The sequence below is a fragment of the Pseudomonas shahriarae genome, from assembly GCF_014268455.2.
In the GTDB taxonomy this organism is placed as follows: Bacteria; Pseudomonadota; Gammaproteobacteria; order Pseudomonadales; family Pseudomonadaceae; genus Aquipseudomonas; species Aquipseudomonas shahriarae.
In genome coordinates this window covers 5,316,150-5,542,238 of record NZ_CP077085.1, presented here as the reverse complement: position 1 = coordinate 5,542,238, position 226,089 = coordinate 5,316,150, and the positions used below count along the sequence as shown (strand labels likewise).

General features: G+C 61.3%; 206 protein-coding genes, 5 tRNA genes and 3 pseudogenes (2 of these 214 running past the window's edge). 127 read left to right on the top strand and 87 right to left on the bottom strand.

The genetic code is table 11. The annotated features are described in order from the left end of the window. Positions 1 to 405 carry the 3' end of a hypothetical protein gene (locus HU773_RS24800; RefSeq protein ID WP_186625006.1) on the top strand. The gene continues 1,476 nt to the left of window position 1, outside the view, so only the last 405 of its 1,881 coding nucleotides appear in the window; the start codon falls outside the window, past its left edge; its stop codon occupies positions 403 to 405. On the opposite strand, the gene HU773_RS24795 is transcribed toward HU773_RS24800, so the two are convergent. The 3 genes and pseudogenes from HU773_RS24795 to gliR all read right to left on the bottom strand — a co-directional run bounded on the left by HU773_RS24795 (position 402) and on the right by gliR (position 2,585). Then, a complete protein-coding gene (locus tag HU773_RS24795) occupies positions 402 to 800 on the bottom strand; it encodes a MerR family transcriptional regulator (protein WP_186625007.1) in 399 nt (132 codons plus the stop codon). The genes HU773_RS24800 and HU773_RS24795 overlap by 4 nt on opposite strands. After that, positions 787 to 1,382: pseudogene (locus tag HU773_RS24790) on the bottom strand (NAD(P)H-dependent oxidoreductase). Before HU773_RS24790 ends, HU773_RS24795 begins: the two are co-directional and overlap by 14 nt. A gap of 183 nt (positions 1,383 to 1,565) precedes the next feature. Next, entirely contained in the window at positions 1,566 to 2,585 is a 1,020-nt protein-coding gene (gene gliR, locus HU773_RS24785) for an AraC family transcriptional regulator GliR (protein WP_115129096.1), read from the bottom strand. 228 nt (positions 2,586 to 2,813) lie between these two features. Between gliR and HU773_RS24780 the strand changes: the two genes are divergently transcribed. The 6 genes from HU773_RS24780 (at position 2,814) to HU773_RS24755 (ending at position 12,495) form a co-directional block, all read left to right on the top strand. Further along, a complete protein-coding gene (locus HU773_RS24780) occupies positions 2,814 to 4,409 on the top strand; it encodes an FAD-binding oxidoreductase (RefSeq protein ID WP_186625008.1) in 1,596 nt (531 codons plus the stop codon). 4 nt (positions 4,410 to 4,413) lie between these two features. Further along, positions 4,414 to 6,003 (top strand): glycerol-3-phosphate dehydrogenase/oxidase, encoded by a 1,590-nt coding sequence (locus tag HU773_RS24775; RefSeq protein ID WP_186625010.1) that lies wholly within the window; start codon positions 4,414 to 4,416, stop codon positions 6,001 to 6,003. 10 nt (positions 6,004 to 6,013) lie between these two features. Beyond that, positions 6,014 to 7,603: an FGGY-family carbohydrate kinase gene (locus tag HU773_RS24770; RefSeq protein ID WP_057438979.1), complete on the top strand. Its 1,590-nt coding sequence runs from the start codon at positions 6,014 to 6,016 to the stop codon at positions 7,601 to 7,603. 107 nt (positions 7,604 to 7,710) lie between these two features. Then, on the top strand, positions 7,711 to 9,021 hold the full coding sequence (locus HU773_RS24765) for a phospholipase (protein ID WP_128593456.1): 1,311 nt from the start codon (positions 7,711 to 7,713) through the stop codon (positions 9,019 to 9,021). Positions 9,022 to 9,075: 54 nt separating this feature from the next. Next, positions 9,076 to 11,061, top strand: coding sequence for a DUF1302 domain-containing protein (locus HU773_RS24760; RefSeq protein WP_081044311.1), 1,986 nt, complete (start codon positions 9,076 to 9,078; stop codon positions 11,059 to 11,061). 60 nt (positions 11,062 to 11,121) lie between these two features. Next, entirely contained in the window at positions 11,122 to 12,495 is a 1,374-nt protein-coding gene (locus HU773_RS24755) for a DUF1329 domain-containing protein (protein WP_115129093.1), read from the top strand. Positions 12,496 to 12,561: 66 nt separating this feature from the next. On the opposite strand, the gene HU773_RS24750 is transcribed toward HU773_RS24755, so the two are convergent. Further along, positions 12,562 to 13,449 (bottom strand): GntR family transcriptional regulator, encoded by an 888-nt coding sequence (locus tag HU773_RS24750; RefSeq protein WP_057960733.1) that lies wholly within the window; start codon positions 13,447 to 13,449, stop codon positions 12,562 to 12,564. Positions 13,450 to 13,656: 207 nt separating this feature from the next. Between HU773_RS24750 and HU773_RS24745 the strand changes: the two genes are divergently transcribed. From HU773_RS24745 to HU773_RS24735, 3 genes and pseudogenes are all read left to right on the top strand, one after another. Next, positions 13,657 to 16,263, top strand: coding sequence for an aconitate hydratase (locus HU773_RS24745; RefSeq protein ID WP_186625011.1), 2,607 nt, complete (start codon positions 13,657 to 13,659; stop codon positions 16,261 to 16,263). Between the two features lie 31 nt (positions 16,264 to 16,294). Then, positions 16,295 to 17,431: pseudogene (gene prpF, locus HU773_RS24740) on the top strand (2-methylaconitate cis-trans isomerase PrpF); the annotation flags it as partial. Between the two features lie 67 nt (positions 17,432 to 17,498). After that, positions 17,499 to 18,236, top strand: a complete 738-nt coding sequence (locus tag HU773_RS24735) for a transporter substrate-binding domain-containing protein (RefSeq protein ID WP_186625013.1) — start codon at positions 17,499 to 17,501, stop codon at positions 18,234 to 18,236. A gap of 435 nt (positions 18,237 to 18,671) precedes the next feature. On the opposite strand, the gene HU773_RS24730 is transcribed toward HU773_RS24735, so the two are convergent. Beyond that, positions 18,672 to 19,283 (bottom strand): TetR/AcrR family transcriptional regulator, encoded by a 612-nt coding sequence (locus HU773_RS24730; RefSeq protein WP_029292295.1) that lies wholly within the window; start codon positions 19,281 to 19,283, stop codon positions 18,672 to 18,674. A gap of 116 nt (positions 19,284 to 19,399) precedes the next feature. On the opposite strand from HU773_RS24730, the gene HU773_RS24725 reads away from it, so the two are divergent. The 7 genes from HU773_RS24725 to HU773_RS24695 all read left to right on the top strand — a co-directional run bounded on the left by HU773_RS24725 (position 19,400) and on the right by HU773_RS24695 (position 28,711). Further along, complete coding sequence (locus HU773_RS24725) at positions 19,400 to 21,178, top strand: ABC transporter ATP-binding protein (RefSeq protein WP_186625014.1); 1,779 nt, start codon at positions 19,400 to 19,402, stop codon at positions 21,176 to 21,178. Further along, complete coding sequence (locus tag HU773_RS24720; RefSeq protein WP_186625015.1) at positions 21,172 to 22,899, top strand: ABC transporter ATP-binding protein; 1,728 nt, start codon at positions 21,172 to 21,174, stop codon at positions 22,897 to 22,899. Before HU773_RS24725 ends, HU773_RS24720 begins: the two co-directional genes overlap by 7 nt. Beyond that, positions 22,899 to 23,831 (top strand): ABC transporter permease, encoded by a 933-nt coding sequence (locus tag HU773_RS24715; RefSeq protein ID WP_186625044.1) that lies wholly within the window; start codon positions 22,899 to 22,901, stop codon positions 23,829 to 23,831. The genes HU773_RS24720 and HU773_RS24715 overlap by 1 nt, the downstream gene beginning before the upstream one ends. Beyond that, complete coding sequence (locus HU773_RS24710; protein ID WP_186625016.1) at positions 23,828 to 24,760, top strand: iron chelate uptake ABC transporter family permease subunit; 933 nt, start codon at positions 23,828 to 23,830, stop codon at positions 24,758 to 24,760. Before HU773_RS24715 ends, HU773_RS24710 begins: the two co-directional genes overlap by 4 nt. Further along, positions 24,757 to 25,521, top strand: a complete 765-nt coding sequence (locus HU773_RS24705) for an iron ABC transporter ATP-binding protein (RefSeq protein WP_170044002.1) — start codon at positions 24,757 to 24,759, stop codon at positions 25,519 to 25,521. Before HU773_RS24710 ends, HU773_RS24705 begins: the two co-directional genes overlap by 4 nt. 8 nt (positions 25,522 to 25,529) lie before the next feature. Next, positions 25,530 to 26,462, top strand: a complete 933-nt coding sequence (locus HU773_RS24700; RefSeq protein ID WP_170044003.1) for a siderophore ABC transporter substrate-binding protein — start codon at positions 25,530 to 25,532, stop codon at positions 26,460 to 26,462. A 65-nt stretch (positions 26,463 to 26,527) separates the two neighbouring features. Then, positions 26,528 to 28,711 (top strand): TonB-dependent receptor, encoded by a 2,184-nt coding sequence (locus tag HU773_RS24695; protein WP_437181142.1) that lies wholly within the window; start codon positions 26,528 to 26,530, stop codon positions 28,709 to 28,711. A 433-nt stretch (positions 28,712 to 29,144) separates the two neighbouring features. On the opposite strand, the gene HU773_RS24690 is transcribed toward HU773_RS24695, so the two are convergent. The 9 genes from HU773_RS24690 to exaC form a co-directional block, all read right to left on the bottom strand. Beyond that, positions 29,145 to 29,903, bottom strand: coding sequence for a LexA family transcriptional regulator (locus HU773_RS24690; RefSeq protein WP_128593451.1), 759 nt, complete (start codon positions 29,901 to 29,903; stop codon positions 29,145 to 29,147). 224 nt (positions 29,904 to 30,127) lie between these two features. Next, the gene (ppa, locus tag HU773_RS24685; RefSeq protein ID WP_003176323.1) at positions 30,128 to 30,655 is read right to left on the bottom strand and encodes an inorganic diphosphatase; all 528 of its coding nucleotides are present in this window, start codon (positions 30,653 to 30,655) and stop codon (positions 30,128 to 30,130) included. A gap of 111 nt (positions 30,656 to 30,766) precedes the next feature. After that, entirely contained in the window at positions 30,767 to 31,579 is an 813-nt protein-coding gene (locus HU773_RS24680; protein ID WP_057438989.1) for a M90 family metallopeptidase, read from the bottom strand. Between the two features lie 6 nt (positions 31,580 to 31,585). Next, positions 31,586 to 32,242: a DedA family protein gene (locus HU773_RS24675; RefSeq protein WP_038443607.1), complete on the bottom strand. Its 657-nt coding sequence runs from the start codon at positions 32,240 to 32,242 to the stop codon at positions 31,586 to 31,588. 299 nt (positions 32,243 to 32,541) lie between these two features. Beyond that, complete coding sequence (locus tag HU773_RS24670) at positions 32,542 to 33,000, bottom strand: GNAT family N-acetyltransferase (protein WP_057438990.1); 459 nt, start codon at positions 32,998 to 33,000, stop codon at positions 32,542 to 32,544. 105 nt (positions 33,001 to 33,105) lie between these two features. Next, positions 33,106 to 33,945 (bottom strand): ethanolamine ammonia-lyase subunit EutC, encoded by an 840-nt coding sequence (eutC, locus tag HU773_RS24665; RefSeq protein WP_057438991.1) that lies wholly within the window; start codon positions 33,943 to 33,945, stop codon positions 33,106 to 33,108. Further along, on the bottom strand, positions 33,942 to 35,336 hold the full coding sequence (locus HU773_RS24660) for an ethanolamine ammonia-lyase subunit EutB (protein WP_057960716.1): 1,395 nt from the start codon (positions 35,334 to 35,336) through the stop codon (positions 33,942 to 33,944). Before HU773_RS24660 ends, eutC begins: the two co-directional genes overlap by 4 nt. Positions 35,337 to 35,388: 52 nt before the next feature. After that, complete coding sequence (gene eat, locus HU773_RS24655; protein WP_057438992.1) at positions 35,389 to 36,822, bottom strand: ethanolamine permease; 1,434 nt, start codon at positions 36,820 to 36,822, stop codon at positions 35,389 to 35,391. A 143-nt stretch (positions 36,823 to 36,965) separates the two neighbouring features. Next, on the bottom strand, positions 36,966 to 38,486 hold the full coding sequence (gene exaC / locus HU773_RS24650; RefSeq protein ID WP_057438993.1) for an acetaldehyde dehydrogenase ExaC: 1,521 nt from the start codon (positions 38,484 to 38,486) through the stop codon (positions 36,966 to 36,968). Positions 38,487 to 38,777: 291 nt separating this feature from the next. Between exaC and HU773_RS24645 the strand changes: the two genes are divergently transcribed. The 5 genes from HU773_RS24645 (at position 38,778) to HU773_RS24625 (ending at position 44,736) form a co-directional block, all read left to right on the top strand. Next, positions 38,778 to 40,691 (top strand): sigma-54-dependent Fis family transcriptional regulator, encoded by a 1,914-nt coding sequence (locus HU773_RS24645; RefSeq protein ID WP_186625018.1) that lies wholly within the window; start codon positions 38,778 to 38,780, stop codon positions 40,689 to 40,691. A gap of 402 nt (positions 40,692 to 41,093) precedes the next feature. Next, a complete protein-coding gene (locus HU773_RS24640) occupies positions 41,094 to 42,215 on the top strand; it encodes a hypothetical protein (protein WP_186625020.1) in 1,122 nt (373 codons plus the stop codon). Between the two features lie 268 nt (positions 42,216 to 42,483). Then, on the top strand, positions 42,484 to 43,833 hold the full coding sequence (mpl, locus tag HU773_RS24635; protein ID WP_057960713.1) for a UDP-N-acetylmuramate:L-alanyl-gamma-D-glutamyl-meso-diaminopimelate ligase: 1,350 nt from the start codon (positions 42,484 to 42,486) through the stop codon (positions 43,831 to 43,833). After that, positions 43,830 to 44,459 carry a flavin prenyltransferase UbiX gene (gene ubiX / locus HU773_RS24630; protein WP_038443595.1) on the top strand — a complete coding sequence of 210 codons (630 nt, stop codon included), beginning with the start codon at positions 43,830 to 43,832 and terminating at the stop codon, positions 44,457 to 44,459. Before mpl ends, ubiX begins: the two co-directional genes overlap by 4 nt. Continuing rightward, entirely contained in the window at positions 44,452 to 44,736 is a 285-nt protein-coding gene (locus tag HU773_RS24625; protein WP_128593935.1) for a YceK/YidQ family lipoprotein, read from the top strand. Before ubiX ends, HU773_RS24625 begins: the two co-directional genes overlap by 8 nt. A 127-nt stretch (positions 44,737 to 44,863) precedes the next feature. On the opposite strand, the gene HU773_RS24620 is transcribed toward HU773_RS24625, so the two are convergent. From HU773_RS24620 to HU773_RS24610, 3 genes are all read right to left on the bottom strand, one after another. After that, complete coding sequence (locus HU773_RS24620) at positions 44,864 to 45,505, bottom strand: oxidoreductase (protein ID WP_186625022.1); 642 nt, start codon at positions 45,503 to 45,505, stop codon at positions 44,864 to 44,866. Positions 45,506 to 45,534: 29 nt separating this feature from the next. Beyond that, on the bottom strand, positions 45,535 to 47,253 hold the full coding sequence (locus tag HU773_RS24615; RefSeq protein ID WP_057960710.1) for a C13 family peptidase: 1,719 nt from the start codon (positions 47,251 to 47,253) through the stop codon (positions 45,535 to 45,537). A gap of 138 nt (positions 47,254 to 47,391) precedes the next feature. Then, the gene (locus HU773_RS24610; protein WP_057438998.1) at positions 47,392 to 47,847 is read right to left on the bottom strand and encodes a MaoC family dehydratase; all 456 of its coding nucleotides are present in this window, start codon (positions 47,845 to 47,847) and stop codon (positions 47,392 to 47,394) included. Between the two features lie 207 nt (positions 47,848 to 48,054). On the opposite strand from HU773_RS24610, the gene HU773_RS24605 reads away from it, so the two are divergent. The 4 genes from HU773_RS24605 (at position 48,055) to HU773_RS24590 (ending at position 50,056) form a co-directional block, all read left to right on the top strand. Next, positions 48,055 to 48,417: a CidA/LrgA family protein gene (locus tag HU773_RS24605; protein ID WP_057438999.1), complete on the top strand. Its 363-nt coding sequence runs from the start codon at positions 48,055 to 48,057 to the stop codon at positions 48,415 to 48,417. After that, on the top strand, positions 48,414 to 49,130 hold the full coding sequence (locus HU773_RS24600) for an LrgB family protein (protein WP_057960709.1): 717 nt from the start codon (positions 48,414 to 48,416) through the stop codon (positions 49,128 to 49,130). The genes HU773_RS24605 and HU773_RS24600 overlap by 4 nt, the downstream gene beginning before the upstream one ends. Before the next feature lie 21 nt (positions 49,131 to 49,151). Continuing rightward, positions 49,152 to 49,742 carry an LON peptidase substrate-binding domain-containing protein gene (locus tag HU773_RS24595; protein ID WP_057439001.1) on the top strand — a complete coding sequence of 197 codons (591 nt, stop codon included), beginning with the start codon at positions 49,152 to 49,154 and terminating at the stop codon, positions 49,740 to 49,742. A gap of 107 nt (positions 49,743 to 49,849) precedes the next feature. Next, positions 49,850 to 50,056: a hypothetical protein gene (locus tag HU773_RS24590; protein WP_057439037.1), complete on the top strand. Its 207-nt coding sequence runs from the start codon at positions 49,850 to 49,852 to the stop codon at positions 50,054 to 50,056. Between the two features lies 1 nt (position 50,057). Here HU773_RS24590 and HU773_RS24585 read toward each other — a convergent pair whose 3' ends face one another. Further along, entirely contained in the window at positions 50,058 to 51,374 is a 1,317-nt protein-coding gene (locus tag HU773_RS24585) for a bifunctional DedA family/phosphatase PAP2 family protein (RefSeq protein WP_057960708.1), read from the bottom strand. 159 nt (positions 51,375 to 51,533) lie between these two features. Next, entirely contained in the window at positions 51,534 to 52,217 is a 684-nt protein-coding gene (locus HU773_RS24580) for a DNA-3-methyladenine glycosylase (protein ID WP_128592771.1), read from the bottom strand. Positions 52,218 to 52,394: 177 nt separating this feature from the next. Between HU773_RS24580 and HU773_RS24575 the strand changes: the two genes are divergently transcribed. From HU773_RS24575 to HU773_RS24515, 13 genes are all read left to right on the top strand, one after another. Next, positions 52,395 to 53,660 carry a glutamate-5-semialdehyde dehydrogenase gene (locus tag HU773_RS24575; protein ID WP_057960706.1) on the top strand — a complete coding sequence of 422 codons (1,266 nt, stop codon included), beginning with the start codon at positions 52,395 to 52,397 and terminating at the stop codon, positions 53,658 to 53,660. Further along, the gene (nadD, locus tag HU773_RS24570) at positions 53,660 to 54,304 is read left to right on the top strand and encodes a nicotinate-nucleotide adenylyltransferase (protein WP_057439003.1); all 645 of its coding nucleotides are present in this window, start codon (positions 53,660 to 53,662) and stop codon (positions 54,302 to 54,304) included. Before HU773_RS24575 ends, nadD begins: the two co-directional genes overlap by 1 nt. A 70-nt stretch (positions 54,305 to 54,374) precedes the next feature. After that, a complete protein-coding gene (gene rsfS, locus HU773_RS24565; protein ID WP_032861691.1) occupies positions 54,375 to 54,869 on the top strand; it encodes a ribosome silencing factor in 495 nt (164 codons plus the stop codon). Positions 54,870 to 54,878: 9 nt separating this feature from the next. Continuing rightward, on the top strand, positions 54,879 to 55,346 hold the full coding sequence (gene rlmH / locus HU773_RS24560; protein WP_029292262.1) for a 23S rRNA (pseudouridine(1915)-N(3))-methyltransferase RlmH: 468 nt from the start codon (positions 54,879 to 54,881) through the stop codon (positions 55,344 to 55,346). A 15-nt stretch (positions 55,347 to 55,361) separates the two neighbouring features. Next, positions 55,362 to 57,257, top strand: coding sequence for a penicillin-binding protein 2 (gene mrdA / locus HU773_RS24555; RefSeq protein WP_057960705.1), 1,896 nt, complete (start codon positions 55,362 to 55,364; stop codon positions 57,255 to 57,257). 31 nt (positions 57,258 to 57,288) lie between these two features. Continuing rightward, the gene (gene rodA / locus HU773_RS24550) at positions 57,289 to 58,392 is read left to right on the top strand and encodes a rod shape-determining protein RodA (protein ID WP_057960704.1); all 1,104 of its coding nucleotides are present in this window, start codon (positions 57,289 to 57,291) and stop codon (positions 58,390 to 58,392) included. A gap of 17 nt (positions 58,393 to 58,409) precedes the next feature. Further along, positions 58,410 to 59,420: a lytic murein transglycosylase B gene (gene mltB / locus HU773_RS24545; RefSeq protein WP_057960703.1), complete on the top strand. Its 1,011-nt coding sequence runs from the start codon at positions 58,410 to 58,412 to the stop codon at positions 59,418 to 59,420. Next, positions 59,420 to 60,415 carry a septal ring lytic transglycosylase RlpA family protein gene (locus HU773_RS24540; RefSeq protein ID WP_057960702.1) on the top strand — a complete coding sequence of 332 codons (996 nt, stop codon included), beginning with the start codon at positions 59,420 to 59,422 and terminating at the stop codon, positions 60,413 to 60,415. The genes mltB and HU773_RS24540 overlap by 1 nt, the downstream gene beginning before the upstream one ends. A 182-nt stretch (positions 60,416 to 60,597) precedes the next feature. Beyond that, the gene (locus tag HU773_RS24535) at positions 60,598 to 61,755 is read left to right on the top strand and encodes a D-alanyl-D-alanine carboxypeptidase family protein (protein ID WP_057960701.1); all 1,158 of its coding nucleotides are present in this window, start codon (positions 60,598 to 60,600) and stop codon (positions 61,753 to 61,755) included. Positions 61,756 to 61,840: 85 nt separating this feature from the next. Next, positions 61,841 to 62,116 (top strand): DUF493 domain-containing protein, encoded by a 276-nt coding sequence (locus HU773_RS24530; protein WP_029292256.1) that lies wholly within the window; start codon positions 61,841 to 61,843, stop codon positions 62,114 to 62,116. Then, the gene (lipB, locus tag HU773_RS24525) at positions 62,116 to 62,763 is read left to right on the top strand and encodes a lipoyl(octanoyl) transferase LipB (protein WP_057960700.1); all 648 of its coding nucleotides are present in this window, start codon (positions 62,116 to 62,118) and stop codon (positions 62,761 to 62,763) included. The genes HU773_RS24530 and lipB overlap by 1 nt, the downstream gene beginning before the upstream one ends. A 25-nt stretch (positions 62,764 to 62,788) precedes the next feature. Beyond that, entirely contained in the window at positions 62,789 to 63,790 is a 1,002-nt protein-coding gene (gene lipA / locus HU773_RS24520) for a lipoyl synthase (RefSeq protein ID WP_057444888.1), read from the top strand. 173 nt (positions 63,791 to 63,963) lie between these two features. Next, the gene (locus HU773_RS24515) at positions 63,964 to 64,896 is read left to right on the top strand and encodes a S66 peptidase family protein (protein WP_057439006.1); all 933 of its coding nucleotides are present in this window, start codon (positions 63,964 to 63,966) and stop codon (positions 64,894 to 64,896) included. A 95-nt stretch (positions 64,897 to 64,991) separates the two neighbouring features. Here the strand turns inward: HU773_RS24515 and HU773_RS24510 are convergent, their stop codons facing one another. The 5 genes from HU773_RS24510 to leuS form a co-directional block, all read right to left on the bottom strand. After that, positions 64,992 to 66,317, bottom strand: coding sequence for a lytic murein transglycosylase (locus tag HU773_RS24510; protein ID WP_057960697.1), 1,326 nt, complete (start codon positions 66,315 to 66,317; stop codon positions 64,992 to 64,994). 61 nt (positions 66,318 to 66,378) lie between these two features. Continuing rightward, positions 66,379 to 66,543, bottom strand: a complete 165-nt coding sequence (gene arfA / locus HU773_RS24505) for an alternative ribosome rescue factor ArfA (RefSeq protein WP_003176285.1) — start codon at positions 66,541 to 66,543, stop codon at positions 66,379 to 66,381. Between the two features lie 235 nt (positions 66,544 to 66,778). Next, complete coding sequence (holA, locus tag HU773_RS24500; RefSeq protein ID WP_057960696.1) at positions 66,779 to 67,816, bottom strand: DNA polymerase III subunit delta; 1,038 nt, start codon at positions 67,814 to 67,816, stop codon at positions 66,779 to 66,781. A gap of 39 nt (positions 67,817 to 67,855) precedes the next feature. After that, complete coding sequence (locus tag HU773_RS24495) at positions 67,856 to 68,461, bottom strand: LPS-assembly lipoprotein LptE (protein ID WP_169989729.1); 606 nt, start codon at positions 68,459 to 68,461, stop codon at positions 67,856 to 67,858. A 90-nt stretch (positions 68,462 to 68,551) separates the two neighbouring features. Continuing rightward, positions 68,552 to 71,158 (bottom strand): leucine--tRNA ligase, encoded by a 2,607-nt coding sequence (leuS, locus tag HU773_RS24490; RefSeq protein WP_169989728.1) that lies wholly within the window; start codon positions 71,156 to 71,158, stop codon positions 68,552 to 68,554. 262 nt (positions 71,159 to 71,420) lie between these two features. Between leuS and HU773_RS24485 the strand changes: the two genes are divergently transcribed. Both HU773_RS24485 and HU773_RS24480 read left to right on the top strand, forming a co-directional pair. Continuing rightward, entirely contained in the window at positions 71,421 to 71,738 is a 318-nt protein-coding gene (locus tag HU773_RS24485; protein ID WP_128592774.1) for a hypothetical protein, read from the top strand. A gap of 84 nt (positions 71,739 to 71,822) precedes the next feature. Then, a complete protein-coding gene (locus tag HU773_RS24480) occupies positions 71,823 to 72,584 on the top strand; it encodes a YdcF family protein (protein WP_057439012.1) in 762 nt (253 codons plus the stop codon). 151 nt (positions 72,585 to 72,735) lie between these two features. Here HU773_RS24480 and lnt read toward each other — a convergent pair whose 3' ends face one another. The 5 genes from lnt to miaB form a co-directional block, all read right to left on the bottom strand. Next, complete coding sequence (lnt, locus tag HU773_RS24475; protein WP_057960692.1) at positions 72,736 to 74,259, bottom strand: apolipoprotein N-acyltransferase; 1,524 nt, start codon at positions 74,257 to 74,259, stop codon at positions 72,736 to 72,738. 8 nt (positions 74,260 to 74,267) lie between these two features. After that, positions 74,268 to 75,107, bottom strand: a complete 840-nt coding sequence (locus HU773_RS24470) for a CorC family transporter (RefSeq protein WP_005791724.1) — start codon at positions 75,105 to 75,107, stop codon at positions 74,268 to 74,270. A gap of 42 nt (positions 75,108 to 75,149) precedes the next feature. Continuing rightward, on the bottom strand, positions 75,150 to 75,608 hold the full coding sequence (ybeY, locus tag HU773_RS24465) for an rRNA maturation RNase YbeY (RefSeq protein ID WP_057960691.1): 459 nt from the start codon (positions 75,606 to 75,608) through the stop codon (positions 75,150 to 75,152). Continuing rightward, complete coding sequence (locus HU773_RS24460) at positions 75,601 to 76,605, bottom strand: PhoH family protein (protein ID WP_029292238.1); 1,005 nt, start codon at positions 76,603 to 76,605, stop codon at positions 75,601 to 75,603. Before HU773_RS24460 ends, ybeY begins: the two co-directional genes overlap by 8 nt. A 225-nt stretch (positions 76,606 to 76,830) precedes the next feature. Continuing rightward, the gene (miaB, locus tag HU773_RS24455) at positions 76,831 to 78,159 is read right to left on the bottom strand and encodes a tRNA (N6-isopentenyl adenosine(37)-C2)-methylthiotransferase MiaB (protein WP_057439015.1); all 1,329 of its coding nucleotides are present in this window, start codon (positions 78,157 to 78,159) and stop codon (positions 76,831 to 76,833) included. 132 nt (positions 78,160 to 78,291) lie between these two features. On the opposite strand from miaB, the gene HU773_RS24450 reads away from it, so the two are divergent. From HU773_RS24450 to HU773_RS24420, 7 genes are all read left to right on the top strand, one after another. Then, complete coding sequence (locus HU773_RS24450) at positions 78,292 to 78,618, top strand: DUF1820 family protein (RefSeq protein WP_003236992.1); 327 nt, start codon at positions 78,292 to 78,294, stop codon at positions 78,616 to 78,618. Positions 78,619 to 78,726: 108 nt separating this feature from the next. Next, entirely contained in the window at positions 78,727 to 79,587 is an 861-nt protein-coding gene (locus HU773_RS24445; protein ID WP_120734194.1) for a MurR/RpiR family transcriptional regulator, read from the top strand. Positions 79,588 to 79,680: 93 nt separating this feature from the next. Further along, entirely contained in the window at positions 79,681 to 81,738 is a 2,058-nt protein-coding gene (locus HU773_RS24440; RefSeq protein WP_120734193.1) for an oxidoreductase, read from the top strand. 36 nt (positions 81,739 to 81,774) lie between these two features. After that, positions 81,775 to 82,545 carry a transporter substrate-binding domain-containing protein gene (locus tag HU773_RS24435; RefSeq protein ID WP_057960688.1) on the top strand — a complete coding sequence of 257 codons (771 nt, stop codon included), beginning with the start codon at positions 81,775 to 81,777 and terminating at the stop codon, positions 82,543 to 82,545. Between the two features lie 31 nt (positions 82,546 to 82,576). Continuing rightward, a complete protein-coding gene (locus HU773_RS24430; protein ID WP_115129067.1) occupies positions 82,577 to 83,296 on the top strand; it encodes an ABC transporter permease in 720 nt (239 codons plus the stop codon). Continuing rightward, a complete protein-coding gene (locus HU773_RS24425; RefSeq protein ID WP_186625024.1) occupies positions 83,293 to 84,003 on the top strand; it encodes an ABC transporter permease in 711 nt (236 codons plus the stop codon). The genes HU773_RS24430 and HU773_RS24425 overlap by 4 nt, the downstream gene beginning before the upstream one ends. Before the next feature lie 9 nt (positions 84,004 to 84,012). Continuing rightward, positions 84,013 to 85,125, top strand: coding sequence for a succinylglutamate desuccinylase/aspartoacylase family protein (locus tag HU773_RS24420; RefSeq protein ID WP_169989725.1), 1,113 nt, complete (start codon positions 84,013 to 84,015; stop codon positions 85,123 to 85,125). A gap of 4 nt (positions 85,126 to 85,129) precedes the next feature. Here HU773_RS24420 and HU773_RS24415 read toward each other — a convergent pair whose 3' ends face one another. The 4 genes from HU773_RS24415 to HU773_RS24400 form a co-directional block, all read right to left on the bottom strand. Further along, positions 85,130 to 85,684, bottom strand: coding sequence for a tetratricopeptide repeat protein (locus HU773_RS24415; RefSeq protein WP_057439017.1), 555 nt, complete (start codon positions 85,682 to 85,684; stop codon positions 85,130 to 85,132). A gap of 225 nt (positions 85,685 to 85,909) precedes the next feature. Further along, entirely contained in the window at positions 85,910 to 87,193 is a 1,284-nt protein-coding gene (gene hemL / locus HU773_RS24410; protein ID WP_120734191.1) for a glutamate-1-semialdehyde 2,1-aminomutase, read from the bottom strand. A 17-nt stretch (positions 87,194 to 87,210) separates the two neighbouring features. Continuing rightward, positions 87,211 to 87,834 carry a thiamine phosphate synthase gene (gene thiE, locus HU773_RS24405; RefSeq protein WP_128592775.1) on the bottom strand — a complete coding sequence of 208 codons (624 nt, stop codon included), beginning with the start codon at positions 87,832 to 87,834 and terminating at the stop codon, positions 87,211 to 87,213. Between the two features lie 18 nt (positions 87,835 to 87,852). Further along, the gene (locus HU773_RS24400) at positions 87,853 to 88,650 is read right to left on the bottom strand and encodes a hydroxymethylpyrimidine/phosphomethylpyrimidine kinase (protein ID WP_120734190.1); all 798 of its coding nucleotides are present in this window, start codon (positions 88,648 to 88,650) and stop codon (positions 87,853 to 87,855) included. A gap of 287 nt (positions 88,651 to 88,937) precedes the next feature. Between HU773_RS24400 and HU773_RS24395 the strand changes: the two genes are divergently transcribed. The 4 genes from HU773_RS24395 to HU773_RS24380 all read left to right on the top strand — a co-directional run bounded on the left by HU773_RS24395 (position 88,938) and on the right by HU773_RS24380 (position 95,423). Further along, on the top strand, positions 88,938 to 91,307 hold the full coding sequence (locus tag HU773_RS24395; protein ID WP_120734189.1) for a hybrid sensor histidine kinase/response regulator: 2,370 nt from the start codon (positions 88,938 to 88,940) through the stop codon (positions 91,305 to 91,307). Between the two features lie 88 nt (positions 91,308 to 91,395). Next, complete coding sequence (locus HU773_RS24390; RefSeq protein ID WP_169989723.1) at positions 91,396 to 93,045, top strand: acyl-CoA dehydrogenase family protein; 1,650 nt, start codon at positions 91,396 to 91,398, stop codon at positions 93,043 to 93,045. Between the two features lie 208 nt (positions 93,046 to 93,253). Beyond that, positions 93,254 to 94,717: an AMP nucleosidase gene (gene amn, locus HU773_RS24385; RefSeq protein ID WP_057960680.1), complete on the top strand. Its 1,464-nt coding sequence runs from the start codon at positions 93,254 to 93,256 to the stop codon at positions 94,715 to 94,717. A 70-nt stretch (positions 94,718 to 94,787) separates the two neighbouring features. Further along, a complete protein-coding gene (locus HU773_RS24380; protein ID WP_057960679.1) occupies positions 94,788 to 95,423 on the top strand; it encodes a pseudouridine synthase in 636 nt (211 codons plus the stop codon). Here the strand turns inward: HU773_RS24380 and HU773_RS24375 are convergent. Together HU773_RS24375 and HU773_RS24370 are read right to left on the bottom strand one after the other, a co-directional pair. Beyond that, a complete protein-coding gene (locus HU773_RS24375; protein WP_057439039.1) occupies positions 95,418 to 95,627 on the bottom strand; it encodes a DUF2788 domain-containing protein in 210 nt (69 codons plus the stop codon). The genes HU773_RS24380 and HU773_RS24375 overlap by 6 nt on opposite strands. A gap of 209 nt (positions 95,628 to 95,836) precedes the next feature. Then, positions 95,837 to 96,316, bottom strand: a complete 480-nt coding sequence (locus HU773_RS24370; RefSeq protein ID WP_003176264.1) for an Lrp/AsnC family transcriptional regulator — start codon at positions 96,314 to 96,316, stop codon at positions 95,837 to 95,839. A 417-nt stretch (positions 96,317 to 96,733) separates the two neighbouring features. Between HU773_RS24370 and HU773_RS24365 the strand changes: the two genes are divergently transcribed. Continuing rightward, entirely contained in the window at positions 96,734 to 97,717 is a 984-nt protein-coding gene (locus tag HU773_RS24365) for a DUF6515 family protein (protein WP_057960678.1), read from the top strand. On the opposite strand, the gene HU773_RS24360 is transcribed toward HU773_RS24365, so the two are convergent. Continuing rightward, the gene (locus HU773_RS24360) at positions 97,714 to 98,607 is read right to left on the bottom strand and encodes a cation diffusion facilitator family transporter (RefSeq protein ID WP_057439024.1); all 894 of its coding nucleotides are present in this window, start codon (positions 98,605 to 98,607) and stop codon (positions 97,714 to 97,716) included. The two genes, HU773_RS24365 and HU773_RS24360, sit on opposite strands and share 4 nt — an antisense overlap. Positions 98,608 to 98,622: 15 nt before the next feature. Then, positions 98,623 to 99,042 (bottom strand): periplasmic Zn2+ metallochaperone PmcY, encoded by a 420-nt coding sequence (gene pmcY, locus HU773_RS24355; protein ID WP_057439025.1) that lies wholly within the window; start codon positions 99,040 to 99,042, stop codon positions 98,623 to 98,625. Positions 99,043 to 99,202: 160 nt separating this feature from the next. Between pmcY and hrpB the strand changes: the two genes are divergently transcribed. Continuing rightward, on the top strand, positions 99,203 to 101,710 hold the full coding sequence (gene hrpB / locus HU773_RS24350; RefSeq protein ID WP_057960677.1) for an ATP-dependent helicase HrpB: 2,508 nt from the start codon (positions 99,203 to 99,205) through the stop codon (positions 101,708 to 101,710). A 142-nt stretch (positions 101,711 to 101,852) separates the two neighbouring features. Here hrpB and HU773_RS24345 read toward each other — a convergent pair whose 3' ends face one another. Then, positions 101,853 to 102,941 (bottom strand): endonuclease/exonuclease/phosphatase family protein, encoded by a 1,089-nt coding sequence (locus HU773_RS24345; RefSeq protein WP_057960676.1) that lies wholly within the window; start codon positions 102,939 to 102,941, stop codon positions 101,853 to 101,855. Positions 102,942 to 103,013: 72 nt separating this feature from the next. Further along, on the bottom strand, positions 103,014 to 103,676 hold the full coding sequence (locus tag HU773_RS24340; RefSeq protein ID WP_057441178.1) for a YciC family protein: 663 nt from the start codon (positions 103,674 to 103,676) through the stop codon (positions 103,014 to 103,016). 169 nt (positions 103,677 to 103,845) lie between these two features. Here HU773_RS24340 and HU773_RS24335 point away from each other — a divergent pair, with 169 nt between their 5' ends. The 3 genes from HU773_RS24335 to HU773_RS24325 all read left to right on the top strand — a co-directional run bounded on the left by HU773_RS24335 (position 103,846) and on the right by HU773_RS24325 (position 105,802). After that, positions 103,846 to 104,568: a DUF2076 domain-containing protein gene (locus HU773_RS24335; protein WP_057960675.1), complete on the top strand. Its 723-nt coding sequence runs from the start codon at positions 103,846 to 103,848 to the stop codon at positions 104,566 to 104,568. A 120-nt stretch (positions 104,569 to 104,688) separates the two neighbouring features. Next, positions 104,689 to 105,165 (top strand): NYN domain-containing protein, encoded by a 477-nt coding sequence (locus tag HU773_RS24330; RefSeq protein WP_032861784.1) that lies wholly within the window; start codon positions 104,689 to 104,691, stop codon positions 105,163 to 105,165. A gap of 25 nt (positions 105,166 to 105,190) precedes the next feature. Continuing rightward, complete coding sequence (locus tag HU773_RS24325) at positions 105,191 to 105,802, top strand: 3'-5' exonuclease (protein WP_057441176.1); 612 nt, start codon at positions 105,191 to 105,193, stop codon at positions 105,800 to 105,802. A 423-nt stretch (positions 105,803 to 106,225) separates the two neighbouring features. On the opposite strand, the gene HU773_RS24320 is transcribed toward HU773_RS24325, so the two are convergent. Next, on the bottom strand, positions 106,226 to 106,684 hold the full coding sequence (locus HU773_RS24320; RefSeq protein WP_057958359.1) for an Lrp/AsnC family transcriptional regulator: 459 nt from the start codon (positions 106,682 to 106,684) through the stop codon (positions 106,226 to 106,228). Between the two features lie 160 nt (positions 106,685 to 106,844). Between HU773_RS24320 and yedA the strand changes: the two genes are divergently transcribed. Both yedA and rhlE1 read left to right on the top strand, forming a co-directional pair. Next, positions 106,845 to 107,741, top strand: coding sequence for a drug/metabolite exporter YedA (gene yedA / locus HU773_RS24315; RefSeq protein WP_057958360.1), 897 nt, complete (start codon positions 106,845 to 106,847; stop codon positions 107,739 to 107,741). A gap of 48 nt (positions 107,742 to 107,789) precedes the next feature. Beyond that, positions 107,790 to 109,121, top strand: coding sequence for an RNA helicase RhlE1 (rhlE1, locus tag HU773_RS24310; RefSeq protein ID WP_057958361.1), 1,332 nt, complete (start codon positions 107,790 to 107,792; stop codon positions 109,119 to 109,121). A gap of 118 nt (positions 109,122 to 109,239) precedes the next feature. On the opposite strand, the gene HU773_RS24305 is transcribed toward rhlE1, so the two are convergent. Further along, on the bottom strand, positions 109,240 to 110,475 hold the full coding sequence (locus tag HU773_RS24305; RefSeq protein ID WP_186625026.1) for a TIGR03862 family flavoprotein: 1,236 nt from the start codon (positions 110,473 to 110,475) through the stop codon (positions 109,240 to 109,242). Between the two features lie 172 nt (positions 110,476 to 110,647). Further along, positions 110,648 to 111,568: a histone deacetylase family protein gene (locus HU773_RS24300; protein WP_186625028.1), complete on the bottom strand. Its 921-nt coding sequence runs from the start codon at positions 111,566 to 111,568 to the stop codon at positions 110,648 to 110,650. Between the two features lie 75 nt (positions 111,569 to 111,643). On the opposite strand from HU773_RS24300, the gene HU773_RS24295 reads away from it, so the two are divergent. From HU773_RS24295 to HU773_RS24285, 3 genes are all read left to right on the top strand, one after another. Further along, positions 111,644 to 112,213, top strand: a complete 570-nt coding sequence (locus tag HU773_RS24295) for a GNAT family N-acetyltransferase (protein WP_057958363.1) — start codon at positions 111,644 to 111,646, stop codon at positions 112,211 to 112,213. Between the two features lie 71 nt (positions 112,214 to 112,284). After that, positions 112,285 to 113,154 (top strand): acyl-CoA thioesterase II, encoded by an 870-nt coding sequence (gene tesB, locus HU773_RS24290; protein WP_057441166.1) that lies wholly within the window; start codon positions 112,285 to 112,287, stop codon positions 113,152 to 113,154. Then, positions 113,151 to 113,738, top strand: a complete 588-nt coding sequence (locus HU773_RS24285; RefSeq protein WP_057958364.1) for an HAD family hydrolase — start codon at positions 113,151 to 113,153, stop codon at positions 113,736 to 113,738. The genes tesB and HU773_RS24285 overlap by 4 nt, the downstream gene beginning before the upstream one ends. A 52-nt stretch (positions 113,739 to 113,790) precedes the next feature. Here HU773_RS24285 and HU773_RS24280 read toward each other — a convergent pair whose 3' ends face one another. From HU773_RS24280 to HU773_RS24270, 3 genes are read right to left on the bottom strand one after another with little or no spacing between them, the layout of a single operon-like run. Continuing rightward, the gene (locus HU773_RS24280; RefSeq protein ID WP_057958365.1) at positions 113,791 to 114,768 is read right to left on the bottom strand and encodes an alpha/beta fold hydrolase; all 978 of its coding nucleotides are present in this window, start codon (positions 114,766 to 114,768) and stop codon (positions 113,791 to 113,793) included. Then, positions 114,769 to 115,659 (bottom strand): KPN_02809 family neutral zinc metallopeptidase, encoded by an 891-nt coding sequence (gene ypfJ / locus HU773_RS24275; RefSeq protein ID WP_057441162.1) that lies wholly within the window; start codon positions 115,657 to 115,659, stop codon positions 114,769 to 114,771. It lies immediately after the preceding gene. Positions 115,660 to 115,711: 52 nt separating this feature from the next. Next, positions 115,712 to 116,125: a hypothetical protein gene (locus HU773_RS24270; protein ID WP_057958367.1), complete on the bottom strand. Its 414-nt coding sequence runs from the start codon at positions 116,123 to 116,125 to the stop codon at positions 115,712 to 115,714. Between the two features lie 195 nt (positions 116,126 to 116,320). Between HU773_RS24270 and HU773_RS24265 the strand changes: the two genes are divergently transcribed. Further along, the gene (locus HU773_RS24265; RefSeq protein ID WP_057441158.1) at positions 116,321 to 117,199 is read left to right on the top strand and encodes a DMT family transporter; all 879 of its coding nucleotides are present in this window, start codon (positions 116,321 to 116,323) and stop codon (positions 117,197 to 117,199) included. Position 117,200: 1 nt separating this feature from the next. Here HU773_RS24265 and HU773_RS24260 read toward each other — a convergent pair whose 3' ends face one another. Next, entirely contained in the window at positions 117,201 to 118,535 is a 1,335-nt protein-coding gene (locus HU773_RS24260; protein WP_057441156.1) for an MFS transporter, read from the bottom strand. Positions 118,536 to 118,790: 255 nt separating this feature from the next. On the opposite strand from HU773_RS24260, the gene quiC reads away from it, so the two are divergent. Together quiC and HU773_RS24250 are read left to right on the top strand one after the other, a co-directional pair. Further along, positions 118,791 to 120,686 (top strand): 3-dehydroshikimate dehydratase QuiC, encoded by a 1,896-nt coding sequence (quiC, locus tag HU773_RS24255; RefSeq protein ID WP_186625030.1) that lies wholly within the window; start codon positions 118,791 to 118,793, stop codon positions 120,684 to 120,686. A gap of 71 nt (positions 120,687 to 120,757) precedes the next feature. After that, positions 120,758 to 121,423 carry a TetR/AcrR family transcriptional regulator gene (locus HU773_RS24250; RefSeq protein ID WP_057958369.1) on the top strand — a complete coding sequence of 222 codons (666 nt, stop codon included), beginning with the start codon at positions 120,758 to 120,760 and terminating at the stop codon, positions 121,421 to 121,423. A 62-nt stretch (positions 121,424 to 121,485) separates the two neighbouring features. Here the strand turns inward: HU773_RS24250 and HU773_RS24245 are convergent, their stop codons facing one another. Then, positions 121,486 to 122,340, bottom strand: a complete 855-nt coding sequence (locus HU773_RS24245) for a shikimate dehydrogenase (protein ID WP_169959801.1) — start codon at positions 122,338 to 122,340, stop codon at positions 121,486 to 121,488. Continuing rightward, positions 122,337 to 122,774 (bottom strand): type II 3-dehydroquinate dehydratase, encoded by a 438-nt coding sequence (aroQ, locus tag HU773_RS24240; RefSeq protein WP_032861827.1) that lies wholly within the window; start codon positions 122,772 to 122,774, stop codon positions 122,337 to 122,339. Before aroQ ends, HU773_RS24245 begins: the two co-directional genes overlap by 4 nt. 279 nt (positions 122,775 to 123,053) lie before the next feature. Between aroQ and HU773_RS24235 the strand changes: the two genes are divergently transcribed. From HU773_RS24235 to HU773_RS24225, 3 genes are all read left to right on the top strand, one after another. Then, complete coding sequence (locus HU773_RS24235; protein ID WP_164844804.1) at positions 123,054 to 123,209, top strand: hypothetical protein; 156 nt, start codon at positions 123,054 to 123,056, stop codon at positions 123,207 to 123,209. Positions 123,210 to 123,298: 89 nt separating this feature from the next. Then, the gene (locus HU773_RS24230; protein ID WP_057958371.1) at positions 123,299 to 123,727 is read left to right on the top strand and encodes a hypothetical protein; all 429 of its coding nucleotides are present in this window, start codon (positions 123,299 to 123,301) and stop codon (positions 123,725 to 123,727) included. Beyond that, complete coding sequence (locus HU773_RS24225) at positions 123,724 to 124,161, top strand: DUF2442 domain-containing protein (protein WP_057958372.1); 438 nt, start codon at positions 123,724 to 123,726, stop codon at positions 124,159 to 124,161. The genes HU773_RS24230 and HU773_RS24225 overlap by 4 nt, the downstream gene beginning before the upstream one ends. 79 nt (positions 124,162 to 124,240) lie before the next feature. Here the strand turns inward: HU773_RS24225 and trmA are convergent, their stop codons facing one another. Then, complete coding sequence (trmA, locus tag HU773_RS24220) at positions 124,241 to 125,320, bottom strand: tRNA (uridine(54)-C5)-methyltransferase TrmA (protein WP_128592783.1); 1,080 nt, start codon at positions 125,318 to 125,320, stop codon at positions 124,241 to 124,243. Continuing rightward, a complete protein-coding gene (locus HU773_RS24215; protein WP_032861840.1) occupies positions 125,317 to 126,612 on the bottom strand; it encodes an NCS2 family permease in 1,296 nt (431 codons plus the stop codon). Before HU773_RS24215 ends, trmA begins: the two co-directional genes overlap by 4 nt. 211 nt (positions 126,613 to 126,823) lie before the next feature. On the opposite strand from HU773_RS24215, the gene HU773_RS24210 reads away from it, so the two are divergent. Further along, a complete protein-coding gene (locus tag HU773_RS24210; protein WP_169990511.1) occupies positions 126,824 to 127,270 on the top strand; it encodes a DUF4879 domain-containing protein in 447 nt (148 codons plus the stop codon). A 14-nt stretch (positions 127,271 to 127,284) separates the two neighbouring features. Here the strand turns inward: HU773_RS24210 and HU773_RS24205 are convergent, their stop codons facing one another. Further along, positions 127,285 to 128,517: an MFS transporter gene (locus HU773_RS24205; protein ID WP_057958374.1), complete on the bottom strand. Its 1,233-nt coding sequence runs from the start codon at positions 128,515 to 128,517 to the stop codon at positions 127,285 to 127,287. 343 nt (positions 128,518 to 128,860) lie between these two features. Between HU773_RS24205 and HU773_RS24200 the strand changes: the two genes are divergently transcribed. Genes HU773_RS24200 through HU773_RS24190 form a run of 3 tightly spaced genes read left to right on the top strand, consistent with a single transcriptional unit; the run spans position 128,861 to position 131,491 of the window. Next, positions 128,861 to 130,300: a cytochrome ubiquinol oxidase subunit I gene (locus tag HU773_RS24200; RefSeq protein ID WP_186625032.1), complete on the top strand. Its 1,440-nt coding sequence runs from the start codon at positions 128,861 to 128,863 to the stop codon at positions 130,298 to 130,300. A 3-nt stretch (positions 130,301 to 130,303) separates the two neighbouring features. Next, positions 130,304 to 131,311 carry a cytochrome d ubiquinol oxidase subunit II gene (cydB, locus tag HU773_RS24195; protein ID WP_057958376.1) on the top strand — a complete coding sequence of 336 codons (1,008 nt, stop codon included), beginning with the start codon at positions 130,304 to 130,306 and terminating at the stop codon, positions 131,309 to 131,311. A 12-nt stretch (positions 131,312 to 131,323) separates the two neighbouring features. Further along, positions 131,324 to 131,491, top strand: coding sequence for a DUF2474 domain-containing protein (locus tag HU773_RS24190; RefSeq protein WP_081044180.1), 168 nt, complete (start codon positions 131,324 to 131,326; stop codon positions 131,489 to 131,491). A gap of 50 nt (positions 131,492 to 131,541) precedes the next feature. On the opposite strand, the gene HU773_RS24185 is transcribed toward HU773_RS24190, so the two are convergent. Together HU773_RS24185 and HU773_RS24180 are read right to left on the bottom strand one after the other, a co-directional pair. Next, positions 131,542 to 132,666 (bottom strand): methyltransferase, encoded by a 1,125-nt coding sequence (locus HU773_RS24185; protein ID WP_186625034.1) that lies wholly within the window; start codon positions 132,664 to 132,666, stop codon positions 131,542 to 131,544. Between the two features lie 176 nt (positions 132,667 to 132,842). Beyond that, entirely contained in the window at positions 132,843 to 133,553 is a 711-nt protein-coding gene (locus HU773_RS24180) for a helix-turn-helix transcriptional regulator (RefSeq protein ID WP_128592784.1), read from the bottom strand. 460 nt (positions 133,554 to 134,013) lie between these two features. On the opposite strand from HU773_RS24180, the gene HU773_RS24175 reads away from it, so the two are divergent. Continuing rightward, positions 134,014 to 134,790 (top strand): ferredoxin--NADP reductase, encoded by a 777-nt coding sequence (locus HU773_RS24175; protein ID WP_057441142.1) that lies wholly within the window; start codon positions 134,014 to 134,016, stop codon positions 134,788 to 134,790. Between the two features lie 56 nt (positions 134,791 to 134,846). Here the strand turns inward: HU773_RS24175 and mscL are convergent, their stop codons facing one another. Next, on the bottom strand, positions 134,847 to 135,263 hold the full coding sequence (gene mscL / locus HU773_RS24170; RefSeq protein WP_057441140.1) for a large-conductance mechanosensitive channel protein MscL: 417 nt from the start codon (positions 135,261 to 135,263) through the stop codon (positions 134,847 to 134,849). Between the two features lie 287 nt (positions 135,264 to 135,550). Here mscL and HU773_RS24165 point away from each other — a divergent pair, with 287 nt between their 5' ends. The 3 genes from HU773_RS24165 to radA all read left to right on the top strand — a co-directional run bounded on the left by HU773_RS24165 (position 135,551) and on the right by radA (position 139,104). Next, a complete protein-coding gene (locus tag HU773_RS24165; RefSeq protein WP_186625036.1) occupies positions 135,551 to 137,092 on the top strand; it encodes a catalase in 1,542 nt (513 codons plus the stop codon). 78 nt (positions 137,093 to 137,170) lie between these two features. Next, positions 137,171 to 137,701, top strand: coding sequence for an ankyrin repeat domain-containing protein (locus HU773_RS24160; RefSeq protein WP_186625038.1), 531 nt, complete (start codon positions 137,171 to 137,173; stop codon positions 137,699 to 137,701). Between the two features lie 35 nt (positions 137,702 to 137,736). After that, positions 137,737 to 139,104, top strand: coding sequence for a DNA repair protein RadA (radA, locus tag HU773_RS24155; RefSeq protein WP_057441136.1), 1,368 nt, complete (start codon positions 137,737 to 137,739; stop codon positions 139,102 to 139,104). Between the two features lie 126 nt (positions 139,105 to 139,230). Here the strand turns inward: radA and HU773_RS24150 are convergent, their stop codons facing one another. Further along, positions 139,231 to 139,599, bottom strand: a complete 369-nt coding sequence (locus HU773_RS24150; RefSeq protein ID WP_057958379.1) for a PilZ domain-containing protein — start codon at positions 139,597 to 139,599, stop codon at positions 139,231 to 139,233. Between the two features lie 173 nt (positions 139,600 to 139,772). Here HU773_RS24150 and HU773_RS24145 point away from each other — a divergent pair, with 173 nt between their 5' ends. The 3 genes from HU773_RS24145 to yjiA all read left to right on the top strand — a co-directional run bounded on the left by HU773_RS24145 (position 139,773) and on the right by yjiA (position 143,190). Next, a complete protein-coding gene (locus HU773_RS24145; protein WP_186625040.1) occupies positions 139,773 to 141,839 on the top strand; it encodes a carbon starvation CstA family protein in 2,067 nt (688 codons plus the stop codon). Between the two features lie 15 nt (positions 141,840 to 141,854). After that, on the top strand, positions 141,855 to 142,052 hold the full coding sequence (locus tag HU773_RS24140) for a YbdD/YjiX family protein (RefSeq protein ID WP_057441132.1): 198 nt from the start codon (positions 141,855 to 141,857) through the stop codon (positions 142,050 to 142,052). Between the two features lie 178 nt (positions 142,053 to 142,230). After that, a complete protein-coding gene (gene yjiA, locus HU773_RS24135) occupies positions 142,231 to 143,190 on the top strand; it encodes a GTPase (protein WP_169990509.1) in 960 nt (319 codons plus the stop codon). A 70-nt stretch (positions 143,191 to 143,260) separates the two neighbouring features. Here yjiA and glyA read toward each other — a convergent pair whose 3' ends face one another. The 3 genes from glyA to HU773_RS24120 form a co-directional block, all read right to left on the bottom strand. After that, on the bottom strand, positions 143,261 to 144,514 hold the full coding sequence (gene glyA / locus HU773_RS24130) for a serine hydroxymethyltransferase (RefSeq protein WP_057441128.1): 1,254 nt from the start codon (positions 144,512 to 144,514) through the stop codon (positions 143,261 to 143,263). Between the two features lie 212 nt (positions 144,515 to 144,726). Further along, on the bottom strand, positions 144,727 to 148,578 hold the full coding sequence (locus HU773_RS24125) for a bifunctional diguanylate cyclase/phosphodiesterase (protein ID WP_057958381.1): 3,852 nt from the start codon (positions 148,576 to 148,578) through the stop codon (positions 144,727 to 144,729). A gap of 115 nt (positions 148,579 to 148,693) precedes the next feature. Then, a complete protein-coding gene (locus tag HU773_RS24120; protein WP_169959794.1) occupies positions 148,694 to 149,305 on the bottom strand; it encodes a LysE family translocator in 612 nt (203 codons plus the stop codon). 253 nt (positions 149,306 to 149,558) lie between these two features. Here HU773_RS24120 and ettA point away from each other — a divergent pair, with 253 nt between their 5' ends. Together ettA and gdhA are read left to right on the top strand one after the other, a co-directional pair. Further along, a complete protein-coding gene (gene ettA / locus HU773_RS24115; RefSeq protein ID WP_029292090.1) occupies positions 149,559 to 151,223 on the top strand; it encodes an energy-dependent translational throttle protein EttA in 1,665 nt (554 codons plus the stop codon). 267 nt (positions 151,224 to 151,490) lie between these two features. Next, entirely contained in the window at positions 151,491 to 152,828 is a 1,338-nt protein-coding gene (gdhA, locus tag HU773_RS24110; RefSeq protein ID WP_057441126.1) for an NADP-specific glutamate dehydrogenase, read from the top strand. A 69-nt stretch (positions 152,829 to 152,897) separates the two neighbouring features. Here the strand turns inward: gdhA and HU773_RS24105 are convergent, their stop codons facing one another. The 5 genes from HU773_RS24105 to HU773_RS24085 form a co-directional block, all read right to left on the bottom strand. After that, a complete protein-coding gene (locus HU773_RS24105; protein ID WP_057441124.1) occupies positions 152,898 to 153,254 on the bottom strand; it encodes a hypothetical protein in 357 nt (118 codons plus the stop codon). Between the two features lie 264 nt (positions 153,255 to 153,518). After that, the gene (locus tag HU773_RS24100; protein ID WP_057958383.1) at positions 153,519 to 154,604 is read right to left on the bottom strand and encodes a type I restriction endonuclease; all 1,086 of its coding nucleotides are present in this window, start codon (positions 154,602 to 154,604) and stop codon (positions 153,519 to 153,521) included. Between the two features lie 290 nt (positions 154,605 to 154,894). Beyond that, the gene (locus tag HU773_RS24095) at positions 154,895 to 155,197 is read right to left on the bottom strand and encodes a chorismate mutase (RefSeq protein ID WP_057958384.1); all 303 of its coding nucleotides are present in this window, start codon (positions 155,195 to 155,197) and stop codon (positions 154,895 to 154,897) included. Between the two features lie 159 nt (positions 155,198 to 155,356). Further along, entirely contained in the window at positions 155,357 to 157,210 is a 1,854-nt protein-coding gene (locus HU773_RS24090) for an Lnb N-terminal periplasmic domain-containing protein (protein WP_186625041.1), read from the bottom strand. A 94-nt stretch (positions 157,211 to 157,304) separates the two neighbouring features. After that, a complete protein-coding gene (locus HU773_RS24085) occupies positions 157,305 to 157,793 on the bottom strand; it encodes a DUF3015 domain-containing protein (RefSeq protein WP_057441118.1) in 489 nt (162 codons plus the stop codon). A 265-nt stretch (positions 157,794 to 158,058) separates the two neighbouring features. On the opposite strand from HU773_RS24085, the gene HU773_RS24080 reads away from it, so the two are divergent. Together HU773_RS24080 and HU773_RS24075 are read left to right on the top strand one after the other, a co-directional pair. Continuing rightward, positions 158,059 to 160,497, top strand: coding sequence for a Lon protease family protein (locus HU773_RS24080; RefSeq protein WP_057958386.1), 2,439 nt, complete (start codon positions 158,059 to 158,061; stop codon positions 160,495 to 160,497). Positions 160,498 to 160,712: 215 nt separating this feature from the next. Beyond that, positions 160,713 to 161,033: a PA4575 family protein gene (locus HU773_RS24075; protein ID WP_057441113.1), complete on the top strand. Its 321-nt coding sequence runs from the start codon at positions 160,713 to 160,715 to the stop codon at positions 161,031 to 161,033. Between the two features lie 8 nt (positions 161,034 to 161,041). On the opposite strand, the gene HU773_RS24070 is transcribed toward HU773_RS24075, so the two are convergent. Further along, positions 161,042 to 162,862 carry a hypothetical protein gene (locus HU773_RS24070; protein ID WP_120734173.1) on the bottom strand — a complete coding sequence of 607 codons (1,821 nt, stop codon included), beginning with the start codon at positions 162,860 to 162,862 and terminating at the stop codon, positions 161,042 to 161,044. 164 nt (positions 162,863 to 163,026) lie between these two features. On the opposite strand from HU773_RS24070, the gene HU773_RS24065 reads away from it, so the two are divergent. Both HU773_RS24065 and bamJ read left to right on the top strand, forming a co-directional pair. Continuing rightward, positions 163,027 to 163,515, top strand: a complete 489-nt coding sequence (locus HU773_RS24065; protein WP_057441112.1) for a TIGR00645 family protein — start codon at positions 163,027 to 163,029, stop codon at positions 163,513 to 163,515. A gap of 147 nt (positions 163,516 to 163,662) precedes the next feature. After that, positions 163,663 to 164,280, top strand: coding sequence for a BamJ family beta-barrel-assembly machinery protein (gene bamJ / locus HU773_RS24060; RefSeq protein WP_038443496.1), 618 nt, complete (start codon positions 163,663 to 163,665; stop codon positions 164,278 to 164,280). Between the two features lie 105 nt (positions 164,281 to 164,385). Here bamJ and HU773_RS24055 read toward each other — a convergent pair whose 3' ends face one another. The 3 genes from HU773_RS24055 to HU773_RS24045 form a co-directional block, all read right to left on the bottom strand. Beyond that, positions 164,386 to 164,643 (bottom strand): PA4570 family protein, encoded by a 258-nt coding sequence (locus HU773_RS24055; protein ID WP_038443494.1) that lies wholly within the window; start codon positions 164,641 to 164,643, stop codon positions 164,386 to 164,388. A gap of 203 nt (positions 164,644 to 164,846) precedes the next feature. Next, positions 164,847 to 165,188: a zinc ribbon domain-containing protein YjdM gene (locus tag HU773_RS24050; RefSeq protein ID WP_115129038.1), complete on the bottom strand. Its 342-nt coding sequence runs from the start codon at positions 165,186 to 165,188 to the stop codon at positions 164,847 to 164,849. Between the two features lie 173 nt (positions 165,189 to 165,361). Continuing rightward, positions 165,362 to 166,330, bottom strand: a complete 969-nt coding sequence (locus HU773_RS24045; RefSeq protein ID WP_032861875.1) for a polyprenyl synthetase family protein — start codon at positions 166,328 to 166,330, stop codon at positions 165,362 to 165,364. 239 nt (positions 166,331 to 166,569) lie between these two features. On the opposite strand from HU773_RS24045, the gene rplU reads away from it, so the two are divergent. The 5 genes from rplU to HU773_RS24020 all read left to right on the top strand — a co-directional run bounded on the left by rplU (position 166,570) and on the right by HU773_RS24020 (position 170,314). Beyond that, positions 166,570 to 166,884 carry a 50S ribosomal protein L21 gene (rplU, locus tag HU773_RS24040; RefSeq protein ID WP_003176051.1) on the top strand — a complete coding sequence of 105 codons (315 nt, stop codon included), beginning with the start codon at positions 166,570 to 166,572 and terminating at the stop codon, positions 166,882 to 166,884. A gap of 34 nt (positions 166,885 to 166,918) precedes the next feature. Then, a complete protein-coding gene (gene rpmA / locus HU773_RS24035) occupies positions 166,919 to 167,176 on the top strand; it encodes a 50S ribosomal protein L27 (RefSeq protein ID WP_029292052.1) in 258 nt (85 codons plus the stop codon). A 194-nt stretch (positions 167,177 to 167,370) separates the two neighbouring features. Next, positions 167,371 to 168,594 carry an Obg family GTPase CgtA gene (gene cgtA, locus HU773_RS24030; RefSeq protein ID WP_057441108.1) on the top strand — a complete coding sequence of 408 codons (1,224 nt, stop codon included), beginning with the start codon at positions 167,371 to 167,373 and terminating at the stop codon, positions 168,592 to 168,594. Between the two features lie 123 nt (positions 168,595 to 168,717). Then, positions 168,718 to 169,836 carry a glutamate 5-kinase gene (proB, locus tag HU773_RS24025; protein ID WP_057441105.1) on the top strand — a complete coding sequence of 373 codons (1,119 nt, stop codon included), beginning with the start codon at positions 168,718 to 168,720 and terminating at the stop codon, positions 169,834 to 169,836. Between the two features lie 13 nt (positions 169,837 to 169,849). Continuing rightward, the gene (locus tag HU773_RS24020) at positions 169,850 to 170,314 is read left to right on the top strand and encodes a CreA family protein (protein ID WP_057441103.1); all 465 of its coding nucleotides are present in this window, start codon (positions 169,850 to 169,852) and stop codon (positions 170,312 to 170,314) included. A 190-nt stretch (positions 170,315 to 170,504) separates the two neighbouring features. On the opposite strand, the gene rpsT is transcribed toward HU773_RS24020, so the two are convergent. After that, positions 170,505 to 170,783, bottom strand: coding sequence for a 30S ribosomal protein S20 (gene rpsT / locus HU773_RS24015; protein ID WP_003215870.1), 279 nt, complete (start codon positions 170,781 to 170,783; stop codon positions 170,505 to 170,507). 253 nt (positions 170,784 to 171,036) lie between these two features. On the opposite strand from rpsT, the gene murJ reads away from it, so the two are divergent. The 6 genes from murJ to ispH all read left to right on the top strand — a co-directional run bounded on the left by murJ (position 171,037) and on the right by ispH (position 178,483). Then, a complete protein-coding gene (murJ, locus tag HU773_RS24010) occupies positions 171,037 to 172,575 on the top strand; it encodes a murein biosynthesis integral membrane protein MurJ (protein WP_115129037.1) in 1,539 nt (512 codons plus the stop codon). Positions 172,576 to 172,693: 118 nt separating this feature from the next. After that, entirely contained in the window at positions 172,694 to 173,632 is a 939-nt protein-coding gene (gene ribF / locus HU773_RS24005) for a bifunctional riboflavin kinase/FAD synthetase (protein WP_169989537.1), read from the top strand. A gap of 13 nt (positions 173,633 to 173,645) precedes the next feature. Further along, complete coding sequence (gene ileS / locus HU773_RS24000) at positions 173,646 to 176,477, top strand: isoleucine--tRNA ligase (protein ID WP_057441098.1); 2,832 nt, start codon at positions 173,646 to 173,648, stop codon at positions 176,475 to 176,477. Continuing rightward, entirely contained in the window at positions 176,470 to 176,979 is a 510-nt protein-coding gene (lspA, locus tag HU773_RS23995; protein WP_057958393.1) for a signal peptidase II, read from the top strand. Before ileS ends, lspA begins: the two co-directional genes overlap by 8 nt. Before the next feature lie 7 nt (positions 176,980 to 176,986). Continuing rightward, positions 176,987 to 177,424: an FKBP-type peptidyl-prolyl cis-trans isomerase gene (gene fkpB, locus HU773_RS23990; RefSeq protein WP_169959852.1), complete on the top strand. Its 438-nt coding sequence runs from the start codon at positions 176,987 to 176,989 to the stop codon at positions 177,422 to 177,424. Positions 177,425 to 177,535: 111 nt separating this feature from the next. Beyond that, positions 177,536 to 178,483, top strand: a complete 948-nt coding sequence (gene ispH / locus HU773_RS23985) for a 4-hydroxy-3-methylbut-2-enyl diphosphate reductase (protein WP_057441092.1) — start codon at positions 177,536 to 177,538, stop codon at positions 178,481 to 178,483. Here ispH and HU773_RS23980 read toward each other — a convergent pair. Further along, positions 178,437 to 179,015 (bottom strand): GspH/FimT family pseudopilin, encoded by a 579-nt coding sequence (locus HU773_RS23980; RefSeq protein WP_057444403.1) that lies wholly within the window; start codon positions 179,013 to 179,015, stop codon positions 178,437 to 178,439. The genes ispH and HU773_RS23980 overlap by 47 nt on opposite strands. 193 nt (positions 179,016 to 179,208) lie before the next feature. Between HU773_RS23980 and pilV the strand changes: the two genes are divergently transcribed. From pilV to thiO, 5 genes are read left to right on the top strand one after another with little or no spacing between them, the layout of a single operon-like run. Then, positions 179,209 to 179,694: a type IV pilus modification protein PilV gene (gene pilV, locus HU773_RS23975; protein ID WP_350338785.1), complete on the top strand. Its 486-nt coding sequence runs from the start codon at positions 179,209 to 179,211 to the stop codon at positions 179,692 to 179,694. Then, entirely contained in the window at positions 179,691 to 180,398 is a 708-nt protein-coding gene (locus HU773_RS23970; protein ID WP_169989535.1) for a PilW family protein, read from the top strand. The genes pilV and HU773_RS23970 overlap by 4 nt, the downstream gene beginning before the upstream one ends. 34 nt (positions 180,399 to 180,432) lie before the next feature. Next, the gene (locus HU773_RS23965) at positions 180,433 to 180,930 is read left to right on the top strand and encodes a pilus assembly PilX family protein (RefSeq protein WP_169989543.1); all 498 of its coding nucleotides are present in this window, start codon (positions 180,433 to 180,435) and stop codon (positions 180,928 to 180,930) included. A 12-nt stretch (positions 180,931 to 180,942) separates the two neighbouring features. After that, positions 180,943 to 181,341: a type IV pilin protein gene (locus HU773_RS23960; RefSeq protein ID WP_169989534.1), complete on the top strand. Its 399-nt coding sequence runs from the start codon at positions 180,943 to 180,945 to the stop codon at positions 181,339 to 181,341. A 59-nt stretch (positions 181,342 to 181,400) separates the two neighbouring features. Further along, positions 181,401 to 182,501, top strand: a complete 1,101-nt coding sequence (gene thiO / locus HU773_RS23955; RefSeq protein ID WP_186625042.1) for a glycine oxidase ThiO — start codon at positions 181,401 to 181,403, stop codon at positions 182,499 to 182,501. A gap of 27 nt (positions 182,502 to 182,528) precedes the next feature. On the opposite strand, the gene HU773_RS23950 is transcribed toward thiO, so the two are convergent. Both HU773_RS23950 and HU773_RS23945 read right to left on the bottom strand, forming a co-directional pair. Then, on the bottom strand, positions 182,529 to 182,762 hold the full coding sequence (locus HU773_RS23950; RefSeq protein ID WP_057441079.1) for a PP0621 family protein: 234 nt from the start codon (positions 182,760 to 182,762) through the stop codon (positions 182,529 to 182,531). Positions 182,763 to 182,889: 127 nt separating this feature from the next. After that, positions 182,890 to 183,915 (bottom strand): outer membrane protein assembly factor BamD, encoded by a 1,026-nt coding sequence (locus tag HU773_RS23945; RefSeq protein ID WP_057441077.1) that lies wholly within the window; start codon positions 183,913 to 183,915, stop codon positions 182,890 to 182,892. 149 nt (positions 183,916 to 184,064) lie between these two features. Here HU773_RS23945 and rluD point away from each other — a divergent pair, with 149 nt between their 5' ends. From rluD to HU773_RS23910, 7 genes are all read left to right on the top strand, one after another. Then, positions 184,065 to 185,027: a 23S rRNA pseudouridine(1911/1915/1917) synthase RluD gene (gene rluD, locus HU773_RS23940; protein ID WP_029292014.1), complete on the top strand. Its 963-nt coding sequence runs from the start codon at positions 184,065 to 184,067 to the stop codon at positions 185,025 to 185,027. Further along, a complete protein-coding gene (gene pgeF / locus HU773_RS23935) occupies positions 185,024 to 185,749 on the top strand; it encodes a peptidoglycan editing factor PgeF (RefSeq protein WP_128592789.1) in 726 nt (241 codons plus the stop codon). Before rluD ends, pgeF begins: the two co-directional genes overlap by 4 nt. A gap of 154 nt (positions 185,750 to 185,903) precedes the next feature. Continuing rightward, positions 185,904 to 188,468 (top strand): ATP-dependent chaperone ClpB, encoded by a 2,565-nt coding sequence (gene clpB / locus HU773_RS23930; protein WP_186625043.1) that lies wholly within the window; start codon positions 185,904 to 185,906, stop codon positions 188,466 to 188,468. Positions 188,469 to 188,768: 300 nt separating this feature from the next. Further along, positions 188,769 to 188,844: transfer RNA gene (locus tag HU773_RS23925), tRNA-Asn, on the top strand. A 9-nt stretch (positions 188,845 to 188,853) separates the two neighbouring features. Continuing rightward, positions 188,854 to 188,930, top strand: a tRNA-Pro gene (locus tag HU773_RS23920). A 5-nt stretch (positions 188,931 to 188,935) separates the two neighbouring features. Continuing rightward, a tRNA-Lys gene (locus HU773_RS23915) sits at positions 188,936 to 189,011 on the top strand. Positions 189,012 to 189,107: 96 nt separating this feature from the next. After that, positions 189,108 to 189,184, top strand: a tRNA-Pro gene (locus HU773_RS23910). 248 nt (positions 189,185 to 189,432) lie between these two features. Here the strand turns inward: HU773_RS23910 and HU773_RS23905 are convergent. Genes HU773_RS23905 through HU773_RS23895 form a run of 3 tightly spaced genes read right to left on the bottom strand, consistent with a single transcriptional unit; the run spans position 189,433 to position 191,634 of the window. Then, on the bottom strand, positions 189,433 to 190,731 hold the full coding sequence (locus HU773_RS23905; protein ID WP_057441073.1) for an NAD(P)/FAD-dependent oxidoreductase: 1,299 nt from the start codon (positions 190,729 to 190,731) through the stop codon (positions 189,433 to 189,435). Positions 190,732 to 190,791: 60 nt separating this feature from the next. Beyond that, positions 190,792 to 190,965 (bottom strand): DUF3094 family protein, encoded by a 174-nt coding sequence (locus HU773_RS23900; protein ID WP_057441071.1) that lies wholly within the window; start codon positions 190,963 to 190,965, stop codon positions 190,792 to 190,794. Positions 190,966 to 191,004: 39 nt separating this feature from the next. Then, positions 191,005 to 191,634 (bottom strand): DUF1780 domain-containing protein, encoded by a 630-nt coding sequence (locus tag HU773_RS23895; RefSeq protein WP_057441069.1) that lies wholly within the window; start codon positions 191,632 to 191,634, stop codon positions 191,005 to 191,007. Between the two features lie 102 nt (positions 191,635 to 191,736). Here HU773_RS23895 and HU773_RS23890 point away from each other — a divergent pair, with 102 nt between their 5' ends. The 3 genes from HU773_RS23890 (at position 191,737) to HU773_RS23880 (ending at position 193,169) form a co-directional block, all read left to right on the top strand. Then, a complete protein-coding gene (locus tag HU773_RS23890; protein ID WP_057441067.1) occupies positions 191,737 to 192,204 on the top strand; it encodes a hypothetical protein in 468 nt (155 codons plus the stop codon). Next, the gene (locus tag HU773_RS23885; RefSeq protein ID WP_057441064.1) at positions 192,201 to 192,890 is read left to right on the top strand and encodes an energy-coupling factor ABC transporter permease; all 690 of its coding nucleotides are present in this window, start codon (positions 192,201 to 192,203) and stop codon (positions 192,888 to 192,890) included. Before HU773_RS23890 ends, HU773_RS23885 begins: the two co-directional genes overlap by 4 nt. A gap of 63 nt (positions 192,891 to 192,953) precedes the next feature. Continuing rightward, positions 192,954 to 193,169: a hypothetical protein gene (locus HU773_RS23880; RefSeq protein WP_057441062.1), complete on the top strand. Its 216-nt coding sequence runs from the start codon at positions 192,954 to 192,956 to the stop codon at positions 193,167 to 193,169. Here the strand turns inward: HU773_RS23880 and yacG are convergent. From yacG to HU773_RS23860, 4 genes are read right to left on the bottom strand one after another with little or no spacing between them, the layout of a single operon-like run. After that, the gene (gene yacG / locus HU773_RS23875; RefSeq protein WP_032861907.1) at positions 193,166 to 193,369 is read right to left on the bottom strand and encodes a DNA gyrase inhibitor YacG; all 204 of its coding nucleotides are present in this window, start codon (positions 193,367 to 193,369) and stop codon (positions 193,166 to 193,168) included. The genes HU773_RS23880 and yacG overlap by 4 nt on opposite strands. Further along, positions 193,366 to 193,989: a dephospho-CoA kinase gene (gene coaE / locus HU773_RS23870; protein WP_057958402.1), complete on the bottom strand. Its 624-nt coding sequence runs from the start codon at positions 193,987 to 193,989 to the stop codon at positions 193,366 to 193,368. Before coaE ends, yacG begins: the two co-directional genes overlap by 4 nt. Further along, the gene (locus HU773_RS23865; RefSeq protein ID WP_120734166.1) at positions 193,986 to 194,858 is read right to left on the bottom strand and encodes a prepilin peptidase; all 873 of its coding nucleotides are present in this window, start codon (positions 194,856 to 194,858) and stop codon (positions 193,986 to 193,988) included. The genes coaE and HU773_RS23865 overlap by 4 nt, the downstream gene beginning before the upstream one ends. A 2-nt stretch (positions 194,859 to 194,860) precedes the next feature. Further along, the gene (locus tag HU773_RS23860; protein WP_186625304.1) at positions 194,861 to 196,087 is read right to left on the bottom strand and encodes a type II secretion system F family protein; all 1,227 of its coding nucleotides are present in this window, start codon (positions 196,085 to 196,087) and stop codon (positions 194,861 to 194,863) included. A 202-nt stretch (positions 196,088 to 196,289) separates the two neighbouring features. Here HU773_RS23860 and HU773_RS23855 point away from each other — a divergent pair, with 202 nt between their 5' ends. The 4 genes from HU773_RS23855 (at position 196,290) to HU773_RS23840 (ending at position 198,740) form a co-directional block, all read left to right on the top strand. Beyond that, entirely contained in the window at positions 196,290 to 196,700 is a 411-nt protein-coding gene (locus HU773_RS23855; protein ID WP_186625305.1) for a pilin, read from the top strand. 78 nt (positions 196,701 to 196,778) lie between these two features. Then, positions 196,779 to 198,185: an O-antigen ligase family protein gene (locus HU773_RS23850; RefSeq protein ID WP_186625303.1), complete on the top strand. Its 1,407-nt coding sequence runs from the start codon at positions 196,779 to 196,781 to the stop codon at positions 198,183 to 198,185. Between the two features lie 39 nt (positions 198,186 to 198,224). Then, positions 198,225 to 198,297: transfer RNA gene (locus HU773_RS23845), tRNA-Thr, on the top strand. Positions 198,298 to 198,434: 137 nt separating this feature from the next. After that, positions 198,435 to 198,740: a DUF6388 family protein gene (locus tag HU773_RS23840; RefSeq protein WP_057444407.1), complete on the top strand. Its 306-nt coding sequence runs from the start codon at positions 198,435 to 198,437 to the stop codon at positions 198,738 to 198,740. A gap of 66 nt (positions 198,741 to 198,806) precedes the next feature. On the opposite strand, the gene nadC is transcribed toward HU773_RS23840, so the two are convergent. Further along, on the bottom strand, positions 198,807 to 199,655 hold the full coding sequence (gene nadC / locus HU773_RS23835; RefSeq protein ID WP_186625302.1) for a carboxylating nicotinate-nucleotide diphosphorylase: 849 nt from the start codon (positions 199,653 to 199,655) through the stop codon (positions 198,807 to 198,809). Between the two features lie 268 nt (positions 199,656 to 199,923). On the opposite strand from nadC, the gene HU773_RS23830 reads away from it, so the two are divergent. The 6 genes and pseudogenes from HU773_RS23830 (at position 199,924) to HU773_RS23810 (ending at position 206,426) form a co-directional block, all read left to right on the top strand. Continuing rightward, positions 199,924 to 202,083 carry a DUF1631 domain-containing protein gene (locus tag HU773_RS23830; protein WP_186625301.1) on the top strand — a complete coding sequence of 720 codons (2,160 nt, stop codon included), beginning with the start codon at positions 199,924 to 199,926 and terminating at the stop codon, positions 202,081 to 202,083. 62 nt (positions 202,084 to 202,145) lie between these two features. Further along, positions 202,146 to 202,709 (top strand): 1,6-anhydro-N-acetylmuramyl-L-alanine amidase AmpD, encoded by a 564-nt coding sequence (gene ampD / locus HU773_RS23825; RefSeq protein WP_057441053.1) that lies wholly within the window; start codon positions 202,146 to 202,148, stop codon positions 202,707 to 202,709. Then, the gene (gene ampE / locus HU773_RS23820; protein WP_057441051.1) at positions 202,706 to 203,542 is read left to right on the top strand and encodes a regulatory signaling modulator protein AmpE; all 837 of its coding nucleotides are present in this window, start codon (positions 202,706 to 202,708) and stop codon (positions 203,540 to 203,542) included. Before ampD ends, ampE begins: the two co-directional genes overlap by 4 nt. Before the next feature lie 318 nt (positions 203,543 to 203,860). Then, positions 203,861 to 204,952: pseudogene (locus HU773_RS27915) on the top strand (methyl-accepting chemotaxis protein); the annotation flags it as partial. After that, positions 204,929 to 205,858: a methyl-accepting chemotaxis protein gene (locus HU773_RS27910; protein ID WP_370693753.1), complete on the top strand. Its 930-nt coding sequence runs from the start codon at positions 204,929 to 204,931 to the stop codon at positions 205,856 to 205,858. The pseudogene HU773_RS27915 and the gene HU773_RS27910, both read left to right, overlap by 24 nt. 127 nt (positions 205,859 to 205,985) lie before the next feature. Further along, positions 205,986 to 206,426, top strand: a complete 441-nt coding sequence (locus HU773_RS23810; protein WP_057958408.1) for a hypothetical protein — start codon at positions 205,986 to 205,988, stop codon at positions 206,424 to 206,426. Here the strand turns inward: HU773_RS23810 and HU773_RS23805 are convergent. Continuing rightward, a complete protein-coding gene (locus tag HU773_RS23805; RefSeq protein ID WP_057958409.1) occupies positions 206,346 to 207,149 on the bottom strand; it encodes a TatD family hydrolase in 804 nt (267 codons plus the stop codon). The genes HU773_RS23810 and HU773_RS23805 overlap by 81 nt on opposite strands. Before the next feature lie 2 nt (positions 207,150 to 207,151). Continuing rightward, positions 207,152 to 208,147 (bottom strand): catabolite repressor/activator, encoded by a 996-nt coding sequence (gene cra, locus HU773_RS23800; protein ID WP_120734161.1) that lies wholly within the window; start codon positions 208,145 to 208,147, stop codon positions 207,152 to 207,154. 283 nt (positions 208,148 to 208,430) lie between these two features. Here cra and ptsP point away from each other — a divergent pair, with 283 nt between their 5' ends. The 4 genes from ptsP (at position 208,431) to HU773_RS23780 (ending at position 215,557) form a co-directional block, all read left to right on the top strand. Then, on the top strand, positions 208,431 to 211,289 hold the full coding sequence (gene ptsP, locus HU773_RS23795; protein ID WP_169959779.1) for a phosphoenolpyruvate--protein phosphotransferase: 2,859 nt from the start codon (positions 208,431 to 208,433) through the stop codon (positions 211,287 to 211,289). Further along, positions 211,290 to 212,231, top strand: coding sequence for a 1-phosphofructokinase (gene pfkB / locus HU773_RS23790; protein WP_057958412.1), 942 nt, complete (start codon positions 211,290 to 211,292; stop codon positions 212,229 to 212,231). It abuts the gene before it with no gap. An 11-nt stretch (positions 212,232 to 212,242) separates the two neighbouring features. After that, a complete protein-coding gene (locus HU773_RS23785) occupies positions 212,243 to 213,937 on the top strand; it encodes a PTS fructose-like transporter subunit IIB (protein ID WP_057958413.1) in 1,695 nt (564 codons plus the stop codon). 78 nt (positions 213,938 to 214,015) lie between these two features. Next, a complete protein-coding gene (locus HU773_RS23780; protein WP_057958414.1) occupies positions 214,016 to 215,557 on the top strand; it encodes an alkaline phosphatase D family protein in 1,542 nt (513 codons plus the stop codon). Positions 215,558 to 215,763: 206 nt separating this feature from the next. Here HU773_RS23780 and HU773_RS23775 read toward each other — a convergent pair whose 3' ends face one another. Both HU773_RS23775 and HU773_RS23770 read right to left on the bottom strand, forming a co-directional pair. Next, a complete protein-coding gene (locus HU773_RS23775; protein WP_186625300.1) occupies positions 215,764 to 218,286 on the bottom strand; it encodes a PepSY domain-containing protein in 2,523 nt (840 codons plus the stop codon). 136 nt (positions 218,287 to 218,422) lie between these two features. Continuing rightward, positions 218,423 to 220,717: a TonB-dependent receptor gene (locus tag HU773_RS23770; protein ID WP_186625298.1), complete on the bottom strand. Its 2,295-nt coding sequence runs from the start codon at positions 220,715 to 220,717 to the stop codon at positions 218,423 to 218,425. 216 nt (positions 220,718 to 220,933) lie between these two features. Between HU773_RS23770 and HU773_RS23765 the strand changes: the two genes are divergently transcribed. Together HU773_RS23765 and HU773_RS23760 are read left to right on the top strand one after the other, a co-directional pair. Then, positions 220,934 to 221,614 carry a Fe2+-dependent dioxygenase gene (locus tag HU773_RS23765; RefSeq protein WP_057441033.1) on the top strand — a complete coding sequence of 227 codons (681 nt, stop codon included), beginning with the start codon at positions 220,934 to 220,936 and terminating at the stop codon, positions 221,612 to 221,614. Between the two features lie 2 nt (positions 221,615 to 221,616). Continuing rightward, positions 221,617 to 222,399 (top strand): tetratricopeptide repeat protein, encoded by a 783-nt coding sequence (locus HU773_RS23760; protein ID WP_186625296.1) that lies wholly within the window; start codon positions 221,617 to 221,619, stop codon positions 222,397 to 222,399. Here the strand turns inward: HU773_RS23760 and HU773_RS23755 are convergent. The 4 genes from HU773_RS23755 to HU773_RS23740 form a co-directional block, all read right to left on the bottom strand. Beyond that, a complete protein-coding gene (locus tag HU773_RS23755; RefSeq protein WP_032861941.1) occupies positions 222,390 to 223,553 on the bottom strand; it encodes a type III PLP-dependent enzyme in 1,164 nt (387 codons plus the stop codon). The two genes, HU773_RS23760 and HU773_RS23755, sit on opposite strands and share 10 nt — an antisense overlap. 467 nt (positions 223,554 to 224,020) lie before the next feature. After that, on the bottom strand, positions 224,021 to 225,178 hold the full coding sequence (locus HU773_RS23750; protein ID WP_104910916.1) for an osmoprotectant ABC transporter ATP-binding protein OsmV: 1,158 nt from the start codon (positions 225,176 to 225,178) through the stop codon (positions 224,021 to 224,023). Then, on the bottom strand, positions 225,175 to 225,828 hold the full coding sequence (locus HU773_RS23745) for an ABC transporter permease (protein WP_027604864.1): 654 nt from the start codon (positions 225,826 to 225,828) through the stop codon (positions 225,175 to 225,177). Before HU773_RS23745 ends, HU773_RS23750 begins: the two co-directional genes overlap by 4 nt. 13 nt (positions 225,829 to 225,841) lie before the next feature. Then, positions 225,842 to 226,089, bottom strand: partial view of a glycine betaine ABC transporter substrate-binding protein gene (locus HU773_RS23740; protein ID WP_169989526.1) — the 3' portion only. It continues 646 nt past the right edge of the window; only the last 248 of its 894 coding nucleotides appear in the window; its start codon lies beyond the right edge, outside the window; the stop codon is at positions 225,842 to 225,844.

Sequence of the window (226,089 nt, the reverse complement as noted above, 5' to 3'; positions counted from 1 at the left end):
TTCTTCGTCTTGGGCTTTATGTACGGATTCTCCTTTCACAAAATCCCCGAGCCTATCCGCCAGCAAGATGGGGTTTTCGAGGCCTTCTTTACCGGGTTCGCGATTATTTGTGAGAACTACACGGAGCGTAGCCCTGGCAACAAGGTCAAGCCTGAAGACGACATGCTGCCCTTGGCGATGGGGTTGGCCAAAATGGCCACCAAGCAGCAGCTCAATGAAATGGTCAGGAAGATGCTGGATGAGCATAAGGACTTGGCCAAACCCGGCGACTTTGAACTCGATGACATCATGCTGCTGCTGCGTGAAGCCAATGGGTTTGCCCAGCAATGGGTTGACAGCATGACGCGGGAAATCCTGGCAGAAGAGCGCGCCCTGCAAAACAAATGGGGCGATCTGCTGAACTAGCTGTTGCGCGCAGTGCCGGTTTCCACCAGACGTGCAAACTGGCACTGACCCTGGGCCTGCTCCAGGCTGCCCTCAAACGCCACCAGCCCTGCATGCACCTGTTGCAGGGCTTGGATCTGCGTCATCAACTCGAGCTTTTTTTGCGCGATCGCCTGGTTGGCGCGCTGCCACGGCAGCTCATCGCCACGGTGCCCGTGGAGAATTCCCTGCAACTCCTTGAGCTTGAAGCCCAACTGCTGCGCGCACTTGATAAACGTCAGCAGCTCCACGCTCTGCGCCGAGTAAACCCGATACCGCCCCTCGCGTTGCGGCGGTGGCAGCAAGCCGATGTCCTCATAGTGACGAATCGCCTTGATCGTCGTGCCTGACAACTGCGCGGCTTTACCGATGTACATGCAGATCCATTCCTAAAAGAGTGTGCCAGCCTTTTTCAGCCACTTGTCGCGCTGCGCCGCAGTAGAGCCCAGCACAGGCCCGAACATGATTGTCTTGATCGGCTTGATACCACACAACTCAAGGGTGGTCTTGCGCATCTGGTGCAGGCCGGGCATGTGGTAGAACCAGCGGTAATACCACGGCGGCGTATCCAGGGCCACCAGCAGATGGGCGGTACGGCCCTTCAAGAGCTTGTCGGGGAATGCTTTGCCCTTGCGGTATTTGAAGGCGAAACCGGGCAGGAACACGCGGTCGATGAAGCCTTTCATCAATGCTGGAATTCCCCCCCACCAGATAGGGAAAATAAACGTCAGATGATCGGCCCAAAGGATGTCGGATTGCGCCATGAGCAAGTCCGGCTCCAAGGCTTGTACCTGAGCGTAACCGTGGTGCAGGACAGGATCGAAGCTCAACTCGCCCAGATACAAGGTGCGCACTTCGTGGCCGGCGCGGCTGGCTGATTCGCGATAGGCAGAGGCTAAGGCGTAGCAGAAACTGGTGCTGGCGGGGTGGCCAAGAATGAGCAGGATGCGGCGGGTCATGGGTGGGGAGTCCTGAGGTCGGGCCCGCAGGATGGCGTGTGACCCTAGGGGGAGAGTCAAGTACCCAGGAATGGCCTGATCGGGCGCTATCGCAGGCAAGCCAGCTCCCATATTTGATCTTCGTTGTGTTGAATACCGGGTTCACTCTGTTTGGTCGGGACCTGAAATGCAGTCCCCCAAACCCTAACTGCCCCGATGGGTCTGCCGATACTCGCCCGGCGGCACACCGGTGCGGCTCTTGAAGGTGCGGTGGAACGAGCGGGGTTCGGTGAAGCCCAGGTATTGGGCGATGTCCTGGATCGGCAGGTCGCTGTGCAGCAGGTAGTGCTCGGCCAGTTCCTGGCGCAGGTCGTCGAGGATCTGCTGGTAGGACGTGCCGGCCTGCTGCAGTTGGCGTTGCAGGGTGCGCACCGACATGGCGAACTGTTCGGCCACCTGTTCTTTGCGCGGCAGGCCTTCCTTGAGCAACTGGCGCAGGGCGTTTTTCACCCGCAGCGCCAGGCTTGAATCGTCCAGCGAGGCCATCAGGGCCAGGGCATGTTCTTCCAGGGTGCGCAGCAATTGCGCATCGGCCTGGCGCAGGGGCGTTTGCAGGTAGCTCAAGGGCGCCACCAGGGCGGAGCAGGGTTGCTCGAACAGCACCGGGCAACCGAAGAAGTCCTCGTATTGGCTGAGCTGCGCGCCGTCCGGCAATGGGTGTTCGAGCAACACCTGGCTTGGCGACAGTTCGGTGTCGGCGATCCAGCGGGCATACACCAGCCAGGACGCCAGCACGTTCTCCACCATATGCCGGCGGATGCGCGGCTGCTGGTGGCGGCAGTTCCAGATCAGGCGTACTTGGTCATGGACCATTTCGGCGCGGCTGGTGCCCATGTCGCCCACCAGTTTTTCGAACGGCATGATGCGGTTCATTGCCTCGCCCAGGGTCGCGCAGTTCATGGTGATGTAGCCGAGCACGCTCCACGAGTTGGGCAACACGAAGCGCGCTGAATTGAGCCCGAACAGCAGGTCCCCGGAATGTTCGCAGAAATACTCCAGCAGGCGTTCGTGGGCTTCCACAGGCAGGCGCAGGCTGTTGTCGTCCAGTTGGCCGGCAGTGATCCCGGCCGCCTCCAGTGCGGGGGCGGTTGCCACGCCGAGCTGTTCGGCATGGCGCAGGTACTTCAGCAGAGGAGGGACGGAGGTAGAGCCGAGTGTCTGCATGATCGGGTTCCTGGCGGGGTGTTGCCGGCGGCAGTGCCTTGCGCGCGTCGATGGCACGCAAGGTAATTTGAAATCGTGACTAAAGTAAATGCTCCCGTGGATACATCCGGTAATACAGCGAGTGACCCAATTGGCTACTCCATCTGTCCCGATGCGACCGTGACAGCCCGCGCCGGCTGTTTAGTATGGGAGCACTGAAAATCACAAGATCTGCTGGGAGAAACAGGCATGCGACGCTGGAACGGCTGGGGCGAAGAAACCACGCAGATGGAGATGCCCGCCCATGGCGCAGCGTTTCTGCGCGAGCGATTGGGCGACGGGCACACCCTGCCGGACGCCAGCCTGGACAGTGCCCTGGCCGCAGTGCCCGCGTCGCGGCTGGCGCCCCACGCGCTTTACAGCATCGAGCCCCAGGACCGCCTGATGCATGCCCGCGGTCAGAGCCTGCCGGACTGGCTGGCCCTGCGTGAAGGTGCCCTGGGTCGGTACCCGGATGCTGTGGCCCTGCCGGAAACTGTCGAGCAGATCCGCCAGTTGCTGGCCCTGGCCGACAGTGCCGACCTGTGCCTGATTCCCTATGGCGGTGGCACGTCCGTGGCCGGACATATCAACCCGCCGGCGTCCACGCGCCCGGTGCTGACGGTGTCCCTGGCCCACATGAACCGCCTGCTCGACCTCGACGAACAAAGCCTGATCGCCACGTTCGGCCCCGGTGCCAGTGGCCCCCAGGTGGAGAGCCAGTTGCGTGCCAAAGGCTACACCCTGGGGCACTTCCCGCAGTCCTGGGAGTTGTCGACCCTGGGCGGCTGGGTGGCCAGCCGCTCGAGCGGCCAGCAATCGCTGCGCTATGGGCGGATCGAGCAACTGTTCGCCGGCGGCACCCTGGAAACGTTCGCCGGGCCCCTGGAAATCCCGAGTTTCCCGGCCTCGGCCGCCGGCCCTGACCTGCGGGAAATGGTGTTGGGCAGCGAAGGGCGCTTCGGCATCATTTCCACGGTCAAGGTCCGGGTCAGCGCGCTGCCCGAGGACGAGCGCTTCTATGGCGTGTTCCTGCCCGACTGGCCCCAGGCCCTGCAGGCGATCCGCCGGCTGGTGCAGGCACGGGTGCCGCTGTCGATGCTGCGTCTGTCGAATGCCATGGAAACCCAGACCCAACTGGCGCTGGCTGGCCATCCCCATCAAATCGCCTGGCTGGAGCGCTACCTGGCACTGCGCGGGGCTGGCGAGGGCAAATGCCTGCTGACTTTCGGCGTCACCGGCAATCGTCGGCAGAATGCCTTGTCGTTGCGCCAGGCGCGCCAGCACCTCAAGGCTTTTGGCGGGGTGTTCACCGGCACCCTGCTGGGCAAGAAATGGCAACAGAACCGTTTTCGCTTCCCCTACCTGCGGGAGAATCTCTGGAATGCCGGCTACGTGGTCGACACCCTGGAGACTGCGACCGACTGGTGCCATGTCGACGCCTTGTTGCACGCGATCGAGGCCAGCCTGCGTGACTGCCTGGCGGCCGAGGGCGAGCGGGTCCATGTGTTTACCCACCTGTCCCATGTCTATGGCGAAGGTTCGAGCATTTACACCAGCTACGTGTTCCGCCCGGCGACGGACTACCCGGCCACCCTGGAGCGCTGGAAGGCCCTGAAGCAGGCGGCCAGCCGCACCATCGTCGACAACCACGGCACCATCAGCCACCAGCATGGCGTGGGCAAGGACCACGCGCCCTACCTGCCGAGGGAGAAGGGCGAACTGGCGATGGCTGCGCTGCACAGCCTGAGCCGGCATTTCGATCCGGCCGGGCGTCTGAACCCCGGCACCCTGCTGGAAGACTAGGCCCATGAGCGATGACTGGAATGCCCAGTGGCGCGCGGCCGTGCTGCCGCAACTGGCGAATGAAACCTGGGACTTGATCGTGATTGGCGGTGGTATCAGCGGCGCCGGGATCCTGCGCGAGGCGGCCCGGCGCGGTTGGCGCTGCCTGCTGTTGGAGCAACGGGATTTTGCCTGGGGCACCTCCAGCCGCTCGTCGAAAATGGTCCATGGCGGCCTGCGCTACATCGCCAAGGGCCAGTGGCGCCTGGCCCGTGATTCGGTACGCGAGCGCCAGCGCCTGATGGGCGAAGCACCGGGGTTGGTGGAGCCCTTGAGTTTCCTGATGCCGCACTATCGCGGCGGGTTCCCCGGACCGCGGGTCTTCGGCGGCTTGCTGCGCCTGTATGACGCCCTGGCCGGTTGTCGCAGCCGCCAGTTTCATAAACCTGCGCAACTGCGCTACCTGGCGCCGGGGTTGATGGAGCCGGGGCTGCTGGGGGCTTCGCAGTTTCGCGATGCGCTGACCGACGATGCGCGCCTGGTCATGCGTGTGTTGGCCGAGGCCCGCGCCGATGGCGCCTGGGCGCTGAACGGCCTGCGGGTGCGCCAGTTGCTGCGCGAGGGCGGGCGGGTGTGTGGGGTCGAGGTCGAGGACACGCAAGGCGCTGCCGTTATGCAAGTGCGTTGCGCGGTGCTGGCAGTGGCCACCGGCGCCTGGGCTGAACGCCTGCAACCGGGTGGTGGGCAGCGGCAGTTGCGGCCCTTGCGAGGCAGCCACTTGTTGTTGCCGGGCTGGCGCTTGCCGGTGGCCCACGCCTTCAGTTTCATGCATCGGCGCGACGGTCGCCCGGTATTCGTCTTTCCCTGGGAAGGGGCCACTGTGGTGGGCACCACCGACCTGGATCATCGCGAGGACCTGGACCTCGGGGCGAGCATTACCCGCGAAGAACTCGACTACCTGCTGGAGGCCTGCGCCCAGCCATTTCCCCAGGCCGAGGTAACGGCGGCGGACGTGCTGTGCACCTGGTCCGGGGTGCGCCCGGTGGTGGGCGCCGCAGACTCCCAGGCCAAGCCCTCCAATGAAACCCGCGAGCATGTGCTGTGGCAGGAGCCGGGCTGCGTGACGTTGGCGGGGGGCAAGCTGACCACCTTCAGGCCCCAGGCCATCGAGGTGTTGCGGGCCTGTGCCGGGATGCTCGGGAAGACCCTGGAGGATGACGGCGCGCCAGTGTTCCAGGCCGTGCCGCTGCAGGCGATTCCTGGGCTGAGCGCCGCCGGCCTGCGGCGTCTGGCCGGGCGCCATGGCCGTGACCTGCCACGTTTGGCCCGGCTGATACGCAGCCTGGGCAGCGAGTGTGTCGGCGCCAGCGATACCTTGTGGGCGGAGCTGGCGTTTGCCGCCGAGGCCGAGATGGTCCTGCACCTGGACGACCTGTTGTTGCGCCGCACCCGTCTGGGGTTGCTACTGCCCGACGGCGCCGCTCACTACCTGCCAGACATCCGCCGGCTATGTCAGCCGCGCCTGGGCTGGGACGACACGCGCTGGGAACAGGAACAGCAGCGCTACCTGCAACTCTGGCAACGCCATCACAGCGTCCCGTCCGCCTCGATCTGAAGAGCGCGTCATGAATAAAGAGAGCTTCGTGGATAACAATTCCCCCGACAAACACTATGTGCTGGCGATCGACAACGGCACCCAGAGTGTCCGCGCGCTGTTGTTCGACTTGCAGGGCAATCTGCTGGGCAAAGGCAAGGTCGAGTTGCAGGCCTACTACTCCACGCAGCCCGGCTGGGCCGAGCAGGATCCGGATTACTACTGGCGCAAACTGGGCGAAGCCTGCCAGCAGTTGTGGGCGCAGACCGGCATCGACCGCAGCCTGATCCGTGGCGTGTCCCTGACCACCCAGCGCGGCACCTTGATCAATGTCGATGCCCAGGGCCAGGCCTTGCGCCCGGCGATCCTCTGGCTCGACCAGCGTCAGTGCGAGCCCGAGGGCGGGATCAAGGGCCCGTGGGGCTGGCTGTTCAAGTTGATCGGCGCCGAGGCCACGGTGGACTATTTTCGCGCCCAGGCCGAGGCCAACTGGATCGCCCAGCATCAGCCGGATATCTGGGCCGCCACCGACAAGTTCCTGCTGCTCTCGGGCTTTCTCAGCCATCGCCTGACCGGGCGTTTTGTCGACTCGGTGGGGTGCTGCGTGGGCTACTTGCCCTTCGACTTCAAGCACCTGCGCTGGGCCGCGCCCCGGGACTGGAAATGGCAGGCCCTGGCGGTGCGTGCGCAGCAGTTGCCGCGCCTGTATAAGCCAGGAGAAGAACTGGGCCGCATCACCGCCGAGGCCAGCCGCCACACCGGGATCCCCGAGGGCCTGCCACTGATTGCCGCCGGCTCCGACAAGGCCTGCGAGGTGCTCGGTTCCGGCGTGGTGGAGGCGACGACCGCGTGCCTGTCCTACGGCACCACGGCGACCATCACCACTACCCGCTCGCGCTACCTGGAGATAGTGCCGCTGATCCCGCCGTATCCGGCGGCGATCCCCGATCACTACAACTGCGAAGTGATGATCTATCGCGGCTACTGGATGGTCAGCTGGTTCAAGAACGAGTTCGGCCTGCGGGAAATGCAGCAGGCCCGGGAGCAGGGCCTGGAACCGGAGCAACTGTTCGATGCGCTGGTCAACGCGGTGCCGCCCGGCTCCATGGGCCTGACCCTGCAACCCTACTGGTCGCCGGGCATCCGCGAGCCGGGTGTAGAGGCCAAGGGCGCGATGATCGGCTTTGGCGACGTGCACACCCGTGCCCATATCTACCGGGCGATCCTCGAGGGGCTGGCCTATGCCTTGCGCCAGGGCAAGGAGCGTATCGAGCGCCGGTCGAAACTGTCGATCAAGCGCTTGCGCGTGGCCGGTGGCGGTTCCCAGAGCGACGCGGCGATGCAACTGACCGCCGATATCTTCGGCCTGCCCGCCGAGCGTCCGCATGTCTACGAGGCGTCCGGGCTGGGGGCGGCGATTGCCTGTGCGGTGGGGCTTGGGCTGTACCCGGACTTCGATACCGCCATCGCCGCCATGACCCGCACCGCCGAGGTGTTCATGCCCCAGCCCGAGGCGCAACAGATGTACGACCGCTTGTACCGCGAGGTCTACCTGCACATGTATCGCCAGCTCAAGCCGCTGTACCAGAGCATTCGCGAGATTACCGGCTACCCGGCGTAGGCCCAGGCTGTATGGCGCTATTGGAGAGTCGTTTTGGCAAGATCGGACAGTGTCGGGGGATACCCGGATTGTTAGGCTGAACGCATCTACAAAAAGAGCGTAAAGCCATGAAGTTGCCGTCGTTGCTGCTGTGCCTGGGGCTGTGCAGTCTGTCGCCTGGGGCCGGTGCATGGTCCAATCACAGCGTGGGCAGCTACCTGGCCCTGCGGGATTTGCCCGCGTTGCGCGAGGCGCCCGAGGTGGCGGTCGAGTCCCTTGAGCAGTTTGTGTCCGAGCAGTACCCAGGGCTGGTGGCCTTGCTGGACGAGCAGGAAAACTTCGCCCGCAAGCACTTTCCCGACTACCCGCCGCGCCCCGACAACCTGCGTCTGGCGCCGCAGCCTGGGGCCGATCTGCGCCGGGACTTGCTCATGGCCCTGCGGGTCAACCCACAGATCCACCTGGCCCAGGTGATCCAGCCCATGCCCGGCGAGGACCTGGCTGGGCGCCCGCAGCTCAAGGCCACCGAAGTGATGGTCGAACAGACCCTCTCGCCGTGGAATCGCCAGCGCTTTATCCAACTGCAGCCGGGGCAGACGGTCGCGCCGCTGGCCGTGCTGGCAACCGCCGCGGACGAGCCGGACTACGGCCACGATATCAACCTGTTCAGCGATAACCCAGGGGCGGTCGGCGCACTCTATGGCTTCGGTGTGCAGTCGTTTGGCGACGCGCGCTTCCAGTACAGCTCCCAGGCGCCGTTTCATATGGGCTTCTTTCACGAGAGCGCGGTGGTCTATGTCGCCGCGCCTTTCCTGTTGCGTAACTGGCCGGACTGGCGGGCCTACCAGTACTTCGGTCTGGCGCGTTTTGCCTTCGCCAATGGCCATCCCTACTGGGGCTATCGCTTCCTCGGATGGGGCATGCACTACCTGCAGGACCTGACCCAGCCGTATCACGCCACCACTCTGCCGGGCGATGACTTGACCAGCATGCTGCTGATGGAAGGCAAGGCCCTGGCCGGCTACGACAGCGACAAGCGGGCGGCGATCGAACGTGTCGCCACGCGCCACAATGAGGTGGAGCGCTACCAGTTCGCCTGGCTGCGCCACCTGCTGCTGACGGGGGCGGATAACCCGATGCTGACGGCCTATGCCGACGCCACTCAGGACGCCGATTACCCGGCTTACTCGACGGACTACCTGCGCCAAGTGGTCAGTGCCCAGGCGGATGCCCAGGCCGTGGCGTTCGACGAGGCCATCGGCCAGTGGCTGACCACGCCCGGGGCGACCCAGAGCTTCAGTGCCGGCAACCAGTTGCCCGCCGAACGCTACGACCATGCCCGGCTCAACGAACAGTTGGTGCAGTTGCTACGCCACTTTGGCGCCCACAGTCGCAACTACGTCAGGGCTGGTCTCGACCGCCCGGCGCCGGCGCAGTAACAACAGACAACGCAGTGCAATAACAACAAAAAAGGTTGCAGGGGAGAGACGGTAATGAGCACCACAGTGCGCGCGCAAGGCTCGGGATCCGAGGGTAAATGGTCCATCACATCCACTGGGGCGGGCGTCGGCCTGGTAGGTCTGTTGCAACTGTGCAGCGGCGGGACCGTGCAGGCCATGGAGTTCAGCGTGCTGGACAACCAGGTCACCGGCTCGTTCGACAGCACCCTGTCTTATGGGCGTCTGTGGCGGGTCCAGGGGCGTGACAAGGGCAACGACGACGTCAACACCAACGACGGCAATCGCAACTTCGATACCGGGCTGGTTTCCGAGGTGTACAAGATCACTTCGGAGCTGGAAGCCAACTATCAGAACTACGGGCTGTTCGTGCGTGGCACGGGGTTCTATGACACCCAGATCATGGACAAGCGCAACGACTACTACCGCAACAACAGCCCGTCGCAACCCAGCCAGAGCCATCCCCAGGATGACCACTTCACCGACCAGACCCGCGACATTGCCGGTAGCCGTGTGGAGATTCTCGACTCCTACATCTATGGCAACTGGGACGTTGGCCAGATGCCTCTGACCGCGCGCCTGGGGCGCCAGGTGTTCAACTGGGGCGAGGGCATTTTCTATCGCGGCGGGGTCAATACCACCAACCCGGTGGACGCGGCCAAGTACCGCCTGCCGGGCGCCGAGGTCAAGGAAGTGCTGATGCCGGTGGAAGCCATCAGCTTCAATATCGGCTTGAGCGACAACCTGTCGATGGAGAGCTTCTATCAGTGGAACTGGAAGGAGACCCGCATCGACCCGGTCGGCACCTTCTATTCCCAGAGCGACCTGTTCGCCGATGGCGGCCGCACGGGGTACAACAACTTCACCGGCAGCGCCCTCGACACCCCGACGCCCATCGGCGGCAACGTCATCGGGTTATACGACGCCCTGGGCAACAACCCGATGTTCGGCGGCATGCTGCGCAGTACCGGGCTGTATGCCAACGGCATGACCCCGGCCTACGGCAACACCCTCAAGGTGGCGTCCATCGGCAAGGACTACAACGCGCGCAACGATGGCCAGTACGGCTTTGCCTTCCGCTACATCGCCGAGGAACTCAACAGCACCGAGTTCGGCCTGTACCTGGTCAACTACCACGCCAAGGAGCCGACCATCGCCGCAGACCTGGCGGGCTACAAGGGCATCGACATGGCGGCGCTGACCAGCATGCTGTCGTCGGTGGCCGGCAGCCAGGCCGCGGCCTTGGCCAATGGCCTGGCGACGGTGGATGTAATGGGCAATATCCAGGCGCACCGGCGTTATGCCGAAGACATCCGCATGTATGGCTTCAGCTTCAACACCACCCTGGGCAAGGCCTCGGTGTTTGGCGAGCTGGCCTACCGGCCGAACCTGCCGATTGGTATCGCCGCCACCAACGACCTGATCGGCGACCTGGCCAATGGCGCCGGCGCGGCGGCGGGCGGGCAGTTCATCAATGTCGGCGGGCAGATGGTCAACCTCAACAGCCAGATCGACAACTCCGAGCGCGTCGAGGCCTTCAACACCTCGCTGGGCAGCATCTACAACTTCGGCCCGGGCCTGAGCTTCGACTCGCTGTTCGGCGTGTTCGAACTGGCCTCCGAGCACCTGCGCGGCAGCAGCCTGAAGTACCAGGCCTACGATGGCAGCACCCGCTACTACGCGGGCAGCGGCAACACCTCTTATGTGTCTGGTGGTGAGCGTGATGACCAGGTCAGCCGTGATTCCTACAGCTATACAGTGATGTTCAACGGCACCTGGAACGACGTGTTCGCCGGGGTCAACCTGTCGCCCTACGCGGTCTACAAGGACGACTTCAAGGGCAACTCCTATCAGGCCGGCAACTACATCGAGGGACGCAAGGCTTACACCCTGGGGCTCAAGGCCAACTACCAGAACAAGCTGGAAGCCGAGCTGCAATACACCGAGTTCTTTGGTGGCGGCCAGAACAACGTGATCCGCGACCGCGACAACATCGGTTTCAACCTCAAGTACTTCCTGTAAGCCGCTGCCGTGCTGCGGCGCGAGGGCGGCTGCCCGCCCTCGTTTTTTTGGAGATTTGCCATGTTCCACACACCTCGAATACTCACCGCCAGCCTGGCCCTGGCCCTCGGCCTGGCCGCCGGCAATGCGCTTGCTGCGCTCTCGCCCCAGGATGCGCAACAGCTCAAGGCCCAGCTCACACCGCTCGGCGCCGAGCGCGCGGGCAATGCCGCCGGCACCATCCCGACCTGGGAAGGTGGGATCACCCAGGCCCCCAAGGGCTATGAAAAGGGTAAACACCATGTCGACCCTTTTGCCGGCGACAAGCCGCTGTTCACCATCACCAAGGCCAACCTGGAACAGTACAAGGCCAACCTGACGGCGGGCGAGATCGCCTTGTTCAACAGCTACCCCGACACCTTCCAGATGCCCATCTACCCAAGCCGGCGTTCTGGCTCGGCGCCCCAGTGGGTGTATGACAACACCTTCAAGAACGCCACCAGCGCCAAGCTGCTGGACGGCGGCACCGGCTTCGCCGACGCCTTTGGCGGCGTGCCATTCCCCATTCCGCAAAACGGTGTGGAAGCACTGTGGAACCACATCACCCGCTATCGCGGCACCTACGTGGTCCGCCGTGCTTCGGAAGCGCCCGTGCAGCGCAATGGCAGCTTCGCCCTGGTCACGTCGCAGCAGGAAGGGTTGTTTAACTATTACCGGCAGGGCGGGCAGTACGCCGACCTGAAGAACATCCTGTTCTACTACCTGACCTTCGTAAAAAGCCCGGCCCGCCTGGCCGGTGGCGCGACCCTGGTACACGAGACCCTCGACCAGATCAAAGACGCGCGCCAAGCCTGGATCTACGACGCCGGCCAACGCCGCGTACGCCGCGCGCCGAACCTGGCGTACGACACGCCGATCTCGTCCTCCGATGGCCTGCGCACGGCAGATGACACCGACATGTTCAACGGCTCGCCGGATCGCTACGACTGGAAACTGCTGGGCAAGAAGGAAATCTACATCCCCTACAACAACTACAAAGTCGCCAGCGCCGACGTGAAATACGCCGACCTGCTCAAGGTCGGACACCTCAACCCGCAATACACGCGCTACGAACTGCACCGTGTGTGGGTTGTCGAAGGCACCCTGAAACCGACGGCGCGTCACCTGTACTCCAAACGCGTGCTGTACCTCGATGAAGACAGCTGGGGCGCAGCGGTGGTTGATCAGTACGACGGTCGTGGCGAACTGTGGCGGGTGTCGATGGCCTACCTGAAGAACTTCTACGACCTGCCCACGACCTGGAGTGCATTGGATGTGTTCCATGACCTGCAGGCGCGGCGTTATTACGTGCAGAACCTGGATAACGAAGAACCGCAGACGGTGGATTTTGGCCAGGCGATTCCTGAGGACTCTTACTTTATGCCGTCGGCGTTGCGCTTGCGGGGCACGCGGTAGGTCTATCGGGATTTGAGAGAGCTGCGCAGGCGAGCGCAGCTCTGTGAGGGACCGTCCAGGCCGGGGCTATTCGAACAGCGCTGGATCTACTTTCTTGCGCCGAGCCTGTTCCAGGTGTTTGCGCATTTGGTCGGCTGCTGCAAGGCGGTCTCCTCGTTCGAGGCAATCGAGAATAGCCAGATGCTCCTGGGCCTGGCCTTTGCGTGGCGCTCGCGTGCTGGCTTGGCGGTATTCCACAAGCCTACGCAATTGGTTTAAACGGCGGACCGTTTGCTGCAGGAAGCGATTGCCGGAACACCCCGCCAGTGTCTCGTGAAACTGGGCGTTTGCTTCGAACAACTCCTGAGGCGTCATGCTCAAGTACCCACCGCCGGCAATGAACTCTTGCTGCTTGCGACAGGCCGCCAGCGTTTCACCATCGATCAGGAATGCGGGGGAGAGCAGGCCGGATGGCTCGATGGTCGCGCGCAAAGCATAGCTTTCTTCATACGCCTCCACTGAGTCGATCATGGGGAGAAAACGCCATCCTTGGCCGGCACGCTGTTCAATCCATCCTTCCTGTTGGATGCGTGATAGAACGGCCCTCAGCGCCGCCCGTGACACATCGAACTGACGCATGAATTCAATCTCGGTGAACAGCTCCGGGAGCTGCCTGCCCAGACGCAATTCGGCAAATTTCAGGTACAGCGGATCGTCACTGCCTTCCATGACTTGCGAGGCCAGATCGACGAGATCCTCGCTGGACCTGGCCAAGAAAAAGCCGCGATTGCGGTCGTAAGTGAGCATGCCTTTTTCGACCAAATGGCCCATCGCAAACTTTACCGGCGTGCGCGAGACGTTCAGCGCCGCCGCCAACTGCGACTCAACCAGGTGATGTCCGATAGCAAAGCGTTCACGACGCACGAGAGAAACAATGTCACGCGCAATGCGTGCTTGCAGCGGGCTTAGGGGCATCGGATCGAGACCAAGTAGAGCTGACCATGGAAGCCCCATTCTAGCGTGACGGTAAGCTTAACCACACCGTAGAAATCGTGGGCGTGGGTGGGCGCCCGATTTGACCGGTACGATGAAGCGGATAAAGCTTGGATTGATCTATATCGCGATAAAGTTCAATATGCGCCTCACAAAAACATTGCCCGTGCAGCCTGTGAGGATTAGCCAATGCCTATGTCAAAGCGTCGAACCGTTAGCGCCAACGGAGTCGAGTACCGTGTCAGCGATATCCGCGGGGTTGTAACTGATCTGGGGGGTGATTACGCAACGCTGCCCTACAGCTTGCGAATCCTGGCCGAGAACGTTTTGCGTGGCGAGACTGATCCTGAAGCCGCACTGAAAGTGATTTGTGCACGCTCCAAAGAATTCGACATTCCGTTTCGACCGGCCAGGGTTGTGCTGCAGGATTTGTTGGGCACGCCGGCACTGGTCGACCTTGCCGGGTTGAGAGATGCCGTCGCCGAGAAAGGTGGCAACCCGCGCCTGGTGAACCCTGTCACCCCCACTCACCTTGTTGTGGATCACTCACTCAATGTCGAGCGTTGGGGCGATGCCAGCGCGCTGGCCGATAACGAGGCCATCGAGCGCGTACGCAATGCCGAGCGTTTCCAGTTCCTGGACTGGTGCAACAAGGCGTTCAGCAATCTTTCGATCATTCCCTCGGGCAAAGGCATCCTGCACCAGATCAACCTTGAGCGCCTGACCACCGTCGTGGGTACTCAGCGCCGTGGCAATGAGCTGTGGGCTTTCCCGGATACGCTGGTAGGTACCGACAGCCATACAACGATGATTAACGCCATTGGCGTGTTGGGCTGGGGGGTTGGGGGGATCGAAGCCGAAGCTGCGATGCTGGGCAAATCGCTGATGCTGCGATTGCCGGACATTGTCGGGGTACGCCTGGAGGGCTACTTGCCTGGGGGCTATCTTGCGACCGACATCGCGCTGGCGTTGACTGAGCAACTTCGTAAAGCGGGGGTTATCGGTGCTTTCCTGGAGTTCTTCGGCCCGGGTGTCGCGCAACTGTCGCTGGCAGACCGGGGAACCTTATCGAACATGGCGCCGGAATTCGGTGCGACAGCGGCAATGTTCGCAATTGATGATCGCACGCTTCACTACCTTCGTATGACCGGGCGTGGCGGTGAGATTTCCGGCCTCACCGAGGCGTATGCGCGTGCACAGGGTCTGTGGCATGACAGTCTCGCGGGCGTTGAGTACAACCGGGTCGTGACCCTTGATCTCAGCACCGTCGCGCGCTCGATTGCCGGGCCGAAGCAGCCTCACCAGCGTATTGTGCTGGGGCAAAAGGCGCCTGCTACCCAACTGCCTGGCGGCCTGGACAATGGCTCTGTGGTGCTCGCCGCCATCACCAGTTGCACCAATACGTCCAACCCCCGTGGAGTGATTGCTGCTGGGCTGGTTGCACGTAACGCCCGCAAGCGTGGACTGAAAAGAGCGCCTTGGGTTAAGACATCCTTCGCACCGGGCTCGAGGGTGGTGTCGGACTATCTTGAGCGGTCTGGCTTGAATGAGGACCTGGATGCGTTAGGTTTCAACCTGGTCGGCTATGGCTGCACGACCTGCAACGGTATGTCCGGCCCGTTGCTCAGTACCGAAATCGAAGACGAAATTCGGGCTCGCAAGCTGGAAACCGTGGCCGCTACTTCCGGCAACCGTAACTTTGAAGGGCGTGTTCACCCGTTGGCCCGCGAAGTCTTCATCATGTCTGCGCCGCTGATCGTTGCGTACGCGATTGCAGGTACCTACCTGATCGACCCGGAAAAAGATGCATTGGGTCTCGACGACGATGGCGTGCCGGTCTATCTCCACGAACTGTGGCCGAGCGATGAGGAACTGACGCAAATCGAAGCCGATAATCTGACTGCCGATTTGTTCGACAAGGCCTATGAAGATGTTCCCCGTGAAGCGGGCTTGATTGCCAGCGACCTGCGCGCCGGCGTCAGCGATCAGTATCCCTGGCAGGCCAACAGCACCTACATCCGCAAACCTCCCTACTGGAGTGATGCGGTGAGTGCGACAGACACCACCCAGGACCTCAGCAACATGCGTGTGCTGGCCATGCTCTCGGACAACATCACCACCGATCACATCTCGCCCTCTGGCGCGATTCTTCCAGAAAGCGATGCGGGTCAATACTTGCAGTCCCACGGCATCGCGGTACAGGACTTCAACTCATATGGCACTCGCCGTGGCAACCATGAGGCCGCGCAGCGTGCGACCTTCGCAAGCCCCCGCCTGAAAAACGAACTGCTTGAAGATGGCCGTGAAGGCCCGTGGACATTGCTTCTGCCCGAGAAAAAAGTCACCACGATTTTCCAGGCCGCGCAGATTTACGCACAGCGCAAGCAGCCGCTGATCGTTGTGGCCGGCAAAGAGTACGGCAGCGGTTCTTCCCGTGACTGGGCGGCAAAGGGCCCGCGCCTGTTAGGCGTGCGGGTGGTCGTGGCCGAAAGCTTCGAACGCATTCACCGCACCAACCTGGCGGGTCTCGGCATTTTGCCTTTGCAGTTTGAAGACGGTGTTTCTCGCCAGAGCCTGGGCTTGAACGGACGCGAATTATTCAGCGTTGAAGGCATCACCCAAGACTTCCAGCCGGGCGCAAAAATCACTCTCCTGATCGAGCGTGAGAATGGCGAGAAAGAGCGGGTGTCGGTCTTGAGCCGCCTGGACACCTTCGAAGACGTTCGCTACTTGCGCTGCGGTGGTTTGCTGCCGCAGCTGCTGATCGAAAGTATGCAGAGCGCCTCCCTCAACTGATGCAACGCTGATTCGCTGGAGTAAAACTAGAATGACCCAAAGACGTATTCCTGCCGTTTACATGCGTGGTGGCTCGAGCAAGGGCGTTTTCTTTCTTGAGGAGCACCTGCCGCCCGCAGGTGCTGAGCGGGATGCCATCCTTCTGCGGGTGATCGGCAGCCCCGACGTGTATGGCAAGCAGATAGATGGCATGGGCGGCGCCACTTCCAGTACCAGTAAGGTGGTGATCATCGGTCAGTCCAGGCGTGACGACTGTGATGTCGACTATCTGTTTGGTGCACCCGCCGTCGAGACGGCGGTCATCGACTGGTCTGGTAACTGTGGAAATCTGAGCGCGGCGGTTGGCCCCTACGCGATATCCCAAGGTCTCGTCGAGGCACCGCTTGATGGCATGGCCGTTGTTCGTATCTGGCAGGCCAATATCCAGAAAAGAATCATTGCTTATGTTCCGATGCGCGACGGCGAAGTCCAGGAAGAGGGCGACTTCATGCTCGACGGCGTGGCGTTTCCGGCAGCGGAAGTCGTTCTGGAGTTTCTCAACCCCGGAGGTGCAGACGGCAGCCTTCTTCCAACGAGGAATGCCGTCGACGAACTGCACGTACCTGGCCTCGGTAAACTTGCAGTGACATTGCTGAATGCCGGCAACCCGACAATCTTTATAGACGCGCAGCAGGTGGGCTTGAAGGGAACCGAGACACAAGACCAGGTCAACGGTGATACGCAGCTACTTGCCCGGCTGGAGACCATTCGCGCGCATTGCACTGTAGCCATGGGCTTGGCCGCGAGTGCTGACGAAGCAACGCGGTGGCGTCCTCATACGCCGAAGCTTTGCCTGGTTGCCAGACCGCAACCCTACAAAGCCGCCGGGGGTAAGCAGGTTGAGCCTGAGGACATCGATGTGATTGCGCGAATACTTTCAATGGGCAAGCTTCACCATGCGATCACTGGCACAGGAGCGGTTGCCGTGGCAGTTGCCGCAGCGCTTGATGGCACCTTGGTCAATCGCATCGTCGGCAATATCGGCGATCGCCAGGTGCGCATGGGGCATACCGCCGGCAGCGTCGCGGTCGGCGCGAAAACCGTCCTGGAAGATGGCGCCTGGGTGGTTGAAAAAGCAGTGATGAGCCGGAGTGCACGCCGACTGATGGAAGGCTGGGTATGCCTCCCCGAACTCCTTGTTGACCCTATGCATCGACGTGCTCAGCCATGTTCCATGGCGGCTAAGGCGAGCAACCATGAACGTTGATATGGCTGCAGTACGAAATGATTTAGCGCCAAGTGGTGAACTGCGAGTGGCGATCAACTTGGGTAATCCCGTTTTGGCCCAGCGCGATGCGGTCACTGGCCGATTGGGAGGCGTCTCGGTTGCACTCGCGAACGAGTTGGCGAAGGAGTTGGGGATTGCAGTCAACCTGATGCCATACGACGCGGCTGGGAAAGTGTTCGCGGCCCTGGAGGAGGGGGGTTGGGATTTGGCGTTTCTGGCTATCGAGCCTGTACGAGCGCAAAAGATCACTTTCTCCAGTCCCTATGTGAGCATCGATGGCACCTACCTCGTTCATGCAGCAAGCCCTTTCGAACGTGCATCTGATTTGGATATGCAAGGCCACAGAATTTCTGTCGGCCGAGGTGCTGCGTATGACCTGTACCTGTCACGCACCCTACAACATGCTGAGCTTGTTCGAGCGGACACCTCTGCAAGCGCCGTCGACCTCTTTTTACAGCGGGGGCTGGAAGCAGCGGCCGGGGTCAGACAGCCTTTGGAGCGGTTTGCAAACTCAACCACAGGGGTCAGGGTACTGAAAGACAACTTCACGGAAATTCGCCAGGCGATGGCTGTTCCGAAGGCACGCAGAATTGCGGCTGAATACATCGAAGACTTCATCTGCCGTCTTGTGAGGAGTGGTTTGGTGGCCAAGTTGTTAGCTGATAGTGGGCAAGGCGATGTACGTGTTGTGGTGCCGATTATTTGAACTGTGGCTAGTTAGCGAGGGCATCTTTGTTGGCGCCAAGGGGGTGGGCAAATCGAGGTTTGGGGGGAGGCTGAATGTCTCGGAGGAGGGGATAGGTACGCGCTTCTCGGTGCGGCGACACCGACGCAATCACTGCGTTTGCAACGCGAAGCTTCGCGCAAACTCATCCGCTCAACGCAAGTACTTCGTTCCGAACAGGACTTGATGTGGCCGCAAACACTGGATGAACATGTCGAACTGTTTATCCAGCATTTCCCGTGTATGTGCATGCAGATCTGCTTTTTCTTGTCCCAGGCAAGGAGCCCGGACGCCAAGTCGAAAGAGTTTATTGCGCAACTACGTAGTTTTCTGATCTGGACGGCCTCAGAAACCGGTTAAGTCCAGATTGGAACGATTACATCCTATCGGCCTGCCCAAGGCAGGCCTTGGCAACGCTCAGGCAACGCCCTCCACCAATACCAACGCCCCCACCACCAACGCCTCCATCCCCCGCGCCAACTCCACCTCCATCTCCGCTTCTTCCGTATCCCGCGCCGTTTCCACCACTGGCTCCCGCTGCGTCACCGTATACACCGTATCCGCCACCGCCATGCAGTGAAACGCCACCGTCGCCAGTAGCCACCGCGCCTGTTCCTTGCTCACCCCAAACCCCTGCGCAATCAACGCTTGGTGCCCATCAATCTTGGCCAGCATCGGCGCGGTCGCTGCCGCGCGGCGGATCACGTAGGGAGTCAGCCCGGGGTGGGTTTTGACGAACTCGCGTACCGAGGTGGCGAACACGATCAGGTAGTCCTTCAACCCACCGTCGGCCTCGCCGCAGTCCTGGGGGATCTGCCAGCGGGTGAAGATTTCTTCAGCAACCATGGCCTTGAGCGCTTCGAGGTTGGCCACGTGTTTGTACAGCGCCATATGGCTGACCCCCAACGCCGCCGCCAGGCCGACGAAGGTGATGTTGGGCAGGCCCATCTCGATGCCGGCGTCGACGATGCGCTCGCGGGTGATGCTCGGCGGGCGGCCGCGGGTGGCGGTTTTTTTTGCGGGTTCCATGGGTATTCCTTAATCACTGAACACAAGGTTGTAGCTGTCTTGTCGGCTTTGCGCAAATTAGTTTATAGTCATGCAACTAAATATGATTCTGATTCTCAAACGGACTTTTTCTGTCAATGGACTCTCCTGAAGCGGCTTCGGCCAACCCTCAAGTCGCAGGCACGCTTAGCCGGATTCTGACGCCTATCCGTGGGCGTCTGTGTGTCGCCGCAGGGCTTGCCGCTGTCGGCGGCATGCTGACGCTGGTGCCGCTGGCGGCCATCGCCCATATCGCCGCACGTGTCCTCGGTGCTGGCGGTCAGCTGTCGAGCGAAGTGTGGTGGGTTGTTGGCCTTAGTGCTTTAAGCCTTTTCGCGGGGATGGCATTGATTTTTACCGCTGAGCTACTCGCCCACCTGGCCGACAATCGCCTCACTCACCATTTACGCCGCGCGATCACCCAGCGCCTGAGTCGTGTGCCGCTGGGTTGGTTCAGCAGCCGAGCATCGGGCGAAGTGAAACGGGCGATGCAGGACGATATCAATACGCTGCACAGCCTCACCGCGCATTTCTACACCACCGCCGGGCGCGCGGGCGGAGCGGTGTTGGTGTCGATGGTTTACCTGTTTGCGATGGACTGGCGTTTGGCGCTGGTGTCGCTGTTGCCGTTTGCCGGGTATTTCCTGTTTTTCTCGCGGGCCATGGGCGCCAGCGGCGCGAGTATGCAGGAATTTGTCAGCGGGATGGCTTGCATCGACAACGCGGTGGTGGAGTTCGTCAACGGCATTCCGGTGGTCAAGGCTTTCGGCGCCAGTGGCAAAGCGCACGGGGCTTATCGCAGCGCCATCGACACCTTTGCCACGACCTTTATCGACTTCACCCGCCCGCTGGTGGCGTCGATGGCGAATGCCAACGCGATGATCGCGCCGGTCACTGTGCTCGGCGTAGTGCTGGCAGCGGGCACGCTGTTTGTTAGCCTGGGTTGGATCGCGCCAGTGGACGTGCTGCCCTTCGTATTGGTGGCGCCGGGTCTGAGCGCGCCGTTGCTGCTGTTGCACTACATCACCCACGATTTGAACAACGCCACCGGCGCTGCGCAGCGCGTGCAGGGGTTGCTGGACACGCCGACGCTGACGCAATCGGCCGTGCAGTTGCCGAGCGGCAACGCAATCTGCTTTGAGCAGGTCGGCTATGCCTATGAGCGCGACCACGCGGTGTTGAGGGACATCAACTTCACCCTGCAACCGGGCACCACCACGGCCATCGTCGGCCTGTCCGGCGCCGGCAAGTCAACGCTGGCGCGCCTGCTGCTGCGGTTTTTCGATCCCAGCAGTGGGCGCATCACTTTGGGCGGTGCGGACCTGCGCCATATCGATACGCCGCTGTTGTACCAGCGCATCGGTTTTGTGCTGCAAGAGGTGCGCCTGATCAACGCCAGCGTGCGCGACAACATCGCCCTCGGCCGACCGTCCGCCACCGCGCAACAGATCGAAGACGCCGCCCGCGCGGCGAATATCCACGAGCGCATTCTGCGCCTGCCGCGTGGTTACGACTCGGTGATCGGCGAGGACGCCCAGCTCTCCGGCGGCGAGCAACAGCGCCTCAGTATCGCCCGTGCAGTGCTGCTGGACCCGCCAGTGCTGGTGCTCGACGAGGCCACCGCCGCTGCCGATGCCGACAACGAAGTGGCGATCCAGGAAGCACTGTCACGCTTCGCCCAGGGCCGCACATTGTTGGTCATCGCCCATCGGCTCGACACGGTGATGCACGCCGATCAGATCCTCGTGATCCACGACGGCACCCTGCACGAGCAGGGCCGTCACGCCGACCTGCTGGCCCATGGCGGGCTCTACGCGCGGTTATGGCAACTGGGCGATTACGCCCGCAGCGAATCACAGGTGGTGCAACCATGCTGAAGACTTTTGTGCGCCTGCTCGGTGAAGACGCGCCCACGCTGCGCCGCTATGCCGTGATGGCGGTGTTCTACGGCCTGCTCAGCGGGCTGACCCTGATCACGCTGGTGCCGCTGATCAGCCACCTGTTGGCCGGTGATGCGCTGGAGGCAGGGCGTTGGTTGGTTGCGCTGCTGTCCGGCGTGACCGCTTGCGCGCTGTGGCGTCGCACCCTCGACAAAGCCGGTGTAGCCGTCGGCGTGGCGGTGCTGCAAGGTGCGCGACAACGCGTCGGCGATCACGTGGCGCGCCTGCCGGTGGGCTGGTTCAGCGCGCAAAACAGTGCGCGGCTCGGCCATCTGATCACCCAGGGCATGATGGCGCTGGCGCAGTTGCCGGCGCATGTGTTCACCCCGGTGATCAGCGGCGCGGTGACGCCGTTGGTGCTGGTTGCCGCGCTGTTTGCCTTGCACTGGCCCTTGGGTGTTTTGGCGTTGCTGGCGCTACCGGTGTTGGTGGGCGTGATGCTGCTCACCGCGCGCCTGGGCCACAGTGCCGACAACACCTATCAGCAGAACTTCGCCCAGACCAGCCAGCGCATGGTCGAGTTCGCGCAGGCCCAGTCGGTGTTGCGCGCGTTCAATGGTAGCGGCGGCGCCACGCGTTTGCTGGACCAGGCCATCGACCAGCAACGCCAGTCCGGCCAGCGTTTGATCTATCGCTCCTCATTGTCGGCGGTGTTCAATGCCTGGGCGGTGCAAGGGATCTTCTGCGCGTTACTGGTGGCGGTCGCGCTGTGGTGCGACGCCCTGGATGCCCACGAAGCCATCGCCGCCTGCGTGGCCTTGGTGCTGGTGTGTCGTTATATCGAACCGCTGCTGGAAGTGGCCAGTTATGGCGAGATCCTGCGCAGAGCCAACGCCCAGCTCGATGAGGTGCACAGCATTCTTGCCGAGCAGCCGTTACCGGTCGCCGCGCAAGCGAAAATGCCCATGGATAGTTCGGTGGAATTGCGCAACGTCAGTTTTCGTTATGCCCCCGACGAACCCCAGGTGCTGCGCGGGGTGAGCCTGCGTATCGAGCCGGGCAGCATGACCGCGCTGATCGGCCCGTCGGGCTCGGGAAAGACCACGTTGGTGCGGCTGCTGGCGCGCTTCTTCGATGCGAACCGGGGCCAGGTGTTGATCGGTGGCGTGGAGGTGCGCGAGATGTCCGAAGCGGTGCTGGCCGCGCAGATCAGCCAGATTTTCCAGGACACCTACCTGTTCCAGGGCAGCATTGCCGACAACATCCGCCTCGGTAAACCGGGCGCCAGCCTGGCCGAGATTGCGGCGGTGGCGCAGCAAGCCGGCGTGGCCGAGATCATTGCGCGTTTGCCCCAGGGCCTGCACACGCCGGTGGGCGAGGGCGGGGCGCGGTTGTCAGGGGGCGAGCGCCAACGTATCGCCATTGCCCGTGCGTTGCTCAAGGACGCGCCGATCCTGCTGGTGGACGAAGCCACCGCCGCCCTCGACACCTACAACCAAGCCGCCATCGCCGATGCGCTGGCCAGGTTGCGCGGGCGCTGCACGTTGATTGTTATCGCGCATCAGTTGTCGACGGTGGCCATGGCCGATCAGATTCTAGTGCTGGATGACGGCGAGATTGTCGAGCAGGGCACGCCAGCGATCCTGGCGGCCAGCGCTGGGCGGTACGCGCAGTTTCTCGCCCAGCGCCGGGCGGCCCGTGGTTGGCGGATTGCATGATGCGTCTACTGGGCTGCGGCGTGTTGCTGGTGCTGTGCGGCGTGTCGCTGCTGGTTGGCGCCCGCGAGATCGACCTGTTGGCAATCGACGGCGACGCGTGGCTGACGCTGACGGCCAGCCGCTTGCCGCGCTTGGCCGCGCTGGTGCTGACTGGCGTTGGCTTGGCGGTGTGCGGGGTGATCTTGCAGCACATCCTGCGCAACAAGTTCGTGGAGCCGGGGACCACCGGCGGCCTGGACGCGGCCAAGCTTGGCATCCTCGTCTCGCTGGGCGTGGCGCCGGCCGCCAGCGCCGGCGTGCGCATGCTGTTTGCGCTGCTGTGTTGCTTCGCGGCGAGCCTAGTGTTCCTGGCGATCATCCGGCGCCTGCGTTTTCACCATACCTTGCTGGTGCCGGTGATTGGCCTGATGTACGGCGGTGTACTCAGCGCCATTTCCGAGTTTTATGCGTACCGCCACAACATCCTGCAAAGCATGCAGGGCTGGCTGCTGGGGGATTTTTCCAAGGTGGTGCAGGGCAACTACGAGATCATTTATCTGATCCTGCCCATCGTCGCGCTGGCGTACCTGTATGCGCAGCGTTTTACCGTGATGGGCATGGGCGAGGGCATGGCCACCAGCCTGGGCCTGAACTACGCGGCCACGGCGGCGCTGGGCCTGTTGCTGGTGGCCGTGACCGTGGCGGCGACGGTGATCACCATCGGTTCGATCCCCTTTGTCGGCCTGATGATTCCCAATTTGGTGGCCTTGTATTACGGCGAAAACCTCAGCCGCACGCTGCCCATCGTCGCCCTCGGCGGCGCCGCGTTGCTGCTGGCCTGCGACATTCTCGGGCGCCTGCTGATCTTCCCGTTCGAAGTGCCGATTGGCCTCACCGCGGGCATCGTGGGTGGCGGGTTGTTCCTCGCGTTGATCGTCTGGAGGCAGCGATGAAGCGGCTGTGGGCCTTGGTATTCGCCCTGGCGTTGGGCTTTGTGCTGTTCCGTTCGGGGCTGGATTTTGACTACGTGATCCCCAAGCGGCTCGCGCGGTTGGCGGCGATGTGTATCGGCGGGGTGTGCGTGGCGTGGTCGTCGATCATTTTCCAGACCCTCACCGGCAACCGCATCCTCACGCCGGCGATCATGGGTTATGAAGCGGTGTACCTGTTGTTCCAGGCGTTGTTGGTGTTGTTGCTGGGCACCGCCAGCCTGATGCTGCTGGGCAGCCAGGGCAATTTTGTGCTGTCGGTGCTGCTGATGCTCGGCTATTCCTGGGCGCTGCAACGCTGGTTGCTGCGCGAGGGTAACAGCAACGTGTACTTCCTGTTGCTGCTGGGCCTGGTGTTGAGCCTGGTGATCGGCACGGTCACGCAGTTTGTGCAGTTGAAGATCAGCCCCGGCGAGTTCTCGATCCTGCAAGACTTCAGCCAGGCCTCGTTCAACCGCGTGCAGCCGCAGCAACTGCTGTTCTCGGGGTTGTTGGTGGCGGCGCTGTGCCTGGGCTTTGCACGCACGTTGCCTACCCTCGATGTGCTCGCCCTGGGCCGCGACCAAGCCATGTCGCTGGGGGTGGATTACCCGCGCGTGGTGCGCCTGCAGCTGGCGTTGGTCGCGGCGTTGGTGGCGATTTCCACTGGGCTGCTGGGGCCCACGACGTTCATGGGCGTGCTCGTGGCCAACACCACCTATGCGTTGGCGCGCACGTTCCGCCACCGGGTCACGTTGCCCATGGGCAGCACGATTGCCATCGCGATTTTTATCGCGGCGCAACTGCTGGTCGAGCACGTCTTCAACTACAAGACCACCGTCAGCATTCTTGTGAACCTGCTGTGCGGCACGTATTTCCTGGCGCTGATGCTGCGCACCCGAGGCACCCGATGATAGCTGTGCACAACCTCCACAAAACCTACGGCACCCAGACCGTGCTGGCCGGCGTCAACGCGAACTTTGCCGCTGGGCGCCTGACCTCGCTGATCGGCCCCAATGGCGCCGGCAAGACCACGCTGTTGATGATGATCGCGAGGCTGATGGCACCGAGCGGCGGCGACATTCGCTTGGATGGCCGTCAGGTCGGCGATATCCCGCTGCGCGACTACGCCAAGCGCGTGGCCACCTTGCGCCAGGCGCCGGATTTCAACCTGCGCCTGACCGTCGAGGAACTGGTGGCCTTCGGGCGCTTCCCTTACAGCCGTGGCGCGCTGACCGGCGAAGATCACCGCGTGATCGATGACGCGCTGAGCTTTCTCGCGCTGCAACCCCTGCGCCGCGCCTACCTCGACGAGCTCAGCGGCGGCCAGCGGCAAATGGCGTTCCTGGCCATGACCATCGCCCAGCAAACCGACTGCCTGCTGCTAGACGAGCCGTTGAACAACCTCGATATCAAACACGCCGTGCACATCATGCGTGCGCTGCGCCGGCTGTGTGACGAGCAGGGCCGTACGGTGATCCTGGTGGTGCACGACATCAACTTCGCCGCCCATTACTCCGACCACATCCTCGCGATGAAAGGCGGTGCCGTGCATTGCGCTGGCAGCGTGGCCGAGGTGGTCAACGAAACCCGCCTGGGCGAACTGTACGACCTCGACTTCGAGATCACCCACGGCGCCCGTGGCCGCCTGTGCAACTACTTCAACCCCGCATGAGAACTCCCATGAACCGCATACACACAGCCTGGGCCTGCGCCCTGTTACTGGCCGCGCTTGGCGCAGGGCCGGCTTCGGCCGCCGCCCCGATCAGCGTGACCCACGCGTTGGGCAGCACACTGATCCAGCCGCCCGTACAGCGCGTGGTGGCCCTGGACATGAACGAAGTGGATTTTCTCGACCAACTGGGCGTACCGGTGGCCGGTATGCCCAAGGACTTCGTGCCGCAGTTCCTGCAACGCTACAAGAACGACGCGGCGGTGGTGGACACCGGCGCCATCGTCCAGCCGAACCTGGAGCGGGTGCACGCGGCCAAGCCGGACCTGATCCTGATCACCTCGCTGCAGGCCCCGCACTACGGCGAACTCAGCGAGATCGCGCCCACCGTGCATTTCGACGTGGATTACCGCGACAGCCAGAAGCGCCATATCGAAGTAATCAAGCAGCACCTGCTGACCCTCGGGCAGATCTTCGCCAAGCCGGCCCTGGCGCAACAACAGGTTACCGCCCTCGACGCCAAGGTTGCAGAAGCGAAACGCATCACCGCCGACCGCCCCGAACGCGCCCTGGTGGTGCTGCATAACAACGGCGCGTTCAGCTCGTTTGGCGTGCAGTCGCGCTACGGCTTTGTGTTCACCGAGCTGGGGGTGAAACCGGCCAGCCCGACCGCCGAGGCCGGCTTGCATGGCCAGCCGATTTCCAGTGAATTCATCCAGCAGGCCAACCCGGACATTCTCTACGTAGTTGATCGCACGGCCGTCATGGAGCATCGCCCGTTGCTGAATGCGCAAACCCTAGGCAACCCGTTGTTGCGCCAGACCAATGCCTGGAAAACCGGGCGCGTGGTGTTTGTCGATGCCGATGCCTGGTACGTCATGGCGGCCAGCCCTAGCTCGATCAAGCAAGTGATCGCCGATGTGATCCAGGGCTATCAACCCTGATTCCAGGCGTTAACCCCGCTTCAAGCTGCCAATACTAAAAAACATTCCACCTTACGGAGCCTTCCATGACTCACCGTACACGTACCCCTGTGCCCGCTCGTCCGGGCTTTACCTCCATGGCCTTGCTCGGCCTGGCAATCAGCAGCGCCCCCGCGTTCGCCGAAGAACTCGCGCAAGCCGAAGAAAAACGCGTGTCCACCTTGCCGGCGATTCGCGTCGAGGGTGAAATGCCGGCCGCTGACTTGCCGCTGAGCTACGCCGGTGACCAGGTGGCGTATGGCAGCCGGCTCGGCCTGCTGGGCAACAAGGACTTTATGGAAACGCCGTTCAGCACCATCAGCTACACGGAAAAGTTCATTGCCGACCGCCAGGCCCAGACCGTCACCGATGTGATCGCCGCGACCGACCCAGCGGTGTTCAGCAATGGCCTGAAGGGTACCTACAGCGAGAACTATTCGATCCGTGGTTTTGCCACCAGCATCAGCGACGTGACCATCGACGGCCTGTTTGGCGTGGCGCCGTACTACCGCATTTCGCCGGAGATGTACGAGCGCATCGAAGTGTTGAAAGGCCCGTCGGCGCTGCTCAACGGCATGCCGCCAGGCGGTTCGGTGGGAGGCATGGTCAACCTGGTGCCCAAGCGTGCCGGTGCTGAGCCGCTGACGCGCTTTACCACCACCTACATGTCCGAGGCGCAGTTTGGCGGCCACCTCGACGTAGGCCGTCGCTTTGGCGATGAGCAGCAATTTGGCGTGCGCTTCAACGGTGTGTACCGCGATGGCGACACAGCGACCGAGCAGCAACAGCAGAAAGCGCAGTTGAATTCGTTGGGCCTGGATTGGCGCGGTGAGCGGGCGCGGCTGTCGGCCGACCTCTACAACAGCGAAGACCGCGTGCGCGGGCAAAACCGTGGGATCAGCCTGGCGGCGAATGTGGCCGTGCCCAAGCCGCCGAAGTCGGACACTTTACTCAACCCGGACTGGGCGTTTGTCGATACCAAGGATCAGGGCGCGATTGTGCGCGGCGAATTCGACCTGACTGAGCAACTGTTGGCCTATGCGGCGTTCGGCGCCAGCGAGACCCACTACCGCTACAGCGGCGCGATGTCGGCCCAGGTGATCAACAATGCGGGGGATTTGAAGACCAGCATGGGCCAACTGAAGATGGACATCGAGAAAACCTCGGGCGAGGCGGGGCTCAAGGGCAAATGGCAGACCGGGCCGATCGGGCACCAGTGGGTGGTCAATGCCACGCGGTATGCCGACAAGCAAAAGGACTATGGCCGGCGTTGGGTGCCCGGTGCGGATTGGCTGACCAATATCTATCACCCGACCTGGGGGCCGGAGGCGCCGCGCAGCTTTGCGCCGGTGGCACACACCGAATCCACGCTGACCAGCTACGGCGTGGCGGACACCTTGTCGGTCCTTGACGACAAGGTGCAACTGACCCTTGGCGTGCGCCGCCAGAACGTGGTCACGGACACCTTCAATACCACCACCGGCGCGCGTAACAAGCCCGGCTATGACGAAAGCGCAACAACACCCGCCGCAGCCGTGGTGGTCAAGCTCACGGAACAGGTTTCGGTGTATGCCAACTACATCGAGGGCCTGAGCAAAGGCGCGATGGCGCCGATGACGGCAGCTAACTACGGCGACGTTTTTGCCCCGTACAAATCCAAGCAGAAGGAAATCGGCCTCAAGCTCGACCTGGGCACGTTCACCCACACCCTCAGCCTGTATCAGATCGAGCGCCCGGGCAGCTCGACCGATCCGGTGACCAACGTGTTCTCCTTTGGTGGCGAACAGCGCAACCGAGGCATCGAGTGGGGCTTCTTCGGCTCGCCCATCGACGACGTCCGCCTGATGGGCGGCGTTGCCCATGTTGATCCGAAGATCACCAAATCGCCAGGCGGCGATGACGAAGGCAAGACGGCCACCGGGTTGCCCAAGCTGCAAGGCAAGCTCGGCGCGGAATGGGACACGCCACTGGTGCCGGGCCTGACCCTGACCGCCAACGCGACGGCGGTTTCCCAGCAATACATCAGTGATGACAACTCGCAGTCGATCCCCGGCTACACCATTTTCGACCTGGGCTCGCGGTATGCAATGCAGGTCGCCGGGCGACCGGTGACCCTGCGTGGCACGGTGACCAACGTCACTGACAAGGCGTACTGGGGCATGCCGCTGACGTCCAGCCTGGGCCTGGGCGCGCCGCGCACGTACGAGTTGTCGGCGACCGTGGATTTTTGACGCTTTAGCAAGAGTAAAACTTCAACCTGTGGCGAGGGAGCAAACTCCCTCGCCACACAGCTATTCAGAATGCGACTCTTTTATCCCCCCACTTCATCGTCGGATGAGGTCAAATGGCGTTGAACACAATCGGACAGGGGGAATGCCTGAATTCCCCCGGAATAGCTAAGCTATCAGGAAGATTTTCAGATGGGATAGGATTATTTCGGACAATTAAAAAGCCGGCTTGTGGCCGGCTTCTCGGGGACTGGTTAAGTCTATTTTTGGTAAACCTCACCAGCCTTCAATCGTTCACTCAAGCGCTCGCCCAAGTGATAGAGGGGGGCATCAGCGGGAACTCCTCCGCATCGCCGGGTAGGGTGTGCTGGCTTCACGCCAACCCCTGCCAAATGTGCCGCGCATGATACTCACATTCCCCGCAGTTTCCCAGCGTCTAGTCTGATTTAGAGCCGTCGTAGCCTGTCAAGTGTTCGTCCAGCGGGACCGGTGGGCGGCGGTTGTTGAGGGTGGACCACCAGAATACCCAGCCCAGGATGTGTACGTTTTGCTCGAAGCGCTGGTCGTAGGTCAGGAATTCGTCGGGGTGTTCGCTGTTGTTGTGGCTGCGCATGCGCAGGCCGCCGCCGGGGCGGTTGTAGAGGTATTTGATGCGCAGCATGCCGTGGTGTTCGAGGGCGTAGATTTCGCCGTCGATGATTTGGGTGCGGCCGCGGTCGATGGCGAGGATGGCGCCATCCTGGATGATGTCGATCATGCTGTTGCCGACCATGTAGGCCCCCAGGGCGCGGTCTGCGGTGACGTTGAGTTGTTCCAGGGTGCGCAGGGAGAGGCGCAGGCTTTCCTGGGAGTTGAATGAGGCGTGGAGGGGGATCTCCACGTCGATCTTTTCCGGGCCGCTATTGGGGCCGCAGAGGTAATGGCCGCAGTCTTCGCGGGCGGTAGCGCTGTTTCCGTGGTTGGGGCCTTCCAGCTGGAGGTTGGTCGGCGGGTGTTTAGGGCCTTCGCCGGTACGTAGCCAGCGGCTGGTGACACACAGCAGTTCTGCTATTTCGTCGAGCCGGGCCAAGGGCACGCCGCGCTTGAACCAGTTGTTCACATGCTGGGGCGTGACGTCGCGATTCTTGGCGAAGTCGGATGCGGAAAGATGAACTTCCCGAAGTAACATTCTTAAGCGATCACCTGATGTATTCATAAACGCAGAGTTTACTGTCCGGAAAACAAGATCAAATAAACCATGCGTTGAGTTGGTGTATGTAGGTGTTTCCTTATTGCAAGTAAAATCTTGGCTAGATTCTGTCTAGTTAAACGTTAGTTGTTGTTTTGTTTATTTAATTGAACTTGTTGTTTATTTTTTCCCACAAAAAAGCCCCGAGTGATCGGGGCTTTTTTAGATTGCCGTGGCAATGAGTAGCGGTATCAGCCTTTGTAGGCAGCTACCGACTTCATGATCTCGGCACGGGCGGCGTCTGCGTTGCCCCAACCGTCGATCTTCACCCATTTGCCTTTTTCGAGGTCTTTGTAGTTCTCGAAGAAGTGCTTGATCTGCTCCAGCAACAGCGGCGGCAGGTCGGTGTATTCCTTCACATCGACGTACAGCTGGGACAGCTTGTCGTGTGGCACTGCGATGACTTTGGCATCGCCGCCGCCGTCGTCGGTCATGTTCAGGATGCCAACCGGGCGGGCGCGGATGACCGAGCCTGGGGTGACCGGGTAAGGGGTCACGACCAGCACGTCGAGGGGGTCGCCGTCGTCAGCCAGGGTGTTGGGGATAAAACCGTAGTTGGCCGGGTAGAACATCGGGGTGGCCATGAAACGGTCAACGAACAGGCAGTCGCTGTCTTTGTCGATTTCGTACTTGATCGGCGCATGGTTGGCCGGAATCTCGATGGCGACGTAGATGTCGTTCGGCAGGTCTTTGCCAGCCGGAATCTTGCTGTAGCTCATTGGGCGTTGCCCCCGTAGTTGGCCAAGTAAATTGGCCGGATTGGCCTAAAAGTGGCGGCGATTATAGGCATATTCCTGCGCCGATGCCACGCGCCAGACGTCGTACGGTACTTAGCCTTCAGTCTGATAGCGCGGGTCGCTGGCTTGCAGATGTTTCAGGCGTGCCAGTGGATCCTGGCGGTAAAACTGGCTCAGTTGCCCGTAGACCTGTGGATAACTGTCCACCAGCAAATCCGGGGCGCTGAAAAAATATTCGCTGGTGACCGCAAAAAACTCTGCCGGGTTTTCCGCGGCATACGGGTCGATGGCGGTTTCGGCGTCGGGGTTGTGGTCGAGCTGGCGGTTGAGGTCATCAAACGCGCTCTGCATCACGCTGGCCCACTCCTGGACGCGCATGTCGCTGTGCAGCGGCGGCAGGCCGTTGGCGTCGCCATTGAGCATGTCGAGCTTATGCGCCAGTTCGTGGATCACCAGGTTGTAGCCTTCCCAATTGCCGCTGGCCAGTACGCCCGGCCAGGCGAGGATCACCGGGCCTTGCTGCCAGGCTTCGCCGCTGTGCTCGCCATCCCATTCATGTTCCACGCCGCTGGCGTCGCGATGGCGCTGGGGGCTGCGAAAGTCATCGGGGTAGAGAATGATTTCATGGAAGCCCTGGTACCACTCCAACTCGCCCAGGTTCATCAGCGGCAGTTGGGCCTGGGCGGCGAGCAGCAGGCGTTGTTCCTGGTGCAGATCGACGCCGGGCAGGGCAGTCAGGTGTTTTTCGGCGAGGAACAGCACGCTGGCCTCACGTAACCATTGGTCCTGTTCGGCGCTGATGCCGTCGAGGAAGGTCAGGTGATGGCGCACCCGTTGCCACGTTTCATCGGCAACCGGGTGCTTGGCCAGGAGGCGCCGGCGACGCCAGGCGCTGAGGGACCACATGGCCGATCAGTGCGGCTTGGCTTCGGAGGAGGTGCGGCCAAAGCGGCTGCGGGCCACGCCAATGATCATCGGCACCAGCGACAGCAGGATGATGAACACCACCAGCAGCGACAGGTTTTTCTTGATGAACGGTACGTTACCGAAGAAGTAGCCGAGGGTGACCAGGCCACCGACCCAGAGGATGGTGCCCAGCACGCTGAAGCCGAAGAAGCGCGGATACGGCATTTTGGCGACACCGGCGACGAACGGCGCGAAGGTGCGCAGGATCGGCAGGAAGCGCGCCAGGGTCACGGTTTTGCCGCCGTGCTTGTCGTAGAAGTCGTGGGTCTTTTGCAGGTAGTCGCGGCGGAAGATTTTCGAGTTGGGGTTGCTGAACAAGCGTTCCCCGGCGGTGCGGCCGATCACATAGTTGGTGCTGTCACCGAGGATCGCCGCCAGCATCAGCAGGCCGCCCAGCAGGACCGGGTCCATGCCGCCACCGGCAGCGACGGCGCCCGCAATAAACAGCAGGGAATCGCCGGGCAGGAACGGCATGACCACCAGGCCGGTTTCGCAAAAAATCACCAGGAACAGGATGGCGTAGATCCACGGACCGTAATTGGTTACCAGCAAGTCGAGGTACACGTCGAGATGCAGGATAAGGTCGAGCGGGTTGAAATCCATGGATGGCACCTGTGTGAATGGCCCGACTCAGCGGGCCCGTGCGGAGGCTTCGGGCAATAAGGCTACGTGTGTATGCCGTTTTTCCTACAACCCTAAAACGTCGGCATTATACGGACTGAGTGATGAAAAGCGTGCTGGTTTTGTAGCGGGGGATGTCGCGGCTATTCTGGCTAGCACTGATCCAAATGTGGGAGCGGGCTTGCTCGCGATAACGGTGGGTCAGTTAAAAATACATCAACTGAACCACCGCTATCGCGAGCAAGCCCGCACACATTTTTTGGGTGTTTGGGTGAATGGCTTCAGTCTTCGCTGATCGGCAATGTGTAGTTCTTGAACTCGGTATCTTCGCGAAAGCCCATGGACTCATAGGTCTTCTGCGCCACCGCGTTATTACTGCTGGTGGACACGCGCAAACGCACGGCATTGGTTTCCTTGGCCATTTTTTTCGCGGCGCGCATCAGGTTGTCGGCCACCAGTTGGCGGCGGGCGTCCTCGGCGACGTAGATGTCATTGAGGATCCACACCCGTTTCAACGACAGCGAAGAAAAGCTCGGATACAGCTGGCAGAAGCCCAGCAGCTTGCTGTCGTCGTCATCCGGCAGCGCCAGGTAGATTACCGACTCCTTGCGCCGCAGACGCTTCTCCAGAAACGCCCGGGAGGAGTCCGGAAAGGGCAGCGCGCCATAGAACTCGCGGTATTTGACGAATAATGGGGTCAACAGGTCCAGGTGTTCCAGAGTCGCTTGAGTAATCCGCATGCTAGGCCTCAACTTCTATAGGAATACAACGGCAAACGGTCCATTACTCGGGCGCCCGCTGCTTGATGCTGCCTAAAGCGGTGAAAAATCGCAATCGTGCCGGCATCAGTCCTTGGTTGGGCTGAGCAGGAAATTGCCTTTCATCAGGTCCGGATCATCCGATTCCAGGGTCTGAACCTGCGCCTCATCCTTGAGATTGACCCCCGACAACTGCCGCCGACAGGCCTCGCGCATCAGGTACAGCAGGCGGTGCGCGGCCATGCCGTAGCTCAGACCCTCCAGGCGCACATTGGAAATACAGTTGCGGTAGGCGTCGGTCAGGCCGACCTTGGGGTTATAGGTGAAGTACAGCCCCAGGCTGTCCGGCGAGCTGAGCCCTGGCCGCTCGCCGATCAGGATCACCACCATTTTTGCCCCGAGTAACTGGCCGATCTCATCGGCCACCGCCACCCGGCCTTGTTCCACCAGGATCACCGGCGACAAGGACCAGCCTTCAGCGTGGGTCTGTTCTTCCATGCGTGTCAGAAACGGCACGGTGTGTTTATGCACCGCCAGCGCCGATAAACCATCGGCCACTACCACCGCCAGGTCCACACCGCCCGGGTTGGCCTGGGCGTAGTCGCGCAGGGTCTGGGCCGACTCATCGCTCAGGCGCCGTCCCAGGTCCGGGCGTTGCAGGTAGCTGTGGCGGTCGGGCGCGGCGCTGTGCAGCAACAGGCTATCGCGGCCGCGCTCGGCCATCTGGCTGCTCAGGCCGGTATGGTCAAACGGTAGGTGTACCGCGTCGCGGGCCTGGGCATGGGCGAACTGGAAGTCCAGTTGCGCGCCGGTGGGAATACTGGTGCCGGTGCGGCCCAGGGCGATTCGCGCCGGGGTCAGGCGCCGCAGCTCCAGCCAGGGGTTATCGCTTTCAGGTGTGTCGATTTGCACTGGAGGTTCCTTCATCCCAATTGCGCCAAGGCGTGGCGGAAGGCTGGTGGCAGGTTGTTACCAAACCGCACCTTGCCATCGGCTTGCGTGAAGATGCCCATTTTCGCCAGCCACTGCTCAAACTCCGGCGCGGGCTTTAAACCCAGGGTTTGCCTGGCGTAGAGCGCGTCGTGGAAGGATGTGGTCTGGTAGTTGAGCATGATGTCGTCGGAACCCGGGATGCCCATGATGAAATTGATTCCGGCTACGCCCAGCAAGGTCAGCAGGGTGTCCATATCGTCCTGGTCGGCTTCGGCATGGTTGGTGTAGCAGATGTCGCAACCCATGGGCACGCCGAGCAGCTTGCCGCAGAAATGGTCTTCGAGGCCGGCGCGGATGATTTGCTTGCCGTTGTACAGGTACTCGGGGCCGATAAAACCGACCACCGTGTTGACCAAAAATGGCTTGAAGTGCCGCGCCACAGCATAGGCACGGGTTTCGCAGGTTTGTTGATCAATCCCGAAATGCGCGTTGGCCGACAGGGCGCTGCCCTGGCCCGTCTCGAAATACATCAGGTTTTGCCCCAGAGTCCCGCGATTCAGGCTCAGGCCTGCGTCGTAGCCTTCCTGCAGCACATTCAGGTTGATCCCGAAGCTGGCGTTGGCCGCCTCGGTGCCGGCGATCGACTGGAACACCAGGTCCAGCGGCACGCCGCGGTTGATCGCTTCGATGGAGGTGGTGACGTGGGTCAGCACACAGGCCTGGGTCGGGATCTCGTAGCGCTGGATGATCGCGTCGAGCATTTCCAGCATGGCGCAAATCGAGGCGATGCTGTCGGTGGCCGGGTTGATGCCGATCATGGCGTCGCCGTTGCCGTACAGCAGCCCATCGAGGATGCTCGCGGCGATGCCCGCCGGTTCATCCGTCGGATGGTTAGGTTGCAGGCGCGTGGACAAGCGCCCGCGCAGGCCCATGGTGCCGCGAAACTGGGTGACGACGCGGATCTTCTGCGCCACCAGCACCAGGTCCTGCACACGCATGATCTTCGACACGGCGGCGGCCATTTCCGGGGTCAACCCTGGCGCCAGTGCACGCAGGCTGTGTTCGTCGGCCGCGTCACTGAGTAGCCAGTCCCGCAGGCCGCCGACGGTCAGGTGGCTGACCACGGCAAAGGCCTGCTGGTCGTGGGTGTCGATGATCAGCCGGGTGACTTCGTCGCTTTCGTAGGGGATCAGCGCCTCTTCCAGGAAGTGCTTCAACGGGATATTGGCCAGGGCCATTTGCGCCGCCACACGTTCGCCGTCGTTCTGTGCGGCGACGCCGGCGAGAAAATCCCCGGAGCGGGCGGGACTGGCCTTGGCCATCACGTCCTTGAGGCTGTCGAAACGGTAGGTCAATGCACCGACCGAGTGGGAAAAACTTGCCATACAGACTCTCCATGACGACGCGGGCGGTGGCCCGCGACGTGGTTTACGGCGTTTAGTGCAAGGCGGCCTCTGCGGCCTGGATCGCCGCGAACTCTTCTTCCGGCGTGCCTGCTACCAAGTGATGCCGACTGTAGAAAGCGAAGTAAGCAATTAATACTCCATAGATGATCGCCGCGCCAATCACCACGCGCGGATCCACCAGGAAGCCCGCCACCACGGCGATGCAGGCCAGTATCAGGGCCAGGCCCGAGGTGAAGATGCCGCCCGGCGTGCGGTATGGGCGCTCCATTTTGGGGCGACGGATGCGCAGGGTGATGTGCGCGGCCATCATCAGCACGTAGGAAATGGTCGCGCCAAACACCGCCACCAGGATCAGCAGGTCGCCTTGGCCGGTCAGCGACAGGCCAAAACCGATGATCCCGGGAATGACCAGGGCCAGCACCGGTGCCTTGCTTTTATTGGTTTGCGACAGTTTGCGCGGCAGGTAGCCAGCGCGGGACAGGGCGAAAATCTGCCGGGAGTAGGCATAGATGATCGAGAAGAAGCTCGCGATCAGTCCGGCCAGGCCCACCAGGTTGACGAAGCTGCCCATCCAGGTCGAGCCGCCGTAGGCCAGGGCCAGGGATTCCACCAACGGGTTGCCGGACTTGATCAGCGCCAGGGTGCCGGCGCCGCCGGGGGCAATCACCAGGATCAGCAGGGCAAAGCTGGTGAGCACCACAATCGCGCCAATCAGGCCGCGGGGCAGGTCGCGCTTGGGGTTCTTGGTTTCTTCGGCGGCCAGGGGCACGCCTTCGACGGCGAGGAAGAACCAGATCGCATAAGGAATCGCGGCCCACACGCCGACATAGCCGAACGGCAGGAAACTGCTGGCGCCCTTGGCTTCGGTCACGGGAATGTCCAGCAGATTGGCGACGTTGAAGTGCGGCACCATCGCCACCAGGAACACGCCCAGGGCAATTGCGGCGACGGCGGTAATCACAAACATCAACTTCAGCGCTTCACCGACGCCAAAGATATGGATGCCGATAAAGATGATGTAGAACGCCAGGTAGATCATCCAGCCGCCAATGCCGAACAGTGATTCGCAATAGGCACCGATAAACACCGCGATGGCGGCGGGGGCGATGGCGTATTCGATCAGGATCGCCGTGCCGGTGAGAAATCCTCCCCAGGGGCCGAAGGCGCTGCGGGCAAAACCATAGCCGCCACCGGCGGTAGGGATCATGGAGGACAGTTCGGCCAGGGAGAAACACATGCACAAGTACATGGTGGCCATCAGGAGTGTGGCGAGGAACATCCCGCCCCAGCCGCCTTGGGCCAGGCCGAAGTTCCAGCCGGCGTAGTCGCCGGAAATGACATAGGCAACGCCGAGGCCGACTAATAGCACCCAGCCGGCGGCGCCTTTTTTCAGTTCTCGTTGTTGGAAGTATTCGGAGCCGACTTTTTCGAAGTCGACGGAGGATCCTGTCGGTTCGCTAGGCATGGGAAAGTACCTTGTTTTTATTGTTTTAACTCGGCGGATGTCTGCCGAATGCACGTCGCAACTATTGATGAAGATCCAAGTGTGGGAGCGAGCAAGCCCGCTCCCACATTTAATTGCATTTCAAGTGTGGGAGCGGGGGAGGGTTAGAAGAAACCCAGTGGGTTGATGTCGTAGCTCACCAGCAGGTTCTTGGTCTGCTGATAGTGATCCAGCATCATCTTGTGCGTCTCACGGCCCACACCGGACTTCTTGTAACCACCAAACGCGGCATGCGCCGGGTACAGGTGGTAGCAGTTGGTCCACACACGCCCGGCCTTGATCGCCCGGCCCATGCGGTAGGCGCGGTTGATGTCGCGGGTCCACAAGCCGGCACCCAGGCCAAACTCGGTGTCGTTGGCAATCGCCAGGGCTTCGGCTTCATCCTTGAAGGTGGTGATGCTCACCACCGGGCCAAAGATTTCTTCCTGGAACACGCGCATCTTGTTGGTGCCCTTGAGCAGGGTCGGCTGGATGTAATAGCCGGTTGCCAGGTCGCCGGTCAGTTTCTCCACTTTGCCGCCCGTCAGCAGCTCGGCGCCTTCGCCCTTGGCGATTTCCAGGTACGACAGGATCTTGTCGAACTGTTGCTCGGACGCCTGGGCACCCACCATGGTGTCGGTGTCCAGCGGGTCGCCACGCTTGATCGACTCGACCTTCTTCATCACCACCTTCATGAAGTCGTCGTAGATCGACTCTTCCACCAGCGCGCGGGATGGGCAGGTGCACACTTCGCCCTGGTTGAAGAACGCCAGCACCAGGCCTTCGGCGGCCTTTTCGATAAATTGCGGTTCGGCTTTCATGATGTCGGCGAAGAAGATGTTCGGCGACTTGCCGCCCAGCTCAACGGTGGACGGAATAATGTTTTCGGCCGCGCAATGCATGATGTGCGAACCCACCGGCGTGGAGCCGGTAAAGGCGATCTTGGCGATGCGCTTGCTGGTCGCCAGGGCTTCGCCCGCCTCCTTGCCGAAACCGTGCACCACGTTCAGCACGCCCGGTGGCAGCAGGTCGCCGATCACTTCCATCAGCACGTTGATGCCCAGCGGGGTCTGCTCGGCAGGCTTGAGTACCACGCAGTTACCGGCGGCCAGGGCGGGCGCGAGTTTCCAGGCGGCCATCAGCAGCGGGAAGTTCCACGGGATGATCTGCCCGACCACGCCCAGGGGTTCGTGGAAGTGATAGGCGGCGGTGTGTTCGTTGATCTCGGCGCTGCTGCCTTCCTGGGCGCGGATGCAGCCGGCGAAGTAGCGGAAGTGGTCAGCGGCCAGGGGGATATCGGCGTTGAGGGTTTCGCGTACGGCCTTGCCGTTGTCCCAGGTTTCGGTGATGGCCAGCAGTTCGAGGTTCTGTTCGATGCGGTCGGCGATTTTCAGCAGCACCAGCGAGCGGTCCTGGGCCGAGGTCTTGCCCCAGGCATCAGCGGCGGCGTGGGCGGCGTCCAGTGCCTTGTCGATATCTTTGGCAGTGGAGCGTGGGAATTCGGCGATGGGCTTGCCGTTTACCGGCGAAGTATTGGTGAAGTAGTTGCCATCTATCGGGGCCACAAATTCGCCACCGATGTAGTTGCCGTACTTGGCCTTGAACGAAACGATAGCGCCTTCAGTACCGGGGTGTGCATAACGCATGGTGGGTATCTCCTGACTTCTTATGTTTATTGGAGTGCAGCGTGGCTGCGCTTGATAAAGCGTAGAGCAAAGGTCGGGCCAGTGCCCTCCAGGCCAGGTAAATCAAGGCTTTAGGGTTTGTTGCAAGGCGTTGCTGTGACAGCTTTGGGACAGTCGGGGTGACAGTTTGTACCACCGGCGATACAACCTGTGACCCATGGGTCGCCCCGGGATTGCAATGCGCCAAGGCGTGGAGGATGCTGGGCGTCCCGGTCCGCGGTGTGTCCCACGCAACAGGAGAACAATAAGAAGATGCAAAACGATCATTTCAGCCGCCATGCCCGGCAAGTCCTGACGGTCACCCGTGGGCAAGACCCGCTGCACGGTCCCGGCAGCGATCCCTCGATTGCCCGTTCCTGGCTGCGCTGCCTGGAGGACTATCACCTCGACCCGGCACTGACCATTGCCCCCACGGTGCTGGAGCACGATCGCCTGCTGGAAAGCCGCGAGCGCCTGCAGCAGGTGCTGCACATCGCCGGCACCGAAATGAACAATTTGCATCAACAGCTTTCCGGCGCCGGGCACGCGGTGCTGTTGACCGATGCGCGCGGGGTGATCCTCAACTGCGTCACCGCGCCTAGCGAGCGTAAGGTGTTCGAGCATGCCGGCCTATGGCTCGGCGCTGACTGGAGCGAGGCCTGTGAAGGCACCAACGGCATCGGCACCTGCCTGGTGGAGCGCCAGGCCCTGACCATTCATCGCGATGAACACTTTCGCGGGCGCCACACCGGCCTGACCTGTTCCGCCAGCCCGGTATTCGACCCCCATGGCGACCTGCTGGCAGTGTTGGACGTGTCCTCGGCCCGTGAGGCGGTATCGCGTCAGAGCCAGTTCCATACCATGGCGCTGGTCAATCTGTCGGCGAAGATGATCGAGAGCTGCTACTTCCTGCGCCACTTTGAAAACCACTGGTTGCTGCGTTTCCACCTGCAGGCCGAATCCGTGGGCCTGTTCAGCGAAGGGCTGCTGGCGTTCGACGGTGAAGGGCGGATCTGTGCGCTCAACCAAAGCGCGCAGAACCTGCTGGGGCTGCCACGCGGGCGTTTGCTGGGCCTGCCGGTGGAGATGTTTTTCGACTGCCGCCTGGATGACTTGCTCGGCCGCGCCAGTGCCAACGCCAGCGCCAGTTGGCCCCTGCGCACCCGCGATGGGCGCAGCCTGTTCGCGGTGTTGCGCGGCGAGGCCCGGCGGGCGCCCGGCCCACGGGTTCCGGCGCCGCCCAAGGTCGAGCGGCCGCGCGTGCCGGGCATCTGCCTGGGCGATGAGGCGCTGCAGAATGACTTTCGCAAGGCCCTGCGGGTCTTTGAGCGCGACGTGCCGCTGCTGATCAATGGCGAAACCGGCTCCGGCAAGGAGGCATTCGCCAAAGCCGTGCACCATGCCAGCCAGCGTGCCGACAAACCCTTCGTCGCCCTGAACTGCGCGGCCATCCCTGAGAGCCTGATCGAGAGCGAATTGTTCGGTTATCGCGGTGGCAGTTTCACCGGCTCCCGCAAGGAAGGCATGCGCGGCAAGCTGCAACAGGCCGATGGCGGTACCTTGTTCCTCGATGAAATCGGCGATATGCCGCTGGCGTTGCAGACCCGGTTGCTAAGAGTGTTGGAAGACCGGCTGGTGGTGCCCATTGGGGGTGAGCCGCAAGCGGTGGACGTGCGGGTGATCAGCGCGACGCACCGCAACTTGCAGGAACGTGTGCGTGACGCCAGTTTCCGCGAGGACTTGTATTACCGGCTCAATGGCCTGGAAATCGCCTTGCCGCCGTTGCGCGAGCGCACTGACAAGTCGCAGTTGCTGGACTTTCTCCTGGCGCAGGAAGCGCAGGGGCAGACAATCGTACTTGATGACGATGCGCGTCAGGCACTGTTGGACTTCTCGTGGCCGGGTAACGTGCGACAGATGCGCACGGTGTTGCGTACGTTGGCTGCACTCTGCGAGGGCGCACGGGTCGGGTTGAGCGATCTGCCTGCGATAATTGGCCGGGTGCCTGTCCAGGCGCGAACCGTCGTCAAGCAGCCGTTGGAAGATGCCGAGCGGCTGGCATTGCTGAACATGCTGGAGCAGCAGCGCTGGCATATGACCCTTGCTGCAGAGCAGTTGGGCATTAGCCGCAATACGCTGTACCGCAAGCTGCGCAAGCATGGAATTGCGTTGCGTTCTGCGGGCTGAGCGAGGGTAAAGACCGCTCCTGTGCTTTGACGCCTGTGCTGATCAATTCGCCCTCATGATCTCTGTTCAATGGGTATGGGTGTAATAGGGGTTAATATATTTGTTGTGAAGTTGTGTGTGATTGCTAGCTTACTGGTTGCGACTTGGCGGGGTGATTATTTAATGCATTTATTGTTTTTAGGTGTTTGCATGATTCGTCGGTGTGAAAAGTGTTGCGGTTGAGGTGTGACGCTATTGGTTGTAATGGTTCATTTAATTTGTGTGTTGTGTGGAACTGAAGTCTGCCTATCTCATACTCAAGTGGAAAGGATGGTTCATCGTTTATGATGCTTTGACACTAGGGATGAATAAAATTGATAGTAATCACGTCGTTGACGTGTTTTTTACTATATAGGTGGCAATATGAATATTTCAGGTTTTCCTGTTTCGGTTCCGTTGCACGTGAATGATCCCGTGGATGGCTTGCCCCGGCACCAGGCATCAGCCGTTACGAAAAGTGCGTCCTACTTTGATGAAACGGCGCAAACTCCAGACACCCAGGCGTCCAGCGAGGCGAACAGTACGGGTGAAAATTCGGGTGAAGGCGCCGTGCGAGTCAGGCGCGGGTTTGGATCCCCTCGCCTTCCTCGACCGTTTTCCAGCGCAGGATCAAAGACCCTTAAAGTCCCCTCTAACGGGATCGCCGGTAAATTTGTACAGACAGCGTCAGTAAAGCCCAATGTGGCTCCCCGTCCGACTGCAGGGGCCTCGAACAGCAAGGGGATAGCTAACTTCAGGGACATTGTGTTCAAAACGCAGCACCCTGGCGCCTCACTGCCCGTTGGGCCCAAGCCCGTGGTTGCGCAACCCAAGACATTTGGCGATGTTGCCACCAATCTGATTGCGGCTGATCGCCTGGTCAAGGCCGGTGTGTTTAAAACCGATACACCTTTGAAAACTGTAGCTCGCGATGCTTTTGTGAATGCGTCCGTAAATGGCCTGGTTAGTACTCCGTTGAGTATTGGTACTTATGCCGGATCGGTTTGGAGCGGTGAAACCATCAAGGGTAGCTTTAGCGCCACTACCCCATTATTGCCCCCGGCCCACCAGCCGGCTCCGAGTCAGCAATCCAATGGCGTTACGCCAGCGGCAGGCGGTACAGGAGAGCAAGACGCCACAATGATTAAGTTGCGGTTGGATAATGCCGAGACAAAGTTGCTGTACGCGGTTAACACTATTCAACTGCTGGCTGAGGGAGGGGATGGTGAGGCTCTTACGAAAGATCCGAACTGGCCAACCGAGACAAATGCGCGTATCAAAAAACTTGAGGAGTTGTACGGCGCAGCAGAGAAAAATATGGAGCTGACGGCTGCGGAAAACGGTTTTATTTTCAAGCCGTATAAAGAAGAATCAGTGGTCGAGCCTAAAACTGTTACCAGTCGCCTGGATGTACTTGATAAAAGGAACGAAACAATCAATAACTTCATTGCAAGGATGGTTGCCATTCGGGAAGTGGAAACAAAAGGCAAGAAAGAGATAGTTTGATAGTGGTCTGTCTGCTTTTGGTTCGGTGGTTTGAGTTCGGTTGTATTTTTTACTAAGTAGCAGCTGTCAGGCCCGGTATTTTGCGGGAGTTCCTAAATGCCGGGCTTGATTCCAGTGTACTGAATTGCAAAAAAGAGTAGAAAAGTCCCTCGACTGTTTATCAGTGAGCGCCACGCTCAGTGGCGGAAAAGATCGCACGCTAATCGCTAAAAGAGTGCGAATTTTCCCACCCTACGCTAACCTGCCTCGATGTTTTACGAGGTCGACTATGCACATTCATATTCTCGGTATTTGCGGCACCTTCATGGGCTCAATGGCGGTCCTGGCCAAAGAGCTGGGGCATCATGTCACCGGCTCCGATGCCAATGTCTATCCGCCCATGAGCACGCAGTTGCAGGCCCAGGGCATTGAGCTGACCCAGGGTTACGACCCGGCGCAATTCGATCCGGTCCCGGACCTGGTGGTGATCGGCAATGCCATGTCCCGTGGCAACCCTGCCGTGGAGTACGTGCTGAACAAAGGCCTGCCCTATGTGTCCGGCCCGCAATGGCTGGCCGATCACGTGCTGCAGGGCCGCTGGGTGCTGGCGGTAGCCGGTACCCATGGCAAGACCACCACCAGCAGCATGCTGGCCTGGGTGTTGGAGCATGCAGGCATGAGCCCCGGCTTCCTGATCGGCGGCGTGCCACAGAATTTCTCGGTGTCGGCGCGTTTGGGCGATACACCGTTTTTTGTGATCGAGGCCGATGAATACGACAGCGCCTTCTTCGACAAGCGCTCCAAGTTCGTTCACTACCGCCCGCGCACGGCGATTTTGAACAACCTGGAGTTCGATCATGCGGACATCTTCCCTGATCTGCCGGCCATCGAGCGGCAATTCCACCATCTGGTACGCACCATTCCCAGCGAAGGCCTGGTGATTCACCCCACCACCGAGCCGGCTTTGCAGCGCGTGATCGAGATGGGCTGCTGGACGCCGGTACAAACCACTGGCGCCGGCGGGCAGTGGCAGGTCAAGTTGTTGAGCGAGGATGGTAGCCAATTCGAAGTGCTGTTTGAGGGCGAGGCCCAAGGCATCGTCGATTGGGACATGACCGGCCAGCATAACGTCGCCAACGCCCTGGTGACCCTGGCTGCAGCCCGGCATGTCGGCGTGGTACCGGCCATGGGCATTGCCGCGCTGAGCGCGTTCAAGAGCGTCAAGCGGCGTATGGAAAAGGTCGCCGAAGTGAACGGGATTACCATCTACGACGACTTCGCCCACCACCCCACGGCGATTGCCACCACCCTCGACGGCCTGCGCAAGCGCGTTGGCGATGCGCCGGTGATTGCGATTATCGAGCCGCGGTCCAACTCCATGAAGCTGGGCGCGCACCGTGATGGCCTGCCGGAAAGCGTCAACGATGCCGACCAGGTGGTGTGGTACGCGCCAGCCAACCTGGGTTGGGACCTGGCAGCCGTGGCCAGGCTTTGCACGGTGCCGTCGATTGTCAGCGACTCCCTGGAAGGCATCATCGAACGGGTCAAAAGCCAGGCCAAGCCCGGTACCCACGTGGTGATCATGAGCAATGGCGGCTTTGGCGGCCTGCACGGCAAACTCGCCGAGGCGCTGCAATGAGCGGGCCGGAGCGCATCACCCTGGCGATGACCGGCGCCTCCGGCGCGCCCTATGGCTTGCGTTTGCTCGATTGCCTGGTGCGCGAAGACCGCGAGGTGCATTTCCTGATTTCCAAGGCTGCGCAATTGGTGATGGCCACCGAGACTGACGTCTCGCTGCCGCCCAAGGTGCAGATGATGCAGGCCTTCCTGACCGAATACACCGGTGCGGCGGCGGGGCAGATCAAGGTCTATGGCAAGGAAGACTGGATGTCGCCCGTGGCCTCCGGCTCCGGTGCGCCGGCGGCAATGGTGGTGGTGCCGTGTTCCACCGGCACCCTGTCGGCGATCGCCACCGGTGCCTGCAACAATCTGATCGAGCGCGCGGCGGACGTGACCTTGAAGGAGCGCCGCCAGTTGATCCTGGTGCCGCGCGAGGCGCCGTATTCGAGCATTCACCTGGAGCACATGCTCAAACTGTCGAATATGGGCGTGACCATCCTGCCGGCGTCGCCGGGCTTTTATCACCAGCCGCAGACCATTGATGACCTGGTGGATTTCGTGGTGGCACGGATTCTCAACTTGCTGAACATCCCCCAGGACATGTTGCCGCGCTGGGGTGAGCATCATTTGAGCAGCGATGAATAAAGTCCTGCTGATCGTGCTGGGCCTGCAACTGGCAGGCTGCGCCACCGTACGCACCCTGGATGCGGCGAAACCCGGTGCGCCGGTGGTGTATGCGGGCACGCGCCTGGATCTGTATGCGATGCAGGGTGGTTGCTGTGCCATGGACCGTTTTGGCGCCGAAGCGCCGAGCTACCCGGGCCTCGACCTGCCGGCCAGCGCGCTGCTCGACACGCTGCTGTTGCCGCTGTCGGCGTTGACGGTATTGGGGGTTGGGTTTAATGCGACGGGTGGGTTGTAGCCTGTAGCGATAGTTGTGGTCTGGGCGGGCCCCATCGCAGGCAAGCCAGCTCCCCCATTTGATCGGTGAATGCATTCATGGGGGAGCCGGGCTTGCCCGCGATGAGGCCCGCCCGGTCACCGCAGATTCACTTGCCGAGCTTACGCAACTCATCCGACTCGACAATCCGCACCCCGTCCTGCTCCTCCAGGGCCAGGCGCCACATGGCCCGGGCCAGCTCGCACACTTCGATGCCACGATACTTGCCGGGAATCAGCCGCGACAACGGCCCTGCGAGTTTCTCCGCCAAGCGTGTCTCCAGGCGCTCGCCCAGTAGCAGCGAGGGCCGCACGATGGTCAGTTGTGGCCAGCCCTGAGCCTGCAAGGCCTGCTCCATCTCACCCTTGACCCGGTTATAGAACACCGAGGATTTGGGGTCGGCGCCTATCGCGCTGATCACGATCAGATGCCGTGCACCCATCTCCCGGGCGCGCTTGCCGAACGCCACCACCAGGTCCAGGTCTACGGCGCGGAACGCCTGCTCGGAACCTGCCTGCTTAAGCGTGGTGCCCAGGCAGCAGAAGGCCAGGTCGACCCGGCCGCTCAGTTGTGGCAGCAATGTGCTGGGGTCGCCGACCAGGTTTTCCAGGCGCGGGTGTTCGGCCAGTGGCCGGCGGCTGGGCGCCAATACGCGGGTGACGGTAGGCTCGTTGAGCAGGCGGTCCAGCAGATGTTCCCCGGTCAAGCCCGAGGCTCCGGCAAGCAATATATGCTGAGGCGTCAAGTACATAGTGTTTCCCCCCTTGATACAGTTTCAGCTTAGTTGCTCTTTGCTTCCTTGCTATTGATAGAGACGCTTTCCAGCGCCTTTCGTGCCTGCTGTTTACGTAATTGTTGCCAACGGGCGATCACACTCTTGGGGGCCCAGATCTGTGGTTCGGAGGCTTCGAAGTTGTCCGCCATTTCCCGTTCGGTCACATGCCGTTGGGCCAGCTTGAAGGCGTGCAGCAAATCGTCGGTCTGGGTCAGGGCCTGGGCGAACAGGGCGTCGCCAAAGTAGGTGAAGTCGGCTTCTTCCGAGCAGCCAAACGACACGCGGTCGGCGCGGGAGGCGGTCATGATCAGGGTGTGTTCATCCTTGAGCGCCGGGATGAAACCGCCGGAGTAGCAGGCGGAAATCACGATGACTTTGTCGCGGTTTTTCAGCGGCGCCATCACCGCCGCCAGCTCGTCGCTCGGCAGGTCGGCCAGCTCCATGCGCGGTTGGTCGAGCACCAGTTGATGTTCGTGGGTGCCGTGGCTGGTCAGGTAGATAAACACCAGGTCTTCGGGGCCGGCGCGCTCGGCCAGGGTCTGCACGGCGCGGCGCAGGCTTTCGCGGGTCGCCATCGGGCGGTAGGCGATATGGTCGCGGTGGTTGACCAGGCGGATCTGCCCGCGGGCGCCGAAGCGGCTGCTCAGTAGGTTGCTGACGTAGTCGGCCTCGCGCAGGAATACGCTTTGCTTGCCGTCACCGGCCACCACCAGGCTGTACAGCTCGACAGCCGGGGTGGATGCCGGCACGGCGGCGAGGGCGTCGTCGAGCAAGCGGCCCTGGGCCAGCACCCCGACTTCCAGGGTGTCGGGCAACAGCTTGCCGTCGGCATCGCGTACGCGCAGGCCGTTGGCCCAGGTCCCTGCTTGCACCGTGCCATCGGTGAGTACCAGGGTGCCTTGGCCGTGATAGCTGTCGTTGTCGAAGCCGCCGATGTAGAAGCTGCCATCGCTGAGGTTCAGGCGCCCCTCACCGGTAAAGCGCCAGTCACTGAAGTACCCGATGTAATGGCTGCCGTCCACGCCGGTCAGCTCACCCTTGCCGCTCAGGGCGCCTTCGCGGAACTCACCGGTCCACACGTCGCCGTCGGCGTTTTCGTAACGACCCTTGCCGTTGAGTTGGTTCTGCTTGAAGTGGCCGACGTACATGTCGCCTTCGGCGCTGTTGAAGGTACCGTTGCCTTCCAGTTGGCCATTGACGAAACGGCCGCTGAACTGGTTGCCGCTGTCGTCGTTGCGCTGGCCTTCGCCGTTGGGCTTGCCGTGGGCAAATTGGCCCTGGTACTGGCTGCCGTCGGGCAGTTCCAGGCGGCCGAGGCCGGAGTATTGGTCGTCTTTGAATTCGCCGCGATAGGTCATTTGCCCCTCTTTGAGGGTGCCTTCGCCGTTGCGCCGGCCTTGCTTGAAGCCGCCGACGTAGGTGTTGGCCGCCGTGGTCAGGGTGCCCTGGCCATCGAACAGGCCCTGCTGGAACTGGCCTTTATAAACCTCGCCATTGCTGCCATGCCATTCGCCCTGGCCGTGCCATTGGCCTTTGTCGAATTGCCCGGCGTACCAACTGCCGTTGGGGTAGTCCACCCGGCCCTGGCCTTGCAGCAGCCCATCGACTACATCCCCGCGATAACGCCCACCGTCCGGCAGCCGGGCATCGGGCGGCAACAGGGATTCGCCGTCGCCGCAAGCGGTGAGCAACAAGGCGAGAGCAAGGGGGACGAGTGGGCGCATAGCGGGATCCGGGTAATTGAGCGCCGAGTATGCCGCAGCGGGGGAAGCTATACCTAGTGGTCTGTGTGCGAATAAGGACTTGTCGGCGATGGCGCGGCTGCTGGCGCTATCGCCGGCAGGCCGGCTCCTACAGGTGTGTCAGACGAAGCACAGTGACAGCGACTCGGCGATGTAGGCCGGTTTTTCCTGGCCGTCGATTTCCAGGGTGCAGCTGGCCTTGAGCAGCCACTGGCCAGGCTTTTTCTCGGTGGCGTCGGTGAGGGTCACCGCCAGGCGTACCTTGGAGTTGACTTTCACCGGCTGGATAAAGCGCACGCTGTCCAGGCCGTAGTTGACCGCCATCTTCAAACCCTCGGGCATGATCAGGATGTCTTCGATCAATTTGGGGATCAGCGACAGCGACAGAAAGCCATGGGCGATGGTGCTGCCAAACGGAGTCTGGGCGGCTTTTACCGGGTCGACGTGGATGAACTGAAAATCGCCGGTCGCTTCCGCGAACAGGTTGATACGCTCCTGGTCGATGGTGAGCCATGCGGAACGTCCCAGTTCCTTGCCGACATATTCATTGAGTTGCGCTACAGGTACAAAGGGCATTGCGACTCTCCTTGGTTCATCTATCTCTCCCTGGCGGCACGGGCACGCTGGCGCCGGCAGGGGGTTGTTGTTTTAGGTGGTTTGCAGAGAACCAATGTAGATCATCATGGGCAAATGGCCCGGTCAACCCACCATGCTTTTGGCGAATGCCTGTTCATAGGAGCGGCGTGCTTATAATGCCCACGGGCTTTTGGGGGAGAAAAACCCATGTTGTTACGCGGTTTGACATGGCTGGTGTTGTTTCAATTGCTGGGCACGGCAATCAATCACTTGTTCCTGCCGGTTTTGCCGGGGCCGATTGTCGGCCTGCTGTTGCTGCTGGCGTATCTGGTGTGGCGCGGCGAGGTCGGTGAGCCACTGAGCCTGGCGGCCGGCAGCCTGTTGCGTTACCTGCCGTTGCTGCTGGTGCCGCCGGCAGTGGGGGTGATGGTGTATGCCAAGGACATTGCCGCCGACTTCTGGGCCATCGTCGGGGCGCTGGTGTTGTCGCTGGTGATTGCCATGGCCTTTGTCGGCGTGCTCATGCAAAAGCTGGTCAAGCGCCAGGCACAGCGGGAGGAGGGGCAATGACCTTCGATTGGCAGGGCGCGTGGGCTGCGGTGATCCACCATCCCTTGTTTGGCATCGGCATTACCCTGGGCGCCTATCAACTGGTGCTGGCGGGGTTCGAGAAAACTCGCTGGATCTTCCTGCAACCGGTGCTGGTCTCGATGTTGCTGGTGATCGGCGTGTTGCTGGGGTGCGGCCTGACCTATGTCGAATACCGCAAAAGTACCGAGATCATGAGCATCCTGCTGGGCCCGGCCACCGTGGCACTGGCGGTGCCGCTGTACCTGAACCTGCGACGGATTCGCCAGTTGTTCTGGCCGATTTTTACTACGCTGGTGGTGGGGGGCGTGTTTGCCACTGGCCTGTGCATTGGGCTGGGTTGGTGGTTTGGCGCCGAACACATGGTGCTGATGACCATGGCGCCCAAGTCGGTGACCTCGCCCATCGCCATGCTGGTGGCCGAGCAGATCGGCGGCGTCGCGGCACTGGCGGCGGTGTTCGTGCTGATCACCGGGGTCATCGGGGCGATGATCGGGCCGGCCTTTCTGTCGTATCTGGGCGTGCACACCCCGGAGGCGCGGGGCATGGCCCTGGGCATGACCGCCCACGCGGTCGGCACCTCGGTGGCCTTGCAGGAAAGCGAGGAGTGTGGCGCCTTTGCGGCATTGGCGATGAGTTTGATGGGCGTGGCTACGGCAGTATTCCTGCCATTGGCCGTGTCTTTGGCGATTTAAGTCGGGTTTAAGGAACGCTTTATGAGTCTGGCGCTGTTCCCTCTCAATACTGTGCTGTTTCCAGGTTGCACACTCGACCTGCAGCTGTTCGAGGCGCGCTACCTGGACATGATCAGTCGCTGTATGAAAAAGGGCGAAGGCTTTGGCGTGGTGTGCATCCTCGATGGCCAGGAAGTCGGTCTCGCGCCGGACGGCTATGCATTGATGGGGTGCGAAGCGCTGATTCGGGATTTCAAGCAGCAGGACAATGGCCTGCTGGGGATCCGTGTCGAGGGTGGGCGCAGGTTTCGGGTGCGGGAGGCGCAGGTCCAGCGCGATCAACTACTGGTCGCCGATGTCGAGTGGCTGCAAGAGCAGCCCGAGCGCCCGTTGGATGAGGAAGACGCCGACCTGTTGGCCCTGCTGCAGGCATTGGCCGAGCATCCGATGGTCGCCTCACTGGATATGGGCGCCGACGTGCACGGGCAGCAGGAACTGGGCAACCGCCTGGCCTACCTGTTGCCGTTTACCGACGCCGACAAGATCGAGCTGCTGCAGCTCGACGATCCGGTGCTGCGCCTGGATGCGATTCAGGTGCTGCTGGATGAATTGCAGGGCGAGCTGTTCGCTTGAGTGCCGTTATCTCGGAATAATCCGTGACCGCTTCGGATTTTTCATCGTTGCCGCGTGCCCATCGCCTGAAATAGTGGAGGCTCCGCCACCACTATCAGGGAATGAACATGATTCGATTATCGCCATCGGAGCAACTGGTCTGGGACGCATTTTTTGTCAGTGTGACCGCGCAAGTGATTCAGCAGGCCCGCGATCGCGGCCCCGAATACATTGCCGAGCGGGCTGCCGAAATTGCCGATGAAATGTTGCTGGAGCGCCGGGAGCGCTGCGCCGAACGGCGTCACGCTCCCGTGGACTGGGTCGGCCCGGCCTAGCTCAATAAGCGTAGCGCAGCAGGGCATGGGAGGTGCCGGTCAGGGCAAAGAACCCCAGGACCGCCACGCACCCCGGCACGATCAACCACCATACCTTCGGCGCCATGGGCGGCAGCAGGCTGTGGCGCTGGCTCAAGGTCAGGCTGAAGGCGCAGACCGTCATGGCCAGCAAGGTGCCGGCGAGGATATCACTCGGCCAGTGGGCCCCCAGATATACCCGCGACAACGCAATGGCAGCGGCCGGAATGGCGCCCAATAGCAGCCATGCCAGGCGCATGCGGGTCGGTTGGCCGCGACCGGCCAGCACCGCCAGCGCGAGGAAGAACGCAAACGAGCCAGAGGCGTGACCGCTGGGCATGCTGAAGCTGGTCAGCGGGTCGACGAGGATTTCTGGCCGGCCGCGGGCAAAGAACAGCTTGCTCCCGGTGTTGATCAGCGCGGCCCCGAGCAGGGTGGCACCGACGAAAATCGCCTGGCGCCATTGTCGCGCCAGCAGCAGCAGGCCGGTCAGCACCGCGCTGGCGACGAACATCTTCTTGAACTCGCCCAACTGGGTGGTCATCACCATGATCCGGTCCATCGCCGGGCCTCGGTGTTCCTGGACCAGGGCCATCAAACCCTGGTCAAAATGGTTCAGGTACGGATAACCGATAAACATCGCGATCAACAACGCCAGGCTGGCGCAGCCCATCCACAACGTGGCCCGGCGATGGCCGCGCAAGGTGCTGTTGAGGGCGATGCCGAACAACACGGCCAGGCACGCGGCAACCACCCCGGCCTCGGGCCAGAACCCTTCGGGCAGCGGCAACCGAAACGCCGCGCCGGCGGCCCAGCCCGGCAACAGATAGGCGATTGACCAGCCGGTGGCGGCCAGCACGCTGACGGCGGCAAAGCGCGGGAACGGCATATCACACATCCCGGCGACCATGGGCAGCATGGGGCGCAATGGGCCGATGAAGCGTCCTACCAGCAGGCTGACGATGCCGTACTTCTGGAAGTAGGCCTCGGCCCCGTCCATCCACTCGGGATGATGGCGCAAGCCGGGCAGGCGCCGGATGTTCTGGTGGAAATGCCGGCCCAGGTAGTAGGAAATTCCGTCGCCCAAAAGCCCGCCGAGCAAGCCCAGCAGCAGGGTTTCACTCAGGGACAGCGCGCCGCTGCCGGCCAGTGCGGCAATCGCAAACAGCAGCACCGTGCCTGGCACGATAATCCCGGCGATGGCCAGGCATTCCACAAAGGCGACGATAAACACCGCCGCGGCCAGCCATTGCGGGTTAAGGGTCAGCCAGCCAGTAATGCCATCGAGCCATGGGCCCATACAATCCTCTCCATCAGTGGTGATGTCCCTCTATAGGGGCGAGCTTGTGTGGGAGCGGGCTTGCTCGCGATGCAGGCGACTCGGTATGACTGACAGACCGAGGTGATGCTATCGCGAGCAAGCCCGCTCCCCCATAAGCCCATTCCTGCAGGGCATATTTCAAATCAAAACGTAATCGCGGCCTTCGACCTGGCCGCGTCGCAACGGGTTCCGTGTGCAATAGGGCGCATAGCCGCCATCGACAAAGCGATACATCAGGTGTTCATCGCGCCCGCCGGGAATGCCCAGGCGGGTGGTCTGGATAATCTGCGTGGGGGCCAGGCCCACATCCTCGACGTACAGCCGCTCCTGGTCGAAGCGCTTGGCGTCCCACATTGGCACCTTTAAACCCAGGGCCTTGCACAGCAGGGTTTGCCCGGCGCAAAGCTTCTGGGCCGGGCGCGGACGGCCGCTGGCGTCGGGGTTGTTGAGGAGCATTTGCGCCAGGCTGGCAGGCCCTGATACCTCATCCACCCAGGGGTAGGCCGACTTGATCAGCACGGCATTGCCTGGCCCCTGGGCACTGAAGTTCAGGGAGTCACCGCCACGGGCGTAGTACATATAGATGTGGCCGCCATCCAGAAACAAAGCCTTACGCTTTTCTGTGTAGCCGAGGGACGCATGGCTGCCTTTTTCGGCCAAATAATAGGCTTCGGTTTCAATAATTCGCGCCGACAGCCACAACTCGCCGACCCGATGGCGGATGACTTTGCCCAGCAAATCTTTCGCGAGCGTTTGCGCGTCGCGGTCGAAAAAGCCATCCGGCAGGGGGTTGGCGGGGAGCTTTGGGGGAGAACTGGACATGACGATGGACGGTTGCGCAGGCCAAATGTGACAGGATGATATCAACTTCAGCCTTAATCACCGCTGAACGTCGAGTTTTTACAGTTCATTTCGACCATCCGCCCCTCACCGCTGTCCGTAGGACGGCGCGACAGCTATAATCTGCCGCTTTCCTCTTTGCCAAGACCCCACCAGACCATGACTGAGTCCGTTCTTGACTACATGACCCGCCTGGGTCGCGCTGCCCGTCAGGCCTCGCGGTTGATCGCCCGTGCGAGCACCGCGCAGAAGAACCGTGCCCTGCTGGCGGCCGCCGATGCTCTGGATGCCTCGCGCTCCGAGTTGACCGCTGCCAACGAGCTGGACCTGGCCAACGGCCGGGCCAATGGTCTGGAGCCGGCATTGCTGGATCGCCTGGCGCTGACGCCGGCCCGTATCGACGACATGATCGAAGGCTTGCGCCAGGTGGCCAAGCTGCCGGACCCCATCGGTGAGATCCGCGACATGCGCTACCTGCCGTCAGGTATCCAGGTCGGCAAGATGCGTGTGCCCCTGGGCGTGATCGGCATCATCTATGAGTCGCGGCCCAACGTGACCATCGACGCCGCGAGCCTGTGCCTGAAGTCCGGCAACGCCACCATCCTGCGCGGCGGCTCCGAAGCGATCCATTCCAACCGCGCCATCGCCGCCTGCATCCAGCAAGGCCTGGCCGTGGCCGAGTTGCCGGCTGAAGTGGTGCAAGTGGTGGAAACCACCGACCGCGCCGCCGTCGGGGCGCTGATCACCATGCCGGAGTTTGTCGACGTAATTGTTCCACGCGGCGGCAAGGGCCTGATCGAACGTGTCAGCCGCGATGCCAAGGTGCCAGTTATCAAGCACCTGGATGGCGTCTGCCATGTGTTTATCGACGTGGCGGCCGATCTCGACAAGGCGATCCGCATTGCCGATAACGCCAAGACCCACCGCTACGCGCCGTGCAACACCATGGAAACCCTGTTGGTCCACGCCGGCATTGCCGAGCGCGTGTTGCCGCCGCTGGCTGCAATCTACCGTGACAAAGGCGTGGAGTTGCGGGGTTGCGAGCGTACCCGGGCATTGCTGGGCAGCGACGTGATCGAAGCCACCGAGCAGGACTGGTACACCGAATACACGGCGCCGATCCTGTCGATTCGTATCGTCGATGACCTGGACCAGGCCATCGAGCACATCAATACCTACGGCTCCAAGCATACCGACGCCATTGTTTCCGAGCATTTCAGCGATGCCCGGCGTTTCCTCACCGAAGTAGACTCTGCTTCGGTGATGATCAACGCCTCGACGCGTTTTGCCGACGGCTTCGAGTACGGCCTGGGGGCGGAGATCGGGATTTCCACGGACAAGCTGCATGCCCGTGGCCCGGTGGGCCTGGAAGGCCTGACCAGCGAGAAGTACGTGGTCTTTGGCGATGGTCATGTGCGCACTTGATGGGTAAACGCATCGGGCTGCTCGGCGGTACCTTCGACCCCGTGCACATCGGCCATTTGCGCAGTGCCCTGGAAGTGGCGGATACCCTCGGGCTGCAAGAGCTGCGGCTGATCCCCAATGCCAGGCCGCCGCACCGGGACACACCGCAGGTCAGCGCGCAGGAGCGCCTGGCGATGGTGCAGTGTGCGGTGGCCGGGATTGCCCCGTTGGTGGTGGACGACCGCGAGCTCAAACGCGATAAACCGTCCTACACTATCGACACCCTGGAACAGACGCGGGCCGAGTTGGCCGCCGATGACCAGTTGTTTCTGCTTTTGGGCTGGGACGCATTTTGCGGACTGCCCACTTGGCATCGCTGGGAAGAGTTGCTCCAGCATTGCCACATCCTGGTTTTGCAACGCCCGGATGCCGACAGCGAACCGCCGGATGCCTTGCGCAACCTGCTGGCAGCGCGGTCGGTAAGTGACCCACAGGCCCTGACCGGGCCGAGCGGGAATATTGCATTCGTCTGGCAGACCCCGCTTGCGGTGTCCGCCACCCAGATCCGTCAACTGCTGGCCAGCGGTAAGTCGGTACGTTTCCTGGTGCCTGACGCGGTCCTGGCCTACATCGATGCGCACGGGCTTTACCGTGCGTCGAACTGAAAAGGCGCGCTTGAAGGCACGAATAGTCGTGTATTGAAGCGCCCGAACTAATGAGCAAAACGAGTTTTATATGACGAACAAAGACGTAAGCAAAGTTAAGCGCAAAGGCACGTTCAAGAGCGCACCGTTGCCAGTGGAAGCCCTGCTGGTCCCGGCCCCTGAAGGCGAAGCGCTGGTCGCGCTGGCCGTAGCCGCCCTGGAAGACGTGAAGGCCCAGGACATCCAGGTCCTGGACGTGCGCGACAAGCAAAGCATCACCGACTTCATGATCATCGCCACCGGTACCTCCAACCGCCAGATCGGCGCGATGCTGGACAAGGTTCGCGAAGCCGTCAAAGCCCAGGGCGTCAAGCCACTGGGTGAAGAAGGCAAGGGCGATAGCGACTGGGTGCTGGCTGACCTGGACACCGTGATCGTACACATGATGACCAGCAACGCTCGCCAGTTCTACGACCTGGAGCGTCTGTGGAAAGGCGCCGAGCAGAGCCGTGCTGCCGATGGCAAGCACCACAGCCCTGAAGTCGGTCACGCGCACTTCGACAAGCTCAACAAAGACCAGGAATAAGGAACGGCTGTGCGCCTGCGTCTGATCGCTGTCGGTTCACGCATGCCCAAGTGGGTGGAAGAAGGCTGGCATGAATATGCCAAGCGTCTGCCATCCGAATTGGCTCTGGAACTGGTGGAAATACCCCTCAACACCCGGGGCAAGAACGCCGATGTGGCGCGCTTTATCCGTCAGGAAGGCGAGGCGATGCTGGCCAAGGTCGGTGCCAACGAGCGCATCGTCACCCTTGAGGTGCACGGCAAACCCTGGAGCACCGAGCAGTTGGCGGTGGAACTGGATCGCTGGCGCCTGGATTCGCGCACGGTCAACTTCATGGTCGGCGGCCCCGAGGGGTTGGCGCCGGAAGTCTGCGCGCGGGCCGATCAGCGCTGGTCGCTGTCGCCCCTGACGTTGCCCCATCCGCTGGTGCGGATTCTGATTGGTGAACAGCTGTATCGCGCCTGGACAGTCCTGTCCGGGCACCCTTACCACAAATAGTCTGCGCCCTGCCTGATGACCCAGCCGATCCGCATCAAGGACCACGAGAAAGACGCACGTCTTGTACGCGCGCGTGTGATCTTTGGCGCGATCGCGGTGGTGGCGTTGATGTGCGTGTTGATCGCCCGTCTGTATTACCTGCAGGTGATCCAGTACGAGTATCACTCCACGTTGTCGGAAAACAACCGGGTGCATGTGCAGCCGATCCCGCCGACCCGTGGCCTGATTTTCGACCGCAATGGCGTGGTGATTGCCGATAACCGGCCCAGTTTCAGCCTGAGCATGACCCGCGAACGGTCCGGTGACTGGCAGCAGATCCTCGATGTGATTGTCGAGGTGCTGCAACTGACGCCGGAAGACCGGGCGATCTTCGAGAAGCGCATGAAGCAGGGGCGGCGCCCGTTTGAACCGGTGCCGATCCTGTTTGAGCTGACTGAAGAGCAGATCGCCAGGATCGCCGTGAACCAGTTCCGCCTGCCGGGGGTGGAGGTGGTGGCGCAACTGGTGCGGCATTACCCGCAGGGGGCGCACTTTGCCCACTCGGTCGGTTATATGGGGCGGATCAACGAAAAAGAGCTGAAAACCCTCGATCCGGTCAATTACAGCGGCACCCACCATATCGGCAAGACCGGTATCGAGCGCTTCTACGAGCCGGAGCTGCACGGCCAGGTGGGTTACGAGGAGGTCGAGACCAACGCCCGTGGCCGCGTGCTGCGGGTGCTCAAGCGCACCGACCCGATTCCCGGCAAGGACATTGTTCTGAGCCTGGATATCAAGCTGCAGGAGGCCGCGGAAATGGCCCTCGGCGGGCGTCGTGGTGCGGTGGTCGCGCTGGACCCGAACACCGGCGAGGTCCTGGCCATGGTCAGCCAGCCGAGTTTCGACCCCAACCTGTTTGTCACCGGGATCAGCTTCAAGGCCTATGCCGAGTTGCGTGATTCCATCGACCGGCCGTTGTTCAACCGGGTGCTGCGCGGTCTGTATCCACCGGGTTCGACCATCAAGCCAGCGGTGGCGATTGCCGGCCTGGATGCCGGTGTCGTGACTGCTTCCAGCCGGGTCTACGATCCGGGTTACTACATGTTGCCCAACTACGATCACAAATACCGTAACTGGAACCGTACCGGCGACGGCTATGTGGATCTGGATATGGCGATCATGCGTTCCAACGACACCTACTTCTATGACCTGGCCCACAAGCTGGGGATTGATCGTTTATCGACCTACATGGGCAAGTTCGGCCTCGGTCAGAAAGTGTCCCTGGATATGTTTGAAGAGTCCCCTGGCCTGATGCCGTCCCGCGAGTGGAAGCGCGCCACCCGGCGCCAGGCCTGGTTCCCCGGTGAGACGCTGATCCTGGGGATCGGCCAGGGCTATATGCAGGCCACGCCCTTGCAACTGGCCCAGGCCACGGCGCTGGTGGCCAGCAAAGGCAAGTGGATTCGTCCGCACCTGGCCAAGACCATCGAGGGTGAACAGCCGGTGGATGAAAACCCGATCCCCGACATCGTCCTGCGCGACCCGTCCGACTGGACCAAGGTCAACCACGGCATGCAACAAGTGATGCACGGCGCGCGAGGCACGGCGCGCAAGGCGGCCATTGGCGCGCAGTATCGGATTGCCGGCAAGAGCGGGACTGCCCAGGTGGTCGCAATCAAGCAGGGCGAGAAATACGACCGCTCCAAAGTCCAGGAACGCCATCGCGACCACGCCTTGTTCGTCGGTTTCGCCCCGGCCGACAACCCGAAAATCACCGTGGCGGTGATGGTCGAGAACGGCGAGTCCGGTTCCGGCGTGGCCGCCCCGGTGGTGCGCCAGATCATGGATGCCTGGTTGCTGGACCAGGACGGCAAGCTCAAGCCTGAGTTTGCCAACCCTTCAAGCGCGGAGGCTACGGCCCGTGAAGAGTAATTTCGACCGCATTCTCTCCAGTGAGGATGTGATGCGCCGCCGCGCCACCTTGTTGCAACGCATGCACATTGATGGCCCGTTGCTGATCCTGCTGCTGACCCTGGCAGCCGGTAGCCTGTTCGTGCTGTATTCGGCCAGTGGCAAGAACTGGGACCTGTTGATCAAGCAGGCGTCCTCGTTTGGCCTGGGCCTGTTGTCGATGGTGGTTATCGCCCAGTTGGAGCCGCGCTTCATGGCGCGCTGGGTGCCGCTGGGGTATGTCGTCGGGGTGCTGCTGCTGGTGGTGGTGGACGTCATGGGGCACAACGCCATGGGCGCCACCCGTTGGATCAATATCCCGGGGGTGATTCGCTTCCAGCCGTCGGAATTCATGAAAATCCTCATGCCGGCCACCATCGCCTGGTACCTGGCCAAGCGCACCTTGCCGCCGCAGCTCAAGCATGTGGGGATCAGCCTGATCCTGATCGGCATTCCGTTCATTCTGATCGTGCGCCAGCCGGACCTCGGCACCGGCCTGCTGATTCTTGCCGGCGGTGCATTCGTGTTGTTCATGGGCGGCCTGCGCTGGCGCTGGATCGTCAGTGTGCTGGTGGCGGCCGTGCCGGTGGCTGTCGCCATGTGGTTCTTCTTCATGCACGACTATCAGAAGCAGCGGGTCCTGACCTTCCTCGACCCTGAGAGCGATCCGCTGGGCACCGGCTGGAACATCATCCAGTCCAAGGCGGCCATCGGTTCCGGTGGCGTGTTTGGCAAGGGCTGGTTGCTGGGCACCCAGTCGCACCTGGACTTCCTGCCGGAAAGCCACACCGACTTTATTATCGCGGTGATGGGTGAGGAGTTCGGCCTGGTGGGCATCTGCGCACTGTTGCTGATCTACTTGCTGTTGATCGGGCGTGGCTTGGTGATTACCGCGCAAGCGCAGACGTTGTTCGGCAAATTGCTTGCCGGCGCGCTGACAATGACTTTTTTTGTTTACGTTTTCGTCAACATCGGTATGGTCAGTGGCCTGCTGCCGGTGGTTGGGGTGCCGTTGCCGTTCATTAGCTACGGCGGAACTTCGTTGGTGACATTACTGTCAGCGTTTGGGGTCTTGATGTCGATCCATACCCATCGCAAGTGGATCGCACAGGTTTGAATAAGGTGAAGATGTCAATGCAAGCAATGCGTGGCTGGGCTGCTCGGTATGCGTCCTGTCTGGGCTTGGTGGGCGCCTTTGGCGCTGCACAGCCAGCCCTGGCCGGCGATTACGACGGCTCGCCCCAGGTCGCCGAGTTTGTCGGCGAGATGACGCGTGACTATGGTTTCGCCGGCGAACAACTGATGGGCGTGTTCCGCGAGGCTCAGCGCAAGCAGTCGATCCTCGACGCGATCTCTCGCCCCGCCGAGCGCGTCAAACAGTGGAAGGACTATCGCCCGATGTTTCTCACCGACGCCCGGGTGGCGCGGGGTGTGGACTTCTGGCGCCAGCACGAGGCCGTACTGGCCCGTGCCGAGCAGGAATATGGCGTGCCGGCCCAGGTGATCGTGTCGATTATCGGCGTTGAAACCTTTTACGGGCGCAATACCGGCAGTTTCCGGGTGATCGACGCCTTGTCGACCCTGGGCTTCGATTACCCGCCCCGTGCCGAATTCTTCCGCAAGGAACTGCGCGAGTTCCTGCTGCTGGCCCGTGAAGAGCAGATCGACCCATTGACCCTCAAAGGCTCGTACGCCGGGGCCATGGGCCTGCCACAGTTCATGCCGAGCAGCTTTCGCGCCTACGCCGTGGATTTCGACGGTGATGGCCATATCAATATCTGGAGCAACCCCGATGATGCCATCGGCAGTGTTGCCAGCTACTTCAAACGTCACGGCTGGGTGGCTGGCGAGCCGGTGGTGATTCGCGCCGATGTCACGGGCGATCGCGCCGATGAAGGCCTGACCCAGGGCATCGAGCCGGTGAAAACCGTCGGGGAGTTGCGGGCGCTGGGCTGGTCAAGTCATGATGCGCTGCGCGATGATATACCGGTTACCGCCTTTCGCCTGGAGGGCGCAGACGGCCCGGAATACTGGATGGGCCTGAAGAATTTTTACGCAATCACGCGTTATAACCGCAGTGTGATGTACGCCATGGCCGTACATCAGCTGTCAGACATGCTGGTTCAAGCACGGGGCGTCAAGTAATGCGGGTATCGCCGATCAATAAACCGCTCAAGCTGGTGGCGCTTGCCGCATTGTCCTTGCTGGTTGTCAGTTGCTCCACCAGCCGTGCGCCGGCGCAGAAGGCCGGTGGCCCGGTAGTCCGCGCGCAGCCGGGGCTGGATATCAACCGGGCTCACAAGGACGGCGCGCCGTGGTGGGACGTTGACGTCTCGCGCATCCCGGATGCCACGCCGACCCTGCATACCGGCAACTATAAGGCCAACCCCTACACGGTACTGGGCAAGACCTACTTTCCGCTGCAGGAATCCAAGAACTATGTGCAGTCGGGTACCGCGTCCTGGTACGGCACCAAGTTCCACGGGCAGAACACCGCCAACGGCGAGGTGTATGACCTGTACGGCATGAGCGCGGCCCACAAGACCTTGCCGCTGCCGGCCTATGTACGGGTGACCAACCTGGACAACAACCGCGTGGTAATCCTGCGGGTCAACGACCGTGGGCCGTTCTACTCCGACCGCATCATCGACTTGTCCTACGCAGCCGCGAAAAAACTCGGCTATGCCGAATCCGGCACGGCGCGGGTCAAGGTTGAAGGCATCGACCCGGCCCAGTACTGGGCCCAGCGCGGCAAGCCAGCGCCATTGATGCTCAACGAACCACAGAGCGCACAACCGCAGATCACCGCTTCGGCAGGCAAGGTCGAGCAGTGGACGCCGCCGCCCCAGCAGCACGCCGCGCCAGTCGTGGCCGTGCCACAGGCGGCGCCGGGCAATGCAGCGGGCGGGCAGTACCTGCAAGTCGGCGCTTTCGCCAACCCGGATGCGGCAGAACTGTTAAGGTCCAAGCTCAGCGGGATGGTCAGCGCGCCGGTCTTTATCAGCTCCATTGTGCGTAACCAGCAGACCCTGCACCGGGTACGCCTGGGCCCCATCGGCTCGGCGGGTGAGATTGCCCAGGTACAGAACAGCGTGCGATTGGCCAACCTGGGCCAGCCCAGCGTGGTCGGCGCCGAATAAGCAGTAGCGGATCGAGGGTGCTGGCGCGCTTGCGCGCCGGGGCCCTGGTTGCAGGCTCTTCGAATAATAAAAACCCGAAGGCAAGGGTTGAGCTGGCAACTGAATACGCGACAGCCTGGTGACGGGCTGTCTGAATGTTTTGCCCGCGAGGGCAAGTTTCCATAAGCAATTTCGAGAGACGGATGAACATCACCACCTTAGCCAAACGCCTGTGCCTGCTTGTCCCGCTGATCATTGCGCCCGCTGCCTGGGCCGTCGAAATGATGCCAGCACCACCGCAACTGGCTGCCAAGTCCTACGTGCTCATGGATGCCGCCAGCGGCAACGTGCTGGTCGAAAACAACGGTGACCAGCGCCTGCCGCCGGCCAGCCTGACCAAGCTGATGACCGCCTATATCGCGACCCTGGAAATCCGTCGCGGCCAGATCGGTGAAAACGATCCGGTGACCGTCAGCGAAAACGCCTGGCGCACCGGCGGTTCGCGGATGTTCATCAAGGTCGGCTCCCAGGTCTCCGTCAGCGACCTGCTGCACGGCATCATCATCCAGTCCGGTAACGACGCCAGCGTCGCCCTGGCCGAACACATTGCCGGCAGCGAAGATGCATTTGCCGACATGATGAACAAAACCGTGACTGACCTGGGCATGACCAACAGTCACTTCATGAACCCGACCGGCCTGCCAAACCCAGACCACTACTCGTCGGCCCATGACATGGCGATCCTGGCGCGCGCGATCATTCGTGTCGACCCGGTGCACTACGCCATCTACTCCCAGAAAGAGTTCTTCTGGAACAACATCAAGCAGCCTAACCGCAACCTGTTGCTGTGGCGCGACAAGACCGTCGACGGCCTGAAAACCGGGCATACCGACGAAGCCGGCTACTGCATGGTGTCCTCGGCTGTGCGTGACGGCCAACGTCTGATCGCCGTGGTGTTCGGCACCAACAGCGAACAGGCCCGTGCGGCGGAAACCCAGAAGCTGCTGACCTATGGCTTCCGTTTCTTCGAAACCCAGACCTTCTACCAGAAGGGTGCCGAACTGGCCCAGGCTCCTGTGTGGAAAGGCACCGAGCGTCAAGTCAAGGCCGGCCTGGCTGACGACCTGACCCTGACCATGCCTAAAGGCCAGCTGAAGAAACTGGCTGCCAGCATGACCATGAACCCACAACTGACCGCGCCAATCGCCAAGGGCGATGTGATCGGTAAAGTCGAAGTGAAGCTGGACGACAAAGTCGTACACAGCGCCGATCTGATCGCGCTCGACGCCGTTGAGGAAGGTGGTATCTTCCGCCGCGTGTGGGATAGCATCCGTCTATTCTTCTACGGCTTGTTCAACTGATTGTGTGCACCCGCAAGGCCCCGCGTTGATCCGACGCGGGGCTTTGCCCGTCGCCACGGCTTACCGCTTACGAGGCCGTTTCGCCATGACCGATAAAGAAGTAAAGGCGCCAAAGATCGAATTCCCGGTGACGGACTATCCCGTCAAGGTGATCAGCGATACCGGTGTGGGCAACAAAGACAAGATCCTCGAGATCATGCGTAAACACGCAACGATCAACGACAACCGTGTGGATGAGCGCTTGAGCACCAACGGTAAGTACACCACGATCCAGTTGCACATCGTTGCGACCGGTCAAGACCAGCTTTACGACATCAACAGCGAACTGCGAGCCACCGGTTTCGTACATATGGTGTTGTGATGTCGCAGGTCCTGGGCTTTCGCGAGCTCGGCCAGATGGCGTACGAGCCGGTCTGGCACGCCATGCAGCGCTTTACCAATGAGCGCGGCAGCTCGGCTCCCGACGAAATCTGGCTGGTGGAACACCCGCCGGTATTCACCCAGGGCCAGGCTGGCAAGGCTGAGCATCTACTACTTCCGGGTGATATTCCGGTGGTGCAGGTCGACCGAGGTGGTCAAGTGACTTACCATGGGCCCGGACAACTGGTGGCTTATTTGCTGCTGGATGTGCGCAAGCTGGGTTACGGCGTGCGTGAGCTGGTCAGTCGCATGGAAAACTGCCTGATCGAGCTGCTGGCCAGTTATGGTGTGACTGCCGTGGCCAAGCCCGATGCTCCAGGTGTGTATGTCGACGGCGCGAAAATCGCCTCCCTGGGCCTGCGCATCCGCCATGGCTGTTCCTTTCATGGCCTGGCCCTGAACGTGGACATGGACCTGGCGCCGTTTCGCCGGATCAATCCCTGTGGTTACGCCGGTTTGGCCATGACCCAGTTGAGTGATCACGCAACACCCCTAGAATTTGCCGAGGTAAGTGCCCGGCTGCGCGCGCAGCTCGTCAAACACCTCGACTATGCTGAGCAGACGACCCTGACGGGCGGAATCGACTGATATGACTACTGATGTTGTGCAAACCATGATCCCGACGCTGGACATTACCGAGCGTCCGGCCCCGGCTCCGCGTGCCAAGGTGGAAGCCGGCGTCAAGCTGCGCGGCGCCGAGAAGGTTGCACGCATCCCGGTGAAGATCATTCCGACCACCGAACTGCCGAAAAAGCCCGACTGGATCCGCGTGCGCATCCCGGTCTCGCCGGAAGTCGACCGTATCAAGGCGCTGCTGCGTAAGCACAAGCTGCACAGTGTGTGCGAAGAGGCCTCCTGCCCGAACCTGGGCGAGTGCTTCTCCGGCGGCACCGCGACCTTCATGATCATGGGTGACATCTGCACCCGTCGTTGCCCGTTCTGCGACGTTGGCCATGGCCGGCCGAAGCCACTGGACGTCAACGAGCCGGAAAGCCTGGCCATCGCCATCGCCGACCTGAAACTCAAGTACGTGGTGATCACCTCGGTAGACCGCGATGACCTGCGCGACGGCGGTGCCCAGCACTTTGCCGACTGCATCCGCGAAATCCGCAAACTGTCGCCGAACGTGATGCTCGAGACCCTGGTCCCGGACTACCGTGGCCGTATGGACGTCGCCCTGGAAATTACCGCCGCCGAGCCGCCAGATGTGTTCAACCACAACCTGGAAACCGTTCCGCGCCTGTACAAGGCTGCGCGTCCGGGTTCGGACTACCAGTGGTCGCTGACCCTGCTGCAGAAATTCAAGCAGATGATGCCGCACATCCCGACCAAGTCCGGGCTGATGCTGGGCCTGGGCGAAACCGACGAAGAAGTCATCGAAGTCATGAAGCGCATGCGCGAACACGACATCGACATGCTGACCCTCGGCCAGTACCTGCAACCATCGCGCAGCCACTTGCCGGTGCAGCGTTTTGTGCACCCGGACACCTTTGCCTGGTTTGCCGAAGAAGGCTACAAGATGGGCTTCAAGAACGTCGCGTCGGGCCCGCTGGTACGTTCGTCGTACCACGCCGACGAACAGGCCAAGCTGGTCAAGGCTAGCCTGGTTTCCTAAACCTTGGCGCCGATCCATTTGTGTGGATGGGCGTGTAGGGGGGCTGGTTTGTGTGGGAGCGGGCTTGCCCGCGATAGCATCGCCTCGGTGCAACTGATACACCGAGGCGTGTGCATCGCGGGCAAGCCCGCTCCCACAGTTCGTTGTGCTGTACAGAATAGGGAGAACCAAGGATGACTAACCCGCTTGCCACCGCCGTACCCGCCCTGCGCGCCGAAGGTGTGATCGGCCTCATTGCCCCCGCTGGCCCCGCCGCGCTGGATGTTGAAAAGGCCGGGCAATGGATGCGCGCCCGTGGCTACGAGCTGCGGATTTTCTCGGGGGTGTATGAGCGCGATGGCTATCTGGCCGGCAGCGATAAAGTACGCCTGCGCGACCTGCACGCTGCCTTCGCCGACCCCGAGATCGACGCCATCTTCTGTCTGCGCGGTGGCTACGGCACCCCACGCTTGCTCGATAGCGTGGATTTCGAGCTGCTGGCAGCCAATCCCAAGCCCTTCGTCGGCTACAGCGATATCACCGCGCTGCACTTGGCGATCAGCCGCTACGCCGGCTTCGTGACCTTCCACGGCCCGATGCTCAATGCCGACCTGCTCGGTGACAAGCAACAGCCCACTGAGTCATCACTGTTCAGCCTGCTGCGCGGCCAGCTGGGCGCTGGCAGTGTGCTGGCGCACCCAGTGGCGTACCCGCTGACCACCATTGAGCCTGGCATCGCCTGTGGGCGCTTGCTGGGGGGCAACCTGTCGATGATCGCGGCGGTGATGGGCACGCCCTTCGAGCTTGATGCCGAGGGCATCATCCTGTTTATCGAGGACGTCAACGAGCCAATCTATCGCATCGACCGCCTGCTGACGCACTTGCGCCTGGCGGGCAAGCTGGCGCAGGTGCGCGGTGTGCTGGTGGGGGATGTGGCGGGAGTGGATAACGTCGCGCTGGAGCGGCTGTTGAAACAGACCTTCCAACCGTTCTGTATTCCGGTCCTGTCCGGCTGGCGCAGCGGCCATTGCGACCCCAATCTGACCTTGCCGATGGGCGCCTTGGTGCGCCTGGATGCGGGGGAACAGCGGCTGGTGCTGGAGCAGGATGTGGTGTCTAGGCTCTGAGTGTTTTGCCGCCTGTCGGCACGCTATCGCGAGCAAGCTGGCTCCCACAGGGAATTGCATTCCAAGTGTGGGAGCGGCAGTCGCCCTACACCGATCTAGCGGCTACGCAACGACTCCAACAACTTCACCGTCGGATATCCATCCGCCGGCCAGCCCAACGACTGCTGCGCCGCACGAATCGCCTTGCGCGTATTGGCGCCGATAATCCCGTCCGGGTTGCCGGCCTCATAGCCATTGGCGCTCAACACCGTCTGCAACTCGATGCGCTGGGAGCGGGTCAGTGGCAGTTCATCGGTTGGCCAATCGCCGCGAATCACCCCACCGCCGCCAAAACGCTCGGACAACAGGCCGACCGCCAGGGCGTATGACGACGAGTTGTTGTACTTGAGGATTGCGCGGAAGTTATCCAGCACCAGGAACGCCGGGCCACGATGGCCGGCCGGCAGCAGCAGGGCGGCCGACAGCGTTTCTACGTTGGGCGGCACGCTGGCACCGGCCGGCACCTGCAGGCCCAGCTTCAACCATTCGCCGACCGGCTTGCGCACCACGCCATCAGCCAGGGCGTAATCGAAGTTTGTCGGCAATTGCTGCACCTCAAAGCCCCACGGCTGGCCTTTCTGCCAGCCCGAGCTTTGCAGGTAGTGCGCAGTGGAGGCGAGGGCGTCGGCCGAGCTGTTCCAGATGTCGCGGCGACCGTCGCCGTCGAAGTCCACGGCGTGGGTGTTGTAGGTGGTCGGTATGAACTGGGTCTGGCCCATGGCGCCGGCCCACGAGCCGCGCATCTGTTCGGCTGGAATGTCACCGTGCTGGATGATTTGCAGCGCGGCCAGCAACTGCGCCTGGGCGAATGCCGGGCGGCGGCCTTCATAGGCCAGGGTCGCCAGGGAGCGGATCACCGAGTTATTGCCCTGGAACGAACCGAAGTTACTTTCCATGCCCCACACCGAGACCAGCACCTGGCGATCAACGCCGTAGCGCTGTTCGATGCTTTGCAGGATATCGGCGTGCTTGATCAGCAAGGCCTGGCCATTGCGTACGCGCAGCGCCGACAAGGCACCGTTGAGGTATTCCCACACCGGGCGGGAAAATTCCGGCTGGCTGCGGTCGGCGCGGATGACCGCCATGTCGGGGGTGACGTTGGCGAAGGCGGTGTCGAATACCGTCGGGGTGATACCGGCCTTCAGGGCCTCGACGCGAAAACCTGCCTGCCATTCGGCGAAGGTCTGGGTCGGTTGGATATCGAGATTGGTCACGGCCAGGGGCGCAACTATGGCGGGGGCGGCAACCGGTGCGGTCTGGAGCGTGGGCAGGGGCTGAGCGTCGGCGGCGGTGGGTTTTTCGGCGCAGGCGACTAACAGGATCAGGCTGGAGGCAGCAATCAATTGGCGAAGGTGCCAACGACGGGAAAGACTAGAGGGCATGCACAGGTCCAGGAAATACGAATCAGGTGCAGACCTTATCATGCCAGAGGGGCGCTTGCCTTCAGGCAGCCAGAAAGTAAGAAGCCTCCCAGCTATTAGACTGGAAGGCTTCGCGGCGGTAGCTGCCTTTGCCTTTGCCGGCGCGTTCCTGGCGACTGCGGAACAACGGCTGGGCGATGATGGATTTGGCCTTGTTGGGGCCATGCTTGGATGGCTTTTTGCTCATGATCGGGACTCTCCGATGGGGTGGGTGATGCGGTGCAAATCATCTGCCGAAGTCTGCCGGCTGTCCAGCCCGGCGCGATGTAGGAAATATCAAAAACCTGAATACGGCGACGATCAAAACTGTAGGAGCTGGCTTGCCTGCGATGGCATCACCACCGCGTGACTGACACACCGAGGCGCCTGCATCGCAGGCAAGCCAGCTCCTACATTGGTTTTGTGGTGGTTGGGCGAGCGTGCTATTCGGCGGGCAGTGCCAGGCGCTGGCCGGACATCAGCAGCGACAAACGGCTCAAGCTCATCCACGGCGACCCTGCGGCCTGGCCCTTGATCTGCGCGTCGATGCGTTGGGCTTCGAGCAACAATTGCGCCCAGCGTTGCGCCGAGTGCCGTTGCAGGGCCTTGCTCATCAGGGGCTTGCGCTTGTCCCACACCGGCGGGCGGGCCTGGCTGAAGGCCTTGTCCAGAGGGGTGCCCTGGCTGTACTGCAGGGCGATATTGGCCAGCAAGCGCAGTTCCCGGGCCAGCGCCCAGAGAATCACCGGCGGCTCGACCCCTTCACCGCGCAGCCCTTCGAGCATGCGCAAGGCGTGGGCCGCATCACCGTTGAGGATTGCGTCCACCAGCCCGAATACGTCAAAGCGTGCGCTGTCGGCCACCGCGCCCTGCACGGTCTCGACGGTGATCTGGCCACCTTCGGCCATCAGCTTGAGCTTTTCGATTTCCTGGGCCGCCGCCAATAGGTTGCCTTCAACCCGGGCCGCGATCAGTTCGACCGCGTCCTGGCTGGCAGACAATCCGGCTTGCGACAGGCGTTGGCGAATCCATTGCGGCAACTGACTGCTGTCCACCGGCCAGATCTGGATGAACTGGGTCTGTGCCCCTTCCACCAGCGCCTTGCCCCATTTGGTTTTCTGCGCGCTGCCATCGAGCTTGGGCAGGCTGATCAGCAACAGCGTGTCCTCGGCGGGGCGGGCGCAGTATTCCATCAGGGCCGCCGCGCCTTTGTCGCCGGGCTTGCCCGAGGGCAGGCGCAGTTCCAGCAGGCGTTTTTCGGCAAACAGCGACATGCTGGCCCCGGCCTGGAGCAGGGTGCCCCAGTCGAAGCTGGCGTCGGCGCTGAACACCTGGCGTTCATCAAAGCCTTGCTGGCGCGCAGCCTGGCGAATGGTGTCGGCGGCTTCCTGGCACAACAGCGGATCATCGCCACTGACGATGTACACAGGCGCGAGGTTGCCTTGCAGGTGTTTGGCGAGTTGGGCGGGGGCGAGTTTCATAGGCTGGATGGACGGGGCGCATGACGCGCCCCGTCTGGTTTACTCGGCAGGGACTTCAACAGGCGATTGCTTGGGAATGCTGTTTTCATAGTCCTGCGCGGCTTTCAGCGCCTCCGCATCCGCCTTGGCCTTGGCGTCGGCAGTCTGCTGCAGGGCATCGAGCTGGGCCGGGCTGATCATCTGCAGGCGCAGGACCATACGCTGGACCAGGTCACGGCGCATTTCACTGAGCACCTGATTGACCTCAGTGTCGGAACCGACCAGGTTGTTGCCGTCATGCGTCACGACTTTCTGCACCTGCAGCTTGTCGCTGATCAGCGGCAACTGGTCGCGGCCCTGGATCTGGAAAAACAGCACGTTGCTCATCTCGATATCCGAAGAGCGGCCGGCACTGGCGTAGCTGAGGTTACGCTGGGTTTCTTTTTCGTCGACCAGTACCAGCTTGTAAGGCGCTCCGGTATAGACTTTGACGCCGCTGTTTTCCAGGGTTTGGCGCAGCTGGGTCACGGTTTCGCCATAGGCGTTGCGCGCGCTGACATCCAATTCCTTGATCGCCAGTTCCGTGGTGCCGGTGCCGCGCAGCTGGAAGCCGCAAGCGCTCAGCAGTACGGCAAGGCCCATAACCAGCAGGTTGCGTTTGATCATTTTATTGCTCCCCTTGAAACCATGTGGGCCTTATCGAGGCCCTGGAGGTTTTGTTCGGCGCCAGGGCTCTTGCCCTGGCGCCCGATCCGATTAGCTAGCGACGATATTGACCAGTTTACCGGGCACTACGATCACTTTGCGGATCGTCAGGCCTTCGGTGAAGCGCAACACGTTCTCATTGCTGCGCGCGGCAGCTTCGACTTCTTCACGGCTGGCGCTGGCAGGCATGTCGATCTGGCCGCGCAGTTTACCGTTGACCTGAATCACCAGTTGCAGCGTGTCCTGGACCAGGGCGCTGTCATCCGCGACCGGCCATGCAGCATCGATCACCGCGCCGCTGTGGCCCAACTGGCTCCACAGGTCGTGGCTGATGTGCGGGGTGATCGGCGCCAGCAGCAGGACGACTGCTTCCAGGCCTTCCTGCACCAGTGCACGATCCTGTTCGGTAGCCTGCGGGGCTTTTTCCAGCACGTTCATCAGCGTCATCACCTGGGCGATGGCGGTGTTGAATTTGTGGTGCTGGCCCACGTCCTGGCTGGCTTGCTTGATGGCCAGGTGGGTGCTGCGGCGAATGAGCTTCTGCTCGTCGCTCAACGACGCCACGTCCAGTTTGCCCGGCAAACCCTGGCTGATATGGCCATGGGCCAGGCGCCAGACGCGCTTGAGGAAGCGGTGCGAACCTTCGACGCCAGAGTCCGACCATTCGGCGCTCATATCGGGCGGCGAGGCGAACATCATGAACAGGCGGCAGGTGTCGGCGCCGAACTGGTCGATCATCGACTGCGGGTCGACGCCGTTGTTCTTCGACTTGGCCATCTTCTCGGTACCGCCGATTTCCACCGGCAGGCCGTCGGATTTCAACTTGGCACTGATCACCTTGGCTTTGCTGTCACGCTCCAACTCGACGTCCGCCGGGTTGAACCAGGTGTAGGCGCCATTGGCTTCGCGGCGATAGTAAGTCTCGGCGATCACCATGCCCTGGGTCAGCAGGTTCTTGAACGGCTCGTCGGAGCTGACCAGGCCTTCGTCACGCATCAGCTTGTGGAAGAAGCGCGCGTACAGCAGGTGCAGGATCGCGTGTTCGATACCACCGATGTACTGATCCACCGGCAACCAGTGGTCGGCTGCGGATTTTTCCACCAGGCCGCCTTCATAGTGCGGCGAGGCGTAGCGGGCGTAGTACCACGAGGACTCGACGAAGGTGTCCATGGTGTCGGTTTCACGCTTGGCAGGCTGGCCGCATTTCGGGCAGTTGCACTCGTAGAACTCGGGCATGCGCGCCAGCGGCGAACCGGCGCCGTCCGGCACCACGTCTTCGGGCAGGACGACCGGCAGTTGGTCTTCCGGCACCGGCACGTCACCACAGGTTTCGCAGTGGATGATCGGGATCGGGCAGCCCCAGTAGCGCTGGCGGCTGATGCCCCAGTCGCGCAGGCGGAACTGGGTACGCGAGGCGCCGAGGTTTTTCTTGATCAGGGCGACTTCAATGGCGTCGAAGGCACCTGCGAAGTCCAGGCCGTCGAACTCGCCGGAGTTGATCAGGGTGCCGTGTTCGCCGTAGGCGTCTTGCCATGGGGCCGGGTTGGTATCACCGGAACTGGTACGCACCACAGACTTGATCGGCAGGTTGTACTTGGTGGCGAATTCGAAATCGCGCTCGTCGTGAGCGGGCACTGCCATTACTGCACCATCGCCGTAGTGCATCAGCACATAGTTGGCGACCCAAACCGGCAGTTTTTCACCGGTCAGTGGGTGCTCGACGAACAGCCCGGTCGGCAGGCCTTTTTTCTCCTGGGTGGCGACGTCGGCTTCAGCCACGCTGCCGCCTTTGCATTCGGCGATAAAGGCCTGCAGCTCAGGGTTGTTCTGTGCAGCTTGGGTGGCCAGCGGGTGTTCGGCGGCCACGGCGACGTAGGTCGCGCCCATCAGGGTGTCCGGACGGGTGGTGAAAACTTTCAGAGCGCCCGTTTCACCGATGGAATCGACGTTGTACGGGAACTGCACTTCCATGCCCTTGGACTTGCCGATCCAGTTGCGCTGCATGGTCTTGACCTGTTCAGGCCAGCCCGGCAGGTCGTCTAGGCTCGACAAGAGTTCATCGGCGTAGGCGGTGATCTTGAAGTAGTACATCGGGATTTCGCGCTTTTCGATCAGCGCGCCGGAACGCCAGCCACGGCCGTCGATCACTTGCTCGTTGGCGAGGACGGTCTGGTCGATCGGGTCCCAGTTCACGGTGCCGCTTTTTTTGTAGATCACGCCTTTTTCGAACAGGCGGGTGAACAGCCATTGTTCCCAGCGGTAGTAGTCCGGCTTGCAGGTGGTCACTTCGCGGGACCAGTCCACGGCCAGGCCCAGGCTGCGCAGCTGGGTCTTCATGTAGGCGATGTTCTCGTAGGTCCACTTGGCGGGCGCTACGTTGTTTTTCATCGCGGCGTTTTCCGCAGGCATGCCGAAGGCGTCCCAACCCATAGGTTGCAGGACGTTTTTGCCGAGCATGCGCTGGTAGCGGGAAATCACGTCGCCGATGGTGTAGTTACGCACGTGCCCCATGTGTAGTTTGCCGCTGGGGTAAGGGAACATGGATAGGCAGTAGTAAGTCTCCTTGCCTGGCTGTTCACTGACTTCAAAGGACTTTTGCTCGTCCCAGAAAGTTTGGGCGGCATTTTCTATTTCACGGGGCTGATATTGTTCGTGCATGGCTACTTTTGAACTGAATAGGGGTGGCCTAATCCTCTTCGGTGCATTGTCCGGGTTGAGCGACACCAAAAAGCGGCGCGTCCGTGCCCAAACCCTGCGGGAAGTGGAGTTACAGGAAGCGCCGTAGCATACATGACCCCACTCTATCGAGGGAAACCCTGATTGCGCCGCGCAGGCCGTTGGTCGCGGCGCGCGGTTGGTTGCGTCAGCGCAGCTACGCTGTTTATTGGGGAGTGAGACTTATCTTTAATGAGGTGAGGGGATGGTTGATTTGCAGCGAATGAGAACGAAACCGGAAGTGTATGAAGGACTGATCGACCGCTTGGGTCGAGCACTGGACGCAGCAAGAACCGCAGGCCGATTGCGTGACGAACGGCCTGATGAGCTGGAACTGCGAGGCTTGAGCCCTGCAGAGTTTGAAGTGATCAAGGCCTACCTGGACTTGAACGCGCGCCCGATCCCGCAATGGGTGGCTCCTGTGCCAGCCAGGGAAGCGGTGCGATCGTCCAAGGTGGTATGGCTCAAGGACTTGTCGGCCGGCCGCGGCCCGGAAAAGCTGCGGTCTGTGCGATTCAAGTAACTTGATCAGCGTTATCCACCGCTGGTAAAGATTGTCGCTAAACCCCGTTACACCTTAGGCTTCGGGCATCTTTGGAGATGCTCGATGCCTATTCGTTATTTCATCAAACAATTATTGCTGCCGCCCGGCATTCTCTTGCTACTGCTGGCCCTTGCCTGGTGGTTTCGCCGCACCCGTCCACGCTTGGCCGGCGTGTGCTTTGCCCTCGGGTTTGGCGGGATGTGGCTGATCAGCTTGCCGGTGATGGTGGAGTGGGGCGCACGCGCCTTGGAAACCGAGCCGCCATTGGCCGTGGAAGACTGGGCCAGCCTGGCAGAACGGGCCGATGCCATTGTGGTGCTGGGCTCGGGCCGCGAGCGCGGTGATCCGGCCTGGGGCGCCGATCAGCCGACCGGTATTGGCCTGGAGCGCCAGCGCTACGCGGCGCGATTGGCCAAGGCGTCCGGGCTGCCGGTGCTGACCAGCGGCGGCCTGCACTACGGCACGCCGCCCAGCGAGGCGCAGTTGATGGCGGTGTCGATGCAGCAAGACTTTGGCGTGGCCGTGCGCTGGAAGGAAGAGCGCAGCCGCACCACCTGGGAAAATGCGCAGATGAGTGCCGAAATCCTGTTGCCCCAGGGCGTCAAGCGCGTGGTAGTCGTGACCCAGGCCTGGCATATGCCGCGTTCGGTGTGGAGCTTCGAGAAGGCCGGCTTTACCGTGGTGCCGGCGCCGGTCGGCTTCCTGGGGGTGGACAATGCCCGGCCGCTGGGCGGCTGGATGCCGGAATTCAAGTCGATCTGGCAGAGCGGGCAGTTGATCAATGAGGCGGTGGGGCAGGTAGGTTACCGCCTGTTCTATCGTTAACGCCGCAAATCAACATATGGGGCTTGTGTGGGAGCGGGCTTGCCCGCGATGGCGGTGGGTCAGTCACTAAAAATGCTGACTGATACACCGCCATCGCGGGCAAGCCCGCTCCCACAAAAAGCCCGCTGCCACATTGGGTCTTGGGTGTCTGTCAGACGGTCTTGGCCATGCGCCCGGCCAGCAGGGCCCAGCCAAACAGCCCCAGGCACAGGATGATCAGCGGCCACGAACGCCATTGCAGGTACGGCGTCAGGTTGTGCATCGGTACGACCTCGCCGTAGAGAATGCCGCGCTCGAACTGCGGGATCTGCTCGGTAATCTGCCCGAACGGGTTGATTAGGCCGGTCACGCCGTTGTTGGTGGCACGGATCATCCAGCGGCCGGCTTCGAGGGCGCGCATTTGGGCCATTTGCAGGTGCTGCAAGGGGCCAATGGAGGTGCCGAACCAGGTGTCATTGCTGATGGTCAGCAGTAAGTCGCTGCGGGCGGCGAGGCCGGCGGCGAACTCCGGATAGACCACTTCGTAGCAGATATACGGCGCGATCTGATAACCCTTGGCTTGCAGCATGGCCTGGTCCTCAGGCCCGCGGGCGAAGTCCGACATCGGCAGGTCGAAGAACGCGATCAGCCCGCGCAATACATCCTGCAGCGGTACGTACTCGCCAAAGGGCACCAGCTTCTGCTTCAAATAGGTGCCATCGCCTTGACCGACCACGGTGATGCCATTGAAGTAGCGCTTCTCATGGCGTACTTCCTGGCGGATCGGCACGCCGGTGATCATCGCCGCGTTCCGGTCGGCAGCGAATTTGCCCATCATCCCCAGGTAGCCCTCGACGGACTCCTTGAGCACCGGCACGGCGGTTTCCGGCCAGATCAGCAGGTCCACGCGCTTGGAGGCAAAACTCATGTCGCGGTACAGCGCCAGTTGCGCGTTGAGCTGGGCCGGGTCCCACTTCATGCTCTGCTCGACATTGCCCTGGATCGCCGCGACGGTCAGCGGTTCACCGGCGGGGCTGGTCCAGGCGTAGTGCTTGAGCCCCAGGCCAATGGCCCAGGGCGCAACCAGCAGCACCAGGCCTGCGCCGATAAACGCGTTGCGCCTGGCTGCCAGCAAACGCGGCAGGTTGACGAGCAGTGCCGCGCTCAAGGCCAGGGCAAACGAAATCAGCCACACCCCGCCCAGCGGCGCGAGCCCGGCCAGCGGGCCGTCGAGTTGACTGTAACCGGAGTACAACCAAGGGAAACCGGTGAGGAACCAGCCGCGAAACGCTTCCTGGCCCACCCATAGCGCGGCAAACGCCAGGGCATCGGCCAGCGGCGCTTCGTTACGGCGCAGCCAGCGCGCCCAGAGCCAGGCGGGCAGGGCAAAGAACAGCGCAATCGCGGCGGTGAACGCGAGCATCAACAGCCCGGCCAGCAACACCGACGCGCCGCCAAAGTGATGGATGCTGTAGTAGATCCAACTGGTGCCCGCGCCAAACAGGCCAAAGCCGAAACACCAGCCACGCCCGAAGGCCTGGCGGGGTGTCAGTTGGCGCATCCCGGCATAGAACACCCCGACCGCCACCAGCGCCAGCGGCCATATATCGAACGGCGCCAGCGCCAGGGTGGTGATAGCACCGGCCACCACGGCCAGCAGGTTACCGGGCCAGCCGGGTGCGGTGAGACGGCGCATATCAGTCCTTAGCGGGCAATAGGTGTCAGGCGGATCAGGTGGATGCGACGGCTATCGGCATTCAGGATGCGGAAGCGATAGGCGCCGATCTCGGTGGTTTCGTTACGCTTGGGCAAGTGACCAAACGCACTCATCACCAGGCCACCGACAGTGTCGAACTCATCGTCGGAGAATTCGCTGTCGAAGAACTCGTTGAAGTTCTCGATCGGCGTCAGCGCCTTGACCAGGAAGTCACCGCTGGGCAGCGGCTTGATGTAGCTGTCTTCTTCAACGTCGTGTTCGTCTTCGATATCGCCGACGATCTGTTCCAGCACGTCTTCGATGGTCACCAGGCCGGCGACACCGCCGTATTCGTCAATGACGATGGCCATGTGATTGTGGTTGGCGCGGAACTCGCGCAGCAGCACATTCAGGCGCTTGGATTCAGGCACGAAGGTCGCAGGACGCAGCAGGTCCTTGATGTTGAAGCTGTCGCCGTTCTCCTTGAGGATCAGCGGCAGCAGGTCCTTGGCCAGCAGGACACCCATGACGTCGTCATGGCTTTCGCCGATCACCGGGTAGCGCGAGTGCGCCGAGTCGATCACGGCCGGGAGGAATTCCCGTGGGGTCTGGGTCGCCTTGATGCTGATCATCTGCGAGCGCGGGACCATGATGTCCCGAACCTGCAGGTCAGCCACCTGGATGGCGCCTTCGACGATGGCCAGCGCTTCGCTGTCCAGCAACTTGTTCTGATGGGCCTCGCGCAGCAGCTCCAGCAGCTCCTGGCGGTTTTTCGGCTCGTGGGCAAAAGCCTGGGTCAGTTTACCCAGCCATGACTTTTGCCCGTTGCTCGATCGGTCTTCGCTCATAGCGATTACTCTAAATCCTTGATTGTTTCAGTTGAGTGTCGATTAGTGTTCGTCGTCTGCATAGGGGTCAGGATGACCCAACTCTGCAAGCAACGTTCGTTCCAGTGCTTCCATTTCTTCGGCTTCTTCATCATCTATATGGTCGTAACCCAACAGATGCAAGCAGCCGTGCATGACCAAGTGGGCCCAGTGGGCCTCCAGGGCCTTGCCTTGTTCCTTTGCCTCGCGCTCCACCACCGCGACGCAGATCACCAGGTCACCCAGCAGCGGGATATCCAGCAGTTCATCCGGCACATCGGCGGGGAACGACAGCACATTGGTCGCGTAGTCTTTCTGGCGCCAGGTGTGATTCAGCTCGCGGCCTTCAGGTTCGTCCACCAGACGGATGGTCAGTTCCGAGTCGGCGCTGCGCTGGCGCAGGGCCAGTGTGCACCATTGGCGGAACTGTTCTTCGCTGGGGGCTGGCGCTTCAGTGGCCAGTTGCAGATCAAGCTCAAGCATCGCGGCGGTTGTCCTTCGACAGCCCGTCGTCGCGGTGTTCGAAGCGCTCGTAGGCCTCGACAATGCGCTGCACCAGCGGGTGACGCACCACATCCTTGGGCATGAAGTGGGTAAAGCTGATCCCCGGCACGTCCTTGAGCACCTCGATCACCTGGCCCAGGCCCGACTTGGTGCCCTTGGGCAGGTCGACCTGGGTGATATCGCCAGTGATCACGGCGGTGGAGCCGAAACCGATACGGGTCAGGAACATCTTCATCTGCTCGACCGTGGTGTTCTGGCTTTCGTCGAGGATGATGAAGCTGTTGTTCAACGTGCGACCGCGCATATAGGCCAGCGGGGCGATCTCGATCACCTGGCGCTCGATCAGCTTGGCCACGTATTCGAAGCCGAGCATTTCATACAGTGCGTCGTACAGCGGGCGCAGGTACGGGTCGATCTTCTGGGCCAGGTCGCCGGGCAGAAAGCCCAGTTTCTCGCCAGCTTCCACCGCCGGGCGCACCAACAGGATGCGTCGCACCTGTTCGCGCTCCAGGGCGTCTACCGCACAGGCCACGGCCAGGTAGGTCTTGCCGGTACCGGCCGGGCCGATGCCGAAGTTGATGTCGTTGCCGAGGATTTCTTTGACATAGCGCTGCTGATTCAAGCCGCGCGGGCGAATCATGCCTTTTTTGGTACGCAGCGCCACGCTGGCTTCGGCCACCGGGTTGTTGGCCAGGTCTTCCACGGCGGATTCCTGCAGGTACAGGTGCACGGTTTCCGGCGACAGCTCGCTACCCTTGGTTTCGCGGTAGAGGCGACGCAGCAGGTTTTCTGCAGACGTGGTGTGCTGGGGTTCGCCAATCAGCTCGAATTGATTGCCGCGGTTGCGGATCTCGATGCTCAGGCGTTGTTCGATCAGGCGCAGGTGCTCGTCGAACTGTCCGCACAGATTGGCGAAACGACGAGCCTCAAACGGCTCGAGGAGGAAACGATGGGGTTCTGCTATGGGTGCGTTCAAGGTTGCTTTTAGCCGCCCTTTGGCTGTTTAGGTGAAATAGAGGATAACGCCAGCCGCCGGTGTGCGAAAGCACTTAAGTTATCGGAATGCTGCGCGGTTCCCATGTGGGGGCGGGCTTGCTCGCGAAGGCGGTGTGTCAGTCAATGCATCTGTCACTGATCCACTGCCTTCGCGAGCAAGCCCGCTCCCACATTTTGATCTCCACCAGTCAGGAGTATTGATGGGTTACTGGATCAGTGAGCCGCGCAGCGAGTGCGGTTGCGCCGCGTCGATGTGCACGTCGGCGAACTGGCCGATCAGCGTCGGGTTGTCGCAACGGAAATTGACGATCCGATTGTTCTCGGTACGTCCCTGCAACTCGCCCGGGTCTTTCTTCGAGTAATCGGTGACCAGGATGCGCTGGGTCGAGCCGACCATTTGTCGGCTGATCTCGAAACCTTGCTGGTTGAGGCGATGCTGCAAGGCGTTGAGGCGCTCCTTTTTCAGCTCCTCCGGGGTTTCGTCGACCAGGTCGGCAGCCGGTGTGCCGGGGCGCTGGCTGTAGACGAAGGAGTAGGAGAAGTCGAAACCGACGTCTTCAATCAGCTTCATGGTCTGCTGGAAGTCCTTCTCGGTCTCGCCAGGGAAACCAACGATAAAGTCCGAACTGATGCAGATGCCCGGCACGGCGGCGCGCAGTTTGCGCAGCTTGGACTTGTACTCCAGGGCCGTGTGGTTGCGCTTCATCGCCGAGAGGATGCGGTCCGAGCCCGATTGCACCGGCAAATGCAGGTGCTTGACCAGCTCCGGCACTTCGGCGTGGGCCTGGATCAGGCTGTCGGAGAACTCCAGCGGGTGCGAGGTGGTGTAGCGAATCCGCTCGATACCGTCTACCGCCGCGACCACGCGAATCAGCTCGGCCAGGTCCGCCAGGCGCCCATCGTGGGTCTGGCCGCGATAGCCGTTGACGTTCTGCCCCAGCAGGGTCACTTCACGCACGCCGTTTTCGGCCAGGTGGATGATTTCCGCCAGCACATCGTCGAACGGTCGGCTGACTTCTTCGCCCCGGGTATAAGGCACCACGCAGAAGGTGCAGTACTTGCTGCAACCTTCCATCACTGACACATAGGCGCTCGGGCCGTCGATGCGTGGCTCGGGCAGGTGGTCGAACTTTTCGATTTCCGGAAACGAGACGTCCACCTGCGGCAACTTGGTGATACGCGCAGCGTCGATCATTTCCGGCAGGCGGTGCAGGGTCTGCGGGCCGAAGACCACGTCGACATAGGGTGCGCGGTCGCGAATGGCCGCGCCTTCCTGGCTGGCCACGCAACCACCGACGGCGATCACCATGTCCGGGTTGGCCAGTTTCAGTTCACGCCAGCGGCCCAGCTGCGAGTAGACCCGGTCCTGGGCCCGTTCGCGGATCGAGCAGGTATTGAGCAGGATCACGTCGGCATCTTCGGCGCGAGCCGTGACTTCCAGGGCCTGATGTTCACCCAGCAGATCGACCATGCGCGAGCTGTCGTACTCGTTCATCTGGCAACCGTGGGTTTCGATGTAAAGCTTCTTGGCCATGGGAATCGTCAACTGGTGGTAAAGAACCGCGCATTATAGGGGGCATGCCCATTGGTTCCTAGCACTGTGCATCGGGTGCCATGCTATAGTTCGCGCCCTCATTTATATCCGCCGATGTGCTGCCCGCCCCCCATGACCAAACGTGAAGCTCCAATCTACAAGGTGATTTTCCTTAACCAGGGCCAGGTGTTCGAAATGTACGCCAAACAGATCTATCAAAGTGATCTGTGGGGCTTCCTGGAAGTGGAAGAGTTCGTCTTTGGCGAGCGCACGCAGCTGGTCGTCGATCCGGGCGAGGAAAAGCTCAAGGCCCAGTTCGAAGGCGTGGTGCGCAGTTTTGTGCCGATGCATTCGATTGTGCGCATCGACGAAGTCGAGCGCCTGGGCACGCCCAAGATCAGCGAGGCGCGGGGTGTGAGCAATGTCATGCCGTTTCCGATGCCGATGCCGGAAAAGTAGAACGCTGGGCTCCAGACCCTGATTTGTAGGATTGTTCTGATAGTTATCTGTCACGTATTGACTGAGTGATAGAAAAATATCAGTTTGTGCTCATGCGCAGAGGACGCCATGAACACACCTATAAAAACACGCCTCCAACAGCAGCTGTCATCCAGATCGCCTTCCTATCGCGCGCTGGCGGCTTATATTTTGTCGAACTTGAGGGATCTGCCCTTCGAGAACTCGGCGATGGTGGCGCAGAAGCTTGCCATCAGTGAGTCCACCGTTGGCCGCTTCTGTCGCGCCGTGGGCTACAAGCATTTCAAAGACCTCAAGAACGAACTCAAGGATGACTTGGGCGATAGCCCCTGGTTGATCGGCGACCGGCTGCGCGCTTTCCAGCAGGAGGGTTCTGATAGCCAGCGTTCGTTGGCCCGCAGCCTGGAGTTGGAAATCGCGGCCCTGGTGCGGGTTTATGAATACACCCGTACCGTTCCCTGGCAGGCAGTGACCAGCAGGCTTGCGCAAACACCGCAGATTTTTGTCGCCGGTTTCGGGACTGAGCGCGGTACCGCCTGTTCCATGGCTCATATGCTGCAGTATCTGCGCCGTGGCGTGCATCTGCTGGATGGCGCCTCCGGTCATTTCGGCGAGGTATTGCTCGCTTCCCCGGCCGGTTCGATGCTGATTGTCTATGAAGCGCGACGTTATTCGCGCCAATCACTGCTGTTATGTCGCGAGGCTCGCAGCCGCAATATTCCCGTCACGCTGATTACCGATAACTTTTGCGAGTGGGCCGAGCAAAATGCCGACGAGGTATTCCGGGTGTCCACGGAGCTTGAGCTGCTATGGGACTCGACGTCGACCATGTTGTCCCTGACCCATTTGTTGATTAACGATATGTCGAAAAAGCTCGGTCCAGAGATGGAAGAGTATTTGCGTTCAATCGCACAGTTGCATCAAACATTTGTAGGTTATGTACAAAGTTGAACCTGCGTTGCAATTCGACTGTTAACGCACGACTGATTTTTATATAGCTCTTTGAGCCTTTATCAACGGACTTATTCGTTCGGGAGTAGCCCTGTGCGCGATCCTCGGTATGACATTCTTTTTGAATCAGTTCAAATAGGACCGGTTCGCACCCGTAACCGCTTTTATCAAGTGCCTCATTGCAACGGTATGGGGCATGTGCACCCCTCCGCCATGGCGAGTATGCGTGGCATCAAGGCCCAGGGAGGATGGGGCGTAGTTTGTACGGAGGAGTGCGAGATCAGCCCATACAGCGAGTTTTCTCCTTATATAGAAGCACGGTTGTGGGACGAGCGAGATATACCGGCGCTGGCGCGCATGTGTGAGGCGGTCCACCAGCACGGTTCACTGGCAGGCGTTGAACTGGCGTTCAATGGCTACTCCGCGCCGAATCGCTACAGCCGCGAAGTGCCGTGGGCCCCCTCTGACACTCCAGTGCGAGGGTATGACCCGGTCCAGGCGCGGGCCATGAGTCTTGCGGATATCAGGCAACTGCGTCAGATGCATCGGGCGGCCGCCTTGCGGGCGCGCTCGGCGGGTTTCGATATCGTCTATGTGTACGCCGGCCACGATCTGGGCTTGCCGTTTCATTTTCTGACACCGCGCAACAACCGTCGTACCGATGAGTACGGAGGGGTGTTGGAGAATCGCGTGCGCTTGTTGCGCGAGTTGATTGAAGACACTCGGGACGCGGTGGGCGACCGGTGTGCGGTCGCTGTGCGGTTGGCGGTGGATGAGCAGATCGCCGCTGGCCTGTCCCACGAAGGGGAGGGGGCCGAAATCTTCACCATGCTGGCTGACTTGCCAGACCTGTGGGATATCAATGTGGCCGACTGGTCGAACGACAGCATGACCTCGCGTTTTGCCAGCGAAGGTTATCAAGAGACCTTTTTATCCGGGCTGAAGGCGTTGACCAGCAAACCGCTGGTGGGTGTGGGGCGTTTTACCTCGCCGGATACCATGGTTTCCCTGGTCAGACGTGGCGTGCTGGACCTGATCGGTGCTGCCCGCCCGTCGATTGCCGACCCGTTCCTGCCCAAGAAGATTGAAGAAGGGCGGATGGATGAGATCCGCGAATGCATTGGCTGCAATGTCTGCGTCAGTGGCGACCACACCAGTACGCCCTTGCGATGCACGCAGAACCCGACCATGGGCGAAGAATGGCGGCGGGGCTGGCACCCCGAGTCGGTGAGCCCTGCACGCAGCTCAAGCCGCGCCCTGGTGGTCGGTGCAGGGCCCGCCGGGCTTGAATGTGCGCGTGTGCTGGGCGCGCGCGGCATGGAGGTCGCCTTGGTGGAGAGCTCGCGGACCCTGGGCGGGCGTGTGGCGCTTGAGTCAAAATTGCCCGGGTTGTCGAGTTGGTCGCGGGTGATCGACTATCGGCTGGATGCCCTGAGCCGCATGGACAGGGTGCAGATCTATCGGCAAAGCCCCCTGGAGGCTCAAGACGTACTGGACTTCGCCGCCGCGCACGTTTTTATTGCGACCGGCGCTCGCTGGCGTCGTGATGGCCTGGGCAGGGCGCTGCGTCAGGCCTTGCCCGGACTGGAAAGCCTGCCGATCCTGACCCCGGATGATGTGATGGGCGGTGCGCTTGCCCCTTCGCCAGTGCTGTTGTTCGACGACGATCATTACTACATGGGCAGCGTGCTGGCCGAGCGGTTGGTGGCCCAGGGCGTGGAGGTTGTCTTCGTCACCCCGGCAGCGGATGTTGCGGCCTGGACCCATAACACCCTTGAACAACATCGCATCCAGCGTCGCCTGCTAGAACTGGATGTCACCATTATCGCTTCCCACTCGCTGATGACGGTGACGTCTGATGGTGTGATTGCCAGCTGTGTCTATACCGGTCGGCCTCGTGTGATTGCTGTGGCCTCGCTGTTACTGGTGACGTCCCGCGAGCCCGAGCAGGCTTTGTTCCGGGCGCTCGACCGGCCTGACGAAGAGTTGCGAGAAGCCGGTATCCAGACTCTGCTCCCGATAGGTGACTGCCTGGCGCCGGGGACCATAGCGGCGGCGGTGTATGGCGGTCATCGCCAGGCGCGAGAATTTGACGCCCCTGCCGGCTCATTATTCATGCGTCGAGAAATTACATGTCTGGAGGTTATGTAGCGTTCTGTTGTTCTACAAATAACGAGGAATAAAACAATGAAAAAAATAGTCCTGATGTTATCGCTGTCTATTATTTTTTTATTCAATGGTTCGGTACTTGCCAAAAACTACGAAGTTATTCGCTTTGGCGTTGACCCCAACTACGCGCCCTTTGCCTATAAAGACAACACCGGTCAACTGGTCGGTTTTGAAGTTGATATCGGCAACGCTATCTGTGCACACCTGGATGTCCGTTGCCAGTGGGTCGAGATTGACTACGACGCTATGATCCCAAGCCTCAAGGCCGGGAAGATCGACGCCATACTGGCCTCGATGAGCATTACTGCCGCACGCCTGAAGGTGATTGATTTCACCTCCGAAGTGTTCTCCAGCCCGACTGCCATGGTGTACAGGCAAGGTACCCGCCTGGAGGCGCCCAGCGGTCAATCTGTCGGCTATTTGCAAGGCTCCATCCAGGAGGTCTATGCCAAGCAAGTGCTGGCCAAGGCGGGCATGAAGGTGGTGGCCTATCCCGACCAGGAGCAAGTCTATGCCGATCTGATAACGGGGCGTTTGCAGGCTTCGCTACAAGACGCACAGCAAGCCCGCAGCGGATTTTTACGCTCGCCCCGTGGTGCCGGTTTTGTCCTTGGTCCTGTGATTGAAAGCGAATTGATGCCAGCAAAAAGTGCCATCGGTCTCGCCAAGGGCAACGCCGCCTTGAAAGGCATGCTGGACCAGGGGTTGGCGGCGCTGCACACGGATGGCACCTATGCCCGCCTGCAAGACCAGTACTTCGACGGCATGGACATGTTCAGCGGCAATTGACCGCTCTTTATCAAGTAAGGAGCGGGCACTTATGTTTGAACCATTATTGCCGGTCGCCGCGCACTTCATGACGAGCCTGCTGGGCTATGGCCCCCTGTTACTGCAAGGCATCTGGCTCACACTCAAGCTGGCGTTGTTATCCCTGCTGCTGGGGCTGGTCTTTGGCTTGATCGGGGCGTGCGCGAAATTGTCCAGAGTGTGGGGCTGGCGCTTCTCGGCCCAGCTTTACACCACGCTTATCCGAGGGGTGCCGGATTTACTGCTGATGCTGCTGATTTTCTATGGTCTACAAACCGGGCTGAGTCGCCTGACAAACGCCTTGGAATGGGCCTACATAGAAATCGACCCGTTTAGCGCGGGGGTTATTACCCTGGGGTTTGTCTATGGGGCTTACTTTACCGAGACGTTCCGTGGGGCCTTGCTGGCGGTGCCCGGTGGGCAAGCGAATGCTGCCAAGGCATTGGGCCTGACTCCCTGGCAGGGCTTTGTGTATGTGGTGTTCCCGCAGATGATGCGGTTCGCTTTGCCAGGCCTTGGGAATAACTGGATGGTCTTGCTCAAGGCCACGGCGCTGGTATCGATCATTGGCTTGGCCGATCTGGTGAAGGTGGCGCAAATGGCGGGCAAGGGCAGTCAGCAGCTCTTGGGTTTTCTGCTGTTTGCGGCGCTGATCTATCTCTTGCTGAGCAGTGTGTCCAACGCGCTGTTGCGTTGGCTTGAGCGCCGTTACAGCAGCGAGATCCGGCTATGATCGAGCTGATCCAGGAGTACTGGCGACCCTTTCTCTACACCGACGGCGAACAGCTCACTGGGCTGGCGATGACCTTGTGGTTGACCAGCCTGTCGCTATGCCTGGGATTCATCGCGGCGCTGCCCTTGTCCATTGCCCGGGTTGCATGCCGGCGGCGGCTGCGCTGGCCGGTGCAATGCTTCACGTACCTGTTTCGTGGTTCGCCGCTCTATATCCAGTTATTGATCTGTTACACCGGCATTTACAGTATTGCTGCAGTACGCGAACAGCCATTGCTGGATGCTTTTTTTCGCGACGCGCTCAATTGCACCGTACTGGCCTTTGCCCTCAATACCTGTGCCTACACCACCGAAATATTCGCCGGGGCCATTCGCGCCATGCCCCGTGGCGAAGTCGAGGCCGCTCGAGCCCTGGGGTTTGGCGGCTGGAAGCTCTACGTTTACCTGGTCATGCCCGCCGTGGTGCGTCGTTCATTGCCCTACTACAGCAATGAAGTGATTTTCATGCTGCATTCTACGACGCTGGCCTTTACGGCCACGGTTGCGGACCTTCTGAAAGTGGCGCGGGATGCGAGTTCCACGACGTTCCTTACGTTTGAGTCCTTTGCCATTGCCGCGCTCCTTTACCTGTTGACCACGTTTGCCCTGGTGGGGCTGTTCCGCCTGGCGGAGCGGCGCTGGTTGAGCTTTTTGGGACCCGGCCGATAGGAGGTCGATATGCAAATAGAACGACATGAACTGTTGGCGGCGGTGCCGGGCATGTCCCGGCAGATTTACAGCTTTCATTACGGACCGCCGGCGTCCTGCGGAAAAATCTATATCCAATCTTCCCTGCACGCCGATGAGTTGCCGGGCATGTTGGTGCTCTGGCATCTCAAGCAACGGCTGGCCGCTCTTGAGGCATCGGGCGCGCTGCGTCGACACATTGTGTTGGTACCCGTCGCCAACCCGTTGGGTTTGGAGCAGGTGTTGATGGACGTGCCCCAGGGGCGCTTCGATAACGAAAGCCGGGAGAACTTCAATCGGTTTTTCCTCGACCTCAGTCAGCAGGTGGGCGATGAAGTGGGCGCGAAACTGACCGATGACCCTGTCCGCAACCTGCATCTGATCCGCGCAAGCCTGAAAGCCGTCCTGGCCCGTCAGGTCCCCACGACGCAACTGCAATCCCTGCGCCTGACCTTGCAAACCCTCGCCTATGACGCGGATATGGTGCTGGACCTGCATTGCGACTTCGAAGCGGTGCAGCACCTGTACCTGGCGCCGGACTTCTGGCCACAAGTCGAGCCTCTGGCGCGCTACCTGGGTGCCGAAGCCTGTTTCATGGCGCACGAGGCGGGGGGGCAATCGTTCGACGAGTGTTTCACACTGTTCTGGAGGCAGATGCAGGCGCGCTTTGCCGGACGTATTCAGCCGCCGGGCTTCGCGGTAACCGTGGAGTTGCGCGGTGTGGCCGATGTGGATCACGGGCTGGCGCGCCGGGACAGCCAGGCGCTGATTGATTACCTGACCTATATAGGAGCCATTGAGGGCCTGGTACCGCAACTGCCCCCTCTGCTTAACCCACCCACACCGCTGGCGGGGGTGGAGCCGATAGTGAGTCTGGCGCCTGGGCTGATCGTGTTTTGCGCCAGGGTTGGCGACGCCCTACAGGAGGGGCAGCGGGTCGCCGAGATCATTGATCCGATCACCGACCGCTCGACACCGGTGGTCTGTGCTCATGGGGGGATGTTGTATGTGCGCTCGTTACGGCGGATGGCGACGGCGGGTATGACGATTGCCCATGTCGCGGGTGTCAGGGCCTATCGACAGGGCGACCTGTTATCGCCTTGACAGGTCAGGGCAGCGGCGAAAAGGGCGAACGCCCATCCGCACTCTGCAATTCCTGCAGGTAATTGCGGAAAATCTGCCCCAGCACCTGGGTCGCCACTTCCAGCTCATCGCGCTGCATGTGCTCGGCCACTTCGTCTGCGGTGTCGAGGGCATCTTCGGCGCCGTTGACCGCCGCCATCTTCAGCACGATATACGCCTGCACGTTGTTGGCCGGCACGCCTTCGCCATGGAAGAACATGCTGCCCAGCTTGAACTGCGCCTGGGCATGGCCTTGCAGCGAGGCTTTTTCGAAGAAGCTCAAGGCTTTGTTCAGGTCGCGGGCAGGGTTTTTGTCGTCGTAGAAGAATTCGCCCAACTCGTATTGCGCCTGCGCATCCCCGCCATCGGCCAGGGTTTGGCAGGCGCTCAGCGCCTCGGCCTGGCTGTCGGACTGAGTATTGAGGGTGCAACGACCCATCGCTGGGATCAACAACGAGTTGCCGCCCGCTTGTGCATGTGCAAGCAGCGGTTGAAGGAGCAACAGGCAGCCCAGAACCAGGGTGCGGCCGGTGCGTTTCATGGGAATCGACTTACCTCTGACGGGGCGCGCGGAGCCACGTGGGGATCCAATAAGCGCGCATTATGAAATAAGCAGGCCTCTGCTTACAAAGTCTTTACTCGTTTTTCTGCTGCGTGGGCAAGTTATCTGCCGGATTGCAGGTGTTTTCTCGAAAAAACGAGGAAATTTCTGTAAGCAAGGTAACAAATCTGACGCCGCCAGGGGCGACGTCAGGTTGTGGCTGTCTTACTTCAGTGCGGCGAAGGCGCGCTCGGCAGCATCCAGGGTCAGTTTCAGCTCGGCGTCGCCATGGGCGATGGAGGTGAAGCCGGCTTCAAAGGCACTTGGTGCCAGGTACACGCCACCTTCGAGCATCAGGTGGAAGAAACGCTTGAACAGGTTGGCATCGCTGCCCATCACATCGTCAAAGGTCACGATGTCGTCGGCACCGCTGAAATACAGGCCGAACATGCCACCGGCCTGGGTCGTGACGAACGGGATACCCGCTGCATCGGCGCGTTGTTGCAGGCCGTCCAGCAAACGCGTGGTGTAGTCGCTCAGCTCGGCATGGAAGCCAGGGCGGCTGATCAGGCGCAGGGTGGTCAGGCCGGCGGCCATGGCCAGCGGGTTACCGGACAGGGTGCCGGCCTGGTAGACCGGGCCCAGCGGCGCGATGTGCTGCATGATCTCGCGCTTGCCGCCGAAGCAGCCTACCGGCATGCCGCCGCCGATGATTTTGCCGAAGGTGCTCAGGTCCGGCGTTACGCCGTAGTGAGCCTGGGCGCCGCCGAGGGCAACGCGAAAGCCGGTCATCACTTCGTCGAAGATCAATACCACACCGTGTTTATCGCACTGCTCACGCAAGCCTTCGAGGAACCCCGGGGCCGGCGGTACACAGTTCATGTTGCCCGCCACCGGCTCGACGATGATGCACGCCACCTCCTGACCGACTTCGCTGAGCATTTGCTCGACGGCGCCGATGTCGTTGAACGGCAAGGTCAGAGTGTGCTTGGCAAACGCAGCTGGCACGCCAGCCGAACTCGGAACGCCCTGGGTCAGCAGGCCGGAGCCGGCCTTGACCAGCAGGCTGTCGGAGTGGCCGTGGTAGCAGCCTTCGAACTTGATGATGCTGTCACGGCCGGTGAACCCACGGGCCAGGCGAATCGCGCTCATGGTCGCTTCGGTGCCGGAGCTGACCATGCGCACCATCTCCATCGACGGCACGATCGAGCACACCAGGTCGGCCATTTCGGTTTCCATGGCGGTGGGCGCGCCGTAGGACAGGCCGTGCTCCAACTGCTTGCGCACTGCGTCCAGCACGTCGGGGTGGCTGTGGCCGAGGATCATCGGGCCCCAGGAACCCACGTAGTCCACATAGCGCTTGTCATCTTCGTCGGTGACGTAGGCGCCTTCGGCGTGCTTGAAGAACAACGGCGTGCCGCCGACGCTCTTGAACGCACGCACGGGGGAGTTCACACCGCCGGGGATGTGTTTCTGGGCATTGGCAAACAACGTTTCGGAACGAGACATGGGCAGGCTCTCTGAATTCAGGATTTGAGGAGTTCGTTGAAGGCGCGGGCGCGGCGCGTCACGTTCTGGGGGCTGTCGGCACCGAACAGGCCGTGGACCACTGCCAGCAGGTCGGCACCGTGCTCCACCAGGGGCGCGGCGTTTTCCAGGGTGATGCCGCCGATCACGCAGATCGGCACCTGCAGGCGCGCGCGGGCCTGGGCCAGCATTTCAACGGTGGCTGCGGGTGCACCGGGTTTGGTCGTGGAGTTGAAGAAGCGGCCAAAGGCAACATAGCTGGCACCTTCGCGCGCAGCCTGTTCGGCCAGTTCGATCTGGCTGTGGCAGGTGGAGCCGATAATGGCATTGCGCCCGAGTAACGCCCGGGCCGGTGTCAGCGGGCCGTCGGTCTGCCCCAGGTGAACGCCGACGCCCAGGCGCGCGGCCAGTTCGGCATCGTCATTGATGATCAGATGGGTCTTGTAGCGCGAGCACAGTTCACGCAGAGCCTCGGCTTCGCGCAGGCGACGGGCCTCGTCGCTGCTCTTGTCGCGGTATTGCAGCAAGGTCACGCCGCCTTCCAGCGCGGCCTCGACGTAGGACAGGAACTTACCGGCCAATAGTTGGCTGTCGGTAATGGCGTACAGGCCACGTAGTTTCATCGAGCAGGCCCCTTGATATTACGAACAGAAATCCAATGGCAGGCGACGCGGCACAAATTGCCCCTGGCCCAGTTGTTCGGCGTCCCGCAGGGTGCGCCAGGTGTAATTGAGTGCCGACTCCACGGCGCTGGCCAGGCTTTGACCCTGGGCCAGGCGGCCGGCCAGGGCGCTGGCCAGAGTGCAACCGGAGCCGTGATAGCTGCCGGGCAGGCGCTGGCAGGTAAACGTGTGGCGTGTGCCGTCGCGGCTGTAGAGGCGATTGTGCACCTCATGCTCGTCGCCATGGCCGCCGGTGATCAACAGGTGCTTGATAAACGGCAGCAGTTTCTCGGCGCATTCATCCGCCGTGCCGTTGGGCAGTTCGGCGAGGATGCGCGCCTCAGGCAGGTTGGGCGTGGCAATCAGCGACAAGGGCAACAGCCGCTCGCGCATCGCATAGCCGACCTCGTCCTTGCCCAGGCTACCGCCGCCGCCGGCGCGCAGCACCGGGTCGCAGACCACCGGCAGGTGCGGGTGCTGCTGGAGCAGTTCGACCACGGTATCGACCATCACCGTGGACCCGAGCATGCCCAGCTTGACCGCCGCGACTTCGGAGTCACCGAGCACGGCGTTGGCCTGGGCCAATACCCACTCGCGGTCGAGCACGCGGAAATCGCTGACATTCACGGTGTTCTGCACGGTCAGCGCGGTCACGGCCGGGGCCGCATGACAGCCTTGGGCGAGCAGGGCTTCGATATCTGCCTGCAAGCCGGCGCCACCACTGGGATCATGGCCGGAGAGACAGAGGACAACGGGGCGAGAGCTGTAGATATTCATGGTGCGCGAGCTTACCACCAAACGCTTTTTGCGTGGCTGTCGGGCAGTGCTGGTATTTGACGCCGAAATACACTGGTAAATGGCTATAAGCCATCATCCATTTCTAGCAATTAGTGCGCTGAAAGGCCCGGGCTAGAGCCTTTCAAAAAATTATTTCAATGGTGTCTTTTGGCCTTTACCGGCTATGCTAGAGTGGATCCAAACAACTTAAATGTATCGCCGGTGTACGTCATCTCAAAAGGAATGGGGGGCTTTTGACATAACCGGACAGGCCACGCTGGGGCTCTATGCGCTATTTGCTGATGTTTCTCTTGTGCGGGCTGCCGATGCTGGCCGGCGCCGTCGAGTTCAATGAAACCACCCGAAGTCTTCCCCTGGGCCGGGTCATGCAAGTACTCGAAGATCCAAGCGGCAATCTCACCATCGCCGAGGCCCGTTCAGCGGCACTCGCCAGTCGCTACACCCCGCACGATAAAGACACCTTGAATGCCGGCTATTCGCGCTCGGCGTTCTGGCTCAAGGTCGACCTGCATTACCTGCCCAAGGATCCCGACGCCCTGCGCACCTGGCTGCTGGAGCTGGCCTATCCGCCCCTTGATCATCTTGAGTTGTACCTGCCCGAGGGTGACGGCGACTATCGCCTGGCCGGGCGTACCGGGGATGCATTGCCCTTTGCCAGCCGTGAGATTCGCCAGAACAATTACCTGTTCACCGTCGACTTCAGTGCGGGCGAGCAGAAAACCCTCTATCTGCGCCTGCAAAGCGAGGGTTCGATCCAGGCGCCGCTGACCCTGTGGTCGAGCACCGCGTACCTGGAAGATCAGCCGCTGCGCCTGTATGTGCTGGGCCTGATCTACGGTGTGCTGCTGGGCATGCTGGTGTACAACCTGTTTATCTACCTCAGCGTGCGCGACACCAGCTACCTCTATTACATCCTCTATATCGCTTCGTTCGGCATGTACCAGCTCTCGGTGAATGGCGCGGCCGTGGAGTATTTCTGGCCCGACAACCCCTGGTGGGCGAATGCGGCGACGCCGTTCCTGATCGGCGCCTCCGCGTTGTTCGGCAGCCTGTTTGCCCGCAGCTTCCTGCACACTGCTCTCTACAGCCGCTGGCTGGACCGGGTGCTGCTGGTGCTGGTGGGGACGGGGGCGGTGGTGATGGTGTTGTCGCTGATGACCAGCTACGCCCTGGCCCTGCGCCTGGCGACCGCGCTGGCCCTGGTTTTCACCGTGACCATCTTTGTCGCCGGGATCAAGGCCTGGTGCTGTGGCCAGCGTGTGGCGCGGTATTTCATCATCGCCTGGTCGGCGTTCCTGATCGGCGGGGTGATCAACACGCTGATGGTGCTGGGCTACCTGCCCAATGTGTTTCTCACCATGTACTCCAGTCAGATCGGCTCGGCCATTGAAGTCGCCCTGTTGTCCCTGGCCCTGGCCGACCGGATCAACGCGATGCGCGAACAGCAGGCGCAAATCCTGTTTGATGCCAGCCAGAAACTGGAAGTGCTCAACCAGCAACTGGCCCACAGCAACCAGTTGAAAGACGAATTCCTCGCGACCCTGACCCATGAACTGCGCACCCCGATGAACGGGGTGATTGGGTCGTTGGAACTGATGCAGACCGAGCCTCTGGCCGGCGACCTGGCGCAGTACCAGCAAACCGCCGCCGGCTCTGCGCGGGACATGATGCGCATGGTCAATGGCATCCTCACCCTCACCGAGCTGCAAGCCGGTCGCCTCAGTGTGCAACCGCAGGTGTTCAGCCTGCGCGGGGTACTTGATACCTTGCGTCAGCAGTTCCTGGGCAATGCCCAGAGCAAGGGGTTGGCGTTCTCCATCGACGTGGCGAGTGAGTTGCCGGATCGCCTGGACGGCGATGCAGGCAAATTGATGCAGTGCCTGGAATGCCTGCTGGATAACGCCTTCAAGTTCACCCACGACGGTGCGGTGCGCGTGCGCGTAGTGGGCCTGCCCCAGGCGGATGGCCATTTGCATCTGACGTTTATCGTTAGCGACTCCGGGATTGGCTTTGCGCAACTGGATGAGGCGACCCTGTATCAGCGCTTCTTCCAGGTGGACGGCTCGACCACTCGCGAATATGGCGGCCTGGGCATTGGCCTGGCGATCTGCCGGCAGTTGATCGAGTTGCTCGGCGGGCGCCTGACCCATCATTCCGAACCGCGTAAGGGCAGCCGATTCCAGCTGGAGGTTGCCGTTATCGCGGTGCCGCCGGAGCCGGCCCGGGCCGTGGACCTGCACCGCGCGCCACAAGACTGCACGGTATTGCTGGTGGAGGACAATTGCGTCACCCAGTTGGTCTTGCGTGGCATGTTGCTCAAGCTCGGTTACCGGGTGAAAGTCGCGGACAGTGGCCCCACGGCCCTGGCGATGCTGCAGGAGGGGGCGTTTGATGCGGTGTTGCTGGATGTGCCCGAAGATGGCTTCTCCCTGTGCTGCCAGATCCGGGCCTTGCCAGGGTGCGGCGAGCTGCCGGTGATCGCCCTGAGCGACGCCCTGCAAGGCAGCGCCCGCCAGCATTGTCACGGCGTCGGCCCGACCGAGCAGTTGCTCAAGCCGGTGCGTTTCGAGCTGTTGCAAGCCGTGTTGCAGCGCCGCCTGCTGTGCCCGTTAGAGGGTGAAAGCGCCGGCAGTTAGGCGCTTATGCCACTTTTTTAAGCGCAGTGACGATGCTTAACTGAATTCAAGGCCTCAATCAACGCGGCCTTTTATCAGGAGGCCCGTCATGAATCTGCACCAGTTCGCCGAAACCCACGACGTTACCAACCAGCCACCGTCACTCGATGGCGCCAATTTGTATCGCCTCGACCTGCCCTTGCAGGAGTGGTCGCGGCGCTTTGGGGCAGGCTGGGCCGAGGCCCGCATCGACGCCTACGGCGCCTTGGCGGGTGGGCCACTGATGGCGGCGGGGTTCCTGGCGAATCAGAACAAGCCGGTGTTCAACAGCCATGATCGCTATGGTCACCGCATTGATCTGGTGGAGTTTCATCCGGCCTATCACGAACTGATGCGCACCGCCGTCGAGCATGGCCTGCCTTCGCTGCCCTGGGCCCATCCCCAGGCGGGTGCCCATGTCGCCCGCGCGGCCATGACCTACCTGCATAGCCAGGCCGAAGCTGGCACGGGGTGCCCGCTGACCATGACCTTCGCCTGCGTGCCGGCCCTGCGCCTGCAGCCGGATCTGGCTGACACCTGGCTGCCGAAAATCCTCAACACTGAATACGACCCGCGCAATGTCGGCATCGCCCATAAAGCCGGCGCAACCATCGGCATGGCCATGACCGAGAAACAGGGCGGCACCGATGTCCGGGCCAATACCACCCGCGCCTACCCCGTGGGCGCCGGCGGCCCAGGCCAACCCTATGAGCTGGTGGGCCATAAGTGGTTCTGTTCGGCGCCGATGTGCGACGCCTTCCTGACCCTGGCTCAGACTGACAAGGGTTTGACCTGTTTCCTACTGCCCCGGCAGCGCCCGGACGATACGCGTAACCAGTTCTATATCCAGCGCCTTAAAAACAAACTCGGCAACTGCTCCAACGCCTCCAGCGAAGTCGAATTCCGCGGCGCCCTGGCGTGGATGGTCGGCGAAGAAGGCCGTGGCGTACCGACCATTATCGAGATGGTGGCCATGACCCGTTTCGACTGCATGGTTGGCTCCAGTTCCTTGATGCGCCAGGCGCTGACCCAGGCCAGCCATCATTGCGCCCATCGTTTGGTTGGTGGCCGCGTGCTCAGTGAACAGCCGTTGATGCAGAACGTGCTGGCGGACCTGGCCCTGGAAAGTGAAGCGGCCCTGGCCTTGAGCCTGCGTATGGGCCGGGCGCTGGACCATCTGGCCGATGAGCAGGAAGCCAAGTTCGCGCGGCTGGTGACGGCGGTGGGCAAGTATTGGATCTGCAAGCGTGCGCCGGCGATGATCAACGAAGCCGCCGAATGCATGGGCGGCGCCGGCTATGTCGAGGACAGCATCCTGCCGCGCCTGTACCGTGAGGCGCCGGTCAATTCGACGTGGGAAGGTTCCGGCAACGTGCAATGCCTGGACGTGCTGCGGGCCTTGTCGAAAGAGCCCGGTGTGCTGGAGACATTGTTTGTCGAACTGGGCGATGGGCATGGCGATAAACGCCTGGCCCGACATATCGAGCAATTGAAGTCGGCGTTTATGGACACCCAGGATATCCAGTACCGGGCGCGGCAGTTGACCGAGGATATTGCCGTGGCCCTGCAGGCCAAATTGCTGCTGGAGGCGGGCAATGCCAGTGTCAGCGATGGGTTTATAGCCAGCCGCTTGGGCGAGTCGTCGGGGCGGGTATATGGCACCTTGCCACGAGGCGTGGATGTGCAGGCCATCGTCACCCGCTCAACTCCGTCTCTCTGAATAAAACCGGTAAAAAATCTGGGAGCTGGCTTGCCTGCGATGGCAGCGGGTCAGCCACCTCTATATTGGCTGACCCGCTGCCATCGCAGGCAAGCCAGCTCCTACAGCGGTTGCATTGATCTTCAGTGGGCATTCCAATTCAGAGTTTGCGTCTGGCAGCGATGCAGGCAAGATGACCTCCTGCATGTAAGAAAACAGGAAGCCTACCGTGACCGAAGCTTTTGTTGTCGTTCAAACCGCCGAAGAGGCCGTGGACCGGCTGGCGGCTCTGCATGAGCGTGCTACCGGCGCGCTCAACCAGGCCCTCAAGCAATACCTCAAGGATCGCGTCGAGCCCGACGCCGCACAGCGTGCTCTGTTTCGCTATCCGGAACTGCGCCTGACCTACCACTGCCACGGCGAAGTCCCACAGACCACCCGCGCGTATGCCAAGGTGCAGTTGCCGGGCACTTACAGCGTCACCGTCACCCATCCGTCAGCGTTTCGCAAATACCTGCTGGAACAACTGGTGCCGCTGATGCACGACTTCACCGTGACGGTGGAAGTGGGCGTCAGCCAGCAGAACATCCCTTATCCGTACGTGGTCGAGCAGGGCGATGAACTGGCCGGCTCCGGTGTAACGGCCGCGACCCTGGCACGGGTGTTCCCCAGCACCGACCTGTCTGCCGCCACCGATGGCATCGCCGATGGCCTGTATGACTGGGAAAACACCGACCCACTGCCCCTGGCACTGTTCGATGCGGCCCGCGTGGACTTTTCCCTGCGTCGCCTGGTGCACTACACCGGCAGCGACTGGCGCCATGTGCAGCCATGGATTCTGCTGACCAACTACCACCGCTATGTCGACCAGTTCATCGTCCATGGCTTGGAACAGTTGCGCAGCGACCCACGCTTTATCCGCATGGTGTTGCCGGGCAATGTGATCATCGAAAAAGGCATGGACCATGGTGAAGCGTCTGCCATCGCCGCAGGCGTGGTCTGGCACCGTTATCAGATGCCGGCCTACCACTTGCAGGCCAGTGACGGTCACGGCGTGACCCTGGTCAACATCGGTGTCGGCCCGTCCAACGCCAAGAACATCACCGACCACCTGGCGGTGTTGCGTCCCCATTGCTGGCTGATGATTGGCCACTGTGGTGGCCTGCGCCAATCCCAGACCATCGGTGACTATGTGCTGGCCCACGCTTATATGCGGCGCGACGGCATTCTCGACCGCGTGGTGCCGCCGAACATTCCGATCCCGGCCCTGGCCGAAGTGCAGATGGCATTGCAACAAGCGGCGGCTAACGTCACGGGCGAGAAGGGCGAGCAACTGAAAAAGCGCCTGCGCACCGGTACCGTGTTGACCTACGACGATCGCAACTGGGAACTGCGCTGGGCCCAGGAGCGGCCGCTGATCAACCTGTCCCGCGCCGTGGCCGTGGATATGGAGAGCGGCACCATCGCCGCGCAAGGCTACCGTTTGCGGGTGCCTTACGGCACATTGCTGTGCGTGTCGGATAAGCCGTTGCACAGTGAAATCAAGTTGCCAGGTTCGGCCAACGCGTTCTATGAACGGGCTGTGAGCCAGCACTTGAAGATCGGTATCGAGGCAGTGGACTTGTTGCGCACCGAGCTCAACTCGTTGCACTCGCGCAAGCTGCGCAGCTTTGACGAGCCGCCGTTCCGCTAAATAGCGGGGTGGTTATTTAACGGTCAGGCCACTAGCATGGTCGGTCCTGACCGTTAGATGTTCCATTGCCATGTCCCGTCCTGCCCGCCCTGACTCGCGCCGCCCTGGCGTGAAACCTCCCCATGCCGCTGCTCGCCGTGTCGCCAAGGCGCCGCCGGCCGAGCCGAAGCTGATCCTGTTCAATAAACCTTTTGATGTGCTGACCCAGTTCAGTGACGAAGGCGGTCGCGCCACGCTCAAGGATTTTATTGATATCCCGGGCATCTACCCGGCTGGGCGCCTGGACCGGGACAGTGAAGGCCTGTTGCTGCTGACCAACGATGGCCAGTTACAGGCGCGGATTGCCGACCCCAAGCACAAACTGGCGAAAACCTATTGGGTGCAGGTGGAGGGCGAGCCCACCGAGGAGCATCTGCAACGTCTGCGCGCCGGTGTGGAGTTGAACGATGGCATGACCTTGCCGGCTGAAGCCCGGCGACTGGACGAGCCGGTACTCTGGCCGCGCAACCCGCCGGTACGTTTTCGTAAAAACATCCCGACCTATTGGCTGGAGCTGGTGATTCGCGAGGGGCGCAACCGTCAAGTACGGCGCATGACCGCCGCCGTGGGCTTGCCGACCTTGCGTCTGGTGCGGGTGAAAATCGGCGACTGGTCGATTGAAGGCCTGGGCCAAGGCCAGTACCGCGAAGTGCCGGCGCGCTTATAAAGCCCCGGACTCAATCAGGCCGATCACCACGCTCTTGATGATAAACGCGGCCACGCCCAGGCCCAGCACGAAGAACAGAATCAGCGAGCCAAAGCGCCCGGCCTTGGATTTCTTCGCCAGGTCCCAGACGATAAAGCCCATGAAAATGATCAGGATGGTGACCAGGCCGGTCATCATCCACTCTTCAAACAGCACGGGGTCAATCGAATTCATTGGGCAGTTTCCGACAAAGGCAGGCGCGGAGTATAAGGCAAGGGGGCAGGTTCAAAGTTGACCTGCGTCGGTGCGTCGCACCCTGATGTCATTGCCTGAACATGGGCAAAAAGTGGCAGCTGGCTTGCCTGCGATAGCGGTGTGCCTGCAAGACCGCTATCGCGGGCAAGCCCGCTCCCACATGGGATGGGTGGGGCGTCTTAGGTCCGCAGGTGAGTCAACGGTAACTCCGTGCTGTTGAGCACCTGGTTCAGCACAAAGCTGGAGCGCACGCTGGTCACGCCCTCAATCCGGGTCAGGTGCCCCAGCAGCAGTTTTTGATAGTGGTCCATATCCGGCACCACCACCTTCAGCTGATAGTCGGCATCCATCCCGGTGACCAGGCTGCATTCCAACACTTGCGGCAAGGTGCGGATCGCCGCTTCAAAGTTCTCGAAACGTTCGGGCGTGTGTCGGTCCATGCCGATCAACACGTAGGCCGTGAGGCTCAGGCCCAGCATCTTGCGGTCGAGCAGGGCGACCTGGCGTGAGATGTAGCCGTCGTCCTCCAATTGCTTGACCCGGCGTGAGCAGGGTGACGGTGACAGGCCGATCCGCTCGGCCAGCTCCTGGTTGGAGATCCTCGCGTCGCGCTGTAATTCCGCCAAAATACTCAGGTCGTATCGGTCAAGTTTGCTCATGGGGCTGGCCTTTGTCGTAACTATTGCTGCGAATTATCTATCCAGGGTTAAAAATTGCGCAAGCACTGTTTATTGACGCAATCTTCGCAATCATCTGTCGGGCCCTCACGCCTATGATTACCAACAGAATCACTGCCCGGACATAGAGTCCACAGCAGCCCGCCCAATCAGGCCGGCTGCGGCCCGCCAACCCCACCGGGTTGTGCCGGCCCCCGGGCTGCACACTGTCCACAAGACGGCGTGAGGTGAGCCAACGTCATAAGCGTTGAGCCAGGACGAAGTTCTCAAGGGGCGACCGACGGGTCGCCCCTTTTCTTTTGCCGGCGAAAATTGTGCTGGTGACTGATAACCTGTCGCAGAACCGGGCCCGGCTTTTCCAGTCTCATGCACAGGCCCTAATCCGCAGTGAGGAATAGCATGAAGCGCATCTGGCGTTTGGCAGGTGTAGGTGTGTTGATGGTCACCTTGGGCACGCAGGTGATGGCCGACGAACGAGACAACGCACCCCGCCAGGGGCAAGGCCCGCAGGGCGGTGGTGGACCGCATGAGCGGGGGCCGGAACACAGCCAGCCGCGCCCGCAAAACCAACCGGTAGAGCGCGCCGGCCAGAACGGCCAGTGGCAGGCTCGCCCTCAAGGTAATGAAGCGCCGCGCCCGGCACCGCAGGCGGGGAGCAATCTGCCGATCCAGGGCCGGCCCGATTCCGTGGGCCAGACCCAGGAGCCGCGCCAGGGCAACTACCGTGACATTCCCCGGCGCAATGATGGCAACCCGCATTGGCAAACCGGTGGCCCTGGCTCGCGGCCTGGCTACAACGGCCACCCCAATGATAACCGCTGGCCAGGCCGCCCCGACGGCCATGGCAACGGCTGGGGCCCCGGCCCGCAGTATCGGCCCGGCTACACGGTGGACCGCTTCCCCGACCGCAATTACCGTGTGCCCTATCGCGGCCAGGATTACTTTTTCTCGGGCGGCTATTGGTACCGGCCCCAGGGCCCGCGCTACGTCGTAGTCACGCCACCCTATGGGATCCGCGTGCATTACCTGCCGGACTATGCGCGGGAAGTGTGGGTCGGCAGTGCGCTGTTTTTCCTCGCCGCTGGCGCCTATTACAGCTACGAGACCAGCACCCAGCAGTACGTGGTGGTGCAACCGCCGGTGGCCATGCCGCCGCAGCCGACGCCCCAGGGCAACGGGTATGACGTGGTGGCCTATCCCGCCAATGGCCAATCTCCCGCCCAGGTGCAGCAGGACGGTTACGATTGCTATCGCTGGGCGGTGCAGCAAAGCGGCTTCGACCCCCAGACCGTCACCTACGCGCCTGCGCCGGCGGTGGTGCAAACCTACCGCCAGGCCCAGGGCAACTGCCTGAGCAGTCGCGGGTACCAGGTGACCTACTAGGCCTTGCTGCCCGTGACCACTTCCTGCGGGTCGGCGTGCACCAGCACCTCGGCCCGTGGGTAGGCCTGATGGATGGCATCGGCGGCCTGGTCGCTGATGCCATGGGCTACCGACAAGCTCAACTCCCCCGGCAACTCCAGATGCAACTGCACAAACCAGTGGTTGCCGGAAATCCGCGTGCGCAAATCATGGGCACCCAGTACGCCGGGCACGCTACAGGCCAGTTCCAGCATGTGCTGGCTGACGTCTGCCGGCAGTTCTTCGTCCATCAGCACGGCAAAGCTTTCCCGGGCGATCTGGATCGCGCTCCACAAGATGTACAGGGCGATCGCCAGGCCAAACCAGGCATCGACCTGATGCCAGCCGAAGGCCGCCAGCACCAGCGCCAATAGAATGCTGCCATTGAGCAGCAAGTCGGAACGGTAGTGCAGCGAGTCGGCGCGCACCGCGTTCGAGCCGGTTTCGCGGATCACCCGGTGTTGCACGGCCAGCAGCGCCACGGTCAGCACCAGCGACATCACAATCACTGCAATACTCAGCCAGGGCGCGCCCACGGGTTCCGGGTGCTGCAGGCGTTGGTACGCCTGGAAGGCGATCAATACCGCGCTGCCGGCGATAAACAGCGCCTGGGCCATGCCCGCCAGGGATTCCGCCTTGCCATGTCCGTAGCGGTGATCATCATCCGCCGGGCGCAGCGCGTAGTGCACCGCCAGCAGGTTGAGCAGTGACGTCACGCCGTCGAGCAGCGAATCGGTCAGCCCGGCCAACATGCTCACCGAACCACTGAACCACCAGGCGATGGCTTTGCCGATAATCAGAATACTGGCCACGCCGACCGAGGCGCGGGTGGCCAGGCGCAATAGCCGGGCGTGTTCGGTGCTGGTGTTCATGGGGCAATCAGGTCCTTACGCAGCAGGTTGCAGGCCGAGGGACGCGAGTTGTTGCACGCTGCCCTTGAACTGGATCAGGCGCGGGTCGTCCAGCGGCAGGTTGCGGCCGGTTTCGTGCTCGATGATGGTTTGCAGCTTGGTGTTATCCACCTTGCCGTCGGCGCCGATGGCTTCTTGCAGTTTTTCGGGGGCCACTTGTGCGGTTTTGCCGGGCTCGAAGTAAATTGCGCCGGTGGCGAAGTCCACGCCAAAGGCGATCAGGCCGGGGATCACATAAAACAGCAGGCCGACCGCGTCGAGCACGGCAATTGCCGGGTCGATCTTGCCGTCGATCTGGCCACGGCGATCAGGATAGAAAATCGAACCGCAGGCCGTCAGCTGGCTCAACAGGGTGACGGCCAGAACACCGCCGATGACACGGGAAGCAATACGCATGAGACTCTCCTGAACACTTGTAGGGTGTGACTATAAAGCAGATCTACCAGGTGCCACCCCTCTAATGTGGGAGCCCTTCCAAAGGGACATGGCCGCGCCTGAGAGAGCACCGATATCCAGCCGTTCGCCGTTATACTCGCCGCTCTGCTTTGGAGCCAGTATGAATTCGTTGCCAATCGATGATGTTTTACCCGCCTTGCGTGAAGCCTTGGCGACGCGCCATGAAGCCGTGCTCGAAGCACCGCCCGGCGCCGGTAAGACCACGCGGGTGCCGTTGGCGCTGTTGCACGAAACCTGGCTGGCCGGGCAAACCATCCTGATGCTTGAGCCCCGCCGGCTCGCCGCCCGCGCCGCAGCCGAACGCCTGGCCAGTGAGCTGGGGGAAAAGGTCGGGGAAACCGTCGGCTACCGGATCCGCCTGGACAGCAAGGTCGGCCCCAACACCCGTATTGAAGTGGTCACCGAAGGCATCCTCACCCGGCGCCTGCAGGATGACCCGGCACTGGATGGCGTGGGTCTGCTGATCTTCGACGAATTCCACGAGCGTAGCCTCGACGCCGACCTGGCGCTGGCCCTGAGCCTCAATGGCCGCGAGCTGTTTCGCGATGAACAACCGCTGAAAATCCTGCTGATGTCCGCCACCCTTGAAGGTGAACGCCTGTCGGGGCTGCTCGACGACGCGCCGATCCTGCGCAGTGAAGGGCGCATGTACCCGGTGCAGATGCGCTGGGGGCGGCCGTTCCAGCCTGGGGAATTTATCGAGCCGCGGTTGGTGCAGACCATTCTTGAAGCCCTGCACGACGAAACCGGCAGCGTGCTGGTGTTCCTGCCGGGGCAGGCGGAGATTCGCCGGGTCCATCAACAGTTGGCGGATGCCCTCGGTGAGCGCGGCGATGTGCTGCTGTGCCCGCTGCATGGCGAGCTTGACCTGGCAGCGCAGCGAGCGGCCATCGACCCGGCGCCGGCGGGCAAGCGCAAGGTGGTACTGGCCACTAACATTGCCGAGACCAGCCTGACCATCAATGGCGTGCGGGTGGTGATCGACGCCGGGCTGGCGCGGGTTCCGCGTTTCGACCCCGGCAGCGGCATGAGCCGTCTCGACACCCAGCGCATCTCCCGCGCCAGCGCCACCCAGCGTGCCGGCCGGGCCGGGCGGCTGGAGCCGGGCGTGTGCTATCGGTTGTGGTCCGAGGACCAGCATGAAGGGCTGGCGGCCTATGGCAGCGCGGAAATTCTCTCGGCAGACCTGGCCGGCCTGGCCCTGCAACTGGCGCGCTGGGGCGTGACGCCAGCACAATTGGTGTGGCTCGATGTGCCACCCACTGCCGCTTATGCCCAGGCCCAGGACTTGCTCGAACGCCTGGGGGCGCTCAAGGACGCGACCTTGACCCCCCACGGACAGAAAATGGCCAGCCTGCCGGCGCACCCGCGTATCGCCCATTTGTTGTTGCGCGGCCAGGACTTGGGGCTGGCGAACATGGCGTGTGATGTCGCCGCGCTGCTGGGCGAGCGCGACATCTTGCGCGGTGCCGGTGCGGATGTGCACAGTCGCCTGGCCTTGTTGTCCGGCGAGGAACGCGCCCGTGGTACTCAAGGCGGCGTACAGCGGGCCCGGCAATTGGCCCGGCAATATCGCGGCTATCTAAGAGGCAAGGCCGAACAGCCGGTGGCTGATCCCGATCACCCGCGCTGGCTGGGGGCGCTGCTGGCGCTGGCCTACCCGGACCGGGTGGCCCAACAACGCCGTGCGGGCGGTGCCGAATATCGTCTGGCCAATGGGCGCGCCGCGCTGTTTGCCGAAGCTGACAGCCTGATGAAGCAGCCGTGGCTGGTCATCGCCGACCTGGGCAGCCGCCAGGGCCAGCGTGAAGAGCGGATTTACCTGGCTGCAGACTTCGACCCGACGCTGTTCGACTCGGTATTGGCCGAACAGGTGCGCTCTTTCGACCAGCTGGATTGGGACGAGCGCGAAGGCGTGTTGCGTGCCGAACGCCAGCGCAAGGTCGGTGAACTGGTACTCAGCCGCGAGCCGCTGACCGGCCTGGACGAGTCCGCCCGCAGCCAGGCGCTTGTCAACCTGGTGCGGCGCAAAGGCCTGGAACTGCTGCCCTGGACCCCGGAGCTGCGCCAGTGGCAGGCCCGTGTCATGCTGCTGCGCCAACTGGACTCCGGCAAGCCCGGCGAATGGCCCGACGTCAGTGACAGCGCGTTGCTCGCCAGCCTGGAACATTGGCTGATGCCGTACCTGGGCAAGGTCTCGCGCTTGAGCCATTTCGCCAACCTGGATCTTTCCAGCTTCCTGCATAACCTGCTGCCCTGGCCGCTGCCCCAGCGCCTGGACGAACTGGCGCCCCATCATTTGAAGGTGCCTTCGGGCTCATCGGTGCGCCTGGACTATAGCGAGCATCCGCCGATTCTCGCGGTGCGCCTGCAGGAACTGTTTGGCCTGGCCGATACCCCGCGCATCGCCGGTGGACGGCAGGTGGTGAAGTTGCACTTGTTATCGCCAGCGCGGCGTCCGGTGCAGGTGACCCAGGATCTGGCGAACTTCTGGCGCAGTACCTACGCCGAGGTGAAGAAGGATCTGAAGGGGCGGTATCCCAAGCATTACTGGCCCGATGACCCGTTGGTGGCAGAAGCGACCGCGCGGATCAAGCCGCGCAAGTAATCGTGCTTAATATCTGAATGTAGGAGCTGGCTGGCCTGCGATAGCGATCTGTCCGCCAGAACCTGGCCAACTGACCCAGCGCTATCGCAGGCAAGCCAGCTCCTACACCAACCCTATTCCACATCGGGTTGTGTGCTGTGGGCTATTGCGCGGCGGGCAGCAGGAACCGTGCAATCACCGGCAAATGATTGGAGATACGCAATGTATCGTCCTGCCGCACCCGCGCTTCAACCTTCTTCAGCCTCGGGCTATAGAACAGATAATCCACCGTACGGTCCGGCCCATCGAGGCCCGGGTCATTGGGGAAGTGGGTCAGCCACTGGTCGCGGTCGATCCCGCTGGATTGACTGTTGCTGGGGACCATCGGGTATTTGTCCCACAACAGATGCAGCTCACTGTCCGGCGAATACTGCCCGCGTCTGTCGGCGTCCAGGCGCAGGAACTGCCCCAGGGGCAACAGATTGAAATCCCCGCCAATCAGCCACGGCGTGCCCCGGCTTTCGAATTTATCCAGCAGCTTGATGGTCGCCTCGACCTGCTCGCGCACCGCGCTGTGGCCGGGTGCGGCGTTGTCCAGGCGGGTGTTGAGCACCGCCAGTTGGCCGCCGTCGCTCAACGGCAGGTAACTGAGCAGCAGCGCGGGCTTGGGTTGGAACTGACGGCTGATCAGGTTGGCCGGGGCCACCGGCAGTTGCAGGCGTTCGGCATGTTCGATCTGGTAGCGGCTGAGGGTCACCAGCTTGCGGCCGACACTGCCGAAGATATGCCGGTCGGGCACAAAGTCGGCTTTCCAGTCGAAGGCCTCGACGCTGCACGGGTAGAGGTCCACCAGTCGCTCCTGAAGCAGCGCCAGTTGGTCCTGGTAGTGGGATGGCTTGGCGCCTTCGTCCAGTTCCTGCAGCAACAGTACGTCCGGTTGCTCGTCACGGATCACCCGCGCCACTTCGTCCAGGCTGGAGGCCATGTCTTCAGGGGTGGGGCGCTCGTCCGGGCCACTGCCGTCGGGGGTGTCGTACCAGAACACATAGTTCTTGCCCGCCAGGTATTGCACGTTCCAGGTCATCACCTTGAGTGCCTGGCCGGGCAGCAGCGTCGGCGCACGCGGGGCCACGCAGCTGACGGGTAGGGTCTGTTTGTCGGCGGGGCGCCAGGTCAGGCTGTAGATCAGGGCCGTCAGCAAGCCTGCGAGGATCAGCAGGCCTACCAGGGTTTTACGCAGTAAACGGGTCATCGGCTCGCCTTATGGCGCTGCGGGACAGGCCCCGAGCATACCCGACCGGTGGCCGGGAGCCCAGGGAGCACGTTAGCGAGCGTCGGCATCACCGGCGATCAGCATGAACAGGCGGAACAGCACTACGCTGGTAAACAGCTGCAAGAAGCTATGGGCACTGTCGATCAGCACCGCCAGCAGCGGGTTCTGCGGGTCGGGCCAGGCTGCGACGCTGGCACCCTTGAGCAGCCACAGTGGGGTCATCACGCACAACAGGCAGACCAGGATGCGCAGAAAATGCCCACGGGTCAGACGGAAACTTTCCTTCATCGCCGCCAGCGCGGGCATCCCGCGCAGCACCAGCAAGTACTCGGCGAAGGCCAGGGTGACCATCAGCCACAGCCCCGGCAGGAAATACAACGACAGCCCCAGCAGGATCAGCAGGGTGCTCATGGCCGTCAGCAACGCGTAGCGTGGCCACAAGGTCAGCGCCATGGCCAGCACGGCGGCGGTGCGCGGCGACTCGCCACGGCTGCGGGCGTCGAGAAACAGGATCAGGGCGGCGGTGTACAGCGGATACACCAGCAAACCCACGATCATGCTGTAGCCGGTAAACGCCTCCGGGCCCAGGGTGCGATCGAGCACTTGTTGCAGCACGGCCTCGAGGATCACCAAGGGCAGGCACAACTGCACGATGGCGCCCAGGTTGCGCTGGAAAAAGTAGAAAGAGTCGCGCAGAACGGTCAACGGATTCATCAAAGTCATCACAGGCGGAAAAAGCAGCGGACACTTTAACCGATCACCGACAAACGTAAACCTTGGGTAAAGATCATTGAAACGCTGCGGGCCAGCCCCATTACTGGTGGCGTACCTTGCCCATTGCGGGCGGGACGCAGATTTTTACCGGCAATCTAACGAGGTCGCCATGAACAGCGAAGAGCAAACCCTGATCGACGGACTGTTTTCACGGTTGCAGCAAGCCGAAACGGACTCAGCCCCCCGCGACGCCCAGGCAGAAGCGCGGATCAAGGAGCACATCACTCGCCAACCGGCCGCCGGGTATTTCATGACCCAGGCGATTCTGGTGCAGGAAGCCGCGATCAAAAGCCTGGATGCGCAGAACAAGCAGCAGGCGCAACAGATCCAGCAATTGCAGGATGAACTGCAACGGGCCAAGACAACGCAGCCGGCCACCAGCGGTGGTGGGTTCCTGTCGAGCATCTTTGGCGGCAGCTCCCGCGAGCCGCAGCCTGCGCCGAGCGCGCCGGCCTCTGGCGCGGGTGGTTGGCGCGAGCCGACTCGGCCCGGCTTCAGCGCGCCGACGCCGCAACAGAGCTTTGGCATCCAGCAACAGAACTATCAGCAACCCCAGCAGGCGGCGCCCGCAGGTGGTGGTTTTCTTGGTGGCGCCCTGAAAACCGCCGCCGGGGTGGCCGGGGGTGTGATGCTGGCCCAAGGCATCAGCAGCCTGTTCAGCCACAACCAGCAGCCGCAGGTGGTGGAAGAGATCGTTCGCGAAGAGCCGGCGCCTGCCAGTGACAACGGCGGCTGGGGCAATGACGAGCAGCGTTTCGCTGACAATGACAGCGCCGACAGCGGTTATGCCGACGATTCTTCCTTCTTTGGCGACGACGACTCCTTCGTCTGACACCCACTGAACCGGGGCGCGCTGTCGCCCCGGTCTGATTTTTCTCGGAAACCTCCTCTTGGCTGGCATACTGGCGACCTTTGCGGGCCATCACGTCCGCCAGTGCGATGAGGATATACGGTGAAAAAAATTGCAGTGTTCGCCGATGTGCAGAACCTCTATTACACCGTGCGCCAGGCCTATGGCTGCCACTTCAACTACGCCGCCCTGTGGGCCGATATCAGCCAGCGCGGGCAGATCGTCGAGGCGTACGCCTATGCCATCGACCGTGGCGACAGCAAGCAGCAGCAATTCCAGCAGATCCTGCGCAACCTGGGCTTTACCGTGAAGCTCAAGCCGTACATCCAGCGCAGCGATGGCTCGGCCAAGGGCGACTGGGACGTGGGCATCACCATCGACATCATGGACGCCGCCGCCCATGTCGACGAAGTGGTGCTGGCCTCGGGTGATGGCGATTTCGATATGTTGCTCGACCGCATCATCCATAAACATGGCGTCGAAGCCGTGGCCTACGGCGTGCCGGGGCTGACGGCCAATTCGTTGATCCGCGCGGCCAGTCGCTACGTGCCTATCGAAGGCGCGTTGTTGCTCAAATAGATTTTCAGATGGGGTTGGAACAGGTTTGGAACGTATAGCGGTCATCGACTTTGAAACCACCGGCATCTCGCCGAGCAGCAGTTGCCGGGCCACGGAAATCGCCGTGGTCATCCTGGAGCAGGGCCAGATCGTGGACCGCTACCAGAGCCTGATGAACGCCGGTGTGCGCGTGCCGGGGTTTATCGAGCAGCTGACCGGCATCAGCAATGCCATGCTGCGCAGCGCGCCGCCGGCCGAGCGGGTGATGAACGAGGTCAATGAATTTGTTGGCACCACGCCGCTACTGGCGCACAACGCCGCGTTCGACCAGAAGTTCTGGGACTTCGAACTGGGCCTGATCCGCCGCACCCGCCTGCAAAAATTCGCCTGCTCGCTGCTCCTGGCCCGCCGGCTGATGCCCACGGCGCCCAACCACAAACTCGGCACCCTGACGTCTTATGCGCAATTGCCCCACACCGGCAAGGCTCACCGGGCGATGGCGGATGCTGAAATGGCGGCCAACCTCACCGCCCACCTGGCCCAGGAACTGCGCCGCACCCACGGCTTGCGCGAGTTGACCCATGATCTGCTGTGCAGCCTGCAAAAAGTGCCGGCAGCGAAGATCAATGACCATCTGAAGAAACATCGCGGGTTCTGATCCCGATTCTCAGAACGATAAAGAGCAAAATGTGGGCGTCGGGTGTGGGTAGGCCAGTTGGTGTATTCGTGGCTGATACACCGCTATCGCAGGCAAGCCAGCTCCCACATGGGATCGCATCCAGCCCAAGCAATCGGGTTAGCTGTGGGGCCGGGTGTGCTCGCGATGGTGGTGTGTCAGTTGAGATATTTTGGCCTGATACACCGCTATCGCAGGCAAGCCAGCTCCCACATGGGATCGCATCCAGCCCGGGCAATCGGGTTAGCTGTGGGGCCGGGTGTGCTCGCGATGGTGGTGTGTCAGTTGAGATATTTTGGCCTGATACACCGCTATCGCAGGCAAGCCAGCTCCCACATGGGATCGCATCCAGTCCGGGCAATCGGGTCAACTGTGGGAGCCGGGCTTGCCCGCGATAGCGCTCGCTCAGGCGCCGCCATTCTTTCCCTCCAAATACCCCAACGGCAACCGCCGCTCTACGGCGCTCGACAAGATGATCGAGGTTTTGCTGAACCCGAATTTCGCCACCCTGTTGATCAGGCTTTCCAGTTCCGGCATCGAACCCACCGCCGCCTGCATGATCACGCACGGGTCGCCGGTGACCCGATGGCATTCGGTCAGTTCGGGGATTTCTGCCAGCGCGTCGTAGACTTTCTGGCTGCCGTTTTTGGTCAAGCGCAGTTCAATCGTGCACTGGATCGGCAGGCCGATCTTGGACAGGTCGACCTTGGCCTGGTAACCGGTGATCACTCCGCTGGCCTCCAGCTTGGCCACGCGTTCAGCCACGGCGGGGGCGGAGAGGTTTACGGTGCGGGCCAGTTGCGCGTAAGTGGCGCGCCCATCCTTGAGCAGGGCGCTGAGAAGCATGCGATCGTATTTGTCCATGAATAAGGCTCTGGCAATGGCGGGCTTTCGAATACAAGGCTTATAGCCCTGATAACCATGATTTGAAAAGTGTATGGGCGCTTTAAACAGGTTTTGTAACTTATGTTTACTGGTGTGGATTTCTAAAATAACGATCCCTTGTCCTGCTGCAGAGCTGCCCATGCCTGGCCCACGTCGTTTTCCCTTACCGTTGATCGCAGCTTTTTTTGCGCTGTATGTGATTTGGGGGTCTACCTACCTGGTGATCCGTATTGGCGTGGAGTACTGGCCGCCGCTGATGTTGGCGGGGATTCGCTTCTGTACTGCGGGGGCGCTGATGTATGGCTACCTGCGCTGGCGCGGGGTGCCGGCACCGACCTGGGCGCAGTGGAAGGCCGCGGGCATGATCGGCATCTTGCTGCTGACCTTCGGTAATGGCGCAGTGAGTGTGGCTGAACACAGCGGCGTGACTTCCGGTGTCGCTGCGCTGGCCGTGGCGACGGTGCCGTTGTTTACCTTGCTCTGTGGATATTTCTGGGGCGCGCGTAATACCCGTCTGGAGTGGGCCGGGGTGATTCTGGGGATGATCGGCATTGCCATGCTCAATATGGGCTCCAACCTGCAATCGAGCCCGTTGGGCGCGGGGCTGCTGTTGTTTGCCGCCGCTTCCTGGGCTTTTGGTTCGGTATGGAGCCGGCACTTGCCGTTGCCCCAGGGCGCCATGGCCAGCGCCGCCGAAATGCTGATCGCCGGGGTGGTGCTGTTGATCGGCAGTGCACTCAAGGGCGAGCACCTGCAAGCGATGCCCCCGGTGGAAGGCTGGCTGGCCCTGGCTTACCTGACCGTCTTTGGCTCGATCATCGCCTTCAACGCTTATATGTACCTGCTCAAGCACGTGCGTCCGGCAGCGGCCACCAGCTATGCCTACGTCAACCCGGCGGTGGCGGTGTTGCTGGGCATCGTGTTTGTCGGCGAGACCATTGGCCTGGAAGAAGCCCTGGCGATGTTGGTGATTATCAGCGCCGTGTTGTTGATCAGCCTGCCCCAGTGGCGCAAGCCGAAGCCGGAAATAAGGTAAACTGCCGCGCATTACGCCCTTGCGCTGAATTTTTCCTACGGTAAACACATGACTTTCGCCACACTTGGCCTGATCGAACCCTTGCTGCGCGCCCTTGAGGCGCTTGGCTACCAGACCCCGACGCCGGTGCAGGCGCAAGCCATTCCGGCGGTGCTGGCCGGTCGCGACCTGATGGCTGCGGCCCAGACCGGCACCGGCAAGACCGCCGGCTTCGCCGTGCCGCTCCTGCAACGGTTGACCATGGAAGGGCCAAAAGTCACCGCCAACTCGGTGCGTGCGCTGATCCTGTGCCCGACCCGCGAGCTGGCCGAGCAGGTTCACGCCAGCGTCGCCCAGTACGCCGAGCACCTGCCGTTGACCACCTACGCGGTATATGGCGGCGTCAGCATCAACCCGCAAATGATGAAGCTGCGCAAGGGTGTCGACGTGCTGGTGGCCACCCCCGGCCGCCTGATCGACCTGTTCCGCCAGAACGCGCTGAAACTCAATCAGCTGCAAACCCTGGTGCTGGATGAAGCCGACCGCATGCTCGACCTGGGTTTTTCCGAAGAGCTGGCGAACATTTACCGCATGCTGCCGAAAAAGCGTCAGACCCTGCTGTTTTCTGCGACCTTCTCCGATGACATCCGCCTGCTGGCCGGGCAGATGCTTATTGACCCGCTGAGCATCGAAGTCAGCCCGCGCAACGTCGCTGCCAACACCGTCAAGCAATGGGTGGTGCCGGTGGACAAGAAGCGCAAGGCGGAGCTGTTTGTGCATCTGATGCGCAAGGGCAAGTGGAAGCAGGTGCTGGTGTTCGCCAAGACCCGCAACGGTGTGGATGCATTGGTAGACAAGCTACAAGGCCTGGGGATCAATGCCGACGGCATCCACGGCGACAAGCCACAAGCCACGCGCCAGCGGGCACTGGACCGTTTCAAGGCCAGCGAGGTGCAGATCCTGGTGGCCACCGATGTGGCGGCCCGTGGCCTGGATATCGAAGATTTGCCGATGGTGGTCAACTTTGACCTGCCCATCGTCGCCGAGGACTACATCCACCGTATCGGCCGTACCGGCCGGGCCGGCAACACCGGCGAGGCGATTTCCCTGGTGTGTGCCGATGAAGTGAACATGCTCTCGGCCATCGAGATGCTGACCCGCCAGACCCTGACCCGCAAAATGGAACAGGACTTCGAACCGGAGCACCGCGTGCCCGACACCGATGCCAGCGGGCAGGTGGTGAAGAAGCCGAAAAAACCGAAGAAGCCTAAGACGTCTGGGGGTGGCGGTAAGCGCAACCTGGGCAAGTGGGTGGAAAGCGGGGAAGTGGCGGCGGAACCGTCGATCAAGCCGGTGCGCAAAGTGCCTGTGTTTAATACCGGGCCGCGTAAGAAGAAGTAACTTCTTTGGCGTCTGTCAGGGCCTCATCGCAGGCCAGCAGCTCCCACATTTGAATGTGTTCACAGATCAAAATGTAGGAGCTGGCTTGCCTGCGATGGCGGACCTGAGCTGCCCGCAACTATCGGCGCTGGAGCCACTCCAGCATGCCACGCCCCGCCATCCGCCCACTGGCAAAACACCCCGTCAGTAAATACCCACCTGTCGGTGCCTCCCAGTCCAGCATCTCCCCGGCACAAAATACCCCCGGTAGCTGCGTGAGCATCAAGCGCTCATCCAGCGCTTCAAACGGTACGCCGCCGGCGGTGCTGATGGCTTCATCCATCGGCCGGGTTTTTACCAGCGTCAGTGGCAGTGCCTTGATATTCACAGCCAACTGCGCCGGATCATTGAAGTGACCTGTGGGCGCCAACTCGCGTAACAGCGCAGCCTTTACCCCATCCAGGCCCAACTGACTGTGCAAATGCTTGCTCATCGAGCGTGAGCCACGGGGCTTGGCCAATGCGGCCTGCACCTTGTCCAGCGGCTTGCCCGGCAGCAGGTCGATGTGCACGGTGGCTGAACCGTCGCGGTTGATCGCTTCGCGAATCGGCGCCGACAGCGCGTAGATCAGACTGCCCTCGATACCGGTTGCGGTGATCACGCATTCGCCCAGGCGGGGTTTGTCATCCGCCAACCCTATGGCGACGTTTTTCAGCGGCGCGCCGGCGAATTTGCTCACCATTAATTCGCTCCAGGCTGACACCTCGAAGCCGCAGTTGCTGGGCTGCAGCGGGGTGCAGGGCACGCCTTGGTCTTCCAGCAACTTGAGCCAGGCACCGTCCGAGCCCAGGCGCGACCAACTGCCGCCACCCAGGGCCAGCAGCACGGCATCGCTGTGGACAGTCTTCTCGCCCTCCGGGCTGTGGATAATTAAGCCGCCGTCGGCATTCCAGCCCAGCCAGCGATGCCGGGTGTGGATAACTACCCCCTGGTCGCGCAGGCGCTTGAGCCAGGCGCGCAGCAGGGGGGCGGCTTTCATGTCGGTAGGAAACACACGGCCGGAGCTGCCGACAAAGGTTTCGATGCCCAAGCCATGAATCCATTCGCACAACGCCTCGGCACCAAACTGGCCCAGCAAGGGGGCAATGTCCGACGCGCGTTCGGCGTAGCGTGAAAGAAATGCCGGGTAGGCTTCGGAGTGGGTGATATTCATGCCGCCCACGCCCGCCAGCAGGAACTTGCGCCCCACCGATGGCATGCCGTCATACAGGTCCACCCGGACCCCGGCCTGGCTCAGGACTTCGGCAGCCATCAGCCCGGCGGGGCCGCCGCCGATGATCGTGACGTGAAAAGGCTGGGCTGGGATCTGAGGCATGGGGGTGACTGCGGTTCGGCGAAGTAGGGCGAGCATTCTACCCGAGGACCGCGAAACTGCCTGATCAAAAAACGTACACCTTCCTACATGCTATGTGGTGCCTGCCTTACAGGCGGTTACGCTCAAGTTATCCACAGGCCGTTCCACAGGCATTGTGGGTAACGCCCAGGTTTCAATGACAACCTGATGACGTCCACACCCGCTGCGCACTGTGGTGCAGGATGCCGTGGCGCCGGGCCAGGGCGTGGCGGTCCTTGCTGTAGCCGCCACCGATCACGCCCACCACCGGGATATCGCGGCCCAGGCAATGGCGCATCAGGCTTTCGTCACGGGCGGCGACGCCTGCGTCTGTCAGCTTGAGGTAGCCGAGGGCGTCGTCCTTATGCACATCGACGCCCGCGTCATACAGCACCAGGTCGGGCTGATACAGCGGCAGCAGGTAGTTGAGGGCATCGTCCACCACCGTGAGGTAGTCGGCGTCGCCCATGCCCATGGGCAGCGGGATATCCCAGTCGCTGGCGGCCTTGCGCGCCGGGAAGTTCTTTTCGCAGTGCAGAGACACGGTAATGGCGTCCGGTGTGTCATGGAGGATGCGCGCGGTACCGTCGCCTTGGTGCACGTCACAGTCGAAGATCAGCACCCGATTGACTCGCCCACTGGCCAGTAGGAAATGGCTGATCACCGCCAGGTCATTGAAGATGCAAAAGCCCGCCGGGTAATCGTAATGGGCGTGGTGGGTGCCGCCCGCCAGGTGGCAGGCCAGGCCATGTTCCAGGGCCTGCTCGGCCGCCAGCAACGAGCCACCGACCGCGCGCACGGTGCGTCGGGCCAGGGCTTCGCTCCATGGCAGGCCCAGGCGCCGCTGGTCTTCGCGGGACAACTCACCGCTCATATAGCGTTCGATATAGCCAGGGTCATGGGCCAGGGCGAGCACTTGGGCCGGGCACAATTCGGGGCGCAGCAGTTGGCTGTCCTGGGTCAGGCCGCTGTCGACCAGGTGATCGCGCAGCAGCCGGAATTTATCCATGGGGAAGCGATGATCCGCCGGGAACTCGGGGCTGTAGTCGTCGTGGTAGATCAATGGCAAAGGCATGGCAATTTCTGACAGGAACCAGCGACGGATCTTAACAGCGCTGTACACTCACGCACATGGCAAGGGAGGGGAACGATGGAGCCGATACTGCAGTTGGAAAGCGCGCGCCTGGTGTTGCGCCAATGGCGCGACAGCGATTTGCCGGAGTTTGCCCGGATGTGCGCCGACCCGCAGGTGATGCGCTATTTCCCGGCACCCCTGGACCGCCTGGAAAGCGCGGCATTGATCGGGCGAATACGTGGGCATTTTGCCGAGTATGGGTTTGGTGCGTGGGCCCTGGAGCGTAAGGACAGCGGCGAATTTATCGGCCTGACGGGGTTGATGAATGTCGGCTTTGACGCCGACTTCACCCCGGCGGTGGAGATTGGCTGGCGCCTTGCCCGCGAGCACTGGGGCCTGGGTTTTGCCAGTGAAGCGGCCTGGACTGCATTGCGTTGTGGTTTTGACCGTTTGCAGTTGGAAGAAATAGTGGCCTTCACCACCGAGGCCAACCTGCCGTCGCAGAAAGTCATGCAGGCCATCGGTATGCATTACGATCCGGCGGCAGATTTTCAGCATCCCAGGCTCGCGGCGGACGATCCGCTGCGCCATCATGTGTTGTACCGCATCACCCGCGCCCAATGGTTGGATACGCTGCACGGATAGGCAGGCCGCCCGATGTTTTTACCCGCCGCAGCCAAGACTGCGCGGTTTTGCTTTGTGTGAGGAGAGTTTGAATGAGCCAAGTGTTGGAAGATCTGGTCGACTTGCTGACCCTGGAACCGATTGAAGAAAACCTCTTCCGCGGCCGCAGCCAGGACTTGGGTTTTCGCCAACTGTTCGGCGGCCAGGTTTTGGGCCAGTCGCTGTCGGCAGCCAGCCAGACCGTCGAAGAAGCGCGGCATGTGCATTCGTTGCACGGCTATTTCCTGCGCCCTGGCGACGCTGGGCTGCCAGTGGTCTATCAAGTGGACCGGGTGCGCGATGGTGGCAGCTTCAGCACGCGCCGGGTGACGGCGATCCAGAAGGGCAACCCGATCTTCACCTGCAGCGCCTCGTTCCAGTACGACGAAGAAGGCTTCGAGCACCAGACCACCATGCCGGTGGTGGTGGGCCCGGAGAACCTGCCGTCGGAGCTGGAACTGACCCGGCAGCGTGCGCACCTGATCCCCGAGACCATGCGCGAAAAACTGCTGTGCCCCAAGCCGATTGAAGTGCGCCCGGTGACCGAAAAAGATCCGTACAACCCGCAGCCGTCCGACCCGGTCAAGTATGTGTGGTTTCGCGCCGATGGCGCCCTGGCCGATTTGCCGGCGCTGCATAAATACCTGCTGGCCTACGCCTCGGACTTCGGCCTGCTGACCACCTCGTTGCTGCCCCATGGCAAGACCGTGTGGCAGAAGGACATGCAAGTGGCCAGTCTTGACCATGCGCTGTGGTTCCACGCTGACCTGCGTGCCGATGACTGGTTGCTGTACGCCATGGACAGCCCATGGGCCGGCAATTCCCGCGGGTTCTCCCGTGGCAGCGTGTATAACCGCGCGGGCCAACTGGTGGCCTCGGTGACCCAGGAAGGCCTGATTCGCCATCGCAAGGATTGGGCATGAGCCTCACGGACGTAAAACACTGGGTGTTCGACATGGACGGCACCCTCACGGTGGCCGTGCATGATTTTGCGGCGATCCGCGTGGCCCTGGATATTCCGCCTGCCGATGACATCCTCACCCACCTGGCTGCGTTGCCAGCAGCGGAGGCGGCGGCCAAGCATGCCTGGTTGCTGGAGCATGAGCGCGAACTGGCGCTGGGCTCGGTAGCGGCCACGGGCGCGGTGGAGTTGGTGCGCGACCTGGCAGCACGGGGCTGTCGCCTGGGGATCCTGACGCGCAACGCCCAGGAGCTGGCGCACATCACCTTGAAAGCCATCGGCCTGGCGGACTGTTTTGCCGTGGAAGATGTGCTGGGCCGCGACGACGCCCCGCCCAAGCCTGATCCCGGTGGCCTGTTGAAACTGGCCCAGGCCTGGGATGTGGCGCCGGCCGAGATGGTCATGGTGGGCGACTATCGCTTCGACCTGGATTGCGGCCGGGCGGCGGGGACGCGGACGGTGCTGGTCAACCTGCCCGAAAACCCATGGCCGGAACTGGCAGATTGGCATGCGCAAGACTGCGCGGCATTGCGCCAGATGATCTAGCCCAGGCACCACGCATCACCGGTAGGAGCTGGCTTGGGTTTTCCCTGGGGGATTAGTGGAACAAGGCCTTCTGCCCCAGCGGCGAGGTAAACATCTTGTCGCCGTCATGCCCAACCCCAGGCACTTCAATCAACCTCTGGCTCAACTGCGGATGCCGCTGCTTGAGGTAGTCAAAGTAGTTATGCCCGCGAATCAGCCGATACGCGCCCTGGCTCTCGGCCGCGCAGCTCTTGTCCAGGGCCGGGTGGTTGGGGTCGGTGTCCTGCTGGCCCAGCAGGTAGGTGATATCCCGCGCGGCGTAGGCTTTTTCCAGTTGCTGGGGGCTTTGGCCGTTGGCGTAGGCCGGCAGTTTTTGCATGCCGTACTTCCAGTCATTGAACTGCGGGCAACTGCCCGGCGCTAACTGCACTGGGCGCTGCGGGCTGAAGTAGGCGTAGGACGATGGGTTGGCGATCACATAGCGCAGGCTGATGCCGGCGGCTTGCAGGGCCGGGTGATCATGGCCGGTCAGGGCAAAGCGCTGTACCACCTGGCCGCCACCGGAATGCCCGGCGACCACTATTTCCTTGAGGGCCGGGAACAGTTGGCGGTTGCCCAGGTGCTTGATGATCTGGTCCAGGGCGCCGTAGGAACTGATCTGGCCATGACCGATTGACGAATCGCCCGCCATCCATCCATTGCCGTGCCAGCGCAGTACGCTGTCGCCCAGGTGATGGCGCTGGATATCGGCATCGTTGAGAAACTGCGGTGCGATCACCAGGGTGTTGGCGCCTTGCCCTGCGTGGGCGGCGGCATCTTCGGCGCTTTTGAGGTAGGTCTGGGCGTTGCGCAGGCGCCCATGCACGATGATCAGCGCCCGAGTGATCTGCGGCAGCGGCTGGCGCCAGTCCTGGCTAAGGCCCAGGCTCAGGTCGCCGGCTTGCAGGGAGAAACGCTCGGGGCTGACAACCTTGACCGCCTGCCCGGCGGCGAAGGGGGTGGTGGCGCAACCGATCATCAACCCCAGCAGCCATCCGGCTCGTTTACTCATTTACAGACTCTTGGCCGAAAAGGTATCGCATTGGCTGATCTGGCCCTGGGCAAACCCCGTCTTGAACCAGCGAACCCGCTGTTGCGACGTGCCGTGGGTGAACGAGTCGGGAACCACACGGCCCTGGCCCTGTTGCTGCAAGCGGTCGTCGCCGATGGCGTTGGCGGCGTTCAGCGCTTCTTCGATATCGCCCGGTTCCAGCCAGTTCAGGCGCTTTTGCGCGCGGTTGGCCCAGACCCCGGCGAAACAGTCGGCTTGCAGTTCCTGGCGGACTAGCAGGCCACCATCGCCCTGCATCTGCCGGCCTTGCTGGCGCGCGACCTGGATTTTCGAGGAAATGCCCAGCAGGGTTTGCACGTGGTGGCCGACTTCGTGGGCGATCACATAGGCCTGGGCAAAGTCGCCGGCCGCCTGGAAGCGCTGGGACATTTCGCGGAAGAAATCCAGGTCCAGGTAGACCTGCTGGTCGGCCGGGCAATAGAACGGGCCGCTGGCGGAGGTCGCGCCACCGCAGGCGGAATTCACCCGGCCACGGAACAGGATCAGCTTGGGGTTCTTGTAAGTCAGGCCGTTTTCCTGGAACACCTGGCCAAAGGTGTCTTCGGTGTCGCCCAGCACGGCGCGTACGAAATCTGCCTGCTCATCATTGGCGGGCGGCGCCTGGCGTGTTTGCGGGCTGACCGAAGGGGCCTGTTCGGTCATCTGGCCGCTCAGTTGCCCGAGGATCTGCATCGGGTCCTGGCCGGTGAGCAGGCCGATGCCGACGATCAGCACAATGGCGGTCAGGCTCAGGCCCTTGCCACCCCCGAAACGCATGCCGCCGCCACCGCCGCCGCCGTCATTGCGCGCGTCGACCACGTTGTCGCTGCGTCGACCCTTTTTCCATAGCATGGGGCAATCCTCTTGATGATCGTGTTGTTAGCGCCGTGATTGAGTATGGCCGTTATTCGCGGCAATACCCTTCGCCCGTATTGACCACCAGGCAATCTTTTTTATCAGCCAGCCATTTCAAACCGGTGGCGGCGCCGTCGCCGGCACGCAGTATTTGCGGGCCGTCCGGGCGGTTGAAGGTGATGCCGTCTTCGCTGGCCTGGCCCTTGAAGGTGCCGGAGGCGTCGGCATCGAGGCCGTACTGCATGCTCAGCAGGTAATGCCCGCGGCCGATGCTGTCGTCCTTGCTGACGGTCAGGTGCAGGCCTTCGACGCCGACCCACTTGCCGACCCATTTGTCGGTGGGCAGGGTCTCCGGGACCAGGGTCGCTTGTACGGAAGGCGGCGCCGGCTTGGGCGGCTCGGGTGTTTTATCGCAGGCACTGAGCAGGGCGAGGGTCGAGAGAATAAACAGTGTTTTTTTCATAATGGATTGGCCTTGATTAAAAAAAGCGCAATGGCTGGCTGGCGTGCAGCGTTGGACTGGGTTTAGGCGATTTAGTGCGCTGATCGCCCGCTGTTTGGTTATGCTCTTGAGACCGATGCACCACCCGCTCTAGATTAGCGCGTTGAGTGCCACTGCTTGCGGCGGTCATTTCAGCCTGTCACGCACGAGAATTCAATGACCCTCAGCACTCCTCTTTCCGGCGTCAACCATCCCTTCAAGGGCATCGTGCTGATTGTGCTGGCGACGTTTCTGTTTTCCAGCCATGACGCGTTGTCCAAATACCTCGCCGGCTTTTACCCCATCGTGATGGTGGTATGGGCCCGGTACATGGTGCATACGTTGCTGATGGCGGGGATTTTCCTGCCGCAATCGGGCTTGCGTGTACTGCGCAGCAAGCGCCCGTTGTTGCAGGTGGCCAGGGCGTTGTGCCTGCTGGGCACCAGCCTGTTTTTTACCGCTGCCCTGCATTACATCCCGCTGGCCGAAGCCACCGCAGTGAACTTCCTCGCGCCGATCCTGGTGACGGCCCTGTCGGTGCCGCTGCTGGGCGAGCATGTGACGCGGGGCCAGTGGCTGGCGGTGATCTGCGGGTTTGTCGGGGTGATCATCATTGTGCACCCGGGCGGTGAGCTGTTCACCCCGGCGGTGTTGTTGCCATTGGTCTCGGCGTTGTTCTTCTGTTTCTACCAACTGCTGACCCGCATCCTCAGCCAGTACGACAGCCCGACCACCAGCAACTTCTTCGCCGGCCTGTGCAACACCCTGGTGATGAGCGCGCTGGTGCCGTTCTTCTGGCAGGTACCGACCCTGGGCCATGGCCTGTTGATGCTGGCACTGGGCACCTGTGGGATGACCGCGCACTTGATGCTGACCCAGGCCTTCCGCTTCGCTGCACCGGCGTTACTGGCACCGTTCGGCTATTGCCAGATCGTGTTTGCGGGGCTGTTGGGCTGGCTGGTGTTCAATCACACCCCGGACCTGACCACGGTGGTCGGGATCGGGGTGATCTGCCTGAGTGGCTTGGCCGCTGCCTGGCAGCAGCGGCGGCGTTGAGTCACACCGCGACGGTGGGGATCTTGCGCGGCGCCATGAAGTACATCCAGGTCAGGGCGATGAAGTACATCGCCGGGATCAGGGTGAACAGCACGGTGTAGTTGTTATTGGTCACGGTCAGGATATGGCCGACGATCTGCGTCATAAACATCCCGCCGATAGCCGCGCACATCCCGCCAAAGCCAAATACCGTGCTCATCATGTGCTTGGGGGTGTAGTCCATCACCAGGCTCCAGATATTGGCGGTCCAGGCCTGGTGCGCGCCGATGGCCAGGGAGATGGCAAACACTGCGACCCACAGCTGGCTGGAGCCGGCGGCCATGATTACGCCGACGATGCAGCAGGCAAACAGCAGCATCGACAGCAGGCGCGCCTTGATCGGCTGCATGCCGCGTCCGATCAGGAACGAGGACAGAATCCCGCCGCCCACACTGCCGAAGTCTGCCGTCAGGTAAATGATGATCAGCGGGATACCCATCTGGGTCACGTTGATCCCCAGGCTGTATTGCTGGTTGAGGAACGGCGGCAGCCAGTAGAGGTAGAACCAGAACACCGGGGCGGTCAGGGCGTAGGCAATGGCGAAGGCCCAGGTGCCACGCATGCGCAGGATACGGCTGAAGGGCACGCGGGGTTGTTCGGGCTCGACTTCCTGTTGCACGTAGTCCAGTTCCGACTGTTTTACGCTCGGATGGTCTTCGGGGTTGTAGTACTTCAGGCCCCAGAACACCAGCCAGATCCCACCCAGGGCAGCCATGCATAAAAATGCAGCCTGCCAGCCCCACACATGCAGCACCAGTGGCAACAGCATTGGCGTGAGCATGGCGCCGACGTTGGTGCCGGCGTTGAAGATCCCGGTAGCCACCGCGCGCTCGCCGGCGGGGAACCACAGGCGGGTAGTCTTGACGCAGGCGGGGTAGTTGGCCGCTTCGGTGAGGCCGAGGATAAAGCGGCAGACCATAAAGCCCACCGCCGAAGTCGCCAGGCCGTGGGCGCCGGTGGCGATGCTCCACAGCAGCACCGCGCAGAAGAACACACGCTTGACGCCGACGCGGTCGATCAGCCGGCCTTGCAGCACAAAACCAATGGCATAACCGACCTGGAACCAGAAGTTGATGTTGGCGTAGTCCATCGCCGTCCAGCTCATCTCTTTGGCCAGGATCGGTTGCATCACGCCCAGAGCGGCGCGGTCGATGTAGTTCAAGGTGGTGGCGAAAAACACCAGGGCCAACATGCCCCAGCGGGTTTTGCCGACGGCGAGGGCGCCGCGAATCTTGTCGCCAATGGCCGCTTGCGGGTTGCCAGGGCGCGGGGCCACGGCGGAATTTTGCGAAGGCATGAGAGGTACCCGTTTTTTGAAATTTTTATGGTGTGTTCTGGGTCTTGATCACAGGTTTGCGCCTTAAAAAAAGCGGCCCTGGATGCGCATTCGATGGTGCGCAGTGGCTAAAAAATCGTCAATTCGCCAATCGCCATTGTGTTCGATAATCGCCCGAAAAACTAACTGATTGGTACATTTTGAATTGCTGCTTTATCGCGCGCGGCCAATAATTTGCCGCAAACAAGACCACCCTTCATTGCCGGGAGTCACCCCATGCAACGTTCCATCGCCACTGTTTCCCTGAGCGGCACCCTGCCGGAAAAGCTCGAAGCCATTGCTGCGGCCGGGTTCGATGGGGTGGAAATCTTCGAGAACGACTTGCTGTATTACGACGGCAGCCCGCGTGAAGTGCGGCAGATGTGTGCCGATCTGGGCATTGCCATCACGTTGTTCCAGCCGTTTCGTGATTTTGAAGGATGTCGCCGCGACCGCCTGGCGCGCAACCTGGAACGGGCCGAACGCAAATTCGACCTGATGCAGGAATTGGGCACCGACCTGGTGCTGGTGTGCAGCAATGCTTCTGCCGACTCCACGGGTGAACATTCGATCCTGCGCGATGACCTCAGCCTGCTGGCCGAACACGCTGGGCGCCGTGGCTTGCGCATTGGTTATGAAGCCCTGGCCTGGGGCCGGCACGTCAACACCTGGCAACAGGTCTGGCAACTGGTGCGCGAGATTGACCACCCCAGCCTCGGGGTGTTGCTGGACAGTTTTCATACCTTGTCGCTCAAGGGCGATCCGACGGCTATCGCCCAGATCCCTGGCGACAAGATCTTCTTTGTGCAAATGGCCGACGCGCCGCTGCTGGCCATGGACGTGCTGGAGTGGAGCCGGCACTTTCGCTGCTTCCCCGGCCAGGGCGAGTTCGACCTGCCGGGTTTTCTCGCGCCGATCATCCAGAGTGGCTACACCGGGCCGCTGTCCCTGGAGATTTTCAACGATGGCTTTCGCGCCGCACCCACCCGGGCCAACGCGGCGGATGGTTTGCGCTCGTTGCTGTACCTGGAAGAGAAGACCCGCCAACGCCTGCAGCAACAGGCCGCGCCGCTGGATATCCTGTTTGAGACCCCGGCTGCCAGCGAGTACGACGGCATCGAATTCCTCGAGTTTGCGGTGGATGAAAACCTCGGCGCCCGCCTGACCCAATGGCTGCAACGCCTGGGCTTCGTCAAGGCCGGGCAGCACCGTTCCAAGAGCGTGAGCCTGCTGCGCCAGGGCGATATCAACCTGATCCTCAACTGCGAGCCGTACTCCTTTGCCCACAACTTTTTCGAGGCCCATGGCCCGTCGTTGTGCGCCACGGCGATTCGCGTCAAGGACAGTGCCAAGGCCCTGGAACGGGCGGTGGCCTACAAGGGCCAACCCTATCGCGGGCTGGTCGGGCCCAATGAGCTGGAGCTGGCGGCGGTACGCGCGCCGGATGGCAGCCTGATCTACCTGGTGGACCAGCACGCCGGCGGGATCTACCACACTGATTTCAACCTGCAGGCCGCCAGCACCGGCGGCGGCGGGCTGCTGCGCATCGACCATATGGCCATGGCCCTTCCGGCCGACAGCCTCGACAGTTGGGTGCTGTTCTACAAGAGCCTGCTGGATTTCGAGGCCGACGATGAGGTGGTGTTGCCGGACCCCTACGGCCTGGTCAAGAGCCGGGCGCTGCGCAGCCGTTGCAGTTCGATCCGCTTGCCGCTGAATATTTCCGAGAACCGCAACACGGCGATTTCCCACGCGTTATCCAGCTACCGTGGCTCGGGCGTGCATCACATTGCCTTCGATTGCGCGGATATTTTCGCCGAGGTCAGCCGGGCCAAGGAGGTGGGCGTGCCGCTGCTGGATATCCCACTCAATTACTACGATGACCTGGCGGCGCGTTTTGATTTCGACGATCAGTTCCTCAGCGAGCTGGCGTACTACAACGTGTTGTACGACCGTGATGCCCAGGGCGGTGAGCTGTTTCACGTGTACACCGAACCCTTTGAAGGGCGGTTTTTCTTCGAGATTATCCAGCGCAAGAACGGTTACGCCGGCTATGGCGCCGCGAATGTGGCGGTACGCCTGGCGGCGATGGCCAAGTCGCGCAGTGGGGCAGTGCGCCAGGCCAGGCTGTAGGGCGTTGCCGCTTCCTTCGTACGGCATGGCAGCCCATAATCACGGCCTGCATAAATGGCCGTGAGCGCACCATGACCCCGACCTCCGAACTGCCCGACGCCCCCCTGGCGCCGCGCAAGAGCCGCAAGAACAACCCGGAAAAGACCCGCGAGAACATTCTGCAAGAAGCCATTGTCGAGTTCGTGCAGCAGGGGCTTTCGGGGGCGCGGGTGGACGCCATCGCTGAGCGCATCCACACCTCCAAGCGCATGATCTATTACTACTTCGGCAGTAAGGAACAGCTGTACGTCGAGGTCCTGGAAAAGCTCTACGGGGATATCCGCAACACCGAAACCCGGATGAACCTCACTGAACTGGAACCCCGTGAAGCAATCCGGCGCCTGGTGGAATTCACCTTCGACCACCACGACCAGAATGTGGATTTTGTGCGGATTGTCAGCATCGAGAACATTCACAACGCCGAGTATGTGAAGCAGTCGGACGCGATCAAGGCGATGAACAGCAATATCCTTGAAGCACTGGGCGCGACCTTGCGCCGAGGCGCGGAGCTGGGGGTGTTCCGCGCTGGGCTGGAGCCGCTGGATGTGCATTTGCTGATCAACTCGTTCAGCTTTTACCGGGTATCCAACCGGCATACCTTCAGTGAGATTTTTCAGATCGAATTGTCGGATGAAGCAATCAAGCAGCGGCATCGGGCGATGATCTGCGAGTCGGTGCTGCGTTACCTGCAGGCCTGATCCACCGCCGAATTCAATTGTGTGGGAGCAGGCAAGCCAGCTCCCACATTAGGATCCGGTTTCTACAGTGAAGTATTCATGCTCTGGAAATGAGCGAGCATCCTTTGTGCATCTGCTTTCTCACCACTGAACAATTCAAACGCCTTCACCGCCTGGAACACCGCCATATTCCCCCCATCCAGGGTGCGGCAACCCAGCGCCCGGGCGTTGCGTAGCAGCTCGGTTTCCAGCGGGAAATAGACGATCTCCGCGACCCACAAATCCGCGCGCAACAATGCTGCTGGCACGGGCATGCCCGGTAGCTTGGCCATGCCCATGGGCGTGGTGTTGACCAGGCCGTCAGCCGCCGCCATCGCGTGACCCAGGTCGCTGCCGGCACACGCTCGGTCAGGGCCAAAGTGTTGGTTGAGGTTGGCGGCCAGGCTTTGGGCGCGGTCGTGATCCATATCGAAAATACTCAACTGGCCGACACCTTCGGCCAACAGCGCGTGGGCCACCGCCGCGCCTGCGCCACCGGCGCCCATCTGCACCACGCGTTGGCGCGCAGCGTCATGCAGGCCACGGCGAAACCCTTCGGCAAAACCCAGGCAGTCGGTGTTGTGACCGATGCGCTTGCCATCGCGCCAGACCACGGTGTTGACTGCGCCGATGCCCCGGGCTTCGGGCGACAGCTCATCGAGCAACGGCAGGATCGCTTGCTTGCATGGGTAGGTGATGTTCAATCCGGTGAAGTTCATCTGTTCGGCGGCCTTGAGCAGATCGGGCAGGGCGCTGCTGTCCAGTTGCAGCGGGTCCAGGTCGATCAGGCGATACAAGTAGCGCAGACCCTGGGCATCGCCTTCCTGCTCATGCAGGGCCGGCGTGCGGGACGCCTGGATGCCGGCGCCGATCAGCCCGGCAAGAATGCGCGGTTTCATTTGAGCTCCCGGCTGAAATGCTCGAGGGCCAGGTGATAACCGTGGCTGCCAAACCCGGCGAGCACGGCCTTGGCAATGGGCGAGACGAAAGAGTGATGACGGAACGGTTCGCGGGCATGCACGTTGGACAAATGCACTTCGATCACCGGCAGTTCACTGGCCACCAGGGCGTCGCGAATGGCCACCGAGGTATGGGTCCAGGCCGCCGGGTTGATCACAATGCCCGCACAACGAGCGCGGGCGCCATGGATCCAGTCCAGCAACTCGCCTTCGTGGTTGGTCTGGCGAAATTCCAGTTTCAGCCCGAACTGTTCGGCGCTACGCCCGCATAGGGCGGCGACGTCAGCCAGGGTCTCGTGGCCATAGGTGGCCGGTTCGCGGGTGCCGAGCAGGTTCAGGTTGGGGCCGTTGAGGACCAGCACAATAGGCGGCATGGGGGTGTCTCCACTGTTGTTTTTATGGATGGAGACAAAATGTACTAAATGGTTAATTTGGTCAATTGGCCAAGCGCGGTGCTGCAGATAACCGTTCGATTATCGAACGGTGAATGCAGCCTGTCGGGACTGTCCAAGAGTTGATGTCAATTGGAAACCATTCTCGACAAAACTTAAGATGCCCGCCTGTTTGCTTTACATCCCCCGGGATCCGCAGCACCGCGCTCAAGGGCCAGGTCACTGACCGGTCGCCCCCATGGCGGCAACTCGGCAGAGCGGGTGTTTCCCAGCCCGTATCTCAAGGCTGAAGAGTCGCGGGATTGGGAGATGGGCGTCAATGTGTTCAAGGAGGGGCTGTTTTTCAACGACGACCGCCTGGGCATCTGCGGTTACAACCCGGCATTTGAAGCGGTGCCAGTCGTTACTAGTCTGTGAGGCAGCTCTGGCAATTTGAAGAGGCCGGCTGTCGGCTGGGGCTGGATAAAGCATTGGTCGGCGACAAATAACCTAACGGATGGGTTACGATGAAAGTAGGCACTTACAAGGGATATGTGATTGCAGTGTTGCTCAGGGATGAGCATTGCCCGCCGCACGTACATGTCATGGGCAAGGACTGGGATGCGCGTTTTCGCTTCAGTTTCCTGGATGGGGACGTGGCGTTGTGGGATGTGTATCCCGAGCGGCGGCGACCAGCCACTAGCGTTCTGGAAGGCATTCGCCAGACCTTGATGCAGCCGCATTATCTGGCGCGGGCACAAAGGATCTGGTGGGAGAAGCTGCAAACAGTCTGCCTGGAGAACCATTCCTGGGATTGGGAGGCCGACGAGGTCGTGCCGGGGTTGGTCATCCGGCGAGGTGTCTACGTGATCGCCAGGGCCCGGCACGATGTGGCGGGGCGGCGAACCATCTTGAACCTGGTGAGGGCGCCAGGATCCGTGGAGATTGAGTTATGAAAACGGTAAAAGCCAAAGTCCGGCCTGATGCACCGATCACTGACGCCGATGTTGATAAGGCCGTGGCCCGTGGGCGCAAGCTCAAGCGGGTGTACGCCAATGCCAGCTCCGTGCACTACCAGGACGACTGCATTTCCATCGGCTTCGGCGACGGCAGCCGCATCCTGTTGCCGGTGGCCGGTCTCTCTGAATTCGAAGGTTTTTCTGCGCAGGACTTCCAGGCGCTGGAGGTCGGTTTTGGCGGCAAGGCACTGTGCTGTGAAGCTCGTGATCTGCATGTTTCCATCACTGGCCTGGTCGCTACGAGTCAGCCCCTGATGGACCTGGCGGCGAGCATGGTGGCATCGCGCAACGGCCGTAAAACCAGCGCCGCCAAGTCCGCAGCCGCCCGTGCTAATGGCAAGAAGGGCGGGCGGCCACGCAAGGAGGAGTGATGCACAGCCGGGGGAGTGGGCTTATGTGGGAGCGGGCAAGCCCACTCCCACATTTTTCTAGGTGTGCCGGGGCCGAGGGTTAGCGCCGGGTCAGCAGCACGCCTGATTCCATATGGTGGGTCCACGGGAACTGGTCAAACATTGCACACTGGGTAATGCGGTGCGTGTCGTGCAGTTGCGCGATGTTCGCCGCCAGCGTCTCCGGGTTGCAGGAGATGTACAGGATGTTCTCGAAGCGCCGGGTCAATTCGCAGGTGTCCGGGTCCATGCCTGCGCGGGGCGGGTCGACGAAGACGCTGCCGAACGCGTAGCTCTTGAGGTCGATACCGTGCAAGCGTCGGAACGGCCGTACTTCGTTCAGGGCTTGGGTCAGTTCTTCAGCGGACAGGCGCACCAGGGTGACGTTATCCACCGCGTTTTCATCGAGGTTGCTCAGGGCGGCGTTGACCGAGGTCTTGCTGATCTCGGTGGCCAGCACTTTGCGCACGCGGGTGGCCAGGGGCAGGGTGAAGTTGCCGTTGCCGCAATACAGCTCCAGCAGGTCATCGCTGCGATCGCCGAGGGCCCCATAGGCCCAGTTGAGCATCTTCTGGTTCACCGTGCCGTTGGGCTGGGTGAAGGCACCTTCGGGCTGACGATAGCTGAAGGTGCGACCGCCGACATCGAGTTTCTCGACCACGTAGTCGTGGCCGATCACATCGCGCTTGCCCTTGGAGCGGCCGATGATGCTGACGTTCAGATCGGCAGCCAGTTTGTTGGCCGCCGTGTGCCAATGCTCGTCCAGCGGGCGGTGATAGCACAGCGTGATCATCGCGTCGCCGGCCAGGGTGGTGAGGAACTCCACCTGGAACAGTTTGTGGCTCAGGGCAGCGCTGGCTTGCCAGGCGGCCTTGAGTTGCGGCATCAACTGGTTGATGCGCAGGCTGGCGATGGGGAATTCTTCGATCAGGATCGGCGTGCGCTTGTCATCCTGGGAGAACATCGCGTAATGGCGCTGACCCCCTTCGCGCCACAGGCGAAACTCGGCGCGCAGGCGGAAGTTCTGCAGGGGCGAATCGAACACCTGCGGCTCGGGCGCGTCGAACGGCGCGAGCAGGTCACGCAAGCGCGTGACCTTTTCTTGCAGTTGCAGGGCGTAACTTGCTGCGTCAAAAGTCATGCGGGGAACCAGCCTAGCTTGATCACGAACAGAATCGACAGGATCACCAGCGCTGGGTTGAGTTCACGGTAGCGGCCCGTAAGCAGCTTGATACCGGTCCAGGCGATGAAGCCGAAGGCGATGCCGTTGGCGATGGAGTAAGTGAAGGGCATCGCCAGGGCGGTGATTACCACGGGCGCTGCAACGGTGATGTCGTCCCAGTCGATTTCCGCCAGGCCCGAGGTCATCAGCACCGCGACAAACAGCAGCGCGGGGGCGGTGGCAAACGCCGGGACGCTGGCCGCCAGCGGCGAGAAGAACAGTGCCAGCAGGAACAGGATTGCCACGACGATGGCGGTCAGCCCGGTGCGGCCACCGGCACTCACGCCAGCAGCCGACTCGATGTAGCTGGTGGTGGTCGAGGTACCCAGCAGCGAGCCGGCCATGGCTGCGGTACTGTCGGCGATCAGGGCGCGGCCCATTTTCGGCATGTGACCGTCCTTGCCCATCAGGCCGGCGCGCTTGGCAACGCCGATCAGGGTGCCGGAGTTGTCGAACAGGTCCACGAACAGGAAGGCGAAGATCACGCTGATCAAGCCCACGTCCAGGGCGCCGGCGATATCCAGTTGCAGGAAGGTCGGGGCCAGGGAAGGTGGCATTGATACCACGCCGCCAAAGGGGGTGACGCCCAGCGCGATGGCGGCGATGGTCACCGCGAGGATGCCGATCAGTACTGCACCGCGCACTTTTAGCGCTTCCAGGGCCACGATCAGGAAGAAACCCAGGGTGGCGAGGATCGGTGCCGGCTTCGCCAGGTCGCCCATGCCCAGCATGGTCGCTGGGTTGCTGACCACGATCCCGGCGTTATGCAGGGCGATCAGCGCCAGGAACAGGCCGATACCGGCAGCAATCGCCGAACGCAGGGGCAGGGGGATGGCATTGATGATCCATTCGCGGATGCGGAAGATCGACAGCAGGAAAAACAGCACGGCAGAGATAAATACCGCACCCAGCGCCACCTGCCAGGTATGGCCCAGGTGCAGGACCACGGTGTAGGTAAAGAAGGCGTTCAGGCCCATGCCCGGTGCCAGGGCAATCGGGTAGTTGGCGATCAGACCCATGATCGTCGAGCCGATGGCCGCTGCCAGGCAGGTGGCGACAAACAGCGCGCCCTTGTCCATGCCGGTCTCGCCGAGAATGCTCGGGTTGACGAACAGGATGTAGGCCATGGCCAGGAATGTCGTGATACCGGCCAGAATCTCGGTACGCACGTTAGTGTTGTGTGCCTTGAGTTGAAACAGCTTTTCCAGCATGCCTGCTCCCTGTGGCGCATTCGGCGCCGTGATTTGTTGACCTCAAAGTCAAAGCACAAACTGCGCCAAGCGCCGCGTGTTTTCTACAGAGGATCGGAAAAAGCGGCGCATCATACCAGCAGGTCGACGACCTGTGGCGCCCGGCCTCGGTTTTGTTGAGTGTGGCCTTGAGGCATACTCCGTCGACGTTCAGTCCAGGGTCATCCAGAGCATGAAAAAAGCCATCGCGTGGAGTCTAGCTCCGTTCGCCTGTCTCGGCCTGTGGCTGGCGGTGGCACCGGCGTGGGGCGCGCCTGCACCGGCCTTGAGCGAAGTGCGGGTGTTCCAGGTGCAGTCCCAGGGCTGCAGCGAGTCCATCGCCGAGGGCGCCGACCGTACCCGGCAGTGCCAGCACCGTGGGGCGACGCGGGTCTCGGTGATGGAAGTGGGGCTGGGCAACAATTCCATCGCGACCTTTGATGGGGCGCGGCTTGCGGGACAAAAGACGGCGATTTGCCAGGTCGGCTCCGTCAGCCAGGCCTGCAATGGCGCTGGTACATTGATGGGCTACATCTATGTATTTGACGTGGATATCCGCGCCGCAGGCTGGTTCGAGTACAGCAACACGTCGATCAACGCGCCCCGCAATACCCTGGTGACTCAGTTACGCATCCAGTGATGGCTCCTGCAGGTTCAGGGCGCTTCGGCCGGCATATGCATGCGGTCCCGATTGGCCAGGGTCGGGAACAGCTTGATCCACACCCCGGTCACCACCAGCGTCCCGACCCCGCCCAGCACCACGGCGGGTACCGTGCCCAGCCAGTGGGCCGTGACGCCGGACTCAAATTCGCCCAACTGATTGGACGCGCCAATAAACAGCCCATTGACCGCGCTGACCCGCCCGCGCATTTCATCGGGGGTTTCCAGCTGTACGAATGAGGCACGGATCACCATGCTGATCATGTCCGCCGCCCCCAGCACCACCAGCACCGCCAGGGAGAACCAGAACGAGGTGGACAGGCCAAAGGCAATGGTCGCCACGCCAAACACGCCGACCGCGGTAAACATCACCCGGCCCACACGCCGGTCCACGGCAAACCGTGCCAGCCACAATGACATCAACAGCGCGCCGACTGCCGGAGCCGAGCGCAGCAGCCCCAGGCCCCAGGGGCCGGTCAACAGGATGTCCTTGGCAAACACCGGCAGCAACGCCGTGGCGCCGCCCAACAACACGGCAAACAGGTCCAGGGAAATTGCCCCGAGGATGTCCGGCCGGCTGCGGATAAAACGAATCCCGGCGAGCAGCGAGTCGAGGGTGGCCTTGCCCTTGTTCAGCGGGGTCTGCCGCGCGGGGAGGTTGAGGGTCAGCATGCAGGCAATCAGGTACAGCAGCACCGTCGGGCCATACACCCAGGCGCTGCCGAAGGCATAAAGCAGGCCGCCCAGGGCCGGCGCGACGATGGTTGCCGATTGCTGGGCCGACTGCGCCGCCGCCACTGCCCGAGGGAACAGGGCGCTGGGCACGATGCTCGGCAGCAGGGCCTGGGTTGTGGGCATTTCGAAGGAGCGGGCAGAGCCCAGCAGGAAGGCGAGGATAAAAATCATCTCGCGGGTGACATTGTCCGTCAGGCTGCCAATCACCAGCGCCAGAGCAATCAATGCTTGCAACGTCTGGCAAATGGCAGCGACTTTACGCCGTTCATAACGGTCCGCCACATGCCCGGTGTGCAGCATAAACAGCACCCGCGGCACAAATTCCACCAGGCCCACCAGCCCCAGGTCCAGCACATTGCCAGTCAGTTGGTAGAGGTTCCAGCCGATGGCCACGGTGAGCATCTGGAAGCCGCTGGCGGTAAAAATCCGCGCCAGCCAGAACGCGATGAAAGGGCGGTGATGACGTAACAGCAGCGGGGTTTCACTGGGCATCGGCAAGGACTGGACTGAACCTGGGAAGCGCCGAGATTAGCATCAAGCTGTAACAAATAGTTGCTGGAAAGGAAATATCCTTAGCAAGACATCTATTTCGCTGAGTCAACCTGTCACGCGGCAAAAGACCACACAGTCCAACCTGGAAAATGGGACTACTCTTTCATCGATGCTTGATCCAGATCAATGCTGATTGCAGCGCTGGTGTGGCGGCCAACAGGCCAGAATCCCTACGTGGTTGGTAAAAAAAGAACGAATTGCAATTCGCCACACTCCATATCCGTGGGGGCAGTGGGTGCAGGCCCCCAGCCAGCAGCCGGTATTACCTGACAGAGGAAGACTTATGTTCGGTTTGGAGGCGCTAGATCTCGCCCGAATTCAATTCGCATTCACCATCTCGTTCCATATCCTGTTCCCGGCCATCACCATTGGCCTGGCCAGTTACCTTGCGGTGCTGGAAGGTCTGTGGCTCAAGACCCACAACGATACCTACCGTGACCTCTACCATTTCTGGTCGAAGATCTTTGCCGTCAACTTCGGCATGGGGGTGGTCTCGGGCCTGGTCATGGCCTATCAGTTCGGTACCAACTGGAGTCGTTTCTCGGACTTCGCCGGCTCCGTCACGGGGCCCTTGCTGACCTATGAAGTACTCACCGCGTTCTTCCTCGAAGCCGGCTTTCTTGGGGTGATGCTGTTCGGCTGGAATAAGGTCGGGCGCAAGCTGCACTTCTTTGCCACGGTGATGGTGGCCGTCGGTACGTTGATCTCGACCTTCTGGATCCTCGCCTCCAACAGTTGGATGCAGACCCCCCAAGGTTTTGAAATCGTCAATGGTCAGGTGATTCCAACCGACTGGATGGCGGTGATTTTCAACCCTTCGTTCCCCTATCGCCTGGCCCACATGGCCACGGCAGCGTTTGTCGCCACCGCGTTCTTCGTCGGCTCCTCGGCGGCCTGGCACCTGCTGCGGGGCAAGGACAACCCGGCGATCCGCACCATGTTGTCGATGGCGATGTGGATGGCCTTGATCGTTGCGCCGATCCAGGCGGTGATCGGTGACTTCCACGGCCTCAACACCCTCAAGCACCAGCCGGCGAAAATTGCGGCGATTGAAGGGCACTGGGAAAACGTCGGTAACGAGCCGACCCCGCTGATCCTGTTCGGCTGGCCGGACATGAAGGAAGAGCGCACCAAGTACAAAGTGGAAATCCCCTACCTGGGCAGCCTGATCCTTACCCACTCCCTGGACAAGCAAGTGCCGGCCCTCAAGGAGTTCCCGCCTGAGGATCGCGCCAACTCGACCATCGTGTTCTGGTCGTTCCGCATCATGGTCGGCCTGGGCCTGTTGATGATCTTCACCGGCCTGTTCAGCCTCTGGCTGCGCAAGGGCGACAGGCTGTACACCAACAAACCGTTCCTGTACCTGGCGCTGTGGATGGGCCCGTCGGGGTTGATTGCGATCCTGGCCGGCTGGTTCACCACCGAAATCGGGCGCCAGCCCTGGGTGGTCTACGGCTTGATGCGCACGGCGGACGCGTCCTCCAACCACAGTGTGATGCAGATGAGCATCACCCTGGTGCTGTTTGTGGTGGTGTACTTCGCCCTGTTTGGCGCCGGCCTGGGCTACATGATGCGCCTGGTGCGCAAAGGCCCGGTCACCCACGAAAGTACCGAACCGGCCCACGGCGGCCCCGGGCAGCAACGCACCCCGGCGCGTCCATTGTCGGCGGCCGATGACAGCGGCGACGCCGATCACGGCGACACTCTGAACAAGGGGAATTGAGTCATGGGTATTGATCTTCCGCTGATCTGGGCCGTGATCATCATCTTCGGCATCATGATGTACGTGGTCATGGACGGTTTTGACCTGGGGATCGGCATTCTCTTCCCGTTTATCCCGGGCAAGACCGACCGTGACGTAATGATGAACACCGTCGCCCCGGTGTGGGACGGCAACGAGACCTGGCTGGTGCTGGGGGGCGCGGCGTTGTTCGGCGCGTTCCCGCTGGCCTACTCGGTGGTGCTCTCGGCGCTGTACCTGCCGCTGATCCTGATGCTGATCGGCCTGATCTTCCGTGGTGTGGCTTTTGAGTTCCGTTTCAAGGCCAAGGATGACAAACGCCACCTGTGGGACAAGGCGTTTATCGGCGGCTCGCTGGCGGCGACTTTCTTTCAGGGCGTGGCGCTGGGGGCATTCATTGAAGGCATCCCGGTGGTTGACCGCCAGTTCGCCGGCGGCTCACTGGACTGGCTCTCGCCGTTTGCCCTGTTCTGCGGCGTGGCCCTGATCGTGGCGTATGCGCTGCTGGGCTGCACCTGGCTGATCATGAAGACCGAAGGCAAGTTGCAGGAGCAGATGCACAACCTGGCGCGGCCCCTGGCGTTCGTGGTGTTGGCGGTAATTGGCATTGTCAGCATCTGGACGCCCCTGGCCCACCCGGACATCGCCTCGCGCTGGTTCACCCTGCCGAACCTGTTCTGGTTCCTGCCGGTGCCGATCCTGGTGTTGGTGACCATGTATGCGCTGGTGCGTGCCGTGGCCCGCAACGCCCATTACGCGCCGTTCCTGTTGACGCTGGTGTTGATCTTCCTGGGCTACAGCGGCCTGGGCATCAGCCTGTGGCCGAACATCATCCCGCCGTCGGTCTCGATCTGGGAGGCTGCCGCGCCGCCACAGAGCCAGGGCTTTATGCTGGTGGGCACGCTGTTCATCATCCCGTTCATCCTGGGTTACACCTTCTGGAGCTACTACGTGTTCCGCGGCAAGGTGACCCATGAAGACGGCTATCACTAGGAGGCTTGGACCATGACCGGTAAACCTTCACTGGACGAGATCGAACAGGCCGAGAAAAAGCCGCTGTGGCAGCGCCTGGGCTGGCTGGCGATGATCTGGACCGGCAGCGTCCTGGCCCTGTTCGTGGTGGCCAGCCTGATGCGCATGTTCATGAACGCCGCGGGCCTGAGCACCCACTGACATCCCGCACCTTTATGACCCTCCTTGCGGAGGGTTTTTTTTGCCTGGGTTTACTTGCGTGCCTTGAGGATCACGAACTTGGGCGTCGCCGCGACCTGCTCCACACCACGGAACAGCCGCGCCAGCTTGCTGTGATAACCCAGGTGACGGTTGCCGACGATATACAAGGCGCCGCCCACCACCAGTGCCTCGCGGGCCTGCTGGAACATGCGCCAGGCGAGGAAGTCCCCCACCACCTGTTGCTGGTGGAACGGTGGGTTGCACAGCACCACGTCCAACGATTGCGGCTCCTGGTCCGCCAGGCCGTCGCCGGGGCGAATCGTCACTGGCCGCTCACCCAGCGCCGCGCGCCAGTTCTCGGCGGCCGATTGCACAGCCATATAGGATTCGTCCACCAAGGTGTACTGCGCCTCGGGGTTTTGCAGGGCACTGGCGATGGCCAGGACCCCATTGCCGCAACCCAGGTCCGCCACGCGGGCGCTGCCCAGGTTGGATGGCAGGTGCGGCAGAAAGGCACGGGTGCCGATGTCCAGGCCTTCACGGCAGAACACATTGGCGTGGTTGAGCAGCTCGATGGCCGGCGCGTCCAGGCGATAACGCGTGGGGTAGGGCGAGACCACCCGGGGCCGATCAGCCAGGGTGGCAATCAGCAACCGGGCCTTTTTCACTGCCAGCGACGCGTGCATCGGCCCGATGTAGCGCTCCAGCAGTTCACCGGCGGCGCGGGGCAGATGCTTGACCATGGCGCCTGCGATCACTTCGGCGCCGGGCGCCAGTTGGCCTTGCAGGCGGATCAGTTGTTCTTCCAGCAGCGCCAGGGTTTTCGGCACTCGGATCAGCACGCGGTCGAAGGGCCCGCTCGGCACCTGGCTGGCAGGCACGAACGACACGGCATCGAAGGTCTTGTGGTTGCGTACCAGGTTTTTTTGCAACGCTTGGGTGCCTAGAAACGAATCGCCACTGGTGGTGACACACATCTGCCCTTCAAGGCTGGCCGCCAGCGCGCCAAAGCTGTCATTGAGCACCAGCACGCGGGTGCTGCTGGCCGGTTGCTGCTCCGCCAGATAGGCGAGCAGATACTCGTCAGCCGCATCGAAGGCTTGCAGCGGTTCGTTTGGCTGCTCGGGCTGGCGGATCAGGTCGAGTTGGGCGAAGGGGCTATCGAGCAGGGGCATGGCGGGGGAAACTCTGGATAATCGACGGGTGTTCCAGGCTAGGCGAGGAACCTTCTGAGTGGACTGCGACGCGGGCTTTGACGAGCGGCGTCATCACTCAGAACTGGCCGTAAATGTTACGTTTTTTTCACCGGGATTACATTCGGTGTTTTCAAGAGGATTTGAGCCGGTTGCGCTTAAAAAAGACCGTTTCTCACGGCGCTGATCACGGCGGCGATTTTATTGCTGACCCCCAGCTTTCTCATCGCACTGCTGATGTGAAATCCGACGGTACGTTCCGATAGGCAGAGAATTGTGGCGATATCAGCCGCAGTTTTGCCCAGTGCCGACCATTGCAGGATCTCTGTCTCGCGGCTGGTGAGTTTGGCGGGGCACTGGAAAGTCGGCCCCTGGCTGTAGGTTTGCGCCGCCACCGTATGCAAGGCATGGCATATCCACAGAACCTGGCCCGCTTTTTCATAGAGCTCATGGGCCTGCACCGGCCCCTTGCGTCGTCCCAGGTTGATCATACTGAAGAAGCCCCGGAAGTCGTGCACCGACTGGGCCCAGCCGAAATTCAGGCCTTGGGCATGTACGTGAGCCCACATGTCAGGTACTGCGGAAAAGGTTTTCTCTTCCCATACAAGCGGTAGCACATCGCGCTTACAGTGAATAACCAAAGGGTCCATTTCAAAGTAGTTTTCTGTTTTGTAGATTTTGTTCCATTCATCCGGATAGTTGTTGAGATGGATGCTTCTGTTAGGGCGGTAGAGAGCATTGGAACCCATTATAAAACCGCAGTATTCGAAGCCTAGCTCATAGGTAATGTTCAGAGCGGCTTCAAACATCGTTGTTACCTCATCTTCACCTTCAAGTTTGGGTAACCGTGTGTTTCGCCAGTTGACCATCGGTAACACTCCCTGAGTTTTACGCTGATTGTTTGCGACGCACGTCCTCATAGCGCCAACGAATCGAGTGTAGGACAGCATGCAATGCTGGGGTGGGAATTTTCGCACTTAGCAGGGCGTTTTTTATTGGTAATAATCTTCCTCGCACCTTGTGAGACGTGGCGGGCGGTGGCCGTGATTCAGATTTAATATCTTGTTTTTCATTGATTTGCCGAGAAGTCTGGCAGCGTGCCACCGATGATTGTTAGTGGGAAGTAGCGCCTGTGGGGAGAAGGTAATAGCTAAATGTTTTTAGTTGGAATCATATTGCTATCGCTCTGTTTTTTTCATATTCAAGTGTAGGGCGTTCGGCTTTTCTGCTCGGATAAATCCCCTGGATGGGGATGTCACTACAAACCAGCGGTGTTTCCAGGCTCCGCTTTGGGCCACACTAGGGGTTACCTGTAGACCGGAGCCCCCCATGACGGCCAGTGCGGAAAAATTCACACGCCAGACCTTGCTTGATGTGCAGTCGTTGACCCCCAGCCTGTTTACCCTGCGGACCACTCGCGACGCGGGTTTTCGCTTTGTCGCCGGGCAGTTTGTGCGCCTGGGTGTGACCAAGCCCGATGGAAGCCTGGTGTGGCGTGCCTATTCGGTGGTGTCGTCGCCCTTCGACGAGTTTCTTGAGTTTTTCTCGATTGTGGTGCCGGGCGGTGAGTTCACCAGTGAGTTGAGCCGCCTGCGGGTGGGTGATGAGCTGCTGGTGGAGCGACAGGCCACGGGTTTCTTGACCCTGAACCGCTTTGTCGATGGCCGCGACTTGTGGCTGCTGGGCACGGGCACCGGGATTGCGCCGTTTCTGTCGATCCTGCAGGACTTTGAAGTCTGGGAAAAATTCGAGCGCATCATCCTGGTCTATAGCGCCAGGGAAGCCAGGGAGCTGGCTTACCAGACCCTTATCAAGGAACTGGCTGAGCGTGAGTACCTGAGCGAACACGCCCATAAGCTCACCTACCTGCCCATCGTCACCCGGGAGCAGCACCCAGGGGCATTGAATGGGCGTATCACCACCCTGATCGAAAATGGCGAATTGGAACGCGCGGCGGGCGTGGCGCTGACACCGGAACATTCGCGGGTGATGATTTGCGGCAACCCGCAGATGATTGATGACACCCGGCAATTGCTCAAGCAACGCGATATGCAGTTAAGCCTGACGCGTCGGCCAGGGCAGGTGGCGGTAGAAAACTACTGGTAAAAAAAGGCGCCCGGTGAGAGGCGCCTTTTTAGTAGCTGACAGGTATTGCGGATCGGCTACAGCGGCTTGTTGTTCTGGGCCTTGAGCAGATCGCGGATCTCCCCCAGCAATTCCTCTTCCTTGGTGGGCACCGGTGGCAGGCTTGGCGCAGCCGCTTCTTCACGCTTGAGGCGGTTGATGGCCTTGACGCCCATGAAGATCGCGAACGCGACGATCACGAAGTCGATGATGCTCTGGATGAATTTGCCGTAGGCCAGGACCACCGCCGGAATATCGCCCTGGGCCGCCTTGAGCGTTACTGCCAGATCACCGAAGTCCACACCGCCGATCAGCAGACCGATAGGCGGCATCACCACGTCGCCTACAAAGGACGAAACAATTTTGCCGAAGGCGGCGCCGATGATAATACCGACCGCCATGTCGACCACATTACCTTTGACCGCGAAGGCCTTGAACTCACTGATCACGCCCATAGGTTATTCCTTGTTACAGTTGAGAGGAGAGGAACTCAGTGTAAATCAGTCTGCAAGAGCTTGCTCGACACAACGGTTAACACTGTTCGTTGTAATCGACACATTAAAACGCAAATAGTTTGCAAAGTGCCATCAGTCGCGCGCGAAATACCCGTTATTTCAGGGCCTTACCACACTATTTTTTTAATCGTGATGGTGTGGGTTTTCTATTTATCTTCTGGCGTCAGCATCACTAGCCTCTGGCAAGCACCCATAAAAGTGCATTAAAAAAACCAGAGGATTGCATGATGAAAAACCTTATTAGTCGCAGGTCTATTGCTGCGCGCAATGTGCTTTTGATTGCCAGTACCAGCCTGTTGTCGTTAGCCGTCAGTGCCGCCAACCTGACCCGCGATAATGGTGCAGCGGTGGGTGATAACCAGAACTCGCAGACCGCCGGCGCAAACGGCCCGGTCTTGCTGCAGGATGTGCAACTGATCCAGAAGCTGCAGCGTTTTGATCGTGAGCGTATCCCCGAGCGCGTGGTGCATGCCCGCGGCACCGGCGCCCACGGCACCTTCACCGTCACCGACAACCTCAGCGACCTGACCAAGGCCAAAGTGTTTGCCGCCGGTGAGGCCACGCCGGTGTTTGTGCGTTTCTCTGCCGTCGTCCACGGCAACCACTCCCCGGAAACCCTGCGCGACCCGCGCGGCTTCGCCACCAAGTTCTATACCGCCGAAGGTAACTGGGACCTGGTCGGCAACAACTTCCCGACGTTCTTTATCCGCGATGCCATCAAGTTCCCGGACATGGTGCATGCCTTCAAGCCCGACCCGCGCACTAACCTGGATGACGACTCCCGTCGTTTCGACTTCTTCTCCCATGTTCCAGAGTCCACCCGCACACTCACCGAGTTGTACTCGGACTCCGGTACACCGGCCAGTTACCGGGAGATGGACGGCAATGGCGTACATGCCTACAAGTTGATCAATGCCAAGGGTGAAGTGCACTACGTCAAGTTTCACTGGAAGAGCTTGCAAGGCATCAAGAACCTGGACCCCAAGGAGGTCGTGCAAGTGCAAGGGCGTGATTACAGCCATATGACCAACGACTTGGTTACTCACATCAACAAGGGCGACTTCCCCAAGTGGGACCTGTATGTGCAAGTGCTCAAGCCTGAAGAACTGGCCAAGTTTGATTTCGACCCCCTGGATGCCACCAAGATCTGGCCCGATGTTCCCGAGCGCAAAGTCGGGCAAATGGTGCTGAACCGCAATCCGGCCAATGTCTTCCAGGAAACCGAGCAAGTGGCCATGGCCCCGGCCAACCTGGTACCAGGTATCGAACCGTCGGAGGACCGCTTGTTACAAGGTCGGGTGTTCTCCTATGCCGATACGCAAATGTACCGTCTGGGCGCCAATGCCCTGCAACTGCCGATCAACGCTCCACGGGTCAGCGTCAATAACGGCAACCAGGATGGTGCGATGAACTTTGGCAAGACCAGCACGGGCGTGAACTACCAGCCAAGCCGCCTGATGCCGCGGGAAGAGCCGCAAAGTGCGCGTTACAGCCAGACGCCCCTGGCCGGCAGCACCCAGCAGGTGAAAATCCAGCGCGAGCAGAACTTCAAGCAGGCGGGCGACTTGTATCGTTCCTACAGCAAGAAAGAGCGCCAGGACTTGATCGAAAACTTCGGTGGCTCCCTGGCAACCACGGATGACGTCAGCAAGCACATCATCCTGTCATTCCTCTACAAGGCCGACCCGGAGTACGGCACGGGCGTGGCCAAAGTGGCCAAGGGCGATCTGGCGCGGGTCAAGGCACTGGCTGAAAAGCTGACCGACTAATCCACCCCTCCTGTAGGAACGAGCTTGTCGCCGCCAGTTCAAGCTCGCTCCTACAGGGACCTGCAGAGGATGTTGATGATGCGTAACTTTATAGGGGCACTACTGGCCTGCTGGTCCTTGAGTGTGTTCGCCGACCCGCAGGCCCTCAAGGCGCAGTTACAGGATTACTACTTCGACGCTGCCCGACGTGGCGACGTGGAAATGCTCAAGACTTTTATCGAATCCGGCTATTCCCTGAATACCGTCGATGACAAGGGCTACACCGCGCTGATCCTCAGCGCCTATCACGGGCACGAACCGGCCGTGGAGCAACTGCTGGCAGCCGGTGCCGATGCCTGTGTGCAGGATAAACGCGGCAATACGGCGCTGATGGGCGCGATCTTCAAGGGCGAGTTGCGCATTGCCCGGCGTTTGCTGGGCACCGCCTGCAACCCCGACCAACGCAACGGCGCCGGACAGACGGCGGCCATGTATGCCGGGCTGTTCAAGCGCGTCGAACTGCTCGATGCGCTCAAGGCCCAGGGCGCCGACCTGAATGCCGAAGACCCGCTGGGCAACAGCGCTACACGATTGGCCAACGGTGAAATCCGTACCGCAGCGCCACGCTGAGCTATCATCGCGGTTTTTCGGTTGGAGGTTCTCAGATGGCAAAGGCCAAGCGCATGTACGGCTGCACAGAGTGCGGCGCGACCTTTCCCAAATGGGCGGGCCAGTGTGGCGAGTGTGGGGCGTGGAACACCCTCACGGAAACCATGATTGAAAGCGGTGGCGCCGCAGCTCCCAGCGGGCGCTCCGGCTGGACCGGGCAACAAGCCCAGATCAAGACCCTGGCGGAAGTCAGCGTCGAGGAAATCCCGCGCTTTTCCACGGCGTCCGGCGAGCTCGACCGGGTACTCGGTGGTGGCCTGGTGGACGGCTCGGTGGTGCTGATCGGCGGCGATCCGGGCATCGGCAAGTCGACCATCCTCTTGCAGACCCTGTGCAGCATCGCCAGCCGCATGCCAGCCCTGTACGTCACCGGCGAAGAATCCCAGCAACAGGTGGCCATGCGCGCCCGCCGCCTGGGCTTGCCCCAGGACCAATTGCGGGTCATGACCGAGACCTGTATCGAAAGCATTATCGCCACCGCCCGCGTGGAAAAACCCAAGGTGATGGTGATCGACTCGATCCAGACGATCTTCACCGAGCAACTGCAATCGGCGCCGGGAGGGGTGTCCCAGGTGCGGGAAAGTGCGGCGTTGCTGGTGCGCTACGCGAAACAGAGCGGCACGGCGATTTTCCTGGTGGGCCATGTCACCAAGGAAGGCGCACTGGCCGGCCCGCGCGTGCTGGAGCATATGGTGGATACGGTGCTGTATTTCGAGGGCGAGTCCGATGGGCGCCTGCGCCTGTTGCGGGCGGTGAAGAACCGTTTCGGCGCGGTCAACGAGCTGGGGGTGTTCGCCATGACGGACCGGGGGCTGAAAGAAGTCTCCAACCCTTCGGCGATCTTTCTGACCCGCGCCCAGGAAGAAGTACCGGGCAGCGTGGTGATGGCAACGTGGGAAGGTACCCGGCCAATGCTGGTGGAAGTCCAGGCTTTGGTGGACGACAGCCATCTGGCCAACCCGCGCCGCGTGACCCTGGGCCTGGATCAGAACCGCCTGGCGATGTTGCTGGCGGTATTGCATCGCCATGGCGGGATTCCGACCCATGACCAGGACGTGTTCCTCAACGTGGTCGGCGGCGTCAAGGTGCTGGAAACCGCGTCGGACCTGGCCTTGATGGCGGCGGTCATGTCGAGCCTGCGCAATCGGCCGCTGCCCCATGACCTGTTGGTATTTGGTGAAGTGGGCCTGTCGGGCGAGGTACGCCCGGTGCCCAGCGGCCAGGAGCGCCTCAAGGAAGCCGCCAAGCATGGTTTCAAGCGTGCCATCGTGCCCAAGGGCAACGCGCCGAAGGAGGCGCCGCCTGGGTTGCAGGTGATTGCGGTGACGCGGCTCGAACAGGCACTGGATGCCTTGTTCGAATAACCCGAAATACCACAGAACCCTGTAGGAGATGGCTTGCTTGCAATGGTGTCGAATCAGTCGCTGCGTCCCTGACTGACACGCCGCCATCGCAGGCAAGCCAGCTCCTACATTGATGTGTGCACATCGTCAGATGTTCAGTAACTCGCCCAGCTCCCGATGCAGCTCCTCCTCATCCCCCAGGTTCAGCTCGATCAGCCTGCGCAAATGGCTGATCGAGTCCAGGTCGATATATTCGCAGACGAACCCCAGTTGCCCCTTGTCGTCATGGCTCAGCCGCACTTGCATGCTCACGTCCGTGTCGGCGTCCAGGTGAATGTCCACATCAAAGGGCTCGTCACCCTTGCCCAGCCATGGCGCGGGCTTTTGCACCAGCAACCCTTTGAGCGATAAATCCACCAGTTGCACCGGCCATTGCTGGCCGTTTTGCTTAAGCTCGGTCTTGGCATTGAAGGCAATCCGCCGAAAACGGCGTCGATCTGACGGCTGGTCGCTCATGGTGAAACCCTCTGTTGGTCCAGGGATTGTAGCCTTGCGCCATTATCGGGCGTTTATTTCTGTTTTTTTCGCCCCGGCAAGGCTCTAGACCAACGTAGGGGGCTGGTCTTTAGGGCACAGCGCGCTAAACTCGGCCTGGCTGTCTTTCTGTCCACCCTGGCTGGAATATAAAAATGAAAAATAATAATAGCCTGCTCCGCCATCTACCCTGGCTGTTGCTGGCAATCGTAGGAGCGTGCGCCCTGGGCGTAGTGGCTTTGCGGCGCGGCGAGGCAATCAACGCCTTGTGGATTGTAGTCGCGGCAGTCGCCATTTATCTGGTGGCTTATCGTTACTACAGCCTGTTCATCGCAAATAACGTGATGCAACTCGATCCACGGCGGGCCACCCCCGCAGTGATCAACAACGACGGTCTGGACTATGTGCCGACCAACAAACATATTCTCTTCGGTCACCACTTTGCCGCCATTGCCGGCGCGGGGCCTCTGGTCGGCCCGGTACTGGCTGCACAGATGGGCTACCTGCCCGGTACCCTGTGGCTGATTGCCGGCGTGGTGCTGGCGGGTGCGGTGCAGGACTTCATGATCCTGTTCCTGTCCACCCGTCGCAACGGCCGCTCCCTGGGGGACATGGTCCGCGAAGAAATGGGCCGCATTCCCGGGACCATCGCGCTGTTTGGCTGCTTCCTGATCATGATCATCATCCTCGCGGTGCTGTCGCTGATCGTGGTCAAGGCCCTGGCCGAAAGCCCGTGGGGCATCTTCACGGTGATGGCGACCATCCCGATCGCGATGTTCATGGGCGTGTACATGCGCTACATCCGTCCGGGCCGCATCGGCGAAATTTCGATCATTGGCGTGCTGTTGCTGTTGGGTTCGATCTGGCTCGGCGGGCAGATTGCCGCTGATCCGGTATGGGCCAAGGCCTTCACCTTCACCGGGATCCAGATCACCTGGATGCTGGTTGGCTACGGATTCGTGGCCGCGGTACTGCCGGTGTGGCTGATCCTGGCCCCGCGCGACTACCTGTCTACCTTCCTGAAAATCGGCACCATCATCGCCCTGGCGATTGGCATCCTGGTCACCATGCCTGACCTGAAAATGCCGGCGCTGACCCAGTTTATCGACGGCACTGGCCCGGTGTGGAAGGGCGGCCTGTTCCCGTTCCTGTTCATCACCATCGCCTGTGGCGCGGTATCGGGTTTCCACGCGCTGATTTCCTCGGGCACCACGCCCAAGCTGTTGGCCAATGAAGCCCACTCGCGCTACATCGGTTATGGCGGCATGTTGATGGAGTCGTTCGTCGCCATCATGGCCATGGTTGCCGCTTCGGTGATCGAGCCAGGCGTGTACTTCGCCATGAACAGCCCTGCGGCGATTGTCGGCACTGATGTGGTGACAGTTGCGCAAACTGTCAGCAGCTGGGGCTTTGCGATTACCCCGGAAGCGCTGCAAGCGGTGGCCAATGACATTGGTGAAACCACCATCCTGGCCCGTGCCGGCGGTGCGCCGACCCTGGCGGTCGGTATCGCGCAAATCCTGCACAGTGTGCTGCCGGGTGAAAACACCATGGCGTTCTGGTACCACTTTGCAATCCTGTTCGAAGCGCTGTTCATCCTGACCGCTGTGGACGCCGGTACCCGTGCCGGGCGCTTCATGCTCCAGGATCTGCTCGGTTCCTTCGTGCCGGCGCTCAAGCGTACCGAGTCCTGGACGGCCAACCTGATCGCCACTGCAGGCTGTGTGGCGATGTGGGGCTACTTGCTGTACCAGGGCGTGATCGACCCGCTGGGTGGTATCAACACCTTGTGGCCGCTGTTCGGCATCTCCAACCAGATGCTGGCCGGTATCGCGCTGATGCTCGCCACCGTTGTGCTGATCAAAATGAAGCGCCAGCGCTACATCTGGGTGCCCCTGCTGCCGGCTGTCTGGCTGCTGATCTGCACCACCACCGCAGGCTTCATCAAGCTGTTCGACGCCAACCCGGCGATCGGCTTCCTGTCGCTGGCCAAGAAGTACAGCGATGCGCTGGCCAATGGGCAGATCCTGGCCCCGGCCAAGAGTATCGACCAGATGCAGCACGTGATCTGGAACGCCTACACCAACGCGACGTTGACGGTGTTGTTCCTGTTCGTGGTCTTCAGCATCCTGTTCTATGCCATCAAGGTCGGCGTTGCCGCCTGGGGCACCAAGGAACGTACGGATAAAGAAGCACCATTCCAAGCCATGCCGGACGCGTGATAGAGGGTTGCAGACATGTTCAATGACATCGGTCGCCTCGGTAAATACCTCGGTCAGGCTGCACGCCTGATGGTCGGCATGCCCGACTACGACACCTACGTCGAGCATATGCAAACCAAGCACCCGGACAAGCCGTTGATGGACTACAAGGCGTTCTTCCGGGAGCGCCAGGAAGCCCGTTACGGCGGCAAGGGCGGGCCCAAGTGCTGTTGATCCAATAGGGTTGGGCCTATGTGATCCCCTGTGGGAGCGGGCTTGTGTGGGAGCGGGCTTGCTCGCGATAGCATCACCTCGGTATACCAGATAGACCGAGTTGCCTGCATCGCGAGCAAGCCCGCTCCCACACAAGCCCGCTCCCACATTTGTTTTGTGTTTCCTCAAGGAGAATATTTTGTCCTCTCCCATCCCCGTCACCGTCCTCAGCGGCTTCCTCGGCGCTGGCAAGACCACCTTGTTGCGCCATCTGCTCAAGGCCGAGCACGGCTTGAAAATCGCCGTGATCGAAAACGAATTCAGTGACGCCGGCATCGACACCCAGCTATTGGGCGATGAGCCGGTCCAGGTCATGACCCTGTCCAACGGTTGCGTGTGCTGCACCATCCACACCGACCTGACCAAAGCCCTGTACCTGCTGCTCGAACGCCTGGACAGCGGCGAGATCGCCTTCGACCGCCTGGTGATCGAGTGCACCGGTCTGGCTGACCCGGCGCCGGTGGCCCAGACCTTTTTTATCGACGAGGAATTGCGCGAGCGCTATCTCCTCGACGGCATCATCACCCTGGTGGACGCGGCCCACGCCGAGCACCACCTGACCCAGACCATCGCCCAGGCCCAGATCGGCTTTGCCGACCGCCTGCTGATAAGCAAGCGCGACCTGGTGGACGACGCCAGCTTCGAGGCGCTCAGTCAACGCCTGACCCGCATCAACCGTCGTGCGCCGATTCGTGTGGTGGAACATGGCAAGATCGACCTGGCTGAGCTGCTGGACGTGCGCGGCTTTAACCTCAACGCCGGCATGACCCTGCGCCCGGTCAGCCAGGCGCCGTCCATCGACCGTATCTCCAGCCTGGTGCTGCGCACCGACCAGCCGCTGGATATCGACCGGCTCAGTGAGTTCATGAACGAACTGTTGGAAGAACACGGCAAACAACTGCTGCGTTACAAGGGCGTGCTGAACATCGCCGGGGAAGATCGGCGCATGGTGTTCCAGGGCGTGCTCAAGCTCTACGGGTTCGATTGGGACACCGAATGGGCCGAGGGTGAGGCGCGGGAGAGTGTGATTGTGTTTATTGCCGATGAGTTGCCGGAAGACAAGATCCGCGAAGGCTTCCAGCGGGTCTACCAACCCTGACTTGAAACGCGGTCAACAGGCATAAAAAAGCCCGGCTCAAGAGCCGGGCTTCTTATTCAAGCAACTGCAATCAAGCGCCGTATACCGGCAGCTTCTTGCAGATGGCCTTGACCTTCTCACGTACCGCGTCAATCACGGCTTCGTTGGAAAGGTCAGCCAGGATGTCGCAGATCCAGCCAGCCAGTTCCTTGCACTCTGCTTCCTTGAAGCCACGAGTGGTCACGGCCGGGGTGCCGAAGCGCAGGCCCGAGGTGACGAACGGCGAACGTGGGTCGTTCGGTACCGAGTTCTTGTTCACGGTGATGAAGGCTTTGCCCAGGGCAGCGTCAGCATCTTTACCGGAGATATCCTGCTTGATCAGCGACAGCAGGAACAGGTGGTTTTCAGTACCGCCGGACACCACGTCAAAACCGCGCTCGATGAACACAGTGGCCATGGCCTGGGCGTTTTTCACCACTTGTTGCTGGTAAGTCTTGAACTCAGGCTGCAAGGCTTCCTTGAAGCAGATCGCTTTAGCGGCGATCACGTGCTCCAGCGGGCCACCTTGGGCGCCTGGGAATACGGCGGAGTTCAGCTTTTTCTCGATATCGGCGTTGGCGCGCGCCAGGATCAGGCCGCCACGTGGACCGCGCAGGGTCTTGTGGGTCGTGGTGGTCACGACGTCAGCGTAAGGCACCGGGTTCGGGTAGACGCCAGCGGCGACCAGACCGGCCACGTGGGCCATGTCGACGAACAGGTAGGCGCCCACTTTGTCAGCGATTTCACGGAAGCGTGGGAAGTCGAGGATCTGCGAGTAGGCAGAGAAACCGGCCACGATCATTTTTGGCTTGTGCTCGACGGCCAGGCGCTCGACTTCGTCGTAGTCGATCAGACCGTTGCCGTCGATGCCGTACTGGACAGCGTTGTACAGCTTGCCGGAGGAGGAAACGCTGGCGCCGTGGGTCAGGTGACCGCCGTGGGCCAGGCTCATGCCCAGGATGGTGTCGCCGCCTTGCAGCAGGGCCAGGTACACGGCCGCGTTGGCTTGGGAGCCGGCGTGTGGCTGGACGTTGGCGTAATCGGCGCCGAACAGTTCCTTGGCGCGGTCGATAGCCAGTTGCTCGACGATATCGACGAATTCGCAACCGCCGTAGTAACGCTTGCCCGGATAACCTTCGGCGTACTTGTTGGTCAGAACCGAACCTTGAGCCTCCATCACGGCAGGGCTGGTGTAGTTTTCCGAAGCGATCAGCTCAATGTGCTCTTCCTGGCGCTGAGCTTCTTGCTCCATGGCGGCAAAGAGATCGGCGTCGTACTTGGCAATAGTCAAATCACGGCTGAACATGGCGGTCCTCAAGGATCGGGGGCAGAAAAGAGGGGCATTCTAACCCAATGGGTTTTAGATGGCATATGAAAGGACATCATGTCGCGGACAAGTGGCGTTCATCCAGAGATGGATGGCGTATTTGATGGCCCCTTCGCGAGCAAGCCCGCTCCCACATTCAACTGTGGGAGCGGGCTTGCCCGCGATGAGGCCATCAGCCCCACCGCAAAACCTCAGTCAAACATGAAAAGGGCGTCGTTACTGAACTGCGCCTCAAACCGATTGGCCGGCATCGGCCGCCCGAACAGGTAGCCCTGCACCTCGTCGCAGCCATGCTCGCGCAGGAAGTCCAGTTGCTCATGGGTTTCCACGCCTTCGGCGATCACCGCCAGGTTCAGGCTGTGGGCCATGGCGATGATTGCCCGGGCGATCTGCGCATCCTGTTCGCCGGACGGCAGGCCGTCGACGAAGGTGCGGTCGATCTTCAGCACGTCGATGGGGAATTGCTTGAGGTAATTGAGCGATGAGTAGCCGGTGCCGAAGTCGTCCACAGCGATGCTCAGGCCGAGGTTTTTCAGGCTGGCAAGGATCTGCAGGGCCTCGTTGACCTCGCGCATCAGGATGCTTTCGGTCAATTCCAGCTCCAGGCACGCCGGCGGCAGGCCGGTTTCCTTGAGGATGGTGGCGATCCGCGTGCCCAACTGCCCGTCGGAGAACTGCCGCGCCGAAATGTTCACCGAGACCTTGGGCACTCGCACCTTGTTCTGGTGCCAGGTCTTGAGTTGGCGGCACGCCTCATCGATCACCCAGTCGCCCACGTCCACCACCAGGCCCAGCTCTTCCAGGACCGGGATGAAATCCCCCGGCGGCACCAGGCCACGGCGTGGGTGACGCCAGCGCAGCAGGGCTTCGGCGCCAGTCAAACGTTTGCCATCGCCACTGAACTGCGGCTGGTAATAGAGCACGAATTCGTTCTGGTCCAAGGCATGGCGCAGGTCGCTTTCCAGTTCCAGGCGCTCCAGGGCGCTGGCGTTCATGTCGGCCTGGTAGAACTGGAAGTTGTTCTTGCCACGTTCCTTGGCGTGGTACATCGCCGTGTCGGCGTTTTTCATCAACTGGCTCAGTTCGTTGCCGTCCTGAGGGCTCAGGGCGATACCGATACTGGCGGTGACAAAAAACTCGCGGCCTTCCAGCACAAACGGCTTCACCAGGCTGGCGAGAATCTGTTCGGCCACATGAATCGCCCGGTTCAGTGCCATTTCGCGGCTGACCCGGGGTTGCAGGAGCAAAGTGAACTCGTCACCGCCCATGCGCGCCACCGTGTCGTCCTCGGCCACACAACCGAGCAGGCGGGTCGCCATTTCCTTGAGCATGCGATCGCCGGCGGCGTGGCCCAGGGAGTCGTTGATCGGTTTGAAGCGGTCGAGGTCGAGGAACATCAGCACCACCCACGACTTTTGTCGTTCGGCCGACTGCAACGCGGTGTGCAGGCGGTCCTGGAACAGCGTGCGGTTGGGCAGGTGGGTCAGGGCGTCGTAGTAGGCCAGGCGGTGGATGCGTTGTTCGCTGGCCTTGCGCTCGCTGATGTCGCTGAAGAAGCACACATAGCTGGCCAGGTCGCCCTCGTCATCGAGCACAGCGGTAATGCCGACCCAGGCCGGGTAGTGCTCGCCGCTGCGGCGCTTGAGCCACACTTCGCCTTCCCAGGTGCTGTGCTGGTGCAGTTGCTTGAGCACATAGCGCAGGTGGGCTTCCTGCTGTTCGTCGACGGTGAGCATGTTCGGCAGTTGGTCGAGCACATCGGCCACGGCATAACCGCTGACCCGGCTGAAGGCTTCGTTGGCCTGCACGATATAGCCGGCCGGGTCGGTGATCAGGATCGCCGAGGTGGAGTGCTCGAATACCGTGGCCGCCATGCGCAGGTCTTTCTCGGCGCGGCGTTGCTGGCTGATATCGCGGCCCACGCCGAGAATGCCTTCGAACGCACCGTGCTCGTCCCACACCAGTACCAGGCGCAGTTCGATCGGCACCTTGCGCCCGTCGGCCCGCAGGCAATCGAACAGGAACAGCTGGGTCTGCACATCGTCGCGCAACAGGGCCAGGGCTTCGGGCTGGTCGAGGGCGCGGCTGACCCGCTCCACCAGGGTGTAGATGCCGGTCAGTTGCTGCGGGTTGGCGATGGTCGATTGCCAGCCGTTCTTGAAGATCCAGTCGACTTCATAGCCCAGCACCGCATTTACCGACGGGCTGACGTAGTTGAGGGCCAGCTTGCTGTCGGTGGAAAAAATCACGTCGCTGATGCTTTCGGCCAGCATGCGGTAGCGCTGCTCGCTGTCGCGCAGGGATTCGCTGGCCTCGATCTGGTCGGTAATGTCCTTGGCCACCCCGATAATCCGCGTGACCTGGTCGGTCTTGTCCCGTGCCAGGGCCTGTTCGCGGATCTCGAAGCGCCGCCATTGGTTGTTGCGGTGGCGAAAGCGCAACTGGCATTGCAACTGCGCCAGGTACCCGGCGGCGCGTTGTTGCTGGCGCAGGTCGTGATAGCTCTCGGCGTCTTCGGGGTGCAGCAGGATCTCCCAGAAGTACTCGCCCATTTGCTGCAGTTCGTGTTTGTTATAGCCCAGGGTGTGGCCCAGGTGGTGGTTGCTGAAAATCATGCGCTGGCTGATTACATCCTGCACATACAGGTGGTCCGGCACGGTGCGCACCACGTCCGACCAGAACGCTTCGCGCTCCACCAGCGACAGTTCCACCAGTTTGCGGCTGGTGATATCACTGATACTGAGGATCACCGCCTTATAGTCGTGCTGTTCTTCCGGCAGGCGCATGACCAGCCACAGGTACTGGTCGTTGCCCTCGATGTCGCTGAGTTGAATCTCCAGCTCCAGCTGTTTGTGCTGGGTCAGCACCGCTTCAAGCACTGCGTAGCCGATGGCGCTGGTGTTCAGCGGGCAACCGTCGATCAAGCGTTCCCAGGCCTGTTCGCAGGACGCCACGTTCAGCAGGCGCACGGCGACCTGGTTGACCTCGGTGATGCGCAGTTCCTTGAGCAGTTGCTGGCGTTGCTCGGGGCTGTTGTGCAGCCACTCCTGCAATTGCTCGCGGGTGTGCAACTGGGCCTTGTCGAAGAAACCGCGCAGGCCCGACAGGTCGAGCACGCACAAGGCCACACCGGTGCCGTCGAAAATATCCTGATAGCGGCGCCGGCCTTCATTGACCTGGCGCTGGCGCCGCCGCATGTTCAGCAGCACCAGCACCGGGATCAGCGAAAAGGCCAGGCCCAGCAGGCACTTGCCGATAAACGCCGGCAGCAGTTGCTCCAGCACAGCGGCGCGATCAAACAGCCCGCGCAGTTGCCAGTCGCTTTTGCTCAAAGGGGTGACCAGTACGGTTTTATTCAGCTCTTCGGGGGTCAGCCCGGCCGACCACTGGCTGGGCATGCCGCTGTCACGGCTGACAACCCGGTGGTTCACCTGGTTTTCAATTGCCCACATCGGGCGTGAGCCCTGGCCGTCCTGGCGCGTCAGGTTGGCCAGGTAATTGGGAGCCAGGCGCAGCACCCAGTACATCTTGGCGCCGCCGCTGGGCTGGTGCAGCAGCAGGTAGATGATGGAGCCGTCGCCGTTATTGCTCAAATAATAGGACTGCGCATGGCTGCGCTTGACCAGTTCTTCGAGCCAGGCACTGTCCTGGCTGTTATCGGCGGAGTCACTGAGGATCGCGCCGCTGGGGGCGAGCAGGGCAACGCTGCGCAGTTCCGGCAACGAGCGTTGCAAGCTGCGCATCAGGGCCTGGTGTTGTTCTTCATTGCGTGGCGGTTCGACGATCGGCAGCAGGTTGAGGGCGATTTGCGCGCTCAGGGCCATGTTCAGGCTGATCTGTTCGGCCAGGTCGGCGCTGTAGTTGATGGTGTATTGCTGTTGGTCTTTCTGGTTCTGCTGCAATTGATCCAGCAGTTGCCAGAACAATAGTGCGAGCAGCAACAGGACCAGCGTCGCCAATGCGCCCTTGAGGGGGCCGTGCAGGGGGGCGCCCGGCGCAATATGGGCTGCGCGCAACGGGCTCGGCTTTGTTACGTTGGTCAAGCTGTGATCCTGCGGTTTGGCTGGATTGGCGCGCGACGTGCACTATAAGCCGGACGCCCGAAGGGCGGCTAGCATGCCTTGAGTTGTGGCAAAGTGCCAGCCCCGCCTGGCAGGACTACAGCGCCGGGCCAGTACTGATCAAGCCATCCGCCAGTTTGAATAGAATGGCCAGTGCAAAGCAACTAATAACCACAGAAGCGGTGCGGTTTATGTTCTGCGGCGTCAGCCAGGCATGCCCGCTGCGTTTGATGCGTGCGCCGAACAGCACCCAGGCGCAGCCCACTGGGATCACCACTGCGGTGAATTGCATGACGAACTGCCCATATAAGGCCAGATCGGCAAAGGTCTGCACCGGCACGATGAACGAAACCACCAGCAAACCCTTGGGGTTGATCAGCGTCAGTAAAAAGAAGTGCCACCTCGACACCCGCGCTCCGGGCAGCAGGGACAGGTCGACGGCGGGCTCGCGCCACAGGTCGTACGAGGTCTTGACCAGGTAACAAATAGAGACGAACTGCATCACCTTCAGGCACCAGGGCGCATTGGCGCCAATATGGCTGAGGGCGTAGCCCCAAAAAGAGATCTGCAGCAGGTAGGCCAGGCACTCCAGCAGGCTCAGGGTCCAGGCCCGCCTGAAACCCGAGAGCACGCCCGAGCGCAATAGCAGGGTATTGGTCGGCCCCGGCATCAAGAGCAATAGCCCAAGTGCAGACATGACGTTAAGCATCGAAGCTGTCTCCCGGGACAGTCAGGGGGTAAGGCGTGGTCCAGAATGCAGGTGGCATGTGTCTTCTTCATTAGGGGGATGTTGCCGGGTATTGTGTTCCATCTGGCCCACAGCAGGAAAAAGCGCGGCTCAAAAGCGCCTGTCAATCTGCCCGCCGTCGCTGACTTAGGTTAACCTTGATCATTCGATGTGCTACGTACAGCGCCATGACGCTACGCAGGCCCTGTTCTCATCTTTTTACGAGGTCCACATTTTGGCTCAATACGTTTTCACCATGCATCGGTTGGGCAAAGTTGTTCCACCGAAGCGGGAAATCCTGAAAAACATTTCGCTGTCCTTCTTCCCGGGCGCCAAGATCGGCGTACTCGGCCTCAACGGTTCGGGTAAGTCCACGCTGCTGAAAATCATGGCCGGCGTCGACACCGAGTTTGAAGGCGAAGCCCGCCCAATGCCCGAACTGAACATCGGTTACCTGCCGCAAGAGCCGATCCTGGACCCGTCCAAGACCGTGCGTGAAGTGGTCGAGGAAGCCGTCAGCGTGATCAAGGACGCCCAGGCCCGCCTGGACGAAGTCTACGCGGCCTACGCCGAGCCGGATGCCGACTTCGACAAACTGGCCGCCGAACAGGCCAAGCTCGAAGCCATCCTGCAGGCTGGCGACGGTCACAACCTGGAGCGCCAACTGGAAGTCGCCGCCGATGCGCTGCGCCTGCCGGCCTGGGACGCCAAGGTCGAGCACCTGTCCGGTGGTGAAAAGCGCCGCGTGGCGCTGTGCCGCCTGCTGCTGTCGGCCCCCGACATGCTGCTGCTCGACGAACCAACCAACCACCTGGACGCTGACTCCGTGGCCTGGCTGGAACACTTCCTCCATGACTTCCCGGGCACCGTGGTCGCGATCACGCACGACCGGTACTTCCTGGACAACGTCGCGGGCTGGATCCTGGAACTCGACCGCGGCGCCGGTATCCCTTACGAGGGCAACTACTCCGGCTGGCTGGAAGCCAAGTCCGACCGTCTGGCGGCCGAATCCAAGCAGCAGTCGGCCCATGAAAAGGCCATGAAGGACGAACTGGAGTGGGTGCGCAAAGGTGCCAAGGCTCGTCAGTCGAAATCCAAGGCCCGTCTGCAACGCTTCGAGGAAATGCAGTCCCAGGAGTTCCAGAAGCGCAGCGAGACCAACGAAATCTACATCCCGGCCGGTCCGCGCCTGGGTGACAAGGTCATCGAGTTCAAGAACGTCTGCAAAGGCTATGGCGATCGCGTGCTGATCGACAACCTGTCGTTCTCCATGCCTAAAGGCGCCATCGTCGGCGTGATCGGGGGTAACGGTGCGGGTAAATCCACGCTGTTCCGCATGCTGATGGGCAAGGAACAACCGGATTCGGGCACCATCGAAGTCGGCGAAACCGTGCAGTTGGCCTGCGTGGACCAGAGCCGTGAAGACCTCGACGGCAGCAAAACGGTGTTCCAGCAGATTTCCGACGGTTCCGACCAGATCCGTATCGGCAACTATGAAATCCCGTCGCGCACCTACGTTGGCCGTTTCAACTTCAAGGGTGGCGACCAGCAGAAGTTCGTCAAGGACCTGTCCGGTGGTGAGCGCGGGCGCTTGCACCTGGCCCTGACCCTGAAGGAGGGCGGCAACGTCCTGCTGCTCGACGAACCGTCCAACGACCTCGACGTTGAAACCCTGCGTTCCCTGGAAGAAGCCCTGCTGGACTTCCCGGGCGCCGCGATTGTGATCTCTCACGATCGGTGGTTCCTGGACCGCGTGGCAACACACATCCTGGCGTACGAAGACGACTCGCAAGCGGTGTTCTTCGAAGGCAACTACACCGAGTACGAAGCCGATCGCAAGAAGCGCCTGGGCGAAGCTGCTGCCCAGCCGCATCGTGTACGGCACAAAAAACTGGCCTGATTCGGGTTGGTTTGAACAAAACGGAGCCTTCGGGCTCCGTTTTTTTTGCACAATTGAGGTGGCCCGAGGTGCCTGCATTAGCGGTTTAACTATTGGTGCATAGCTCGCGTTGAAATCCCTGTTAAGGGGCAGAAAATCAGGGTTATTTATATCTATTGCACCATTTAAATTCACAAAGGCGACATTTTGCCCTGTCACGGTGCGGCGCGAATTGATAAAGTCCTGGGCAAATCGCCATTAATGACAATAAATCTGCCGAGACTTTTCATGATCGAATCCGTCGAATCCTTCCTTGCCCGCCTCAAAAAACGCGACCCGGACCAGCCGGAATTCCACCAGGCTGTGGAAGAAGTCCTACGCAGCCTGTGGCCGTTTCTTGAGGCCAATCCCCACTACCTGACTTCGGGCATTCTGGAGCGCATCTGCGAGCCGGAACGCGCGATTACCTTCCGGGTCTCGTGGGTTGATGACCAGGGCAAGGTCCAGGTCAATCGCGGCTTCCGTATCCAGATGAACAGCGCCATCGGCCCTTACAAAGGCGGCCTGCGCTTCCACCCCTCGGTCAACCTGGGGGTGCTGAAATTCCTCGCCTTCGAGCAGACCTTCAAGAACTCCCTGACCTCGCTGCCCATGGGCGGCGGCAAGGGCGGCTCGGACTTTGACCCCAAGGGCAAGAGCGACGCCGAAGTCATGCGGTTCTGCCAGTCGTTCATGAGTGAGCTGTACCGTCATATCGGTGCAGACGTGGACGTCCCGGCCGGCGATATCGGCGTGGGCGCTCGGGAAATCGGTTTTCTGTTTGGCCAGTACAAGCGCCTGAGCAACCAATTCACCTCGGTATTCACCGGCAAGGGCATGAGCTACGGCGGCAGCCTGATCCGCCCGGAAGCCACCGGCTTTGGTTGCGTGTACTTCGCCGAAGAGATGCTCAAGCGCCAGGGCCAGCGGGTTGAAGGCAAGCGCGTGGCAGTCTCTGGCTCCGGCAACGTGGCGCAATACGCGGCACGCAAAGTCATGGACCTGGGCGGCAAGGTGATCTCCCTGTCCGACTCCGAAGGCACCCTGTACTGCGAGACTGGTTTGACCGAGGAACAATGGTCGGCGCTGCTGGAGCTGAAAAACGTGCAGCGCGGGCGCATTAGCGAGTTGGCCTCGCGTTTTGGCCTGGAATTCCGCGCCGGCAAGACTCCATGGGAACTGGCATGCGACATCGCCCTGCCCTGTGCGACCCAGAACGAACTGGACGCCGAAGCCGCCAGCGCTCTGCTGCGTAATGGCTGCATCTGCGTGGCCGAAGGCGCCAATATGCCGACGACCCTGGAGGCTGTGGATATCTTTATCGACGCCGGTATCCTGTTCGCGCCGGGCAAGGCATCGAATGCCGGCGGCGTGGCAGTGAGTGGCCTGGAAATGTCCCAAAATGCCATGCGTCTGCTGTGGACCGCCGGTGAAGTGGACAGCAAGCTGCATAACATCATGCAGTCGATCCACCATGCCTGCGTGCACTACGGTGAAGAAAACGGCCGGATCAACTACGTGAAGGGCGCGAACATCGCCGGTTTTGTGAAAGTGGCGGATGCAATGCTGGCGCAGGGCATCGTCTAAACCGTGAGCTGAGCGCCACCGAGGATCAATTGTGGGGGCTTGCAGCTCCCACATTCGCTCTGGGTGGTGTCACTGGCTGCGATACGCCCGTGCGGCGTCGCGGTCCTTCTCCTGCTGCCAGGCGCGCTCGCGCTCGTCCCAGTGGCGTTCCCTATACTCATCGCGGTCTTCGCTCTCACGCATGGCCTTGCACTGGCGAAAGCCATCCTCCCAACCTTCGGCGTAGGCGCGGTCTTTCAAATAACGCGGGACGTCCTTGCGAAACGTCCCGGTGATCACCCCGGCCGCCTGGCGCCCACTGCTACAGCCATCGTCAAACCCGTCGGCGAAGGGCGGTGGATAACCCTTGGCCAGCAACTCATCGCGGGTGGACTGGCAGCCTGAAAGCGCCATCACCACCCCCAGCATTACGGCGAACCGCCACATCTCATACTCCCAGGCCGTTAAGCGGCTGATAAGGGAAGTCTAGAAGGGGATTCGTCGGGGAGATGTGAAAAGCGGGTGAGTAATGTGTTTGGGCGGCTCACTCCCTGTGGCGAGCGGGCTTGCCCCGCGTTGGGCAGCGGAGCTGCCCCCAAACCAGGCGCCAGGGAGTGTCAGGTGAACCGTATGCTTCTGTGCTGGGGCTGCTGCGCAGCCCAACGCGGGGCAAGCCCGCTCGCCACAGGGGGGGCTCAGGTCATCTTATCGTTAGTCGTAGTACCCTACCGTTTTCTTCAGATGGTCCGAGTATTCGTAAATCTCATCAATGGATGAAATTGCGTGTCGGGTTTCGTTCTTTTCCTCATCAAAAATACCGATGTACTTCTGGCTGCGGTTAAAGTGAAGTCGGCAAATGGGCTTGCGATTATTATCGTCGAGCAAAATCCCGAAGTAGCTTTGTGTATCTCGTTGAACGATCCGCTTGGCATCGACCACCGAGCGCACGACAGCTCTTACGATGTGATATCCCTCTAGTTCTTCAAGTGTCGTTAGAACTTTTTCCTCTGACTCGTCACGTTCAGTCGTGACTGTATTGGCACTGGCAGAGACGGGTAGAGAGGTGATGGTCGGCTGGATAGCGCCACTCATGGCTGATTTGAGTCGATCATTGATTTGGTCGTTGAGAAACTGGCTCAAGGCTTTGCGGGTCAGCTCATAGAACTGCTCACGGATTTTTTGTGTAATGACGCCTTCGTACACCCGAGATGCGAAAACTTTGACGAAGTCATCCTCGGGTTTAGTGAGCTGTGATGCGATGACTTTTTTGATTTGACTGACGTATTTCAGCTCACCAGCTGCATTGATGATTGAGTCGACGTCAAAGGCAGATTTCGTCAGTTTGGTCAGTTCTGGAACCGAGTATTCATCAATATCCAGAAGGTCTAGTTCAAGAAACGGCTTTTCATCCATTTTGTTAGGCGCATCCAGATCCGTAAAAAACTTATAGACCTGACCGTTGGTGAGAATCGAGATTCTTGCACTCGTAACGTGGAAGTAGCGAAACAACTGCGATGCATGGTTGAGGTTCAGTGGCTCACCGATTTTTTTGCACTCTATGAGAATTTGAACCTCGCCGTCCTTCATGATTGCGTAATCAATTTTTTCCCCCTTTTTTGTTCCGATATCGCAGACAAATTCGGGAGTCACTTCCTGGGGGTCGAACACGTCGTAACCCAATACCGTGTTGATAAATGGCATTACAAACGCATTTTTTGTGGCTTCTTCTGTTTGAATGGCAGGACCTTGCAAGCGAATTTTTGCTGCCAGACTGGTGAGCTTTTCGAAAAATTCCATATAAGCCTCTTACCTATTCAGATCCGTGTATAGACATGGTGGCAATTTGATTGCTGTCCGATACTAGACACAAAACTCGATAAAGAGAATTGAGCAAGAGCAACTTTGTGGTAACTAAGGAAAAGCTAAAATTCCCCTGGAATTTTTCTCTCAGTTATCAATGAGTTGGGGAAGGACGAAAAGTATGATTGTGTTTGCAGCGAGAACCGTTCGCGGGAGGGAGGAGTTTGTTCGACAATTAGCCCGAAAGACATGGGGGAGGTTGTGGCGAGTGGGCTCGCCACAGGGGCTTATGTCGTGGGTTGCGCGAGAGCGGCGTGTTCGGCCAGTTCCTGCTGGATGAATGCGGCAATCATCGCGCGGTACACCTGCTCCGTGACGTCGGGGTTGGCGCCCAGGGTTTGCGCTAAATCGCGAACCTTGCTGATGACCTGTTCGACGCGCTGAGGGGCCTTGACCCCATCGCTGTCTTTTTTGAAACCGGCGGCCTGGGACACGAAGCTGCCGCGTTCGGCCAGCAGGGCGACGATCTGTCGATCAAGACGGTCGATGTTTTCCCGGACTTGTTCAAGGGTGGTGCAGGTAACGGCCATGTCGTAAAAACTCCTTAATGTGTGGGATAAACGCGGGCCCAATGTGGGAGCGGGCTTGCCCGCGATGGCGGTGGATCAGTCATATCCACAGCGACTGGCACCCCCCTATCGCGGGCAAGCCCGCTCCCACATTGGATCTTCAATAGGCGTTGGGGCCGGTCAGTAGTGATACCACTTCACTTCAAGCATCACTTCGTTCACCGGCGTTGCCAAGTGGCTGAACTCCCGTTGTGCACTCAGGCGCACACCCAGGTTGCGTGATACTTCCCACTGCTGATTCAGGCTGATACTACGCCTTACCTCGCCATTGGTGAAAAAGTCGCCCTTGGCCTCCAGGCTCAGGTTGCCCAGTGGGTTTTTCCACAGCAGGCCGGTATTAAAGCCGGCCGCAGGGGAGATGAATTCGCTGAAGTCGTTGTTATGTTCCACACGTACGGTGCCGAGGGCGAAGCCGAGCATGTCGTCGTGCAGTTGCCAGGTGCCGCCGGCGCCGCCGTTGACATGGCTGACCAGGGTTTCGTCGTCATGTTTGCCCGGTACCCGTTCCAGGCCGCCGGTGACCTGCCAGGACAACGGCTGCAGCAGCTCATTGCGCGGAGTCAGGGAGCGGATGGTCGCCAGGTCCAATTGCTGCAATTGCCAGTTGTTGCCTTCGTACTGGCGCAGTTTCATTTGCAGGATCTCGATCTGCGCGCCCAGGGGGAAGCCTTCGGCGTTGTCGTTGAGGTCGTGGTAGGCCATGCGCAGGCCGTACTCAGCAAAGGCCTTGTCGCCACGGGTGCCGATACCGGCCTGCCAGGTGCGCGACTCATGGCCGTTCTCCGGCAGGCCGGGGCGCTCGATCTGCAGGTCGGGCGCCGGGTTCTGGTTGATCGCCCGCAACAACTCGAAGCTGCGCTGGGAGCGTTCGCTGTCGCGCTCCAGGCCGTTGGCGCGGTAGCGGCCCAGGCGGTAGGCGGCGTCGATGATCAGGGCCTGGCGGTCTTTGCCGAGGGCTTTGAATGTCGGGGCTTGCAGCTGCTTCTGGTCATCGCTGATCTTTAGCACCCATTGCTGCTCGTCACTGTCCAGGGGCTTGGCGCGCTCCAGCAATTCGCGTTCGCGGGACGGACGGTAGTCGATCTTTTCCACCAGGCCCGCGTCCTTCACCGCTTTCACGGTGTCGGTGGGGATGGCGGTCAGCGGGAACTGTTCGGTCAGGCGCAGGCCGGGGCGGGCCACTTGCAGCAATTCCAGCAGGCGGTACGAACAGTTTTCATCGAAGAAGAAGTAGTCGAACTGGATCTGCTTGAGTTCCCACACATGCTCGACCATGCGCTCGGTCTCGACCTGGGTCAGGTTCAGGCGGTATTCCCACAGGTCGCGGTTCTCCAGGCTACGGTATTCCGAGAGTTTTTCCTGGTAGGGCACCAGGGCGAACAGGCCGGGATAACCACCCATCAGGCCTTTCCAGGCGTAGAGGATGCTGTTGTCCGAACCTTCAATGTAGGCGCCGAAGTTGATCGCGTAGCTGAGTAACGCGGTCTTGTTGCTTTGCACGTCAGCCTGGTCGATACGCAGCAAGGTATGGCCGAACATCGACGACGGGCTGTTGAGGTAGGCCGCGGGGAAGATCATCACCGCGCTGTGGGGCGCGACATCCTTGAACCATTGCTTGAATTCGACGCAGTCCACGGCGGGCAGGTCGGTCAGGTGCAACTGGTCCTTGAGCCAGCGGGTGCGGGCCGGGTACACGCATTGAGCATGTTTTTCGCCGAGGCTGGCCGGTGCGTAGAGCGCGTCAACGGTGGCCTTGAGTTCGGCGTCCGGGTGGTGCGCGCCCTCTTTGGCGAGGAAGAATTTCGCGTCGCTGACATGGCTGCGCCAGCCTTTGAGCTTGCCGGCTTCGTAGTGCCCCAGCGAGAGCCAGAACGGATCATTGGCCAGGTGCTGCAAACGTTGATCATCAAGGTGCGGCGCCGCATATAGCGGGGCGCAGGCGAAGAGTGCCAGGCTGGCAAGGCGTTTGAGCATAGGGGCAACTTAAGTCGGAATAAATAAAGACCCAAGAAAGGGGCAGGTCCAAAAAATAAAACCCGCGCCGGGTAAGGGCGCGGGCAAGTCGAGCTTAAGCCTGGGTGGCGTATTTCGCCAGGCGGGCGTCGCCTTTGAGGATTGCCAGGGTGTTGGAATGCACGTCTTCTGCGGTCACGTCAGCCTTGCTGAAGATCTGCTGGAAGTGCTCGTGAGTCACAGCGGCGAAGTGATCACGATCTTCTGGAGCAACGCCCAGGACCACGGCATAGGTGGTCAGAGCTTCGCCATTGCCTTTGGCCATGTCTTCGGACAGCTCGTTCATCATGCCATTCATGGCAATCCACGATTTGCCGCCGTAAGTCAGCGCGCTGTTGGTGCTGCAACCGTTGGTGCCCGAGGTCATGCCGAAGGTGGCGTTACCGGAGGTGCCGTTGGTGGTGGACGCGAGGAAGTGAGCCGGCGTGCCGCGCTGGCCTTCGAACAACATGTTGCCCCAACCACAGTTCGGGCCACCTGGCGCTTCGGCCATTGCATTGAGGGAGACAACGGTGAAGAGAGTACCGAGAAGGATCCGTTTCATAGCTTTGTTCTCTTAGTGTGCAAACCAATGGACAAGGGTTCAGGCGCCGCAAAGCACCCTAGGGGCCAGTTATTAGTCCAACCCGCGCAGTTTGGAGTTTAGGCATGTTCCAAGGGTTCCGTGGTTTTTTGTAAAACAATCAATGCAGACTGGTTTTTTTGCAGGCGGCATCCCGTGTCTATGCTTTACCTCAGTCGTGCCTTGCCAGCCGGCTACGCACGGCGCCAGAATGCCGCCATTGCCCCGCCTGATGTAAGGAAGCCCGATGCCTGATCCTGTTGCTGCCAGCTTGCGTCTAGCGCCCGAAGCGCTGACCCGTCCTTTCTCCGCTGAACAGTTCAGCTTCTCGACCACCAATGATTTGGAGCCCTTTCGCGGTGTGCTTGGCCAGGAACGCGCGGTTGAAGCCTTGCAGTTCGGTGTGGCCATGCCGCGCCCCGGTTACAACGTATTTGTCATGGGCGAGCCCGGTACCGGCCGTTTCTCGTTCGTCAAACGCTACCTCAAGGCCGAAGGCAAGCGCCTGCAGACCCCGGCAGACTGGGTCTACGTCAATAACTTCGACGAGCCCCGCGAGCCCCGCGCCCTGGAGTTGCCTGCGGGCGGTGCGGCGCCCTTTATCGCCGATATCAGTAGCCTGATCGACAACCTTGTCGCCACCTTTCCGGCAGTGTTCGAGCACCCAACGTATCAACAGCGCAAAAGTGCTATCGACCGTGCCTTCAACCAGCGCTACGACCGTGCCCTGGATGTGATCGAGCGCCTGGCCCTGGAAAAGGACGTGGCGCTGTACCGTGACAGCACCAATATCGCGTTTACCCCGATGCTCGATGGCAAGGCCCTGGACGAGGCCGAGTTCTCGCAGTTGCCGGAAGCCGACCGCGAGCGTTTCCACACGGATATTTCCGCGTTGGAAGAGCGCCTCAACGAAGAACTCGCCAGCTTGCCGCAGTGGAAGCGCGAGTCCAACAACCAGATGCGCCATTTCAACGAAGAGACCATCACCCTGGCCTTGCAGCCGTTGCTGGCGCCGTTGTCGGAAAAGTACGCCGAGAACGCCGGGGTGTGCGGCTACCTGCAAGCCATGCAGGTCTATCTGCTCAAGACCGTGGTCGAACTGCTGGTGGATGACGCGAAAACCGACGCCCAGGCGCGCAAGTTGCTCGAAGAGCAGTACTGCCCGAGCCTGGTGGTAGGCCATCCGCTCAATGGTGGGGCGCCGGTGGTGTTCGAACCGCACCCGACCTACGACAACCTGTTTGGCCGTATCGAATACAGCACTGACCAGGGCGCGCTTTACACCACCTATCGCCAGCTGCGCCCGGGGGCGTTGCACCGCGCCAACGGTGGGTTCCTGATCCTCGAAGCCGAGAAAATGCTCAGCGAGCCATTTGTCTGGGATGCGCTCAAGCGAGCCCTGCAATCGCGCAAGCTGAAGATGGAGTCGCCCCTGGGCGAGTTGGGCCGCCTGGCCACTGTGACCCTCAACCCGCAAGTGATCCCGTTGCAGGTCAAGGTCATCATCATCGGCGCCCGTTCGCTGTACTACACCCTGCAAGACCTGGATCCGGACTTCCAGGAGATGTTCCGGGTGCTGGTGGATTTCGATGAAGATATCCCGATGGTCGATGAGAGCCTGGAGCAATTCGCCCAGTTGCTCAAAACCCGCACCTCGGAAGAAGGCATGGCGCCGCTGACCTCGGATGCCGTGGCGCGGCTGGCGACCTACAGCGCCCGTCTGGCGGAGCACCAGGCGCGCTTGTCGGCGCGGATCGGCGACCTGTTCCAACTGGTCAGCGAGGCGGACTTCATCCGTCATCTGGCGGGCGACGAACGCACCGACGCCGGGCATATCGAGCGTGCACTGAAAGCCAAGGCCACGCGCACCGGGCGGGTCTCGGCGCGGATTCTCGATGACATGCTCGCCGGGGTCATTCTCATCGACACGGCGGGTGCCGCAGTGGGCAAATGCAACGGGCTGACCGTGCTGGAGGTCGGTGATTCGGCGTTCGGTGTGCCTGCGCGGATTTCCGCCACGGTGTACCCCGGCGGCAGCGGCATCGTCGATATCGAGCGCGAGGTCAACCTCGGCCAGCCGATCCACTCCAAGGGCGTGATGATCCTCACCGGTTACCTGGGCAGCCGTTATGCCCAGGAATTCCCCCTGGCGATCTCCGCAAGTATCGCCCTGGAGCAATCCTACGGTTATGTCGATGGCGACAGCGCCTCGTTGGGCGAGGCCTGCACGTTGATTTCGGCACTGTCGAAGACGCCGCTCAAGCAGTGCTTTGCCATCACCGGCTCAATCAACCAGTTCGGCGAAGTGCAGGCGGTGGGTGGGGTCAACGAGAAGATCGAAGGTTTCTTCCGCCTGTGCGAGGCCCGTGGTTTGACCGGGGAGCAGGGTGCGATCATTCCCCAGGCCAACGTCGCGACGTTGATGCTCGACGAGAAGGTCTTGCAGGCGGTAAGGCAAGGGCAGTTCCACGTGTATGCCGTGCGCCAGGCCGACGAAGCCTTGAGCCTGTTGGTGGGCGAGCCAGCCGGTGAGCCGGATGCCGAAGGGCAATTCCCCGAGGGCAGCGTCAATGCCCGCGTGGTTGAGCGTCTGCGGGCCATTGCCGAGATGATCAGCGAAGAAGACCTCAAGGAGGCGGAAAAGGAGCTGGCGCAGCAGGCGTTGGCGGCAGCCAAGCCAAGCTGAGGTTTCCACTGTAGGTGCGCGAGCTTGCTCGCCCCTACAGACAGCGTGTCATGATTTTGACTGGGTTTTTCGGGACCAGCCGCCGTTGGTCCCTACGGCCTTGGTTTGTACCGGTTTTCTTCTATTCTCAGCTCTAGGGATAGCTACAGGGGTCATGGGATAGAGACAGCCTTGTGTCTGGAGGCTGAACACCGGATCTACCGAGGGTCGCCGCCATGCCGCGCAGCCTTTGCCTCACTCGCCAGTGCCTGGGCCTGGTCACCCGAATTGAATGTTCCATTCGCCCTCTTGCGGGGGATACCGGGATGTGGACGTTGCTGTTTGCCGCCGGAATGACCGGCGAGCAGCCCTCGACCATCAAGTCCCAGGGGCCCTTCCCTGGGCCGTTCGTCGCAGAAAATATGCTGGATTCCATCGTGCAAAGCCTGACCCTGCACGGCTATGAACTGGCCGACGATCCGCAGATATGGTGCCTGCACCTGCAGGCACACCTGCGCCAGCTCAATGGCGGGCGGGTTCATGCGGTTCACCTCTAGCCCACGGCTTATTTGGTCTCGGGCTTGTCCAGCTTGACCTCAAAGCCGTATTGCAGCGTGTTCAGCGCAGTGCGCTGGTAGGTTTCAAGCACGGTCGGCTGGCCATAAAAGTAATGCACGTCAAACAGTGCGGTGCCGTATTCCTCGGCGCGGTGGCTGACGCCTAGGATTTCCTTCAGGTAGTTGCCGCTGGCGTCCTTGGCAAAGAACCGCCAGCTGTCGGAAGGGAACAGCGCCTGGTCGACGATCAGGGCGTTATCTTTCAGCAACAGGCCCTTGGGCAAGTGCGTGGTGTCGAGGGTGTTTTTTTCGATCGTGGCCAGGAACAGCGGGATGGATCCCACCGCATAGGCCGGGGTTTCCGGGAATAAATTGAGATCGTAGGTGATGGCGCCGCGCCATGGGTCGACTTCAAAGGCTTCGGTGGGCAACTCGATGGGTTCCCCGCGGTTGCCTTCATCATCTGCGGTAAAGAACGTCAGCGGGGCGTCGCTGCTGGTGCGTGTCGAGCCGACCAGGTCGTCATTGAAGGTGAAAGGGTGGTCGAAGGTGATGTGGGCGGCGCTGGCGTCCTCCACTGACTGGCTGATGGTGATGCTGCTTTTGAGCTGGTCTTCGGAGAGCGTGGCACTTTTGAGCCAGTCCGCAGCTTGGTCGTCATACACGGTGACCGGCATGGGCAGGCCCTGGACGGTCTTTTCCAGGCTGTTCTTGTCGAAGCGCCGTACAGGCAGCTCCAGATCCTTATGGGTGACTGTCGCGTCGGAGAAATCCAGCACGTTGACCTGCAGCGTATCGATCACCCCATTGAAGTAGACCTTGGCGTAGTGGCTGGCCTGCTTTTGTTCAAAGGCTTTTTGCGCGTCCTCCAACTGTTTCTCAAAGGCCTCGGACCAGGTGTTCTGCTTGCGCATCTGTGCCAGTTGCTGCTCGTAGAAGGCGACCTGGGCGGCACTTTCGTTGATCGAACCGGAGCGGGAAAGAAACTGCCCCGTGGTGTCCCGGGCCTGGACCAGCAGCGGGTTGGGTGATTCATCTGCCACTTGTGGCGCCAGGGGGCTGGTGTTGCTCAGCTCGATCTCTGCGTAGTTGTTTTCCAGGGCCAGCAGGGTCAGCGTGATGTTTTCCTGAGTGCGTTTCTGGCCCACGTCCTGGCGGGTCAGGTCGAAGGCCAGGACTTTACTCGGGGCAATCACCTCGACCTGGCCTTTGAGCATGACAGGCTGCGGCTGGCTCTTGTTGTCCGTCTCGATACCTTCGATAAACGGATAGGTCACGGTCAGGTCGTCCGGGTTGGTCAGGTTGGAGCTGCTGGGGCTCAACTGAATGCCGGGGTCGGTTTCCGACCATTCCGGCTGGAACGGGATGATCTTGTTGTTGCTCAGGGTCACCGACTGCCATTCCAGGCCATGGGGAAAGGGGAATTGGTCCGGCATATTGAAACTGAACGGGAACACCGGTTGCAGATCGGTCAGGTAGTCCGAGTGCGAGTTCTTGCGCAGGACAAACAGCCCGTTGATGTAGGTATCTACCAGGGCTTGCGGGGTAGGGTAGTGGGCAAGCACGGCCAGGGCGTTTTCCCCGTACTCGGTCTCGACAGGCCTGGTGTCGAGCTTGATGCGCGCCCGCTCCAGTAGCAGCAGCGAGCCGCCCAGTTCGCCTACGGCCTCTTTGAGGCGGGGATCCTGGATGGTATCCAGGGACTGTTCGAACTGGGCGGTTTTTTCTTCGAGAGTGGCTTGCTTGTGCTCGTCGCTGGGGGAGCAGCCGCTGGCCGCCAGCAATGCCACACACAGGCCAAGACTGGCCAAGGGAGATCGCACATCCATTATTTGAGATTCCTGTCCGGCAGCATCGAGCCACGTTGATGGGGCCGACACTAGCAGAAAAATTGTCTTACAGAAGCGCTACAGGTCAGTTTCCGGGTGGTTATGGCGCGATGCGCGCGGCTGATATACTCGCCGCCATTTCTAGCCAAGCTGTGTGAGATTCCATGGAACGCTTTATCGAAAATGCAATGTACGCCTCCCGCTGGCTGCTGGCGCCGATCTATTTCGGCTTGTCCCTCGGGCTGCTGGCGTTGGCGCTGAAATTCTTCCAGGAAGTGATCCATCTGCTGCCCAATGTCTTTGCGATGGCCGAGTCGGAGCTGATCCTGGTGCTGCTGTCGTTGATCGACATGGCCCTGGTGGGTGGCTTGCTGGTGATGGTGATGATCTCCGGCTACGAGAACTTCGTCTCGCAACTGGATATTGACGACAACAAGGAAAAGCTCAACTGGCTGGGCACCATGGACTCTTCGTCGCTGAAGATGAAAGTGGCGGCCTCCATCGTGGCGATTTCCTCGATCCACCTGCTGCGTATCTTCATGGATGCCAAGAATGTCGATCCACAGCATCTGATGTGGTACGTGATCATTCACATGACCTTCGTGATCTCGGCGTTTGCCATGGGCTACCTGGATAAACTCACCAAGCATTGATCCGCGCCGAACGCCTGTTTGCCTGGGATTTTGGGCTGATCAAGCGTAGGGCGAGTGTGCTAGTCTGCTCGCCCTTTTAGTTTGGATGACACGCAAGAAACTGCGCTTTTGCAGGATCTTGGGTTTGTCCTACAGCGGAGCCTTTCCATGTCCGAAGTCAATCTGTCCACCGACGAAACCCGCGTCAGCTACGGCATTGGCCGTCAGTTGGGTGACCAACTGCGCGACAACCCGCCACCGGGCGTCAGCCTGGACGCGATCCTGGCCGGTCTGACCGACGCGTTCGGCGGCAAGCCAAGCCGTGTTGACCAGGAACAAATGGCTGCCAGCTTCAAAGTGATCCGCGACATCATGCAAGCCGAAGCAGCCGCCAAGGCTGAAGCGGCCGCGGGTGCTGGCCTGGCTTTCCTGGCTGAAAACGCCAAGCGTGACGGCATCACCACCCTGGCTTCCGGCCTGCAATTTGAAGTGCTGACCGCTGGCGACGGCGCCAAGCCGACCCGTGAAGACCAGGTGCGTACCCACTACCATGGCACCCTGATCGACGGCACTGTGTTCGACAGCTCCTACGAGCGTGGCCAGCCGGCAGAATTCCCGGTCGGCGGCGTGATCGCTGGCTGGACCGAAGCCCTGCAACTGATGAATGCCGGCAGCAAATGGCGCCTGTACGTGCCGAGCGAACTGGCTTACGGCGCACAAGGCGTTGGCAGCATCCCGCCGCACAGCGTTCTGGTATTTGACGTCGAGCTGCTCGACGTTCTGTAAGACCCGCTGCAGGTTACGCCTGGCTCTCTATAGGGCCGGGCTTGTGTGGGGGCTGGCTTGCCTGCATCGCGAGCAAGCCAGTTTCCACATAAAGCGGGTAGTGGCTCATGGGTGAAACTTGCCATTGAGCTCCGTCACCGGGCGCAACGCTCGGGCATAGCAGAACAGAAACAGATTCCTCACCACCTCCTTCAGCACTCCAGGCTCACTGGAACTCAGGCCGTTGACGTCCAGATCGCCCTGGTCCTGCAGTTCATTCAGCGCTTCTTCTTCCAGCACCGCACACACTTCGCCGGTTTCCCGATGAAGGATCCGCAGGTAAGGGTGCGGACGGTCCAGCCAGGCATCAATCAAATAAGTCATGGGTCGCATCTCCTTGAAAGGTTTCAATGAGAATAATTCTTATTCGTAGAATAGCAAGTGCCTATTGGCAATTTCCTGGTTTTTCGGAGTGGGCATGTGGGCATTGTGCAAGGTCAGCAGAGCTGGCCTTTTGCTACTGGGGAGGTCATGGGGGGAGGGTGAAACGCCATCCCGCGTCAGGCGCGGGATGGGGGGCAGGCCGGTCAGACCTTGCGGACGAACTCGGACTTGAGCTTCATCGGGCCGATACCGTCGATCTTGCAGTCGATATCGTGGTCGCCATCGCACAGGCGGATGTTCTTGACCTTGGTGCCGACCTTGACCACCAGCGAGGTGCCCTTGACCTTGAGGTCCTTGATCACGGTGATGGTGTCGCCGTCTTGCAGGACGTTACCAACAGAGTCTTTTTTTACGGTTTCATCGCTGGTTGTTTCGGCTTCACCACCGGCGGACCACTCATGGGCGCATTCCGGGCAGATCAGCTGGGCGCCGTCTTCGTAGGTGTATTCGGAATTGCATTTTGGGCAGGGTGGCAACGTGCTCACTAAAGCTCCTTGAAAGTCAGGATGGCTAAAAGTCGCACATTATATAGGGTTTTGTCGGGGGGAGGGGCGATGCGGTCTAAATGTGGAAGCTGGCTTGCCTGCGATGCAGGCACCTCGGTCTATCAGCTGTAGCGAGGTGATGCTATCGCAGGCAAGCCTGCTTCCACAGAGCGTTAGTGAGTACGGGCTACCGCAAACTCACTCAACTCCACCAGGGCATCCCGGTATTCGCTGGCTGGAAGGGCTTCCAGGCATTTGATGGCGCGGGCCACGTAGTCACGGGCCAGTTGTGCGGTGTAGTCGAGCGAGCCCGAGGCTTCCACGGCGGCGCGGATGCTTTCCAGGTCTTCGATGCCGCCTTTCTGGATCGCCTTGCGCACCAGTGCCGCTTGTTCCGGGGTGCCTTCGCGCATGGTGTAGATCAGCGGCAGGGTCGGCTTGCCTTCGGCCAGGTCGTCACCGACGTTCTTGCCCAGGGTTTCTGCGTCGCCGCGATAATCGAGCAGGTCATCCACCAACTGGAAGGCCACGCCCAGGTGATCGCCAAAGGTGCGCAGGGCTTCGGCCTGTTCGGCGGTCGCCTCGCACAGGGCAGCGGCGCTGTGGGTCGAAGCTTCGAAGAGCATCGCGGTCTTGCCGCGAATCACTTCCATGTAGGTTTCTTCGGTGGTGCTGGCGTCGCGTACCTTGGACAGTTGCAGCACTTCGCCTTCGGCGATGATGCGCGTGGCCTGGGACAGGATCTTCATCACCGGCATCGAGCCCAGTTCGACCATCATTTCGAACGAACGCGAATACAGGAAATCACCCACCAGCACGCTGGGCGCGTTGCCCCACATGGCATTGGCGGTCTCGCGACCCCGGCGCATGCCAGACATGTCGACCACGTCGTCGTGCAGCAGGGTGGCGGTGTGCAGGAACTCGATAGTGGCGGCCAGCAGGCGCAGGTCATCGCCTTCGCGGCCCAGGGCCTTGCCACACAGCAGCACTAATAAAGGACGCAGGCGTTTACCGCCGGCCGAAGTAATGTAGTCGCCAATTTTGGAGACCAGCGGCACTTTAGAAGTCAGTTGCTTCTTGATGATGCCGTCGACGGCGCTAAAATCGTCCGCCACCGCGCGGTAGAAAGCTTGGGGTTGCATCAGCGACAGTCGCTCCAGAAGGGTTGCGCGGCATGCTAGGACCCGCGCCCCTGGGTGTCAAGGCGCGATAGACGGCTACTTGCAAGCCTTCCACAGCTTGCGTACAATCGCGCACCCTGAACTTCCTGGGCAGCACCTGCCTTACGCAATTGCATTCGGGACGTCCATCCCATGCAGCCATGCCAGCCAATACCTCTTCTTATAAAGCGCTGGGTGAGCAGGATTATCGGAGAAATACCATGTCGTACGCAGTAATTGTTACTGGTGGCAAGCAATACAAGGTCGCCCCAGGTGAATACCTGAAGATCGAAAAACTGGAAATCGCTACCGGCGAATCCGTTACTTTTGATCGCGTTCTGTTGGTCGCCAATGGCGATGACGTGAACATCGGCGCTCCAGTTGTTGCTGGCGCTACCGTTGTGGCTGAAGTGATCTCCCAAGGTCGTCACGATAAAGTCCGCATCATCAAGTTCCGTCGTCGTAAGCACCACATGAAGCGTATGGGCCACCGCCAGTGGTACACCGAGATCAAAATCACCGGTATTCAGGCTTAATTTCAGCCTAATTCCTCACTAGGAGAATTGACTCATGGCACACAAAAAAGCTGGTGGTAGTACCCGTAACGGTCGCGACTCAGAAGCCAAACGCCTTGGCGTTAAGATGTATGGCGGCCAGAAAATCATTCCGGGCAACATCATCGTGCGTCAGCGCGGCACCCAATTCCACGCCGGTTACGGTGTAGGCATGGGTAAAGATCACACCCTCTTCGCGAAAATCGAAGGCGTGATCAAGTTTGAAGTAAAAGGCGCGTTCAACCGCCGTTACGTGAGCGTTGTCTCGGCTTAATTGCGAGCTCGCTGGAAAAGCCCTGTCTTGCGACGGGGCTTTTTCGTTTGTGGGGTGAGTCTCTTGCAAAGCTGTTTGTGGTGGGCGAAGGCAGCGGGATTTGCGGTCGCTGATTGAGGTTGCTGCGCTCATTTTTGCAAGAGTCTTATGTCTTGGTTTCTTAAGCTCGTCCGTGCGGCGAGAGGCGTTTTGTTATGAAGTTCGTTGATGAAGTTTCGATCCGAGTAAAAGCTGGCGACGGCGGCAATGGTTGCATGAGTTTCCGTCGCGAAAAGTTCATCGAAAACGGTGGCCCGAACGGCGGCGACGGTGGTGATGGCGGTTCCATCTACATGATGGCCGACGAAAACCTCAATACCCTGGTGGACTACCGTTACACCCGGCACTTCGATGCCGAGCGCGGCTCCAACGGCGGCAGCACTGACTGCACCGGTAAAAAGGGTGAGGATCTGGTGCTGCGTGTGCCGGTCGGCACCACGATCATCGACTCTGCCACCCAGGAAGTGATTGGCGACCTGACCAAGGCCGGCCAGAAACTGATGGTTGTGCAGGGTGGCTGGCACGGTCTGGGTAACACCCGATTCAAGTCCAGTACCAACCGTGCGCCGCGCCAGACCACGCCGGGCAAGCCGGGCGAGCAGCGTGACCTGAAGCTGGAAATGAAAGTGCTGGCGGATGTGGGCCTGCTGGGTCTGCCAAACGCGGGCAAAAGTACCTTCATTCGCTCGGTGTCGGCCGCTAAGCCGAAAGTTGCGGACTACCCGTTCACCACTCTGGTGCCAAACCTGGGTGTGGTCAGCGTCGATCGCTGGAAGAGCTTCGTGATCGCGGATATTCCGGGCCTGATCGAAGGTGCTTCTGATGGCGCGGGTCTGGGGATTCGCTTCCTCAAGCACTTGTCCCGTACCCGTCTGTTGCTGCACCTCGTCGACATGGCGCCGCTGGATGAAACCAGTGCGCCGGACGCGGCTGAAGTGATCGTCAACGAATTGACCAAGTTCAGTCCGTCCCTGGCTGAGCGTGACCGTTGGCTGGTGCTGAACAAGTGCGACCAGATCCTCGAGGAAGAGCACGAAGAGCGGGTCAAGGAAATCGTTGACCGCCTACAGTGGGAAGGTCCGGTCTACGTGATCTCCGCCATTGCCAAAGAAGGCACTGAGCGTTTGACTCGCGACATCATGCGCTACCTGGAAGATCGTGCTGATCGCCTGGCTGCCGACCCAGCCTACAAGGCTGAATTGGCTGACCTCGATCAGCGTATCGAAGACGAGGCGCGTGCCCAGTTGCAGGCGCTGGATGATCAGCGTGCCCTGCGTCGCAGTGGCGTCAAGTCGGTCCATGACATCGGTGACGATGATTGGGACGAGGAAGATGTGGATGATGAAGATGGTCCAGAAATCATTTACGTGCGTGACTGATCTGTTGCGATAAACTTAAGCGCCGCTCAATCGAGCGGCGTTTTAGTATCTGGAAATCGGTAGTCACGAATAACGTTATGGGCGGCGCTGGGTCGCGTGGCCCTCAATCTAAGGTTGAAGATGATGCGGAGCAAAGTGACGGGTGCGCAACGCTGGGTCGTAAAGATCGGGAGTGCGCTGCTGACGGCGGATGGCAAGGGGCTGGATCGTGCAGCCATGAGCGTCTGGGTTGAACAGATGGTGGCCTTGCATGAGGCAGGTGTCGAGTTGGTGCTGGTGTCGTCCGGGGCGGTTGCCGCCGGGATGAGCCGCCTTGGCTGGACCGCGCGACCCAGCGCGATGCATGAGTTGCAGGCCGCTGCTGCGATTGGTCAGATGGGGTTGGTGCAGGCCTGGGAATCCAGTTTTGCCGAGCACGGCCGCCATACCGCGCAGATTCTGCTGACCCATGACGATCTGTCCGACCGCAAGCGCTACCTCAATGCCCGTAGCACCTTGCGTGCCCTGGTCGAGCTCAAGGTGATCCCGGTGATCAACGAGAACGACACCGTGGTGACCGACGAAATCCGCTTTGGCGATAACGACACCCTGGCGGCCCTGGTGGCCAACCTGGTGGAGGCTGACCTGCTGGTGATACTCACGGATCGCGATGGCATGTTTGACGCCGATCCGCGCAACAATCCTGACGCTCAGCTGATTTACGAAGCGCGGGCCGATGATCCGGCGCTCGATGCGGTGGCGGGCAGTGTCGGTGGTGCATTGGGGCGTGGTGGCATGCAGACCAAGCTACGCGCGGCGCGCCTGGCGGCCCGTTCGGGTGCCCATACCATCATCGTCGGCGGGCGCCTGGAGCGCGTGCTGGATCGCCTCAAGGCAGGCGAGCGCATCGGCACATTGCTGTCGCCCGAGCGTGGCATGCTGGCGGCGCGTAAGCAGTGGCTGGCTGGCCATCTGCAGACCCGTGGCACCCTGGTGCTGGATGCGGGTGCGGTGTCGGCGCTGTCCCAGGGCAACAAGAGCTTGTTGCCGGTAGGCGTCAAGCTGGTCCAGGGTAGCTTCCGGCGCGGTGAAATGGTGGTGTGTGTCGCGCCGGACGGTCGTGAGATTGCCCGTGGGCTGGCCAACTACAGTGCCCTTGAGGCGCAGAAAATCATTGGGCAGTCGTCTGAGTCGATTGTCGGTCTGTTGGGTTACATGGCTGAGCCGGAACTGGTTCACCGCGATAACCTGATTCTGGTCTAAAGGGAAAATTGCGATGCGCGTAATGAAGGGGTTGCTGGGGCTGCTGATGGCGATGCCGCTGCTGGCTTCGGCCGAAGAGATTGGCCAGGTGTCGACCGTGTTCAAGTTTGTCGGCCCCAATGATCGGATCGTGGTCGAGGCTTTTGATGATCCCAAGGTAGAGGGCGTGACTTGCTACCTGTCTCGCGCCAAGACGGGTGGGGTGAAGGGTGGTCTGGGCTTGGCCGAGGATCGTGCCGAGGCATCCATTGCCTGTCGTCAGGTGGGGCCGATTCGCTTCAAGGGCGAGCTCAAGGATGGTGATGAGGTGTTCAAGGAGCGCACCTCGCTGGTGTTCAAGACCATGCAGGTGGTGCGTTTCCTCGACAAGAAGCGCAATACCCTGGTGTACCTGGTCTACAGCGACCGTCTGATCGAAGGCAGCCCGCAGAATGCGGTGACGGCGATTCCAATCCTGCCGTGGCCTGGCGCGCAATAAGCCTGGCAGCTCCGCTCTGCTTTATGTGGGGGCTGGCTTGCCTGCGATAGCGGTTTAACAGTCGACATCAATGTTGAGTGTTATGTATCCGTCGCGGGCAAGCCAGCTCCCACATTTGTTTTGGGGGAGGGCATAAATCGTAGGCAATAAAAAACCGACCCTGGGGTCGGTTTTTTAACAAGCTTATCGCTTAGGCTGCAGCAGCAAGGTTCAGAGCCTTGATGTGGCCATTCAGACGACCTTTATGGCGAGCAGCTTTGTTCTTGTGGATGATGCCTTTATCGGCCATACGGTCGATAACTGGCACGGCCAGAACGTAAGCAGCTTGAGCTTTTTCAGCGTCTTTTGCGTCAATGGCCTTAACTACATTCTTGATGTAGGTACGAACCATGGAACGCAGGCTGGCGTTGTGGCTGCGACGCTTCTCAGCCTGTTTTGCACGTTTTTTGGCGGAAGGTGTGTTGGCCACCGTCGAGCTCCTCGAAAGACTTTTTAGGAAATAGCAAACAAAATAGGCCGCGAATCATGCCGATGAGTTGAAGTCTTGTCAAGGGCGGCTGATGCGAACTGCTGAGTGGTCGATCTGAAGAGGCGGGTGATTTATTTCCGGCGCTTGACCTGTAAACTCGCGAGCTTTGGCTCTGTGCTGTTGCAGGCGCGCAGTATCGCATAAGTAGGCGCTTTGTTCGCCTGCTCTTTATCTATAGGCAAAAACTCTTTCAATGAATCTGCTCAAGTCGTTGGCCGCCGTCAGCTCGATCACCATGATTTCCCGGGTTCTGGGGTTTGTGCGTGACACCCTCATCGCACGTATTTTTGGCGCGAGCATGGCCACGGATGCCTTCTTTATCGCGTTCAAACTGCCCAACCTGCTGCGGCGGATCTTCGCCGAGGGCGCGTTTTCCCAGGCGTTCGTGCCGATCCTGGCGGAATACAAGACCCAGCAGGGCGAGGAGGCCACCCGCACCTTTATCGCCTATGTCTCGGGCCTGCTGACCCTGGTGCTGATGCTGGTGACCGTCGCCGGGATGCTCGCTGCGCCCTGGATTATCTGGGCCACGGCGCCCGGGTTTGCCAACACTCCGGAAAAATTCGCCCTGACCAGTGATCTGTTGCGGGTGACCTTTCCTTATATATTGCTGATTTCCCTGTCTTCCCTGGCGGGCGCGATCCTCAATACCTGGAACCGGTTCTCGGTGCCGGCGTTTGTGCCGACCCTGCTTAACGTCAGCATGATCATCTTTGCCCTGTTCCTCACGCCGTACTTCGATCCGCCGGTGATGGCGCTCGGCTGGGCGGTGCTGGCCGGTGGCCTGGCGCAACTGTTGTATCAACTGCCGCACCTGAAAAAGATTGGCATGCTTGTGCTGCCGCGCCTGAACCTCAAGGACACGGGTGTGTGGCGGGTGATGAAAAACATGCTGCCGGCGATTCTCGGGGTATCGGTCAGCCAGATTTCCCTGATTATCAACACCGCATTCGCTTCGTTGCTGGTCTCCGGTTCCGTGTCGTGGATGTATTACGCCGATCGCCTGATGGAGTTGCCCTCCGGTGTGCTGGGCGTGGCGCTGGGTACCATTTTGCTGCCGACCCTGGCTCGCACCTATGCCAGCAAGGACCGCCACGAATACTCGCGTATTCTCGATTGGGGCCTGCGCCTGTGCTTTGTGCTGGTGCTGCCATGCTCCCTGGCCCTGGGGATCCTGGCCGAGCCGCTGACCGTTTCGCTGTTCCAGTACGGCCAGTTCAGCGCGTTCGACGCCTTGATGACCCAGCGTGCATTGGTCGCCTATTCGGTGGGGTTGCTGGGGATTATCGTGATCAAGGTCCTCGCGCCGGGCTTTTACGCCCAGCAAAACATCCGGACCCCGGTGAAAATTGCGATTTTCACCCTGGTGGTCACCCAGCTGTTCAACCTGATCTTCATCGGGCCGCTGGCTCACGCGGGCCTGGCCCTGGCGATCAGTGCCGGGGCGTGCATCAATGCCGGCCTGTTGTTCTATCAATTGCGCAAACAAAAAATGTACCAGCCGCAGCCAGGCTGGGGCATGTTCGCCCTCAAATTGCTGGTAGCGGTGGCGGTGATGTCAGCGGTATTGCTGGGGTTGATGCACTGGATGCCTGCGTGGGGCGAGGGGCAGATGCTTGAGCGATTCCTGCGCCTGGGCCTGCTGGTGGTGGCCGGGGTGATCGCCTACTTTGGCATGTTGCTGCTGCTGGGCTTCCGCCTGCGGGATTTCAATCGCAAGGCGCTGAATTGATCGCAATCAACAATAAGCCGGCTGTTTTTTCGATTCGAATCATTTGGCCTGTGCTGTTGCCTGTCGTCCGGGGCCGGGTGTGGTTATAATCGACCACTTTATGAGCAAGAAGCGCGTTATGCAGCTGGTTCGAGGTCTCCACAACCTGCGCCCCGAGCATCGGGGCTGCGTCGCCACTATTGGCAACTTTGACGGTGTTCACCGTGGCCACCAGGCGATCCTGGCGCGGCTGCGCGAGCGCGCAGTCGAGTTGGGCGTGCCCAGCTGCGTGGTGATTTTCGAGCCGCAGCCCCGTGAGTTCTTCACTCCCGAGACGGCTCCAGCCCGTTTGGCCCGCTTGCGGGACAAGCTGCAACTGCTGGCCGAAGAGGGCGTGGACCGGGTTCTGTGCCTGGCCTTCAACCAGCGTTTGCGCAGTCTCAGCGCCACCGAGTTCGTCGACCGTATCCTCGTCGATGGCTTGGGCGTGCAGCATCTGGAGGTCGGCGACGACTTCCGCTTCGGTTGCGACCGGGTAGGGGATTTCGATTTCCTGCAGCAGGCCGGCGTGACCCAGGGGTTTACTGTCGAAGCCGCGCAAACCGTCGAACTGGACGGCCTGCGCGTGAGTAGCACCCAGGTGCGAAATGCCTTGGCCGCTGCCGACTTCGCCTTGGCCGAGCGTTTGCTCGGTCGCCCGTTCCGGATTGCCGGGCGGGTCCTGCACGGCCAGAAGCTGGCGCGCCAACTGGGCACGCCAACCGCCAACGTGCAACTCAAGCGCCGTCGCGTGCCACTGACCGGGGTGTACCTGGTGAGTGTCGATATTGACGGTAAACCCTGGCCCGGAGTCGCCAATATAGGCGTCAGGCCAACGGTTGCAGGTGATGGCAAGGCCCACCTGGAAGTTCACCTTTTGGATTTTGCCGGGGATTTGTATGACCGGCGTTTGACGGTGGTTTTCCACCAAAAGCTGCGTGAAGAGCAGCGATTCGCCTCCCTGGAGGCGCTGAAAACGGCGATCAATGCGGATGTCGCCGCCGCCCGTGCACTAGCCGCACCTAGCGCCCATCGCTAATGAAGAGCCTTAAATGACCGACTATAAAGCCACGCTAAACCTTCCGGACACCGCCTTCCCAATGAAGGCCGGCCTGCCACAGCGCGAACCGCAGATCCTGCAGCGCTGGGACAGTATTGGCCTGTACGGAAAGTTGCGCGAGATTGGCAAGGATCGTCCGAAATTCGTCCTGCACGACGGCCCTCCTTATGCCAACGGCACGATTCACATCGGTCATGCGCTGAACAAGATTCTCAAGGACATGATCATCCGCTCGAAAACCCTTTCGGGCTTCGACGCGCCTTATGTCCCGGGTTGGGACTGCCATGGCCTGCCGATTGAACACAAAGTCGAAGTGACCCACGGCAAGAACCTGGGCGCCGACAAGACCCGCGAGCTGTGCCGCGCCTACGCCACCGAGCAGATCGAAGGGCAGAAGTCCGAATTCATCCGCCTGGGTGTGCTGGGTGACTGGGACAACCCGTACAAGACCATGAACTTCAAGAACGAGGCCGGGGAAATCCGTGCCTTGGCCGAGATCGTCAAGGGCGGCTTCGTGTTCAAGGGCCTCAAGCCCGTGAACTGGTGCTTTGACTGCGGCTCGGCCCTGGCCGAAGCGGAAGTCGAGTACGAAGACAAGAAGTCCTCGACCATCGACGTCGCGTTCCCGATCGCCGACGACGCCAAGCTGGCCGAGGCCTTTGGCCTGGCAAGCCTGGCCAAGCCCGCCGCCATCGTGATCTGGACCACCACCCCGTGGACCATCCCGGCCAACCAGGCGCTGAACGTGCACCCGGAATTCACCTACGCCCTGGTGGACGTCGGTGACCGCCTGCTGGTGCTGGCCGAGGAAATGGTCGAGGCCTGCCTGACTCGCTACGAGTTGCAAGGCTCGGTGATCGCCACGACCACGGGCTCCGCGCTGGAGCTGATCAACTTCCGTCACCCGTTCTACGACCGTCTGTCGCCGGTGTACCTGGCTGACTACGTCGAACTGGGCTCGGGTACTGGGGTGGTTCACTCCGCGCCGGCCTACGGTGTGGACGACTTCGTGACCTGCAAAGCCTATGGCATGGTCAACGATGACATCCTCAACCCGGTGCAGAGCAATGGCGTATACGTGCCGTCGCTGGAGTTCTTCGGTGGCCAGTTCATCTTCAAGGCCAACCAGCCGATCATCGACAAACTGTCGGAAGTCGGTGCGCTGCTGCACACCGAAACCATCAAGCACAGTTACATGCACTGCTGGCGCCACAAGACCCCGCTGATCTACCGCGCCACCGCGCAGTGGTTCATCGGCATGGACAAAGAGCCTGTCGCCGGCGAAACCCTGCGCAAGCGTGCGATCAAAGCCATCGAAGACACCAAGTTCGTACCGGCCTGGGGCCAAGCACGCCTGCACTCGATGATTGCCAACCGTCCCGACTGGTGCATCTCCCGCCAGCGTAACTGGGGCGTGCCGATCCCGTTCTTCCTGAACAAGGAAAGCGGCGAACTGCACCCACGCACCGTCGAACTGATGGAAGTGGTGGCCCAGCGTGTGGAGCAGGAAGGTATCGAAGCCTGGTTCAAGCTGGACGCTGCCGAGCTGCTTGGTGACGAAGCGCCGCTGTACGACAAGATCAGCGACACCCTCGACGTGTGGTTCGACTCGGGTACCACCCACTGGCACGTGCTGCGCGGCTCGCACCTGATGGGTCACGAGACCGGCCCGCGCGCCGACCTGTATCTGGAAGGCTCGGACCAACACCGTGGCTGGTTCCACTCGTCCCTGCTGACCGGTTGCGCCATCGACGATCACGCCCCGTACCGCGAGCTGCTGACCCACGGGTTCACCGTCGACGAGAACGGTCGCAAGATGTCCAAGTCCCTGGGCAACGTGATTGCGCCGCAGAAGGTCAACGACACCCTGGGCGCCGACATCATGCGTCTGTGGGTGGCTTCCACCGACTATTCCGGTGAAATGGCCGTTTCGGAGCAGATCCTGCAACGCAGCGCCGATGCCTACCGCCGTATCCGCAATACCGCACGCTTCATGTTGTCGAACCTGACCGGCTTCAACCCGGCCACCGACATCCTGCCGGCCGAGGAAATGCTCGCCCTGGACCGTTGGGCTGTGGACCGTACCCTGTTGCTGCAACGTGAGTTGCAGGAGCACTACGGCGAATACCGCTTCTGGAACGTCTACTCGAAGATCCACAACTTCTGCGTGCAGGAGCTGGGTGGTTTCTACCTCGACATCATCAAGGACCGCCAGTACACCACCGGCGCCAACAGCAAGGCCCGCCGCTCGGCGCAGACCGCGCTGTACCACATCTCCGAAGCGCTGGTGCGCTGGATCGCGCCGATCCTGGCCTTCACTGCCGACGAGCTGTGGGAATACCTGCCGGGCGAGCGTAACGAGTCCGTAATGCTCAACACCTGGTACGAAGGCCTGACCGAATTGCCGGCCGACTTCGAACTGGGCCGCGAGTATTGGGAAGGTGTGATGGCCGTCAAGGTTGCGGTGAACAAGGAACTGGAAGTCCAGCGTGCGGCCAAGGCCGTCGGTGGCAACCTGCAGGCTGAAGTCACCCTGTTTGCCGAGGAAGGCCTGACCGCCGACCTGGGCAAATTGAGCAACGAACTGCGCTTCGTGCTGATTACCTCCACGGCTAGCCTGGCACCCTTCGCCCAGGCCCCGGCTGATGCGGTCGCGACCGAAGTCCCGGGCCTCAAGCTCAAGGTCGTCAAGTCCGCCTTCGCCAAGTGCGCCCGTTGCTGGCACTGCCGTGAAGACGTTGGCGTGAACCCGGAGCATCCGGAAATCTGCGGTCGTTGCGTCGACAACATCAGCGGTGCCGGTGAGGTTCGCCACTATGCCTAAATCCAGCCGTTTCGGACGTCTGGGTTGGCTCGTACTGAGCTTGCTGGTCCTGGTCATCGACCAGGTCAGCAAGGCTCACTTCGAGGGCACCCTGGAAATGTTCCAGCAGATCGTGGTGATTCCTGACTACTTCAGCTGGACCCTGGCCTATAACACCGGTGCCGCTTTCAGCTTCCTCGCTGACGGTGGTGGCTGGCAGCGTTGGCTGTTCGCCCTGATCGCTGTGGTGGTCAGTGCGGTGCTGGTGGTCTGGCTCAAGCGCCTTGGCCGCAATGACACCTGGCTGGCTATCGCCTTGGCACTGGTGCTGGGCGGTGCGCTGGGCAATCTGTACGACCGCATCGCCTTGGGCCATGTGATCGACTTCATTCTGGTGCATTGGCAGAACCGCCATTACTTCCCGGCGTTCAACTTTGCCGACAGCGCCATCTGCGTTGGCGCAATCATGCTGGCGCTGGATATGTTCAAGGGCAACAAGCCCGGAGAAGCCGTAAATGACTGAACAAGTATTGGCCGAACAACGCATTGGCCAGAACACGGAAGTCACCTTGCATTTCGCACTGCGCCTGGAGAATGGCGACACGGTCGACAGCACGTTCGATAAAGCCCCGGCGACCTTCAAGGTCGGCGATGGCAACCTGCTGCCGGGTTTTGAGACGGCGCTGTTCGGCTTCAAGGCCGGTGACAAGCGCAACCTGCAGATCCCGCCGGAAAACGCCTTTGGCCAGCCCAACCCGCAGAACGTACAAATCATCCCGCGTTCGCAGTTCCAGGACATGGAGCTGTCGGAAGGCTTGCTGGTGATCTTCAACGATGCGGCGAATACCGAACTGCCCGGAGTGGTCAAAACCTTCGATGACACTCAGGTGACCATCGACTTCAATCACCCGTTGGCCGGCAAGACCTTGACCTTTGATGTTGAAATCATCGACGTTAAAGCGCTCTAACTGACGAAACCGGTTCCTGTAGGCGCTGGCTGGCCTGCGATAGCAACGCCTCGGTGTACCAGTTGCACCGAGCGCAGGCAGACCAGCTCCCACAAAGACACGAGGCCCAGCATGCAAATCAAACTCGCCAACCCCCGTGGCTTCTGCGCCGGGGTGGACCGGGCGATCGAAATCGTCAATCGCGCCCTGGAAGTCTTCGGCCCGCCGATCTACGTGCGCCATGAAGTGGTCCATAACAAGTTCGTGGTCGAAGACCTGCGCGCCCGTGGCGCCATTTTTGTCGAAGAACTGGATCAAGTGCCGGACGACGTCATCGTTATCTTCAGCGCCCATGGCGTTTCCCAGGCAGTGCGCACCGAAGCCGCAGGCCGTGGCCTGAAAGTCTTCGATGCGACCTGCCCGCTGGTGACCAAGGTGCATATCGAAGTGGCGCGCTATAGCCGCGACGGCCGTGAGTGCATCCTGATCGGCCACGCCGGTCACCCCGAAGTCGAAGGCACCATGGGTCAGTACGACGCCCGCAATGGCGGCGCGATCTACCTGGTGGAAGACGAAAAAGACGTCGCCGAGTTGCAAGTGCATAACCCTGAGAAGTTGGCATTCGTGACCCAGACCACCTTGTCGATGGATGACACCAGCCGGGTCATCGACGCCCTGCGTACCCGTTTCCCTGCCATCGGTGGGCCGCGCAAGGACGACATCTGCTATGCCACGCAAAACCGCCAGGACGCCGTCAAGCAACTGGCCGACGAGTGTGACGTGGTGCTGGTCGTCGGTAGCCCTAACAGCTCCAACTCCAATCGTCTGCGTGAACTGGCCGAACGCATGGCTACCCCGGCGTACCTGATTGACGGTGCCGAAGACCTGCAGCGCAGTTGGTTCGACGGTGTCGAGCGCATTGGCATCACTGCGGGCGCCTCGGCGCCGGAAGTCCTGGTACGTGGCGTGATCCAGCAGTTGCAGGCGTGGGGCGCGACAGGTGCCGACGAGTTGTCAGGGCGCGAAGAGAACATCACTTTCTCCATGCCCAAGGAGCTGCGGGTTCGTTCGCTGCTCTGAGCCCCAGATCATCGTAGCCCCGGCACAATGCCTGCTCGGCCTTGTCGCTGCGCAGGCTGATGCGGCCGGTGGGCGCCAGCACCACTTGATGCAGGCTCAGCGGCTGGTCCGTTGAGCACACATGCACGGTGCCGGCGCGAAACCCACCCGCAGACAGCAGGGGTTCGCCCAAACCGCTGAAGCGAATCTGCGTGCGCACCGGGGTATTGCCCACAATGGGGATCCGCCCATTGTCCTGGCGTTCCAGCAGTACGGGGTTGTCGTCGTCCAGATGACCGCGGCCATTCATGTCCACCACCACCCTCCAGCCCCGACTCCAGTCATCATCCAGCGCGTGGATGATCACCGTTCGATTGCGCGCAATAGCCTGGGTGCGGGCGTAGCGCAAGCCTGACGCCAGTGTCTGCGCGGCGCTCAGTCGCGTTTGTGAGTCCAGCAGGCTCTTGAAGCCGGGTACCGCCAATTGCGCCAGGATGCCGCTGACGATCAAGCCGAGCAGCAATTCGATCAATGTGAAACCGCGTTGTTTCATACCTCGTCCCTCCGTGGACCGTGTGCCTGAACTAGTTATAGCGGCACTGCGTGGGGGGGCAGTGATGGCCTTCCTGTCCAAAGTATTTCCCTTTATTCCGAGGGGCAGCGCGACGACAACAGCGGCGCTAGTCTTGGGCAACGCACGGCTATCTCGGCCGTCTGGATGACCCTCGACAAGGATGACGATGGCTATGCGAGCTTGCCTGGTAACGTCTTGTACACCCCCGACCGACACACAACAGATCGGTATGAGCCTGATCGAAGTGCTGGTTTCGCTGTTGATTCTCGGCGTTGGCCTGTTGGGGGCCGGGCTGATCCAGCTGAATGCGCTCAAGTACACCGACAGTTCCAGGATGATCAGCCAGGCGAGCTTCGTTGCCTACGACATGCTTGACCGGATTCGCGCCAATGCCGCCGCCGACTATTCCTGGGGAGGCGAGGATATCTCGCTCGCCAACACCTTGGCCGCGAGTGTCCGGGACCTGGACTTGCACGACTTCGAGGCCAATATCCGCCACTTGGCCGGCGATACCGCCAAAGGTTCGATTGCGATCAGCCAGCGCGAAGTCACCATCAGCATCAGTTGGGACGACTCACGCGCAGCCCATGCCGGCGGCGCCCGGGAAACATTCACCCTGACCAGTCGCGTCGCGGTCGATCCGAGGCCTGCGCGATGAGGCGCTCCAGTACGGGTTTTGGCCTGGTCGAGGCATTGCTGGCGGCGACCCTGGGGTTGGTGGTGGTCCTGGCGGCCGTCCAGGTAACGCTGGCCGCCCGAAGCACCGCAGCCAGCCAGCATGCCTCGGCGTTGTTGCAGGATGATGGGCGATTTGTCCTGGGCAAGATGATTCAGGAGATTCGCCTGGCGGGGATGTTCGGTTGCCTGTCCCTTCCCGCGATTGTTCAGGCGCCGGCTGACTTTTCCACGCCGATCAGTGTGGCGGTCAGCGGTGCCTCAACCAACCTGACCCTGGTCACTGGCGATGTCGGCGGTCAGGGCAGTCGGCCCGACTGGACCGTGCTCAGTAATTGTGTCGACAGCGCCCAGGCCTACTCGGGGGTACCGCCCAAGCCTGGTCCTGGGCAGATTGCTTTCCCGGTTCGCAAACTGACCTACACCTTTGAGTCAGGGCAGTTGAAGCTCAGCACACCGACAGCGCCGGCCAGGGCGGTGCTGGTGGATAACGTGGGGGCGTTTGAGTTGAGTTTCGGGGTGGCCAGCCGGCCAGGGTCCAGTGTCGTGAGCCGCTATGACAGCCATCCCGGCGACGAGTCGCTGATCCGCAGTGTGCGGGTGATGTTGACGCTGCGCGATCCGCTTGGTCGCGTGCGGGACCAGGTCTACAGCGTCGTCGCTGCCGTGCGTAATCGTCTTGAATAGCGAGTGCCGGGTACCGGCCCCTGGGCAGCGCGGCATGGTGCTGTTGATCAGCCTGGTATTGCTGCTGTTGTTGACGGTTGTCGGCCTGGCTTCGATGCAGGGCGCGACGTCGCAGGAACAGCTCGCCGGCAGCCTCAGGCATCGCAACCAATCGTTCCAGGCGGCCGAAAGCGGGCTCAGGCGCGGTGAGTCGGCTGTACAGGCGCGCGGGTTCGGTTTGCCGGCCTGTCAGTCGCTGGTGACCTGTGCCCCGCCGAACGAGGCGTATGCCATCAGCCAGCCAGGCGTCGACCCAGTCTCGGCTATCACCTGGGTCGGCATGAAAGCGGGTGTGTACGGTATTCAGAACCTCGGCCCCGCTAGCGGGTTGGCACATTTGCCGCCCGACACCCCAGCGACGTTGTATCGGGTTACGGCAGTGGGGATCAGTGGCCAATCGCGCACCGTTCTGGAAAGCGTCTATGCGCGGGTAGCCGCGGATGCTGATGCCAGTGAGCGATTCCGGCGAATTCTATGGCGACAACTCCAGTAGGTAATCATGACGATGAGCGGCAATTGCAAGGGGTTCACTTTGATCGAGTTATTGATCGCGCTGGCGATCATTGCCACCTTGGCGGCGGTGATCTATCCGGGGTACGCCGCCCACGTGAAAAAGGCTTACCGCACAGAAATCGTCGGGCTGCTCACGGAGCAAGCCCAGCATCTGGAGCGCTATTACGTGAGAAATGGCACTTTTATTGATGCCAGCGGCGTCAGCACCGGCAATGATCGCTATAGAATCACGGTGATGCTGAACCCCCAGGATTTCACCCTGACCGCGACGCCTTTTGCTGGCGCGATGCTGGGTGATCCTTGTGGTGAGTTCAGTTTGACCAGTACTGGCGCGCGGGCCAATCCCGGCGCCGCACCCGGCACCACGCGTCAGGAGTGCTGGGGGCGATGACGCTGGTGGGCGACGGGGTGCCTGGAGCACTCCTTTCTTTTTATGAGCTGGATCGAACAATGACCAAGCAACAGCAAGTCGTGGTTGTGGGTGGTGGTGTTATCGGGCTGTTGACGGCGTTCAACCTGGCAACCCAGGGGCTGGCGGTGGTGGTGCTTGACCGTTCGTCGGTTGGGCAGGAGTCTTCCTGGGCCGGTGGCGGGATTGTTTCGCCGTTATACCCCTGGCGCTACAGCCCGGCCGTCACGGCGCTGGCCCATTGGTCCCAGGATTTTTACCCGCAATTGGCCCAGCGCCTGTTTGCGGCCACCGGCGTGGATCCCGAGGTTCATACCACGGGCCTGTATTGGCTGGACCTCGATGACGAGGCCGACGCCCTGGCCTGGGCTGCGCGGGAAGGCCGGCCCTTGAGCAAGGTGGATGTGTCGTCCGCCCGTGACGCGGTGTCGGTATTGGGCGCGGGGTTCGCCGAGGCTATCTATATGGCGAACGTGGCCAATGTACGCAATCCACGCTTGATCAAGTCCCTGAAGGCGGCGTTGCTGGCATTGCCGGGTGTGACCCTGCATGAGCAGTGCGCGGTACAGGGCTTTATCCAGGAGGGCGGCAGCATTGTCGGGGTCAATACTGCGCAGGGCGAGGTGCGAGGCGACCAGGTAGTGCTCGCGGCCGGTGCCTGGAGTGGTGAGCTGCTCGCCAGCCTGGGGCTGACGCTGCCGGTGGAGCCGGTCAAGGGCCAGATGATTTTGTACAAGTGTGCTTCGGACTTTCTGTCCTGCATGGTCCTGGCGAAGGGGCGCTATGCGATTCCCCGCCGGGACGGACATATCCTGATTGGCAGCACGCTGGAGCATGAAGGTTTCGACAAGACACCGACCGAATCGGCTCTGGACAGCCTCAAAGCCTCGGCGGTGGAACTGATTCCGGCCCTGGCGGATGCCGAGGTGGTGGGGCATTGGGCCGGTTTGCGGCCTGGTTCGCCGGAGGGCATTCCCTATATCGGCAAGGTGCCAGGGTATGAAGGGCTGTGGCTCAACTGCGGGCATTACCGCAATGGCCTGGTATTGGCGCCTGCGTCTTGCCAGTTGTTTGCTGACTTGCTGCTGGGGCATGAGCCGGTGATCGACCCGGCCCCTTATGCGCCCACTGGTCGGATATAAACCGGGGGGCCTACCGTTCCAGAGGACTCAGCGCTCGATAGACTTCGGACCCTGCTCCAGATGCGCCTGGGTGCAATACCAGTCCTGGCGCTGGCTCAGTGCCCGGTCCTGCGGCAGATGCACGCCACAGTGTGCACAGCGAACCATCGGCGCGGCGCCTTGTTCGCCGGGCTGTTGCTGCGTCGAAGCGGGGCGCTTGAACTTGCGCCAGAACCATACCGCAGCAGCAATCAGGGCAATCCAGAACAGTAAACGAACCATGGCAGGCAGCTTCTCAACAGGGAATCCGGCAGTTTAGCCAAGGATGTTAGCGGCGCACAGGGTAATAAAGTCGCGCCATGAAAAAAGGAGCCCCGAGGGGCTCCTTCTTGCGCTGCCAAGACGGGTTTCAGTCAAAGACACCGAACGTCATGTAGCTGAACCACGAGCGATCCTGGTTGTTGCCCAGGGCTTCTGGTGCTTCTTCCTCGATCACGTCGCCGTTCTCGTCATGGGGCTTGAGCTCCGACGGAATGGCGTCCTTGGCATCCTGGTACTGCTTGAGGATGTCCTGGTTGGCGCGGGTTTCGCCCGGCGGCAGCGGTGGACGGGACTCGATCATGCCCAGGGTGTACTTGCTCAACCACGAGCGGTTGTCCGCTTCGGCAACCTGCGGCACAAACTGGCCGTCTTGCAGGCTAGGGTGGTCCGGGTAGTTGAGTTTCAGGGTCTCCAGGCTGGTAGCGGCCAGGGTATCGAGGTGCAGGCGCTGGTAAGCCTCGGTCATCACTGCCAGGCCGTCACCCACGGAAGGGGTTTCCTGGAAGTTCTCCACCACATAGCGACCACGGTTGGCGGCGGCGACATAGGCCTGGCGCGTCAAGTAGTAGTGGGCTACGTGGATTTCGTAGGAAGCCAGCAGGTTGCGCAGGTAGATCATGCGCTGCTTGGCGTCCGGCGCGTAGCGGCTGTTGGGGAAGCGGCTGGTCAGCTGGGCGAACTCGTTATAGGAGTCGCGCGCGGCACCTGGGTCACGCTTGGTCATGTCCAGCGGCAGGAAGCGCGCCAGCAGGCCAACGTCCTGGTCAAACGAGGTCAGGCCCTTGAGGTAGTAGGCGTAGTCCACGTTCGGATGCTGCGGGTGCAGGCGGATAAAACGCTCGGCAGCGGACTTGGCAGCTTCCGGCTCGGCGTTCTTGTAGTTCGCATAGATCAGTTCGAGCTGGGCCTGGTCGGCATAGCGGCCAAACGGATAACGCGACTCCAGGGCCTTGAGTTTGGCCGTGGCGCTTGTGTAGCTATTGTTGTCCAGGTCGGCCTGAGCCTGCTGGTACAGCTCGACTTCACTGAGGTTTTCGTCGACGACGTCCTTTGTTGACGAGCAAGCAGCAGTCATGGCGAGGATGGCGATCAGCAGCAGGTGTTTCACTTGCATGGCGGCTTGCGTCCCTATGACGGCCGCTGTCTTGGGCGGGGCCGTCCTGTTATGATGAGCGCCCCGATGAAAGCCTCGGGGCAAAAGACGCCGTATTTAACCACAAGCGCGCAGCCGAAACCAAAGGCTGTGCCACGCCTAGTCTGAGCATGTCCGATAAAATTGAACTTCGCGCAGAGGTGCCGTCCGAATTGGGCGGCCAACGCCTCGATCAAGTCGCCGCACAACTATTCGCTGAGCACTCGCGCTCGCGCCTTTCCGCCTGGATCAAAGACGGCCGCCTGACTGTGGATGGAGCGGTTATCCGCCCGCGAGACATAGTGCATGGCGGTTCGGTTCTTGAGCTGACTGCCGAGCAGGAAGCCCAGGGAGAATGGATCGCCCAGGACATCGAGCTGGATATCGTCTATGAAGACGACGACATCCTGGTGATCAACAAACCCGCAGGCCTGGTGGTTCACCCGGCGGCCGGGCACGCTGATGGCACCTTGCTCAATGCCTTGTTGCACCATGTGCCGGACATCATCAACGTCCCGCGCTGCGGCATCGTCCACCGCCTGGACAAGGACACCACTGGTCTGATGGTCGTGGCCAAGACCATTCAGGCGCAGACGCAGTTGGTCACACAATTGCAGAGCCGCAGTGTCAGTCGCATCTATGAGTGCATCGTGATTGGTGTGGTCGTAGCCGGTGGCAAGATCAACGCGCCTATCGGTCGTCACGGCCAGCAGCGCCAGCGCATGGCGGTGATGGAGGGCGGCAAGCAGGCCGTCAGCCACTACCGCGTGCTGGAGCGTTTCCGTTCCCACACCCATGTGCGGGTCAAGCTGGAAACCGGCCGTACCCACCAGATTCGGGTACATATGGCGCATATCAACTTCCCGTTGGTCGGCGATCCGGCCTACGGTGGTCGCTTCCGTATTCCGCCGGCCGCCAGTGTGACCATGGTCGAGTCGCTGAAGTCGTTCCCGCGCCAGGCGCTGCATGCACGCTTCCTGGAACTGGATCATCCGACGAGCGGTGAGCGGATGAGCTGGGAATCGCCTCTGCCCGACGATTTTGTCTGGTTGCTGTCGTTGCTCAAGCAGGACCGCGAGGCCTTTGTCGGATGAATGACTGGCTGATTCCTGACTGGCCTGCGCCGGCCGGGGTCAAAGCCTGCGTCACCACCCGTGCGGGCGGCGTCAGTCTGGCGCCGTTCGACAGCCTCAACTTAGGCGATCATGTCGAGGACAGCCCCGAAGCTGTGCTTGAGAATCGCCGTCGTCTCACCGCCGCATTTGCTATCCAGCCCGCCTGGTTGCGCCAGGTGCATGGTGTGGTCGTGGTCGAGGCCGATCCGGGACGGATTGCCGAGGCCGACGGCAGTTGGACCGGTACGCCCGGCATCGCCTGCACGGCGATGACCGCCGATTGCCTGCCGGCCTTGTTTTGCAATAAGTCCGGAACTCGTGTTGCTGCCGCCCATGCCGGTTGGCGTGGCCTGGCGGCGGGTGTGCTGGAAGCGGCCGCCGACAGCCTGGATGCTGCGCCTGCCGACGTACTGGTGTGGTTGGGCCCGGCGATTGGCCCAAAGGCCTTTGAAGTCGGCCCGGAAGTGCGTGAAGCCTTTATGCAGCAACACCCGCAAACCGCGCAGGCTTTCGTTCCCAGCCACAACCCTGGCAAGTTCCTGGCTGATATCTACCAGCTGGCGCGCCTGCGCCTGGCTGCGCGTGGGATCACCGCTGTCTACGGTGGCGGTTTGTGCACCGTGACCGACCCGCGCTTCTTTTCTTACCGGCGCAGCCCGCGTACCGGTCGATTTGCCTCCCTGATCTGGCTCGAACGCTAGACTCTCCTGATCCATATCAAGCATTGCCGGCTTGAATGTTCCAGAATCCCCCCCATCTATAGGGGTATCTGGCAGGTTTCTTCATTCAGGATGCGTTTCTCGCGAGCAAGCTCGCTCGCACATAGCTCCGGCCTGCTCAAAAGGAAGGTGACTAATGCGTATTGATCGTTTAACCAGCAAATTACAATTGGCGTTATCGGATTCCCAATCCCTGGCCGTTGGCCTCGACCATCCGGCCATTGAGCCCGCGCACTTGATGCAGGCACTCCTCGAACAGCAGGGTGGTTCTATCAAGCCCCTGTTGATGCAGGTGGGCTTCGACGTCAACAGCCTGCGCAAGGAGTTGAGCAAAGAGCTCGACCAACTGCCGAAAATCCAGAATCCGACGGGTGACGTGAATATGTCCCAGGATCTGGCGCGCCTGCTTAACCAGGCCGATCGCCTGGCCCAGCAGAAAGGCGACCAGTTCATCTCCAGCGAACTGGTGCTGCTCGCCGCCATGGATGAAAACAGCAAGCTCGGCAAGTTGTTGCTGGGCCAGGGCGTGAGCAAAAAGGCCCTGGAAAATGCCATCAACAACCTGCGCGGCGGCGACGCGGTGAATGACCCCAATCATGAGGAGTCGCGCCAGGCCCTGGACAAATACACCGTCGACCTGACCAAGCGCGCCGAAGACGGCAAGCTGGACCCGGTAATCGGGCGTGACGACGAGATTCGTCGCACCATCCAGGTCCTGCAGCGCCGCACCAAGAACAACCCGGTGCTGATCGGTGAGCCTGGGGTGGGTAAAACCGCCATCGCCGAGGGCCTGGCCCAGCGCATCATTAATGGTGAAGTGCCGGACGGCCTCAAGGGCAAGCGCTTGCTGTCCCTGGACATGGGGGCCTTGATTGCCGGTGCCAAGTTCCGTGGTGAGTTTGAGGAGCGTCTGAAATCCCTGCTTAATGAGCTGTCGAAGCAGGAAGGGCAGATCATTCTGTTTATCGACGAACTGCACACCATGGTCGGCGCCGGTAAAGGTGAAGGCTCGATGGACGCAGGCAACATGCTCAAGCCTGCACTGGCTCGGGGTGAGTTGCATTGCGTGGGGGCTACCACGCTCAACGAGTATCGCCAGTACATTGAAAAGGACGCGGCCCTTGAGCGTCGTTTCCAGAAAGTCCTGGTGGAAGAACCGAGCGAAGAAGACACCATCGCGATCCTGCGTGGCCTGAAAGAGCGTTATGAGGTCCACCACCGCGTGGCAATCACTGACGGTGCGATCATTGCGGCGGCCAAGTTGAGCCATCGCTATATCACTGATCGTCAGTTGCCGGACAAGGCCATCGACTTGATCGACGAAGCGGCCAGCCGGATTCGCATGGAGATCGACTCCAAGCCTGAAGTGCTGGATCGCCTGGAGCGCCGCCTGATTCAACTGAAAGTCGAATCCCAGGCGCTGAAAAAAGAAGACGATGACGCGGCGAAGAAACGCCTGGAAAAACTCCAGGAAGAAATCGGCCGTCTGGAGCGTGAGTATTCGGACCTGGAAGAAATCTGGACCTCGGAAAAAGCCGAAGTGCAGGGTTCCGCACAGATCCAGCAGAAGATCGAGCAATCGCGCCAGGAACTGGAAGCTGCCCGCCGTAAAGGCGACCTGAACCGCATGGCCGAGTTGCAGTACGGGGTGATCCCGGATCTGGAACGCAGCCTGCAAATGGTCGACCAGCATGGCCACAGCGAAAACCAGTTGCTGCGCAGCAAGGTGACCGAGGAAGAAATTGCCGAGGTTGTGTCCAAGTGGACCGGCATTCCTGTGTCGAAAATGCTGGAAGGCGAGCGTGACAAACTGTTGCGTATGGAAAGCCTGTTGCACCAACGCGTGATTGGCCAGGAAGAGGCCGTGGTGGCAGTGTCCAACGCGGTGCGGCGTTCCCGCGCCGGTTTGTCCGACCCGAACCGTCCGAGCGGCTCGTTCATGTTCCTCGGCCCGACCGGTGTGGGTAAGACCGAGCTGTGCAAGGCCCTGGCCGAGTTCCTCTTTGATACAGAAGAGGCGATGGTGCGCATTGATATGTCCGAGTTCATGGAGAAACATTCCGTGGCTCGTTTGATCGGGGCGCCACCAGGCTATGTGGGCTACGAGGAAGGCGGCTACCTGACCGAAGCGGTACGGCGCAAGCCTTACTCGGTAATCCTCCTGGATGAGGTCGAGAAGGCCCACCCGGATGTGTTCAACGTGTTGCTGCAGGTGTTGGAAGATGGCCGGCTGACGGACAGTCACGGACGTACCGTGGACTTCCGTAATACGGTGATCGTGATGACCTCCAACCTGGGCTCGGTACAGATCCAGGAGATGGTCGGTGATCGTGAAGGCCAGCGTGCTGCGGTAATGGATGCGCTGACCAGCCACTTCCGCCCGGAATTTATCAACCGGGTTGATGAGGTAGTGATCTTCGAGCCTTTGGCGCGGGATCAGATCGCCGGTATCACCGAGATCCAACTGGGCCGCCTGCGCAGCCGTCTGGCGGAGCGCGAGCTGATGCTGGAACTGAGCAGCGAGGCCTTGGACAAGTTGATCGCTGTCGGCTACGACCCGGTGTATGGCGCGCGGCCGTTGAAGCGTGCGATTCAGCGCTGGATCGAGAACCCGTTGGCCCAACTGATCCTGTCGGGCAGCTTTATCCCGGGGGCCAGCGTCAAGGCCACCGTGGAAAACGACGAAATCGTCTTCCACTAAGCCCGAATTGGGTGGTTATGAGCAGAGGCCCCGCATTGCGGGGCCTTTTTTTTCGATAGGGCGTTGAACTGTAAGGCAAAGGCTTGTAAAGTGCGCCCCGCAGCAACGTCAGCCCACGGGTTTCTTCTCCCCAAGGAGAAATCAGAAAGAAGCGCAAATCATTGTCTTAAAAGCAATTTAAAGGGTTGACAGGGGTTTTTAAGATTGTAGAATAGCGCGCCTCAGAGACACGAACGTAGCGATACGGACAAGTCGAAGAGAAGGTAACAAGAAGCACCGTAGTACTTTGAAATATGTAGTTCCGTGATAGCTCAGTCGGTAGAGCAAATGACTGTTAATCATTGGGTCCCAGGTTCGAGTCCTGGTCACGGAGCCAATTTCAAACCGGGGTATAGCGCAGTCCGGTAGCGCGCCTGCTTTGGGAGCAGGATGTCAGGAGTTCGAATCCCCTTACCCCGACCATATTTGGGTCGTTAGCTCAGTTGGTAGAGCAGTTGGCTTTTAACCAATTGGTCGTAGGTTCGAATCCCACACGACCCACCATTTTTGAGACCAGTTAACGCTGGAATCGAATCTTAAGATCAGAGGCCAAAAGCCCTGATCGAAGAAGGCGACTTGAAAAGGTCGCCTTTTTTTTACCGGGGTATAGCGCAGTCCGGTAGCGCGCCTGCTTTGGGAGCAGGATGTCAGGAGTTCGAATCCCCTTACCCCGACCATATTAAAAATCCTCGTATCGAAAGATACGGGGATTTTTTTTGCCTGCGCAAAACCTGAAGGTGCATGGTGATCAAAGGTGGGAGCTGTCTCGCCCTGCGAGGCTGCGATGGCGGCGTCACTGCCAGCCTTTATGTCGCCTGGCACACCGCTATCGCAGCCTCGCAGGGCGAGACAGCTCCCACAGGGGGGGGCAGGGCGCGCATGCTTATAAAATCGCCTCGCTTGCGCCCCGTCCGGAACCGTATTGTCAGTGAAGTTTGAGCCGCGGCTCGGTGCCCCGTCCGATTTTGCTGCCCAGCATCAACATCATCGTGCGGAAGAACCCGTACAACGCCATCTGGTGCATGCGGTACAGCGACACATAGAACATCCGCGCCAGCCAGCCTTCGAGCATCACACTGCCGGTCAGGTTGCCCATCAAGTTACCCACAGCCGAAAAACGCGACAGCGAGATCAGGGAGCCGTAATCGGTGTACTTGTAGCTGGGCAGCGCCTTGCCGTCGATGCGCAACTTCAGCGATTTAGCCAGCAGCGACGCCTGCTGGTGCGCCGCTTGCGCCCGTGGCGGAACGTTGCGGTCGGTGCCCGGTTGCGGGCAGGCCGCGCAGTCACCGAAGGCGAAGATATTCTCGTCACGGGTAGTCTGCAGGGTTGGCAGCACCTGCAGTTGGTTGATGCGGTTGGTCTCCAGGCCGTCGATGTCCTTGAGGAAACCTGGCGCGCGAATCCCCGCCGCCCAGACCTTGAGGCTGGCAGGGATCACCTGGCCACTGCTGGTAATCAGGCTGTCGGCGGTGACTTCACTCACGGCCGAGTTAGTCATGACCGTCACCCCGAGCTTTTCCAGGGTTTTATGCACAGGCCCGCTGATCCGCTCTGGCAGGGCTGGCAATACCCGGGGCCCGGCTTCGATCAGGGTGATGTACATGTTTTCCGGCTTGATCCGGTCCAGGCCATAGGCCGCCAGTTCGTGGGCCGCATTGTGCAGCTCGGCGGCCAGTTCGACGCCGGTGGCGCCAGCGCCAACGATTGCCACGCTGATCTGTTCCACCACATCGGTTTGCCCGGCATGGGCGCGCAGGTAGTGGTTGAGCAATTGCTGGTGGAAACGTTCGGCCTGCTTGCGGGTATCGAGGAACAGGCAGTGCTGCGCCGCGCCTTCGGTACCGAAGTCATTGGTGGTGCTGCCGACGGCAATCACCAGGGTGTCGTAACCCAGCACGCGCGCAGGCACCAGTTCCCGGCCTTCTTCATCGAGGGTCGCGGCCAGCTGGATTTTCTTCTGTTCACGATCGAGCCCGCTCATGCGCCCCAGTTGGAACTCGAAGTGGTTCCATTTTGCCTGGGCAACATAATTGAGTTCGTCTTCAGAGGAGTTCAGCGAGCCGGCGGCCACCTCGTGCAGCAGGGGTTTCCAGATATGGGTCAGGTTGGTATCCACCAGCGTGACACTGGCGGTACCGCGCTTGCCCAGAGTCTTACCCAGGCGGGTAGCCAACTCCAGGCCGCCGGCGCCGCCGCCGACGATAATAATACGATGGGTCATGGGGGTATCTCGCAAGGCTAAAAGAAATCGGTGCAGTTACCCGAGCGAGCGCCAGGCAGCTCATAGCGTCAGGTAACTCAAAAGGCGGCTCAGGACGCCCAGGCCAATCACCACAACCAGTACCACCCCAAGGAGCAGCCACGGCCGGAAAGGCTTGCGCTCAACCTGGTGCTGGGACAGTTGCAGGTACTCTTCGACATGTTGTTGGTCGTCAGGGTTCAGGCGGCTGGTCATAAAGGCCTCGTCAGGGAGACGTTGCAAAAGGGCACCACGTTACAAGCTGATACCCACATCGAACACTATGCTGCGCCCCAGGTTGTTGCGCAAGAAATCCGGTGCGTCGGGATGGGCGAACAGCACCCGCGCAAAGGTCGGGCCGACCAACGACAGCGAGCGCCAGCCCTGGCGCAGGTATTCGGTGGGCGGCGGGAAATGGCTGTTGAGGTCCAGCACTTCGCGCTTGAGGCTGGCGAAGGCGATGATATCCAGCTCCCCGAGGTCCATGCCGCGTTCTTTGTAGTTATGGGCTTTCTTGCGCAGGGTCGGGGCCAGGCGCAGCAGGAACTCATGGGCGGGAATGCGCCTGGGCTTGGCCTCGCGCCGCACCAGTTGGCTCAGGGAAAAAGCGCTGCGCCGACGCACCAGTTCGTCGCGCCACTCGTCATTCAGGCGCCGGCCTTCATCGAGGACAAAAAACACTTCGAAGCTGGCATCGCGAAACAGTACGTCCGGCGGCTCCTGACCGGCGGCATGAAACTCTTCGGCGCGGTAGGGCACATTCAGGCCTTGTAGCAGGCGCTGGCAGACCCAACGCTCACGCTCCCATTTGCGGGCATTGGACAGGAACGCGTTGGCTTGTTCGGCCGCTATGGTGAGCAGGCGCAAATAATCTGAGTCATCCATGCTTGCAGCTTAGCGTTCAAATGATGACTGCAGGAAGTCCCGTGTGAAAAGGCTCGGTGTAGACTGGCGGTTCTGTCGACGGTTTTGCACAAGGAGTTCGCGGTGAAGTTTTTGCTTACGGTGTTGCTCAGCCTTTTGCCCCTGTGGGCCCAGGCGGTTGAACTCGGGGAGCGGCTGGCGCCGTGGACCCTGCTCGATCAATTCGACCAGGCCTATACCCTGGATAACCAGGCGCAGGTCTTGCTGGTGGCGCGCAGCATGGATGCCGCCAAGTTGGTGGATGCGGCCTTGCAGGGCCAGCCCAAGGGGTATCTGGAGGCGCGCCATGTGGTGTTTGTCGCCGATATCCAGCGTATGCCGAGGCTGATCGCCAAGCTCTTTGCCGTCCCGGCGATGCAAGCCTACAACTACCGGGTGATGCTTGACCGTGATGCGCGGATCGCTCCGCGTTATCCGGCGCCTGTGGATAAAGTGCTGTGGTTGCAACTCGAAGACGGCAAGCTGGTTGCGCGCCATGAATACGCGACTGCCGCCGAGCTGCGCCAGGCCCTGGAGCAGGTGCAGCCGTGATCAGTGCCGCCGTGCTGGCGCCGCAAACCCTGTGGTTGGGCTGGCTGCTGTATGCGCCGGTAATTGTCTGGGCGATCCTGCGCTCGTCCTGGGTCGAACTGTTTGCCGACCGGCGCCGCCAGCACCTGTTGTTTGGCACGGTGTTCGCGCTGTTCATGCTGTGGCTGGTGCGTCGGGACTTCGATACCGGGGTGTCCTACCACTTTATCGGCATGACCGCCGTGACCCTGCTGCTCGACTGGCCCTTGGCGATTGTCGGTGGGCTGGCGGCACAATTGGGCCTGGTGCTGCTCGGGCGCCAGGACTTGGCGGCGGTCGGGGTCAATGGCGCGCTGCTGGTCCTGCTACCGGTGTTGGTGACAGAGACGTGCGCGCTGCTGGTGGAGCGGGCACAGCCGCGCAATCCTTTTGTGTATATCTTTTGTTCGGGTTTTTTTGCCGCTGCTCTGTCGGCGTTGTTGTGCCTATTGGCGGGCCTGGGCCTGCTGTGGCTGGACGGCCGCTTCGCCATGCCGGAGTGGATCGAGGATTTTATCGGTTACCTGTGGCTGATCATCTTTCCCGAAGCCTTTATCAACGGCACCGTGATCAGTGCGCTGGTGGTGTTTTGCCCGGAGTGGCTTGAGACGTTCAACCGCACGCGCTACCTCTCGGCGCCCTGGAAAGACGACAATTCGCGCCCTTGATCCAAATCAAGGGTGCCATGCAAAAGTGGTCGCATGCTCTGCGAAACTTCCAGGAGCACGATCATGAGTGTGTACGAGTGGGCACGGCAGGAGTTGCGCAGAAGCCAGGACGCAGCGCAGGAAATCGGTTTTGACCCGGGTCTGAGCCTGCGCGCCTTGCTCAGCGCGGTGGTGCAGCAGAGCAAAGGCGTGCGCAGTGCCGAAGACCTGGCCGACGAGTTGCAATTTCTCGCGGAAAACCTCGACGACCAGCAGGATTACGGCTTTATGCGGCCTTAGTGGGCGCGCGGTGGCAGGTCTTCGGAGAACAATTCGTCTTCGGCGTCCGGGCTGACCGGAATCTTGTGTTCTTCCGCAGCCCAGGCGCCCAGGTCGATCAGTTTGCAGCGATCCGAGCAGAATGGCCGGTTGAGGTTGGTCGCTTTCCATTCCACGGGGGCGCCGCAGGTTGGGCATTCGACGGTCAAGGGTTGGCTCATGTTCGGCCTCCACGCAAAGTAAGGTAAAAGTGGTGCAGTCGCTCGACCTCGGCCTTTAGCCAGGCCAGGTCCTGATCATTGACCAGTACATCGTCGGCTTGGCGCAAACGGTCTTCCCGTGAGGCCTGGGCCTTGAGAATCGCCTGCACCTGTTCTTCGCTGATGCCATCGCGCAGCAGGGTACGCTGAATCTGCGTTGCTTGCGGCACATCGATCACCAGGATGCGCTGGGTCATGGTGTGCTGGCCCGACTCGATCAACAACGGCGACACCAGGATCGCATAGGGTGAGCGGGCGCGGGCCAGATGGCTACGGATCTCGTCGGCAATCAACGGATGCAGCAGGGCCTCAAGCCACAGGCGTTCTTGCGGCGCCTCGAAAATGCGCTTGCGCAAGGCTGCGCGATCCAGTTGGCCATCGGGCAGCAGGATCTCGCCGCCGAAGTGCTCGGCAATCTTCGCCAGCGCCGGGCGGCCGGGTTCCACCACCCAGCGCGAGGCATGGTCGGCGTCGATAAGGTCCACGCCAAGGTCGATAAAGTGCTGGGCCGCAGCGCTTTTACCGCTGCCGATGCCGCCCGTCAGGCCAAGAATCCAGGGTGTTGCGACAGAAGTGGTCATCTGAAACCGACAGACTGCAAATAGAAGTCGGTTATTTGACCACCCCAGAGCAATGCAATCCAGCCGGCAATCGCCAGATAGGGACCAAAAGGCAAGGGCACTGACGTCTGCGCGTTGCGTATGCGCAAGACAATCACCCCTGCGATCGCCCCCACCAGCGATGCCAGCAACAGCGTCAGCGGCAGGATCTGCCAACCGCCCCAGGCACCGAGCAGGGCCAGCAGCTTGAAGTCGCCATAGCCCATGCCGTCCTTGCCGGTGCACAACTTGAACAGCCAGAACACCGACCACAGGCTCAGGTAACCGGCAACCGCGCCCAGCAGGGCATCGGGCAGGGTCGTGTACAACTCGAAATAATTGAGGATCAACCCCAGCCACAGCAGTGGCAGCACCAGCACATCCGGCAGCAGTTGGTGATCGGCGTCGATCAGGCTCATGGCCAGCAAGCCCCAGCTCAAGAACAGCACGCCAGCGGCTGGCCAGCCGAAGCCGTAATGCCAGGCAATAAATGCCGAAAGCAGCCCGCACGCCAGTTCGGTCAGCGGGTAGCGTGGGCTGATGGAACCGTGGCACTGCGCGCAGCGCCCCCGCAGCAGCAAGTAGCTGAGCACCGGGATGTTTTGCCACGGGCGAATCGGCTGTGAGCAGTGCGGGCAGCAGGAGTTGGGGTGCAACAGGTTATAGGTCGGGCCGCCGGGTTCCGGGGGCAGGCCGAGTATTTCATGGGCCTGGGCGCGCCAGTCGCGCTCGAGCATTTTTGGCAGGCGCCAGACCAGCACGTTGAGGAAGCTGCCGACGATCAGCCCCAGCACCAGTGAAGCCCAGACGAACAGCCAGGGATGGAGGGTCAGGAGGAGGTCCAGGGTCATGTTCAAAACGCCGTGCCGAGCTGGAAGATCGGCAGGTACATGGCGATCACCAGCGCCCCGACAATGCTGCCGAGCACCACCATGATCAGCGGTTCCATCAGGCTGGTCAGGTTGTCCACCAGGTTGTCGACGTCCGTTTCATAATGGTCGGCGACCTTCTCCAGCATGCTGTCCAGTGCGCCCGATTCTTCGCCGATGGCTGTCATCTGGATCGCCATGCCAGGGAACAGGCCGCTGGCGGTCATAGTTCGATTCAATTGCATTCCTATTGCTACGTCCTGGCGCATAAGCGTGACTGCTTGTTTGAAGCGTTCGTTGCCGGCGGCTCCCGCCACTGAATCCAACGCCTGTGCCAGCGGTACGCCGGCGGCAAAGGTGGTGGCGAGGGTGCGAGCGTAGCGGGCGACAGCGGTTTTTTTCAGCAGTGTGCCTGCCAATGGCACTTTCAACAAACCAGCGTCCAGCCACAGACGAAAACCACTGTGTCGACGATAGCTGCGACGTATGCCCCAAGTAGTCGCCGCCACGGCCAGCAACAGCATCCACCACGCGCTTTGCATGAATTCGGACAGCACAATAACCAGCAGGGTAAAGCGCGGCAGCGGCGTGTCGATGCCGGCGAACAGGCTTTCGAACTGGGGCACGACGTGGATCAGCAAGATACTGCTGACCAGGGTGGCCACGAGCAGGACCACCAGTGGATAGGTCATGGCTTTCTTGATCCGGGTCTTGAGGCGTTGGCTTTTTTCCAGGTGGGTGGCGACCCGCTCCAGCAGGGTTTCCAGGGTGCCGGCCTGTTCGCCGGCCGCGATCAGGCTGCAATACAGGGCGTTGAAGCACTGCGGTTGTTTCAATAACGCGCCGGTCAGGCTGTTGCCGGCGGCAATCTCCTGCTTCAATCCCTGGACCATTGTGCGCATGGCCCGGTTTTCAAAGCCTTCGCCGATCATGTCGAAGGCTTGCAGCAGGGGGATTCCCGCCTTCAGCAGGGTCGCCAGTTGGCGGGTGAACAGCGCAACATCGGCTGGGGTGATGGGGTTGCGCAGGCCAGACAGGAGGCTGGAGCGCATCTGGACCCGAACCGGATTGATCCCTTGTCGGCGCAATTGGGCCTTGATCACGGCCGGGCTATGCCCGCGGGTTTCGCCGGACACCTTGCGGCCATTGCGCAGGGTGCCTTCCCAGGCGTAGGTGGCGGTGGGGGCCGGGTTTACGGTGACATCATTCATGGGGTGCTACGGCTCATCGACAGGTGACGATTTACAGCTTAGTCAGGGCTGTGTGTCCGTCAGGCGATTGGGCAAGGGAAAAATGTCAGATTGTGCGTCTTGTGAGGGCCTGGCCCGGCGCGGATGAGTACACTGGCGCGGTTGTTGAGGGCAGGGCGCAGGAGGTGCCTTGCGATGGGTTTTATTCTGGAGAGTGAATGTGATGCGTCAGAACGGCTTTACTTTGATCGAGTTGTTGATCGTCGTGGCGATCATCGGCATCTTGGCCACGATTGGCCTGCCCATGTATACCAAGCACCAGGCCAAGGCCAAGTTCACTGCTGGGTTGGCGGAAGTCTCGGCGTTGAAGGCGGGCTTCGAAGACACCTTCAACCAGGGCACGGCACCCACGCTGGCGCTGATCGGCGGCACCAGCCCGACCGCCAATTGCGTGATCAGCGTGGCGGGCGATGTGGCTGCGGGGACGGGTTCGATTGCCTGTGAGATCCTCGATGCGCCTGCGCCTGTCCAGGGCAAGCTCATTACCCTGGCGCGCAGTGCCACTGACGGTTGGAAGTGCACCACCAACGCTGACGAGCAGTACGTTGCAAAGGGTTGCACGGCTGGCAACTGAGCCCGGGCCACCTAAATCAGTGATGGGGGCCTGGCGTGACGGGCTCCCAGGCACTTCACAGGGTAGTAAGGGGTGCCCATGACGTTATCCGTGCAACAGCGAGGAAGCGTGTTTTTGGTGATGGCGCTGAGCCTTTTGCTGCTGGGCATCACCCTGTCCTTCAGTGGTCATGACTGGCAGCGTGTGCTGCAGGTCGGCGTGGCTGTGTGTGCGTTGCTCTATGGCCTGGCGACTCCCGCCGGGCGCCTGGTCGACAGACCCACCGCTATCGGCCTGGGGCTGGTGTTCGGCCTGGGCCTGATCTCTTCGTTGTTGGCCCACCAGCCTCTCTGGGCGCTGACCGAGTGGGCGCTGATGATCACCTGCGGGGTGATTGCCGCAGCTTTTGCCCGCTTGCGACGCAATGGCGATCAAACCCTGGATCAGGTGCTGATCCTGTTTGTGTTGCTGCTGTGCCTGATCAAGAGCCTGCAATATGGGTACGCGGGCGTCCTGGCGTTTACCAGTGGCGAACCGACACTGGACACCGACCTGCTGCTTTCCGGGTTCTCCAACAAGCGTTTCTACGGCCAGTTCCAGACGTTTACCTTGCCCTTGCTGGCGTTGCCGCTGCTGCTCACGGGCACCTCGCGGTTGGCGCGTGGGCTGGTGTTCGCCCTGTTGTGTGCATGGTGGTTGATTGCAATCAGTGGCGGCACCCGTGGCACCTGGCTGGGCTTCGGCGTTGCGGCACTGGTCCTGGCTTTTCTGGGGGCGGCGGGGCGTCGCTGGTTGACCTGGCAGCTGGCTGCGCTGTGTGGCGGGCTGGTTTTATACGGGTTGTTGTTCACGGTGTTGGCGCCTTACCTGGGGCTGGAAATTGCCAGTCTTTCCAATGACCGCCTTACCACCAGCCTTTCGGGTCGTGAAGTGATCTGGTGGCAAGCCTGGGACATGATCCGCGAACGGCCGTGGCTCGGTTTCGGGCCGATGCACTTTGCCGATATCCCCAACCCGATTGCCGCCCATCCGCACCAGGCAATCCTGCAGTGGGCCAGTGAGTGGGGCGTGCCCTCGGCCCTGTGCGTCGCGTTGCTGGCGCTGCGCGGCGGCTGGGCCACACTGAGGGTCATTCATCGGCAAGGGCCGTCAGGGGCACCGCAAGACCTGCTGCGCCTGTGTCTATTCGCCGCGCTGCTGGGCGCGACGGTGCAGGCGATGGTCGACGGGATTATCGTGATGCCCTATTCGCAACTGTGGTTGGCGCTGGTGGTGGGTTGGTTGATGGCATTGCATCCGTGGCGCACGCCGGTTGTCGAGCCGAGGCCGCTGTTGCGCGGGGCCTGGCAGGTGTCGGCTGTGCTGTCGGTGGCGTTGCTGGTATTTGTCGTGTACCGCGACCTGCCAGGCGCCACCGAGCGCAGCCAGCACTATATCGACATTGCCAAAAGCCATCTGCAGCCGCGCTTCTGGGTCCAGGGAGTCATTGCGCCGCACATTCGGTAAGTTGCCGGGCGCCCATTGCAGTGCTAGCTTTAGCCCACCGCCCGTGTAGCTCAGTTGGTAGAGCAGCGCACTCGTAACGCGAAGGTCGCAGGTTCGATTCCTGTCTCGGGCAAAAAGGCACCACAGTTTTCAGATGATCCCAGAATGGTTCTGAAGGCCAGACGAACCGGTATTCGTGCCCGTTCTTTTGTATCTGCGCAACCTTGATGACCCAGATGCATCCCCATTCCTTCGATCTAAGAGAACGACATGACCACGACAGAAATGACCCAGGAAGTGCGGCACGCAGAAGCCCTCAAGAAATACCTCGAGGAGTCGGCGCAGCTTAAGGAAGAGATCAAGGACCTGAGCGCTGATGATCAGCGCGACCAGATCCAGTGGGCATTCGAGGACGAGGCCGAGAGCCAGGGCTTCCAGCCTTGGGAACTGACCCTCAAGTACACCTGCACAGCGGAAGAATTCGAAGCTGCGCGCCTGGCCCTGCACAAAGAGGCGGCCGAGGTGCTGGGTGTCGAGTGGGAAGAGTATTGCGAGATGAACAATCTGGTGGTTTAGAAGCTACGGCAGGTTTCAAGCTGCAAGTGTCGCCACGCGCCCTTGCAGCTTGAAGTTTGCAGCGACTCAGATACTGAGCCGCATCGACAGATCCACCGCCTTCACATCCTTGGTCATCGCGCCGATAGAGATGTAGTCCACGCCGGTCTCGGCAATGGGCAGCAAAGTGCTTTCGTTGATCCCGCCACTGGCTTCCAGCTTGGCCTTGCCGCCGTTCAGGCGCACGGCTTCGCGCATGTCGTCCAGGCTCAACTCATCCAGCATGATGATGTCGGAACCTGCCGCCAGGGCCTCGCGTAACTCTTCCAGGCTTTCCACTTCGACTTCCACCGGCTTGCCCGGGGCGATCTTGTGGGCGGCAGTAATGGCCTGTGCAATCCCCCCGCAGGCGGCGATATGGTTTTCCTTGATCAGGAACGCGTCATACAGACCGATGCGGTGATTGTGGCAACCGCCGCAGGTCACCGCGTACTTTTGCGCCAGGCGCAGCCCCGGCAGAGTCTTGCGGGTGTCCAGCAGCTTGACCTGGGTGGTGGCGACAAAGTCCGCCAGGTACTGCGCGCGGGTGGCCACGCCTGACAACAGTTGCAGGAAATTCAGTGCACTGCGTTCGCCGGTCAGCAATGAGCGGGCAGGACCTTCGAGGTGGAACAGCGCCTGGTTGGGGCTGACGCGTTCACCGTCGCGTACCTGCCAATGCACGGCAACCCGTGGGTCCAACTGGCGGAATACGGCATCGACCCAGGCGGTGCCACTGATAACCGCAGCATCACGGGTGATGATCGTGGCCTTGGCCAGGCGTTCGGCCGGGATCAGTTGCGCGGTGATATCGCCGCTGCCGATATCTTCCAGCAGTGCGCGGCGCACGTTGGCTTCGATTTCGGCGGTGAGGTCGGCGAGGCGTAGATTCGGCATAGCGGGCTCCACATACAAAGTGCCTCGATTATAGGGGCATGGCAGCGCCGAACCCAAGGTATGCCGGCATAACCTGGCTGATTACAAAGCCCGTACAGAGTTTGCTGGCGCTACAGGGGCTATTTGCAAGATAATCTCGCGCCTTGCAATTGGCGTCATAGCTTTGACGTCTCGGTGATCTACAAATAATCGTGGTAGCCGCCGGTATTCCATCGGTGGTTGTGGCGATCGTTCACAAAACCGAACCCCGTCGCTCCAGGAGGCCAGCATGCACAATGACGCAAAGGTGGTGCCGATCAACAGGATCGCCGCACAAGCGATGCCGTCGCCGCTCGCCCGCCTGCCTGTGATTGTGCTGCAGGTGCGTGACAAGGCCACGCAGCAACTCGACCGGGGGCTGCAGGAGTTGTTCGATAACGCCGACGACACTCTGTTCGAGATGGCCGACAAAGCCCGCAGCAGCGCCGACCACAATATTTTTTTTGAAGCCATGCGCGACCTGCGCCTCAAGCGCAAGAACTTCGAGCGCATGTTCATGGAACAGCTCTTCGACGCATTTGCCAACCTGGGGCAGGCCGGGCAAGGCGAGTTGCTGCTGCCGACGGTCTCCTACGAAGCAGCGCCCGGCGCGTGCGCCGATGACCTGGAAAAAGCCGTAGCCCTGGAGGCCATGCTCGACAAGGTCATGCACCGTGACGGCCTGGCCCTGGGGCAACTGACCGCCCGCCTCGGTGCGCTGCTGGGCAAGCACCTCGACGATCGGGAAAACCCCCTGGGCCCGGCGATGCTCTGCGAGTACTTCCTGCGGGCCGGGCGCAGCCTGGGGGTGGAGATCCGGGTCAAGCTGATCATTTTGAAACTGTTTGAAAAATACGTGCTCAGCGATGCCGACCTGCTGTACGGCGAGGCCAATCAGTTACTGGTGGCCACGGGTGTGCTGCCCGAGCTCAAGGCCGTACCCTCACGACGTCCCGGCGAACGTGCCAGCCGGGTCCGCCCGCCGGCGGAGGTAGCTCCGACTGCCGACGCCCAGGCCGATGAGGGTGAGCAACAAGTGTTCGCGGCCCTGCAGGAACTGTTGCTGACAGTGCGCGGCAGCGTCGCCCCGACCTTGGAGGCCAGCGCCCAGGCCCAGCCTATTTCCACCCGCGACCTGCTGCGTCTGCTCTCCCACTTACAGCAATATGTGCCAGACCCTGCGGTCGAGGACGATTTTGACCTGCGCCGCCAGTTGGAAGAACTGCTGACCCGGGTCAGCGTCAAGAGTGGCAAGTCGCGGGTGGTGGAGGATGCCGACGAGGACGTGATCAACCTGATCGCCATGTTGTTCGAGTTCATTCTCGACGACCGTACCTTGCCCGACTCCCTCAAGGCGTTGATTGCGCGCCTGCAGATTCCCATGTTGAAAGTGGCCGTGCTGGACAAGAGTTTTTTCAGCCGTGGCAGCCACCCGGCGCGGCGCCTGCTCAATGAAATCGGCACGGCCGCCTTGGGCTGGGGCAAGCGTGATGACTATCAGCGTGACAGTCTTTATGTGCGCATCGAGCAGGTGGTGCAGCGCCTGTTGAACGACTTTGTCGATGACCCGGCGATTTTCGCCGTACTTCTGCAGGAGTTCACCGCGTTTACCCAGGACGAGCGCCGCCGCAGTGAGCTGCTCGAACAGCGTACCCGCGACGCCGAAGAAGGGCGCGCCCGCACCGAACAGGCCCGGCAGCGGGTCGCCGATGCGGTGAATCAACGGTTGCGGGGCAAGGTCTTGCCGCACTTCGTGGTGCAGTTCCTGCAACAGGCCTGGAGCCAGGTGTTGTTGCTCGAATGCCTCAAGCACGAGCAACCCTCGCCGCAGTGGCAGGCGCGGCTGCGGGTCATGGACGAATTGATCTGGAGTGTCGGCCTGAGTGAAGACACAGAAGCCGGCCGCCGCCTGCTGGAACAATTGCCCGCGTTGCTCAAGGCCCTGCGTGAGGGGCTGAGCGAGGCGGCGTTTGATTCCTTTGTGACCCGTGAGTTTTTTATCCAGTTGCAGGCCCTGCATACCCAGGCGTTCCAGGGGGCGGCGCTTCCCAATGTGACGCTGATCGAAGTGCGCGAAAACTCAGGCGCTGCGCCGCCGGTGGAGGCGGTCAGGCTGGCAGAGGACGATCCCGATCTGCTCAAGGTCCGGCAATTGCGCATCGGCAGTTGGGTCGAGTTCCGTGAAGATGAGGAAAACACCCTGCGCTGCAAGCTGACGGCGATCATTGCCCCGGCCAACAGCTATATATTTGTCAATCGCACTGGCCTCAAGGTCCTGGAAAAAACCTGCACGGAGCTGGCCCTGGAGTTCAAGCGTGGCGGGGTCCGCACCCTGGATGATGCACTGCTGTTCGACCGCGCGCTGGCGTCGGTGATTGGCAGCTTGCGCCAACTCAATCGCGCCAAGTGATCGCAACCACCCTGCGTATCACGGCATACTGAGCGCTCCCAAGTCGTGCGCAAGGAACCTGTATGCAGTTGGACCCCACCAGCGGTTGGTGCCAGGGCATTGCCCATTGCCCGTCGCCCAACTTCAATGAACGCCCAGGCGGCGAGATTTCCCTGTTGGTGGTGCACAACATCAGTTTGCCGCCGGCCCAGTTCGCCACGGGCAAAGTGCAGGCGTTTTTCCAGAATCGTCTGGATGTCACGGAACATCCCTACTTTGCAGGCATCGCTGACCTACGGGTATCCGCGCATTTTCTGATTGAGCGTGATGGTACGGTGACGCAATTTGTCTCCTGCCGGGACCGTGCCTGGCATGCTGGCGTCTCCTGTTTCGAGGGGCGCGAGACCTGCAATGACTTTTCCCTGGGGATCGAGCTTGAAGGGACCGACGACCAACCCTTTACCGACGCCCAGTACCATTCCCTGATCGAACTGAGTCGCCAATTGCTGGCCGCCTACCCGGGCATCACGCACCAGCGCATTTGCGGTCATAGTGACATCGCCCCAGGACGCAAGACCGATCCTGGACCGGCTTTTGATTGGGCGCGTTTTCGCGGCGCCTTGCAGGATGGAGGACATGCACAATGAGTTTCCTGGTGTTGGTGCTGGCAGTGTGGATCGAGAAGTTCTCGGCCTTGCGTCAGCGGGTACAGCGTGATGGCCGTTGGCTGCGCCAACTGGCTCGGCTTGAGTCGAGCGCGCGGCTGGGCAAACAACCCTGGCTGATCCTGGCGCTGCTGGTGTTGCTGCCGGTGGCATTGCTGGGGCTGTTACTGCTGGTCCTGGAGCCGCTGGCCTATGGTTTGCTGGCGCTGCCGGTGCACCTGTTGGTGGTGATCTACAGCCTGGGCCGCGGCGATTTGCTGGGCCAGTTGGGGCCGTTTCGCGATGCCTGGCGCCGGGGTGACTTGCAAGCCGCTGAACACGTTGCCGAACGTGACCTGGGCATTGGCGCCGACAGCGGCGAGCAACTGCTGGAGCGGGTCCAGGGCCATTTGCTGTGGCAGGCCTATCAGAGTTTTTTTGCGGTGATTTTCTGGTACTTCCTCCTCGGCCCGGTGGTGGCCCTGGCCTACCGCCTGTTGGCCCTGGCCAGTGAACACGGGCAGAACCCGCTGGTGGTCGAGCGCGCCGGGCAATTGCGCCATGCGTTCGACTGGTTGCCGGTGCGGTTGCTGGCGGCGAGCTTTGCCTTGGTCGGCAATTTTGTCGCGGTCAGCCGGGTAATGCTGCATGAACTGTTGAACTGGGATATCAGTGCGGCGCAGTTGGTGGAAAAGGTTGGCCTGGTGGCCGGCGAAATTCCTGCGCCGGTGGTCGGTGCCGAAGGGATCAACAGCCTGGATCGGTTGTGGGAACTGCTGCTGCGAGCGGCCGTGTTGTGGTACGCCGGGTTTGCGATCTGGACCGTCCTGCCCTGAAAAACACCTCTTGTGGGAGCGGGCTTGTGTGGGAGCGGGCTTGCCCGCGATGCGGTGTAGCAGTCAAAAAATCCGGTACTGACACACCGCTCCCACACAAGCCCGCTCCCACAAAGAGCCCGTAGTGGCTTCAAAAATCGGTCGGCCGCCAGGCCCCGCCGATCGCGTTAACCTTAAGTTACAAAACTTCCCGCCGATTTAAGCTATACAGACAGCGCGCCCAATAGTGGCTTTCTGCCGCTGCCCTGCGCCTTCAATAAAAATAAAAGAAAAGGGAGTTCATCTGTGAAGAGCTTGCTCTATCCCGCCATCGCGCTGATGAATCGCCTGAGCTTCGGCATGAAGTTCAGCCTGATCAGTGTGTTGTTTTTCCTGCCCATGCTGGTGACCAACTATTACCTGGTCCGCGATTCCTGGCGTGAGTTCCAGGGCACGCAGGTTGAGTTGCAGAGCCTGGACCTGTTGGGCAGCAGCCTGATCCTGCGGCGCGACCTGGAAACCCTGAACAATCAGGTGCAGATCAACGCCACCCTTGGGCAGGCGGGCAAGGCGGGGGATATCGAAAGTCAAATCAGCGCTTTGGAGCAGCGCGTACTGGAACGTCTGCAAGGTTTCCAGGCGATGACGACCGATCCCGAGCAGGTCGCGGTGTTCGAGGGCAAGCGCGATGAGATGATTGCGGCCTTCAAGGCCCAGCAAAGCGAGTCTTCACTGCTGAGCAAAAGTGCCTTGATCGGCAAGTTGCTGAACAAGGCGCAGATGTTCAGCCAGATCATTGCCAGCCAGTCGGGGTTGAGTCGTGATGTCCAGGGCGACGTGCGCCAACTCAGCGAACTGATTACCAGCGTCACTCCGCAAGTCACCCAGACCCTGGGCGAAGGCCGGGCCATGGGCGCATATTCCCTGGGCCAGGGTTTTCTCAACTCATCGTCCAGCACGCGTTTTGACGAACTGCTGCAGCAACTGGAAAAACTCCAGGCGGAATACGGTTTGAAAGTGCAGGACGCCCTGGGCTCCAGCAAGGCCGCCCATGGTTCACTGGATGCCTTGGCCCAAGCCAGCCAGGCCAGCCTCAAGCAGGGCAGCGAGCTGTTTGAAGAGCAGGTGGTGATGGCCGAAACCCTGGAGGCGCCGTGGCAGACCTTCTATGACGAAGTGACGGCCTTGATGGCCAAGACCTATCAACTGGACGACGCGACCCTGTCCTTCCTCGACCAGCAACTGCAGCAGCGCCTGGCCCAGAACCGTACGCACATGGTGCTGCTGGTCACAGCGCTGGCGGCGGTGTTCTTGTTGATTTTCTATCTGTACGGCGGCTTCTACGCCTCGACCCGCACCACCCTGCGCCACCTGGGGGCAATGATGGATAAGGTCGCTGCCGGGGACATGACTGTCAGCTTCAAGTCCCAGAGTCGCGATGAGCTGGGTGAATTGGGCGAAGTGTTCAATGGCACCGTGGCGAAAATCCACGACCTGATCGAGCGGGTAGGGCAGACCGTCCAGGAGGTCGAGCATCAGGCCGGGCAGGTGGAGTCGGTGTCGGCGCGCAGCAATCAGGCGGTGTCGGGCCAGCGCAGCCAGATCGAGCAGGTGGCGACGGCCATGAACCAGATGTCGGCGACTGCCCATGAAGTGGCGCGCAGTGCCGCGGCGGCTGTCAGCAGTGCCCATAGCGTCAACGATGAAACCCTTAACGGGCGTGGCCTGGTGCAATCCCAGCAGGGCAGCATCGCGCTACTGGCATCGGAGATCGACCAGTCAGTGCTGGTGATCAACCAACTGGCCATCGACAGTCAATCCATCAGCAGCGTGCTGGAAGTGATCAAGAGCATCGCCGAACAAACCAACCTGCTGGCCCTGAACGCGGCCATCGAGGCGGCGCGGGCGGGGGAGCAGGGGCGTGGGTTTGCCGTGGTGGCCGATGAGGTGCGCACCCTGGCCCGGCGCACCCAGCACTCCACCGAAGAAATCGAGCAGATGATCGCCAAGTTGCACCAAGGCGTCGGCGCGGCCGTGAAGGCCATGGGCAGCAGCCATAAAATGGCCAGCGGCACGGTCGGGCAGTCGGAACAGGTCCAGTTGGCCCTGGAAAATATCCTCGGTGCGGTGGGCATGATCGTCGATCAGAACCAGCAAATCGCGGCGGCGGTGGAGCAGCAGACGGCGGTGGCCCACGACATCGACCAGAATATCGTCGAGATCAATCGGGCTGGCGAGCACGCGGCCCAGGGCGCGCACCAGACCGAAGAGGCCAGCCGGCAATTGTCCTTGCAGGTGATTGAGTTGAAAAAGCTGATCGGTGCCTTCCGCGTGTAAGACTTGGTTGTAGGCTTTATCCCTTTGCTATGTGGTGCATGTCCTGTTTTCCCGCGTGAGCTTTTTTTGCGCTGGGATTGGGTGAGAATTTGTTTCACCCCATCCAGCGCTTCCGGGAGGCAGGGCCATGACCGCGACAACTCCAGGCGTGAAAGGGCATTGCGCCCATTGCGATATCACCTTTGTGCTCAAGCCCTGGCAGCTCAATGCCATTGCACTCAACGAGCCCTTTGATTGCCCGTATTGCCACAAAGTCCTGCTGCTCAATTGCCCCAGGCAACTGCGTCAGTTGAAGTCCCTGGACAACCTGGCCCTGCTGCGCCCGAGCATGCTGGTGCTGACCTGCGTGGCCTTGTTGGTGGCCCTGGTGGTCGAGTGGGTCGGCTTGATCAGCAAGATCGGGCAATTGAATGTGTCGCTGGTGGCGATCCTGATTCACTTCCTGACCCTGCGCCACGCCCGCCACCGGCACCGCATGACCCTGACGCTAGAGGCGGTCAACCCCGTCATCGACGGGCCAGTGGAACACTTCGCAGGCGTTGCGGGTGCTCGCTTTGGCCAGCGCTGAAGGGCTGATGCCCATCAGTTCGGCCAGGGCGCTGCAGATGGCCGGCAGGTGTTGCGGGCTATTGCGTTGGCCGGGGTACATGGCGGGCGCCATGTCCGGCGAGTCGGTTTCCAACACCACTGATTCCAGCGGCAGTTGGGCGATGACCTTGTGCATGCGCAGGGCCTGAGGCCAGGTTGGCGCGCCGCCCAGGCCCAGCTTGAACCCCAGCTTGATGTATTCGCGGGCTTCTTCGCGGCTGCCGGCGAAGGCATGGATGATCCCGCCCCGGGGCAGGCGAATGCGCTTGAGGGTGGCGATAACGGCCGCATGGCTGCGCCGCACATGCAGCAGCGCCGGCAACTGGAAGTCCACGGCCAACTGCAACTGGGCTTCAAACAGGGATTGCTGGCGTTCGCGGTCCAGGTGCGCCAGGAAGTAGTCCAGGCCGATTTCACCCACGGCGCAGAGTTGGCGATGGCCCTTGAGGCGGGTCAGCCAGTCGCCCAACTCGATCAGGTCTGCGGGGCGATGCTCATCCAGGTATACCGGGTGCAGGCCGAAGGCCCCGTGCAGGTCCGGGTCCTGTTGTGCCAGGTCCCATAGCCGTTGCCAATTGCGCTGGTACACCCCTAGCACCACCATGCGCCGCACGCCGAGCTGGCGACTGTGCCTGAGCACCTCGTCGCGATCAGCGTCGAAGTCCTCGAAGTCGAGGTGGGTGTGGCTGTCGACCAGCTCCATGTCTATATCTCGTGAATCCGCTGCTTGAAGGTCCGGCCAATGGCATGCACACCCGGCTGGTAGTGTTGCTCTTCAATCGCCGCGAGTGCCAGGCGCAGGGCCGTCTCGGCGATCAGCGCGTGCTGCTGGGCCATGGCGTTGACCGGCAGCGGCAGGAAGTCCAGCAACTGGGTGTCACCAAAAGTGCCCAGGCGCAGCGGCCGGGATTTGAGCGGGAAGTCATGCAGCGCGTCAAACACCCCTTGCAGCAGGACGTAGGAAGTCGTCACCAATGCATCGGGTAAATGCCCCAGGCGTTGCAGGAGTTCTTCCATCAACTGGCGACCGCAGTCGCGGCTGAAGGCTTCGCCGTGCTCGACCAGCACATCACCTTTGAAGTCTTCAAGCGCTTGCTGGAAACCCGCCGCGCGCTCCTGGCTGATGCTCAGCTCGGGGCGGGCACCGATCAGGACGATCTGCCGGGGCAGGGGTTGCAGCAGGCTGCTGGTCAATTGCTGGCAGGCCTGGCGGTCATCGCTGACCACCGAGCAGAACTGCTCGGCGTCCATCACCCGGTCGATGGCAATCACCGGCAGGCCCTTGGCTTGCAGCTCGCGATAGCTGTCATCGCTGGCGGGCAGGCAACTGGCGACGAACAGTGCATCGCAACGCCGCGCGCGGAACAGTTGCAGCAACTGGCGCTCGCTGTCGGCATCGTCATCGGAACTGGCGATCAGCAACTGATAGCCACGGGCCCGTGCGCCTTGTTCCAACAGCTTGGCGATCCGTGCATAACTGGGGTTTTCCAGGTCCGGCAGGATAAAACCCAAGGTACGCGTGTGCCGGCTGCGCAAGCCGGCGGCCTGGGGGTTGGGGGTAAAGCCGTGCTCCTCGACCACCGCCCGCACCCGTTCCACGGTGGCGGTGCTGATCCGTTGCTGTGCGGCCTTGCCATTGATGACGTAGCTGGCGGTGGTCACGGACACACCGGCTAAGCGTGCAATATCACTGAGTTTCAAACCGGGATTTCCTTGTTTTTTAGAGCTTGCCCCGACATTTTGTCCAATCGTAACCGATTCCTGCACGCGACCATTGTCGCAACTCAAGCGCCGAGCGGTGCTTCAAGGATGCAGAATTACCCAGTAATCTGCCATAAAATCTAGATTAAACGTTTCAGCAGGCGTATTTTTACGATGATCGCTGCTGAGCGCCTACTGCCAATTGACCACTCAGTCAGTTATTTTTGCACGGTTTAATCAAAACAATACCTAGTGCGCACCCCGCACTAACTAGGAGAAAGGCATGCTTGAGCTCACCGTAGAGCAGATATCCATGGGCCAGGTGGCTGTGGATAAGTCTGCTGCCTTGCAACTGCTCGCCGAAAAGCTGGTGGCCGATGGCCTGGTCGCCGAGGGTTACCTGAGCGGCCTGCAAGCCCGTGAAGCGCAAGGCTCGACCTTCCTTGGCCAAGGTATTGCGATCCCCCACGGCACTCCCGAAACCCGCGACCAGGTATTCGCCACCGGCGTGCGCCTGCTGCAATTTCCCCAAGGCGTGGATTGGGGTGATGGCCAGATCGTCTACCTGGCGATTGGCATCGCGGCCAAATCCGATGAACACCTGCGCCTGCTGCAACTGCTGACCCGCGCCCTCGGTGAAACCGACCTGGGCCAGGCGCTGTGCCGCGCCACCTCGGCCGACGCCTTGCTCAAACTGCTGCAGGGTGCGCCCCAGGAGCTGGCGCTGGATGCACAGATGATCGGCCTGGGCGTGTCCGCCGACGATTTTGAAGAACTGGTGTGGCGCGGCGCGCGCCTGTTGCGCCAGGCCGATTGCGTGAGCAATGGTTTTGCTGCCGTGTTGCAGCAAGTCGATGCATTACCCCTGGGTGATGGCCTGTGGTGGCTGCACAGTGAACAAACGGTCAAGCGCCCGGGCCTGGCCTTTGTCACCCCGGACAAACCCATGCGCTACCTCGGCCAGCCATTGAGCGGCCTGTTCTGCCTGGCCAGCCTCGGTGAGGCCCACCAGGCCCTGCTTGAGCGCCTGTGCGCCTTGCTGATTGAAGGGCGCGGCCAGGAACTGGGGCGCGCCACCAGCAGCCGGGCGGTCCTCGAAGTACTGGGTGGCGAACTGCCCGCCGACTGGCCCAGCGCACGCATTGCCCTGGCCAATGCCCACGGCCTGCATGCGCGGCCGGCCAAGGCCCTGGCGCAACTGGCGAAGGGCTTCGACGGCGAGATCCGCGTGCGGATCGTCGACGGGCAGGGCGGCGCGGTGTCGGTCAAGAGCTTGAGCAAGCTGCTCAGCCTCGGCGCCCGCCGTGGCCAGGTGCTGGAGTTTGTCGCCGAGCCGGCGATTGCCGACGATGCGCTGCCGGCGTTGCTGGCGGCTGTGCAAGCGGGGCTCGGTGAAGACGTCGAGCCGCTGCCGGCCGTCAGCGCACGGGTTGAAGTTATCGAGGCCGAACCACCGCTCAGTGCGCCGCTCTCCGGCAGCCTGATTCAGGCAATCCCTGCGGCACCGGGGATCGCCATCGGTCCGGCCCATATCCAAGTGTTGCAGCCTTTCGATTATCCACTGCGGGGCGAGTCGGCCAGCGCCGAGCGCGAGCGCCTATCCGCTGCGCTGCGTGATGTGCGCCACGATATCCAGGGCTTGATCGAGCGCAGCACGTCCAAGGCGATCCGCGAGATTTTCATCACCCACCAGGAAATGCTCGACGACCCGGAACTGACCGACGAAGTCGACACCCGCCTCAAGCAAGGCGAAAGCGCCGAAGCGGCGTGGATGAGCGTGATCGAAGCGGCCGCCAAACAGCAGGAGTCCTTGCAGGACGCGCTGCTCGCCGAACGCGCCGCCGACCTTCGGGATATCGGCCGGCGGGTGCTGGCGCAACTGTGTGGCATCGACACCCCGCAGGAGCCCGACGAACCTTACATTCTGGTGATGGATGAGGTCGGCCCGTCGGATGTGGCGCGCCTCGACCCGACGCGCGTGGCGGGGATCCTCACCGCACGTGGGGGGGCCACCGCCCACAGTGCCATCGTCGCCCGCGCCCTGGGGATTCCCGCATTGGTTGGCGCGGGGCCGGCGGTCTTGCTGCTGGCCTCGGGCACGCCACTGTTGCTCGACGGCCAGCGTGGGCGCCTGCATGTGGATGCCGATGCCGGCACCTTGCAGCGCGCCACGCAGGAGCGCGACACCCGCGAACAACGCCTGCAGGCCGCCGCCGCCCAGCGCCATGAACCGGCCATGACCCGTGATGGGCATGCCGTGGAAGTGTTCGCCAATATCGGCGAAAGCGCAGGAGTGGCGGCGGCGGTCGAGCAGGGCGCCGAAGGCATTGGCCTGCTGCGTACCGAACTGATTTTCATGGCCCATTCCCAGGCCCCGGACGAAGCCACCCAGGAAGCCGAATACCGCCGGGTGCTCGACGGCCTGGCTGGGCGACCGCTGGTGGTGCGCACCCTGGATGTGGGCGGTGATAAACCCCTGCCTTACTGGCCGATTGCCAAAGAAGAAAACCCGTTCCTGGGTGTGCGCGGCATCCGCCTGACCCTGCAACGCCCGCAGATCATGGAAACCCAACTGCGTGCGCTGTTGCGTTCGGCGGACGGTCGCCCGCTGCGCATCATGTTTCCCATGGTCGGCAGCGTCGATGAGTGGCGCCAGGCCCGGGACATGACCGAGCGCCTGCGCGAGCAGATCCCGGTAGCGGACCTGCAACTGGGGATCATGATCGAAGTGCCTTCGGCGGCCTTGCTGGCGCCAGTACTGGCCAAGGAAGTGGACTTTTTCAGCATTGGCACCAATGACCTGACCCAGTACACCCTGGCCATCGACCGTGGGCATCCCACCCTGTCGGCCCAGGCTGACGGGCTGCACCCGGCGGTGCTGCAACTGATCGACATCACCGTGCGCGCCGCCCATGCCCATGGCAAATGGGTCGGGGTGTGCGGTGAGCTGGCGGCCGACCCGCTGGCCGTGCCGGTGCTGGTCGGCCTTGGCGTCGACGAGTTGAGCGTGTCGGCCCGCAGCATTCCCGAGGTCAAGGCCCGGGTCCGTGAATTCACCCTGAGCGAGGCCCAGACTCTCGCACAAAACGCCTTGGCCGTGGGCTCTCCCGCGCAAGTGCGCGCCCTTGTGGAGGCTGTGTAAATGGCAAGGATTCTAAGCCTGACGCTGAACCCGGCGTTGGACCTGACCGTACAACTGGCGCGCCTGGAGCCAGGGGCGGTCAATCGTAGCCAGGCCATGCTGACCCATGCGGCGGGCAAGGGCGTGAATGTCGCCCAGGTGTTGGCGGACCTTGGCCATCAAGTGACGGTTGGCGGATTCCTGGGGGCAGACAATCCCCAGGCGTTCGACGCGTTGATTGCCCGTCGGGGTTTTGTCGATGCGTTTATTCGTGTGCCGGGGGAAACCCGCAGCAATATTAAAATCGCTGAGCACGACGGCCGGGTGACCGATATCAACGCCCCGGGGCCACAGGTCAGCGCGCAGGCGCAAGAGGCGATGCTTGAGCAGTTGACGCGGATTGCCCCCGGCCATGATGTGGTGGTGGTCGCTGGCAGTCTGCCCCGTGGGGTCAGCCCGCAGTGGCTGTACGCCTTGTTGCAGCACCTGAAAACCCTGGGTCTCAAAGTCGCCCTGGACACCAGCGGCGAGGCTTTGCGTGCCGGGTTGCAGGCCGCTCCCTGGTTGATCAAGCCCAACACCGAAGAACTGGCCGATGCGCTGGATTGCCCAGCCGACACGCCTGCTCAACAGGCCCAGGCGGCCAAGCGCCTGCATGCGCAAGGTGTGGAGCATGTGGTGGTGTCCCAGGGTGCCGAGGGGGTCAATTGGTTCACTGCAAACGGCGCGTTCCATGCCACGCCGCCCCGCGTCACCGTCGCCAGTACGGTGGGCGCGGGTGACTCGTTGCTGGCCGGCATGCTCCACGGTCTGCTGGTACAGGACAGCGCACATACGACCCTGGCGCGGGCCACGGCCATCGCCGCCATGGCCGTCACACAGATCGGTTTCGGCATCAGCGATGACGCGCACCTGGCGCGCCTCGAAAGCGGCGTGCAAGTACGCCCGCTGACAGAACAATAAGAGGGTTTGTCATGAAGTTAGCCATTGTTACCGCCTGCCCCAACGGCATGGTCACCAGTGTGCTGTGCGCCCGCTTGCTGGACGCCGCCGCACAACGCCAGGGCTGGAGCACCAGCGTGGAAGTGGTGGACGTGAACCACCCCGAGCGCGCCCTTTCCCAGGCCACCCTCGACGCGGCCGAATGGGTGTTGCTGGTCGCCAGTACGCCCGTGGACATGCAGCGCTTTGTCGGCAAGCGCGTGTACCAGAGCACTCCGGCCCAGGCGTTACAGGACGTTGAAGCGGTGCTGCAACGGGGCGCGCAAGAGGCCCAGTTGTACGTTGCCAGCACCACAGTGCCGACGGTAAAAAACGTGCCGCGCATTGTCGCCATCACCGCCTGCCCCACCGGCGTGGCCCACACCTTTATGGCCGCCGAAGCGTTGCAGCAGGCCGCCAAGGCCAAGGGTTACGACCTGCAGGTAGAAACCCAGGGCTCGGTAGGCGCACGTACGCCCCTGAGCGAGCAAGCCATTCGCGACGCCGACGTGGTGCTGCTGGCCGCCGATATCGAAGTGGCCACCGAGCGCTTTGCCGGCAAGAAAATCTACCGCTGTGGCACTGGCATTGCGCTCAAGCAGTCCGCCGCGATCCTCGATAAAGCCCTGGCCGAAGGCCAGCAGGAAAGCGCCGCCAGCGGTACGACGGCCAAACCAGAGAAAACCGGGGTCTACAAACACCTGCTGACCGGCGTGTCATTCATGTTGCCGATGGTCGTGGCCGGGGGCTTGTTGATTGCCCTGTCCTTCGTCTTCGGTATTCACGCCTACGAAGAGCCCGGCACCCTGGCGGCGGCCCTCAAAGCGGTCGGCGACCATGCCTTCACCCTGATGGTGCCGCTGCTCGCCGGCTACATCGCCTATTCGATTGCCGACCGTCCGGGCCTCGCGCCGGGGATGATCGGCGGCCTGTTGGCCAGCACCCTGGGCGCAGGTTTTATCGGCGGGATCTTTGCCGGGTTCCTCGCCGGCTACAGCGTCAAGCTGATTACCCGCGCGGTGCCATTGCCGCAGAGCCTGGAGTCGCTCAAGCCGATCCTGATCATCCCGTTGCTGGCGAGCCTGATCACCGGCCTGGCGATGATCTACCTGATCGGCCCGCCGGTGGCGCAGATGCTAGTGGGCCTGACGGACTTCCTCAGCACCATGGGCACCACCAATGCGGTGCTGCTGGGCATCCTGCTGGGCGGGATGATGTGCGCCGACCTTGGCGGGCCGATCAACAAGGCGGCCTACGCGTTCTCCGTCGGCCTGCTGGCCTCCCAGAGCGGCGCACCGATGGCCGCCACCATGGCCGCGGGCATGGTGCCGCCGATTGGCATGGCAATCGCCACGTTCCTGGCCCGGCGCAAGTTCGCCCAGACCGAGCGCGAGGCCGGCAAGGCCGCGTTGATCCTGGGCATGTGCTTTATCTCCGAAGGCGCCATCCCGTTTGCCGCCAAGGACCCGCTACGGGTGATCCCGGCCAGCATCGCCGGCGGCGCATTGACCGGTGCCTTGTCGATGTACTTCGGCTGCAAGCTGATGGCACCCCACGGCGGGCTGTTTGTGATGCTGATCCCGAACACCATCAACCATGCGCTGTTGTACCTGTTGGCGATCGTCGCTGGCAGCGTGCTCACCGGCTTGGTGTATGCCGTGATCAAGCGCCCCGAGGCCGTCGCCTGAATGTAGGTGTCGGCGCCTGTCATCTGTGCTTCATCCGCCCATGCTTTAGTTTTCCTTTTGCTGTGCAGAGGGAAAGCCATGAGCCACTTCAACCCCGGCCGTCGCCGGGTGATTCAGGGTGTCGGCGCCGGCCTGCTGTTGCCGGGGCTGGCACCGGCGGTGATCGCGTCGGTCAAGGACCGGCCGCAGTTGACCGATGGCGTGCAGTCCGGCGACTTGCTGGGCGACCGCGCCATGATCTGGAGCCGCTGCGACCGCCCTGCACGGATGGTGGTCGAGTGGGATACCCGCAGCCTGTTCAGCAACCCGCGCCGATTCATCTCGCCTTTGGCCGACAGCCGCAGCGACTTCACCGCCCGCGTCGAGTTGACCGGGCTGCCCGCCGACCAGGCGATTTTCTACCGTGTGCAATTTGAGGACGCGCAGACCGGCGTGGCCAGCGAGCCCTGGTTCGGCCACTTGCGCAGCGTGCCGCAACAGCGCCGCGATATCCGCTTTGTGTGGAGCGGCGACACCGTCGGCCAGGGCTTCGGCATCAACCCGGACATCGGCGGCATGCGCATCTACGAAGCCATGCGTCTGCGCCTGCCGGATTTTTTTATCCACAGCGGCGACACCATCTACGCCGACGGCCCGGTGCCGGCGCAACTGACCACCGAAAGCGGGCGTATCTGGCGCAACCTCACCACCGAGGCCAAGAGCAAAGTCGCCGAAACCCTGGATGAATACCGTGGTAACTATCGCTACAACCTGATGGACGAAAACGTGCGCCGCTTCAATGCCCAGGTGCCGCAGATCTGGCAATGGGACGATCACGAAGTGGTCAACAACTGGTCGCCTGGCAAGCAACTGGACGAGCGTTACCAGACCAAGGACATCACCACCCTGGTGGGCCGCGCACGCCAGGCCTGGCTGGAATACGCGCCGATGCGCTTGCAGGGCGCCGACCAGGGCGGGCGCATCTACCGCAAGCTCAGCTACGGGCCGTTGCTCGATGTGTTTGTACTCGACATGCGCAGCTATCGTGAGGCCAACGATGACAACCTGGGCGCTGCCAAGCCGTTTCTGGGGCGGGCGCAATTGGACTGGCTCAAGGGCGGACTCAAGGCATCGAAGGCGCAGTGGAAGGTGATTGCCGCCGACATGCCTATCGGCCTCGGCGTGCCCGACGGCGAAGTCAGCCCCGGTGTGCCGCGCTGGGAAGCGGTGGCCAACGGCGACCCTGGCGCGGCCCAGGGCCGTGAGCTGGAAATTGCCGAGTTACTCGGTTTCCTGCGCGCGCAACAGGTGCGCAACCATGTGTGGCTGACCGCCGATGTGCACTACTGCGCGGCGCACCACTACCACCCGGACCGGGCGGCGTTCCAGGATTTCGAGCCGTTCTGGGAGTTTGTCGCGGGGCCCTTGAATGCAGGGAGCTTCGGGCCCAATCCGCTGGATAAAACCTTTGGCCCGCAGGTGGTGTTTGAAAAAGCCCCACCGGCGCAAAACACGTCGCCGTTTGCCGGGTTCCAGTTTTTTGGCGAGGTGCAGATTGATGGGCAAACGGCGGAGCTGACGGTCACGTTGCGCGACCTGGATGGCGTGTCGGTATTCGAACAAAAACTCCAACCCACCTGACCTGAAATGCGCCCAAACCTGTGGGAGCGGGCTTGCCCGCGATTGCGATAGATCAGCCAGCCAATCGGTTACTGACAGACCGCCATCGCGGGCAAGCCCGCTCCCACATTTGGATGTGTGCGTGTCCAGAGATCGTAGACATCCCGCCGTTTGTGGGCTCCCAGTCTTCTTGATTTGGAGTGCTCCCACATTTTGATGGCTGTAGGTCAGTAGACATCCCGGCGGTAGCGGCCCTGTTCGATAAGGCGTTGCACCGCCTCGCTTCCCAGAACATCCACCAACACCTGATCCACCCCGGCCGCCATGCCCTGCAAACTCCCGCAGACATAAATCGCTGCGCCCTCGGCCAGCCATTTACGCAGTACATCGGCGGATTCGCGCAGGCGGTCCTGGACGTAGATTTTCTCGTCTTGATCCCGCGAAAACGCCAGGTCCAGCAACGCCAGGTCGCCACTGGCCAACCAGCCTTGCAGCTCGTTCTGGCAGTGGTAGTCATGGGCGATGTTGCGTTCGCCGAACAGCAACCAGTTGCGCTGCTGGCCATCGGCGATGCGCGCCTTGAGCAGGCTGCGCAAGCCGGCCAGGCCAGTGCCGTTGCCCAGCAGAATCATTGGCACAGGCTCCGTTGGCAGATGGAAGCCGCTGTTGCGCCGCAACCGCAGGCTGATCGCGGCACCCAGCGGCGCGTGCTCGGTCAGCCAGCCCGACCCCAGGCCCAGGCTGCCGTCAGGGTGGCGTTCCTGGCGCACGATCAGCTCCAGCACGCCGTCGCTGGCAATCGAGGCGATGGAGTATTCGCGCATGCCCACTGGCACCAGTGCCTCCACCAGGGCCTGGGCGTGCAGGCCGACCAGATGGGAGCGGTTGTCCGGCAATTGGCGGCTGGCCAGCACCTGTTCCAGGGGCCGCGCCAGGCCATCGACAAGCACTTCGTCCGTGCCGGCGATGCCCAGGCCATCGAGGAAATGCTCGACGGCCCACGGGCAATGGCGTGGCAGAATTTCCACCAGGTCGCCGGCCAGCCAGTCGCGCGGGGCGGGCGGGTTGAGGCCCAGCAGGTAGACACCCGTGCCGCTGCTGTCTGGGTTGAGCAGGGTACGCCGGCTCAGGGTCCAGCTTTCATAGTGGGCGCTGGCCCAGGCGGCCGGTGCATGGCCGGTGATCTGCCCCAGTTGGTGTTGCCAGTGCAGCAGGGCCTCCTGGTCGCCGCTGTCGACTTCGACCGGGGCGAACAACGCGTTGCCGCCCTGGTGGGTTAGCCAGAAGTGCAGGCGCCGGGCAAAGCCGCAGAAGTGCTGGTATTGGCGATCGCCCAGGGCCAGCACCGAGTAGTTCAGGCCCTGGAGAGAAAGGTCGCGCCCCAGCACGCTGCGTTCGAAGCCGCGCGCGCTGTCCGGTGCTTCGCCATCGCCGAAGGTACTGACCACAAACAGTGCGTGTTCCGACTGGCGCAAGTCCTCTTCGCTGACGCTGCCCAAGGGCTGGACCTTCACCGGCAACCCGGCGGCCTGCAACTGGCCGGCGGTCTGCCAGGCCAGTTGCTCGGCAAACCCGCTCTGGCTGGCGAAACCGATCAGCCAGGCCGGTGCATCGCTGTGGTTCTCGCCCAGGCCTTTACGGGCATCGCGCACCTGGCGCTTTTTGCGGCGGCGGTCCAGGTACAGCAACCAGCCGGTAATAAAGAACAGCGGCATGCACAGTGCAGTGACGGTAAGAATGATCCGCCCCACCAGGCCGAAATAACTGCCCACATGCAGGGCATAGATGCTGGTCAGCAGCTGCGCCTTGAGGCTTTTGTCGCCATAGCGCTCGACGCTTTTGACGACGCCTGTGGCCGGGTCGAGGTTGATCTGGTTCAGCGCGCGGTCATGGGGCGAGCTCTGCAACAGGTAGTAGACCGTGGCCGGTTGCCCGTCGACAGGTGGCATACGGATGTTGTAGGCGCTCAAGCCCGGGCCGGCAGTGCTGTAGATGCTGCTCCAGATTGCCTCGTAATTGGCGATGGGCGCCGGGCCCGCAGGCGCCGGGCCGCGATTGCGCACCCGCTCGTTCTGCGGTGCATCGGACAGCAGCCGGGTCAGGCCTTTGTTGTACCACTCGTAGGACCAGGACAGCCCGGTAAGCGCGGCCAACAGATAGAACAGCAGGCACCAGGTGCCGAACACCGAGTGCAGGTCCCAGTTGAAGCTGCGGCCTTTCTTGCGCCAGTCCAGGGTCAGCCAGGCACGCCAGCTCGCCACCTGGCGCGGCCAGCGCAGGTACAGGCCGGAAAGGCAGAAGAAAATCAGAATCAGCGTACAGGCGCCGGTGATTTGCCGGCCGGTGTCACCCATGGCGAGGAAGCGGTGCAGTTGCAGCATCAGGGCGAAAAAATCCTGGCCGACGGCGTCGCCCAGGTAGTCGCCGGTGTACGGGTCGAAGTAGCGCATCTGCCCCCGGCGCTCGCCCGGTGGCGGGGTGAAGAACACGCGGGCAGCGTTGCCGCTTTCGCTTTCTACCCACAGCATGGACACGGCCTTGCCTTCGGTGGCTTCGAGTTTGCGTACCAGTTCAGCGGGCGGCAGCACCCCGGCGGGTTGTTTTTGCACGGTCAGTACCGTGGGGTTGAGCGCCCGCAGGATTTCATCCTGGAACGAGTACGCGGCCCCCGTAATCCCCATCAATGCCAACACCAGCCCGGCGGTAATGCCGAAAAACCAGTGCAACTGGAACAGGGTTTTCTTCAACACGTCGGACGGCCTCGCTGAGCTGGATATGATTTTTACGGCGCGCATTATGCCGTGGGTGGTCGAGAAACTTTCTTTTTTACAGACGAAAGCCCCGGGCAGCCAATGCGCGGGGCTTTTGCATGAAACGTCTAGCGCCTTAGAAGTGGAAGCTGGTGGTCAACAGCGCGGTACGACCGGCTGCCTGGTTGGCGAAGTGCGCGCCATAGGCCTTGTCGTAGTAGGTCTTGTCGGTCAGGTTTTGCACGTTCAATTGCAGGTCGACGTTTTTGGTCAGCTTGTAACTGGCCATGGCGTCGTAGCGGGTGTAGGACGGCACGTAGACGGTGTTGGCCGGGTCGCCGTAGACGTCGTCCACATAGAACGCGCCGCCACCGACGGTGAGTTTCGAGGTGATGTCATAGGTGGTCCACAGGCTGAAGGAGTGCTTCGGCGTGTTGGGCATTTCGTTGCCTTTGTTGGAGCCCGCAGTCACCACGCCTTGGCGGTTGCCGTTTTTGCCTGGGTCCACCAGCTCGCTTTTCAGGTAGCTGTAGCCGGCGAATACCTGCCACTGCTCGGTGAGTTTGCCGCTGGCGGAAAGCTCCAGGCCATCGACCCGGGATTCGCCGGCATTTTCATAGGTGTTGGAGTTCACCAGGATGCGCGCGTTTTTCTTCTCGGTGCGGAACACGGCAGCGGTCAGGGACAGGCGGTCGTGGAACAGATCCCACTTGGTGCCCAGCTCGTAGTTGACGGTTTCTTCCGGCTTCATGTCGCTGGTGTTGATGCCGGTTGGGATGGCGTTGGAGTCGACACCTTCACCCACCAGGCCGCCAGCGGGCGAGGCCGAAGTGGCATAGGAGGTGTAGATGCTGCCGTTTTCCATCGGCTTCCAGACCAGGCCGGCCTGCCAGTTGAAGAACTGGCTGTCGTCTTTGAGCTTGGTACGGCCGGTGGCTGCGTTGGTGTTGGCGACGGTGTCGAAGGTGTCATAACGCAGGCCAACGTTCAGCAGCCACTGTGGATCGAGCTCGATGGTGTCGAACACGTACGCGGCGCGGCTGGTGGCCTTGGTGTCGGTGCCCATGTAGTTGCGGGCGACGCTGCCGGTCCAGGCATCGTTTGGGTTCGGGTTGCCCAGCGAGGTGCATTGGCCGCCGCTGTTGCCGACCTTGCCAGGTGTGCAGCCGCCGGTAGGGTTGCTGTTAGGGCTGACGGTGTAACCGCTGACACGGGTTTCTTCCCCGGTAAATTCCAGGCCGGTGGAGTAGCTGTGCTTGAAGCCCAGGGCCTGGAAGCTGCCAAACAGATCGGTCTGGTTGGTGGTGGTCGTGGTGGTCGACACACGGCTATTGGCCCGGCGCCAGACGGTGCCGAACTGGTTGACGTTGAGTTTGCTGTCGTCCGGCTGAGTGAGGACGTAATCCTGACCCGTACTGCCATGACGCAGGGTGTTCTTGATCGTCATGTTGTCGTTCAGATCGTGCTCGATGGAGAACGTACTGATATCGGCGCGGGTCTTGCGGAAGTCGCGATCCTTGAGGCCGTAGAAGTTGCTGCTGTCGCCGCCGTCGGTAGGCTTGTCGTGACCATGGGCGGTGGCTGCGGCGGAGCTATAGCCATAAGGAATACCCGAATCCGGCAGGTCGTTGCTTTCCATATGGTAGTAGCTGAGGTTGACGCGGGTCGGGGTGCCCAGGCCAAAGGTCAGCGACGGTGCCACGCCCCAACGGTCGTAGTTGACTGCGTCGCGGCCGGCCACGTTCTGTTCGTGGCTCATCAGGTTCAGGCGGAACGCGGCGCTGTCGAGGAACTGGCGGTTGACGTCGAGGGCATAGCGACGGGTCTGGTCGGAGCCGTAGGTAAAACCGCCGTTGAGGAAGTCCCGTGCTTGTGGGGTTTTGCTCACCAGGTTGAGGCTGCCACCGGCCGAGCCACGGCCACCGAACGAGGAGTTGGGGCCCTTGCTGACTTCGATGGACTCGATATCGAAAATTTCCCGGCTCTGGCCGCCGGTGTCACGCACGCCGTCCAGGTAGGTGTCGCCCTGGGCATCGAAGCCGCGGATGAACGGGCGGTCGCCCTGGGGGTTGCCGCCTTCGCCAGCACCAAAGGTAATGCCCGGCACGGTACGCAAAGCGTCCTGCAGCGAGGTGGCGGCAGTGTCCTTGAGTACCTGCGCCGGTACCACGGTGACGGAGCGCGGGGTGTCGACCAGCGGCGCGGTGTATTTCTGCGAAGAGGCGTTTTCGGTCTGGTAGGAGGTCGCGTCCTGTTCCTGGCCGGTGATGCTGGTGGCTCCCAGGGAAATGCTGTTGCGCTCGCCTTTTTGTTCGGTCTCTTCGGCCGCTTGCGCCATGTGGGCCACGGAGCTGGCGCTGATGGCCACGCCAATGGCCGAGGCCAGCAAGCGCGGTGAACTGTTTGGTGTTTTTGTAATGTGGCGCGACATGAAATTCCCTACCCCAAGGATGTTAGGGCGCGAAATATATTGTAAACAATTATGCATAGCAATTGAGAGGCATTGCTATTTGCATTCTATTTACAAAATTTACACTTCGGGAGTTACGGTTTTTGCGGGCTCATACGTCTGCCCGTCGGATCAGGGTTTTACAGCGCCAATAGTAATCAATACCATTGGCGCCCCTCTGCTCTCAGGTAACGCCCCATGCTGCTGCATATTCCCGGCCTGTTCTCCCGCGACGAGGTATTGCGCATCCGCGAAGCCCTGGAGCAGGCGGACTGGGCTGACGGCAAGATCACCGCCGGTCATCAGTCGGCCAAGGCCAAGCACAATCTGCAATTGCCGGAGGGCCATCCACTGGCCAAGGAAATCGGCGCGGCCATGCTCGAGCGCCTGTGGCAAAACCCGCAGTTCATGTCGGCTGCGCTGCCGCATAAAGTCTTCCCGCCCCTGCTCAATTGCTACACCGCCGGCGGCAGCTTCGACTTCCATATTGATAACGCCGTACGCCAGCCCAAGGGCAGCCACGAGCGGGTACGCACTGACCTGTCCTCTACGCTGTTTTTCAGCGACCCGGATGAATACGACGGCGGCGAACTGGAGATCCAGGACACCTTCGGCCTGCAGCGGGTCAAGTTGCCGGCCGGTGACATGGTGCTGTACCCAGGCTCCAGCCTGCACAAGGTCAACGCCGTGACCCGGGGCGCGCGCTATGCCGCGTTTTTCTGGACCCAAAGCCTGGTGCGCGAAGACAGCCAGCGTACGTTGCTGTTCGAAATGGACGGTGCGATCCAGCAACTGAGCCGTGACGTACCGGACCACCCGGCGCTGATCCAGCTCACCGGCACCTATCACAACCTGTTGCGTCGCTGGGTCGAGGTCTGAGCATGGCTTTTCACTTGCGCCGCGAAGAACGCCTCGACGGCGAACAACTGCGGGCCATGCTCGACGAATCACCGGCCCGCGCGGCCCAGGCGATCCTGATGGCGGCGAAGGAGGGCGTGCTCGATGCCCAGGCGCTACTGGGGCAAATCCTCCTGGAAGGGCGCGGGATCGAGCGCGATGAAGCGCTGGCCCTGCGCTGGTTCCGGATCGCCGCACAGGGCGGCCACTTGATGGCGCGCAATATGGTGGGGCGCTGCCTGGAGCATGGTTGGGGTTGCGCCGCCAATGAGCGGGCGGCTGCCGGGGAGTACCGCCAGGCGGCAGAAGCCGGGTTGGATTGGGGGCTGTACAACTACGCCAACCTGCTGGCCACCGGGCGCGGGGTGACGCAAGACCAGCAGCAGGCACTGGCCTGCTATCGCCAGGCTGCCAAACGGGGGCATGCCAAGTCGATGAACCTGTTGGGGCGTTACCTGGAAGAAGGGCAGTTCTGTGCGCAAGACGTGCCCGCAGCGCTTGAGTGGTATCGCCGCTCGGCGCAAGGTGGGGATTTTCGCGGGCAGTTCAGTTATGCGGCCATGCTGGCTGAGCATGGGCAGATCGAAGCGGCGCTGGAGTGGTTGCACAAGGCACTGGAGGGCGGGAATCTGAAGTTCTTGCGGGTGGCTCATAAAGCGCTGGCAGCGGCCAATGATCCGCAGATTCGCGCCATGGCCGATGCCTACCAACAACGCGCAGAGGAATTGCAGGAGCCGGCAAGCCGGCTCCTACGGGTTCAGACGTAGAAGGATTTCAGCGGCGGGAAACCGTTGAATTCAACTGCGCTATAGCTGGTGGTGTACGCACCCGTCGACAGCCAGTACAGGCGGTCACCAATGGCCAGGTTCAGAGGCAGGCCGTACTTGTAGTTTTCGTACATGATATCGGCGCTGTCGCAGGTAGGACCGGCGATCACCACTTCTTCCATCTCGCCCTTTTTCTCGGTCCAGATCGGGAACTTGATGGCTTCGTCCATGGTTTCGATCAGGCCGGAGAACTTGCCCACATCCGTGTACACCCAACGCTCGACGGCGGTGCGGGATTTGCGGGCGACCAACACCACTTCACTGACCAGGATCCCGGCGTTGGCGATCAACGAACGGCCTGGTTCCAGGATGATTTCCGGCAGCTCGTCACCGAAGTCTTCCTTGAGGAAGCGGATGATTTCCTCGGCGTAGGTTTCCAGGCTGTTGGTGCGGGTGATGTAGTTGGCCGGGAAGCCACCGCCCATGTTGATCAGCTTGAGGTGGATGCCGTCTTCTTCTTTCAAACGCTCGAAGATCACCTTGACCTTGGCAATGGCGGCGTCCCACACGCTGATATCACGCTGTTGCGAACCCACGTGGAACGAGATGCCGTAAGGCACCAGGCCCAAATCGCGGGCGAGGATCAGCAGGTCCATGGCCATGTCGGTCTGGCAGCCGAATTTGCGCGACAAAGGCCAGTCAGCCGTGGTCGAGCCTTCGGTGAGGATACGCACATAGACTTTCGAGCCCGGCGCGGCCTTGGCGATGTTGCGCAGGTCGGCTTCGGAGTCGGTGGAGAACAGGCGCACGCCCTTCTCGTAGAAGTAGCGGATGTCCTTGGATTTCTTGATGGTGTTGCCGTAGCTGATACGGTCGGCGCTGACGCCGCGGTCCATGACCTTGTCCAGCTCGTAGATCGAGGCGATGTCGAAGCTCGAACCCTTGTCTTTCAACAGGTCGATGATCTCGACAGCCGGGTTGGCCTTGACGGCGTAGTACACCTTGGCGAATTCGAAACCGGCGCGCAGGTCATCGTAGGCCTGGCTGATCATCGCGGTGTCGATCACCACGAACGGGGTTTCTTGCTTGTCGGCGAACGCCTTCATTTTGTCAAAAGTGGCGCGCGCGAAATAATCTTCGACGTTGATCGACATGCTGGGAACTCCTAAGGGCAAACTGAAATTAACAATGGGTGCAAATGAACGTCCTCCGTATCCCCACTTTGGTTCGCCTACTTCCCAAGGCATGTCGCCGAAAGCAAAAAGGCCATGGGATAAGCTTCCCTTGGCCTTGCTGTCTCGTCGTCAGTACTTGAGCCGGATGGATCGTTTCCAGCATGGACGTTCGGCGCGAACTTTAGGGCGTGAGGGGCTTGAGATCAACTAAAAATGTCGCGTTTTTGCACGCGTTCGTCGCGTGACCCAGTTCAGCTACTTATGTAACCGACCGGTGTGACGGATTGATGTTCCCCAATGAGGAGGAATCAGGCTATTTCCTGACACCCAGCAGAACTAAATGCGGGAGCGGGCTTGCTCGCGAAGGCGGTGGGTCAGCACCCATTCAGTGACTGACACACCGCTTTCGCGAGCAAGCCCGCTCCCACAATTTTGACCGAGTGGTCTCAGGCCAGTGCGGTCTCGGCAGGCGACACAATACTGGTCTTGCCCCCACGGGACTTACCAGAGCTCAGGTACTCGGCAATCGACTCCTGGGTCACTTCACCCAAAAACACCCGCTCGGCATCCATCACCGGCAGCCACGAGCGGTTGAACTCGTACATGCGCGACAACAGGATGCGCAAGTGCTCGTCAAACGCCGCCGTGGCGTTGAACTCGCGCAGGTATTGGGCGCAGGTACCCGTCTGACGATGCAGGTCGCGACGTCGTACATAACCCAGCGCCTTGTTCTCGGCGCAGGTGACCACCACATAGCGGCGGTCATGCTCGTCCATCAGCTCCAGGGCATCGGCCACCGGGGTTTCCGGGCTGACCGACGGGGCGTTGTCCGCCGCGTCTTCGGCCTTGACCAGCAGCAGGCGCTTGAGGGTGCTGTCCTGGCCGACAAAGTTGCTGACAAACTCGTCGGCAGGATGGGCCAGCAGAGTGTCCGGGTGGTCGATCTGCAACAACTTGCCGGCGCGGAAGATGGCGATTTTGTCGCCCAGCTTGATCGCCTCGTCGATGTCATGGCTGACCATGATCACCGTCTTGTTCAGCGCGCGTTGCATCTCGAAGAACTCGTTCTGGATCATCTCGCGGTTGATTGGGTCGACCGCGCCGAACGGCTCATCCATCAGCAGCAACGGCGCGTCGGCCGCCAGGGCGCGGATCACGCCGATGCGCTGTTGCTGGCCACCGGACAGCTCGCGCGGGTAGCGGTGCAGATACTGCTTGGGTTCGAGCTTGATCATGCTCATCAACTCGCGGGCGCGGTCGTGGCATTTCTGCTTGTCCCAGCCCAGCAGCTTGGGCACGACCACGATGTTTTCCTCGATGGTCATGTTGGGAAACAGGCCGATCTGCTGGATCACGTAGCCGATATTGCGGCGCAGGGTCACTTCATCGAGGTCGGTGGTGTCTTCGCCGTTGATCAGGATCTTGCCCGAGGAGGGCTTGATCAGGCGGTTGATCATCTTCAGCGTGGTGCTCTTGCCGCAGCCCGAGGGACCGAGGAACACGCAAATCTCGCCTTCATTGACAGTCAGGCTCACGTCGTTAACGGCGGTGACAGTCTTGCCGTTGCTTTGGAAGGTCTTGGACAGGTTTTGAAGTTCGATCATTTGAGCAATCCTTTTGGAGTCAGCGAGCGTTGCAGCCATTGCAGAAGCAGGTCGGCGAAGATGGCCAGGAGACTGACCAGCACGGCGCCAACGATCAGCATCGACATGTCGCTGCGGCTGATGGAAGCCAGAATAAGTACACCCAGGCCACCGGCGCCGATGGTGGCGGCAATGGTCATTACACCGATGTTCATCACCACGGCGGTGCGCACCCCGGCGAGGATCACCGGCACTGCAATCGGCAGCTCGACCATGCGCAGGCGCTGGCCGAAGGTCATGCCGATGCCTTTGGCGGCTTCGCGGATGCCCGGCTCGACGCCGGTCAGGGCCAGGTAGGTGTTACGCATGATCGGCAGCAGGGAGTAGAGGAATACGGCGGTGATCGCCGGCATCGGCCCCAGGCCCTGGCCAAATTTGGAGTAGAACGGCAGCAGCAGGCCGAACAGGGCAATCGATGGCACCGTCAGCAGCACCGTGGCACTGGCTTGCAACGGGCCGGCCAGGGTCGGGAAGCGGGTCATCAGCACGCCCAGGGGCACGCCTACGACGATCGCGAGGATCACGGCGATCCCGACCAGGGTGATGTGCTGCCAGGTCAGGTGCAGGACTTGGGCCCAATCAAGATGGGAAAAGGCGTTCAGAAATTCCATGTCTTCTCCTCTTTTAGTTGAGTGGGTGCTGGCGCAGGAAATCAGCGGCTACAGCCGATGGGCTTTCATGGTCGACGTCGACCCGCGCGTTCAGCTGGCGCATGGTTTCATCGTCGAACAGCGCTGCCAGTGGCTTGAGGTCGGCGGCCAATTGCGGGTGGGCATCCAGATAAACCTGACGCACCACGGGGGCTGCGGTGTAATCCGGGAAGTAGTGCAGGTCATCTTCCAGCAGCTTCAATTTGAAGGCATTGAGGCGAC

Excerpts from the sequence above, each read along its gene's own strand:
- HU773_RS27910 (WP_370693753.1), top strand. The coding sequence starts at position 204,929 with ATGACTGTCAGCTTCAAGTCCCAGAGTCGCGATGAGCTGGGTGAATTG.
- ispH (WP_057441092.1), top strand. The coding sequence starts at position 177,536 with ATGCAAATCAAACTCGCCAACCCCCGTGGCTTCTGCGCCGGGGTGGAC.
- HU773_RS24620 (WP_186625022.1), bottom strand. The coding sequence starts at position 45,505 with ATGTACTTGACGCCTCAGCATATATTGCTTGCCGGAGCCTCGGGCTTG.
- HU773_RS24140 (WP_057441132.1), top strand. The coding sequence starts at position 141,855 with ATGTTCAATGACATCGGTCGCCTCGGTAAATACCTCGGTCAGGCTGCA.
- HU773_RS24100 (WP_057958383.1), bottom strand. The coding sequence starts at position 154,604 with ATGGAATTTTTCGAAAAGCTCACCAGTCTGGCAGCAAAAATTCGCTTG.
- eutC (WP_057438991.1), bottom strand. The coding sequence starts at position 33,945 with ATGAAGGAACCTCCAGTGCAAATCGACACACCTGAAAGCGATAACCCC.
- HU773_RS24480 (WP_057439012.1), top strand. The coding sequence starts at position 71,823 with ATGCCTATTCGTTATTTCATCAAACAATTATTGCTGCCGCCCGGCATT.
- HU773_RS24145 (WP_186625040.1), top strand. The coding sequence starts at position 139,773 with ATGAAAAATAATAATAGCCTGCTCCGCCATCTACCCTGGCTGTTGCTG.
- HU773_RS24750 (WP_057960733.1), bottom strand. The coding sequence starts at position 13,449 with ATGCCCCTAAGCCCGCTGCAAGCACGCATTGCGCGTGACATTGTTTCT.
- HU773_RS24725 (WP_186625014.1), top strand. The coding sequence starts at position 19,400 with ATGGACTCTCCTGAAGCGGCTTCGGCCAACCCTCAAGTCGCAGGCACG.
- lnt (WP_057960692.1), bottom strand. The coding sequence starts at position 74,259 with ATGCGCCGTCTCACCGCACCCGGCTGGCCCGGTAACCTGCTGGCCGTG.
- HU773_RS24600 (WP_057960709.1), top strand. The coding sequence starts at position 48,414 with ATGACCTTCGATTGGCAGGGCGCGTGGGCTGCGGTGATCCACCATCCC.
- HU773_RS24245 (WP_169959801.1), bottom strand. The coding sequence starts at position 122,340 with ATGAAACCGCGCATTCTTGCCGGGCTGATCGGCGCCGGCATCCAGGCG.
- HU773_RS24705 (WP_170044002.1), top strand. The coding sequence starts at position 24,757 with ATGATAGCTGTGCACAACCTCCACAAAACCTACGGCACCCAGACCGTG.
- HU773_RS24540 (WP_057960702.1), top strand. The coding sequence starts at position 59,420 with ATGCGGGTATCGCCGATCAATAAACCGCTCAAGCTGGTGGCGCTTGCC.
- HU773_RS23855 (WP_186625305.1), top strand. The coding sequence starts at position 196,290 with ATGCGTCAGAACGGCTTTACTTTGATCGAGTTGTTGATCGTCGTGGCG.
- rplU (WP_003176051.1), top strand. The coding sequence starts at position 166,570 with ATGTCGTACGCAGTAATTGTTACTGGTGGCAAGCAATACAAGGTCGCC.
- yedA (WP_057958360.1), top strand. The coding sequence starts at position 106,845 with ATGCCTGGCCCACGTCGTTTTCCCTTACCGTTGATCGCAGCTTTTTTT.
- HU773_RS24670 (WP_057438990.1), bottom strand. The coding sequence starts at position 33,000 with ATGCGGATTACTCAAGCGACTCTGGAACACCTGGACCTGTTGACCCCA.
- ampE (WP_057441051.1), top strand. The coding sequence starts at position 202,706 with ATGAGTTTCCTGGTGTTGGTGCTGGCAGTGTGGATCGAGAAGTTCTCG.
- ampD (WP_057441053.1), top strand. The coding sequence starts at position 202,146 with ATGCAGTTGGACCCCACCAGCGGTTGGTGCCAGGGCATTGCCCATTGC.
- tesB (WP_057441166.1), top strand. The coding sequence starts at position 112,285 with ATGAGCCAAGTGTTGGAAGATCTGGTCGACTTGCTGACCCTGGAACCG.
- HU773_RS23970 (WP_169989535.1), top strand. The coding sequence starts at position 179,691 with ATGAGGCGCTCCAGTACGGGTTTTGGCCTGGTCGAGGCATTGCTGGCG.
- miaB (WP_057439015.1), bottom strand. The coding sequence starts at position 78,159 with ATGGCCAAGAAGCTTTACATCGAAACCCACGGTTGCCAGATGAACGAG.
- HU773_RS24760 (WP_081044311.1), top strand. The coding sequence starts at position 9,076 with ATGAGCACCACAGTGCGCGCGCAAGGCTCGGGATCCGAGGGTAAATGG.
- HU773_RS23745 (WP_027604864.1), bottom strand. The coding sequence starts at position 225,828 with ATGGAATTTCTGAACGCCTTTTCCCATCTTGATTGGGCCCAAGTCCTG.
- quiC (WP_186625030.1), top strand. The coding sequence starts at position 118,791 with ATGCAACGTTCCATCGCCACTGTTTCCCTGAGCGGCACCCTGCCGGAA.
- HU773_RS24045 (WP_032861875.1), bottom strand. The coding sequence starts at position 166,330 with ATGCAACCCCAAGCTTTCTACCGCGCGGTGGCGGACGATTTTAGCGCC.
- cgtA (WP_057441108.1), top strand. The coding sequence starts at position 167,371 with ATGAAGTTCGTTGATGAAGTTTCGATCCGAGTAAAAGCTGGCGACGGC.
- HU773_RS24260 (WP_057441156.1), bottom strand. The coding sequence starts at position 118,535 with ATGCCTTCGCAAAATTCCGCCGTGGCCCCGCGCCCTGGCAACCCGCAA.
- rluD (WP_029292014.1), top strand. The coding sequence starts at position 184,065 with ATGTCCGATAAAATTGAACTTCGCGCAGAGGTGCCGTCCGAATTGGGC.
- proB (WP_057441105.1), top strand. The coding sequence starts at position 168,718 with ATGCGGAGCAAAGTGACGGGTGCGCAACGCTGGGTCGTAAAGATCGGG.
- HU773_RS23880 (WP_057441062.1), top strand. The coding sequence starts at position 192,954 with ATGAGTGTGTACGAGTGGGCACGGCAGGAGTTGCGCAGAAGCCAGGAC.
- HU773_RS24470 (WP_005791724.1), bottom strand. The coding sequence starts at position 75,107 with ATGAGCGAAGACCGATCGAGCAACGGGCAAAAGTCATGGCTGGGTAAA.
- HU773_RS24180 (WP_128592784.1), bottom strand. The coding sequence starts at position 133,553 with ATGGTCAACTGGCGAAACACACGGTTACCCAAACTTGAAGGTGAAGAT.
- HU773_RS24280 (WP_057958365.1), bottom strand. The coding sequence starts at position 114,768 with ATGAGTAAACGAGCCGGATGGCTGCTGGGGTTGATGATCGGTTGCGCC.
- leuS (WP_169989728.1), bottom strand. The coding sequence starts at position 71,158 with ATGCACGAACAATATCAGCCCCGTGAAATAGAAAATGCCGCCCAAACT.
- HU773_RS24660 (WP_057960716.1), bottom strand. The coding sequence starts at position 35,336 with ATGGCAAGTTTTTCCCACTCGGTCGGTGCATTGACCTACCGTTTCGAC.
- HU773_RS24640 (WP_186625020.1), top strand. The coding sequence starts at position 41,094 with ATGAATATTTCAGGTTTTCCTGTTTCGGTTCCGTTGCACGTGAATGAT.
- HU773_RS24445 (WP_120734194.1), top strand. The coding sequence starts at position 78,727 with ATGAACACACCTATAAAAACACGCCTCCAACAGCAGCTGTCATCCAGA.
- HU773_RS24055 (WP_038443494.1), bottom strand. The coding sequence starts at position 164,643 with ATGACTTATTTGATTGATGCCTGGCTGGACCGTCCGCACCCTTACCTG.
- HU773_RS24420 (WP_169989725.1), top strand. The coding sequence starts at position 84,013 with ATGCAAATAGAACGACATGAACTGTTGGCGGCGGTGCCGGGCATGTCC.
- nadC (WP_186625302.1), bottom strand. The coding sequence starts at position 199,655 with ATGCCGAATCTACGCCTCGCCGACCTCACCGCCGAAATCGAAGCCAAC.
- HU773_RS23905 (WP_057441073.1), bottom strand. The coding sequence starts at position 190,731 with ATGACCCATCGTATTATTATCGTCGGCGGCGGCGCCGGCGGCCTGGAG.
- HU773_RS24065 (WP_057441112.1), top strand. The coding sequence starts at position 163,027 with ATGGAACGCTTTATCGAAAATGCAATGTACGCCTCCCGCTGGCTGCTG.
- HU773_RS24205 (WP_057958374.1), bottom strand. The coding sequence starts at position 128,517 with ATGCCCAGTGAAACCCCGCTGCTGTTACGTCATCACCGCCCTTTCATC.
- ileS (WP_057441098.1), top strand. The coding sequence starts at position 173,646 with ATGACCGACTATAAAGCCACGCTAAACCTTCCGGACACCGCCTTCCCA.
- mscL (WP_057441140.1), bottom strand. The coding sequence starts at position 135,263 with ATGGGCGTGATCAGTGAGTTCAAGGCCTTCGCGGTCAAAGGTAATGTG.
- HU773_RS24335 (WP_057960675.1), top strand. The coding sequence starts at position 103,846 with ATGAACAGCGAAGAGCAAACCCTGATCGACGGACTGTTTTCACGGTTG.
- murJ (WP_115129037.1), top strand. The coding sequence starts at position 171,037 with ATGAATCTGCTCAAGTCGTTGGCCGCCGTCAGCTCGATCACCATGATT.
- HU773_RS24210 (WP_169990511.1), top strand. The coding sequence starts at position 126,824 with ATGAAAAAAGCCATCGCGTGGAGTCTAGCTCCGTTCGCCTGTCTCGGC.
- hrpB (WP_057960677.1), top strand. The coding sequence starts at position 99,203 with ATGAATTCGTTGCCAATCGATGATGTTTTACCCGCCTTGCGTGAAGCC.
- HU773_RS24185 (WP_186625034.1), bottom strand. The coding sequence starts at position 132,666 with ATGCCCCTGCTCGATAGCCCCTTCGCCCAACTCGACCTGATCCGCCAG.
- HU773_RS23980 (WP_057444403.1), bottom strand. The coding sequence starts at position 179,015 with ATGAAACAACGCGGTTTCACATTGATCGAATTGCTGCTCGGCTTGATC.
- HU773_RS24360 (WP_057439024.1), bottom strand. The coding sequence starts at position 98,607 with ATGAACACCAGCACCGAACACGCCCGGCTATTGCGCCTGGCCACCCGC.
- HU773_RS24485 (WP_128592774.1), top strand. The coding sequence starts at position 71,421 with ATGGTTGATTTGCAGCGAATGAGAACGAAACCGGAAGTGTATGAAGGA.
- HU773_RS24300 (WP_186625028.1), bottom strand. The coding sequence starts at position 111,568 with ATGCCTTTGCCATTGATCTACCACGACGACTACAGCCCCGAGTTCCCG.
- HU773_RS24215 (WP_032861840.1), bottom strand. The coding sequence starts at position 126,612 with ATGCTGGAAAAGCTGTTTCAACTCAAGGCACACAACACTAACGTGCGT.
- HU773_RS24085 (WP_057441118.1), bottom strand. The coding sequence starts at position 157,793 with ATGAAACGGATCCTTCTCGGTACTCTCTTCACCGTTGTCTCCCTCAAT.
- thiO (WP_186625042.1), top strand. The coding sequence starts at position 181,401 with ATGACCAAGCAACAGCAAGTCGTGGTTGTGGGTGGTGGTGTTATCGGG.
- HU773_RS24730 (WP_029292295.1), bottom strand. The coding sequence starts at position 19,283 with ATGGAACCCGCAAAAAAAACCGCCACCCGCGGCCGCCCGCCGAGCATC.
- HU773_RS24415 (WP_057439017.1), bottom strand. The coding sequence starts at position 85,684 with ATGAAACGCACCGGCCGCACCCTGGTTCTGGGCTGCCTGTTGCTCCTT.
- HU773_RS24615 (WP_057960710.1), bottom strand. The coding sequence starts at position 47,253 with ATGCGCCCACTCGTCCCCCTTGCTCTCGCCTTGTTGCTCACCGCTTGC.
- yacG (WP_032861907.1), bottom strand. The coding sequence starts at position 193,369 with ATGAGCCAACCCTTGACCGTCGAATGCCCAACCTGCGGCGCCCCCGTG.
- HU773_RS23860 (WP_186625304.1), bottom strand. The coding sequence starts at position 196,087 with ATGAATGATGTCACCGTAAACCCGGCCCCCACCGCCACCTACGCCTGG.
- gdhA (WP_057441126.1), top strand. The coding sequence starts at position 151,491 with ATGATCGAATCCGTCGAATCCTTCCTTGCCCGCCTCAAAAAACGCGAC.
- hemL (WP_120734191.1), bottom strand. The coding sequence starts at position 87,193 with ATGTCTCGTTCCGAAACGTTGTTTGCCAATGCCCAGAAACACATCCCC.
- HU773_RS24395 (WP_120734189.1), top strand. The coding sequence starts at position 88,938 with ATGCGCTATTTGCTGATGTTTCTCTTGTGCGGGCTGCCGATGCTGGCC.
- holA (WP_057960696.1), bottom strand. The coding sequence starts at position 67,816 with ATGAAACTCGCCCCCGCCCAACTCGCCAAACACCTGCAAGGCAACCTC.
- ybeY (WP_057960691.1), bottom strand. The coding sequence starts at position 75,608 with ATGCTTGAGCTTGATCTGCAACTGGCCACTGAAGCGCCAGCCCCCAGC.
- HU773_RS24765 (WP_128593456.1), top strand. The coding sequence starts at position 7,711 with ATGAAGTTGCCGTCGTTGCTGCTGTGCCTGGGGCTGTGCAGTCTGTCG.
- HU773_RS24320 (WP_057958359.1), bottom strand. The coding sequence starts at position 106,684 with ATGGACAAATACGATCGCATGCTTCTCAGCGCCCTGCTCAAGGATGGG.
- HU773_RS24430 (WP_115129067.1), top strand. The coding sequence starts at position 82,577 with ATGTTTGAACCATTATTGCCGGTCGCCGCGCACTTCATGACGAGCCTG.
- HU773_RS24175 (WP_057441142.1), top strand. The coding sequence starts at position 134,014 with ATGACGGCCAGTGCGGAAAAATTCACACGCCAGACCTTGCTTGATGTG.
- pmcY (WP_057439025.1), bottom strand. The coding sequence starts at position 99,042 with ATGCGTATTGCTTCCCGTGTCATCGGCGGTGTTCTGGCCGTCACCCTG.
- HU773_RS24150 (WP_057958379.1), bottom strand. The coding sequence starts at position 139,599 with ATGAGCGACCAGCCGTCAGATCGACGCCGTTTTCGGCGGATTGCCTTC.
- rhlE1 (WP_057958361.1), top strand. The coding sequence starts at position 107,790 with ATGACTTTCGCCACACTTGGCCTGATCGAACCCTTGCTGCGCGCCCTT.
- HU773_RS23965 (WP_169989543.1), top strand. The coding sequence starts at position 180,433 with ATGGTGCTGTTGATCAGCCTGGTATTGCTGCTGTTGTTGACGGTTGTC.
- HU773_RS23810 (WP_057958408.1), top strand. The coding sequence starts at position 205,986 with ATGACCGCGACAACTCCAGGCGTGAAAGGGCATTGCGCCCATTGCGAT.
- HU773_RS24095 (WP_057958384.1), bottom strand. The coding sequence starts at position 155,197 with ATGGCCGTTACCTGCACCACCCTTGAACAAGTCCGGGAAAACATCGAC.
- gliR (WP_115129096.1), bottom strand. The coding sequence starts at position 2,585 with ATGCAGACACTCGGCTCTACCTCCGTCCCTCCTCTGCTGAAGTACCTG.
- arfA (WP_003176285.1), bottom strand. The coding sequence starts at position 66,543 with ATGAGCAAAAAGCCATCCAAGCATGGCCCCAACAAGGCCAAATCCATC.
- HU773_RS23770 (WP_186625298.1), bottom strand. The coding sequence starts at position 220,717 with ATGTCGCGCCACATTACAAAAACACCAAACAGTTCACCGCGCTTGCTG.
- HU773_RS23755 (WP_032861941.1), bottom strand. The coding sequence starts at position 223,553 with ATGTCGATCAACGTCGAAGATTATTTCGCGCGCGCCACTTTTGACAAA.
- HU773_RS24510 (WP_057960697.1), bottom strand. The coding sequence starts at position 66,317 with ATGCCCTCTAGTCTTTCCCGTCGTTGGCACCTTCGCCAATTGATTGCT.
- HU773_RS24390 (WP_169989723.1), top strand. The coding sequence starts at position 91,396 with ATGAATCTGCACCAGTTCGCCGAAACCCACGACGTTACCAACCAGCCA.
- rodA (WP_057960704.1), top strand. The coding sequence starts at position 57,289 with ATGCGCCGCCGCGCCACCTTGTTGCAACGCATGCACATTGATGGCCCG.
- HU773_RS24585 (WP_057960708.1), bottom strand. The coding sequence starts at position 51,374 with ATGGGCCCATGGCTCGATGGCATTACTGGCTGGCTGACCCTTAACCCG.
- HU773_RS24575 (WP_057960706.1), top strand. The coding sequence starts at position 52,395 with ATGACTGAGTCCGTTCTTGACTACATGACCCGCCTGGGTCGCGCTGCC.
- HU773_RS24595 (WP_057439001.1), top strand. The coding sequence starts at position 49,152 with ATGAGTCTGGCGCTGTTCCCTCTCAATACTGTGCTGTTTCCAGGTTGC.
- HU773_RS23960 (WP_169989534.1), top strand. The coding sequence starts at position 180,943 with ATGAGCGGCAATTGCAAGGGGTTCACTTTGATCGAGTTATTGATCGCG.
- HU773_RS24675 (WP_038443607.1), bottom strand. The coding sequence starts at position 32,242 with ATGGATTTCAACCCGCTCGACCTTATCCTGCATCTCGACGTGTACCTC.
- HU773_RS24680 (WP_057438989.1), bottom strand. The coding sequence starts at position 31,579 with ATGTGGTCCCTCAGCGCCTGGCGTCGCCGGCGCCTCCTGGCCAAGCAC.
- HU773_RS23760 (WP_186625296.1), top strand. The coding sequence starts at position 221,617 with ATGGCTTTTCACTTGCGCCGCGAAGAACGCCTCGACGGCGAACAACTG.
- aroQ (WP_032861827.1), bottom strand. The coding sequence starts at position 122,774 with ATGCCGCCTATTGTGCTGGTCCTCAACGGCCCCAACCTGAACCTGCTC.
- HU773_RS24535 (WP_057960701.1), top strand. The coding sequence starts at position 60,598 with ATGAACATCACCACCTTAGCCAAACGCCTGTGCCTGCTTGTCCCGCTG.
- pilV (WP_350338785.1), top strand. The coding sequence starts at position 179,209 with ATGCGAGCTTGCCTGGTAACGTCTTGTACACCCCCGACCGACACACAA.
- HU773_RS24780 (WP_186625008.1), top strand. The coding sequence starts at position 2,814 with ATGCGACGCTGGAACGGCTGGGGCGAAGAAACCACGCAGATGGAGATG.
- HU773_RS24745 (WP_186625011.1), top strand. The coding sequence starts at position 13,657 with ATGCCTATGTCAAAGCGTCGAACCGTTAGCGCCAACGGAGTCGAGTAC.
- HU773_RS24755 (WP_115129093.1), top strand. The coding sequence starts at position 11,122 with ATGTTCCACACACCTCGAATACTCACCGCCAGCCTGGCCCTGGCCCTC.
- HU773_RS24080 (WP_057958386.1), top strand. The coding sequence starts at position 158,059 with ATGCCTGATCCTGTTGCTGCCAGCTTGCGTCTAGCGCCCGAAGCGCTG.
- mrdA (WP_057960705.1), top strand. The coding sequence starts at position 55,362 with ATGACCCAGCCGATCCGCATCAAGGACCACGAGAAAGACGCACGTCTT.
- HU773_RS24770 (WP_057438979.1), top strand. The coding sequence starts at position 6,014 with ATGAATAAAGAGAGCTTCGTGGATAACAATTCCCCCGACAAACACTAT.
- exaC (WP_057438993.1), bottom strand. The coding sequence starts at position 38,486 with ATGCGTTATGCACACCCCGGTACTGAAGGCGCTATCGTTTCGTTCAAG.
- HU773_RS24230 (WP_057958371.1), top strand. The coding sequence starts at position 123,299 with ATGAAAGTAGGCACTTACAAGGGATATGTGATTGCAGTGTTGCTCAGG.
- lipB (WP_057960700.1), top strand. The coding sequence starts at position 62,116 with ATGTCGCAGGTCCTGGGCTTTCGCGAGCTCGGCCAGATGGCGTACGAG.
- eat (WP_057438992.1), bottom strand. The coding sequence starts at position 36,822 with ATGCCTAGCGAACCGACAGGATCCTCCGTCGACTTCGAAAAAGTCGGC.
- ypfJ (WP_057441162.1), bottom strand. The coding sequence starts at position 115,659 with ATGCTATGGAAAAAGGGTCGACGCAGCGACAACGTGGTCGACGCGCGC.
- HU773_RS24605 (WP_057438999.1), top strand. The coding sequence starts at position 48,055 with ATGTTGTTACGCGGTTTGACATGGCTGGTGTTGTTTCAATTGCTGGGC.
- HU773_RS24645 (WP_186625018.1), top strand. The coding sequence starts at position 38,778 with ATGCAAAACGATCATTTCAGCCGCCATGCCCGGCAAGTCCTGACGGTC.
- HU773_RS24270 (WP_057958367.1), bottom strand. The coding sequence starts at position 116,125 with ATGAAAAAAACACTGTTTATTCTCTCGACCCTCGCCCTGCTCAGTGCC.
- HU773_RS23945 (WP_057441077.1), bottom strand. The coding sequence starts at position 183,915 with ATGCAAGTGAAACACCTGCTGCTGATCGCCATCCTCGCCATGACTGCT.
- HU773_RS24285 (WP_057958364.1), top strand. The coding sequence starts at position 113,151 with ATGAGCCTCACGGACGTAAAACACTGGGTGTTCGACATGGACGGCACC.
- HU773_RS24590 (WP_057439037.1), top strand. The coding sequence starts at position 49,850 with ATGATTCGATTATCGCCATCGGAGCAACTGGTCTGGGACGCATTTTTT.
- HU773_RS24160 (WP_186625038.1), top strand. The coding sequence starts at position 137,171 with ATGCGTAACTTTATAGGGGCACTACTGGCCTGCTGGTCCTTGAGTGTG.
- HU773_RS24020 (WP_057441103.1), top strand. The coding sequence starts at position 169,850 with ATGCGCGTAATGAAGGGGTTGCTGGGGCTGCTGATGGCGATGCCGCTG.
- HU773_RS24690 (WP_128593451.1), bottom strand. The coding sequence starts at position 29,903 with ATGAATACATCAGGTGATCGCTTAAGAATGTTACTTCGGGAAGTTCAT.
- HU773_RS24105 (WP_057441124.1), bottom strand. The coding sequence starts at position 153,254 with ATGTGGCGGTTCGCCGTAATGCTGGGGGTGGTGATGGCGCTTTCAGGC.
- clpB (WP_186625043.1), top strand. The coding sequence starts at position 185,904 with ATGCGTATTGATCGTTTAACCAGCAAATTACAATTGGCGTTATCGGAT.
- HU773_RS24695 (WP_437181142.1), top strand. The coding sequence starts at position 26,528 with ATGACTCACCGTACACGTACCCCTGTGCCCGCTCGTCCGGGCTTTACC.
- HU773_RS23840 (WP_057444407.1), top strand. The coding sequence starts at position 198,435 with ATGACCACGACAGAAATGACCCAGGAAGTGCGGCACGCAGAAGCCCTC.
- HU773_RS24400 (WP_120734190.1), bottom strand. The coding sequence starts at position 88,650 with ATGAATATCTACAGCTCTCGCCCCGTTGTCCTCTGTCTCTCCGGCCAT.
- ubiX (WP_038443595.1), top strand. The coding sequence starts at position 43,830 with ATGAGCGGGCCGGAGCGCATCACCCTGGCGATGACCGGCGCCTCCGGC.
- lspA (WP_057958393.1), top strand. The coding sequence starts at position 176,470 with ATGCCTAAATCCAGCCGTTTCGGACGTCTGGGTTGGCTCGTACTGAGC.
- HU773_RS24265 (WP_057441158.1), top strand. The coding sequence starts at position 116,321 with ATGACCCTCAGCACTCCTCTTTCCGGCGTCAACCATCCCTTCAAGGGC.
- HU773_RS24200 (WP_186625032.1), top strand. The coding sequence starts at position 128,861 with ATGTTCGGTTTGGAGGCGCTAGATCTCGCCCGAATTCAATTCGCATTC.
- HU773_RS24625 (WP_128593935.1), top strand. The coding sequence starts at position 44,452 with ATGAATAAAGTCCTGCTGATCGTGCTGGGCCTGCAACTGGCAGGCTGC.
- HU773_RS23805 (WP_057958409.1), bottom strand. The coding sequence starts at position 207,149 with ATGGAGCTGGTCGACAGCCACACCCACCTCGACTTCGAGGACTTCGAC.
- HU773_RS24425 (WP_186625024.1), top strand. The coding sequence starts at position 83,293 with ATGATCGAGCTGATCCAGGAGTACTGGCGACCCTTTCTCTACACCGAC.
- HU773_RS24515 (WP_057439006.1), top strand. The coding sequence starts at position 63,964 with ATGACTAACCCGCTTGCCACCGCCGTACCCGCCCTGCGCGCCGAAGGT.
- HU773_RS23765 (WP_057441033.1), top strand. The coding sequence starts at position 220,934 with ATGCTGCTGCATATTCCCGGCCTGTTCTCCCGCGACGAGGTATTGCGC.
- rpmA (WP_029292052.1), top strand. The coding sequence starts at position 166,919 with ATGGCACACAAAAAAGCTGGTGGTAGTACCCGTAACGGTCGCGACTCA.
- ribF (WP_169989537.1), top strand. The coding sequence starts at position 172,694 with ATGCAGCTGGTTCGAGGTCTCCACAACCTGCGCCCCGAGCATCGGGGC.
- HU773_RS24120 (WP_169959794.1), bottom strand. The coding sequence starts at position 149,305 with ATGCTTAACGTCATGTCTGCACTTGGGCTATTGCTCTTGATGCCGGGG.
- HU773_RS24610 (WP_057438998.1), bottom strand. The coding sequence starts at position 47,847 with ATGCCCTTTGTACCTGTAGCGCAACTCAATGAATATGTCGGCAAGGAA.
- glyA (WP_057441128.1), bottom strand. The coding sequence starts at position 144,514 with ATGTTCAGCCGTGATTTGACTATTGCCAAGTACGACGCCGATCTCTTT.
- HU773_RS24225 (WP_057958372.1), top strand. The coding sequence starts at position 123,724 with ATGAAAACGGTAAAAGCCAAAGTCCGGCCTGATGCACCGATCACTGAC.
- HU773_RS24735 (WP_186625013.1), top strand. The coding sequence starts at position 17,499 with ATGAACGTTGATATGGCTGCAGTACGAAATGATTTAGCGCCAAGTGGT.
- HU773_RS23850 (WP_186625303.1), top strand. The coding sequence starts at position 196,779 with ATGACGTTATCCGTGCAACAGCGAGGAAGCGTGTTTTTGGTGATGGCG.
- HU773_RS24090 (WP_186625041.1), bottom strand. The coding sequence starts at position 157,210 with ATGCTCAAACGCCTTGCCAGCCTGGCACTCTTCGCCTGCGCCCCGCTA.
- HU773_RS23865 (WP_120734166.1), bottom strand. The coding sequence starts at position 194,858 with ATGACCCTGGACCTCCTCCTGACCCTCCATCCCTGGCTGTTCGTCTGG.
- HU773_RS24715 (WP_186625044.1), top strand. The coding sequence starts at position 22,899 with ATGCGTCTACTGGGCTGCGGCGTGTTGCTGGTGCTGTGCGGCGTGTCG.
- HU773_RS24365 (WP_057960678.1), top strand. The coding sequence starts at position 96,734 with ATGAAGCGCATCTGGCGTTTGGCAGGTGTAGGTGTGTTGATGGTCACC.
- ppa (WP_003176323.1), bottom strand. The coding sequence starts at position 30,655 with ATGAGCTACAGCAAGATTCCGGCTGGCAAAGACCTGCCGAACGACATC.
- HU773_RS24700 (WP_170044003.1), top strand. The coding sequence starts at position 25,530 with ATGAACCGCATACACACAGCCTGGGCCTGCGCCCTGTTACTGGCCGCG.
- HU773_RS23750 (WP_104910916.1), bottom strand. The coding sequence starts at position 225,178 with ATGATCGAACTTCAAAACCTGTCCAAGACCTTCCAAAGCAACGGCAAG.
- HU773_RS24345 (WP_057960676.1), bottom strand. The coding sequence starts at position 102,941 with ATGACCCGTTTACTGCGTAAAACCCTGGTAGGCCTGCTGATCCTCGCA.
- HU773_RS24340 (WP_057441178.1), bottom strand. The coding sequence starts at position 103,676 with ATGAATCCGTTGACCGTTCTGCGCGACTCTTTCTACTTTTTCCAGCGC.
- HU773_RS23950 (WP_057441079.1), bottom strand. The coding sequence starts at position 182,762 with ATGGTTCGTTTACTGTTCTGGATTGCCCTGATTGCTGCTGCGGTATGG.
- coaE (WP_057958402.1), bottom strand. The coding sequence starts at position 193,989 with ATGACCACTTCTGTCGCAACACCCTGGATTCTTGGCCTGACGGGCGGC.
- HU773_RS24775 (WP_186625010.1), top strand. The coding sequence starts at position 4,414 with ATGAGCGATGACTGGAATGCCCAGTGGCGCGCGGCCGTGCTGCCGCAA.
- HU773_RS23830 (WP_186625301.1), top strand. The coding sequence starts at position 199,924 with ATGCACAATGACGCAAAGGTGGTGCCGATCAACAGGATCGCCGCACAA.
- nadD (WP_057439003.1), top strand. The coding sequence starts at position 53,660 with ATGGGTAAACGCATCGGGCTGCTCGGCGGTACCTTCGACCCCGTGCAC.
- HU773_RS24435 (WP_057960688.1), top strand. The coding sequence starts at position 81,775 with ATGAAAAAAATAGTCCTGATGTTATCGCTGTCTATTATTTTTTTATTC.
- pgeF (WP_128592789.1), top strand. The coding sequence starts at position 185,024 with ATGAATGACTGGCTGATTCCTGACTGGCCTGCGCCGGCCGGGGTCAAA.
- HU773_RS24495 (WP_169989729.1), bottom strand. The coding sequence starts at position 68,461 with ATGATCAAACGCAACCTGCTGGTTATGGGCCTTGCCGTACTGCTGAGC.
- HU773_RS24580 (WP_128592771.1), bottom strand. The coding sequence starts at position 52,217 with ATGTCCAGTTCTCCCCCAAAGCTCCCCGCCAACCCCCTGCCGGATGGC.
- HU773_RS24450 (WP_003236992.1), top strand. The coding sequence starts at position 78,292 with ATGACCAAACGTGAAGCTCCAATCTACAAGGTGATTTTCCTTAACCAG.
- HU773_RS24720 (WP_186625015.1), top strand. The coding sequence starts at position 21,172 with ATGCTGAAGACTTTTGTGCGCCTGCTCGGTGAAGACGCGCCCACGCTG.
- trmA (WP_128592783.1), bottom strand. The coding sequence starts at position 125,320 with ATGACTTTTGACGCAGCAAGTTACGCCCTGCAACTGCAAGAAAAGGTC.
- HU773_RS23900 (WP_057441071.1), bottom strand. The coding sequence starts at position 190,965 with ATGACCAGCCGCCTGAACCCTGACGACCAACAACATGTCGAAGAGTAC.
- HU773_RS24305 (WP_186625026.1), bottom strand. The coding sequence starts at position 110,475 with ATGCCTCAGATCCCAGCCCAGCCTTTTCACGTCACGATCATCGGCGGC.
- mltB (WP_057960703.1), top strand. The coding sequence starts at position 58,410 with ATGCAAGCAATGCGTGGCTGGGCTGCTCGGTATGCGTCCTGTCTGGGC.
- HU773_RS24250 (WP_057958369.1), top strand. The coding sequence starts at position 120,758 with ATGACCCCGACCTCCGAACTGCCCGACGCCCCCCTGGCGCCGCGCAAG.
- HU773_RS24190 (WP_081044180.1), top strand. The coding sequence starts at position 131,324 with ATGACCGGTAAACCTTCACTGGACGAGATCGAACAGGCCGAGAAAAAG.
- HU773_RS24380 (WP_057960679.1), top strand. The coding sequence starts at position 94,788 with ATGTCCCGTCCTGCCCGCCCTGACTCGCGCCGCCCTGGCGTGAAACCT.
- rsfS (WP_032861691.1), top strand. The coding sequence starts at position 54,375 with ATGACGAACAAAGACGTAAGCAAAGTTAAGCGCAAAGGCACGTTCAAG.
- HU773_RS23785 (WP_057958413.1), top strand. The coding sequence starts at position 212,243 with ATGAAGTTAGCCATTGTTACCGCCTGCCCCAACGGCATGGTCACCAGT.
- HU773_RS24075 (WP_057441113.1), top strand. The coding sequence starts at position 160,713 with ATGCCGCGCAGCCTTTGCCTCACTCGCCAGTGCCTGGGCCTGGTCACC.
- HU773_RS24530 (WP_029292256.1), top strand. The coding sequence starts at position 61,841 with ATGACCGATAAAGAAGTAAAGGCGCCAAAGATCGAATTCCCGGTGACG.
- HU773_RS24295 (WP_057958363.1), top strand. The coding sequence starts at position 111,644 with ATGGAGCCGATACTGCAGTTGGAAAGCGCGCGCCTGGTGTTGCGCCAA.
- HU773_RS24370 (WP_003176264.1), bottom strand. The coding sequence starts at position 96,316 with ATGAGCAAACTTGACCGATACGACCTGAGTATTTTGGCGGAATTACAG.
- HU773_RS24795 (WP_186625007.1), bottom strand. The coding sequence starts at position 800 with ATGTACATCGGTAAAGCCGCGCAGTTGTCAGGCACGACGATCAAGGCG.
- radA (WP_057441136.1), top strand. The coding sequence starts at position 137,737 with ATGGCAAAGGCCAAGCGCATGTACGGCTGCACAGAGTGCGGCGCGACC.
- thiE (WP_128592775.1), bottom strand. The coding sequence starts at position 87,834 with ATGAAACTACGTGGCCTGTACGCCATTACCGACAGCCAACTATTGGCC.
- mpl (WP_057960713.1), top strand. The coding sequence starts at position 42,484 with ATGCACATTCATATTCTCGGTATTTGCGGCACCTTCATGGGCTCAATG.
- pfkB (WP_057958412.1), top strand. The coding sequence starts at position 211,290 with ATGGCAAGGATTCTAAGCCTGACGCTGAACCCGGCGTTGGACCTGACC.
- HU773_RS24070 (WP_120734173.1), bottom strand. The coding sequence starts at position 162,862 with ATGGATGTGCGATCTCCCTTGGCCAGTCTTGGCCTGTGTGTGGCATTG.
- lipA (WP_057444888.1), top strand. The coding sequence starts at position 62,789 with ATGATCCCGACGCTGGACATTACCGAGCGTCCGGCCCCGGCTCCGCGT.
- bamJ (WP_038443496.1), top strand. The coding sequence starts at position 163,663 with ATGTCCGAAGTCAATCTGTCCACCGACGAAACCCGCGTCAGCTACGGC.
- HU773_RS23895 (WP_057441069.1), bottom strand. The coding sequence starts at position 191,634 with ATGGATGACTCAGATTATTTGCGCCTGCTCACCATAGCGGCCGAACAA.
- HU773_RS24710 (WP_186625016.1), top strand. The coding sequence starts at position 23,828 with ATGAAGCGGCTGTGGGCCTTGGTATTCGCCCTGGCGTTGGGCTTTGTG.
- ptsP (WP_169959779.1), top strand. The coding sequence starts at position 208,431 with ATGCTTGAGCTCACCGTAGAGCAGATATCCATGGGCCAGGTGGCTGTG.
- cydB (WP_057958376.1), top strand. The coding sequence starts at position 130,304 with ATGGGTATTGATCTTCCGCTGATCTGGGCCGTGATCATCATCTTCGGC.
- HU773_RS24165 (WP_186625036.1), top strand. The coding sequence starts at position 135,551 with ATGAAAAACCTTATTAGTCGCAGGTCTATTGCTGCGCGCAATGTGCTT.
- HU773_RS23780 (WP_057958414.1), top strand. The coding sequence starts at position 214,016 with ATGAGCCACTTCAACCCCGGCCGTCGCCGGGTGATTCAGGGTGTCGGC.